General features: G+C 71.9%; 226 protein-coding genes and 17 pseudogenes (2 of these 243 only partly in view). 121 read left to right on the top strand and 122 right to left on the bottom strand.

The genetic code is table 11. From position 1 onward, the window contains the following. Both OG799_RS09980 and OG799_RS09975 read right to left on the bottom strand, forming a co-directional pair. Positions 1–23, bottom strand: the 5' end (the start) of a protein-coding gene (locus OG799_RS09980) for a hypothetical protein (protein WP_406044744.1). It extends 1,003 nt beyond the left edge of the window; 23 of the gene's 1,026 nt are visible here — the first part of the coding sequence; the start codon lies at positions 21–23; the stop codon falls past the left edge of the window. A gap of 124 nt (positions 24–147) precedes the next feature. Continuing rightward, the gene (locus OG799_RS09975) at positions 148–717 is read right to left on the bottom strand and encodes a hypothetical protein (protein ID WP_406044743.1); all 570 of its coding nucleotides are present in this window, start codon (positions 715–717) and stop codon (positions 148–150) included. A gap of 187 nt (positions 718–904) precedes the next feature. On the opposite strand from OG799_RS09975, the gene OG799_RS09970 reads away from it, so the two are divergent. Then, positions 905–1,294, top strand: a complete 390-nt coding sequence (locus OG799_RS09970) for a nuclear transport factor 2 family protein (protein ID WP_406044742.1) — start codon at positions 905–907, stop codon at positions 1,292–1,294. 5 nt (positions 1,295–1,299) lie between these two features. Here OG799_RS09970 and OG799_RS09965 read toward each other — a convergent pair whose 3' ends face one another. Continuing rightward, positions 1,300–2,322: a tyrosine-type recombinase/integrase gene (locus OG799_RS09965; protein WP_406044741.1), complete on the bottom strand. Its 1,023-nt coding sequence runs from the start codon at positions 2,320–2,322 to the stop codon at positions 1,300–1,302. A 199-nt stretch (positions 2,323–2,521) separates the two neighbouring features. On the opposite strand from OG799_RS09965, the gene OG799_RS09960 reads away from it, so the two are divergent. Then, positions 2,522–2,914 (top strand): sensor histidine kinase, encoded by a 393-nt coding sequence (locus OG799_RS09960; RefSeq protein WP_406044740.1) that lies wholly within the window; start codon positions 2,522–2,524, stop codon positions 2,912–2,914. Positions 2,915–2,976: 62 nt separating this feature from the next. Further along, a pseudogene (locus tag OG799_RS09955) lies at positions 2,977–3,238 on the top strand (response regulator transcription factor); the annotation flags it as partial. Positions 3,239–4,024: 786 nt separating this feature from the next. Here the strand turns inward: OG799_RS09955 and OG799_RS09950 are convergent. After that, positions 4,025–5,043: pseudogene (locus tag OG799_RS09950) on the bottom strand (aldo/keto reductase). Positions 5,044–5,199: 156 nt separating this feature from the next. Between OG799_RS09950 and OG799_RS09945 the strand changes: the two are divergent. Further along, positions 5,200–5,787 (top strand): TetR/AcrR family transcriptional regulator, encoded by a 588-nt coding sequence (locus OG799_RS09945; RefSeq protein ID WP_406044739.1) that lies wholly within the window; start codon positions 5,200–5,202, stop codon positions 5,785–5,787. A gap of 124 nt (positions 5,788–5,911) precedes the next feature. On the opposite strand, the gene OG799_RS09940 is transcribed toward OG799_RS09945, so the two are convergent. The 7 genes from OG799_RS09940 to OG799_RS09910 form a co-directional block, all read right to left on the bottom strand. Then, positions 5,912–8,305, bottom strand: a complete 2,394-nt coding sequence (locus OG799_RS09940) for an ATP-binding cassette domain-containing protein (protein WP_406044738.1) — start codon at positions 8,303–8,305, stop codon at positions 5,912–5,914. A 216-nt stretch (positions 8,306–8,521) separates the two neighbouring features. Further along, positions 8,522–8,878: a VOC family protein gene (locus OG799_RS09935; protein WP_406044737.1), complete on the bottom strand. Its 357-nt coding sequence runs from the start codon at positions 8,876–8,878 to the stop codon at positions 8,522–8,524. Between the two features lie 173 nt (positions 8,879–9,051). Continuing rightward, the gene (locus OG799_RS09930; protein ID WP_406044736.1) at positions 9,052–9,462 is read right to left on the bottom strand and encodes a VOC family protein; all 411 of its coding nucleotides are present in this window, start codon (positions 9,460–9,462) and stop codon (positions 9,052–9,054) included. Positions 9,463–9,467: 5 nt separating this feature from the next. After that, on the bottom strand, positions 9,468–9,917 hold the full coding sequence (locus tag OG799_RS09925) for a helix-turn-helix transcriptional regulator (RefSeq protein WP_406044735.1): 450 nt from the start codon (positions 9,915–9,917) through the stop codon (positions 9,468–9,470). A gap of 134 nt (positions 9,918–10,051) precedes the next feature. Beyond that, positions 10,052–10,549 (bottom strand): hypothetical protein, encoded by a 498-nt coding sequence (locus tag OG799_RS09920; RefSeq protein ID WP_406044734.1) that lies wholly within the window; start codon positions 10,547–10,549, stop codon positions 10,052–10,054. Next, the gene (locus OG799_RS09915) at positions 10,546–11,223 is read right to left on the bottom strand and encodes a response regulator (RefSeq protein WP_406044733.1); all 678 of its coding nucleotides are present in this window, start codon (positions 11,221–11,223) and stop codon (positions 10,546–10,548) included. The genes OG799_RS09920 and OG799_RS09915 overlap by 4 nt, the downstream gene beginning before the upstream one ends. A gap of 85 nt (positions 11,224–11,308) precedes the next feature. Next, the gene (locus tag OG799_RS09910) at positions 11,309–12,601 is read right to left on the bottom strand and encodes a sensor histidine kinase (protein ID WP_406044732.1); all 1,293 of its coding nucleotides are present in this window, start codon (positions 12,599–12,601) and stop codon (positions 11,309–11,311) included. A 55-nt stretch (positions 12,602–12,656) separates the two neighbouring features. On the opposite strand from OG799_RS09910, the gene OG799_RS09905 reads away from it, so the two are divergent. The 5 genes from OG799_RS09905 to OG799_RS09885 all read left to right on the top strand — a co-directional run bounded on the left by OG799_RS09905 (position 12,657) and on the right by OG799_RS09885 (position 17,859). After that, positions 12,657–13,151, top strand: coding sequence for a hypothetical protein (locus OG799_RS09905; protein ID WP_406044731.1), 495 nt, complete (start codon positions 12,657–12,659; stop codon positions 13,149–13,151). A 298-nt stretch (positions 13,152–13,449) separates the two neighbouring features. Then, positions 13,450–14,589: a hypothetical protein gene (locus OG799_RS09900; RefSeq protein WP_406044730.1), complete on the top strand. Its 1,140-nt coding sequence runs from the start codon at positions 13,450–13,452 to the stop codon at positions 14,587–14,589. A 295-nt stretch (positions 14,590–14,884) separates the two neighbouring features. Continuing rightward, positions 14,885–16,564 carry a recombinase family protein gene (locus OG799_RS09895; protein WP_406044729.1) on the top strand — a complete coding sequence of 560 codons (1,680 nt, stop codon included), beginning with the start codon at positions 14,885–14,887 and terminating at the stop codon, positions 16,562–16,564. Positions 16,565–16,591: 27 nt separating this feature from the next. Continuing rightward, positions 16,592–17,740: an OFA family MFS transporter gene (locus tag OG799_RS09890; protein WP_406044728.1), complete on the top strand. Its 1,149-nt coding sequence runs from the start codon at positions 16,592–16,594 to the stop codon at positions 17,738–17,740. Continuing rightward, entirely contained in the window at positions 17,737–17,859 is a 123-nt protein-coding gene (locus OG799_RS09885) for a hypothetical protein (RefSeq protein ID WP_278045629.1), read from the top strand. The genes OG799_RS09890 and OG799_RS09885 overlap by 4 nt, the downstream gene beginning before the upstream one ends. Before the next feature lie 52 nt (positions 17,860–17,911). Here the strand turns inward: OG799_RS09885 and OG799_RS09880 are convergent, their stop codons facing one another. Beyond that, positions 17,912–18,640 carry an SDR family oxidoreductase gene (locus OG799_RS09880; RefSeq protein ID WP_406044727.1) on the bottom strand — a complete coding sequence of 243 codons (729 nt, stop codon included), beginning with the start codon at positions 18,638–18,640 and terminating at the stop codon, positions 17,912–17,914. Positions 18,641–18,718: 78 nt separating this feature from the next. On the opposite strand from OG799_RS09880, the gene OG799_RS09875 reads away from it, so the two are divergent. From OG799_RS09875 to OG799_RS09865, 3 genes are all read left to right on the top strand, one after another. Further along, positions 18,719–19,549, top strand: a complete 831-nt coding sequence (locus OG799_RS09875) for a patatin-like phospholipase family protein (RefSeq protein WP_406044726.1) — start codon at positions 18,719–18,721, stop codon at positions 19,547–19,549. 43 nt (positions 19,550–19,592) lie between these two features. Further along, a complete protein-coding gene (locus OG799_RS09870; protein ID WP_406044725.1) occupies positions 19,593–20,051 on the top strand; it encodes a peroxiredoxin in 459 nt (152 codons plus the stop codon). 67 nt (positions 20,052–20,118) lie between these two features. Next, entirely contained in the window at positions 20,119–20,805 is a 687-nt protein-coding gene (locus tag OG799_RS09865; protein ID WP_406044724.1) for a hypothetical protein, read from the top strand. A 139-nt stretch (positions 20,806–20,944) separates the two neighbouring features. Here OG799_RS09865 and eis read toward each other — a convergent pair whose 3' ends face one another. The 3 genes from eis to OG799_RS09850 form a co-directional block, all read right to left on the bottom strand. Next, positions 20,945–22,126, bottom strand: a complete 1,182-nt coding sequence (gene eis / locus OG799_RS09860; protein ID WP_406044723.1) for an enhanced intracellular survival protein Eis — start codon at positions 22,124–22,126, stop codon at positions 20,945–20,947. A gap of 151 nt (positions 22,127–22,277) precedes the next feature. Further along, complete coding sequence (gene cydB / locus OG799_RS09855) at positions 22,278–23,276, bottom strand: cytochrome d ubiquinol oxidase subunit II (RefSeq protein ID WP_406044722.1); 999 nt, start codon at positions 23,274–23,276, stop codon at positions 22,278–22,280. 15 nt (positions 23,277–23,291) lie between these two features. After that, positions 23,292–24,704, bottom strand: a complete 1,413-nt coding sequence (locus OG799_RS09850; RefSeq protein ID WP_406044721.1) for a cytochrome ubiquinol oxidase subunit I — start codon at positions 24,702–24,704, stop codon at positions 23,292–23,294. A 177-nt stretch (positions 24,705–24,881) separates the two neighbouring features. On the opposite strand from OG799_RS09850, the gene OG799_RS09845 reads away from it, so the two are divergent. Then, positions 24,882–25,655, top strand: coding sequence for a lysophospholipid acyltransferase family protein (locus OG799_RS09845; protein WP_406044720.1), 774 nt, complete (start codon positions 24,882–24,884; stop codon positions 25,653–25,655). Positions 25,656–25,729: 74 nt separating this feature from the next. Next, a complete protein-coding gene (locus tag OG799_RS09840; RefSeq protein WP_406044719.1) occupies positions 25,730–26,572 on the top strand; it encodes an SDR family NAD(P)-dependent oxidoreductase in 843 nt (280 codons plus the stop codon). On the opposite strand, the gene OG799_RS09835 is transcribed toward OG799_RS09840, so the two are convergent. Then, positions 26,573–26,953, bottom strand: coding sequence for a DUF4180 domain-containing protein (locus OG799_RS09835; protein WP_406044718.1), 381 nt, complete (start codon positions 26,951–26,953; stop codon positions 26,573–26,575). Continuing rightward, complete coding sequence (locus tag OG799_RS09830; RefSeq protein ID WP_406044717.1) at positions 26,946–27,404, bottom strand: helix-turn-helix domain-containing protein; 459 nt, start codon at positions 27,402–27,404, stop codon at positions 26,946–26,948. The genes OG799_RS09835 and OG799_RS09830 overlap by 8 nt, the downstream gene beginning before the upstream one ends. Positions 27,405–27,519: 115 nt before the next feature. Here OG799_RS09830 and OG799_RS09825 point away from each other — a divergent pair, with 115 nt between their 5' ends. From OG799_RS09825 to OG799_RS09815, 3 genes are read left to right on the top strand one after another with little or no spacing between them, the layout of a single operon-like run. Beyond that, positions 27,520–28,287: a glycerophosphodiester phosphodiesterase family protein gene (locus OG799_RS09825; RefSeq protein WP_406044716.1), complete on the top strand. Its 768-nt coding sequence runs from the start codon at positions 27,520–27,522 to the stop codon at positions 28,285–28,287. A 16-nt stretch (positions 28,288–28,303) separates the two neighbouring features. Beyond that, complete coding sequence (locus OG799_RS09820) at positions 28,304–29,695, top strand: MFS transporter (protein WP_406044715.1); 1,392 nt, start codon at positions 28,304–28,306, stop codon at positions 29,693–29,695. Positions 29,696–29,750: 55 nt separating this feature from the next. Continuing rightward, positions 29,751–30,467: a thymidine kinase gene (locus OG799_RS09815; protein WP_406044714.1), complete on the top strand. Its 717-nt coding sequence runs from the start codon at positions 29,751–29,753 to the stop codon at positions 30,465–30,467. 2 nt (positions 30,468–30,469) lie between these two features. Here OG799_RS09815 and OG799_RS09810 read toward each other — a convergent pair whose 3' ends face one another. Continuing rightward, entirely contained in the window at positions 30,470–30,928 is a 459-nt protein-coding gene (locus OG799_RS09810) for a hypothetical protein (protein WP_406044713.1), read from the bottom strand. Positions 30,929–31,031: 103 nt separating this feature from the next. Between OG799_RS09810 and OG799_RS09805 the strand changes: the two genes are divergently transcribed. Next, on the top strand, positions 31,032–31,154 hold the full coding sequence (locus tag OG799_RS09805; protein ID WP_406044712.1) for a hypothetical protein: 123 nt from the start codon (positions 31,032–31,034) through the stop codon (positions 31,152–31,154). A 56-nt stretch (positions 31,155–31,210) separates the two neighbouring features. Continuing rightward, positions 31,211–31,582 carry a VOC family protein gene (locus OG799_RS09800; RefSeq protein ID WP_406044711.1) on the top strand — a complete coding sequence of 124 codons (372 nt, stop codon included), beginning with the start codon at positions 31,211–31,213 and terminating at the stop codon, positions 31,580–31,582. A gap of 83 nt (positions 31,583–31,665) precedes the next feature. Here the strand turns inward: OG799_RS09800 and OG799_RS09795 are convergent, their stop codons facing one another. Further along, a complete protein-coding gene (locus OG799_RS09795) occupies positions 31,666–31,941 on the bottom strand; it encodes a YdeI/OmpD-associated family protein (RefSeq protein ID WP_406044710.1) in 276 nt (91 codons plus the stop codon). Beyond that, positions 31,938–32,342 carry a VOC family protein gene (locus tag OG799_RS09790; protein ID WP_406044709.1) on the bottom strand — a complete coding sequence of 135 codons (405 nt, stop codon included), beginning with the start codon at positions 32,340–32,342 and terminating at the stop codon, positions 31,938–31,940. Before OG799_RS09790 ends, OG799_RS09795 begins: the two co-directional genes overlap by 4 nt. A gap of 87 nt (positions 32,343–32,429) precedes the next feature. On the opposite strand from OG799_RS09790, the gene OG799_RS09785 reads away from it, so the two are divergent. Next, a complete protein-coding gene (locus OG799_RS09785) occupies positions 32,430–33,386 on the top strand; it encodes a helix-turn-helix transcriptional regulator (RefSeq protein WP_406044708.1) in 957 nt (318 codons plus the stop codon). 55 nt (positions 33,387–33,441) lie between these two features. Here the strand turns inward: OG799_RS09785 and OG799_RS09780 are convergent, their stop codons facing one another. Next, positions 33,442–34,269, bottom strand: coding sequence for an SDR family oxidoreductase (locus tag OG799_RS09780; protein WP_406044707.1), 828 nt, complete (start codon positions 34,267–34,269; stop codon positions 33,442–33,444). A 95-nt stretch (positions 34,270–34,364) separates the two neighbouring features. On the opposite strand from OG799_RS09780, the gene OG799_RS09775 reads away from it, so the two are divergent. After that, positions 34,365–34,772: a winged helix-turn-helix transcriptional regulator gene (locus OG799_RS09775; protein ID WP_406044706.1), complete on the top strand. Its 408-nt coding sequence runs from the start codon at positions 34,365–34,367 to the stop codon at positions 34,770–34,772. A 4-nt stretch (positions 34,773–34,776) separates the two neighbouring features. Here the strand turns inward: OG799_RS09775 and OG799_RS09770 are convergent, their stop codons facing one another. The 5 genes from OG799_RS09770 to OG799_RS09750 all read right to left on the bottom strand — a co-directional run bounded on the left by OG799_RS09770 (position 34,777) and on the right by OG799_RS09750 (position 37,779). Further along, positions 34,777–35,352: an LLM class flavin-dependent oxidoreductase gene (locus OG799_RS09770; protein ID WP_406046255.1), complete on the bottom strand. Its 576-nt coding sequence runs from the start codon at positions 35,350–35,352 to the stop codon at positions 34,777–34,779. After that, positions 35,256–35,585: an LLM class flavin-dependent oxidoreductase gene (locus tag OG799_RS09765; protein WP_406044705.1), complete on the bottom strand. Its 330-nt coding sequence runs from the start codon at positions 35,583–35,585 to the stop codon at positions 35,256–35,258. Before OG799_RS09765 ends, OG799_RS09770 begins: the two co-directional genes overlap by 97 nt. A 68-nt stretch (positions 35,586–35,653) precedes the next feature. Beyond that, entirely contained in the window at positions 35,654–36,028 is a 375-nt protein-coding gene (locus OG799_RS09760; protein WP_406044704.1) for a VOC family protein, read from the bottom strand. Then, positions 36,025–36,732: a TetR/AcrR family transcriptional regulator gene (locus tag OG799_RS09755; RefSeq protein WP_406044703.1), complete on the bottom strand. Its 708-nt coding sequence runs from the start codon at positions 36,730–36,732 to the stop codon at positions 36,025–36,027. Before OG799_RS09755 ends, OG799_RS09760 begins: the two co-directional genes overlap by 4 nt. Before the next feature lie 54 nt (positions 36,733–36,786). Continuing rightward, entirely contained in the window at positions 36,787–37,779 is a 993-nt protein-coding gene (locus OG799_RS09750; protein WP_406044702.1) for a tyrosine-type recombinase/integrase, read from the bottom strand. Between the two features lie 183 nt (positions 37,780–37,962). On the opposite strand from OG799_RS09750, the gene OG799_RS09745 reads away from it, so the two are divergent. Then, complete coding sequence (locus tag OG799_RS09745) at positions 37,963–39,039, top strand: helix-turn-helix transcriptional regulator (RefSeq protein WP_406044701.1); 1,077 nt, start codon at positions 37,963–37,965, stop codon at positions 39,037–39,039. Here OG799_RS09745 and OG799_RS09740 read toward each other — a convergent pair. The 4 genes and pseudogenes from OG799_RS09740 to OG799_RS09725 form a co-directional block, all read right to left on the bottom strand. Next, positions 39,029–39,265, bottom strand: a pseudogene (locus OG799_RS09740) (Hsp20/alpha crystallin family protein); the annotation flags it as partial. The gene OG799_RS09745 and the pseudogene OG799_RS09740 overlap by 11 nt on opposite strands. 128 nt (positions 39,266–39,393) lie before the next feature. Further along, positions 39,394–39,687: pseudogene (locus OG799_RS09735) on the bottom strand (GNAT family N-acetyltransferase); the annotation flags it as partial. Between the two features lie 105 nt (positions 39,688–39,792). Then, positions 39,793–40,314 carry a DUF2087 domain-containing protein gene (locus OG799_RS09730; protein ID WP_406044700.1) on the bottom strand — a complete coding sequence of 174 codons (522 nt, stop codon included), beginning with the start codon at positions 40,312–40,314 and terminating at the stop codon, positions 39,793–39,795. 58 nt (positions 40,315–40,372) lie between these two features. Then, positions 40,373–40,864 (bottom strand): MarR family winged helix-turn-helix transcriptional regulator, encoded by a 492-nt coding sequence (locus tag OG799_RS09725; RefSeq protein WP_406044699.1) that lies wholly within the window; start codon positions 40,862–40,864, stop codon positions 40,373–40,375. Between the two features lie 68 nt (positions 40,865–40,932). Here OG799_RS09725 and OG799_RS09720 point away from each other — a divergent pair, with 68 nt between their 5' ends. After that, positions 40,933–42,168 carry an MFS transporter gene (locus OG799_RS09720; RefSeq protein WP_406044698.1) on the top strand — a complete coding sequence of 412 codons (1,236 nt, stop codon included), beginning with the start codon at positions 40,933–40,935 and terminating at the stop codon, positions 42,166–42,168. A gap of 3 nt (positions 42,169–42,171) precedes the next feature. Here the strand turns inward: OG799_RS09720 and OG799_RS09715 are convergent, their stop codons facing one another. Continuing rightward, positions 42,172–42,561 (bottom strand): cupin domain-containing protein, encoded by a 390-nt coding sequence (locus tag OG799_RS09715; RefSeq protein ID WP_406044697.1) that lies wholly within the window; start codon positions 42,559–42,561, stop codon positions 42,172–42,174. Between the two features lie 27 nt (positions 42,562–42,588). Then, positions 42,589–43,074 carry a GNAT family N-acetyltransferase gene (locus OG799_RS09710; protein ID WP_406044696.1) on the bottom strand — a complete coding sequence of 162 codons (486 nt, stop codon included), beginning with the start codon at positions 43,072–43,074 and terminating at the stop codon, positions 42,589–42,591. A gap of 125 nt (positions 43,075–43,199) precedes the next feature. Between OG799_RS09710 and OG799_RS09705 the strand changes: the two genes are divergently transcribed. From OG799_RS09705 to OG799_RS09695, 3 genes are all read left to right on the top strand, one after another. Continuing rightward, positions 43,200–44,750, top strand: a complete 1,551-nt coding sequence (locus OG799_RS09705) for a glycosyltransferase family 39 protein (protein WP_406044695.1) — start codon at positions 43,200–43,202, stop codon at positions 44,748–44,750. A gap of 57 nt (positions 44,751–44,807) precedes the next feature. Then, positions 44,808–45,626, top strand: coding sequence for a TIGR04222 domain-containing membrane protein (locus OG799_RS09700; RefSeq protein ID WP_406044694.1), 819 nt, complete (start codon positions 44,808–44,810; stop codon positions 45,624–45,626). Positions 45,627–45,772: 146 nt separating this feature from the next. Continuing rightward, a complete protein-coding gene (locus tag OG799_RS09695; RefSeq protein ID WP_406044693.1) occupies positions 45,773–46,375 on the top strand; it encodes a GNAT family N-acetyltransferase in 603 nt (200 codons plus the stop codon). Here OG799_RS09695 and OG799_RS09690 read toward each other — a convergent pair whose 3' ends face one another. Further along, the gene (locus tag OG799_RS09690) at positions 46,376–47,860 is read right to left on the bottom strand and encodes a von Willebrand factor type A domain-containing protein (RefSeq protein ID WP_406044692.1); all 1,485 of its coding nucleotides are present in this window, start codon (positions 47,858–47,860) and stop codon (positions 46,376–46,378) included. A 24-nt stretch (positions 47,861–47,884) separates the two neighbouring features. Here OG799_RS09690 and OG799_RS09685 point away from each other — a divergent pair, with 24 nt between their 5' ends. The 7 genes from OG799_RS09685 to OG799_RS09655 all read left to right on the top strand — a co-directional run bounded on the left by OG799_RS09685 (position 47,885) and on the right by OG799_RS09655 (position 52,337). Further along, the gene (locus OG799_RS09685; protein ID WP_406044691.1) at positions 47,885–48,016 is read left to right on the top strand and encodes a hypothetical protein; all 132 of its coding nucleotides are present in this window, start codon (positions 47,885–47,887) and stop codon (positions 48,014–48,016) included. Positions 48,017–48,159: 143 nt separating this feature from the next. After that, the gene (locus OG799_RS09680) at positions 48,160–49,623 is read left to right on the top strand and encodes a hypothetical protein (protein WP_406044690.1); all 1,464 of its coding nucleotides are present in this window, start codon (positions 48,160–48,162) and stop codon (positions 49,621–49,623) included. A gap of 206 nt (positions 49,624–49,829) precedes the next feature. Then, positions 49,830–50,072: a hypothetical protein gene (locus tag OG799_RS09675; protein WP_406044689.1), complete on the top strand. Its 243-nt coding sequence runs from the start codon at positions 49,830–49,832 to the stop codon at positions 50,070–50,072. A 25-nt stretch (positions 50,073–50,097) separates the two neighbouring features. After that, a complete protein-coding gene (locus OG799_RS09670; protein WP_406044688.1) occupies positions 50,098–50,607 on the top strand; it encodes an HNH endonuclease in 510 nt (169 codons plus the stop codon). Between the two features lie 88 nt (positions 50,608–50,695). Then, complete coding sequence (locus OG799_RS09665) at positions 50,696–50,950, top strand: hypothetical protein (RefSeq protein WP_406044687.1); 255 nt, start codon at positions 50,696–50,698, stop codon at positions 50,948–50,950. Between the two features lie 22 nt (positions 50,951–50,972). After that, complete coding sequence (locus tag OG799_RS09660; RefSeq protein ID WP_406044686.1) at positions 50,973–51,479, top strand: hypothetical protein; 507 nt, start codon at positions 50,973–50,975, stop codon at positions 51,477–51,479. 366 nt (positions 51,480–51,845) lie between these two features. After that, positions 51,846–52,337, top strand: coding sequence for a hypothetical protein (locus OG799_RS09655; RefSeq protein ID WP_406044685.1), 492 nt, complete (start codon positions 51,846–51,848; stop codon positions 52,335–52,337). Between the two features lie 166 nt (positions 52,338–52,503). Here OG799_RS09655 and OG799_RS09650 read toward each other — a convergent pair whose 3' ends face one another. The 5 genes and pseudogenes from OG799_RS09650 to OG799_RS09630 form a co-directional block, all read right to left on the bottom strand. Further along, the gene (locus OG799_RS09650) at positions 52,504–52,668 is read right to left on the bottom strand and encodes a GNAT family N-acetyltransferase (protein WP_406046531.1); all 165 of its coding nucleotides are present in this window, start codon (positions 52,666–52,668) and stop codon (positions 52,504–52,506) included. 56 nt (positions 52,669–52,724) lie between these two features. Then, positions 52,725–52,778, bottom strand: a pseudogene (locus OG799_RS09645) (hypothetical protein); the annotation flags it as partial. A 53-nt stretch (positions 52,779–52,831) separates the two neighbouring features. Next, on the bottom strand, positions 52,832–53,473 hold the full coding sequence (locus OG799_RS09640) for a uridylate kinase (RefSeq protein WP_406044684.1): 642 nt from the start codon (positions 53,471–53,473) through the stop codon (positions 52,832–52,834). Positions 53,474–53,510: 37 nt separating this feature from the next. Then, positions 53,511–54,290, bottom strand: coding sequence for a class I SAM-dependent methyltransferase (locus OG799_RS09635; RefSeq protein ID WP_406044683.1), 780 nt, complete (start codon positions 54,288–54,290; stop codon positions 53,511–53,513). 271 nt (positions 54,291–54,561) lie between these two features. Continuing rightward, on the bottom strand, positions 54,562–55,128 hold the full coding sequence (locus OG799_RS09630; protein ID WP_406044682.1) for a DUF6817 domain-containing protein: 567 nt from the start codon (positions 55,126–55,128) through the stop codon (positions 54,562–54,564). Between the two features lie 109 nt (positions 55,129–55,237). On the opposite strand from OG799_RS09630, the pseudogene OG799_RS09625 reads away from it, so the two are divergent. Next, positions 55,238–55,968, top strand: a pseudogene (locus OG799_RS09625) (class I SAM-dependent methyltransferase). Positions 55,969–56,078: 110 nt separating this feature from the next. Here OG799_RS09625 and OG799_RS09620 read toward each other — a convergent pair. Then, positions 56,079–57,596, bottom strand: a complete 1,518-nt coding sequence (locus OG799_RS09620; protein ID WP_406046254.1) for an ISL3 family transposase — start codon at positions 57,594–57,596, stop codon at positions 56,079–56,081. A gap of 339 nt (positions 57,597–57,935) precedes the next feature. Between OG799_RS09620 and OG799_RS09615 the strand changes: the two are divergent. After that, positions 57,936–58,315: pseudogene (locus tag OG799_RS09615) on the top strand (VOC family protein). A gap of 96 nt (positions 58,316–58,411) precedes the next feature. Here OG799_RS09615 and OG799_RS09610 read toward each other — a convergent pair. Next, positions 58,412–58,570 carry a hypothetical protein gene (locus OG799_RS09610; protein WP_406044681.1) on the bottom strand — a complete coding sequence of 53 codons (159 nt, stop codon included), beginning with the start codon at positions 58,568–58,570 and terminating at the stop codon, positions 58,412–58,414. Positions 58,571–58,681: 111 nt separating this feature from the next. Between OG799_RS09610 and OG799_RS09605 the strand changes: the two genes are divergently transcribed. Then, positions 58,682–59,512 carry an SDR family oxidoreductase gene (locus OG799_RS09605; RefSeq protein ID WP_406044680.1) on the top strand — a complete coding sequence of 277 codons (831 nt, stop codon included), beginning with the start codon at positions 58,682–58,684 and terminating at the stop codon, positions 59,510–59,512. A 170-nt stretch (positions 59,513–59,682) separates the two neighbouring features. Here the strand turns inward: OG799_RS09605 and OG799_RS09600 are convergent, their stop codons facing one another. Continuing rightward, positions 59,683–60,006, bottom strand: a complete 324-nt coding sequence (locus tag OG799_RS09600) for a TetR/AcrR family transcriptional regulator C-terminal domain-containing protein (RefSeq protein WP_406044679.1) — start codon at positions 60,004–60,006, stop codon at positions 59,683–59,685. Between the two features lie 140 nt (positions 60,007–60,146). Between OG799_RS09600 and OG799_RS09595 the strand changes: the two genes are divergently transcribed. Further along, complete coding sequence (locus OG799_RS09595; protein WP_406044678.1) at positions 60,147–60,815, top strand: HAD family hydrolase; 669 nt, start codon at positions 60,147–60,149, stop codon at positions 60,813–60,815. A gap of 68 nt (positions 60,816–60,883) precedes the next feature. On the opposite strand, the gene OG799_RS09590 is transcribed toward OG799_RS09595, so the two are convergent. After that, positions 60,884–61,594: a transposase gene (locus OG799_RS09590; protein ID WP_406044677.1), complete on the bottom strand. Its 711-nt coding sequence runs from the start codon at positions 61,592–61,594 to the stop codon at positions 60,884–60,886. Between OG799_RS09590 and OG799_RS09585 the strand changes: the two genes are divergently transcribed. From OG799_RS09585 to OG799_RS09575, 3 genes are read left to right on the top strand one after another with little or no spacing between them, the layout of a single operon-like run. Beyond that, entirely contained in the window at positions 61,484–61,783 is a 300-nt protein-coding gene (locus tag OG799_RS09585) for a transposase (RefSeq protein ID WP_406036412.1), read from the top strand. The genes OG799_RS09590 and OG799_RS09585 overlap by 111 nt on opposite strands. Continuing rightward, positions 61,780–62,499 (top strand): IS3 family transposase, encoded by a 720-nt coding sequence (locus tag OG799_RS09580; protein WP_406036428.1) that lies wholly within the window; start codon positions 61,780–61,782, stop codon positions 62,497–62,499. Before OG799_RS09585 ends, OG799_RS09580 begins: the two co-directional genes overlap by 4 nt. Continuing rightward, positions 62,439–62,666 (top strand): integrase core domain-containing protein, encoded by a 228-nt coding sequence (locus tag OG799_RS09575; protein WP_406036429.1) that lies wholly within the window; start codon positions 62,439–62,441, stop codon positions 62,664–62,666. Before OG799_RS09580 ends, OG799_RS09575 begins: the two co-directional genes overlap by 61 nt. Positions 62,667–62,697: 31 nt before the next feature. Here the strand turns inward: OG799_RS09575 and OG799_RS09570 are convergent, their stop codons facing one another. Next, entirely contained in the window at positions 62,698–63,327 is a 630-nt protein-coding gene (locus tag OG799_RS09570) for a transposase (protein ID WP_406046253.1), read from the bottom strand. Positions 63,328–63,354: 27 nt separating this feature from the next. Further along, positions 63,355–63,573, bottom strand: a pseudogene (locus OG799_RS09565) (DUF6444 domain-containing protein); the annotation flags it as partial. Positions 63,574–63,655: 82 nt separating this feature from the next. On the opposite strand from OG799_RS09565, the gene OG799_RS09560 reads away from it, so the two are divergent. Next, entirely contained in the window at positions 63,656–63,910 is a 255-nt protein-coding gene (locus OG799_RS09560; protein ID WP_406044676.1) for a VOC family protein, read from the top strand. A 95-nt stretch (positions 63,911–64,005) separates the two neighbouring features. Further along, entirely contained in the window at positions 64,006–64,206 is a 201-nt protein-coding gene (locus OG799_RS09555) for a DUF1905 domain-containing protein (RefSeq protein ID WP_406044675.1), read from the top strand. A 234-nt stretch (positions 64,207–64,440) separates the two neighbouring features. Here the strand turns inward: OG799_RS09555 and OG799_RS09550 are convergent, their stop codons facing one another. The 3 genes from OG799_RS09550 to OG799_RS09540 form a co-directional block, all read right to left on the bottom strand. Then, positions 64,441–64,875, bottom strand: a complete 435-nt coding sequence (locus OG799_RS09550; protein ID WP_406044674.1) for a hypothetical protein — start codon at positions 64,873–64,875, stop codon at positions 64,441–64,443. A 135-nt stretch (positions 64,876–65,010) separates the two neighbouring features. Beyond that, complete coding sequence (locus OG799_RS09545; RefSeq protein ID WP_406044673.1) at positions 65,011–65,313, bottom strand: DUF1905 domain-containing protein; 303 nt, start codon at positions 65,311–65,313, stop codon at positions 65,011–65,013. Positions 65,314–65,497: 184 nt separating this feature from the next. After that, entirely contained in the window at positions 65,498–66,742 is a 1,245-nt protein-coding gene (locus OG799_RS09540; protein WP_406037500.1) for an ISAs1 family transposase, read from the bottom strand. A 255-nt stretch (positions 66,743–66,997) separates the two neighbouring features. Here OG799_RS09540 and OG799_RS09535 point away from each other — a divergent pair, with 255 nt between their 5' ends. Next, entirely contained in the window at positions 66,998–67,444 is a 447-nt protein-coding gene (locus OG799_RS09535; RefSeq protein WP_406044672.1) for a hypothetical protein, read from the top strand. A gap of 174 nt (positions 67,445–67,618) precedes the next feature. On the opposite strand, the gene OG799_RS09530 is transcribed toward OG799_RS09535, so the two are convergent. From OG799_RS09530 to OG799_RS09520, 3 genes are all read right to left on the bottom strand, one after another. After that, on the bottom strand, positions 67,619–68,155 hold the full coding sequence (locus OG799_RS09530; RefSeq protein ID WP_406046252.1) for an ATP-binding protein: 537 nt from the start codon (positions 68,153–68,155) through the stop codon (positions 67,619–67,621). Between the two features lie 94 nt (positions 68,156–68,249). Then, positions 68,250–68,687 (bottom strand): hypothetical protein, encoded by a 438-nt coding sequence (locus OG799_RS09525; RefSeq protein ID WP_406044671.1) that lies wholly within the window; start codon positions 68,685–68,687, stop codon positions 68,250–68,252. Positions 68,688–68,916: 229 nt separating this feature from the next. Then, positions 68,917–69,831 carry a tetratricopeptide repeat protein gene (locus OG799_RS09520; RefSeq protein WP_406044670.1) on the bottom strand — a complete coding sequence of 305 codons (915 nt, stop codon included), beginning with the start codon at positions 69,829–69,831 and terminating at the stop codon, positions 68,917–68,919. A gap of 297 nt (positions 69,832–70,128) precedes the next feature. On the opposite strand from OG799_RS09520, the gene OG799_RS09515 reads away from it, so the two are divergent. Both OG799_RS09515 and OG799_RS09510 read left to right on the top strand, forming a co-directional pair. Next, entirely contained in the window at positions 70,129–70,653 is a 525-nt protein-coding gene (locus OG799_RS09515; RefSeq protein WP_406046251.1) for an HAD domain-containing protein, read from the top strand. Positions 70,654–70,789: 136 nt separating this feature from the next. Then, positions 70,790–71,224 (top strand): hypothetical protein, encoded by a 435-nt coding sequence (locus tag OG799_RS09510; protein ID WP_406044669.1) that lies wholly within the window; start codon positions 70,790–70,792, stop codon positions 71,222–71,224. 279 nt (positions 71,225–71,503) lie between these two features. Here OG799_RS09510 and pyrF read toward each other — a convergent pair whose 3' ends face one another. The 3 genes from pyrF to OG799_RS09495 all read right to left on the bottom strand — a co-directional run bounded on the left by pyrF (position 71,504) and on the right by OG799_RS09495 (position 73,892). Next, positions 71,504–72,223, bottom strand: a complete 720-nt coding sequence (gene pyrF / locus OG799_RS09505) for an orotidine-5'-phosphate decarboxylase (protein WP_406044668.1) — start codon at positions 72,221–72,223, stop codon at positions 71,504–71,506. Between the two features lie 32 nt (positions 72,224–72,255). Next, complete coding sequence (gene pyrE, locus OG799_RS09500) at positions 72,256–72,780, bottom strand: orotate phosphoribosyltransferase (RefSeq protein WP_406044667.1); 525 nt, start codon at positions 72,778–72,780, stop codon at positions 72,256–72,258. 374 nt (positions 72,781–73,154) lie between these two features. Continuing rightward, positions 73,155–73,892 carry a recombinase family protein gene (locus tag OG799_RS09495; RefSeq protein ID WP_406044666.1) on the bottom strand — a complete coding sequence of 246 codons (738 nt, stop codon included), beginning with the start codon at positions 73,890–73,892 and terminating at the stop codon, positions 73,155–73,157. A gap of 443 nt (positions 73,893–74,335) precedes the next feature. Here OG799_RS09495 and OG799_RS09490 point away from each other — a divergent pair, with 443 nt between their 5' ends. Continuing rightward, entirely contained in the window at positions 74,336–74,920 is a 585-nt protein-coding gene (locus OG799_RS09490; protein ID WP_406046250.1) for a maleylpyruvate isomerase N-terminal domain-containing protein, read from the top strand. 95 nt (positions 74,921–75,015) lie between these two features. On the opposite strand, the gene OG799_RS09485 is transcribed toward OG799_RS09490, so the two are convergent. Continuing rightward, a complete protein-coding gene (locus OG799_RS09485) occupies positions 75,016–76,206 on the bottom strand; it encodes an ROK family transcriptional regulator (protein WP_406044665.1) in 1,191 nt (396 codons plus the stop codon). 90 nt (positions 76,207–76,296) lie between these two features. On the opposite strand from OG799_RS09485, the gene OG799_RS09480 reads away from it, so the two are divergent. Next, the gene (locus tag OG799_RS09480) at positions 76,297–77,595 is read left to right on the top strand and encodes a YbiU family protein (RefSeq protein ID WP_406044664.1); all 1,299 of its coding nucleotides are present in this window, start codon (positions 76,297–76,299) and stop codon (positions 77,593–77,595) included. Positions 77,596–77,623: 28 nt separating this feature from the next. Here the strand turns inward: OG799_RS09480 and OG799_RS09475 are convergent, their stop codons facing one another. Beyond that, positions 77,624–78,100: a DUF1992 domain-containing protein gene (locus OG799_RS09475; protein ID WP_406044663.1), complete on the bottom strand. Its 477-nt coding sequence runs from the start codon at positions 78,098–78,100 to the stop codon at positions 77,624–77,626. A 156-nt stretch (positions 78,101–78,256) separates the two neighbouring features. On the opposite strand from OG799_RS09475, the gene OG799_RS09470 reads away from it, so the two are divergent. The 3 genes from OG799_RS09470 to OG799_RS09460 all read left to right on the top strand — a co-directional run bounded on the left by OG799_RS09470 (position 78,257) and on the right by OG799_RS09460 (position 79,798). Continuing rightward, positions 78,257–78,793, top strand: a complete 537-nt coding sequence (locus OG799_RS09470; RefSeq protein ID WP_406044662.1) for a YkvA family protein — start codon at positions 78,257–78,259, stop codon at positions 78,791–78,793. 7 nt (positions 78,794–78,800) lie between these two features. After that, positions 78,801–79,517, top strand: a complete 717-nt coding sequence (locus tag OG799_RS09465) for a sulfite exporter TauE/SafE family protein (RefSeq protein WP_406044661.1) — start codon at positions 78,801–78,803, stop codon at positions 79,515–79,517. A gap of 113 nt (positions 79,518–79,630) precedes the next feature. Beyond that, complete coding sequence (locus OG799_RS09460) at positions 79,631–79,798, top strand: hypothetical protein (RefSeq protein ID WP_406044660.1); 168 nt, start codon at positions 79,631–79,633, stop codon at positions 79,796–79,798. A gap of 3 nt (positions 79,799–79,801) precedes the next feature. On the opposite strand, the gene OG799_RS09455 is transcribed toward OG799_RS09460, so the two are convergent. Next, positions 79,802–80,350, bottom strand: a complete 549-nt coding sequence (locus tag OG799_RS09455; protein ID WP_406044659.1) for a GNAT family N-acetyltransferase — start codon at positions 80,348–80,350, stop codon at positions 79,802–79,804. 83 nt (positions 80,351–80,433) lie between these two features. On the opposite strand from OG799_RS09455, the gene OG799_RS09450 reads away from it, so the two are divergent. Then, a complete protein-coding gene (locus OG799_RS09450; RefSeq protein ID WP_406044658.1) occupies positions 80,434–81,372 on the top strand; it encodes a DNA-3-methyladenine glycosylase family protein in 939 nt (312 codons plus the stop codon). A 12-nt stretch (positions 81,373–81,384) separates the two neighbouring features. Here OG799_RS09450 and OG799_RS09445 read toward each other — a convergent pair whose 3' ends face one another. Beyond that, complete coding sequence (locus OG799_RS09445) at positions 81,385–81,990, bottom strand: CGNR zinc finger domain-containing protein (RefSeq protein ID WP_406044657.1); 606 nt, start codon at positions 81,988–81,990, stop codon at positions 81,385–81,387. A 91-nt stretch (positions 81,991–82,081) separates the two neighbouring features. Here OG799_RS09445 and OG799_RS09440 point away from each other — a divergent pair, with 91 nt between their 5' ends. From OG799_RS09440 to OG799_RS09430, 3 genes are all read left to right on the top strand, one after another. Beyond that, positions 82,082–82,828, top strand: a complete 747-nt coding sequence (locus OG799_RS09440; RefSeq protein WP_406044656.1) for a metallophosphoesterase — start codon at positions 82,082–82,084, stop codon at positions 82,826–82,828. A gap of 2 nt (positions 82,829–82,830) precedes the next feature. Then, positions 82,831–83,496 (top strand): LysE family translocator, encoded by a 666-nt coding sequence (locus tag OG799_RS09435; protein ID WP_406044655.1) that lies wholly within the window; start codon positions 82,831–82,833, stop codon positions 83,494–83,496. Between the two features lie 107 nt (positions 83,497–83,603). After that, positions 83,604–84,254: a LysE family translocator gene (locus OG799_RS09430; RefSeq protein WP_406044654.1), complete on the top strand. Its 651-nt coding sequence runs from the start codon at positions 83,604–83,606 to the stop codon at positions 84,252–84,254. A gap of 108 nt (positions 84,255–84,362) precedes the next feature. Here the strand turns inward: OG799_RS09430 and OG799_RS09425 are convergent, their stop codons facing one another. Beyond that, positions 84,363–84,872 carry an NUDIX hydrolase gene (locus tag OG799_RS09425; RefSeq protein ID WP_406044653.1) on the bottom strand — a complete coding sequence of 170 codons (510 nt, stop codon included), beginning with the start codon at positions 84,870–84,872 and terminating at the stop codon, positions 84,363–84,365. Positions 84,873–85,027: 155 nt separating this feature from the next. Here OG799_RS09425 and OG799_RS09420 point away from each other — a divergent pair, with 155 nt between their 5' ends. From OG799_RS09420 to OG799_RS09410, 3 genes are all read left to right on the top strand, one after another. Beyond that, the gene (locus OG799_RS09420) at positions 85,028–85,159 is read left to right on the top strand and encodes a hypothetical protein (RefSeq protein WP_406044652.1); all 132 of its coding nucleotides are present in this window, start codon (positions 85,028–85,030) and stop codon (positions 85,157–85,159) included. Between the two features lie 34 nt (positions 85,160–85,193). Further along, complete coding sequence (locus OG799_RS09415) at positions 85,194–86,348, top strand: hypothetical protein (protein WP_406044651.1); 1,155 nt, start codon at positions 85,194–85,196, stop codon at positions 86,346–86,348. An 81-nt stretch (positions 86,349–86,429) separates the two neighbouring features. After that, on the top strand, positions 86,430–87,020 hold the full coding sequence (locus tag OG799_RS09410; RefSeq protein WP_406044650.1) for a pyridoxamine 5'-phosphate oxidase family protein: 591 nt from the start codon (positions 86,430–86,432) through the stop codon (positions 87,018–87,020). 12 nt (positions 87,021–87,032) lie between these two features. Here OG799_RS09410 and OG799_RS09405 read toward each other — a convergent pair whose 3' ends face one another. Continuing rightward, entirely contained in the window at positions 87,033–88,514 is a 1,482-nt protein-coding gene (locus OG799_RS09405; protein WP_406044649.1) for a peptide MFS transporter, read from the bottom strand. A 252-nt stretch (positions 88,515–88,766) separates the two neighbouring features. On the opposite strand from OG799_RS09405, the gene OG799_RS09400 reads away from it, so the two are divergent. Further along, entirely contained in the window at positions 88,767–89,108 is a 342-nt protein-coding gene (locus OG799_RS09400; RefSeq protein ID WP_007460094.1) for an RNA polymerase-binding protein RbpA, read from the top strand. A 69-nt stretch (positions 89,109–89,177) separates the two neighbouring features. On the opposite strand, the gene OG799_RS09395 is transcribed toward OG799_RS09400, so the two are convergent. The 4 genes from OG799_RS09395 to OG799_RS09380 form a co-directional block, all read right to left on the bottom strand. Further along, a complete protein-coding gene (locus OG799_RS09395) occupies positions 89,178–89,702 on the bottom strand; it encodes an FxsA family protein (protein WP_406044648.1) in 525 nt (174 codons plus the stop codon). A gap of 54 nt (positions 89,703–89,756) precedes the next feature. After that, positions 89,757–90,560 (bottom strand): polyprenol monophosphomannose synthase, encoded by an 804-nt coding sequence (locus tag OG799_RS09390; protein WP_406044647.1) that lies wholly within the window; start codon positions 90,558–90,560, stop codon positions 89,757–89,759. A 41-nt stretch (positions 90,561–90,601) separates the two neighbouring features. Continuing rightward, a complete protein-coding gene (gene lnt / locus OG799_RS09385; RefSeq protein ID WP_406046249.1) occupies positions 90,602–92,206 on the bottom strand; it encodes an apolipoprotein N-acyltransferase in 1,605 nt (534 codons plus the stop codon). Positions 92,207–92,455: 249 nt separating this feature from the next. Then, positions 92,456–94,039, bottom strand: a complete 1,584-nt coding sequence (locus OG799_RS09380; RefSeq protein ID WP_406044646.1) for an FAD-dependent oxidoreductase — start codon at positions 94,037–94,039, stop codon at positions 92,456–92,458. A 72-nt stretch (positions 94,040–94,111) separates the two neighbouring features. Here OG799_RS09380 and OG799_RS09375 point away from each other — a divergent pair, with 72 nt between their 5' ends. Next, complete coding sequence (locus OG799_RS09375; RefSeq protein ID WP_406044645.1) at positions 94,112–94,693, top strand: helix-turn-helix domain-containing protein; 582 nt, start codon at positions 94,112–94,114, stop codon at positions 94,691–94,693. Between the two features lie 66 nt (positions 94,694–94,759). Next, positions 94,760–95,476 carry an alpha/beta fold hydrolase gene (locus tag OG799_RS09370; RefSeq protein WP_406044644.1) on the top strand — a complete coding sequence of 239 codons (717 nt, stop codon included), beginning with the start codon at positions 94,760–94,762 and terminating at the stop codon, positions 95,474–95,476. Between the two features lie 419 nt (positions 95,477–95,895). Here the strand turns inward: OG799_RS09370 and OG799_RS09365 are convergent, their stop codons facing one another. The 6 genes from OG799_RS09365 to OG799_RS09340 all read right to left on the bottom strand — a co-directional run bounded on the left by OG799_RS09365 (position 95,896) and on the right by OG799_RS09340 (position 102,689). Further along, positions 95,896–97,230: a glutamate mutase L gene (locus tag OG799_RS09365; RefSeq protein ID WP_406044643.1), complete on the bottom strand. Its 1,335-nt coding sequence runs from the start codon at positions 97,228–97,230 to the stop codon at positions 95,896–95,898. Next, positions 97,227–97,619 carry a hotdog domain-containing protein gene (locus OG799_RS09360; RefSeq protein ID WP_406044642.1) on the bottom strand — a complete coding sequence of 131 codons (393 nt, stop codon included), beginning with the start codon at positions 97,617–97,619 and terminating at the stop codon, positions 97,227–97,229. The genes OG799_RS09365 and OG799_RS09360 overlap by 4 nt, the downstream gene beginning before the upstream one ends. 76 nt (positions 97,620–97,695) lie before the next feature. Then, complete coding sequence (locus OG799_RS09355) at positions 97,696–98,472, bottom strand: OAM dimerization domain-containing protein (protein ID WP_406044641.1); 777 nt, start codon at positions 98,470–98,472, stop codon at positions 97,696–97,698. Beyond that, positions 98,469–100,031 carry a lysine 5,6-aminomutase subunit alpha gene (locus OG799_RS09350; RefSeq protein ID WP_406044640.1) on the bottom strand — a complete coding sequence of 521 codons (1,563 nt, stop codon included), beginning with the start codon at positions 100,029–100,031 and terminating at the stop codon, positions 98,469–98,471. Before OG799_RS09350 ends, OG799_RS09355 begins: the two co-directional genes overlap by 4 nt. A 37-nt stretch (positions 100,032–100,068) precedes the next feature. Further along, positions 100,069–101,634: an amidohydrolase gene (locus OG799_RS09345; protein WP_406044639.1), complete on the bottom strand. Its 1,566-nt coding sequence runs from the start codon at positions 101,632–101,634 to the stop codon at positions 100,069–100,071. Positions 101,635–101,639: 5 nt separating this feature from the next. After that, on the bottom strand, positions 101,640–102,689 hold the full coding sequence (locus tag OG799_RS09340; RefSeq protein ID WP_406046248.1) for a zinc-binding alcohol dehydrogenase: 1,050 nt from the start codon (positions 102,687–102,689) through the stop codon (positions 101,640–101,642). Between the two features lie 157 nt (positions 102,690–102,846). On the opposite strand from OG799_RS09340, the gene OG799_RS09335 reads away from it, so the two are divergent. Both OG799_RS09335 and OG799_RS09330 read left to right on the top strand, forming a co-directional pair. Next, positions 102,847–104,253 carry a KamA family radical SAM protein gene (locus OG799_RS09335; protein ID WP_406044638.1) on the top strand — a complete coding sequence of 469 codons (1,407 nt, stop codon included), beginning with the start codon at positions 102,847–102,849 and terminating at the stop codon, positions 104,251–104,253. 142 nt (positions 104,254–104,395) lie between these two features. Continuing rightward, entirely contained in the window at positions 104,396–105,427 is a 1,032-nt protein-coding gene (locus OG799_RS09330) for a low temperature requirement protein A (RefSeq protein WP_406046247.1), read from the top strand. Positions 105,428–105,601: 174 nt separating this feature from the next. Here the strand turns inward: OG799_RS09330 and OG799_RS09325 are convergent, their stop codons facing one another. Then, positions 105,602–106,480 carry a dihydrodipicolinate synthase family protein gene (locus OG799_RS09325; protein WP_406044637.1) on the bottom strand — a complete coding sequence of 293 codons (879 nt, stop codon included), beginning with the start codon at positions 106,478–106,480 and terminating at the stop codon, positions 105,602–105,604. A 70-nt stretch (positions 106,481–106,550) separates the two neighbouring features. Here OG799_RS09325 and OG799_RS09320 point away from each other — a divergent pair, with 70 nt between their 5' ends. From OG799_RS09320 to OG799_RS09310, 3 genes are all read left to right on the top strand, one after another. Beyond that, positions 106,551–107,498: a LysR family transcriptional regulator gene (locus tag OG799_RS09320; protein WP_406044636.1), complete on the top strand. Its 948-nt coding sequence runs from the start codon at positions 106,551–106,553 to the stop codon at positions 107,496–107,498. Between the two features lie 163 nt (positions 107,499–107,661). Further along, the gene (locus tag OG799_RS09315; protein WP_406044635.1) at positions 107,662–108,018 is read left to right on the top strand and encodes a hypothetical protein; all 357 of its coding nucleotides are present in this window, start codon (positions 107,662–107,664) and stop codon (positions 108,016–108,018) included. Then, the gene (locus OG799_RS09310; RefSeq protein WP_406044634.1) at positions 108,018–108,671 is read left to right on the top strand and encodes a nucleotidyl transferase AbiEii/AbiGii toxin family protein; all 654 of its coding nucleotides are present in this window, start codon (positions 108,018–108,020) and stop codon (positions 108,669–108,671) included. Before OG799_RS09315 ends, OG799_RS09310 begins: the two co-directional genes overlap by 1 nt. Positions 108,672–108,758: 87 nt before the next feature. Here the strand turns inward: OG799_RS09310 and OG799_RS09305 are convergent. The 3 genes and pseudogenes from OG799_RS09305 to OG799_RS09295 form a co-directional block, all read right to left on the bottom strand. Then, positions 108,759–109,305, bottom strand: a pseudogene (locus tag OG799_RS09305) (Tn3 family transposase); the annotation flags it as partial. Positions 109,306–109,374: 69 nt separating this feature from the next. Further along, positions 109,375–109,710 (bottom strand): annotated as a pseudogene (locus OG799_RS09300) (YnfA family protein). Between the two features lie 208 nt (positions 109,711–109,918). Then, positions 109,919–110,113, bottom strand: a complete 195-nt coding sequence (locus OG799_RS09295) for a CsbD family protein (protein ID WP_406044633.1) — start codon at positions 110,111–110,113, stop codon at positions 109,919–109,921. A gap of 171 nt (positions 110,114–110,284) precedes the next feature. Here OG799_RS09295 and OG799_RS09290 point away from each other — a divergent pair, with 171 nt between their 5' ends. Beyond that, positions 110,285–110,896 (top strand): histidine phosphatase family protein, encoded by a 612-nt coding sequence (locus OG799_RS09290; protein ID WP_406044632.1) that lies wholly within the window; start codon positions 110,285–110,287, stop codon positions 110,894–110,896. Here OG799_RS09290 and OG799_RS09285 read toward each other — a convergent pair. The 11 genes and pseudogenes from OG799_RS09285 to OG799_RS09235 all read right to left on the bottom strand — a co-directional run. Continuing rightward, positions 110,826–111,002, bottom strand: a pseudogene (locus OG799_RS09285) (Lrp/AsnC family transcriptional regulator); the annotation flags it as partial. The gene OG799_RS09290 and the pseudogene OG799_RS09285 overlap by 71 nt on opposite strands. 120 nt (positions 111,003–111,122) lie before the next feature. Beyond that, the gene (locus OG799_RS09280; RefSeq protein WP_406044631.1) at positions 111,123–112,832 is read right to left on the bottom strand and encodes a CDP-glycerol glycerophosphotransferase family protein; all 1,710 of its coding nucleotides are present in this window, start codon (positions 112,830–112,832) and stop codon (positions 111,123–111,125) included. Then, on the bottom strand, positions 112,829–113,098 hold the full coding sequence (locus tag OG799_RS09275; RefSeq protein ID WP_406044630.1) for a hypothetical protein: 270 nt from the start codon (positions 113,096–113,098) through the stop codon (positions 112,829–112,831). The genes OG799_RS09280 and OG799_RS09275 overlap by 4 nt, the downstream gene beginning before the upstream one ends. 297 nt (positions 113,099–113,395) lie before the next feature. After that, the gene (locus OG799_RS09270; protein WP_406044629.1) at positions 113,396–113,905 is read right to left on the bottom strand and encodes an Lrp/AsnC family transcriptional regulator; all 510 of its coding nucleotides are present in this window, start codon (positions 113,903–113,905) and stop codon (positions 113,396–113,398) included. Between the two features lie 60 nt (positions 113,906–113,965). Then, the gene (locus OG799_RS09265; RefSeq protein ID WP_406044628.1) at positions 113,966–114,181 is read right to left on the bottom strand and encodes a DUF433 domain-containing protein; all 216 of its coding nucleotides are present in this window, start codon (positions 114,179–114,181) and stop codon (positions 113,966–113,968) included. 9 nt (positions 114,182–114,190) lie between these two features. After that, entirely contained in the window at positions 114,191–115,336 is a 1,146-nt protein-coding gene (locus OG799_RS09260; protein WP_406044627.1) for an acyl-CoA dehydrogenase family protein, read from the bottom strand. Next, a complete protein-coding gene (locus OG799_RS09255) occupies positions 115,333–116,448 on the bottom strand; it encodes a M24 family metallopeptidase (protein ID WP_406044626.1) in 1,116 nt (371 codons plus the stop codon). Before OG799_RS09255 ends, OG799_RS09260 begins: the two co-directional genes overlap by 4 nt. 37 nt (positions 116,449–116,485) lie before the next feature. After that, entirely contained in the window at positions 116,486–116,755 is a 270-nt protein-coding gene (locus OG799_RS09250; protein ID WP_406044625.1) for a glutaredoxin domain-containing protein, read from the bottom strand. 209 nt (positions 116,756–116,964) lie between these two features. After that, on the bottom strand, positions 116,965–119,469 hold the full coding sequence (locus tag OG799_RS09245) for a DUF4132 domain-containing protein (RefSeq protein WP_406044624.1): 2,505 nt from the start codon (positions 119,467–119,469) through the stop codon (positions 116,965–116,967). A 3-nt stretch (positions 119,470–119,472) separates the two neighbouring features. Beyond that, positions 119,473–119,901 carry a hypothetical protein gene (locus OG799_RS09240; RefSeq protein ID WP_406044623.1) on the bottom strand — a complete coding sequence of 143 codons (429 nt, stop codon included), beginning with the start codon at positions 119,899–119,901 and terminating at the stop codon, positions 119,473–119,475. Positions 119,902–120,146: 245 nt separating this feature from the next. Further along, on the bottom strand, positions 120,147–120,476 hold the full coding sequence (locus OG799_RS09235) for a hypothetical protein (RefSeq protein WP_406043997.1): 330 nt from the start codon (positions 120,474–120,476) through the stop codon (positions 120,147–120,149). 119 nt (positions 120,477–120,595) lie between these two features. On the opposite strand from OG799_RS09235, the gene OG799_RS09230 reads away from it, so the two are divergent. The 10 genes from OG799_RS09230 (at position 120,596) to OG799_RS09185 (ending at position 131,693) form a co-directional block, all read left to right on the top strand. Continuing rightward, a complete protein-coding gene (locus OG799_RS09230) occupies positions 120,596–121,651 on the top strand; it encodes an IS630 family transposase (RefSeq protein WP_406043999.1) in 1,056 nt (351 codons plus the stop codon). 46 nt (positions 121,652–121,697) lie between these two features. Beyond that, the gene (locus OG799_RS09225) at positions 121,698–122,324 is read left to right on the top strand and encodes an adenylate kinase family protein (protein ID WP_406046246.1); all 627 of its coding nucleotides are present in this window, start codon (positions 121,698–121,700) and stop codon (positions 122,322–122,324) included. Between the two features lie 51 nt (positions 122,325–122,375). Continuing rightward, complete coding sequence (locus tag OG799_RS09220; protein WP_406044622.1) at positions 122,376–122,756, top strand: YccF domain-containing protein; 381 nt, start codon at positions 122,376–122,378, stop codon at positions 122,754–122,756. 326 nt (positions 122,757–123,082) lie between these two features. Then, positions 123,083–124,084, top strand: a complete 1,002-nt coding sequence (locus OG799_RS09215; protein ID WP_406044621.1) for a LacI family DNA-binding transcriptional regulator — start codon at positions 123,083–123,085, stop codon at positions 124,082–124,084. Between the two features lie 120 nt (positions 124,085–124,204). After that, complete coding sequence (locus OG799_RS09210) at positions 124,205–125,881, top strand: ABC transporter substrate-binding protein (protein ID WP_406044620.1); 1,677 nt, start codon at positions 124,205–124,207, stop codon at positions 125,879–125,881. Positions 125,882–125,993: 112 nt separating this feature from the next. Beyond that, positions 125,994–127,166: an ABC transporter ATP-binding protein gene (locus OG799_RS09205; protein ID WP_406044619.1), complete on the top strand. Its 1,173-nt coding sequence runs from the start codon at positions 125,994–125,996 to the stop codon at positions 127,164–127,166. Continuing rightward, positions 127,163–128,140: an ABC transporter permease gene (locus OG799_RS09200; protein ID WP_089014592.1), complete on the top strand. Its 978-nt coding sequence runs from the start codon at positions 127,163–127,165 to the stop codon at positions 128,138–128,140. Before OG799_RS09205 ends, OG799_RS09200 begins: the two co-directional genes overlap by 4 nt. A gap of 3 nt (positions 128,141–128,143) precedes the next feature. Then, entirely contained in the window at positions 128,144–129,208 is a 1,065-nt protein-coding gene (locus OG799_RS09195) for an ABC transporter permease (protein ID WP_406044618.1), read from the top strand. Continuing rightward, a complete protein-coding gene (locus OG799_RS09190; RefSeq protein ID WP_406044617.1) occupies positions 129,205–130,212 on the top strand; it encodes an ABC transporter ATP-binding protein in 1,008 nt (335 codons plus the stop codon). The genes OG799_RS09195 and OG799_RS09190 overlap by 4 nt, the downstream gene beginning before the upstream one ends. A gap of 71 nt (positions 130,213–130,283) precedes the next feature. Continuing rightward, a complete protein-coding gene (locus tag OG799_RS09185; RefSeq protein ID WP_406044616.1) occupies positions 130,284–131,693 on the top strand; it encodes a GH1 family beta-glucosidase in 1,410 nt (469 codons plus the stop codon). A 74-nt stretch (positions 131,694–131,767) separates the two neighbouring features. Here the strand turns inward: OG799_RS09185 and OG799_RS09180 are convergent, their stop codons facing one another. Then, positions 131,768–133,030 (bottom strand): ROK family protein, encoded by a 1,263-nt coding sequence (locus OG799_RS09180; RefSeq protein WP_406044615.1) that lies wholly within the window; start codon positions 133,028–133,030, stop codon positions 131,768–131,770. Positions 133,031–133,538: 508 nt separating this feature from the next. Between OG799_RS09180 and OG799_RS09175 the strand changes: the two genes are divergently transcribed. Genes OG799_RS09175 through OG799_RS09165 form a run of 3 tightly spaced genes read left to right on the top strand, consistent with a single transcriptional unit; the run spans position 133,539 to position 136,779 of the window. After that, complete coding sequence (locus OG799_RS09175; protein WP_406044614.1) at positions 133,539–134,504, top strand: carbohydrate ABC transporter permease; 966 nt, start codon at positions 133,539–133,541, stop codon at positions 134,502–134,504. After that, on the top strand, positions 134,501–135,346 hold the full coding sequence (locus OG799_RS09170; protein ID WP_406044613.1) for a carbohydrate ABC transporter permease: 846 nt from the start codon (positions 134,501–134,503) through the stop codon (positions 135,344–135,346). Before OG799_RS09175 ends, OG799_RS09170 begins: the two co-directional genes overlap by 4 nt. Before the next feature lie 26 nt (positions 135,347–135,372). Continuing rightward, positions 135,373–136,779, top strand: a complete 1,407-nt coding sequence (locus tag OG799_RS09165; RefSeq protein ID WP_406044612.1) for an ABC transporter substrate-binding protein — start codon at positions 135,373–135,375, stop codon at positions 136,777–136,779. Between the two features lie 491 nt (positions 136,780–137,270). Here OG799_RS09165 and OG799_RS09160 read toward each other — a convergent pair whose 3' ends face one another. Both OG799_RS09160 and OG799_RS09155 read right to left on the bottom strand, forming a co-directional pair. Beyond that, positions 137,271–138,350 (bottom strand): hypothetical protein, encoded by a 1,080-nt coding sequence (locus OG799_RS09160; protein WP_406044611.1) that lies wholly within the window; start codon positions 138,348–138,350, stop codon positions 137,271–137,273. After that, positions 138,347–138,913 carry an RNA polymerase sigma factor gene (locus tag OG799_RS09155; protein ID WP_406044610.1) on the bottom strand — a complete coding sequence of 189 codons (567 nt, stop codon included), beginning with the start codon at positions 138,911–138,913 and terminating at the stop codon, positions 138,347–138,349. Before OG799_RS09155 ends, OG799_RS09160 begins: the two co-directional genes overlap by 4 nt. Before the next feature lie 50 nt (positions 138,914–138,963). Between OG799_RS09155 and OG799_RS09150 the strand changes: the two genes are divergently transcribed. Next, positions 138,964–139,860, top strand: a complete 897-nt coding sequence (locus tag OG799_RS09150; protein ID WP_406044609.1) for a glycosyl hydrolase family 18 protein — start codon at positions 138,964–138,966, stop codon at positions 139,858–139,860. A 73-nt stretch (positions 139,861–139,933) separates the two neighbouring features. Here OG799_RS09150 and OG799_RS09145 read toward each other — a convergent pair whose 3' ends face one another. After that, positions 139,934–140,254, bottom strand: coding sequence for a TraR/DksA family transcriptional regulator (locus OG799_RS09145; RefSeq protein ID WP_406044608.1), 321 nt, complete (start codon positions 140,252–140,254; stop codon positions 139,934–139,936). Positions 140,255–141,219: 965 nt separating this feature from the next. Here OG799_RS09145 and OG799_RS09140 point away from each other — a divergent pair. Further along, positions 141,220–146,700 carry a carboxyl transferase domain-containing protein gene (locus OG799_RS09140; RefSeq protein WP_406044607.1) on the top strand — a complete coding sequence of 1,827 codons (5,481 nt, stop codon included), beginning with the start codon at positions 141,220–141,222 and terminating at the stop codon, positions 146,698–146,700. Positions 146,701–146,823: 123 nt separating this feature from the next. On the opposite strand, the gene OG799_RS09135 is transcribed toward OG799_RS09140, so the two are convergent. Together OG799_RS09135 and OG799_RS09130 are read right to left on the bottom strand one after the other, a co-directional pair. Next, complete coding sequence (locus OG799_RS09135; protein ID WP_406044606.1) at positions 146,824–148,272, bottom strand: hypothetical protein; 1,449 nt, start codon at positions 148,270–148,272, stop codon at positions 146,824–146,826. Between the two features lie 126 nt (positions 148,273–148,398). Beyond that, on the bottom strand, positions 148,399–149,496 hold the full coding sequence (locus OG799_RS09130; protein ID WP_406044605.1) for a Nif3-like dinuclear metal center hexameric protein: 1,098 nt from the start codon (positions 149,494–149,496) through the stop codon (positions 148,399–148,401). A gap of 312 nt (positions 149,497–149,808) precedes the next feature. Here OG799_RS09130 and OG799_RS09125 point away from each other — a divergent pair, with 312 nt between their 5' ends. After that, a complete protein-coding gene (locus tag OG799_RS09125; protein ID WP_406044604.1) occupies positions 149,809–150,201 on the top strand; it encodes a hypothetical protein in 393 nt (130 codons plus the stop codon). A gap of 85 nt (positions 150,202–150,286) precedes the next feature. Here the strand turns inward: OG799_RS09125 and OG799_RS09120 are convergent, their stop codons facing one another. Continuing rightward, positions 150,287–150,742: a heme-binding protein gene (locus OG799_RS09120; RefSeq protein ID WP_406044603.1), complete on the bottom strand. Its 456-nt coding sequence runs from the start codon at positions 150,740–150,742 to the stop codon at positions 150,287–150,289. A 128-nt stretch (positions 150,743–150,870) separates the two neighbouring features. Between OG799_RS09120 and OG799_RS09115 the strand changes: the two genes are divergently transcribed. Further along, positions 150,871–152,628, top strand: coding sequence for a PucR family transcriptional regulator (locus tag OG799_RS09115; RefSeq protein ID WP_406044602.1), 1,758 nt, complete (start codon positions 150,871–150,873; stop codon positions 152,626–152,628). On the opposite strand, the gene OG799_RS09110 is transcribed toward OG799_RS09115, so the two are convergent. Then, complete coding sequence (locus OG799_RS09110) at positions 152,615–154,054, bottom strand: MFS transporter (RefSeq protein ID WP_406044601.1); 1,440 nt, start codon at positions 154,052–154,054, stop codon at positions 152,615–152,617. The two genes, OG799_RS09115 and OG799_RS09110, sit on opposite strands and share 14 nt — an antisense overlap. A 248-nt stretch (positions 154,055–154,302) precedes the next feature. Here OG799_RS09110 and OG799_RS09105 point away from each other — a divergent pair, with 248 nt between their 5' ends. Continuing rightward, on the top strand, positions 154,303–155,838 hold the full coding sequence (locus OG799_RS09105; RefSeq protein WP_406044600.1) for a hypothetical protein: 1,536 nt from the start codon (positions 154,303–154,305) through the stop codon (positions 155,836–155,838). A 26-nt stretch (positions 155,839–155,864) separates the two neighbouring features. On the opposite strand, the gene OG799_RS09100 is transcribed toward OG799_RS09105, so the two are convergent. Then, entirely contained in the window at positions 155,865–157,301 is a 1,437-nt protein-coding gene (locus OG799_RS09100; protein ID WP_406043444.1) for an NF041680 family putative transposase, read from the bottom strand. Positions 157,302–157,408: 107 nt separating this feature from the next. After that, positions 157,409–158,719 carry an RNA-guided endonuclease InsQ/TnpB family protein gene (locus OG799_RS09095; RefSeq protein WP_406044599.1) on the bottom strand — a complete coding sequence of 437 codons (1,311 nt, stop codon included), beginning with the start codon at positions 158,717–158,719 and terminating at the stop codon, positions 157,409–157,411. 16 nt (positions 158,720–158,735) lie between these two features. Here OG799_RS09095 and OG799_RS09090 point away from each other — a divergent pair. After that, positions 158,736–158,867 (top strand): annotated as a pseudogene (locus OG799_RS09090) (hypothetical protein); the annotation flags it as partial. Positions 158,868–158,934: 67 nt separating this feature from the next. Further along, positions 158,935–159,030, top strand: a pseudogene (locus tag OG799_RS09085) (transposase); the annotation flags it as partial. Positions 159,031–159,050: 20 nt separating this feature from the next. Here the strand turns inward: OG799_RS09085 and OG799_RS09080 are convergent. The 8 genes from OG799_RS09080 to OG799_RS09045 all read right to left on the bottom strand — a co-directional run bounded on the left by OG799_RS09080 (position 159,051) and on the right by OG799_RS09045 (position 167,079). After that, positions 159,051–160,172 carry an ISAs1 family transposase gene (locus tag OG799_RS09080; RefSeq protein WP_406036425.1) on the bottom strand — a complete coding sequence of 374 codons (1,122 nt, stop codon included), beginning with the start codon at positions 160,170–160,172 and terminating at the stop codon, positions 159,051–159,053. A gap of 593 nt (positions 160,173–160,765) precedes the next feature. After that, entirely contained in the window at positions 160,766–161,212 is a 447-nt protein-coding gene (locus tag OG799_RS09075) for a RidA family protein (RefSeq protein ID WP_406044598.1), read from the bottom strand. Further along, positions 161,205–162,818 (bottom strand): gamma-glutamyltransferase family protein, encoded by a 1,614-nt coding sequence (locus OG799_RS09070; RefSeq protein ID WP_406044597.1) that lies wholly within the window; start codon positions 162,816–162,818, stop codon positions 161,205–161,207. The genes OG799_RS09075 and OG799_RS09070 overlap by 8 nt, the downstream gene beginning before the upstream one ends. A 5-nt stretch (positions 162,819–162,823) precedes the next feature. Next, positions 162,824–163,234 (bottom strand): Rieske (2Fe-2S) protein, encoded by a 411-nt coding sequence (locus OG799_RS09065; RefSeq protein ID WP_406044596.1) that lies wholly within the window; start codon positions 163,232–163,234, stop codon positions 162,824–162,826. Continuing rightward, complete coding sequence (locus OG799_RS09060) at positions 163,231–164,667, bottom strand: aldehyde dehydrogenase family protein (protein WP_406044595.1); 1,437 nt, start codon at positions 164,665–164,667, stop codon at positions 163,231–163,233. Before OG799_RS09060 ends, OG799_RS09065 begins: the two co-directional genes overlap by 4 nt. Further along, positions 164,664–165,884: an NAD(P)/FAD-dependent oxidoreductase gene (locus OG799_RS09055; RefSeq protein ID WP_406044594.1), complete on the bottom strand. Its 1,221-nt coding sequence runs from the start codon at positions 165,882–165,884 to the stop codon at positions 164,664–164,666. The genes OG799_RS09060 and OG799_RS09055 overlap by 4 nt, the downstream gene beginning before the upstream one ends. A 7-nt stretch (positions 165,885–165,891) precedes the next feature. Further along, on the bottom strand, positions 165,892–166,269 hold the full coding sequence (locus OG799_RS09050) for a Rieske (2Fe-2S) protein (protein WP_406044593.1): 378 nt from the start codon (positions 166,267–166,269) through the stop codon (positions 165,892–165,894). Positions 166,270–166,365: 96 nt separating this feature from the next. Next, the gene (locus OG799_RS09045) at positions 166,366–167,079 is read right to left on the bottom strand and encodes a TenA family transcriptional regulator (RefSeq protein WP_406044592.1); all 714 of its coding nucleotides are present in this window, start codon (positions 167,077–167,079) and stop codon (positions 166,366–166,368) included. A 191-nt stretch (positions 167,080–167,270) separates the two neighbouring features. Between OG799_RS09045 and OG799_RS09040 the strand changes: the two genes are divergently transcribed. Both OG799_RS09040 and OG799_RS09035 read left to right on the top strand, forming a co-directional pair. Beyond that, the gene (locus OG799_RS09040; RefSeq protein ID WP_406044591.1) at positions 167,271–168,032 is read left to right on the top strand and encodes a YoaK family protein; all 762 of its coding nucleotides are present in this window, start codon (positions 167,271–167,273) and stop codon (positions 168,030–168,032) included. Positions 168,033–168,516: 484 nt separating this feature from the next. After that, entirely contained in the window at positions 168,517–169,767 is a 1,251-nt protein-coding gene (locus OG799_RS09035) for a MalY/PatB family protein (RefSeq protein ID WP_406044590.1), read from the top strand. Between the two features lie 82 nt (positions 169,768–169,849). Here OG799_RS09035 and OG799_RS09030 read toward each other — a convergent pair whose 3' ends face one another. Together OG799_RS09030 and OG799_RS09025 are read right to left on the bottom strand one after the other, a co-directional pair. Beyond that, positions 169,850–170,899, bottom strand: coding sequence for an SEC-C metal-binding domain-containing protein (locus OG799_RS09030; protein ID WP_406044589.1), 1,050 nt, complete (start codon positions 170,897–170,899; stop codon positions 169,850–169,852). Between the two features lie 218 nt (positions 170,900–171,117). Next, a complete protein-coding gene (locus tag OG799_RS09025) occupies positions 171,118–171,705 on the bottom strand; it encodes a VOC family protein (RefSeq protein WP_406044588.1) in 588 nt (195 codons plus the stop codon). Positions 171,706–172,131: 426 nt separating this feature from the next. Here OG799_RS09025 and OG799_RS09020 point away from each other — a divergent pair, with 426 nt between their 5' ends. Then, positions 172,132–172,404 (top strand): hypothetical protein, encoded by a 273-nt coding sequence (locus OG799_RS09020; RefSeq protein ID WP_406046530.1) that lies wholly within the window; start codon positions 172,132–172,134, stop codon positions 172,402–172,404. Positions 172,405–172,427: 23 nt separating this feature from the next. Here the strand turns inward: OG799_RS09020 and OG799_RS09015 are convergent. After that, positions 172,428–172,585: pseudogene (locus OG799_RS09015) on the bottom strand (IS5/IS1182 family transposase); the annotation flags it as partial. Between the two features lie 197 nt (positions 172,586–172,782). On the opposite strand from OG799_RS09015, the gene OG799_RS09010 reads away from it, so the two are divergent. Together OG799_RS09010 and OG799_RS09005 are read left to right on the top strand one after the other, a co-directional pair. After that, on the top strand, positions 172,783–173,643 hold the full coding sequence (locus OG799_RS09010; RefSeq protein ID WP_406044587.1) for a hypothetical protein: 861 nt from the start codon (positions 172,783–172,785) through the stop codon (positions 173,641–173,643). A gap of 241 nt (positions 173,644–173,884) precedes the next feature. After that, positions 173,885–174,052, top strand: coding sequence for a hypothetical protein (locus OG799_RS09005; RefSeq protein ID WP_406044586.1), 168 nt, complete (start codon positions 173,885–173,887; stop codon positions 174,050–174,052). Between the two features lie 381 nt (positions 174,053–174,433). On the opposite strand, the gene tnpC is transcribed toward OG799_RS09005, so the two are convergent. Beyond that, on the bottom strand, positions 174,434–175,837 hold the full coding sequence (gene tnpC, locus OG799_RS09000) for an IS66 family transposase (RefSeq protein WP_406044585.1): 1,404 nt from the start codon (positions 175,835–175,837) through the stop codon (positions 174,434–174,436). A 288-nt stretch (positions 175,838–176,125) separates the two neighbouring features. Between tnpC and OG799_RS08995 the strand changes: the two genes are divergently transcribed. Then, on the top strand, positions 176,126–176,467 hold the full coding sequence (locus tag OG799_RS08995; protein ID WP_406044584.1) for a hypothetical protein: 342 nt from the start codon (positions 176,126–176,128) through the stop codon (positions 176,465–176,467). A 174-nt stretch (positions 176,468–176,641) separates the two neighbouring features. On the opposite strand, the gene OG799_RS08990 is transcribed toward OG799_RS08995, so the two are convergent. The 3 genes from OG799_RS08990 to OG799_RS08980 all read right to left on the bottom strand — a co-directional run bounded on the left by OG799_RS08990 (position 176,642) and on the right by OG799_RS08980 (position 178,298). Beyond that, entirely contained in the window at positions 176,642–176,920 is a 279-nt protein-coding gene (locus tag OG799_RS08990) for a hypothetical protein (RefSeq protein WP_406044583.1), read from the bottom strand. Between the two features lie 210 nt (positions 176,921–177,130). Continuing rightward, positions 177,131–177,850 (bottom strand): hypothetical protein, encoded by a 720-nt coding sequence (locus tag OG799_RS08985; RefSeq protein WP_406044582.1) that lies wholly within the window; start codon positions 177,848–177,850, stop codon positions 177,131–177,133. Further along, positions 177,843–178,298, bottom strand: coding sequence for an RNA polymerase sigma factor (locus OG799_RS08980; RefSeq protein ID WP_406044581.1), 456 nt, complete (start codon positions 178,296–178,298; stop codon positions 177,843–177,845). The genes OG799_RS08985 and OG799_RS08980 overlap by 8 nt, the downstream gene beginning before the upstream one ends. Positions 178,299–178,540: 242 nt before the next feature. On the opposite strand from OG799_RS08980, the gene OG799_RS08975 reads away from it, so the two are divergent. Further along, the gene (locus OG799_RS08975; protein ID WP_406044580.1) at positions 178,541–179,755 is read left to right on the top strand and encodes a YncE family protein; all 1,215 of its coding nucleotides are present in this window, start codon (positions 178,541–178,543) and stop codon (positions 179,753–179,755) included. Between the two features lie 75 nt (positions 179,756–179,830). Here OG799_RS08975 and OG799_RS08970 read toward each other — a convergent pair whose 3' ends face one another. Continuing rightward, positions 179,831–181,483, bottom strand: coding sequence for a glycoside hydrolase family 10 protein (locus OG799_RS08970; RefSeq protein WP_406044579.1), 1,653 nt, complete (start codon positions 181,481–181,483; stop codon positions 179,831–179,833). A gap of 685 nt (positions 181,484–182,168) precedes the next feature. On the opposite strand from OG799_RS08970, the gene OG799_RS08965 reads away from it, so the two are divergent. From OG799_RS08965 to OG799_RS08925, 9 genes and pseudogenes are all read left to right on the top strand, one after another. Beyond that, positions 182,169–183,008, top strand: a complete 840-nt coding sequence (locus OG799_RS08965; protein WP_406044578.1) for an NAD(P)H-binding protein — start codon at positions 182,169–182,171, stop codon at positions 183,006–183,008. 386 nt (positions 183,009–183,394) lie between these two features. Beyond that, positions 183,395–184,120: a DUF1223 domain-containing protein gene (locus OG799_RS08960; RefSeq protein ID WP_406044577.1), complete on the top strand. Its 726-nt coding sequence runs from the start codon at positions 183,395–183,397 to the stop codon at positions 184,118–184,120. Between the two features lie 233 nt (positions 184,121–184,353). Then, positions 184,354–184,494, top strand: coding sequence for a hypothetical protein (locus tag OG799_RS08955; RefSeq protein WP_406044576.1), 141 nt, complete (start codon positions 184,354–184,356; stop codon positions 184,492–184,494). Positions 184,495–184,523: 29 nt separating this feature from the next. Continuing rightward, complete coding sequence (locus OG799_RS08950) at positions 184,524–185,255, top strand: alpha/beta hydrolase (protein ID WP_406044575.1); 732 nt, start codon at positions 184,524–184,526, stop codon at positions 185,253–185,255. Between the two features lie 292 nt (positions 185,256–185,547). Further along, on the top strand, positions 185,548–186,477 hold the full coding sequence (locus OG799_RS08945; protein WP_406044574.1) for a hypothetical protein: 930 nt from the start codon (positions 185,548–185,550) through the stop codon (positions 186,475–186,477). Continuing rightward, on the top strand, positions 186,474–186,635 hold the full coding sequence (locus tag OG799_RS08940; RefSeq protein ID WP_406044573.1) for a hypothetical protein: 162 nt from the start codon (positions 186,474–186,476) through the stop codon (positions 186,633–186,635). The genes OG799_RS08945 and OG799_RS08940 overlap by 4 nt, the downstream gene beginning before the upstream one ends. Before the next feature lie 5 nt (positions 186,636–186,640). Continuing rightward, positions 186,641–187,849, top strand: a pseudogene (locus OG799_RS08935) (sensor histidine kinase); the annotation flags it as partial. 48 nt (positions 187,850–187,897) lie between these two features. Beyond that, positions 187,898–188,524, top strand: coding sequence for a response regulator (locus OG799_RS08930; protein WP_406046245.1), 627 nt, complete (start codon positions 187,898–187,900; stop codon positions 188,522–188,524). Between the two features lie 236 nt (positions 188,525–188,760). After that, positions 188,761–189,708, top strand: coding sequence for an acetyltransferase (locus OG799_RS08925; protein ID WP_406044572.1), 948 nt, complete (start codon positions 188,761–188,763; stop codon positions 189,706–189,708). A gap of 97 nt (positions 189,709–189,805) precedes the next feature. On the opposite strand, the gene OG799_RS08920 is transcribed toward OG799_RS08925, so the two are convergent. Then, the gene (locus tag OG799_RS08920; protein ID WP_406044571.1) at positions 189,806–190,777 is read right to left on the bottom strand and encodes an NADP-dependent oxidoreductase; all 972 of its coding nucleotides are present in this window, start codon (positions 190,775–190,777) and stop codon (positions 189,806–189,808) included. Positions 190,778–191,000: 223 nt separating this feature from the next. Between OG799_RS08920 and OG799_RS08915 the strand changes: the two genes are divergently transcribed. Next, complete coding sequence (locus OG799_RS08915) at positions 191,001–191,555, top strand: dihydrofolate reductase family protein (protein ID WP_406044570.1); 555 nt, start codon at positions 191,001–191,003, stop codon at positions 191,553–191,555. Positions 191,556–191,562: 7 nt separating this feature from the next. Here OG799_RS08915 and OG799_RS08910 read toward each other — a convergent pair whose 3' ends face one another. Further along, on the bottom strand, positions 191,563–194,601 hold the full coding sequence (locus OG799_RS08910) for a BTAD domain-containing putative transcriptional regulator (RefSeq protein WP_406044569.1): 3,039 nt from the start codon (positions 194,599–194,601) through the stop codon (positions 191,563–191,565). Between the two features lie 68 nt (positions 194,602–194,669). On the opposite strand from OG799_RS08910, the gene OG799_RS08905 reads away from it, so the two are divergent. Further along, positions 194,670–195,425 (top strand): alpha/beta fold hydrolase, encoded by a 756-nt coding sequence (locus tag OG799_RS08905; protein WP_406044568.1) that lies wholly within the window; start codon positions 194,670–194,672, stop codon positions 195,423–195,425. Positions 195,426–195,443: 18 nt separating this feature from the next. On the opposite strand, the gene OG799_RS08900 is transcribed toward OG799_RS08905, so the two are convergent. Both OG799_RS08900 and OG799_RS08895 read right to left on the bottom strand, forming a co-directional pair. After that, on the bottom strand, positions 195,444–196,634 hold the full coding sequence (locus OG799_RS08900) for a S8 family serine peptidase (protein ID WP_406044567.1): 1,191 nt from the start codon (positions 196,632–196,634) through the stop codon (positions 195,444–195,446). Further along, the gene (locus OG799_RS08895; protein WP_406044566.1) at positions 196,631–197,332 is read right to left on the bottom strand and encodes a hypothetical protein; all 702 of its coding nucleotides are present in this window, start codon (positions 197,330–197,332) and stop codon (positions 196,631–196,633) included. Before OG799_RS08895 ends, OG799_RS08900 begins: the two co-directional genes overlap by 4 nt. A gap of 375 nt (positions 197,333–197,707) precedes the next feature. On the opposite strand from OG799_RS08895, the gene OG799_RS08890 reads away from it, so the two are divergent. From OG799_RS08890 to OG799_RS08845, 10 genes are all read left to right on the top strand, one after another. Next, positions 197,708–200,617 carry an AfsR/SARP family transcriptional regulator gene (locus OG799_RS08890; protein ID WP_406044565.1) on the top strand — a complete coding sequence of 970 codons (2,910 nt, stop codon included), beginning with the start codon at positions 197,708–197,710 and terminating at the stop codon, positions 200,615–200,617. A 309-nt stretch (positions 200,618–200,926) separates the two neighbouring features. Then, the gene (locus OG799_RS08885; RefSeq protein WP_406044564.1) at positions 200,927–201,592 is read left to right on the top strand and encodes a response regulator transcription factor; all 666 of its coding nucleotides are present in this window, start codon (positions 200,927–200,929) and stop codon (positions 201,590–201,592) included. Next, entirely contained in the window at positions 201,589–202,647 is a 1,059-nt protein-coding gene (locus OG799_RS08880) for a sensor histidine kinase (RefSeq protein WP_406044563.1), read from the top strand. The genes OG799_RS08885 and OG799_RS08880 overlap by 4 nt, the downstream gene beginning before the upstream one ends. A 144-nt stretch (positions 202,648–202,791) precedes the next feature. Further along, on the top strand, positions 202,792–205,104 hold the full coding sequence (locus OG799_RS08875) for a pyridoxal-phosphate dependent enzyme (RefSeq protein ID WP_406044562.1): 2,313 nt from the start codon (positions 202,792–202,794) through the stop codon (positions 205,102–205,104). Further along, the gene (locus OG799_RS08870; RefSeq protein ID WP_406044561.1) at positions 205,101–206,231 is read left to right on the top strand and encodes a D-alanine--D-alanine ligase family protein; all 1,131 of its coding nucleotides are present in this window, start codon (positions 205,101–205,103) and stop codon (positions 206,229–206,231) included. Before OG799_RS08875 ends, OG799_RS08870 begins: the two co-directional genes overlap by 4 nt. Next, positions 206,228–206,863, top strand: coding sequence for a M15 family metallopeptidase (locus OG799_RS08865; protein ID WP_406044560.1), 636 nt, complete (start codon positions 206,228–206,230; stop codon positions 206,861–206,863). Before OG799_RS08870 ends, OG799_RS08865 begins: the two co-directional genes overlap by 4 nt. A gap of 72 nt (positions 206,864–206,935) precedes the next feature. After that, positions 206,936–207,721 carry an SDR family NAD(P)-dependent oxidoreductase gene (locus OG799_RS08860; protein WP_406044559.1) on the top strand — a complete coding sequence of 262 codons (786 nt, stop codon included), beginning with the start codon at positions 206,936–206,938 and terminating at the stop codon, positions 207,719–207,721. A gap of 318 nt (positions 207,722–208,039) precedes the next feature. Continuing rightward, the gene (locus tag OG799_RS08855) at positions 208,040–209,155 is read left to right on the top strand and encodes an MFS transporter (protein WP_406044558.1); all 1,116 of its coding nucleotides are present in this window, start codon (positions 208,040–208,042) and stop codon (positions 209,153–209,155) included. A 167-nt stretch (positions 209,156–209,322) separates the two neighbouring features. Continuing rightward, positions 209,323–209,508: a hypothetical protein gene (locus OG799_RS08850; protein WP_406044557.1), complete on the top strand. Its 186-nt coding sequence runs from the start codon at positions 209,323–209,325 to the stop codon at positions 209,506–209,508. Between the two features lie 77 nt (positions 209,509–209,585). Next, the gene (locus OG799_RS08845; RefSeq protein WP_406044556.1) at positions 209,586–210,494 is read left to right on the top strand and encodes a phosphotransferase; all 909 of its coding nucleotides are present in this window, start codon (positions 209,586–209,588) and stop codon (positions 210,492–210,494) included. A 96-nt stretch (positions 210,495–210,590) separates the two neighbouring features. On the opposite strand, the gene OG799_RS08840 is transcribed toward OG799_RS08845, so the two are convergent. Then, entirely contained in the window at positions 210,591–211,370 is a 780-nt protein-coding gene (locus OG799_RS08840) for a hypothetical protein (protein WP_406044555.1), read from the bottom strand. Here OG799_RS08840 and OG799_RS08835 point away from each other — a divergent pair. Continuing rightward, on the top strand, positions 211,348–211,779 hold the full coding sequence (locus OG799_RS08835; RefSeq protein WP_406044554.1) for an aminoglycoside adenylyltransferase domain-containing protein: 432 nt from the start codon (positions 211,348–211,350) through the stop codon (positions 211,777–211,779). The genes OG799_RS08840 and OG799_RS08835 overlap by 23 nt on opposite strands. A 115-nt stretch (positions 211,780–211,894) precedes the next feature. On the opposite strand, the gene OG799_RS08830 is transcribed toward OG799_RS08835, so the two are convergent. Both OG799_RS08830 and OG799_RS08825 read right to left on the bottom strand, forming a co-directional pair. Further along, complete coding sequence (locus OG799_RS08830; protein WP_406044553.1) at positions 211,895–212,428, bottom strand: hypothetical protein; 534 nt, start codon at positions 212,426–212,428, stop codon at positions 211,895–211,897. A 211-nt stretch (positions 212,429–212,639) separates the two neighbouring features. Then, on the bottom strand, positions 212,640–213,860 hold the full coding sequence (locus tag OG799_RS08825; RefSeq protein WP_406043436.1) for an Ig-like domain-containing protein: 1,221 nt from the start codon (positions 213,858–213,860) through the stop codon (positions 212,640–212,642). Between the two features lie 154 nt (positions 213,861–214,014). Here OG799_RS08825 and OG799_RS08820 point away from each other — a divergent pair, with 154 nt between their 5' ends. From OG799_RS08820 to OG799_RS08810, 3 genes and pseudogenes are all read left to right on the top strand, one after another. Continuing rightward, a complete protein-coding gene (locus OG799_RS08820; protein ID WP_406044552.1) occupies positions 214,015–215,637 on the top strand; it encodes a GMC family oxidoreductase in 1,623 nt (540 codons plus the stop codon). Between the two features lie 223 nt (positions 215,638–215,860). Continuing rightward, a pseudogene (locus tag OG799_RS08815) lies at positions 215,861–216,142 on the top strand (WGR domain-containing protein); the annotation flags it as partial. 163 nt (positions 216,143–216,305) lie between these two features. Then, positions 216,306–217,889 carry a hypothetical protein gene (locus OG799_RS08810; protein WP_406044551.1) on the top strand — a complete coding sequence of 528 codons (1,584 nt, stop codon included), beginning with the start codon at positions 216,306–216,308 and terminating at the stop codon, positions 217,887–217,889. A 158-nt stretch (positions 217,890–218,047) separates the two neighbouring features. Here OG799_RS08810 and OG799_RS08805 read toward each other — a convergent pair whose 3' ends face one another. Next, positions 218,048–218,626 (bottom strand): hypothetical protein, encoded by a 579-nt coding sequence (locus OG799_RS08805; RefSeq protein ID WP_406044550.1) that lies wholly within the window; start codon positions 218,624–218,626, stop codon positions 218,048–218,050. On the opposite strand from OG799_RS08805, the gene OG799_RS08800 reads away from it, so the two are divergent. Both OG799_RS08800 and OG799_RS08795 read left to right on the top strand, forming a co-directional pair. Then, positions 218,612–219,397, top strand: coding sequence for an alpha/beta fold hydrolase (locus tag OG799_RS08800; RefSeq protein ID WP_406044549.1), 786 nt, complete (start codon positions 218,612–218,614; stop codon positions 219,395–219,397). The two genes, OG799_RS08805 and OG799_RS08800, sit on opposite strands and share 15 nt — an antisense overlap. Continuing rightward, a complete protein-coding gene (locus tag OG799_RS08795; RefSeq protein ID WP_406044548.1) occupies positions 219,394–220,713 on the top strand; it encodes a cytochrome P450 in 1,320 nt (439 codons plus the stop codon). The genes OG799_RS08800 and OG799_RS08795 overlap by 4 nt, the downstream gene beginning before the upstream one ends. 86 nt (positions 220,714–220,799) lie before the next feature. Here OG799_RS08795 and OG799_RS08790 read toward each other — a convergent pair whose 3' ends face one another. From OG799_RS08790 to OG799_RS08775, 4 genes and pseudogenes are all read right to left on the bottom strand, one after another. Continuing rightward, positions 220,800–221,240 carry a phage holin family protein gene (locus OG799_RS08790; RefSeq protein ID WP_406044547.1) on the bottom strand — a complete coding sequence of 147 codons (441 nt, stop codon included), beginning with the start codon at positions 221,238–221,240 and terminating at the stop codon, positions 220,800–220,802. 98 nt (positions 221,241–221,338) lie between these two features. Further along, positions 221,339–223,174, bottom strand: a complete 1,836-nt coding sequence (locus tag OG799_RS08785) for an AMP-dependent synthetase/ligase (RefSeq protein ID WP_406044546.1) — start codon at positions 223,172–223,174, stop codon at positions 221,339–221,341. Positions 223,175–223,368: 194 nt separating this feature from the next. Beyond that, positions 223,369–224,016: pseudogene (locus OG799_RS08780) on the bottom strand (ABC transporter permease); the annotation flags it as partial. 16 nt (positions 224,017–224,032) lie between these two features. Further along, complete coding sequence (locus OG799_RS08775) at positions 224,033–224,332, bottom strand: hypothetical protein (RefSeq protein WP_406044545.1); 300 nt, start codon at positions 224,330–224,332, stop codon at positions 224,033–224,035. Positions 224,333–224,910: 578 nt separating this feature from the next. On the opposite strand from OG799_RS08775, the gene OG799_RS08770 reads away from it, so the two are divergent. Beyond that, on the top strand, positions 224,911–225,299 hold the 5' portion of the coding sequence (locus tag OG799_RS08770; protein WP_406044544.1) for a hypothetical protein. The gene runs 46 nt beyond the window's last position; only the first 389 of its 435 coding nucleotides appear in the window; the start codon lies at positions 224,911–224,913; the stop codon falls past the right edge of the window.

Below are 225,299 nucleotides of genomic sequence, written 5' to 3'. Positions count from 1 at the left end.
GCCCGCGCCGCACCCACCCGCATCCGACGATCCTGCCACCACGTCGACCGCCGGCCGCGACCGGGCGCGGGCCGTAGGCCGGCCCGTCGATGGGCGGACCCGCAGCCGCCGCCTGTGCCTGGCGACGCCGTCGGGCTGAGGCGACGGTCAAGACGCGAGGCAGGTCGGATCCGCGTAGACAATGAGGTAGATGCCGGACGGGCTCGCGACCGACCACCGCGGCGACGGTGAGCGGTCGGCCGTGCTGGGCCGCACGTCCACGCGCTGCGCCGGGTCCGACCGGACCACCAGGCGGCTGGGCACGTCCCGTACGCTGCGGCACCAACTGAGGAACCCGCCCCCGTCGATCGTCGGCGGCTGGTCCGGAACCTCCGTGTACCGCCAGCCCGCGTCGCGGGCCGCCGGGTCGAAGGTGCGACGCAGCTCCGCCTCACCGTGGTCCCGATCCGACCGCCAGGACAGGGAGACCGAGGTGTTCGAGGCGTCCTCGCGGCTGATCCGGTGGCAGCCATGGCTACGCACCACGTCGCGCACCCGCCGGGCACCCGCCGGCGTCACCGCCAGGACCGGGTCGGCCGCGTACGCGTCAAGCAGCTCGTCCTCGTGCGCCGGTGCGGTGCAGCCGGACACCCGGAGCCCGAGCCGGCCCTCCGCCGCGCACCCGGCGACGGTGACCGCGAGCAGTACGGCGACGGACGCCGCCGCGGCTCTTCCCATGGCCGCAACATAGTCGCCCCGTCGCATCCGACTGCCCCGTCAGCAGTGGTCGCTGTCCCGTGACACCCCCGGCACCCGACCCGAGCGGCCGAGACGCCCCGTCCGCCGGCAACCCGCCGATACCCTGGCTGCCGGGACCGACGCCGGCCCCACCGCACGCGTTCGGTCGAAGCAGGAGGACGGCAGCATGAGGGACACCGAACGAGAGGCCGAGCTGCTCGACGCGGAACACCGCCTCCAGGCCGCCCAGCGGACGGGAGACGTCACCGCGCTCGACCAGCTGCTCCACGACGACCTGATCGCCATCGGCCCGGACGGGGCCCGGCACACCAAGCACGACGACCTGGCCGCCCACCGCGACGGCACCTCCGTCATCGAGGAACTGGTGCAGGAGCAGTTGGAGCTGCTCGTCGCCGGAACCACCGGGGTGACCTTTCTCCTCGGCCGGGTAGCGGGCACCTTCGACGGCGCACCGTTCGCGGCGCGACTGCGCTACACCCGGACCTGGACGTACCACGACGAGCAGGGCTGGCGGATCCTGGCCGCGCACATCAGCCCCGCGCTCCCGCCCGCCTGACACCGTCAAGCCGGAGACTGGCCCACCGGACCGCCAGCACGCCCACCCGCCAGCCCGGCCAGCGCGCGGTTCGTCCGGTTCGACCGCACCGCCGCCCGCTGCTGGCCCGCCGTCACCTCGATGTACGTCTGCGACGACGCCAACGACGCGTGCCCCAGCAACCGCATGATCTCCGCCGCGCTCGCCCCGTCCTCCGCCAACCGGGTCGCGAACGTGTGCCGCAACGCGTGCAGCCGCGCCCCACGCGGCACCCGGTCACCGATGCCCGCCCGCCGGTAGCAGGACTCCACCAGGTACTGCAGGCCACCCCGGCGCAGCGGCTCACCCCGCCGGTCCACCAGCAGCGGCGAGTCCGGGCGTACGCTGCGCGCGCCGAAGCGGCGACGGCGACTGTCCAGGTAGTCGGCCAGCACCCGGTCCAGGCCCGCCTCGATCGGCACCGTACGGGGGCGCCCGCCCTTGCCGGCCACGTCCACCCGCCGCTCACCCTCCCGACCGGCCAGCGACGCCACCCGCAGCGCCAGCAGCTCCGACAGGCGCAGCCCGGCGCAGAGCGCCAGCGCCAGCGCCGCCAGGTCCCGCTCCGGCCACGGGTCGCGCTGCCGGCCGTCCTCGCGGGCGACCGCGGCCAGCAACTCCTCCGGGGTGTCCTCGCCGCGCAGCGGCTTCGGCTGGAGGAGCGGTGTGCGGGGCCGACCGACCGCCGGCATCGGGTTCCCGGGTACGACCCCTTCGGCGACCAGGAAGGTGAAGAAGCTGTTCCAGGTGGACCAGGCGCGGTGGACGGAGGCGGCGGCGCGGGGAGCGGCGAACCGGGCGAACGCCGCCCGCATGACGCTGGGGGAGAGGGCGGTGATCGGCAGCTGGTCGAGGGGGAGGGAAGTGGCCTTGTCCGGGACCAGGGTCGCCACGGTGGTCAGGTCCCGCCGGTACGCCGCGAGAGTGTGCGGGGAAGGCTTGCGGGTGGCCCGGTCGGTCAGGAACTCCTCGATCAACCGCCCTACCGAATCACCCGCTTTGTCATGCATAAGGGATATTATGCATGACTTTCGCGTTTCCGGCCATCCCCGGGGATGCGGGGGAGCGCGTCGTCCCCCGCATCCCGAGCCGGCGCCCGCCGCACCCTGGATTCGGCGCCGCAGCAGTCCCGGGAGGCGTTGCTGGCGGTCGAGGACGCGGGGCGTACCGCGATGGTGGAGCTGCGGCACGTCATGGGTCTGCTCACCGGTGCGGCGGAGGAGGGGCCGGACCTGGCGCCGCAGCCGGGCCTGGAGCAGGTGGCGACGCTGGTCGGTCGAGCTGTCGGTCACCGGCGCGCCCCGGCCGGTGTCCGCCGGGGAGGCGTTGGCCGCGTACCGGGTGGTGCAGGAGGCGCTAACGAACATCGTCAAGCATGCATCGGGTGCGTCGGCGTCGGTGGTGGTGCACTACGGTGACGACGAGCTGCGGGTGGAGGTCACCGACACCGGCGGCCGGCCCACCGGGGAGGGCTGCTCCGGGCGGGGGCTGCTCGGCCTGCGTGAGCGGCTGGCGGTGTACGGGGGCACGTTGCGCGCCGGGCCGCTGCTGAGCGCGGACGGTTACCGGGTCAGCGCCGTGATACCGCTGGGTGCGTCGTGAGCGCGGGTGCGCCGCGGGTGGCGATCGCCGACGACCAGAACCTGGTGCGGGCCGGGTTCCGGATGATCCTCAATTCGGACGGCATCGAGGTGGTGGCGGAGGCGGTGAACGGCGTGGAGGCCGCCCAGGCGGTGCGGCGTACCCGTCCCGACGTGCCTGGTGGCACGCGGGCACACCAACGCGGAGCTGGCCGGGCAGCTGCACCTGTCGGAGGCGACGGTGAAGACGCATGTGGCGCGGATCCTCGGCAAGCTGGGGCTGCGCGACCGCGTCCAGGCGGTCATCGTCGCGTGCGAGACGGGCCTGGTGGGTCCCTCCGGGCCGGAGCCGGGGTCGCTTCCCCGGGAGGGCCCCACCAGGTTGACTTTACATAATGTACATTATCGAATCTGGAGTAGGACGAGTTCGGACAGATGAGAGAACTCGCGCTTCGGGAGGAGCTTGTCCGTGGTGAAGACCAGCAGGATCTGTTCAGCCAGCCGCCCACGTGGTTCGGCGCCGCCGTCAGCTGAGCGCGCAGTTGTGGCTCGAAAGGGCGGGACCTGTCTCCGGCCGAGTTCGGCGCGGTCGGGTGCCGTACCCCGCCAGCTCGACGCCCCCCGCGAAGTAAGCCGACCACAGCAAGATCAACCTCAGCGCCAACCACGGTTCCATTGATTCCTCGGGGCCGTAATCCTTCTCACCACGGTGAGCCACCGTTGCCGCCGGTCGTCGCTCGAGATCTTGTCACCTACCACCCGCTGTAACGGACGTGGTCGTTCCCCACCTTGCTCTGATCGGCAAGGTGGGGAACGACCACCCGATAGGTCTGGGTCTCCCCCGCCATGCGCATCAACGGCGGCGCGGTGACCATGGCAACCTGGTGGAGAACCGGCGCCAGCCGTGGATCTGGCACCAATTCGGTGCGGAACGTCAGCCCCGACTGCCATCACTGTCCGTAGATGCCAACGGCGAGTCGCTGGGCCGGGCGGGTGGATCTGCCGATGACCGTGTGTCGTGAGCCTGCACCGAAGTCGAGCCGTCCGCCGGAGAGGATGTCGACGGTCATGATCCTGAAGGGGGTGCGCAAGCTACTGCCGCCTGCCGCCTGCTGACTGACGTGACGAGCGATCAGCGACGTCGCTGCGCCGCGTCAAGCAGGGCGGGCGGCGTGTCGTACTTCTCGTGTGCGGCGAGGTCGACGCCGGGAGCGACGATCGCGTCGATCGCGTCGAGCACGTCGGCGGAGAGCACGGTGTCTGCGGCGGCGAGCTGAGAGTGCAAGTGCTCCATAGTGCGGGGGCCGATGATCGCGCTGGTCACGGCGGGGTGCGCGGTGACGAATCCGAGTGCGAGCTGAATCATGGTCAGGTCGGCCTCGTCGGCGACTTTGGCCAGTTGCTCGACGGCATCGAGCCTGGCCCGGTTGGCGGGGATGGCGGTGTCGAAGCGTTGCGGCATGAACGTCGAGCGGCTGGTGGTGATTTCCTGGCCCTCGCGGATCGCGCCGGACAGCCAGCCCGAGGCCAGGGGGCTCCATGCCAGCACACCGAGCCCGTACTGCTCGGTCACGGGCAGCACGTGGGTCTCGATCCCGCGCTGCAGGATCGAGTAGCTGGGCTGTTCGGTGACGTAACGGCTCAGATGGTTGTCCCGGGCGGCCCATTGGGCTTGCACGAGGCGGTACGCCGGGAAAGTCGAGGATCCGAAGTACCGAATCTTTCCCGCGCGCTGCAGGTCGGTCAATGCCGACAGCGTCTCCTCGTCGCTGGTGTTCGGGTCCCACCGGTGGAGCTGGTAGAGATCAACGTGGTCGACACCGAGACGGCGCAGGCTGTTGTCCAACTCGGTGACCAACCAGCGGCGCGAACTGCCCTGATGGTTGCGCTCGTCGCCCATTGGCATGCTCGCCTTCGTGGCCAGCACGATGTCGTCGCGGCGGCCGGCGATGGCCTTGCCGACCATCTCCTCTGACTCGCCCTGGCTGTACATGTCGGCGTGTCTATGAGGTTGATCCCCGCCTCCAGGGCGGCGTCGACCATGGCGGTGACCTCGTTCTGGGTGGTACGTCCCAGACTGCCGAAGTTCATCGCGCCGAGCACGATGGTGCTGACCTGCACACCGGTGCGGCCCAACGTGCGGTACTGCATGACTGTTCCTCCTTGGGAGGGGAAGCGAGTTTGCGATGGGTGGCTTGGTTTTGGCCCGCCTGTTCTGGCATCCTGGACAAGCGGAGCAATGTTCCGTTAAGCAGCATACGGAACACGGTTCCGTTTGCCAAGTGGAGTGACGGAGGTAGCGGCGCAGTGGTCGACATCGACAGCGGATCAGGGTCGTCAGCCCCGCGGAAGCGGGCCGACGCCCGCCGTAACGAGGAGACACTGCTGAACGCGGCCGCCGCGGCTTTCATCACGTCCGGCGTCGATGTACCTGTGCGCGACATCGCCGCGAAGGCCGGCGTTGGCGTTGGCACGATCTACCGCCACTTCCCGACGCGAGCCGATCTCATCGTCGCCGTCTACCGACACCAGATCGAGGCGTGCGCTGAGGCCGGTCCGACACTCCTGGCGAACAGCAGCACACCGCACGTCGCACTGGCGCGTTGGATCAACCTCTTCGTCGACTTCCTGGTCACCAAGCACGGCCTCGCCGAGGCGTTGCAGTCCGACGATGCCGCCTTCGAGACTCTGCACGCCTATTTCCTCGACCGCCTCGTCCCCGTGTGCGCCCAACTGCTCGACGCTGCTGCCACGACGGGCGAGATTCTCCCCGACATGGATGCCTACGAACTGCTGCGTGGCGTCGGCAATCTCTGTATCGGCGCGGACAACAACCCCCGCTACGACGCGCGTCGCATGGTCGGACTCGTCATCGCAGGACTGCGCCTCCACTAGTTCAATGCCGCCGAAGTAGCCGAGCACGGACCGGGCTGAGGATCGCCATGAGATAGGTGACCTGGCTGCGATCCTCAGCCGCGCAGCCAGGGCCGGGTCCTTCGTGTGCGGCTGAGGGCCGCGGTCAGGTGCCGACGTAGGCCGCGAGGTGCTCGCCGGTGAGGGTAGGGCGGGTGGCGACGAGGTCGGCGGGTGTGCCCTCGAAGACGATCCGGCCGCCGTCGTGGCCGGCTCCGGGTCCGAGGTCGATGATCCAGTCGGCGTGCGCCATGACCGCCTGGTGGTGCTCGATGACGATGACCGACTTGCCGGAGTCGACGAGCCGGTCGAGCAGGCCGAGCAGCTGCTCGACGTCGGCGAGGTGCAAACCCGCGGTCGGCTCGTCGAGGACGTAGACGTCGCCCTTCTCGGCCATGCGGGTGGCCAGCTTGAGCCGCTGCCGCTCGCCGCCGGACAGCGTGGTGAGCGGCTGGCCGAGGGTGAGGTAGCCGAGCCCGACGTCGGCGAGCCGGTGGAGGATGGCGTGCGCGGCCGGGGTGCGCGCCTCGCCGGCGCCGAAGAACTCCTCGGCCTCCGTGACCGACATCGCGAGCACCTCGCTGATGTCGCGGCCGCCGAGGTGGTATTCCAGCACCGATGCCTGGAACCGCTTCCCCTCGCACTCCTCGCAGGTGATGGCGACGCCGGCCATCACCGCCAGGTCGGTGTAGATGACGCCCGCGCCGTTGCAGGTGGGGCAGGCGCCCTCGGAGTTGGCGCTGAACAGCGCCGGCTTCACGCCGTTGGCCTTCGCGAACGCCTTGCGGATCGGGTCGAGCAGTCCGGTGTACGTCGCCGGGTTGCTCCGTCGCGAGCCGCGGATCGCGCCCTGGTCGATCGACACCACATCCTCGCCGGCGGGGATCGACCCGTGCACGAGGGAGCTCTTGCCGGAGCCCGCCACACCGGTGATCACGCAGAGCACCCCGAGCGGGATGTCGACGTCGACGTCCTGCAGGTTGTTGGTGGTGGCGCCGCGGATCTCCAGCGTGCCGGTGGGCGTCCGCACCGTCTCCTTGAGGGCGGCGCGGTCGTCGAGGTGGCGGCCGGTGATGGTGCCGCTGGCCCGCAGCCCCTCGACGGTGCCCTCGTAGCAGACGGTGCCGCCCGCCGTGCCGGCGCCGGGGCCGAGGTCGACGACGTGGTCGGCGATCGCGATCGTCTCGGGCTTGTGCTCCACGACGAGCACGGTGTTGCCCTTGTCCCGCAGTTGCAGCAGCAGGTCGTTCATCCGCTCGATGTCATGGGGGTGCAGGCCGATCGTGGGCTCGTCGAAGACGTAGGTGACGTCGGTGAGCGACGAGCCGAGGTGGCGGATCATCTTGGTGCGCTGTGCCTCTCCCCCGGACAGGGTGCCCGACGGCCGGTCGAGCGAGAGGTATCCCAGGCCGATCTCCGCGAACGAGTCGAGGAGGTGTTGCAGCCCGGTGAGCAACGGGGCCACCGACGGCTCGTTGAGCCCCCGGACCCAGTCGCCCAGGTCGCTGATCTGCATCGAGCAGACGTCGGCGATGTTCTTCCCCTTGATCTTCGACGACCGGGCCTCCGTGCTGACTCGGCTGCCGTCGCACTCGGGACAGGTCGTGAACGTCACCGCCCGCTCCACGAAGGCGCGGATGTGCGGCTGCAGCGCGTCGACGTCCTTGGACAGGAACGACTTCTGGATCTTCGGGATCAGCCCCTCGTACGTCAGGTTGATCCCGTCGACCTTGATCTTGGTCGGCTCCTTGTGGAGCAGGTCGTGCAGTTCCTTCTTGGTGTACTTGCCGATCGGCTTGTCCGGGTCGAAGAAGCCGCAGCCGCGGAAGATGCGGCCGTACCAACCGTCCATGCTGTAGCCGGGGATCGTGAGTGCGCCCTCGTTGAGCGACAGGCTGTCGTCGTACAGCGCGGACAGGTCGAAGTCGGTGACCGAGCCCATGCCCTCGCAGCGCGGACACATGCCGCCGAGACGGGTGAAGGTCGCCTTCTCGGTCTTCGTCTTGCCGGCGCCGCGCTCAACGGTGATCGCACCGCTGGCCTTCACCGAAGGGACGTTGAACGAGTACGCATTGGGCGAGCCGATGTGCGGCTTCGCGAGCCGACTGAACAGGATGCGCAGCATCGCGTTGGCGTCGGTGGCGGTGCCGACGGTGGAGCGGGGGTTGGAGCCCATCCGCTCCTGGTCGACGATGATCGCCGTCGTCAGGCCGTCCAGTACGTCGACCTCCGGCCGCGACAGCGTCGGCATGAAGCCCTGCACGAAGGTGCTGTAGGTCTCGTTGATCATCCGTTGCGACTCCGCGGCGATCGTGCCGAACACCAGCGAGCTCTTGCCCGAGCCGGAGACGCCGGTGAACACCGTCAGCCGGCGCTTCGGGAGCTCGACGCTGACGTCCTTGAGGTTGTTCGCGCGCGCGCCCTGCACGCGGATCAGGTCGTGGCTGTCGGCAGCGTGCAGCGCCGGCGGCTGGGTGTCCGTCCTCGTGGCCGTGCTCATCGTGTCTCCATCTGTGATGCGGAACCGCCTTCGCGGTATCCGTCGGCGTCGCCTGGCTCGATCTGACCAGCTTCGAACAGTACGTCTGGTACTGGATCGTCGGCGCGGTCGCTGTCCACCTGATCGGCGGTGTCGGCCGGGGTGGCGCGACGGCCGTCCGGCTGATGCCGCTCGGTGTCGCGACGACGCCGAGCGCGGGAGGCGGGGGGGCGCCGCTCAGCGGTCCTGGAGCAGCCCGAGGACGTTGTCATCGGGATCGGTGACGGTGGCCACCAGGCGGCCGCCACCGACGTCGCGCACGGGCTCCTTCACGGTGGCACCCGCGGCGGTCACCTCGGCCAGCTTCGCCTCGATGTCCGGCACGTGCCAGTAGGCCACCGGTGCGGTCATGCCGTGCGGTCCACCGCCCGGCACCAGCCCGATGTGCTGGCCCTCGGCCTCGAAGCCGACGTAGTAGGACTCGTCGGTCTGCGGCGGTACGCCGAGCAGGGCGGCGTACACCTCCTTGGCCGCCGCCAGGTCGGAGACGGGATGCAGCACGGTCTTGATTCCCTGGGTGGAAGAGCCGGTCATGGTCACTCCTGACGTCGTGGGTCTGGTCGGTGTTGTCTGGTTTGAAGACGAACGGGAAGTCCGGAAATCGACAGCCCGATCGCCCCTGATGGGGATCTCGCCGCTGGCCGTTCTGCTTAGCCGGGCCCATCTCCCAAGGGAAGGTCAGTCAGGCTTGCGGTCGCCAGGACGGCTCAGCGCAGCTCCTGGATGCGGATCAGGTTGCCGGCGGGATCGCGGAAGGCGCAGTCGCGGATGCCGTACGGCTGCTCGATCGGCTCCTGGACGACCTCGGCGTCGCCGGCTTGCAGCTTCTCGAAGGTGCCGTCGAGGTCTTTGGTGCCCAGCAGGATCCAGCCGTAGGTGCCCTTGGCCATCATCTCGGCGATCGTGCGGCGCTCGTCGTCGGTGACGCCGGGGTCGGCGGCCGGCGGCGCCAGCAGGATGGACGTGCCGGGCTGGTCGACGGGGCCGACCGTGATCCAACGCATCGTGCCCTGTCCGACGTCGCTGCGGACCTCGAAGCCGAGGACGTCGCGATAGAAGGCCAGGGAGGCGTCCGGGTCGACGTGCGGGAGGAAGGTCGTGTGAATGGTGATGTCCATGGCGATCAGGCTAGGTGCGCCTCGGGGGCCGGCGCTTCTCGATTCCTGACCGGTCTGGTCACCTGTTTCGCCACGCACGGCGGCATCCCCGCCGTCGCGCTCGCCGCCTGGTGCCGATAGACGCTGGGCGGCACACCGACCAGCTCGGTGAAGCGACTGCTGAAGGTGCCCAGCGACGCACAGCCGACCGCGAAACAGACCTCGGTGACGCTGAGGTCGCCACGACGCAGCAGCGTCATCGCCCGCTCGATGCGCCGCGTCATCAGATAGGCGTACGGCGACTCGCCGTAGGCGCGCCGGAACTCGCGGCTGAGGTGCCCGGCCGACATGTTCGCGCCGCGGGCGAGCGCCTCGACGTCCAGCGGCTGCGCGTACTCCCGGTCGATCCGGTCGCGGACGCGGCGCAGCCGCGCGAGGTCGCGCAGGTGCTGCGCCGCCGCGGGTCTGCTGGTCACCTGCGAATCGTACGTCGCGCCGGAGTTGCCCAGCGCCGCTGGCGGCCCACCCCACTTCGCGGGGACGCGCGGCCCGACCGCGCAGGTCGCGCGCGACCTGCGCGGGTTCGTCGCCAGCCACGAGGGCATGAAGCTCAGTCTGCGGTGAGCGGCAGCTCGACCGGCTCGGCCGCCGCGCCGGCCGGGGCGGAATGCGGCGGCGCGGGGAGGGCCGGCAGTCGCGAGTGCCGGTGGTTGCGCACGGCGACCTCGCAGGTCACGAGGCGGATCGGCGGGGGCGGTGCGGTGAACGGTCCCGGCCCCCAGCGCACCCAGAGCGCGACCCGGCCGGCGTCGACCTCGGCGAGCAGCTTTTCCACGGTGCGCCGGCGGTCGGTGCGGTCCACCTCGATCACGACGGGGCGGCCGACGGGACGAGCGCAGGCGACGTCCACGACCGAGTGCCGGCTCTGGTACGGGGCGGGCAGCGGGACGACACTCGCGGCGCGCCGGTACACCCGGAAGCCCTGGGCCTCACCCCACGCGGCGACCGCGTCGACGAGCAGCGCGGTGACCTCGTCGGTCGACCGGTCCACGAACGTGAGCCGGTCCAGGTGCGCCGCCAGCGAGGCGGCGAGTGCGTCGTCGTTCACGGTCCGCCCCGGTTGCCGCCCGGGACGACCAGCCCGGTCTCGTAGGCGACGACGAACGCCTGCGTCCGGTCCCGCAAGCCGAGCTTGCCCAGCAGTCGGCTCACGTGCGTCTTCACGGTCTCGTCGCTGACCACGAGCCGCTCGGCGACCTCCGGGTTGGACAGGCCCTCGGCGAGCAGTCGCAGCACCTCGGTCTCCCGCGGGGTGAGCACGCCGAGCGGAGCCGGGTGCCGGGGCGGCCGTGGACGCAGCCGCGCGAACTCCCCGATCAGCCGCCGGGTCACCGTCGGCGCGAGGAGCGCCTCGCCGGCCGCGACGACCCGGACGGCGTCGAACAGCCGCTCGGCGGTGACGTCCTTGAGGAGGAAGCCGCTCGCCCCGGCGCCGAGGGCATCGTAGACGTGCTCGTCCAGGTCGAACGTGGTGAGGATGAGGATCCGGGGGCCGTCGTCGGCGGCCAGGTGCCGGGTGGCCTCGATGCCGTCCATCACCGGCATGCGCACGTCCATGAGGACCACGTCGGGCCGCCGCTCCCGGCACACCCGCACCGCCTCGGCGCCGTCGGCGGCGCTGCCCACCACGGTGAGGTCCGGCTGCATGTCGAGGAGCGCGGCGAAGCCGGCCCGGACGACCTCCTGGTCGTCGGCGACGACGACCCGCACCGGCCCGCTCATGCCGTCACCTCCGCTTCGCTTCGGCAACAGCATGAGGCTCCAAGCCGCCCTGCGTTCGCGGCTCCTCCGCTGCGCTCCGGACCGCTCATTGGTCCACCGGAGTTTCGCTCGATCCGACAACGGTTCGGGCGCGCCGGTGACCGTCCGGCCCGGCCGCGACCGGTGTCGCCGACGGTGCCTCCTCGGGGAGCGGCAGCACGGCGTCGACCAGGAAGCCGCCGCCCGGCGCGGGGCCGGTCCACAGCTCGCCGCCCAGGGTGGCGACCCGCTCGCGCATGCCGAGCAGCCCGTGTCCGGCGCCGGCGGGCTGCCCGGGGACCGGCCCGGGGCCGTTGTCGCGGACGCGCACGCGCACGCGCAGGGCGTCGCTCGTGTACGCGAGCTCGACGTCGACCGCGGCGCCGGGGGCGTGCCGGCGGACGTTGGTCAGCGCCTCCGGCACGATCCGGTACGTGGTGAGCTGCACGCCCTGGGCGAGCGGGACGACCCGGCCGCGCACGAGCAGCCGCGCGCCCGCCCCGGTCGAGTCGCGCGCCTCGTCGAGCAGCTCGGTGAGCTGCCGCAGACCGGGCTGCGGTGTGCGGTTCGGGCCGGTCAAGCCGGGCTCCTCGGCATCCTCGCGCAGGACCCCGAGGAGCCGGCGCATCTCGGTGAGCGCCGCCCGCGCCGTGTCACCGATCGCGAGGAGGCGTTTCGCCCCGTCCGGCGGCAGCCCGGGCGTGGTCAGCCGGGCCGTCTCCGCCTGCACCGCGATCATCGAGATGTGGTGGGCCACGACGTCGTGCAGCTCACGGGCGATCCGGGCGCGTTCGCCCCGCGCCGCGTACGCGAGCAGGGTTTTCGCCATCGCCTGGCGGGACTCGTCGTCGGCCGCGGTCGCCGCGCGGGCGCGCACCGAGACACCGGCGCCGGCCGCCCCGACGGTCGCCGCCGCGACGACGAGCGCGAACATCCGCCCGTCCAGGCCGCCCCCGGGCGGGCCGAGGATCGCGTAGGCCACGAACGGCGGAACGAACCATGCGGTCGTGGTGGCCCGATGGCGACACCCCACCACGTAGAGCGCGACGACCTCGGCGGCGAGCACCGCGGTCGGCGGCCGGGGGTACAGCATGAGCGTGAGCGCCGCCGCCGCTGTTGTCGCCGCCGCGGCCCACATCGGCCGGGTCCGCAGCAGCGCCACCGGCGCGGTGGCGCAGACGGCGAGGAGCAGCGCGGCCGGCTGCAGGGCACCGGAAACCACGCCGCGCAGGACGGTCTCCACCATCGCGGCGAACCCGAGCAGCGCCGCAGCGACCGCTGGCAGCTCGGGAAGGCTGGTGACCCGTCCGACCAGACGTCCGACGGCGGCGGCCGGCCGGCCGTGCGCATCCCCCTCCATGCCGCCATTCTCGCGGCACGGCCGGTCCGCCGCGTCCCCGGTGCCCGTCCCCCACGTGGGGGACCCGCCGCCGCGGCGTCACCCGGAGCCCGGCACCCGAAGACGGCTCCACGGCGGGACGACCGGGCGTCCCCGGCCGCCTAGCGTCGCTGCCCCCGGCACCGCGCTCAGCGCCGCCAACGGCGACGAGGGCCTCTCGCTCGGGGACGAGCCGACGCTGCGGGCGGTGTACGGCACCGTGCTCTACCTCGCCCTGGTGGCGCTGTTGAGCTACGGTGTCGCCGCAGTGCTGCGTGACACCGCCGGGTCGATCGCCACGATGCTCATCCTGCTGTACGTCGCGCCGATCCTGGCCTCGTTCATCACCGACCCTCGGTGGCTGAGGCGGATCGACCGGCTCTCGCCGATGTTGGCCGGCCTGAAGATCCCGGCGACGAGGGCGTTGGACTCGCTGACGATCGGACCGTGGCAGGACCTGGGCGTCCTGGCCATATGGGCGGCGGGCGCCCTGCTGGCGGGCCTGCTCTCGCTGCAGCTGCGCGACGCGTGACTCGGGGGCCTCGTGGTCGGTCGCAAACGACCGCCACGAGGGCCCGATCGGGCACTGCGCCTACGAGCCCGGCCGGGTGGCTCAGGATGGTGAGAAGAGCTGACGGCACCTAGTTCACCCGACAGGCACCCCGCCGGGCGGGCCCACATGGGATCTCACCGCGTCGGTCGCCCCGGTGACGGCCACTCCTCCTGCCGGGAAGGGCCTGTTTCGTTGCCATTGATCGGAAGTCGTGATCCGTTGTGCGCGTCCACTGTGGTGGGCATCATCGACCTACCGGCGTCAGTGGGGAGGACGCGTGGGCACACGGATGGCGGGAGTTCTCCGTCGGGGCCTGCGGTGGCGCGCCCGTCGCGCGGCCGGTTTCCTCGGCCTGCTGGCATTGTCGGCGGCGCTGTTGGTCTGGGGGCGGACGGTCACCGGCTACAACCAGGCGCTGCTGCTCAACATCGGCGCGAGCATCGTCATCGTGGCGTTCTCGTACGCGATCGTGGATCCGCTCTTCGAGGAGCTGCGCCGGTCGCGGGTGGAGGAGCATCCACGCTTCGACGACGAGGAGTTCAGCGCGCACGTGGCGGCCGCCTCCTCAATGGTATCGATCATGGACACGGGCAGCCATCTGCTGGAGGGCTCCGGCCGCGACCGGTTCCTGCGTGCCCTGCGGACGGCGCTGGGCAACGGGGTCCTGGTGCGGGTGCTGCTGCTGGATCCGGATTCGGCGGCGGCGTCGCAGCGGGCCGAGGAGATCCGGCCGGTGAACGTCCGGGAGGTGATCGTGGACAATCTGCGCCGGCTCAACAAGTTCGCCGAGTCCCTGGATGCGGAGACGCGGGCCCGTCTTCAGGTGCGGATCTACGACGCCTCGCCGACGGCGCACATGTTCCGGTGGGACGACAAGGCGCTGATCTCGTTCTTCCCGGTCGGAGTGCGGGCGTCGGCGGCGCCGCACCTGGAGGTGTTCATGGGCAGCCCGTTGGGTGAGTTCGTGGAGAGCCGCTTCGACGAGTTGTGGCGGCATCCGAGCACCCGGCGGTTGGCGGAGTACGTGTGCCTGCCGATGGCGTTGCGGTACGACGGCGTGGTGTTGCGCTCCTGCGAGGTGCACTTCGTGGCGCTGGTCGACGGGTGGTGCATCGACGGGTCGCCGATCGTGGACCAGTTGACCGATCACGGGACGGGGCCGTTGGAGGTGCAGTTGTCCCGGCCGCTGGCGGTGGACGGCTGGTCGGGCACGCAGTTCCGGCTGGCGCGGGTGGACGGGGACGCGCTGCGCGCCCGGGTGTTCGCGTTGTTCGACGCGAAGTACGGGCCGCGGCGGTTGGCGGGGCCGGGGCGGGCGCGGTTGGCGTTGCGGCTGATCCCGTGGCGGGAGGCCGACGGGGCCGGCCCGGCGCTGGCGGACTCGGGTGAGGTGGGGCCGGGCGCTTCCGTGGCGTGACGGCGCCGTCAGGTGCGGGGCGCGGGCTGACCGTTCGGCTCAGCGTCTCGACCGTCGGGCGCGTGGTGGGTTTCGCCGAAGCGGGCGGTGGGGGCATGAAGCAGGAAGTTCTTTCCATCCTCGGGAGAGGAAGCAGCATGCTTTCCGCACTCGATCGCCGGCACGCCGTCGCGCCGCCCGGGTACAGCCGTTGGCTGATTCCTCCTGCGGCGTTGGCGATCCATCTCTGCATCAGGCAGGTCTATGCGACCAGCGTGCACAAACGACTCTTGTCGAGGGGGCTACAGTCCTCGACATGTCCCCTCTACAGATCAGGGCCGCCGGCTACGTCCGCCAGTCCCGGGCCCGTGAAAACAAATCCGAAGCATCCCCCGCAACGCAGCGCGAGGCGAACCGCGCCCGCGCCGACCAGTTCGGCGCGACCTGGGTCGGCAGCTACGAGGACATCGGTATTTCAGCGTTCAGCGGGGCCGAGCGCCCTGGGTTTGAGCGGCTGATCGCCGACTGTCGCTCGGGGCGTGTAAACACGATCATCGTTTACTACGTGTCGCGGTTCTCCCGTCAGGAGGTCACGGACGCGATCCCGATCGTGAGCGAACTCCTCGGCCTCGGCGTGACGATCATCTCTGTGACCGAAGGCGAGTTCCGTAAGGGCAACCTTATGGACCTGATCCACCTCCTGATGCGGCTGGACGCCGCGCACAGCGAGTCCAAGAACAAGAGCGCCGCCGTCAAGGGGGCGAAGGCCGCCGCCCGCGCCCTCGGCGGGTACGTGTCCGGGAAGCCTCCCTACGGCTTCGCCCTGGCGTCCGAGATCCGGCACAACACCGACGGCCGCCCGATCGCCATTAAGACCCTCGCCGTCCGCGAGGCGGAGGCCGCCGTCATCCGGCGCATGGTCGCCCGGGTCCTGGACCCGACCGACCCGCCGACCCTGGTCACCGTCGCCGCCGAGCTGAACCGCGACCAGGTCCCGACCCGAGGCGGGACCGTCGGGAAGAACACCGCCGGGTCCGCCTGGTGGGGCCACACGCTCGCCCGCATCCTGCGGGACCCGCGCATCGCGGGCTACGCCGCCGAGATCGTCTACGCGACCCGCCCGAACGGGACCCCGTCCGGGAACGTCGCCGGTTACCGCCTGGTCCGCGACGACGACGGGAAGCCCGTCCCGGCGCACCCCGAGATCATCGACCCTGCGACCTGGTACGCCCTCCAGACCGCGCTAGACGGCCGCGCCGGGGTCGCCCCGGTCCCGACGGGCGTTCAGGCCCTCCTGTCGTCCCTCGGCATCCTGCGCTGCGAATGCGGCGCGATCATGAAGAGCCACCGCATCGCCGCCCGCGCGGCCCGGTCCGCGTACCGCTGCGCCCGCCCTCGGGGCCTGCGCCGGCCGGGCCAGCACGCGAACGACTGCACTGTGTCGATGGAAGCCCTAGACGATTACGTCGCCCGGCGGATCTTCGCCCTGATCTCGACCGCCGACACGGGCGAGGACCCGGAAACCTTGGACGCCCTCGCCGAGGCCGCCCGACTGTTCGGGATCGCCAGCACTGATCCGGCGACCGCCGCGCAGCGGGGCGCGATCGCGGGCGAGCTGGACGACGCGGAACGCGCCCTGGACAACCTGTACGACGACCGGGAGAAGGGCGGCTACTCGGGGAAGGTCGGCCAGCGCCGATTCCTGGACGCCGAGCGGGCGTTGTCGGCCCGGATCGACGCCCTGACCGGTCAACTGGCCGCCCTCGACGCTGCGGCGTCGCCCCTTCTCCCGATCGTGGAATGGCTCGGCGAACCGGGCGAGGACCCGATCGGGCCCGGTTCGTGGTGGGCCCGGGCGCCGATCGCCGAGCGGCGGGCGTTCGTCGCCCTGTTCGTCCGCGAGATCACCGTCAGGAAAGCCCCCGACGGTATGACCCGCCCGCCGATTGACTCCCGGGCCGAAATCGCCTGGGTCCGCCCCTTGGAAGACCAGTAACCCCGCCGCCCGACTGACCTCACCAGCGTGCTTCTGGGCGGCCGGGTTCGGAGTCGGCGCGCTGGCATCGCGAGGAAGCAGCTGTGGCTGCTGTACCTGGGGTACGGGCTGCTCGGCGGCATCGGTCTGGGGATCGGCTACATCTCCCCCGTCTCCACGTTGATCAAGTGGTTCCCGGACCGGCCGGGTCTGGCGACCGGCCTGGCGATCATGGGCTTCGGTGGCGGAGCGATGGTCGCCTCCCCCCTGTCCCGCCAGTTGCTGTCGTTCTACGACCCGGCGTACGACCCGGCCAACGCGGGTTCGACAGCGTCGGGAAGCGCGCTGGTGTGGTTGTTCGTGACGCTGGGCGTCGGCTACTTCCTGATCATGATGTTCGGGGTGTTCAACGTGCGGGTGCCGGCGGCGGACTGGCGGCCGGCGGGTTTCGATCCGGCGCGGGTGGCGGCGAAGCCGCTGGTGACCACGGCGAACGTGTCGGCGGCGAACGCGGTGAAGACGCGGTCGTTCTGGCTGCTGTGGGTGGTGTTGTTCTGCAACGTCACCGCCGGGATCGGGATTCTGGAGCAGGCCAGCCCGATGATCCAGGACTTCTTCCGGGACAACGGGACGTCGGCGGTGTCGGTGGCGGCGGCCGGCGGCTTCGTGGGGCTGCTGTCGCTGTTCAACATGGGGGGCCGGTTCGTCTGGTCGTCGACGTCGGACCTGATCGGCCGCAGGCCGATCTACCTGGTCTACCTCGGCGTCGGCATGGTGCTGTACGCGCTGCTGGCGTTGTTCGGGCAGACCGCGACAGCGCTGTTCGTGCTGCTGGCGTGCGTGATCCTGTCGTTCTACGGCGGCGGGTTCGCCACGGTGCCGGCGTACCTGCGGGACCTGTTCGGCACGTACGAGGTGGGGGCGATCCACGGGCGGCTGCTGACGGCGTGGTCGGCGGCGGGGGTGGCCGGGCCGCTGATCGTCAACGGGTTCCTCGACGCCCAGGGCAAGCCGGGGACGTTGACCGCGGCGGCGTACCGGCCGGCGTTGTTCACGATGGTCGGGGTGCTCGCGGTGGGGTTCGTGGCGAACCTGCTGATCCGGCCGGTGCCGGAGCGGTTCCACGAGCCGGCTCCGGACGGCGGCCCGGATGACGTTACGGAGCCGGTGGCGGCGGAGAGGAGCGGCACGCGATGAACGAGGTCGGTCACGGGCAGCGGGCCCGGTTGTGGATTTCCTGGCTGGTGGTGTCGGCGCTGCTGGGCTACGGGGTGGTCCAAACGGTGATCACGGCGGCGAAGCTGTTCACGAGTTGACGCGGCGCCGCTGAGGACGGCCCGGGGGTGCCCTCCCCCGGGCCGTCGCGCGTCACAGGCCGCCGGCCACCCGCAGGACCGCGCCGGTGGTGTACGAGGCGTCCGGGCCGAGGAGCCAGGCGATGGCCCCGGCCACCTCGTCGGGCTCGCCGGCGCGGCCCAGCGGGATGCGCCCGGCGGCGCTGTCGGCCCGGTCCGGCACCCCGGACAGGGCGTGGATGTCGGTGCGGATGATGCCGGGGGCGACGGCGTTGACCCGGATGCCGTGCGGGGCGAGCTCCTTGGCCAGGCCGAGGGTGAGGGTGTCGGTGGCGGCCTTGACGGCGGCGTAGTGGACGTACTCGCCGGGGCTGCCGAGCGTGGCGGCGGCGGAGGAGACGTTGACGATGGCGCCGCCGTGGGTCATCCGGCGGGCGGCCTGCTGGGCGCAGAGGACGTACCCGATGAGGTTGACGTCGACGACCTGGCGCAGGTCGTCGACGCGCAGCTCGGTGAACGGGCCGATCGGGCTGGTCACGCCGGCGTTGTTGACCAGGCCGGTGACGGGTCCGAGGCCGGCGGCGGCGTCGAAGAGGCGCTGGACCTGGTCGGGGTCGGTCGTGTCGCCGGGGACGGCGAGGCCGCGGCGGCCGGTGGCTTCGATGTCGGCGACGACCGCATTCGCGGCGGCGTGGTCACGGCGGTAGCCGATGGCGATGTCGTGGCCGGCCACGGCGAGACGGCGGGCGGTGGCCGCGCCGATGCCGCGGCTGCCGCCGGTGACGATGATGACGGAGGTCAATGCCCTCTCCCCTGCCCTGGTGGTGCGGGTGACGTTACCGTGATCAGCACGGTCCGGCGGTGGAGAGGACGATCACACATGAGGCGGGCGTTGGTGCTGGGCGGTGGCGGCGTGACCGGGGTGGCCTGGGAGTTGGGGCTGCTGGCCGGGTTGGCGTCCCGGGGGGTGGAGCTGGCCGCGGCGGACCTGGTGGTGGGCACGTCGGCCGGGTCGGTGGTGGGGGCGCAGGTGTGCTCCGGGGTGCCGGTGGAGGAGTTGTACGCGGCGCAGCTGCGCCCGGCCACCGGTGAGGTGGCTGCCCGCTTCGGGGTGGGCGCGGTGGCGCGACTGTTGTGGGCGGGTGGGCGTACCCGGGACGAGCTGCGGTCGCGGGCCCGGATCGGCGCGATGGCCCTCGCCGCGCGGACGCCGTCGGAGGCGTCGCGGCGGGCGGTGATCGAGGGGCGGTTGCCGTCGCCGCAGTGGCCGGCGCGGCGGCTGCTGGTGACGGCGGTGGACGCGGTCTCGGGCGAGTTCGTGGTGTTCGACGCCGCCGGCGGGGTGTCGTTGGTGGACGCGGTGGGGGCCAGTTGCGCGGTGCCCGGGGTGTGGCCGCCGGTGACGATCGGGGACCGCCGGTACGTCGACGGCGGGGTGCGCTCGGCGGTGAACGCGGACCTGGCGGCGGGTGCGGAGGCGGTGGTGGTGCTGGCGCCGGTGTCGTCGGCGTTCGGGCCGATGCCCCGGTTGTCGGCGCAGGTGGCGGCGTTGCGCCAGCACGCGCGGGTGACGGTGGTGGCGCCGGACGCGGCGGCGCGCCGGGCGATCGGGCGCAACGTGTTGGATCCGGCGCGGCGGGCCGACGCGGCGCGCGCCGGTCGGGCGCAGGCGGCGGCGATGGCCGATGAGGTGGTGGCGGTGTGGGGCTGATCGCCTAGGCTCCGCGCGTCGGGTCGATCAGCGGAGGTGCGCGGTGGGTGTGGGTGTCGGGGATCTGGTGGACGATTTCGCGCTGCCGGACGAGACGGGAACGGTGCGGCGGCTGTCGGAGTTGGTCGCGGCGGGGCCGGTGGTGTTGTTCTTCTACCCGGCGGCGATGACCCGGGGGTGCACGGCGGAGAGCTGCCACTTCCGGGACCTGGCGGCGGAGTTCGCGGCGGTGGGCGCCCAGCGGGTGGGCATCAGCCGGGATCCGGTGGAGAAGCAGGCGGAGTTCTCCCGGCGGCACGGGTTCGACTATCCGCTGCTGTCGGACGTCGACGGCGCGGTGGCGGAGGCGTTCGGGGTACGGCGGCGGTTGCCGCTCGGGGCGTTGAGCACGCGGCGGATGACGTTCGTGATCGGCCAGGACCGGCGGGTGCTGGCGGTGGTGCACAGCGAGTTGAGCATGAACGAGCACGCCGATGCGGCGCTGCGCGCGCTGGGGGCCTGATCTTCGCGGTGTCGCAGCCGGCTGGTATCAAGGCTGCAATCAAACGTCTGTACGGAAGAGGGCAGTGATGGCGGGCCAGGGTTTGTCCACAGACGAGGTGCAGGGCGTCCGGGAGGCGTTGGCCGCGGGGCGGAAGCCGAAGGTGGTGTTCACCGCCGCGGCGGGTCAGATGGCCGGTCAGCTCGGCCAGGTGGTGGAGCTGACCGATCCGGCGGAGTCCGACGACTTCGTGGTGGTGCGGTTCGGCCGCGACGAGTTGCCGTTCTCCGCCGCCGACGTGTCGATCGCGCCCCGGGGAGCGGGCCGCAAGGCGCCCGAGCCGAAACCGGAGCCTGTGGTCGAGGAGCCGGCGGCGCCGGCGGAGCCGGAGTTCGTGTTGGACACGCCGCGGGTGCCGGCGCCGCGTCGGGAGGAGCCGAAGGTGGAACAGCAGGTGGAGGCGAAGCCGGCGCGCCGGCCGGTGAAGGCCACGAAGCCGAAGGGCCCGGCGGGGCTGACGGTGACGCTGGCGTACGCCGAGGGTGAGTGGACGGTGGCGGCGCAGCAGGGCGCGAAGGCGCTCGCCAAGCCGTACGTGGTGAAGCCGGCGGAGGCGCTGCGGATGGTGGCGCTGGTGGACGTGCCGGGGGTGCAGGAGGCGGTGGAGCAGATCCTCGCCGCGGAACGGGCCGAGGCGGAGCAGCAGGCGGAGAAGCTGCGCGCGGAGCTGGCGGAGATCGAGGCGCGGCTGGCGGAGCTGCGCGACGCCCGCTGACGCTGTCCCGTGCGGCGGCCCAGGTGAGCCGCCGCACGGGAGCCAGTCGCGGGTGGACCGTCGGGGACGTCGTCGGGCGCCGCGGTCGGCAGGACGGCCGACCGGATCCACCGCCGTCACCGCCGGCGGTGACGGCCGGTCAGAAGTAGTCGTGCAGGTGCGCTGCTCCCCCGCCGGCGAGCAGGTCCAGCGGGCGGGGGTCCGCGCCGGCGGCGAGGTGCAGCAGGCCCGCCTCGGCGGCGGCGCGGGCGTCGGTGGCGCCGCAGTAGAGCAGCGCGAAACCGCGCACGGTCAGCCGCAGGTCAGGCTCGGTGGCGACCCGGTTGAGCCGGGCGTCGCCGTCGGCGACGTCGAGGCGCCAGGTGCCGGTGTTCCAGTCGGCGAGGTCGTCGTGGAGGGCGAAGACGACACTGCCGCGCAGGTGGGTGGGCCAGCCCCGGTCGGCGACGGCGCGGGTCACGTCGACGGGGCGGTGCATCCACAGGTCCCGCTCGTGTTCCCGGGCGGCTTCCAAGGGCAGGTGGGCGCTGACCGCGTCGCCGGGCAGCGGGCAGATCCGCAGGGTGGGGGTGACGCTCTGCCAGCTGGCGAGGGCGCCGATCAGCGCGCGGGCCGCCTCGTCGGTGCTGGCGGCGATGTCCTCGACGGTGAGGACCGCGTCGTGGCGGTAGCCGCGGCCACGGTTCCAGCCGGCGTAGCCGACCAGGTCACCGTCGTCTTCGACGAGGGTGAGGCCGTCGAACGGGAGACGGTCGGCGGAGTGGCCGAACAGGTCGCCCCGGCGGGTGAGCAGGCCGCGGCGGTGGCGGGCCACCCGCTCGTAGAGGGCGGTCACGGCGGGCAGGTCGGCCGGTCGGCCAGCACGCAGAGTCAGTTGCGGTGCCGGCCGGTGCCGCGGCAGCGCCGCGGTGGGCAGGGCGACGGTGCGCAGCACGCCGGTGACGTCCCAGCCGCCGGCCCGGTAGGGGGCGGTGACCGTGGGGAACAGGGCGCTGACCGCCGCGCCGCGCTCGTGGGCGCCCCGGAGCAGCCCGCCGAGCAGGGCTCGGGCGACGCCCCGGCCGCGCGCCTCGGGGGCGACGGCGACCCCGCCGACGCCGGCGGCGCACACCGTACGGTCGTCCCACCACTGGTCGTGGTGCAGGTCCGCGGCCTTGCCGACGAGCAGGCCACGCTCGTCGAAGGCGCCGTAGCGGGTCAGGCCGGGCACGGGTGCGGTGGCGTGCGGCGCCGGCTGCGGGTCGGAGCCGAAGGCGAGCCGGCCGAGCTGCCAGGCGTCGGCCAGTTCGTCGGGGGTGAGTTCGCGGACGGTGACGGTCACCGGCCCACCGTAGCGGCGGAGATCTTGGCGGTGCACGGGGTTCCGCGGTGGTCGAGCGACGGGCGGGAGCCGGGCCGGCGGTGGCCGGGGCGCGCTGCGGGGCCGGTGCGACCCCCTCGCACCGGCCCCGCGTCCCGCGCCCGCAGGCTCATCAGTGCTGCGGAATGTGCACTACCCCGATCCGCTTGCGGAACACCCAGTACGTCCAACCCTGGTAGGCCAGCACGATCGGGGTGAACACCACCGCCAGCCAGGTCATGATCTTCAGGGTGTACGGAGTCGAGGAGGCGTTCGTGGCGGTGAGCGTCCCGGCGGCGTCCAGGGTCGACGGCAGCACGTTCGGGAACAGCGCCGCGAACAGGGTCGCCACCGCCAGGGCGATGGCCACCGCCGTGCCGGTGAACGCCCAGCCCTCCCGGCGTACCCGGGCGGCGGCGAGGCCACCGAGCAGGGCGAGGGCCGCGCCGACGGCGAGCACGACGGCGGCCGTGCTGGAGCGGATGGTCAGCGTCCAGGTCAGGAAGGCCACCGCGACCACGGCCGTGCCCACGCCGAGCTTGACCGCGAGGGCGCCGGCCCGCTCGCGGATCTCGCCGGTGGTCTTCAGGGCGATGAACACCGCGCCGTGGGTGAGGAACAGCGCCAGGGTGGTCAGGCCGCCGAGCAGGGCGTACGGGTTGAGCAGGTCGACGAGGCCGCCGGCGTACTCGTGGTCGGCGGACAGCGGCACGCCGCGCAGGATGTTGGCGAACGCGACGCCCCACAGGATCGCCGGCAGCAGCGAGCCGACGAAGATGGCCTGGTCCCAGCGGCGCTTCCAGGACGCCTCGGGGCGCTTGTGCCGGTACTCGAAGGCCACGCCGCGGGCGATCAGGGCGAGCAGGATCAGCAGCAGCGGCAGGTAGAAGCCCGAGAAGAGGGTGGCGTACCACTCGGGGAAGGCGGCGAACATGGCGCCGCCGGCGGTGATCAGCCAGACCTCGTTGCCGTCCCAGACCGGGCCGATGGTGTTGATCAGGACGCGGCGTTCCCGGTCGTCGCGGCCGAGCACGGGCAGCAGCATGCCGACGCCGAAGTCGAAGCCTTCGAGGATGAAGTAGCCGGTGAAGAGCACGGCGACGAGGAGAAACCAGACGGTTGTCAGTTCCACGATGGGCTCCGAAGATCAGTAGGCGAAGGCGAGCGGGCGCTCGGCGTCGTCGGTGGCGTCGTCGACGGGCGCCGGACTGAGGTCGGGTACGCCGGCCTTGGCGTAGCGGACCAGCAGCTTGAACTCGATCACGGCGAGGGTGGCGTAGATCAGCGTGAAGGCGGTGAACGAGGTGAGCACCTCGGCCAGCGAGACGCTGCGGGACACACCGTTGCGGGTGAGCATCTCGCCGAAGACGATCCACGGCTGGCGGCCCATCTCGGTGAAGATCCAGCCGCACGAGTTGGCCAGCAGCGGCAGCACGGGCATCACCAGGCCGGCGCGCAGCAGCCACCGGCTGGTGGGGGTGCGGCCCTTGCGCTGGCTCCAGAGCACCAGCAGGGCGATCGCGGCGGCGGCCATCCCGAAGGCGATCATGAACCGGAAGCTCCAGTAGGTGACCGGGATGATCGGGGTGTAGCTGCCGGCGCCGTACTGGCTGGCGTACTGGGCCTGCAGGTCGTTGATGCCCTGCACGGTGCCGTGCGGGTCGCCGGTGCCCAGGAACGACAGCAGGTACGGGATCTTGAGAGCGAAGACCTCGCGGCTGCCGTCGAGGCTGCCGACGGTGAGCACGGAGAACGAGGCGGGGCTCTCGGTGGTGTAGAGGCCCTCGGCGGCGGCCATCTTCATCGGCTGCACCTCGGTCATGATCTTGCCCTGGAGGTCGCCGGTGAACAGCACCAGCGCCGAGGAGATCAGCACCACCCAGGAGCCGAACTTGGTGGCGAACCGGTAGGCGGCGGTGTCGGCGCTGTCGCGGTTGCGGATGACGTGGAACAGGCCGACGGCGACGATCAGGGACCCGGCGACCAGGAACGACCCGGACAGGGTGTGCGGGAAGGTGATCAGGGCGACCTTGTTGGTCAGCACGGCCGGAAAGTCGGTGAGCTCGGCGCGGCCGGTGGTCGGGTTGACCCGGTAGCCGACCGGGTTCTGCATGAACGAGTTCGCGGCCAGGATGAAGTACGCGGACAGGTTCGTGCCGATCGCCGCGGCCCAGATGCTGGCCAGGTGGGCCCGCTTGGGCAGCCGGTCCCAGCCGAAGATCCACAGCCCGATGAAGGTGGATTCGAGGAAGAACGCCACCAGGGCTTCGATCGCGAGGGGGGCGCCGAAGATGTCGCCGACGAAGCGGGAGTAGTCGCTCCAGTTCATGCCGAACTGGAACTCCTGCACGATGCCGGTGACCACGCCCATCGCGAAGTTGATCAAGAAGAGCTTGCCGTAGAACTTGGTGAGCTTGAGGTACCGCTCGTTGCCCGTTCGGTGCCACAGGGTCTGCAGGATGGCCACCAGGATCGACAGCCCGATGGTCAACGGCACGAAGAGAAAGTGGTAGACGGTGGTGACACCGAACTGCCAGCGGGCGACGTCCAACGCGTCCACCTGAAACCCCCAGCTGTGCGTACTACGAGACGTAGTAAATACTACTGGGCGTCGTAGAGGAATCGGCAGGGCCGGAAGGCCCGACGCCACCTGGGACCAATGACCTTGATCACCTCCGCCGCCCGGCCCGGGATCGGGTCCCCCGCTCACCCCGACGCGTGCGACCATCCAGCACTGATGAACACCCCGACCGTGTGGCGACCGCCGCTGTTCTGGCGCGCCGCCCAACTGCTCGCCCGCGCCATCGTCGGCGCGCTCGGCCGCCTCGAGGTCACCGGCGACGTGCCGGTCGAGCTGCGTCGCGGACCGCTGATCCTGGCCGCCAACCACATCAGCCCCTTCGACCCGGTGGTCCTCGCCGCCGCCTGCCGCGCCCGGGGCGTAGCCCCACGGATCATGGCCACCGGCGGGCTCTTCCGCGCCCCCGTCATCGGTTCGCTGATGCGCCGCTCCGGGCACATCCGCGTCAACCGGGGCACCACCTCGGTCCACCAGGCCCTCGAGATGGCCGCGTCGGCCGTGGCCGCCGGCTCGGTGATCCTGGTCTACCCGGAGGGGCGGATCGGGCTGGACCCCGGCATGTGGCCCGAGCGCGGCAAGACCGGGGCCGCCCGGCTCGCCTTCGCCTGCGGCGCACCGGTCCTCCCGGTCGCCCAGTGGGGCTCCCACGAGGTGCTGCCGTACCGGGCGCCCAAGGGGATGCTGCGGGGCCTGGCCCGGGCGCTGGTGCGCCGGCCGACGATCCGGGTGCACTTCGGCGCCCCGGTAGCGCTGCGCGACCTGCACGTCCGCACCCCCGGGGCGGCCCGGCGGGCCACCGACCGGATCATCGACGCGATCATCGAGGACCTGGCGCCGCTGCGCCCCGACGAGCCGGACCTCCCCCGGCATGTCGACCCCGGCCGCCCCAGCGAGACCACCCGGTCGCACCGGCGGCGCCCGCCGGGCTGATTAGCCTTCGAGCGCAGGCGAAGGATGAGACTCTGCGGGCCGGGACACCCCGTCCCGCGGAGGAGGCAGCAGCCATGAGCGCACCGACCGCGCTGATCACCGGCACGTCGACCGGCATCGGCCTGGAGACCGCCGTGGGCGCGGCCCGCGCCGGCTGGCGGGCCGTGGCCACCATGCGCGACGTGTCGCGCGCCGACGCGCTGCGCCGCGCCGCCGACGCCGCCGGGGTCGCCGACCTGGTCGAGGTACGCCGGCTCGACGTCACCGACCCGGCCTCGGTGACCGGCTGCGTGGCCGACGTGATCGCCGAGCACGGGCGGCTCGACGCGGTGGTCAACAACGCCGGCGCCGGGCACGTCGGCACCCTGGAACAGGAGACCGTCGACGACGTCCGGGCCGTCATGGAGGTCAACTTCTTCGGCGTCCTGCACGTCAGCCGGGCCGCGTTGCCGCACCTGCGCGCCAGCGGGGGCCGGCTGGTCACCGTCACCAGCGTCGGCGGGGTGGTCGGGCAGCCGTTCAACGAGGCGTACTGCGCGGCGAAGTTCGCGGTCGAGGGCTTCATGGAGTCCCTCGCCCCGGTCGCCGCGACCGTCGGCGTCACCGTCACCGTGGTCGAGCCCGGCGCGGTGGCCAGCGAGTTCGTCGCCAACGCCGGCGTCGACCGGGACGCCGCGCTCGCGCAGGCCGGGGTGTACGCGCCGGCGCTGCGGGCGTACCTGGAGCGCAGCGCCGGCGCGTTCGCGGCCGCCCAGTCCCCGGCGCACGCCGCCGTGGTGGTGGTCGCGACCCTCACCGACCCGGAGCCGGCGCCGCGCGTGCAGACCTCGACCACCGCCCGGCAGTTCGTCGGGGCGAAACTCGCCGACCTCGACGGCCGCGCGGTCACCACGATCACCGCTGGCTGGTTGGCCTGATCAACGGCGCTGCGGCCGGGCCTCGGCCAGCCGGGCGTCGAGCGCGTCGAGGTCGGGGACGAACCAGACGTGCTCGGCGCGGTTCGACTCGTGGACCAGGGCGCGCAGGGCCGCGCTGGCCGCGAGGTGCCGGGAGATGTCACCGACGACGGCCAGGCGCAGCCGGTAGTTGACGAACTTCTGCATGATCTCGCCGGCGAAGCGGGTGCCCAGGGAGAAGAAGTCGTCGCCCAACCGGCTCGCCGGCACGGCCACCACCTCCGCACCGAGGAACGCCGCGCCGACCAGGTCCAGCGCGTCGCGCACGGTGGCCACCGGCGGCCCGGCCGGGTCGCAGACCAGCACCGGCACCCCCATCCGCTGCTGCACCACGTCAGGCATCGACGGCCTCCCCCGCGAGCAGGCCGTTGCCCTCGGCGAGGACGGCGTCGAGCAGGTGCAGCACGTCGGCGGTGACGGCCGCGCCGCCCAAAATGATGATCTTCATGCGGTGTCGTTCCTCGTCGTGGACGGTCTGGACGCGCAACGGGTGCGCCGGGTCGTGGCCGGTGTTCGCCGCGGCCAGGACGAGGGTGCCCAGCCGGTCGGCCGCGGCCCGGTCGACGCCGTCGACCTGCACGATGCTCGACACCTCCAGGGCGGGCACCGCGGCGGCGGGCCGGGCCGACGGTGGCCGGCCGGTCAGCGCGTCGAGGTCGGCCCGGGCGATCCGGTACTGCTTGCCGATCCGCACCGCCTTCAGCCGGCCGGCGCGGATGTAGCCGCGCACGGTGCGCGGGTGCAGGCCGAGCCGGTCGGCCACCTGCTCCACCGAGTACACATCATCACTCATCGGGCCACACGATAGACCAGATAGGGGCCGATAGGGAAGCCTGGGGTCGGGTTCGACGCCGGATGCTCGCCGGCCGGCCACCCGGGCGCCATCGGGGGCGGTCATACTGCCGGGCGTGCAACCCCGCTCCGCCTACCTCGACGCCGCCGCGCCGCTGGCGTTCGCCCACCGCGGCGGCGCGGCCGACGGTGACGAGAACACCGCCGCCGCGTTCGCCCGCGCCATCGCCCTGGGCTACCGGTACGTCGAGACCGACGTGCACGCCACCGCCGACGGCGTGGCGGTGATCTTCCACGACACCACCCTGCGCCGGGTCACCGGCGAGCCCGGGCGCATCGCCGACCTGCGCTGGACCGACCTGGCCTCGGTACGCGTCGGCGGCGCCGCCGTGGTGCCCCGCCTCGACGAGGTCCTCGGCGCCTGGCCGGAGGTCCGCTTCAACATCGACGTCAAGGCCGACGGCGGGGTGGCACCCACCGTGGAGACCGTCGCCCGCACCGGCGCCGGCGAGCGGGTGCTGCTGGCCTCCTTCAGCGACGCCCGGCTGACCCGGCTCCGCGCCCTGGCCGGGCCGAAGGTCGCCAGCAGCCTCGGCATGCGCGGGGTGGCCCGGCTGCGGATGGCCTCTCTGCACGGGAGGTCGCTGCGGCTGCCGCCGTCCGTGGTCGCCGCCCAGGTCCCGGTCCGCTACGGACGCATCCCTGTGGTGGACCGCCGGTTCCTGGCCTACTGCCACCGGATCGGGTTGCAGGTGCACGTCTGGACGATCGACGAACCTGCCGAGATGCACGACTTACTTGATCTCGGCGTGGATGGCATCATGACCGATCACGTCGGCGTGCTGCGCGACGTCTACCGCAGCCGCGGCCACTGGGCCGCCTGAACCCACGAGGACCCCGATGGCCGAGACGGTCACCCCCGCCGTTGCCGACACCCCGCAGCCGGCGAGCACCCGCCGGGAGCGGCGCGGCTGGTACCTCTACGACTGGGCCAACTCGGCCTTCCAGACCACCGTCATCACGGTCTTCCTCGGCCCGTTCCTCACCACCGTCACCGAACTGGCCGCCGGCTGCCAGCTCGGCGCGGACAGCTGCGACGGGTACGTGCACCCGCTGGGCATCCGGATCGCCGCCGGGTCCTACTACCCGTACCTGATCTCACTGTCGGTCTTCCTCACCGTCTTCGTGCTGCCTGTGATCGGGGCGGTCGCCGACCGGTCGACGCACAAGAAGCGGCTGCTCGCCGCCGCCGCGTTCACCGGCGCCGGCGCCACCATCGCCTTCGCGTTCGTCACCGGCGAGCGCTACCTGCTCGGCGGGGCGCTGTTCCTGATCGCCAACATCTCCTTCGGCGCGGCCGTGGTCGTCTACAACTCGTTCCTGCCGCAACTGGGCGGCCCGGACGAGCGTGACACGATCTCCAGCCGCGGCTGGGCCATCGGCTACCTCGGCGGTGGCCTGCTGCTCGCGCTGAACCTGGTCGCGGTGACGATGCTCAGCGAGGAGGGCAACCCGCAGCGCACCCTCGACCTGGCGCGCTGGTCGATCGTCTCCGCCGGGGTGTGGTGGGCCGCGTTCACCCTGCTGCCGCTGCGCTGGCTGCGCGAACACCCCACCGCCGAGGCGCTGCGCGGCGGCGGCAACGTGCTCACCGACGGGTTCCGGCAGCTCGGCCGCACCCTGCGGGAGATCAAGGCGTACCCGCTGACGCTGTTCTTCCTGCTCGCCTTCCTGGTCTACAACGACGGCATCCAGACCGTGATCACCCTGGCCAGCCAGTACGGCACCGAGGAGCTGCGGCTGGAGCAGAGCACCCTGATCGTCACGATCCTGCTGGTGCAGTTCCTCGCCTTCGGCGGCGCCCTCGCGCTCGGCGCCCTCGCCCGGCGCATCGGCGCGTGGAAGACCGTGCTGCTGTCCCTGGTGCTCTGGACCGGTGTGATCATCGCCGCGTTCCGGTTGCCCGCCGAGGCGCCGCTGCCGTTCATGATCCTCGGCGGGGCGATCGGCCTGGTCCTGGGCGGCAGCCAGGCGCTGAGCCGGTCGCTGTTCAGCCAGCTCATCCCCGCCGGCAAGGAGGGCGAGTACTACGGCTTCTACGAGATCAGCGACAAGGGCACCAGCTGGCTCGGGCCGCTCGCCTTCGGCCTGGTGTTCCAGCTCACCGCCTCCTACCGGGTGGGCCTGGTCTCACTGCTGATCTTCTTCGTGGTCGGGTTCGCGCTGCTGGCCGCCGTGCCGATCCGGCGCGCCATCGTGGCCGCGGGCAACACACCACCCCGGGTGCTGTAGCCCCGGCCGCGCACGGGCCAGATCCGGGCCGATCGATGGACTAGGCTGCCCCGACGTGACCGACGACGCCGCCGCCCCGATCTGCCTGGCCCGGCCCCTCCTCCCCGGCCCGGACGACACCCGCACCGGCTGCGCCGCCGCCCGCGGCCTCGACGGCCGTCCGCTGCACGCCGCCGCGCTGAAGTTCTTCTGGGGGCCGATGGACTGCGGCAAGTCCACGATGGCGCTGCAGATGAACTACAACCACGCCCGGCAGGGCCGCCGCGGTTTGGTCACCACCCGCATCGACCGCTCCCTCGGCCCGCAGGTCACCACCCGCATCGGCCTGGCCCACTCCGCCATCGAGGTCACCGACTCCCTCGACCTGCGCGACCTGGTCCGCGACGCCTGGGCCGAGGGGGTACGCGTGGACTACCTGATCTGCGACGAGGCCTCCTTCTACAACCTGGAGCACGTCGAGCAGATGGCCGAGCTGGTCGACAACTACGACGTCGACGTGTACGCCTTCGGCCTGGCCACCGACTTCCGCTCCTGCCTGTTCCCGGCCGCGCAGCGGCTGTTCGAGCTGGCCGACGAGGTGGCCCGCATCCAGGTCGAGGTGCTCTGCTGGTGCGGCCGCGAAGGGCTGCTCAACGCCCGGGTGGTCGACGGGCGGGTGGTCCGCGAGGGCGAGCAGGTCGTCATCGGCGACACCATGGCCAGCGCCGACGTGCGCTATCAGGTGCTCTGCCGCCGCCACTACCGCTCCGGCGACCTCGGCCCGCGCAGCTGAGGTCAGAACGGGTCCCCGCAGACCCGCCACTTCCCGTTCTCCTGGATCACCGGAAGTTTGCGCTCCTCGCTGGCCCCGCCGTCGCGGGTTACCCGTACGGTCACGGTGGCGCGCGGGCGGCCGCGCAGGGTGGAGATCGACACGTCGGTGATCTCGTAGCCGCTGACCTGCGGCGGGGTCCGTACCCAGCTGCCGAAGCCGACCGCGCTCCACTTGCCGCGGGCGTCGGAGCACATCCGCTCGTACGCGGCGTCGGTGTCCCCGGCGGACACCTCCCGGAAGAACCCGTCGGCGGTGTCCCGCACCGGGCCGTTGGCCTGCATCACCACCTGCACGTTCCACACGGCGAGACCCGCCACCCCGATCAGGCAGAAGCCCACGCCGAGGCCGCCCAGCAGCAGGCCGGTGCGCATCGGCCGGCGCCGCCGGGCGGGTCTGCTCCACCCCTGCTCCCTGCCCATCACCTTCGACCGTAGAGAACCAGCCCATCGGCGCGCAGGAACTCCGCCTCTGTCGCCGTGGTGGCGGCACCGTCTACCGTCCGCGCTGACCGCCGCGCTGCTGGTGGAGCACGCGGCGTGGGGCGACGAGCAGGCCGAGGTGGCCGCCCGGCTGTGGGCGCGGCGCTGGCTGCGGCACGAGGACATCACCGCCGACGCGCACCGGCACCTGGAACTGCTCTGCTGAAACCCGCCCGCCGTACCTGCCACAAGGTGTCAGGTACGGCCGGCAGACTGGCCGGCATGACAATGACCGCCGACCTCGCGATGATCAACCTCGACAGCTCCGACCCGGTCGCCCACGCCGGGTTCTACTCCCGCGTCCTCGGCTGGGACGTCACCCACAGCCAGCCCGAGTACGCCATGATCAGCAAGGACGGGGTCTCCGTCGGGTTCGGGTTGGTGCCCGGCTACACACCGCCCGCCTGGCCCGACGAGACCGCCGGCAAGCGCTACCACCTCGACCTGTACGTCGACGACCTGACCGTCGCCGAGAAGGAGTTCGTGGCGGCCGGCGCGACGAGGCCGGAGTTCCAGCCCGGCGGTGAGCGCTGGGTGGTGCTGATCGACCCGATCGGCCAGCCGTTCTGCATCTGCCCCCGCCCGCAGGGCTGAGCACGGACCGGCGCGCCGGGCGGAGCGTCGCCCGGCGCGCCGGTGGACCGTCGCGTGGTGCTCGGCCATGGCGCCGCCGGGCTCTATCTATCCAGCAGCTCGGCGAGCGCCTGGGCCAGGCGGGCCGCCCGCCCCGCCGGGGTCCTGGCCTTGAGCAGCGGCAGGATCACCAGGTAACGAGCGGTCTTGTCGAGCGCCTCGAAGCGGGCGGCGGCCTGCGGATGGGCCGCGAGCGCTGCGATCGTCACCGAGTCGGCGGCCGACCCCTTCTTGGCGATCTTCAACCAGACGCCGTCCTCGTTTCCGTGCTGGTCAGCCAGCCACGACTCCCATTCCGCGGCGTTCGCGAAGTGCATCATCGACCCACGACCCGCAGGTAGTGCTGGTTGTACATGACGCCGAGGATGTTGCCGAAGGGGTCGACCACGGAGGCGGTGACGAAGCCGGGACCGCGCTCGGTCGGCTTTTCGTACGCCGTGGCGCCCAGGGACAGCAGCCGGTCGAAGGCGGCCTCGACCTCGTCCACGTGCCAGTAGACCACCGCGCCGCCGGCCCCCTCGGGGCGAGGGCGAGGGGCGAAACGGCGGTCGATGATGCCGAGCTCGTGCTGGTGGTCGCCGATCCGGAATTCGACGTAGGCGGGCGTCCCCTCGACCGGGCGCGTGAAGTACGGCTCGACGCCGAGCAGCTCGGTGTACCAGCGGGCGGCGGCGGTGACGTCGTCGGCGAAGAAGCTGACGGTGGTGAGGCCTCGCAGCATCGGTGGTTCCCTCCTCAGTGGGTGACACCAGCCATCCTCCCGACCAAAGTGCTCATCTCCTGAGCACTTTGTTGGAGAATTCCGGTCATGCGCGCTGACCGTCTCGTGGCCGTTCTGCTGCTGATGCAGACCCGTGGCCGCGTCACCGCGGCCGAGCTGGCCACCGAGCTGCAGGTGTCGGTCGCCACCGCCCGCCGGGACCTGGCGGCGCTCGCGACTGCCGGCGTCCCGGTCTATCCACAGCCCGGTCGCGGTGGCGGCTGGTCACTGGTCGGTGGCGCGCGCACCGACCTCAGCGGCCTGACGGCCGCCGAGGCGCGAGCCCTCTTCCTCCTCCTCGGGCCCGCCGCGGCCGTTTCGACCGAGGCCGGAGCGGCGCTGCGCAAACTCCTGGGGGCGCTGCCCCGGACCTTTCGGGCCGACGCCGAGGCCGCCACCGACGCCATGATGATCGACCCGGTCCGCTGGGGCGAGCGCGATCGTCCCCGGCCGGCCACGGTCGACCTGCTCCAGACCGCCGTGATCCGCCGCCGCAAGGTCCGGTTGACCTACGCCGGCTCCCGTCGGGAACGAACAGAACGCCTGGTCGACCCGTGGGGTCTGATCGACAAGGACGACATCTGGTACCTGCTGGCGGGCACCGGCCGAGGACGGCGTACCTTCCGCGTCGACCGGATCATCCAGGCCGAGTCGACCGACCAGTCCGCCGCACGCCCCGACGACTTCGCTCTCGCCGCCGCCTGGCAGGAGGTCGTCGACGAGATCGAGCAGCGGCGCTCGCGTACCTGGGCGACCGTGCTCATCGCGGAGCGGTTCGTGCCCATCCTGCGCGACCAGTTCGGGCGGCACTGCCACCCCGACGGCGAACCCGACCACGGGCGGGTCCGGGTCCGCCTCGCCGCACCGACCCCGCTGGACATCGCCCGACACCTGGCCGGCTGGGGCGCGCTGATCGAGGTCGTCGAACCCCGCTCCGTCCGGGACGAGCTCGCCCGCATCGGCACGGAGCTCGTCGGCGGCTACCCCGGCGGGCACACCGACTGAAGGGCTGACCGCCGGCTCGCCGCGCGATTGTCCGCGCGGCGAGCCGGCGGTCCGGTCACCGGAAGGCGGCCACGTTCCGCGCCGCCCAGTCGGCGAAGCCTCCGGGCGCGCGGCCGAGGACCCGCTCGATGTCGGGGCTCACCCGCAGCTCGTGTTCCGACGGCGTGCCGAGGATACCGAGGGTCGCCTCCACCACCGGTTCGGGCATGAACCGCAGCAGCTGGGCCCGCGCCTCCCCGGGGGTCTGCTCGACGAACCGGACCGGCTCACCGAGCGCGTCCCCGATCGCCGCGGCCTGCTCCCGCGGCGAGACCGGCGCGGGGCCGGTCAGTTCGTATGTGGCGCCGCCGTGGCCGGGCTCTCGCAGCGCGACGGTGGCGACCGCCGCGATGTCGGCCGGGTCGACGGTCGGCAGCGCGACGTCGCCGAACGGCGCGGCGACCAGCCGCTGCTGCCGGAGCATCCCGGCCCACTGCAGGGCGTTGGAGTGGAATCCGGCGGGGCGCAGCACCGTCCAGTCCAGACCGGAGCCGGTCACGGCCTCCTCCAGCTGGGCCGGGTGCCGCCCGGTCGCGACGCCCTGCGAGGACAGGAAGACCACCCGCCGTACGCCGGCGCCGCGGGCGGATTCGAGGATGGCGCCCGGATCGGCGCCGCCGGCCAGCAGGTCACCCGTCAGCAGCAGGAACAGCGCGTCTGCTCCGTCGAGCGCCGCCTTCAGGCCCGCCGGGTCGGCCAGGTCGGCCATCACCGGGCGGACCTGCGGTGGTAGGTCCGCCGCTGACACCTGCCGCGATACGGCGGTCACCCGCTCGCCGGCCGCCGCCAGCGCCCGCACCAGCGGCCGTCCCACGTTGCCCGTCGCTCCCGTCACCACGATCATGACAAATCCTCTCAGTTCGTTTGTGGACTGAGAGGACGGTACCGTCCTGCGTATAGTAGGTACCTAGAGGAAAGTAATGGCCCGAGGGAGTAATTGTGAGCAGCACCACCATGACGGCGTCCCGGGCGGATGTCGACCCCGAGCAGGCCTGCCCGATCGCCCCGGTGGTCGACATCGTGTTCAGCCGCTGGACCACCCCGATCCTCTGGGCGCTGCACGAGTACGGCCGGCAGCGGTTCGTCGAGCTGGAACGCCGCCTGGTCACCATCACCCCGAAGGTGCTCACCCAGCGGCTGCGGCAACTGGAACGCGACGGCCTGATCGTGCGCACCTACCACCCCGAGGTCCCGCCCCGGGTGGAGTACGAGATCAGCGACCTGGGACGCAGCCTCGCGCCGCTGTTCGCCACCCTCGCCGAATGGGCCGCCACCAACCTCGACAAGGTCGACCACGCCCGACTGGACTACGACACCCGGGAGCGGCCCGGCTCTCGCCGCGGCTGACCAGTCAGCGCAACGGCCCCCGGGCGACCGCCGCCCGCATGCTCTCCGGGTCGCCGGCCTTGATGAACTCCAGCCACCACGTCGCCCCGGCCGCCGCCAGCTCCGCCAGGTACGCCCGCTCGGCCCGTTCGTCCGGGCGGCGGCGCCGGCCACCGACCGCCACGTCGAACGGCTCCCCGTCGGCGCGGGTCGCCGGCAGTGCGGCCACCAGGTCGTGCACCTCGTCCGGGGTGAGGTCGGCCCATTCATCGGTGTCGGTGAGCTTGTAGGGCACGATCCCGTCGGCCCGCGCGGCCCGGCGCAGCACCGCCTTGGCCTGGGTGCTGCCGCCCACCCAGACCGGCACCCGGGGCGCCTGCACGGGTGCCGGCCGCAGCGTCACCCCGTCGGCCCGGTAGTGGGCGCCCTGGTGCGTGACCCGGTCGCCGCCGAGCAGACCGACCAGCAGGTCGAGGCCCTCGTCGAGCATCGCGGCCCGGGTCTTCAGGTCGGTCTGCTCCCCGAACGCCGCGACGCCGCGATCCTTCGGGTCCCCCACGCCGACCGCGACGGTGGCCCGGCCGGCGGAGAGGTGGTCCAGGGTGAGCGCCTCCCGGGCCAGCTTCGCGCCGGACGGCGGCGCGGCAACGAGGTGACCGTGGTGCCGAGCCGGACGTGGCCGGTCCGCCCGGCGATCGCGGCGAGCAGCAGCCACGGGTCGTACGTGGGCGGGTCCGTGCCGTCGTAGTAGATCAGGTAGTCCTCGAAGAACACCCCGTCCCAGCCGGCCCGCTCGGCCAACTCCCCCAGCTCGACCAGGAGGGACGCGGTCATGGACGGGCCACCGCAGGAAACTTCCAGTCCGTGTCGCATCACCCGACCGTAGGACGGGGGTCCGACGTTCAGGCCGGGGACATGACCTCGTAGAGGTTGCCGGAGCCGTCGCGGAAGAAGAGGCCACGGGCGCACAGTGGATGGTCCACTCGCCCGTTGTCGGGCGTACGGGGGTCGTTGCCGTACGGCACGCCACCGTCGCTCAGCCGGGTCCAGATCGCGTCGAAGGTGTCCGGGTCCACGTCGAAGGCGAGGTGGTGTCCCTCCGGGTCGGGCACACTGACGAAGTCGAGGGTGAGCTGGTCGTTGACGCGTACCGGGGCGAAGTGGCCGTGGCGGCCGGCCGGCGGCAGGAGTGGCAGGCCCATCACGTCGGCGAAGAATTGGGCCGCCGCCCGGTGGTCGACCGCGGGCACGATGGTGTGGTTGAGCGTGATCGTCATCGGGCCGCCCCGGCCGACGGGTCGGGGATCAACGCGCCGTGCAGGAACAGGTCGACCAGCTCGGCCCGGGTCGGCGCGGGGACGGCGAGCGGCGCGCGGGCCGGCATCAGCAGGGCGAGGAACAGTCCGGCGAGCCGGTCGGCGGGCAGCCGCAGCCGGTCCCGCTCGGGGGCGAACAGGGCGGCGACGGCCCGCCGGACCGCCAGGGCCGACTCCTCGCGTGCCGACGGCGACGGCCGGTCCGCCCCCGGCCCGGGGCGCCCCGGGGTGGTCGGCCTGTCGGGAACCGCCCCCCGTTCGGCGCCGGCGGCCGTCTCCTCGCCGCGGCGTCCCCGCCCGGGTCGTCCGGCGGCGCGCAGGGCGCCGAGCACGACGCCGAGGCGGTCGAAGTGGGCGAGCAGGGCGCTCGCCGCGTCGGAGAGTCGGTCGGCCAGGGGTTGGGTCAGCGGGATCGCGGCCAACTCGTCGAGGACAGTGTCGGGGCGCAACACCTCGACCACGCAGGCGTCGAGCAGGGCCTCCTTGTCGGCGAAGGCGCGGAAGACGGTCGCCTCGCCGATGCCGGCCGCTCGGGCGACCTGGGCGGTGGTGAGCGTCGCGCCGTGCGTGACCAGCAGCGGCAGGGCCGCCTGCACGATCATCGCCCGGCGCCGATCGGGTGTCATTCCCGGCGCGCGGCGCCGGCGGTCAGCGGTGTCGGTCATGCCATCCACAATGCGGAGTGAGCACTCACTCCGTCAACGGGATTACCGGGTGCCTCAGCCGCGACGCCGGGCCCGGGCCGCCCAGATGACGTACGCCGGGTCGCGGTCGAGGTTGTGCCGGTCCCGGTCGTACCGGCGGGTGGTGCGCGGGTCCGCGTGACCCATGGCGTCCTGCACGTCCTCCAGCGGCACCCCCTCCGCCCGGGCGGTGGTGGCGAACGCGTGCCGCAGCGAGTGCGGCGACAGCCTCGCCCACGCCGCGATCCCCGCCGCCTGGGCGAGCCGGCGCACCAGCCGGAACACCGAATGCCGGTCCAGCCGGGCGCCGGTGGCGGTGACCAGCAGCGGGCCGGTCAGCTCCGGGACGGTCACCCCCTGCGCGGCGGCCCGAGCGGCCAGGTAGGCGTCCACCGCGTACGCGGTGCCGGGGGTCAGCGCACGGCGGCGGACCTTGCCGCCCTTGCCGACGAAGCGCACGCTGCGGTGTCCCCGCTCGGCGCCCAGATCGGTCAGGTCGAGGGAGATCAGCTCGCCGACCCGCAGTCCCAGGTCGGCCAGGAGCGCGAGGGCGGCCCGGTTTCGGGCGGCGGTCGGGCCGGTGTCCGCCTCGGCGGCGGCGAGCAGGGCGTCGACCTCCTCCGGGGTGAGGCCGATCGTGGCCGAGTGGTCCCGGTCGATCCGCGGCCGGTCCGCACCCGAGACCGGATTGGCGTCGACGGCACGCAGTTTGACCAGGAAGTCGTACCAGCTGGACAGGGCGGACAGCCGGCGCGCGACGGTGGCCGGGGTGAGCGGCCGGCCACTGCGGACGGCCGGCGTGGACTCCAGCTCCCGGCCGTAGGCGTTGACGTCGAGGAAGTTCGCCCGCAGCGGGTCGAGGCCGCGCCCGGCGCACCAGGTCAGCCAGCCGCCGATGTCCCGCCGGTACGCGTCGCGGGTGTGCTCCGACAGTCGGCGGTTGCGCAGCCATGCCTCGGTGAAGTCGGTCGGCCCGCCGGGCAGGGCGGACCGCACCGACCCACGGTGCAGGACGTCGGGACGCAGCATGTGAGAAAGACTCTCAGCGCCGGCGGCGAATGGCGACGAGGCGCGCCCGACGAGAATCCGACGAGGGTCACACCGCGTGGTCGACTGCGGTGCCGGGCCGACTCGGCCAGCCGCCCGGTGACCTGGCCGGCGATTCACCGTCCCGGCGTCGGCGCCGTTCGGGGCCGGCGTTACGGTCGGCCGGTGCGCGCCAGCCGGCTGGTCTCCCTGCTGCTGCTCCTGCAGACCCGGGGACGGATGACCGCCCAGGAACTCGCCGACGCCCTGGAGGTGTCGGTCCGCACCGTGTACCGGGACGTCGAATCGCTCGGCGCGGCCGGGGTGCCGGTGTACGCCGACCGCGGTCCGGCCGGCGGGTACCGGCTGCTGGAGGGGTACCGGACCCGGTTGACCGGGCTGACGGCGCCGGAGGCCGAGGCGCTTTTCCTGGCCGGGATGCCCGGTCCGGCGGCCGACCTGGGCCTCGGCCCGGTGCTCGCGGCGGCGGAGCTGAAGCTGCTCGCCGCGCTCCCCGACGAGCTGGCCGACCGGGGTGGCCGGGCCCGGCAGCGGTTCCACCTGGACGCGCCGGGCTGGTTCCGGAACCCGGAGCCCACCCCGCACCTGACCGCGTTGGCCCGGGCGGTGTGGGAGGACCGGCTGGTCGAGGTCCGGTACCGCCGGTGGAAGACCCCGCGGGAGGTGACCCGGCTGCTCGCCCCGCTGGGCGTGGTGCTCAAGGCCGGCCGCTGGTACCTGGTGGCCCGCACCGGCGACGAGCAGGTACGCACCTACCGGGTCGGCGCGGTCCTCGACCTGGTGGTGTTGGACGAACGGTTCGACCGGCCGGCCGACTTCGACCTGGCCGGCTTCTGGCAGGAATGGACCGACCGGTACGAGCGCGGCGTCTACCGCGCCGAGGCCCGCGTGCGGCTGACCGTGGCCGCGTTGGAGTTCATGCCGTACGTCTTCCCGCCGGCGATGAGCCGGGCCGCCCGGGCGGCGGCCGGTGAGCCCGACGAGCACGGCTGGCTGGAGACCACCGTGCCGATCGAGTCGGTGAAGCACGCCCACGTGGAGCTGCTCAAGCTCGGGGCGGAGGTCGAGGTGCTGGCGCCAACCGAGCTGCGGGAGCGGTTGGCCGTGACCGCCCACGCGCTGGCCCGGCTCTACCCTTCGCCCGCGTCGGCGGCGCCGGCTCCGACGACCTCGTCGGAGCCGGCGGCGGGGGCGTCCGAACCGGGCTCCCCCACCGCCGCCGGGCCCGACGTCAGGCGTTGATCTGCTTGCGGCCGGTGCCGTTCGCCGGCGCGGTGATGCTGATCCGGCGCGGCTTGGCGCGCTCCGCGATCGGGATGCGCAGGGTCAGCACCCCGTTGTCGTAGCCCGCCTCCAGCTTGTCGGTGTCGAGGGTGTCGCCGAGGAGGAGCTGCCGGGTGAAGGTGCCCATCGGGCGCTCGGCGGCGACGAGTTCGACGTTGTCACCGGTTGGGCGACGCCGCTCGGCGTCGTCAACTTTGACCGCAGCGCCTTCTCGAACCAGTGCTCGGCGTACCGGTCCTCGTTGCAGTCCGGGATCTCGACGTAGCCGTGGCGGGCGTACAGGGCGCGGGCCTCGACCAGGTCGTCGCGGGTGCCCAGCCGGATCCGGTCGGCGTCGGCGGTACAGGCCCACCCCTCCACCGCGGTCAGCAGGGCCGCCCCGCCGGCGCGACCGCGGAAGGCCGGCCGGACGTACACCCGGGTCAACTCGGCCCGGTGCGGCCGCCACCGCAGACCCGCGCAGCCGGCCAGTTCCCCGTCGAGGTGAGCCAGCAGGAGCAGGCCGGTCGGCGCCGTGAGGTCGTCGCTCGGGGACTCGGCCAGGGCCGCGTCCACCTCGTCCGGCAGGTCGGAGCGCCGATGGTAGCGGCGGACCAGCTCCGTCATGTATTCCCGCAGCAGGATCACCGCGTCGGGCTCGGCGGGGTGGGTACGGCTCGTCGTCCAGGTCGTCACCGCCCGATCCTCACCGGCCGGTCAACGGATTCTCCGTCACGGCCGCCAGTAGACGCCGTGGTCGCGGGCCAGCAGCCGGTCGTCGACCAGGTAGCGGCGCAGCGTCACGTGGTCCACCCCGCCGCCCTCGCACCAGGCCCGCAGCGCATCGTCGACCGCGGGCTCCGGATACCGTGCGCCCGGCTCGAAGGACCGCTCGGTGACGTGTTCGAGCAGCACCCGCCGGCGGCCCCGCTGGGCGGGCAGGCGGGTCAGCGTCCCGTCGCGCAGGAACGTACGCAGGATCGCCTCCCGCGGGCTCGCCGCCGGCGGCGACGCCGACGGTCCGCCCGCCCGGGCCAACTCCCGCAGCCGCTCCCCGTCCACCTGCAGTCCCGACCCGGTGTCGGTCACCAGCCCGGCGTCGACCAGCCGGCGTACGGCGGTGGCGACGTCCCGGGCGGACAGCCCGGTGCGGGCGGCGACGGTGGGAACATCGCCGTCGCCGAGGGTGACCGCGGCGAACACCAGTCGGCGTCGGTCGTCGGCGAGCGCTCCCGCCAGGGCCCGGGTACTCATGCACGCCAGCCTGGCAGCGGGACCGCCGTCGCCGCGAGGCGTTTTCCCGGCTCGCCGCTCAGCCGGCGGGTCCCTCGGCGACCAGGACGACCCGGCGCAGCAGGTCGGACAGCAGCCGCCGCTCGTCCGGGGTCAGCGCGCCGAGCAGGCGGTGTTCCTCGCCGCCCACGACGTCCATCGCGCGCAGCCAGGCGGCCCGACCGGCATCGGTCAGCTCCACGTCGACCCGGCGCCGGTCGACGGCGGACGGGATCCGGCGGACGAAGTCCCGCCGCAGCAGCCCGTCGACCCGGGCGGTGATCGAGGCGGGGGCCATGCCGAGGTCGACGGCGAGCTCCGAGGGCGCGGCCCGGCCGCCCCGCCCGGCCAGGGCGTGCAGGGTGCCGAACTCCTTCTCCTGCAGGTCGAGGTCCGTCAGCGCCGCTTCCTTGACCGCGCGCAGGCGCCGGGTGAGGAACGACATCCGGGTGACCGTGCCCTCGACGTCCGGGTCCAGCCCGGGCAACACGGGCAGCCAACGCTTTACATGCAGGTCCACGCGGTCGGTCACGGCCTCAGCATACGTCGACACCGAAATATTCGTTGGCGAAATATTCGATGTCGAACTACATTGCCGAGGTGACCCATCTCCTCCGGCTCCGCTCCTTCCGGCTGCTCTTCCTCGGCCGCACCGTCTCCGCCGTCGGCGACGCGGTGGCGCCCACCGCGCTGGCCCTCGCCGTGCTCCGCGCCACCGGCTCCACCACCGCGCTGGCCCTCGTCCTCGGCTGCGCGATGGTCCCCCGACTGCTCCTGCTCCCCCTCGGCGGCGTGGTCGCCGACCGCTTCAACGCCCGCCGGGTGGCCATCGCGACAGACCTGGCCCGCTGCGCCGCCCAACTGGTCGTCGGCGCCGAACTGCTCGGCGGCACCCCGTCGCTCACCCACATCGCGGTGGCCGCCGCACTCGGCGGCGTGGCCTCCGCCTTCGCCATGCCCACCGCCTCACCGCTGGTCGCCGGCACCGTCGGACCCGAGGCCCGGCAACGCGCCAACGCGCTGATGGGCGTCACCGCCAACGCCAGCCGGCTGCTCGGCCCTGCCCTCGCCGGGCTGCTGATCTGGACCGCCGGCCCCGGCTGGGCGTTCGTCCTGGACGCCACGTCGTTCGCCCTCAGCGCCCTGCTGCTGTCGGTCATCCGCGTCCGCCACGTCCCCGTGCCCCGCCGGTCCATCCGGACCGACCTGGCGCTCGGCTGGCGGGAGGTCCGCACCCGCGACTGGTTCTGGAGCAGCCTGCTCGCCCACGGCGTCTGGAACGGCGCCGCTGCGGTGCTGCTCACCCTCGGGCCGGCGGTCGCGGTACAGCGCCTCGGCGGGGAGGGCGTCTGGGTGCTGCTGCAGCAGGGCGGCGCCGTCGGCATGCTCGCCGGCTCGCTGCTGGCCGCCCGGGCCCGACCCCGCCGGCCGGTGCTGGTGGCCAACCTCGGCCTCGCCCTGTACGCGGCGCCGCTGCTTCTGCTGGCCGTCGCCGCGCCCGCCGCCGCCGTCATCGGCGCCTACTGCCTCGCGCTTGCCGCGCTGGGCTTCCTCAACCCGGTCTGGGAGACCGTGGTGCAGGGCCACTTCCCGCCGCAGGTGCTCGCCCGGGTCACCTCGTACGACTGGCTGATGTCGCTGGGCGCCATGCCGATCGGGTACGCCCTCGCCCCGCTCGCGGCCGGGGCGTGGGGCCCGTCAGCGCCGCTCGCCGTCGCCGGGGCGCTGGTGGCCCTCGCCTGCGCCGGCACCGCCGCCGTGCCCGCGGTACGCCGGCTGGGCTGGCCGGGCAGCGCCCCGCCGGCCCCGGCGGAGCAGGTCCCGGCGGGGCGCTGACTCTCAGAGGGCGTGCCCGGGGGTGGCGTCCACGTGGTCGGGGACCGTCTCGTGGCGGTCCCCGACACTGGACGTGCCGGTCGGTTCGAACATCAGGATCGACGCGCCGCGGGCGCTGGACGGGCGGTGCTCGACCCCGCGCGGCACCACGAACACGGCGCCGCGCGGCAGCACCACCTCCCGCTCGTCCGCCCCGTCGCGCAGCGCGATGCGCAACTCCCCGTCGAGCACCAGGAAGAACTCGTCGGTGTGGTCGTGGGTGTGCCAGACGTGCTCACCGGCCACCTTCGCGATCCGGACGTCGTAGTCGTTGACCCGGGTGACGATCCGCGGGCTCCACAACTGGTCGAAGCCCGCCAGGGCGGCGGCCAGGTCGATCGGCTCATCTCTCATGCCGTCATGGTCGCCTACCGGCGCGGTTCACAGGGGACGGTGCATGACGTGCAGGCCCACCCGCCCCAGGGTCGGGTGTGCGAACGCCTCCGGTACGGTGCCGATCACCGTGAACCCGAGCCGGCGGTACAGCTCCACCGCCGCCTCGTTGACCTCGACCACGGCGTTGAACTGCATCGCCGCGTACCCCTGCCGCCGGGCCCAGTCCAGGGCGTACTCGCACAGGGCCCGGCCGACGCCCCGGCCGCGGGCGGCGGACGCCACCATGAAACTGGCGCTGGCCACATGCGATCCGGGGCCTGGCCGGTTCGGTCCCATCTTCGCGGTGCCGACGATCCTGCCGTCCTCCTCCGCCACCACCGTGTGGCCCGGTGCCCTTTCCACCCAGATGTCGTGGCAGGCCTCGGCGGTCCAGCCCGGGTCGTACGGGAAGGTGTCCTGGGCGGTGACGACGTCCTCGACGATCGGCCAGACCTGCTCCCAGTCGGCCTCGGTGAACTCTCGGATGCGCATCCGAGGGACGCTAACTGGACGGCCCGACCGCCGGCGACCCGGAATCCGGCCGGTGTGCCCGAACTGTGACCGCCGGCCGGGCGCACGGGCAACCGCGAGGTGCGCGGTGGGACGATGATGGGCCCGTGGCCGAACCCGTCACCGATCTCGACCACCCCGCCGGCTCGGCACCATCCCCGGCGGGCGGGCCACCGCCGGCCGGCCCCCGCACCGCCGGGCCGTGGCTGGTGGCCGGCGCGGTCACCGCCGTGCTGCTGCTGCTCGCCGGCCGGTACGGCTACCACCGCGACGAGCTGTACTTCCTGCTCTGCGGCCGGCACCTCGACTGGGGGTACGTCGACCAGGGGCCGCTGGTGCCGGCCCTGGCCCGGCTGATGGACACCGTCGCGCCGGGCAACCTGGTCGTGCTGCGTACCCCATCGGCGCTGATCGCCGGCGCGACGGTCGGGCTGGTCGCGGCGATCGCCCGGGAGTTCGGCGCCGGCCGCGGCGGGCAGCTGTTCGCCGCGGTCCTCGGCGCCGTCGCCGGCATCGTGCTCGCCCCCGGTCACCTGCTCAGCACCACCACCGTCGACCTGCTGGTCTGGCTGGCGGCCGCGTGGTGCGCGGTGCGGGTGCTGCGCACCGGCGACACCCGGTGGGCGCTCGGCATCGGGCTGGTGCTCGGCATCGGGATGCTCAACAAGCTGCTGCCCGCCCTGCTGGCCGTCGGCCTGCTGGCCGGCGTGGCGATCGCCGGGCCACGCCGCCTGCTGCGCGACCGGTGGGTGCTCGCCGCCGCCGCGGTGGCGGCGCTGCTCGCCGCGCCCAACCTGGTCTGGCAGGCCACGCACGGGTTCCCGCAGCTGTCGGTGGCGTCCTCGATCGCCGAGGGGGACAGCTCCTACAGCGGCCGGCTCGACGCCGTGGTGCTCCAGCTGCTCATCATCAGCCCGGTCGCGGTGCCGATCTGGATCGCCGGACTGGTCGCGCTGCTGCGGCGGCCGGCCTGGCGCGCGTACCGGGCGCTGGGCTGGGCGTGGCTGGTGGTGTTCGGCATCGTCCTGCTCGCCGGCGGGAAGGGCTACTACGACGCCCCGCTGCTGCTGGTGCTCACCGCCGCCGGGGCGGTCGTCACCGTCGAGTGGGCCGGCCGGGGCGCGGTCCGCGCCCGGCGGGCCCTGCTCGCCGCCGGTGGCGTGATGGCGGTGACAGCCGGCGGGGTGCTGCTGCTGCCCACCCTGCCGGTCGACCGGCTGCCCGGCTTCGTCGTCGACGTCAACTACGACTCGGGCGAGACCATCGGCTGGCCCGCCTTCGCCGACTCGATCGCCGCCGTGCACCGCGGCCTGCCGCCGGAGCAGCGGCAGCGCGCGGTCATCCTGACCGGCAACTACGGCGAGGCGGGCGCGTTGGCCCGGTACGGCCCGGCCCGTGGGCTGCCGCGGGCCTACTCGGGGCACAACAGCATGGCCGGTTTCGGTCGCCCACCGCAGGACGCCGACGTGGTGATCGCCGTCGGCTGGGCGCGGCCCGAGCGGCTGCGGGACTGGTTCGCCGAGGTCACCGAGGCGGGCCGGGTCGACCAGCGGGTGGACGTGGACAACGACGAGAACGGCCTGCCGATCTTCGTCTGCCGGGGGCTGCGACGCCCGTGGTCGCAGTTCTGGGAGACCGAGGTGCGTCACGCGGGGTGAGCAGGCTCAAATCACACCGACGTGGCCACCGGCCGGCGGCGACCCATACTTGTCGGCATGCTCTGGGGCGTCAGCGGTCCACTCTTCCTCCTCGACTACGTGGCGGCGGTCACCGGCGCGCTGGCCGTCGCCCTGGCGATCAGGTTGCTGACCGGCTGGCGTACCCGGGGGGAGCCGCTCAGCACCGTCGAGCTGGCGTACCTCACCGACCGGGCCGGGCTGGCCTGCCAGGTCGGCATGGCGGCGCTGCGCCGGGCCGGCGCGGTGCGCCGCGGCGAGCTGTCGACGCTGTCGGTCGGCGGACCGCCGCCGGCCGGCTCGGCCCCGCTGGTGCGGGCGCTGCACGCCGCGTTGCGCCGGCCGCAGACCTGGGCCGCCGTGCTCGCCGACCCGACCGTGGGCCGGGCCCTGCGGCGGATGGTCGGCCGGCTGGTCCGCGACGGCTGGCTGCTGACCCCGGGGCAGCGCCGTCGCGTCGCGGTGGGCACCCTGCCGCTGTTCGCGGTGGCTGCGGTGGGGGTGACCCGGCTGGTCGACAGCGCGGTCGAGGGACGCACCGCCGGCGCCCCCGCCTCCGTGGTCGGTCTCCTGCTCTGTTGCCTGGCCACGGCGCTGGGCGGCTGGTGGCTGTGCGAGGTGCCCGAGACCGGGGCGGCCGCCCGGCGGCTGCTGCGCCGACAGCGGCGCGCCCACGCCGAGCTGGCCCCGGAGCGCCGGCCGGCGTGGAGCGAGCGCGGCACCGACGAGCTGCTGACCGGGATGGCGCTGTTCGGGCCGCGCCCGTTGCTGGCGATCGACCCGCGTTTCGCCGAGTTGGTCGGTGTCGACGCCGAGCGCACCCGGCCGGCCACCCCGGCCCGAGCCGGCCGCCGCTGATCCGGCGCCGGTCCTCGGCGGGAGCGCGACGGGCCCACCGCCCGAACCGGCGGACCGCAGCTGTTCCCGCGGTGCTCCCGCCGGCACCGCCGACCCGGCAACCAGGCAGGTCGAGCCGGTCGCCGCGGTCACTCTAGAGTCGGGGGGTGCCCCTGCTCACCGAGCCCGCGTTGCCGCCCGGGTCGATGGCGGCGCAGCCGCAACCCCGGATCCGCGCCGAGGGCCTGTTGCTCCGCCCCTGGCAGCCCTCCGACCGCCCGGTGGTGGTGGCCGCCTACGCCGATCCCCCCGTCCAGCGCTGGCACTGCCGATCGATGACCGACGGCGAGGCCGTGGACTGGATCGCCGCCTGGTCCGGCCGGTGGCGCGGTGAGACCGGCGCCGGGTGGGCCATCCTCGACGCCGACCAGGTCGTCGGGCAGATCAGCCTGCGCCGGGTCGTCCTCGCCGAGGGGCTGGCGGAGCTGTCGTACTGGGTGCTGCCCGCCGCGCGCGGCCGCCGCGTCGCCCCACGGGCGCTGGCCGCGCTCGCCGACTGGTGCTTCGGAACGCTCCGGCTGCATCGCCTTGAGCTGTGCCACTCGACGGCCAACGTCGCGTCCTGCCGGGTGGCGCAGCGCGCCGGCTTCGCCGCGGAAGGCACGAAACGCGGGGAGGGCCACCACGCCGACGGCTGGCACGACATGCACCTGCACGCCCGTCTCGACAGCGACGAGGTGACCGGCGCGACCGCGCCGACCGAGCGGTGATCAACGGAGTCGCTCGGCCTCGTGGATCACCGTCGCGAGGTCCCGCACCTCCGGGTCGTCGGTCGCGTCGGCCGCCCGCTGCGCGATGGTCGCCAGGTCGTCCAGGCGCACCTCCCGGCCGTACGGGCCGTCCTGCAGCGCCTCGGCGAAGTAGGCGGCCGAGTAGCAGGTCCGCAACCGCGGGGACGCCTCCCGGAAGTCCCCGCTCACGTCGGCCACGGTCACCGACTCGTACGTCTCGGCCGCGTCACGTCTGGTCGGATCGGTCCAGCGCACCTGCACGCGGGCGATCCGGGCCGAGGGTGGCGCCCCGTCGGCGAGCCGGACGGCGTAGAGCGCCGTGACGCTGTGCCCCGGTCCGACCTCGCCGCCATCGACGCTGTCGTCGCGGAAGTCCTCGTCGTCGAGCGCCCGGTTGTCGTAGCCGATGAGGCGGTAGGAGCGCACGGATGCCGGTTCGAAGCTCACCTGCACCTTGGCGTCGAGCGCCCGGACGCTCAGGGTCGCCGGCAACTGTCGGACGAACACCTTCCGGGCCTGGGCACGGTCGCTGACGTACACCGCGAAGCCGTCGCCCCGGTCGGCCAGCTGCTCCATCAACTCGTCGCCGTACTCGCTGCCGACGCCCACCCCGAGCAGCGCGATCTGCTTCTCCGCCTCGTCACGTACCCGGCGCAGGATCGGCTCCGCGTCGGTCCGGCCGACGTTGGCGAGCCCGTCGGAGAGCACGATCACCCGGTTGGTCCGGCCGGCGCGGAACCCGTCGCGGGCCACCCGGTAGCCGAGCACCAGCCCGGCTTCGAGGTTGGTGCTGTCGCGGGTGCGCAGGGAGTCGATGGCGTCGTGCAGCTCGTCGGCGTCGGAGACGGGGGTCATCTCCCGGACCACCCGGGCCTCGCCGCTGAACTCGACGATGGCGATGGAGTCGGTGCGGCGCAACTGGTCGACGAGGGTGTGCAGCGCGTCCTGGACGAGGTCGAGCCGTCCGGGCTCCCCCATCGATCCGGAGACGTCGACGACGAAGGTGAGGGCCGCGTCCGGCCGGCTCTGCTCGTCCTCCGAGCGGGTCTGCAGTCCGACCCGCATCAACCGGACGTCGCCGGACACCTCGTGGGTGTCGGGGAAGCGGGCACCGTCGGCGTGCACGGCGAAGCCGTCGCCGCCCGGCTCGGCGTAGTCCTGCCGGAACGAGTTGACGAACTCCTCGGGCCGCACCGCGGTCCGCTCGGGCAACCGCCCGTCCATGATGAGCCGGCGGGCGTAGCCGTACGACGCGGTGTCGACGTCGACGCCGAAGGTGGAGCGGGGGTCGTCCCGCGTCACGGTCTCGCCATCACCGGACCAGGGCGTGCCGTCGGGGTGGCGGACGGATCCCGGGGCCGCGTCGCCGTGCCGTGCGCCCTGCCCGCCGGCGGTGCATGCGGTGAGCGTCATCGTGATCGCCAGCAGCGTCGGCAGCAGCGGTGACCGTCGCAGGTGGGCCATCGGATCCTCCGGGGTGGGCTGGGGGTGGGCAACCGGCCGGGGCGCCTGCCGGCGCTGTCATGGCCATTGACGCAGACCACCGGCGCGGCGGATCCCGTCGTGGCCGAGCCGATACGCAAGCGTGAGCGCCGTGACCGCTTCGTGCGCAAGCCGTGACCTGAACCGGCCGCCCGGCAAGGCGCGCCGCGACGGCGGCCGCCCACGATGGACGCCGGTGCCCGATCGTGCCGCGCCGCGCCGGATGGGGCAGAGTGGCAGGCGTGGCCGGGACCGGACGGCCCGGACGAGGAGGACTGGTCGTGGAAGGTCCGACCGGGGTGGTGTTCCCGACCACCGACGGCACGCGCAGCACGAGCGCGCTCGGCCGCGCGGTCGTCGCCGACGCCCTGCGCGCCGTCGACCCGATCGGCGCGCGCTCCGCCGAACACGAGACCAACTGGCGGCACGGCTACCTCGGGCACTTCCGCCGCCTGGTCGAGGCGGGGCTGCTCTCCCGCGAAGCGGCGCTGACCGTCGCCCGCGACGGGCTCGCCTCCCTGCACGCCCGGATGCGGGTGGTCCCGGACGGCGGCCCGGAGACCACACTGGACGAGGCCTTCACCGCCCCCGCCGGGCCGTCGTTGGGCACGGCCACCGTCGCCGGGGCCGGCACGCCCGAGCGGGAACTCTCCCTGCCGTACCGGGGGCAGCGGTTGCGCGGCGACGACCTGCGCCGCCGGCTCGACGCCTGGGTCACCGCCGGCGTCGTCGAACCGTCCTGCGCCGAGGCGGTACGCGCGGTGCTGGCCAACCCGGACTGGCTCGACCTGCGCGACCAGCGCATCGTGGTGCTCGGCGCGGGCGCGGAGATGGGCCCGCTGCCGTCGGTGCTGCGCTGGGGCGGCGACGTGGTGGCGGTCGACCTGCCGCGTCCGGAGATCTGGCGGCGGCTGCTGCGCACCACCCACCGGTACGCCGGTCACCTGCACCTGCCGGTCCGACCCGGCACCGCCGCCGACGACGACCAGGCGCTGGCCGCCGGCGCCGGCGCGGACCTGCTGCACCGCCTCCCGCAGGCGGCCGAGTGGCTGCGCGGGCTCGACGGCCGGCTCGTGCTCGGCAACTACGTCTACGCCGACGGGGCCACCAACGTACGGGTCGCCATGGCTGTCGACGCCCTCACCGTGCACCTCCAGCAGCACCGCGACGACGTGGCGTTGGCCTTCCTCGCCACCCCCACCGACGTGTTCGCCGTTCCCGCCGAGGCGGTCCGCCACGCCGAACGGGGCTACGCCGCCCGCGGCGTCGCCCGCCGGTCCCTGCGGGTGCTCTCCGGCGGACGGCTGCTGCACCGCAACTACCCGCCGGGCGCCGACCCCGGCATCAACGACAGCCTGGTGCCGCAGCAGGGCCCCAACTACGCCCTCGCGAAGCGGTTGCAGCGGTGGCGGTCGACCGTGGCGCGGGACGCCGGGTTGACCGTGTCGTTCACGGTGGCGCCGCCGACGCGGACCCGGTCGGTGCTGCGCAACCGGGCGCTCGCCGCCGCGTACGCCGGCGCGCACCGGTTCGGCATCGAGGTGTTCGACCCCGCCACCAGCAACACCCTGATGGCCGCGCTGCTGGTGCACGACCTGCGCACCGGCGGTGGTCCGACCCACCCGCACCCGTGGCAGGACGAGGCGTACGCCGCGGCGCACGGCGGACTGTGGCGGGTGCCGTACGCCCCGCGCAGCGCCCTCGGCCTCGCCGTCCTGCTCGGCCTCGGGGGCGCACGCGGGTAGCCGGTCCGGCTGCGCGCCCGCGCCCCGGGCGTGCCGCGGCTATGCTCGCCGGGTGATCGAGATCTTGGACCAACTCGACGTCCTCACCGAGCCGGTCCTCGAACTGGAGACGTTGAGCCTCGCCGGCATCCCGTACGGCTCGCGCGCGGCACCTGCCCGGCAAGGTCAGCGTCCGCGTCGCCGGCGGCCGGGGCGTCGGGTTCGCGTTGTACGGGGCGAGCCGTGGCCCGCTGGCCCACTTCGGGTTCCTGACATCCGACGCGGGCTTCCTCACCACCTTCGGTACACCCGACCGGGCCAACCGGCGGGAGGTGCCCAACGACCTGTTGGGCTACGACAACTACTACTGGGGCGCCAGGAAGCGGGCGCACCGGGACAGCTTCTTCGACGAGCTGTCCTCCGTGAACCTCGGCGGCTATGAGGGCAACGCTCGACCCCGGCCGGCGTGACGCGGCGGCCCCACCGCCCGCCGGCTTGAGCAGCCACGTGGACGACCAGGTTTCCGGCGTGCTCTCCGCGGTCAAGGGCCTGTCCCGGCACTTCACCGAGGAGAGCCTGCGTTTCCACCTGCTCGCCCGGGCGGAGCGCCGGGACGACGGCTGCCTGATCGTGCGCGGGTACGGCTCCCGGCGCGGCGTCCACCAGAAGGTCGCCGGGCGGGCCTGGGCACACATCGCCGCGTACGCGGTCTTCGTCGGCGGCTACGACCCGGCGCTGGACGTCGACCACCGCTGCGCCGCCCGGGACTGCATCGAGCCCACCCACCTTCGTCAGGCCAGCCGGGCGCAGACCTGCCGGGACCGGCGGCAGGAACCGCGGTGCCGTGCCGGCCACGAGCGGGAGCTCGACGAGCTGACCGGGCGTTGCCGGCGGGTGTGCCGGGTGTGCAACCGGGAGGCCCAGCGGCGCTGGCGGGAACGTCGGGCCGCCGAGGCCGCAACGGCGAGAGCCACCCACGGGCGCGACCCGTCAGCCTTCGCGTGACGTTCGGTCATCTTCGTCCTGTTTCACCGCCCAACGCACTGCTGTCCCTCGGCCCGCCTGGCCGGCCCTGCTGACCTGGCTGGTTCCGGTGGTGCAGCCACCGGGCAGCGAGTGGGCGGCCGACGTCACGGGCGTGCTGTGGTACCTCGTGGCGTACCTGTGGTTCGTGCTGCTCTCCCCCGCGATGCTGGCGCTGTACCGGCGTTGGCCGGTGCTCGCCCCGCTGGTCGGCGTGGTCCTGCTGCAGACCGCGGCGCAGGCGGTGAGCGGGCCGGTGGAGTCGGAGCTGACCGACGTGGCCACGTTCGGCGCCTGCTGGCTAAAGGGGGTTCGCGCACCGTGACTGTCAGCTGCGGCGGCTGTCCGTGCCGGCCCTGCTGGCGCTGGCGGCCCTGTGCCTGGGGCTCGCCCTCGGCTGGCTGGTCACCCACCCGGAGGCCGGGCTCGACCTCAACGACATCCCGCTGTCGCAGGCGTTCTGGTCGCTCGGGATCGTGCTGCTGCTGATGCGGGTCGCCCCGCCGATGACCTGGCTGGCCCGGACCCGGCCACTCGACCGGCTGGTGACCGCGTTGAGCAGCCGCCCTGACCATCTACCTCTGGCACAACGCCGCGATCGCGGTCTGCTTCGCGGTGGGAACCGGATGGGGATCTGGCGGGTCGGCGAGTTGGGCTACCTGGTGGTGGCCCTGGTGATCCTCACCGGCCTGGTGCTGGCCCCCGGCTGGATCGAGGACCTCAGCGCCCGGCGCCGGCCCCGTCTCCTGCCCTGGACCCGTCCGGGGCGAACGACCCGGGCAGGCCGGCCTGCAGGTCTTTCGGCGGTCGGCGCTCAGACGCACCGGCAGCAGGAGGTGACAGCCGTGCATTGATCAAACAGGGCGAAATATTCGTGAAACCCCCCAGAACTGCCGTAACTTGTTCATTTTCTCGTATACTTGACGCGGATAGTCGCCCCAGGGCAGCACCATCCTGAAGCGCGCCCATCCGGACACGCCCATCCGCATTCGCCGGCCCGGCCAGGCGCTGGCGGACGCGGGGGTCGTCCGGTGCGATACCACGCCGCCGGCCGGAGACCGACACGAATGCGGCTGAGTCGCGGCCGGCGACAGCCGGTGATTGGGGTGATCACCGCGGCCGGCACGGGTCTCGCCCTCCTACGGGCCCGTGCCGGCCACTCCAGCAGGGGCGAGGCTTTCGACCGCCAGTCCCCCTGTCAGCCCACCTACCGAGAGGACATGGTGATGTGGAACCCGCCAACACCGGCGGAGCAGGAGCTGTGGAACGCCGTGGTAGCCGGGGTTCGCGCGGCCGGCCGGGCGGACCCCGCCGGTTTCGAGACCGCGATCGACCGCTTGTCGCGGCTGCCCCAGCCGTGGGCGCACCAGGTCCTCAAGGACACGGCCGGGCTGCTGGCCGAGGAACTCGACCCCGACGGACGGTATCCCTGGCACCTGCTGGCGGCACAGGTGGAACGCTTCGCGCCCTGGTCACTCGGGGTGGACCGAGCGCTGCTGGCCGCCCTCCTTCCCGGCGCCCACCGGCCACCGGCCGTCGACCTGCCCGGCGAACCGGAGCACACCCGGTGCCGACTGCTGCTGATCGCCCACCTGGCGGAGGCCGCGCAGGCAGGCGTCGGAGCGTTCGTCGACGTGGCGCTGGCCGGCAACAGCAGCCGCACCCCCGCACGGCTGTCCGGAGCCGTCCCGCACTGCCGCCTCGGAAGCTGACCGACGCCTGGCGCGTCTCGGCGCCGCGTTGTCGTCTGCCAAAAATTTTTAGGGATGATCATGCTCCTGAGCTGCGGTGCCTCAGATCGAGTGGCAAGGACAGGCGCAACTTCTTGCCAGTGGAGTTGAGGCGAACCGAGGTGTTTGGCAGGGCTGACGGCGTCGCTCATGCGTCGGCCTTGCGGAGGTCGATGACGTCGAAGTTGAGGCGTCCGCGATCCTCGTGGTCGGTTCGATCGATGCGCATGCCGAGTCGCTCAGCGATGCGGCGGGAAGGTGTGTTGTGGGGGCGGATGCTGGCCCAGACGCGCTCGATGCCCCCGATCGGCATTCGTCCAAGACGGCGTATGTGGCTTCCGAGGCGAAACCGCGGCCCTGGTGAGTCTTGCGGATCATGTAGCCGATCTCGGGTTCGGCATAGCTGGCTCGTCCTTTCAGCATGCCGCAGTTCCCGATCAGCGTATTGGGAGCAATTGTCAAATCCTGTGTACTGATCAGTGGGGTCGGACTTCCCAGGCGGGCCGCTGGGGCTCATCGTTGTGCACGATGACGTCGGCCTGATCGGTCGGGCGGGTCGTGGCGAAGTAGAGCTCTTGGGCGGGGATGTAGCGGTCGCGGAAGCGCCGATCGACTTCGGCGGTGGATCCGAGCAGCGCCTGGTCTCGGATCCGGGCACGATTCAGCGTCCGCTCGAACGTGGCGGACACGAAGATGCGCAGGTCCCATCGATCAATCAGCTCCGGGCGCAGAAGGAACACTCCGTCAAAGAGCAGCACCGTGTCCACGGGAGCGGTCCTAACCGGCTGGGACAGAGCCGTGTCCGTACGGAAGTTGTAGATCGCGTGTTGGTACCTTCGGTCGCCGTTCGGGCCCAGCGGATCGAGCAGAACCCGGCGGAGCGCGTCGTAGTCGAAGGAGTCGTGGTAGCAGCCTTCGGGCGAGTGCTCGCCGCGCCGATAGCGCAGTGCCCGGGGAAAAAGGAAGCTCTCGATCGAGGAGCGGATGACTTCGCGGCCGCGGGCGCGCAGGAGCAGGGCGAGATCGTCGGCCACCGTGGTCTTGCCGGCGGCGGGCGGCCCGTCGACGGCGACTCGCAGCGGATGCGCGGTCGTGACGGACTCGATCGCCTCGGTCAACCGGTCAACCGGTCAAGGAGTTCGCCGCGGGTGCCTTTCACAGCCGCCGGACGCGTAGCACGCAGGTCAGCATCGGGAGGATGAACTCGCCGTGCGCAGTCTCCGGTCTGCTCGCCAGGAAAGCACGGATCCGGCCGAGCGTGGCCTCGTGTTCCTGTTCCGGCATGACCAGCATCCCCGCCCTCGTGGCAAGTGTCGCAACGAGAGAGTCGGCGGTGCGGCGCTGCCCGTGCGGGAACTCGGCCTGCTCCGGCGAGCCGAACCGGGCGGCCACGCCAGTCTTTGGAAGGTGTGCGTCGGCCGTCTCGGCGCGCCAGCTGGTGGGCGTGTCACGCGGGCCAATGGCCGCGCTCCCGCTGACCCGCGCCAGCCCGGCAACCCAGCCGATCCGGTCGTCCATGACGTTCCACAGGCCGGCCAGGATGCCGCCGGGTACCAGGACCCTGGCGATCTCGGGTCCCGCGACGGCCATGTCGAACCAGTGCATGGCATTGCCGGCCAGCACGGCATCGACGGACGCGTCCGGCAGCGGTATCGCCTCGGCGCTACCCGGCAGGGCACGGACATCCGGCACTGCGCGGCGCAGCTCGGCCAGCATCGCCGGGTCAGGCTCGACCGCGGTGACGTCGGCGCCCACCGCAACCAGCGTGGCGGTGAGCTTGCCGGTTCCGGCGCCGAGGTCGAGCACCCGCAAGCCGGGCGCGGGCTCGAGCGCCCAGCACACCGCGGCCTGCGCATAGTCCGGGCGGTGCTCGGCGTATGCGGTCGCCGCCGCGCCGAACGACGAGGCGTGAAGGAGCCGTTCGTCCTGTTCCACGCGATCACCCTATCGGTGCCGCGCGTACCCGGACGACAGCGTCTATCGGTCCCGCGTCGCGGGGATGATCTCGTCGCGGTATGCGTCGAGCGTGCGGTCCTTGTCGTCGTGTTGCAGGCCGCGGGGCAAGCGAGCCTCTCGTCTTGGGCTCGGGACGTCAACGGTCGGCTCGAAGTGCTCCGGCGGTGGTTGTCTCCGCAAAAGCCTGTGGTTGTCGGGATCTCGGCCCGCCTCGATCTGGTCCACCCGTTTGTGGTGCCGGTACGGACCGTCAATCCTGGGCCCTCGCCGAAGTGTTTTGGTTGCCTTCGCCGAGGAGTCGCTGCGCCTCGCTGGTGACCTGCGGGGAAGCGATCGGTGCCCAGGCGGCGAACAGGGAGCGGAAGTACTCGCCGTACTTGTCCACGGTAGAAGGATCTTGCTCGATGACGTCCAGTTCGTTGACGATGCTGAGATCCACGAAGGGTTGCATCTGGCGAGGGCCTAGGTTCCATGTCTGGCCAGTGAAGCGGTCCACGACCTCACCGGTCATCGCCAGCTTTCGCCAGGTCCGCCTGCGGTCGCATGCCCCGTACAGGTAGACCAGGGCCTCAGCGTCGTCGCCGATGAGGTTTCGGAGCGTGGCTCGATCGGTCCGGTCGAGCAGCGTCACATCGAAGCCGTCCGTGCCGTAGACGGCATGCGCTAGACCGGCTAGTTGCGCGTCAACGCCACACTCCAGCTCAGCGAGGCGGTCGTGCACCCGGCACAAGTGGGCGTAGAGAGTGCCGCCGAGGTGCTGGATCGTCTCGGTTCCACGCTGCCGTAGCCAGCGCCGCACGTCGGAGGCCGCGCCCATGGCCCGACCCTACGTAAGCCGCGTCCGACCGGCAGCTCTTCAGCGTGGGCGGTTCGTCACACCGCTGCATTCTTGCTTGCTCGGGCGCACAGGCGGTTGGGTCAACGGCATGGCTCGAATCGCGTATGACAACGCGGACGCCGCGGCGTTCGAGGCGACCCGTCACCTCACCGACGACGGGCTCTCGGCCTGGCGGGAGGCGGTGACCCGGCACCTCGATCCCCGTGCGGGCATGCGGGTGCTCGACCTGGGCGCCGGTACCGGCATGTGGGCGCAAGCCTTCACTGCGTGGTACGACCGCATCGAGGTCACCGCGGTCGAGCCCTCCGAGGCGATGCGCGCCCGCTCGGTGTACCAGCCTGTCGTGCCTGGCGACGCCGAGCGCATTCCGCTCGAAGACGGCAGTGTCGACGCTGCCTGGCTCTCCACGGTCATCCACCACGTGCCGGACCTGACCCGCGTAGCCCGAGAACTGCGCCGGGTACTGAGCCCCGGCGGCCGGGTGCTGATCCGCTCCGCGTTCGCCGGTCGACACCAGGCGATCACCCTGTTCCGCTACTTTCCCGAAGCCATCCGCGTGCTCGACACCTACCCCAGCGTGGCTGACGTCGAAGCAGCCTTCACTGCCGCCGGGTTCGTTACCGTCGGCTTCGAACAGGTCCCGCAGGTAGGCGCGGCCTCACTACGCGAGGCTGCGACGGCGCTGCGCCGCGAGGCGCACACCCCTCTGCAACTGATCAACGACGACGAGTACGCCGCAGGCCTGGCCCGATTGCGCAAGGCAGCGCAACTTGAGACCGGACCCTGGTTGACGCCCTGGACCTCCTCGTCCTGACCTGAACAGCTACAAGATCTTCAGAAGACCAGAAGACCCTGCTAATGCCGGCGTACGGGCCAACGTGCCCAACCGGGTACGCCCGAACGGGGTCTGTCGCTGATCTTGTGACGGCTCAGCTTTGCAGGAGGATGCGTTTGCGGAGCAGGTCGAAGTTTGCGCGTCCGTAGCCCATGCGTTTGATCAGCTTGGTTCTGGTGTTCTGGCCTTCGACCTGTCCGGAACTCCACATACTGGTCAGTCCGGCGACGACGGCTTCGTAGTCGTGTAGGAGTCCTTCGGCGAACTGGCGCAGGTGGGGTAGGTCGTCCTGGCGGACGCGGTTGATCCAGGCTGGTAGTTGCTGGCCGGTCAGGTTGCTCATCATGGCGGCGAAGGCGCGCACGTGCCGGGCGGTGGCGTTCAGGTGCGGGCAGGCCGCCTGAACGTCGCCGAGGGTGGAAGTCTGGTCGGGTTGCAGCCGGTCGGGGTGGGTCAGCAGCCAGCTCGCCGCGGTCCGGGGCGCCGGGACCGGCCGAGGCGCTGGTGGCGCAACCAGGCCGCCTTTGAGCAGGTGCAGATAGCGGCCGATGGTGGTGCGGCTGCCGGTGTATCCCTGCTGGCGGATCCGCCGGTACAGGTGCGAGGCGTTGCCCTGGCCCTGGGTGAACTGCTCGTACAGGTAGGGCTTGAACGCGTCGAGGAGTGTGTGGCGGTGGATCGCTGGCGCGATGAGCGCGTCAAGGCTGTCGGCGCGGGCGTAGCGGCGCACGGTGTAGTAGTCCAGGCCCAGGTCGCGGCTGATGCCGCGCAGCGACCGCCCGGCCGCCACCAGCTCCTGCACCGCCGTGTACCGCTCGGTGGTGCGCCCCACGAGCGGGCGGGGACGGCCACGCACGTCGCAGCGCTCGTCCGGAAGCGGTGGCGGCGGCACGTCGGTGGCCGCCGGTTCAGCGGCGGCGAACGCGGTCTTGATGCACCCGTGGTGGGCGGCGACGGTCTTCTCCACGGCCTCGCACAGGTTGTGCCACAGGTGCCACCGGTCCGCGACTTGCTGGGCTTGGGGTGCCCCGACGCGGGCGGCCTCGGCGTACGCGCGGCCCCGGTCCCGGCACACCACCTCGATCTCGGGATGGGCGGCCAGCCACGCCGTTACCGGTCCGGCATCCCGGCCCTCGAGCACGTCAACCGGCCGCCGCGTTTCCAAATCCACGATGATCGTGGCGTACACGTGGCGTCTGCGCAGGGCGAAGTCGTCAACTCCGACCACCCGCACCTCGCCGACCGGCGGCTCCGGCAGGGCACGGACCAGGCGCAGCAGGGTGTCCTTGGCTACCGGCAGACCGAGCCGGCGGGCGAGCCGGGCCGCCGGGCGGGCGGCGAGCGCCACCGCGATCTTGGCGAGGAGCTGCTGCAACAGTGGGGTGCGTCGCGCGTGGGGTCGGGTCAGGTCCTCTATCTGCTCGGCGAAGGTCACGGCCGGGCACGCCTCGGACACGCACTTGAACCGGCGCACCAGCAGCTCGATGACCACCGCGCAGCCGCCCAGCGCGGCATCCGCCAACCGACGCAGGTACCGGCCATGCACACGGCCCGACGGCGTGCCGCACTGTGGACAACGACCCCGGCGAGCGCGAGAGCGGGCCCGCAGCACCAGCGCGCCGGCCGACCGTTCGACGAACTCAACGACCACGTTGGACAGATGAGGAAGGACACTCGTCAGGAATCCCGAAGTCACGGCGCAGATCTTGGCCACCGCCGTAGGCCGTCACAAGATCAGCGACAGACCCGCTCAACGTGCACAGCGTCGTGCAGATGGCGAAGGCACGTCCAAGCCTTCAACCGCCCGCGAGCCGGCCAGCGGATTCAGCGAGAGCCACAGGTACGGGCGGGCGGCCATCGTGACGTTCCGTTACCAGTGAGCCGGCACCGACCGTATGGCGTATCCGCTTCTGCCGATGTCAGCGCATTCTGGCTCGCGTAGGTTGGCGCCATGGCGACCCATTGGACCTTAGGGTGCGATGCCGACGATCCCCAGCGGATCGCCGCCTTCTGGGCGCTTGCCCTGGGCTATGTCAAGGAGTCCGGTTTCGATGAGCCCGACAACGCGTCCATCGTCGACCCGGATGGCAGGGGGCCCGCCATTGGTTTCCTGAAGGTGCCCGAGGGGAAACCTGGCGAACCAAGAACCGGTTTCACTTGGACCTTATGCCGACTCTGGGGACTCGGGCCGAAGAGGTGGATCGGTTGGTGGGTCTCGGGGCGACGGTGGTTTCCGATGAGCGTAAGCCGGACGGCACTGGCTGGGTCACGTTGGCTGATGCGGAAGGCAACCAGTTCCGCGTGGAGCGCAGCCCCACCGAGCGGGTCTAGTCGGTTCGCGTAGCGCTTGGCCCCTGCACTTGGGCCTGCTGTGCATGACCTCGCGAACTTCGGCCCGGACATAGTCGTGAAGTCTTGAGCCGGATGCTACGCCCTTCCAGCCATCGTGCCGCAGATTCCCGTACGCGGACTCGACTCCACCAGGTGCAGGGTGGTCGGGTCCAGGCTCCAGACTGCCGCGACCTGCATGACGGTCTGTTCGCTGACGTTCCTGGCACTGCCGTGCCCGATCTCTTCCAAGAACACGCTCGGTCCCTGTGCGTCACGCACTTCGCGGCAGAAGCGTGTACGTCCGTGGCGTGATGCCGGCGCTCCGCCGAGTAGCTCGAAACGGACGGAACGCTATACCGTGACCGAGTGGATCTTCTCGTGGTGGGTGGCAGCGGCTTTCTCGGACTGGAAATCATCCGTCAGGCTCGTCGCGCCGGTCATAGCGTCGCGGCGACCTTCCACAGTCGCGTTCCCGCCGTCGCTGACGTTGACTGGAGGAATCTGGATATCCGCCACTGCGACGACGTCAAGGCCTTGGTCCTCGCGGCACGGCCTGATGTGATCGTCAATGCCGCCTACCGGCAATCTGACTGGGCAACCACAGCCGAAGGCGGCATGCACGTCGCCCTCGCAGCGGCGGTGGTAGGAGCTCGCCTTGTGCATGTGTCCAGCGATGCGGTCTTCTCCGGTACAACGGCCCGCTACGACGAGACGCACGTCCCGGATCCCACGACACCATACGGTGCCGCCAAAGGCGCCGCCGAGACGGCGGTCAAGGGCATAACGCCGACCGCCGTCATCGCCCGGACCTCGCTGATCATCGGTGACGGCGATTCCCAGCACGAGAGACACGTGCACGCACTGGCAGCCGGTGCCGTGAGCGGTGCCCTCTTCACCGATGACGTGCGATGCCCGGTGCATGTCACCGACCTCGCCTCCGCCCTACTCGAACTGGCCGCTTCGCCGTACTCCGGGATCCACCACGTCGCCGGCAAGGACGCCATCAGCCGCTACGAGCTCGGCATGCTAATCGCACGCCGGGACGGTCTCGACCAAGCCACCCTTCCTACCGGGCTACGCGCCGGCACCGACCTCCCCGGACCCATCGACGTGCGGTTGGACAGCACCAACACCCAAGCGCGGTTGAACACCCGCCTACGAGGCGCACGCGAGTTCCTTGCACCCACACCGACCTGACCAGGACGACCGGCCCGCGCCAGCTACGGACGTTGTAGCGAGGTGCAGCGATCAACTCATACACATCCGCTCTTCGGCAAGCTCGTGTGCCGGGTGTGCCCGACGGGTACTGCCAGCTTGCGGCAGCCGCGACCCCGTTGCCCTGCGGCCTGTCATCCCGAGCGCGTCGCTCAGCGATCCGCAGATCTTGCCCGAATGGTGAGTACGCCGGCGAGGTCGATGTCGCTTGACCGGCCGCCGAACCCCGACTCGGAGATCAGCCGCGCCCCGAAGACGGTGCTCCAGAACGTGCGGGTCTCCACGTCGGCCGGCCGGTCGATGACCCAGTCGTGGCGTTCGAGGATCGTCGTGAGGTCCCGCTGCGCCTGCCGGAACAGCACGGCCAGGCTCTGCTCCGCGACCGGGTGCAGCTCCGGTCGGCGCCGTGTGATCGACATCGCCTGTACGGCAAGCGGCACCGCACGCGATGAAGAGGTCAAGCGGGTGGTGGGCATCGGTGCGATCGCCGACCATCGCAAGACCGACGGCCCCTGCGCATCGCGCGCTTTGCGGCAGGCCCGCGTACCGTCCCGTCGAGTGCAGTCAGGAGCATCATGGCCCCACGGGAGTCGTCCTGCTGATCTAGGGTGACCTGGTGGCTTCGAAACCCGTGACAACCGTCCTGTTCGACTTCGCTTGGACCCTGTTCGCCAGAGACCCTAACCGCTGGGTCGGCAGCGCGGCGGCATTGATCGGCCGGGAGGTGGCCGCCGGTGACGCTCAGCGCATCGCCGCGGATTTCGCTGAGTTGTTGCGGACAACGGCTACGGACCCTGCTCATATCGCCCGAGACTTGGACCCGCAGGTGTGGGACCGGGCGATTTTGGCTGTCCTGCAGCAGATCCGTGGGGTGGACCTGCCGTTTGCGCGAGCCCTGCACGAAACGCACGCCGAAGCACTCGAGCCATACGCGGACACGTCATCCACTCTCGCCGCCCTGAGCGCCCGCGATATTCGCCTTGGCGTGGTCAGCAACATTGGCTGGGATATTCGCAAATGCTTTGCCCGGCACGGGCTTGACCGCTACATCGATGCATTCGTACTTTCCTACGAGGTCGGCTTCGTCAAACCCGATGTACAGATCTGGCGCACCGCACTCGATGCCCTGGAGGCACAGCCAGATCGGACGCTGATGGTCGGCGACCATCCCAGCGGCGACGGCGGTTCCGTGGCCGCCGGCATACCGGCCCTGGTACTACCGATGACGAGTTTGCCTGCCCAGCTTCGCGGATTCGATCACGTGCTGACGTTGGCCGGAATTTGAAGCTGGTTCGGTTCTTGGTTTGTCGTAACTGGATAGGTCCCTGAATCGAGGCGCGTTGGAGCCGGTGGTCAGGCGGTGGTGGGGATCCAGGGGTTGCCGGCGGCGGCGGTGATGAGGGCGTCGAGCATGCCGAGGCCGTTTCGGGTGGCGGTGGCTGTGTAGCTGCGGATCGCAGCGAAGTGTTCGGCTCCCGTGAGGGTGCGCATGCTGCCGGAGACTTTGATCCTCAGTTTCGGCATGCGGATGGTCCGCTCGGCCGGGTTGTTGTCGAACGGGACGGCGGGGTTGGTGACGAAGCGCAGGTAGTCGTCGCGGCGGTCACGCAGCCGGACGAACAGGGCGTGATGCTTGCGTTCGAGCTTGCTCGCGCGTTCGGCGGTGGCTTGGGCGCCGAGCACGACCGCGCTGCGCAACAGGTGCAGGTGGTAGGCGAGGTCGGCCTGATCAGGTGTGGCGTCGGCGGTGTGCGCGGTGCCGACGAGCTGGTTCAGCTGCCGCAGGGCGCTGATGGCCTGGCCGGCGAGGTCGGCGACCAGGCCGGTGGCGGTGTCGGTGACATAGATCAACTCGCGGAGCGCGTGGGCGTTGCACAGCGCGTGGAGTGAGCTTCCCCCCTCGGGCCGGACACCCTGATCCCTGGCAGATGAGCCAGGAGGAAGGATGCCCTGGTGGCACGTCCCTCGCAGTACACCGAGCAGTTCCGTAAGGACGCGGTGGCGTTGGTCCGTTCGTCGGACTCGCCGTTGCGGCAGATAGCCCGTGACCTGGGCGTCAACCATGAGACGCTGCGTGGTTGGGTCCGGGCCGAGGAGCGTAGGGAGGCCGGCGGCCGGTCCGCGGAGCCCGAGTTGACGCTCACCGAGCGCGAAGAGCTGCGCAAGCTGCGTGCTCGGGTGCGGGAGCTGGAGCTGGAGAAGGACATTCTCCGCAAGGCAGCCCAATATTTTGCCAAGGAGATGGGGCATTGACCAGCCGCTACCGCTTCATCTCCGCCGAGCGCGCCACCTACGGCGTCACGCGGCTGTGTCGAGTCCTGCGGGTGCGCCGCCAGGGCTTCTACGAGTGGTTGCACGCCGCGGAGGCCCGCGAGCAGCGTGAGCAGGACGAGGACGCGCTCGCTGCGGAGATCACCGCGATCCACGCGGCGCACCGACAGGCGTACGGGTCCCCGCGCGTGACGGTGGAGCTACGCCGGCGCGGCCGGCGGGTCAACCGCAAGAAGGTCGAGCGGATCATGCGTCAGCGTGGGATCGTGGGCTTCACGCGCCGGCGACGCCGATCGCTGACCAAGCAGGATGTGACCGCGCCACCGGCCCCGGATCTGCTCGGCAGGGGCTTCACCGCCGCCGCGCCGGGCGAGAAGCTGGTCGGCGACATCACGTACCTGCCCACCGAGGAGGGCTGGCTGTATCTGGCCACCGTCATCGACCTGCACACCCGCGAGGTGGTCGGGCACGCGATGGCCGAGCACATGCGCGCCGAGCTGGCCTGCAACGCGATCACCCTGGCCGCCCGCCGGGGCCTGACCGGCAAGGGCGCGATCTTCCACTCGGACCGCGGATCGCCCAGTACACCTCCACCGAGTTCCGCCGCTGCCTGCGCAGACATCGGCTACGGGCATCGATGGGCCGTACTGGATCTTGCTATGACAATGCGGCCGCGGAAAGCTTCTTCGCGACCCTGAAAACCGAGGTCGGCACCAAGGTCTGGCCCACCCGCGCCGCCGCTCGCCAAGCGGTCTTCGCCTACCTGGCCTACTACAACACAAACCGTCTACATTCGACCATTGGATACCGCACACCCACCGAGGCCCGCCTCGGGTATCGTCACACCCACGCCCTCGCAGCGTGAGAACCCCGGTGTCCGGTCCCGGGGTGGAAGCTCAGACCGCGTCGGTGTAGGTGTCGTACGGCGCCCACGCGTCATGCACCGCGACCCCGCGGAACCGCGGGAGGATCCCGATCTCGTCCATCGCGATGGTGCCGCGTTTCGGGTGCACGGCGAGGAGCACGTCGGTGGGTGTGGAGGCGGAGTGCAGCCACGCGAGACGGCCTGCGGTGCGCATCCCGGTCTCGCCGAAATGGGCTACCGGTGCGGCGGCGACGCGTCCGGCGATCACCGGCAGCACGCGGTCGATGATGCCCAGGGCGGTGCGTTTCACCCAGCCGGCCACGGTGCCCGCCGCGACCGGCACCCCGAACAGGTCCTTGATCGCCGCCGCCGTGCGTGACACCGACAGGAACTGCCCGTGCAGCAGGTAGACGCCGATCCCGGCCAGACGCGGCCCGTACACGACCGGCGCGGACGCCTCTGGCGGCGCGGGCGCGGTGGTGTGATGCCCACACGCACAGGCCAAAGTGATCAGCTGATGCTCGGTCACCTGAGGCTTCGGCTCCGGAAGGTCGATCACCTGCCGCCGGGTCACCTCGATCTCGGTAGCCGCCGCCAGGCTCTTCCCGCACCCGGCGCAAACCGCGGGCCGGTGCCGGAGCACCACGTCCGGGTCCGCCACCCGTTCCAAGGTGACACCGTCCTGACCCTTCGGCCGTCCCGGACCCCGACCCGACCGCCCGCGCAACGACTTCGGCGCCGGCTTGGCCAACCCGTCCGACGAGGGAGGCTTCGACGAGTTCGACGACGACAACTTCAACCGGGCTTCCAGATCCGCAACCCGCGCGAGAGCCTGCTCCAACCGGGCGGTCAACTCCACGACGTGCGCAACCAGCTCGTCATACGACGGCAACGACTCGGCAGGCACAACCCGCCAAGCTACCAGCCTCCACAACAGACACCACAACCGCCTGACGACCTATCCAGTCACGGTTTGTCAAGGTTGCCCTATGCACTTCGCAAAAGATATCCGATTGTTCCGATATGACCCCGAGGGCAAGTCCGCCAAGAACCGGATGCATATCGACGTCCGGGTGGCGGGTCCAGGCCCCTGGGACATGGCCGAGCGCGCACGACTGATCCGGCAGAAGGTGCCCGAGCTGGTAGCCGCCGGCGCGACGGTGGTCCGCGAGGAGTGGTACGGCGACGCCTTGGGACACGTCGTCATGCAGGACCCCGAGGGCAACGAGTTCTGCGTCGCCTGATGCTGATGGAGTGCGAGTTCGAGGGCGTCGTGTGGGAATGGCGAGGGACGTCCCCGTACCACTTCGTGACGGTCCCGCGCGAGTGAACCGACGTCGTGCGCCAGTTGGCATCGGCGGTCACGTACGGCTGGGGCATGGTGCCCGTCGAGGTTCGGCTCGGGCGAAGCCGATGGCGGACCTCGTTGTTCCCCAAGGGCGGCGGCTACGTGCTGCCGCTGCGGGACTCGGTGCGCAACAAAGAGGAGATTGCCCTCGACGACATCGTGCACGTCCGCCTGGTCGTGCTCGCGGGATAGCAGCCGCAGGTCCTCGCGCCGCGCGGAGTCAGCGCCGATCCCACTGCAGGGCGGCACGCAGAGCGGGCACAGCAATCCGGCGGCATCCGGATCTGCCGCGATGAGCGCGTCAGACCGCGGACGCCGTCCCCGTCCTCATTTGCCGATGTGAGCGCGTTCGTCGCTGGTTGCCGCGACCAGTGCCGTGGCGGGCACCACGGGCGGGTCTGCCGACCGGTTTCGATGGGCCAGCTCCTAACTGGGCTTGCTCCGTAGCTGCTCGTGGAGCTGGCCAGCGGTATTGACCACCGCAACGAAGTCGAACACCTCAATTTGGTCGACGTCGAAACTGCCGGTGACGATCGGCGGCGGCGCGTAGGCATAGATCTGGCCGGCGTCCAGCCGAAGCCCGCGCCGGTGGTATGCGGCCATAGCGAGGCTGGCCAGAAGGTACCTGTCCTGGCCAGCCTCGGTGTCCAGCTCGGCAGTGAGGTCGGCACGGGTGTTCCACCCCCGTACGAGGTGCCCTTCGAAGCTGTCGAGGAACCACCATGCCCCGTCCGCAGACTCAAGGAACACATCGCCGAACAGCGAGGTAAACCGCGGAGCCTTACCGTCGAGATCCAGCCAGGTCCATGACTCCAGCGCCCGAGCGTATCGTTGCTCGCTGAACTGCTTGGTGAGTTCCATCGCGCCGTTGGATCATGTAACCGCTCACGTTGCCCCGTAGCACAACAGCGGGGGCAGCAGCCGACGCATCTGGCCAGCCCGCGCAGCATCCGCTTCTGCCGCTGATCGTGCGTTGATGGTGCTTGTCGCCGGTGGTCAAATGTCGATGAGCTCGACGGTCACGGTCTCGATGTCACCCACGTCGAGCGCTTCGGCCTTGCGGACGGGGCGCTTGATCGGCAGCACGTAGGTGCCGCCCCCGCTGCCCGGGAAGATCGAGGTCACCCACGTGCTGCCGCCGACCGTCGCACGCACTCGCAGTGAACCGAAGCCACGACGCGATCCGCCAGCCAGGTCACGGATCTCCTCGGATGCCTCGGCCGGCAGGCTGACGAAGGTCCAGCTGTCGGCGCGCCGGGCATCCCAGATCCACAACTCGGCATCGAAAACGACGACCACGGCTTCAGGATCACACGGGGGTCCGACAGTCCATTACCGGCTAAGGCTGTGCGTCTAGCGATTGGTTCCTGTTGCGGCGACGCACGATGGTCGAACGCACTGACATGCCGCTGATCGGGCGTTGGCTGCTCGGCTGTTGCGCACAGTCAGCCGAGTTGAGTGCGTTGCCACGGTCGTTTCAAGATCATGTGGTGAGTTGGAGGATGGTGAAGGGTCGGTGCATGTCGCGGCTGGCCCAGCGGGTGGCTTCGGTGATGTCGTGGCGTCCGGCCAGGCGTATTGCTCCGATGGCGAGGTTGCGGAGGGTGGCCATGATGCGGGGGCCGGAGCGGGTTCGGGTGGTGGAGGCGTCTTCGGCGTAGAGGGTGTCGCGCAGCCAGTGCAATGACTCGACGCCCCAGTGGCTTTGGGTGTAGCCGGCCAGGTCGGCGGGGCTGGCGACGGTGGCGGGTAGGTTGGTGACGCCGAGCGCGGCGGCGGCGCTGGGGTGCTCTCCGGCCAGGTCGGTGACGTAGCGTTCGACGAGGTAGACCTGTGCGGCGTGGGGGAACGGCAGGTCGGGTGGCGCGGGAAGCACCCGGATCGTGCGTCGGGTGATCCGGGCGTGGCCGATGTCGGTGTGGCAGTACGTGATCGGGGTCTGCGACCAGGGCAGGGCGTTGACCGCGGTGTAGAGGGCTTGGCGGTTCTCCTTGACGGGCAACACGTAGAAGCCGTCGCGGGCGTGGATGTGCGCCGCGGTCGCCTTGACGGTGTGTAACGCATCGGCGGTGACCACCGCATCGCGTAGATCCCGGATCCGGTCCAGAACCTCGGTGGCGTGCGGCACCTCGTTGGACTTGGTGTCGATCTGGGTCTGCGCGGCGACGACCGTGACGTCGCCGGGCCGGCCGGCCAACGCCGCGAGGAGGTGAACCTGGGTGCCGTCGGCGTCGGTGGCGCCGCGGACCACCTTGCCGTCGAGGCGTACCTGCATCAACCCCGACGGGCCACTACCGTCGGGCTCACCGGCGGCGTCGGGTGCGGTATCCGGGCGCTCATCGGCCATTCGGGTCATCAGCCAGGTCCCCACCACCTGGTCGAATGTCTGCGCGTCCGTGTCGGTGACGACCCGCCAGATCGTCGCCTTCGACGGCGGGAACCTGACCGTGGGCTTGCCACCGCCGCGTTCGTACAGGCGCCGCCGCAGCGCCTCGGGCACGTCGGCGACCCAGCCGGCGATCGCGGTGTAGCCACGCATCCCGGCCACGACCGCTCCCGCGGCCAACGCCAGGACCACCGCGACCGGGTGATCCCGGCCCTGCTCCGAGCGCCCGTCCGACACCGCGGCGAACAGTTCGAGCAGTCCAACCCGCCCCGCCGTCGCGGGAAGGCAAACCTCGGACGCTAGGGCCGGCGCCTCGACGACCCTGATGGCAGACTGGTCCACAACGAAGCTCCGGGGTGACGTGGATCTGTGAGAGGACCCCATGTCATACCGGAGCTTCGCCCCTATCGACTGAGCGACACACCGCCGACGAGCAGACCGCGGCAGACATCACCGTCCACACGCGACCCGTCCCGAGCAGCTCACCGACCCCACCAGCCCAAGATCAATGATCTTGAAACGCCCGTGAGTGCGTTGCTGGCGGGTGGACACCCGCCTGCCCTCCGGCTAGCGTGCTCCAAGATCAAGGAGGTTACCGTGGGCGCGTCCGGGTGGCACTACTACGTCGCATATCAGCCGGATCTCCAAGTCGCGTTGGACGGACTACGGCGGCAGGTTTTCGAGACCGGCGACTACTGGTGGGCAGCGCCGTATGAGTACGGCAAGTCCGCCGCAGACTTCCCGAATCGGCCGCGGACGGAGGCGGAGCTATGGGCGGACGAGTCCGTCCAAGAGTCCGGTACGCACTCGATATTGGACATGTCTCGGGTATTGGCCGACGGCGATGAGCCCGACTATGGGACGGTCCAGCCGATCGTCAAGGCGGAGGCGCTCGAGCACCTAGGCGTCACCAAGCTGACCCGGTCGCACGTCGAGGCGCTCAAACCGCTCGCCCCGCGAAGCTGGTTCGGCCGGTGCGCGGTCTTGCACGACACTGAAGGCAATCCCAGTGAAATCTACTTCTGGGGTTTCTCCGGCGACTAGATCACAGCGGGTAGCCGGTCGCCGCCGGCGTCCGGACCAAGGTCAGGTGCGCGCATCTGCCGCCGACCGTGCGCGCTGCCGCCGCGAACCGTTACGTTCAGTCGCCGATCTTCGCGCCGCCCGACATCCGAACTTGCCGATGAGCGGTAGTGGCAGCGCTGCGAGGAGCAGGCGTCAGGAGACCGATGGCGGCCAGCGGTATCCGCGCCACTCGTCCCATGTCGCGAATCCAGCCGGTGGGTCATCAATGGGTTCACTGCCGTCGAGTTCGCCTCGCGTTGGAATCTCGATGTTGGCAGCCCACTCGGCGAGTTCGTCGTCGGACATAGGCCAAGTCGTGTGTGGCGCTTCGGCTTGGCGCTGATCAAGTCGTCTCCGCTGCTCGGCTGGGGTGAGTTTGAAGTAGCGCATCTCCACCATCGCGCCTAGGTCTGCTGCTGCCTGGCGTAGAGCGGAGCGCTCGTCTCGACTCCAGAGGCCGTAGTCGATCACGACGTTGTTGCCCAGTTCAAGGGCGCGCAGCCCGATCTGGATGAGCCGTCCTTCGATCACGTCCCCAGCCGATGGCGGATTCTCGTGCCCGTAGAGAGCCTTCACCCATTCGTCCTTCGTGAGACGAAGCGCTTCCTGCTCGATCTCGATGCGCCGAGCGGCAGTGGTCTTCCCGGTGCATGGGAGTCCCACAGTCAGGAACAGTGTTGGTTGCCTCATCATCACCCGCTTCCGACCGAACCGACCGCCTCATCATTGCCGACATCCGTTCATGCCGCCGACCGTGCGCGTGGCTGTTGGTCGACTGTCACCGCTACGCGGGTTCCTCTGCCGTGCTGCCGTACAGGGTGGCGAGGACACGATGCCGCAAGATCTCGTACTGCTGGCGACATCGCCGGGGAGGGCCGGGCGGGCGCTGCTGCACCTGACCGCCGACAACGACTTCCTGCAGGTAGAACTGATCAGCGGTGAGGTCGACGTCGCGGCCGTCGGGTAACCGATTCCAATAGTGGTAGCCGACCTTGGCGTCTCTGGCGAAGACTTCACCGAGGATCAGTTCTCCGCCGAGCAGGTCCTGAATGATCAGTGCGGTCACTCCGCATTGACCACGGGCTGCGTTGTCTGGATGCCAGTCCTGCACATCATGCGGGTCGCAGGTATCCGCTCCCCAGCCGGCCCGCAGTATCGGCTGCAGCAATTCCAGGCTAATCAAGAGCGGGTCTGTTCGCTTGTCGCGTTCTCCGGACGTCACCCATGCAGAGTGAGCCCTCGACCGGGTCGAGGGTCAAGTAAACCTCGGGCCACGGGTTTCCCGGTTGGCCGAAGAGCGCCACCGCCGGGCGTACTCAACTGCCGCCGACCGTGCGCACGGCTCCTGCGGACCATCGCCGCGCGTAGATGGACGGGCGAGGTTGGCATCCAGGGGCGGCAGCGTTCGAGGCGGCGCCGGAGTTCGCGAACATCGAGACTTGTGAGCTGTCTTAGATGTCGCGGGCGTAGTCGATGAGCGTCCGGCGGTAGGGTTCGGGCACCTGCGGCGCCAGTTCAGTGAGCGTGTCCAGGTCGGCAACCGATCCCGTCGAGCGGGCACGATACGCGGCGGCGGCCGCCCGCATCGTGACGTCGTCCGGCTCGAGCTCCTCGCCACGAGTGGCCAGTGCGGCGGCCTCGGCGAAGTCGCCATTCTCGGCAGCGAGATCGGCCAGGTCGAGGTACAGCGACCAGTTGGCCGGGTCGAGCGCCAGGGCACGCCGGAAGGCAGCGGCCGTCTCGGCACGGTTGCCGACGTGACGCCAGGTGCCGGCGCGGACAACCTCGGTGAACATCACGCGCCGCACGGCGTCGGCCCGGTCGCACAAGGCGAACGACGCGTCGATACGGCCGCACACGCGCAGCAAGATCGCCATGCGAGCCATCGCATCGGGGTCCGGATCCCGGTCGCAGACTGCCTCGATCGCCCGCAACCACGGGGCCAGGCACTCGCGGACAGCATCAGTGTCGAGGTCACGGTCGTAGTCGCGGATGCGCATCGTCGCCTCGGCGAAGGCGGCCGGGGTCACCGCACCGAGGAATCGCTCGTCGCCGAACCACGGCGCGGACGCCCACGGGACATCCGGCTGGTAGCCGGTGACCGCGCCGAGCGACATCGCGGCCTCGTCCATGTTGCCGTCGACGAAGGACAAGTAGGCGCGGGCCAGCATCGGTCCGATCGTGTTCGCCGCCGCCACGACGGCCGCGACCTCGGCGGGCAGCTCCCGCCGCAGGTTCTCCAGCGCCGAATACGGCTCCGGATCGCGCGGATCGGCGGCGACCGCCCGCGCAATGAAGCTCACGGCCGCGGCGGGCGAGCCGCCGCAGTGGGCCATGACCCGGGCGAGCGCGAGCGCTCCCCTCATCGAGACGATCGACAGCCTAGCGCCGGCCGACATGGCGGGCGGAGAGGTCGGTACACCGCTGAAGGGGCGGGGCAGGCCCAGGCCAGCCGAACGCTGACAGGGCGGCTGCGGCCAGACGCCCGGCCCTGTCGCTACGACTGCAGCCGTCCAGGGCTCATGATCGGGCGCACTCATTTGCCGCTGACCGGGCGTCCCCGCTGAGTTACGAGGGGCGCGTGCAGCGAACAGCCGGTCCGTCCCGGGAGAGTGCGCGCACCTGGCTCAGCCCGGATGGACCCACGGTACGGTTCGAGCGTGATGGCTGGCCTTGCCAACAGCCCCTTGATCTTCGTCGATGTCGACGGACCGCTGATCCCGTTCAAAGCCCGGCCGGTTAGCCGCGAGCGTTCTTTGGGCGGTGCCGTCGTGCAGCCACTGGACGGTACTGGCAACCCTCTGCTCGATCGGCTTGACCCAGATGACGGGCGGAGGCTGTTGGCACTGGGATGCCAGTTGGTCTGGGCGACGACATGGATGGCGGAGGCGAACGAGGTCATCTCGCCACGGCTCGGGCTTCCGGACCTGCCGGCCGTCGAATGGCCGGACGACGACGAGGATCCGGAGCACGGTCTGCACTGGAAGACCGGATTCCTTACCCAGTGGGCAGCCGGCCGCCCATTCGTCTGGCTTGACGACGAGATAACTGATGCTGACCGGCGATGGGTAGCAGTACACCACCCGGTGCGGGCGCTGCTGCAACGTGTCGACCCATACGTGGGCCTGACCGAAGCGGATTTCTCAGCGGTCCGTCGATGGCTCGGGCAGATTGACGGCGCCGCTTGATCACCTGCACTCTCTTGGCCGCGAGGTGTGTGGCGAAAGGGACGAATGCCGAGCAAGCGCGACCGCGACGAGGACGGCGACCTGCACTGGCAGGACTGGTTCGAGCAGCTGAGTAGAAGACAAGGGGCGGCAAGGGATGACCACCAAGATCGTCCAACTGTGGACCGCGGGTCTCGCGCCTGGGTGGGACGGCCTCTACTGGGCGGACGGCGCTGCACGCACCGTCGAACTGAGCGGCGGAGCGAGGTTGGACGGGTTCGAACTCGGCCCGCCGCTCGACCTGGACGCCATGCTGGACGAGGACCCCGACAACGTCACCCACGTCGACATCCTTCGCGGCGCGGACGTCCCAATACCGGACGGTTCCGGTTACGTCTGCGGCGGTGACGGAGCCCACGGCTCCGAAGGCTTCTTCGCCCGGCTGGACAAGAACCGAAACTTGATGTGGATCGCGGCGCTGACCGACTCCAACCCGTTCGAGAAGGCGGAGGTGCGCGGCTCGATTGCCACGTTCACCAACAACCTGGGCAACTCGGTGACGGTCGACCTCCACCATCCCGACTTCGCCTGAGCCTCTGGCGCATCGGCAACGGGCGGAAGCAGTCCTCCAGGTGGCGGTGGCGCTACCTCCTACCTGCCTCGTCGGCACCGGGCGATGTCCGACGTTGAAGGCACCGCGAACCGGTACGCCGCCTCCTTGAGCAGGGCAGTGCGGACCGGATAGCGCGCTTGGGTCGATGCGCGCATCTGCCGCCGACCGCGCGTTACGCAGTGTCACGACAACCGGTTCAAGCCGCCGCCTGGTCGTGCCGAGAGGGGTACGTCGCCGGTCGCCCGAGCAGTAGCGGCCCTACGTCGTCGGCCGCTGGCAGCTACCCAGCTCATCTTCGAGGTGGGCGAGGACGGCTGCCGGGTCTGGTGCCCGGGTTAGGGACCGACCGATGACGATGTGCGTTGCGCCCGCGCGGATCGCGGCCGCGGGATGCGCCGGTCGGGCGTGCTCGGTTGGAGGGTTCCACTCGGCCTGCAACGTCACTCCTGGAGTGACGATCAGCATGTCCGGGCCGAGTTCCGCGCGCAGCAACGCCGCGTCCTGCGGTGAGGCGACCACTCCGTGGCAACCGGCGCGCTGGGCCAGTCGGGTCAGACGGGTTACTTGCTCTTCGATCGTGGCGCTCAGCCCGATGGCGGCGAGGTCGGTGTCGGTGAGGCTGGTGACGACAGTCAGCGCGATGACGTGTAGTTGCGGGAAGTCGGCGGCTGCGCGTACCGCGGCCTCCATGATTTTGGAGCCTCCCATGGCATGCACGGTCACCATGGTGGCGCCGAGCCGGCCGGCTGCGCGGACGGCACCCGCAACAGATGTCGGGATCTCGAACAGCTTGAGATCCAGGAAGACATCCTTGCCCTCGCCGACCAGCCTGGTTGCCAGCGTCGGGCCGGCGACAGTCAGCAACTCCAAGCCCACCTTGTAGGACTGGCCGGTATCGCCCAAGCGGTCGACGATGGCCTCGGCGTCGTCAACGTTGTCGAAGTCGAGCGCGACAATGATGCGGCGTGCGATGTTCACCCGCTGATCCTGCAGGTTCGGCGGCGCGGCTGTCACGCCAGCAAGGAGGACTCCAGGTCGCGACGGGTGAGGGCAGCGCGTAAGCGCAGCGCTTCGGCCGCCAGATTCTCTCGTCCACCCTGCTCGCGATCGATGGCGCAGATCACCGAGTCAACCTTGGCGCCATTGGCCCGCAGCTGCCGGCACGACGCCAGTAACGCCCCGCCGGTGGTCACCACGTCCTCGATCACCACGACGCGCCGGCCGTCCACCGGGCCGCCTTCGGCCGCCTTGCCGGTGCCGTATTCCTTGGCCTGCTTACGGACGAAGACGGTCGGCAGGCCGGTCAGCTGTGACATCACCGTGGCAAGGGGGATGCCGCCCATCTCCATCCCCGCCAGCACATCGCACTCCGGGAGCAAGGCCACCATCGCTTCGGCGACCTCGCGCAACAGATCCGGCTGTCCCTCGAACAGGTACTTATCGAAGTACTCCTCGCTGACCTGCCCGGATCGGAGACGGAACCGTCCGGTCAGATGACAGGTGTCGTAGACGCGGCGCGCGAGCGGGTAAGTCACCTGTTCAGCCTCGCATCTCGCCTTGATCGAGCAAGCATCCCCCTCATCGGCATCCCCCTGGATCGTCCTGTAAGGACGACTTCCTAGAACGTCGGGCATCCGGAGCCGCGATGCGCGTGGCGGCTCGGGCACCAAGACAGTCACCCTCAGTTATCACGATCTTGGCTCGGCTCGGACAGCGAGCGTCATTGAAATTGATGGCCCGATCGAACGGCAGGGCTGGGCGGCACCTGCCGCCGTGCTGGGCACCAGCCGCTGGAACAGGTAGGTGATCGGGTCTACCGCTAACCTGAACCACCGCGTCACTGTCCATGGCCGCCGCGGCTCGCCGCCCGTGGCCTGCCGGTCTCAGGTTTTGAGTCGGCGGAAAAGGATCACGTTGTCGGGAACGCCTGCGAAGTTTTCAGCAGACGGTCGTCCTCGGCCAGGTCGGGCGTGAGCCGGGTGTCGGCGGGCAGTGCGGCGATCTGCGCGGCGAGGCGATGCTGCGCCAGCTGCGGCGGGAGCAGCTCGGGCAGCGCTTTGTAGATCGTGCTGCGGGACACGCCGACGAGCTTGGCGATCGCGCTGATGGAGCGGTCCGGCTCTGCGAGCAGTTGGCGGGCGTAGGCGAGTCTCTCGGGGGTCATCGCCGGCGGCCGGCCGAGTCGTTGCCCGCGGGCGCGGGCGGCGGCCAGGCCTTCGTTGGTGTTGGCCACGATGATGGTGCGGATGAACTCGGCCAGGGCGGCGAAGACGTGGAAGACGAACATGCCGCCGGCGGTGGTGGTGTCCAGCTTCTCGTGCAGCGACAGGAATCCCACGCCCTGGCGCTTGAGCCGGCCGACGATCGCGATGAGGTCTTCCAGGGAGCGGCCGAGACGATCGAGGGACACCACGGTCAGGGCGTCGCCGGGGCGGACGTAGTCGAACATGCGGGCCAGCTCCGGCCGGTCGGCGTTCTTGCCCGAGGCCTTGTCGAAGAAGCAACGCGCGCAGCCGGCCGCGGTCAACGCCGCCTCCTGGCGAGCGAGGTTCTGCTCCCGGGTCGACACCCGGCCGTAGCCAACGAGCGCCCCGGACAGCGGGGCCGGCGCGAGCGGATCGTCCGGAGCGGAGGTGGAAGCGGTCATGCGGTTCAGGGTGTCCGACAAACCTGTGATCGGCTTGTTGGACACGCCGACTTTCTGGACGGGTTTGTTGGACAGCCCTGACCGGCAGGCGGGCCTTGTCTTGATCTTGTCGAGGAAACGATCGTTTTTCAGGCAGCCTCTGCGGCGCCCCTTGAAGATCGAACCACCGAAGATCGGTGACGCGCTTACTGAAGGACGGTGTCGTCCCTACTGAACGCCCGCGTCACCGGCCAATGAAGAGCGGCTGGCGCTCAACAGACAGGACATGGGACCAGGACGCCGACCACACCATCCTGCCTGCTTACGCACAAGAACTGTCATTATGATGTAGGCAGATTATGCGGCTTATGTCCGACCTAATTATCGGATAACCGGTAACGATTAACCGTTAATGTGCCGGGTCGCCGGTCCGGGCGATTGCTGGCAGGATCGACGGCATGGCGATGACTGGGGCCGACGTGCGGTCGGCGGCGGAGGAGATGGACCTGGTGCTGCGCCCGGCGGCCGACGAGGATTGGTCGGTGCCCGCCGGCGGCCTCGACTGGTCCTGCTGGACCACCGCCGCCCATGTCGCCCACGACCTGCTCGGCTATGCCGGGCAGGTGGCGGGCCGGCCCACCTCCGGCTACCTGCCGTTCGACCTTCGGGTCAGTGCGGACGCCACCCCGGCGGACGTGCTGACGGTGGCGAACGCGAGCGCGGGGCTGCTCGCCGCCGCCGTGGACACCGCCGACCCGGCGGCGCGCGCCTGGCACTGGGGGCCCTGCGACCCGGGCGGGTTCGCGGCGATGGGCGTGGCGGAGACCCTGCTGCACACGTACGACATCACCCGGGGGCTCGACCTGCCCTGGCAGCCACCGGTCCGGCTCGGCGCCGCAGTGCTGGCACGGCTGTTCCCCGACGCCCCCGCCGGCGACCCGGCGGAGGTGCTGCTCTGGATGACCGGCCGCGCGGCGCTGGGCGACCCGCCCCGACGCACCAACTGGAGCTGGCGGGCCGCCCTGGAGCCCGCCGGACCGGCGGCCTGAAACGGCGGCGATGACGCCGCACCGCACCCCCACACGTCAACGCGGCCGCGCCGCTCCACCTGCGCCGACCCGGGGGCCGTCGGCAGTGGCGAGCGCTACGCGATCAGATCCGCGGGCGGTCGGTGGTCGTCCGTACCGTCGGGTGCGGTGCGGCGCCCGGCGGCGACGACGGCCGAGCGCAGCCGGTGGAGCGCATCCGTGCGCGCGCCGGCCAGCGCCGGCTCAACGGTCACCTCGGCGGCCCGGACGGGGACGTGGCGTGGGCCGGCGGCGACGGTCGTGCGGATGGTGTCGAGGATGACGGGGTTGCTGCCCCACCCGCCGCCGATGACGACGACCTTCGGATCGGTCAGGGCGACGACGGCGGCGAGGACGCCGCTGACGGCCCGGCCGAGAGCGTGGCGGGTGGCCATCGCCTCGGAGGTGGCCGCGGTGGCGGCGGTGAGCAGGCGGTCCACGTCGATGGCGGTGGACCGTGACTGCCGCAGGCCGAGTGCGTCGAACACCTCGACCAGCGGCATCGCGCGCCCGTGCGGACCGATGGTGACGAGGTGGGCGATCTCGCCGGCCAGGCCGGTGCCGCCGCGCCGGACCTCGCCGTCGTTGACGATGGCGCAGCCGAGCCCCTCGCCGAGGAACAGGTAGGCGAAGTCGTCGAGCGGCAGGCCGTCGTGCTCACGCTCGGCCTGCGCGGCCCAGTTCACGTCGTTGTCGACGGTGACCGGTCCGTGGACGTGCGGCGCCAGGACGTCGACGGGATCGAGCTCGCCGATGAGGAACGGCGCGTCGGGCAGCTGGGTCAGCCGGCCGGTGGCGCGGTCGACCGGATCGGCGGCGCTCACGACCGCCAGCCGGGGCGGCCGGCCGGCGCCCTCGTGGGTTTCCGCGGCCACGATGCGCAGGGCCGCGGCCACCTGCGCGGGCTGGGCTGGTCGGCTGATCCTCCGTTCGGCCCGGCACACGATGTCACCGTAGACGTCCACGCGTTCGGCCACGACGCCCTCGGGCGCGATGCTCACCGCCAGGGCGGCGCCGACGTCGGCGGCCAGGGCGTAGTACGAGCCGACCCGGCCGCGGCCGCGGCCACCGGGGGTGCGTTCGCCGGTGTCGGCCACGAGACCGAGCTCGGTCAGCCGCCGCACGCTCTCGCCCGCGGTCGGCTTCGAGATGCCGATCCGGGCTGCCAGCTCGGCTCGGGTCAGCCGCCTCTCGCGCATGAGGGCACGCAGCACCCGCTCGTCGGTCAGGGCACGCGCCAGGTCCTGGGCAGGCTTCGCCGGATCCACGCGCCAATTCTAGGCAAGGCTCTTGCCTAGAAGGAGGCCCGCCCCTACAGTCGCTTTAGGTAAGGAGACTTGACTAGAAGGAGCGCCGCCGTGTCGTCGTCACCCCTGCTCGCCCCGGGCACGCTGCCCGCCCTGCCGCACTGGGAGCGGCCGCCGACGGACCTGCCGGCCGCCATCCGAGAGATCAAGGCCGCGATCCGGGCCCGGATCGCCGCCTCCGGCCGCACCGTCGAGGAGGTCTTCGCCGTCGTCGAGCAGCGGATCAAGGCCGAGGTCGACGACATCCGGGCCGCGCGCGAGCGTACGGAGACCGTCTGGCCGGTCATCGACTACGCCGACATCGCGGCCGACACCGTGCCCGCCGACGCGCTCGCGCTGCTGCGCCGCCGTGGGTGTCTCGTCGTGCGCGGACACTTCGCGCGGGAGCAGGCGCTGACCTGGGACCGCGACATCATGCGGTACGTCGAGAGCAACAGGTTCTTCGAGAACTACCGCGGCCCGGGCGACGATTTCTTCGGCAGCGTCGGCTCCAAGCCCGAGATCTACCCCGTCTACTGGTCGCCGGCGCAGATGCAGGCCCGCCAGAGCGACCGCATGGCGCGGGTCCAGGCGTTCCTCAACAGCCAGTGGAAGCACGAGTCCGAGGGCGTGTGGTGGTTCGACCCGGACCGCGACTCGCTGTACCCGGACCGGATCCGCCGCCGCCCGCCGGGCACCAACTCCACCGGCCTCGGCACCCACCTCGACCCGGGCAACCTCGACCTGTGGATGACCCAGGCCTACCAGAAGGCGTTCCGGCACCTGTTCGACGGCACCGTCGAGCAGTACGACCCGTGGGACGCCGCCTACCGCACCGCCGGTCCGCAGTACCCCGGCTCGACGATGTGCTCGGCCTTCCGGACCTTCCAGGGCTGGACCGCCCTGTCGGACATGGCGCACGACCAGGGGGTGCTGCACACCGTCCCGATTCCCGGCGCCATGGCGTACCTGATGCTGCGCCCGCTGCTGTCCGACGTGCCGGACGACGACATGTGCGGCGTCACCGTCAACCAGGTCTTCCCGGCCAGCGAGAGGTGGCACCCGCTGCTGATGGAGGCGGTGAGCGGCATCCCGGACGTGCGGGCCGGCGACTCCGTCTGGTGGCACTGCGACATGATCCACAGCGTCGCGCCGGTCACCGACCAGCAGGGCTGGGGCAACGTGATGTACATTCCCGCCGCCCCCTGGTGCCGCCGCAACGAGGCGTACAGCGCGTCGGTGCGCGCGGCCTTCGTCACCGGGTCCAGCCCCACGGACTTCCCCGAGGAACACTACGAGCGCACCTGGACCAACCGCTTCCACCTCGACGACCTGAACGACACGGGCCGGAGGGGTCTCGGCCTCGACTGACCTCCACGCCCGCCGCCGAGCCGTCGGGTCAGTGGCGGCGCCAGGGCAGGCGCCAGCGCCGCCGGTTCGACGGCGAGGCGGGGGCCGGCTCGACCGGGGTGGCCGTCGGCGTGGCGGCCCGCTCCCGGTCGCTTCGCCAGCGGCGTACGGTGTCGTCGGCGTTGACCGGGCGGACCACCACCCGGGGGCCGGTGGGCGTACGCAGCCACGCCACGATCTCCGCGTTGAGGTCGGCGACGAAGGCGCGCACGGACTCCTCGGTGGGCAGGTCCCGCACCTCGTCGCGGAGCTGCTCGACGCGGCGGCGCAGCTGCAACGGGGTCGGCAGCAGCAGGTCGGTGGGGAGCGCCTCGCGCTCCAGGAAGCTCTTGATCCACCACGACTCGTCGTACGGCTGGCCCCGGCCGGGGATCGGCTTGCCCGCCCCGGGCAGGTTGTCGAACTCGCCGCGCTCCTGGGCCGTGCGGATCTGCGCCTCGACCGCCGCCTCCCAGCCAAATGCCACCGTCGCCACCTCCCAAACTCACGGTATCCGCTGTCCGCGGTGGGTTTCAGCGCGCGCGGAGGGCCCGGCATTCCCCGCCGTGCCGCGTGCCGGGCGGCCCGGGCTGACCCGGCGTACATTCCTCGGTGGCCCGTACCCTGCCCGAAAGGACCCCGCGTGCGCGACTGGCTGATCGGGCTCGGGGTGGCGGTGGCCTGTCTGATCGTGAGCTGGGCCGCGATGGCGCTGCTCGCCCGACGCCTTCCGCCGGGCATCCTGCGCGACCTGGCCGCGTTCATCCCCGACTGCCTGACCACGGTGCGCCGGCTGCGCAAGGATCCGCGGGTGCCCCGCCGCGCCAAGGCGGCCATCGTCTTCGCGGGCCTCTGGCTGGCCAGCCCGATCGACCTGATCCCCGAGTTCCTGCCGGTCATCGGCCCGCTCGACGACATCGTCGTGGTCGCCCTCGCCCTGCGGTACGCCGGCCGGCAGGTGCCCCGGCAGGTGCTGCTCGACGCGTGGCCGGGTGAGCCGCGGCTGCTGCTGCGGCTGCTCGGCCCGGCCCCCACCGACCCGGCCCTGACCGACCCGGCCGCCGGGCACGCCGACCGGCCGAGCCCGGAGCGTGCCGCCGACCCCGCCGCCGACCCCGCCGCCGGACAGCCCGACGGACAACCCGACGCGCCGCGGGGTGTCTTGCCGGGCGAGCGCTGAGCCGCTCGTGGGCACGTTGCTGGCGGCTTCGGCGGCGGCGTTCCTGCTGGCCCTGCTCTCGGCGGTGACCGGCTTCGGCGGCGGCGTGCTGCTGCTGCCGGTGTTCACCGCGCTGTTCGGGCTGCGGGTCGCGGTGCCGGTGCTCACCCTCACCCAGCTCTCCAGCAACGCCGCCCGGGTCTGGCTCAACCGCCGGGAGCTGCGTTGGCCCCTCGCCGGCCGGTTCGCCGTCGGGGCGGTGCCCCTCGCGCTGGCCGGCGCGTTGCTGCTGGCCCACGCCCCCCTCACCGCGCTGAAGCGGCTGCTCGGGGTGTTCCTGCTCGCCGTGGTGGCGTGGCGCCGCCTGGGGGCGCGGCCGTCCCGACCCACCGGGCGCACCTTCGTGGCGGTCGGCGCGGCGTCCGGGCTCGGGTCGGCGCTGCTGGGCTCCGTGGGCCCGCTGACCGCACCGTTCTTCCTGGCCTACGGCCTCACCCGGGCCGCGTACGTGGGCACCGAGGCCGCCGCCGCGCTCACCCTGCACCTGTCCAAGACCGTCGGGTACGCCGCCACCGGGCTACTCGGGCGGGACCGCGTGCTGCTGGGCGCGGCGCTCACCCCGGCCACCCTCGCCGGCGCATGGGTGGGCCGTCGGGTCGTCGGCCGGATCAGCGACCGGGTCTTCGTCGCCCTCGTCGAGGCCGGGCTGGTCGTCGCGGCGGTGCTGTTCCTCGCCGGCTGGTGACGGCCTCGGCGAACCCCTGCCACGGCCGTCCGGCCGGCCTAGGGTGGGTGGCAGAGGCTGACCTGAACAGGCAGGACGGTTCACGGTCGGTGCGCCATCCGGGAGGAGTGGACGTGACAGATCCGGAAGAGGACCGCGAGAAGAGCCACAAGACCGACGACGTGCTCTTCTCCACCGACGGGGATCCCCACCACCACATGGAGCAGGCTCCGCAGCCGGACGAACATCTGCCCGTCCAGTTCACCCACGACGGGGAGACGGAGACCGTCGGCGACGAGTGACGGTCAGGCCCGCCAGCGCACGTGCCGGTGCCCGTCGCGGGGGAACGGCGGCCGGGCCGGCAGCACGTCCTGGAAGGCGTACCCGCTCTTCTCCGCCACCCGGCAGGAGGCGGGGTTGTCGACCTGGTGCAGCAGCTCCAACCGGGTCAGCCCGGCCGCGCCGAACCGGGCGAACGCCCAATCGGTGACGGCGGTGACCGCGCGCGGCGCGACCCCCCGCCCGCGGGCCGGGGCCGCGGTCCAATAGCCCACCTCCGCGTACGACCGGCCGGGGGTGACCTCCTTGAGGAGCACGTGCGCGACCAGCCGCTCGCCGTCCGGGCCCGGTTCGAGGATCGCGAAGCTGAACCGGCGGCCGGCCGCCCAGCCCTGCCGGCTGCGCCGCAGGAACGCGCGGGCGTCGGCGGTGGTGCGGACCGGGTGCAGGGTCCAGCTGCGCAGCACCGGGTCCCGGTAGGCCGCCAGCAGCTCGTCGACGTCGTCGTCCCGCCACGGCCGCAGCAGCAGACCGGGCGCGGTGGGGGTGGGCGCGGCGCGCAGCTCGATCGACACCCCGGTAGTGTCGCCCGCCGTCCCGGCCCTGGCGAGCCCCTTACCGCGCCGGGATGTCGGTCCCCGCTGGTAGACCTTCGGCGATGACCTCGACACCGGCGACCTTCATGCTGACCCCGCGCGGGCCGTTCTCGCTGGCGGCGAGCATCCGCTTCCTGGAGGGCTTCACCCCGGCCCGGTACGCCGGCTCCGCCGAACCGGTGCTGCGCCTGGCGTTCCCGCTCGACGGCCGGTGGACCCCGGTCGGGCTGCGGGTGCGGCAGGACGCCGACGGGGTGGTGCACGCCCGGGCGCACCCGCCCGGCGACCCGCCCGACCGGGATGCCGTCCGGGCCCAGTTGCGGCGGATCCTCTCCCTCGACGTCGACGGTGCCGGCTTCGCCGGGGTGGGCGCGCGCGATCCGGTGGTCGGCGGGTTGCAGAGCCGCTATCGCGGCCTGCGCCCGGTGACCTTCTGGTCGCCGTACGAGGCGGCCTGCTGGGCGGTGATCAGCCACCGGATCCGGATCACCCAGGCCGCCACCGTGAAGGCCCGGCTCACCGAGCGGCTCGGCACCCCGGTCGAGCTGCCCGATGGGCCGGTCACCGCCTTTCCCGGGCCGGCGGAGCTGCTGCGCGGGGTGGACGCCCTGACCCGCATGGGCGGGCTGGCCGGCCGGAAACCGGAGTGGCTGTGCGGGCTGGCCGCCGCGGCGCTGGACGGCCGGCTCGACGCGGCCCGGCTGCGGGCGCTGCCCACCTCAGAGGCGCTGCGCGAGCTGTCGACGCTACCGGGGATCGGCCCGTTCTCCGCCGAGCTGATCCTGCTGCGCGGCGCCGGCGCCCCGGACGTGGCGCCCCGGCACGAGCCGCGGTTGCGCCAGGCCGTCCGGGACGCGTACCGCCTCGACGTGGACGTTGACGACGACACGCTGACCCGGATCACCGACGGATGGCGCCCGTACCGGACGTGGGTCAGCCTGCTGCTGCGCACCTGGCGGGAGGACGAGACCGGGGAGATCTCCGGCCGCCGTCGACGGTGAGCGCCGCGGCGCTCACCCGGCGGTGGTGTGCCGTTGGTAGTGGCGGGCGACCCGCGCCCGGTTGCCGCAGGAGGGTTTGCACCACTCCTGGCGCGGGTGGTCCTTGACGAAGTAGCGGACACAGCGGGGCGCCGGGCAGGCCCGCAACTGCTCGCGCGCCGCACTGGCGAGGAATTCGATGGCGGCGCGGGCCAGGCCCGCGGTGAGCCGCAGCCGGGCGTCGGCCGCCTCGCCCTGCCAGCTGATGCTGGGCCCGGCCCCGTCCGGCCAGCGCAGCACCGGCCTGACCGGCAGCGCGGCGGCCGCCCGGTTGAGCCGGTCCACCGCCTCCGGTGTGGACAGCAGCGCGGAGGAGTCGGCCCGGCTCGGCGGCCCCGGGCGGACCGCTTCGGCGAAGAGGGTCCGCAGCGCGCGGCGCACCGCCACCACGTCGAGCCGGGTCGGCTCGTCGGCCGTGTCGGCGAGCGGCCCGACGTCGCCGGCGTACTCGGGCAGCAGAGGCGCCTGTGCGTGGAGCCAGGCGGCCAGGCCGGCGACGTCGCCGAGGTCGTCGGCGACCCCGCCGGCGCCGTCGTGCCGGATCGTGCCGGCCAGGGCCAGGGTGAGCTGCTGCGCCATCGGTGCTCCTCCGGTACGGGCTTGTGCGTCCGCTGGGCGCCACTGTAGCGTGCCTAACGCCTAGAGTCGGAATAGCCATTAGGGGATCTCGGTGCTGGTTATCGCCCATCTCAGTGACACCCATATCGACAGTCATCCCCGATCGGCCGAACGGACCGCGCGGGTGATGGATTACCTGCACGGCCTGGCGCGACCGGTCGACGCGATCCTGATCACCGGCGACATCGCCGACCACGGCGAGGTGGCCGAGTACGAGACCGCGGCCCGGCTCTTCGACTCCCCGCTGCCGGTCCTGGTCTGCCCCGGCAACCACGACGTACGCGCCGCGTACCGCAAGGGTCTGCTCGGCGACGACCGGGGTGGCACTGGCCCGATCAACGCCCGGCACGACGTGGCCGGCGCGGTCTTCCTGCTCGCCGACTCCTCGGTGCCCGGCGAGGACGACGGCCACCTCGACGAGGAGACGATGGGCTGGCTCGCCGCCGAACTTGGCACGGTGCCGGCCGGCACGCCGACCTTCCTCGCCTTCCACCACCCGCCGGTGGCGCTGCACCACCCGATCATCGACCCGATCCGGCTGCTGCCCGCCGAGCCCCTGGCCGACCTGGTCGCCGCCCACCCGCAGGTCGTCGCCGTGCTGACCGGGCACTTCCACACCGCGGCGGCGAGCACCTTCGCCGGCCGTCCACTGCGGATCGCGCCGGGCGCGGCCTCCACCCTGCGAATGCCATGGGAGGGCGAGGGTCCGCTGACCACCCAGACCCAGCCGCCCGGCGTCGCGTTCCACGTCTACGACGACTCCGGCCTGCTCACCACCCACTACCGGGTGGTGGTCTGAGCGTGCGCGGGGTCGCCGTGCTCGGCTTCCTGGCCGCCGTCGCGCCGATCACCACCGCGCCGGGCACGAGCCTGTCCCTGGTCGTCTCGCGGGTCGCCGGCGGCGGCCGGCAGGCCGGCTGGTGGGTCATCCTGGGCACGGTCACCGGCCTCTACGTGCACGCCACCCTGGCCGCGGTCGGCCTCGCCGCCCTGGTGCTCCGCTCGTCGCAGGCGTTCTGGATCGTCAAGCTGGTCGGCGCGGCGTACCTGGTCGGGCTCGGGCTCTGGCTGCTCCGGCCCTCGTCCCGCCGCCGCACCCCGGCGGCGGCCGACCCACCGGACCCGGCCGGGGCGGCGGACCGATCGGCGCCCGCGACCCGGCGGCTGCCGTGGCGCGGGCACCATCCCTACCTGCAGGGCCTGCTCGGCAACGTGCTCAACCCCAAGGCCGCCGCCGTCTACCTGACCCTCGCCCCGCAGTTCCTCGAACCGGGCCGGCCCGTGCTGGTGCCGATGCTGGTGCTCGCCACGGCGCACGCGGCGCTGCACACCTGCTGGCTCGCCGGTTGGACCGCGGTGACCGGCGCGGCCGCCCGGCTGTTGCGCACCGTCCGGGTCCGTCGGCTGCTCGACCGGTTGACCGGGGCGGTCCTGCTCGCCCTCGGCGTACGGGCCGCCCTGCCCTGATCGTCGGTCGGCGCTGGCCCTGCCCCCGTCCGCGCCGTCGGGAACCACCTCGTCGTCGGGGGCGGTGTGGCGTAGGGTCACGTCAAGATCGGAAACCGGGAGGGCACGTGGTCGCGGTCGGCGCGCTGGTGGGAATCGGTCTGGTGGCGTTGGGCCTGGTGCTCACCCCGGGCCCGAACATGGTCTACCTGGTGTCCCGGTCGGTCACCCAGGGCCGCCGGGCGGGGCTGGTGTCGCTGCTCGGCGTGGCCGTCGGTTTCCTGGTCTACCTGGGGGCGGCGGTGGCCGGGATCGCGACCGTGTTCGTGCTGGTGCCCCCGCTGTACACGGCGGTGAAGCTGGCCGGCGCGGCGTACCTGCTGTGGCTGGCCTGGCGGACGCTGCGCCCCGGCGGCCGGTCGGCGTTCACGCCGCAGCCCCTGCCGCCCGACCGGGCGCGGCGACTGTTCACCATGGGTCTGGTCACCAACCTGCTCAACCCGAAGATCGCCATCCTGTACGTGTCGCTGCTGCCGCAGTTCATCGACCCGGCGCGCGGCCACGTCGCCACGCAGAGCCTGCTGCTCGGGCTCACCCAGATCGTCATCGCGCTGACCGTCAACGCGCTGATCGTGCTCACCGCCGGCGGCATCGCGGCGTTCTTCGCCCGGCGGCCGTTCTGGCTGCGGGTGCAGCGCTGGGTGATGGGCAGCGTGCTGGCGGGGCTGGCCGTCCGGATCGCCGCCGACCGGTCCCGGGCGGCGCTGGTCACCCCGTGATCGTGGGTCGTTCCGGCCCCCGGTGCGGGCGGTGCGGGTCGCCCGGCCGGTGACACGCCTTTGTCGCCCGGCCGGGGCCGGCGGGCGGCCCGAGGTGGAGCGTGCCGGTCAGAGCGCGTCCGGCTGGCTCAGCGCCGGATGCTGCTCGCCGGGTGCGGCGTGCCAGGCGGGGGCGTCCTCGGCGACGGTGGTGTCGATCCGCAGCCGGGACCAGTCGTCCAGCTCGGGCAGGTCGTCGGGGGCGAACCAGCCGACCTCGAGGGACTCGTCGCCGTCCGCGGTGGGCGCCCCGCCGACCGGGCGGCAGCGGAACCAGACGTTGAAGTATTCGCAGGCGTCCCCGTTGGGGTAGACCACCGGGTGGGTGGCGACCCCGCCGACCCGCTCGATCTCGGCGCGTACCCCGGTCTCCTCGAAAACCTCCCGCAGCACCGCGTCCGCCGGCTGCTCGCCCGGGTCGATCGCGCCGGCCGGCAACGACCAGCGGCCGTTGTCACCGCGCCGGGCCAGCAGCACCCTTCCGGCGTCGTCGCGCACCACGGCGCTGACCCCGGGCAGCAGGAGCAGATCGGTGCCGATGTGCTTGCGCATCCGCGCGACGTACGGGGAGACGGGCATGGCGGCACCCTACCGCCGGGTGTCGCGGTGGCGGCGCACCATCCCGGCGGCGAGGGGGCGGCGTCCAGGTCACCGCCGGCGCCGCCCTCGGCCCCTACGCGTTCGCGCTCTGCCTGGCCGCGGGCGGCTTCGTCGCCTCCGCCGCCGGGCAGACGGTGGCGCAGTCCGGCGCCGCACTGGCCGCCATCCGCTACGGCTTCGGACTGCTGCCGGCCGTGGTCATGGTCGTCGCGGTGCTGCTGCAACGCCGGTACACCCTCGACCGCGCGGCCCGCGCCGAGGGCTGACCCGGACGAGCCCCATCACTAGACTTCGCCCTCGATGGACGCCCAACCCACTCCCCCCGCCGACACCCGCCCCTGCGCCCACTGTGGACGGGATGTGCCGCAGCGCGCCGGCGCGGGCCGGCCGTTCCGCTACTGCCGGGACAACGACGGCGCCTGCCAGCGGGCGTCGCGCAACTCCCGGATGCGCCACCGCACCGCCCCCGGCCTGCCCGGCCAGGTCGCCCGCACCTGGGAGGCGGTGGACCGGCTGGACCAGATCGTGGAGACCCTCACCGAGGCGCTGCACGCGGAGCTCTCCCCCGCCGGCGTGGAGCGGCAGCTGGCGCAGTTGCGCGCCGAGGCGGCCGCCCAGGTGGCCGCCGCACACACCGAGCGGGACGACGCCCGCCGCGACGCCGAGGACGCGGCCGCGGCCGCGGTCCGGGCCCGCCAGGAGGCCCGCGCGGCGGTCGCCGAGCGGGACGCCGCCCGCGAGCGGGCGGACCGGGCTGTCGAGCAGGCCACCCACGCCGCCGGCCGGGCGGAACAGGCCGAGGCGGGTCGGGACGAGTCGCGGCGGGAGGCCGGCGCGGCGCAGGCGCTGCGGGTGCAGGCCGAGCGGGACCGCGACGCCGCCCGCGCCGAGCTGCGTACCCTCCGGTCGGAGCTGGAGGGCGAGCGGCGCCGGCTGGCCGACCTGACCGTCGAGCGGGACGCGGCGCGGGGCGACGCCGAGCGGGCCACCCGCTCGGCCGGCGAGGCCCTTGAGCGGGCCGAGCGGTTGCGCGCGGAGGCCACGCAGGCCCGTACGGAGGCCGAGGCGGCGCGGGCCGAGGCGGCCCGGGCGGGAGCGACTGCCGGCGAGGCCGACCGCGCCCGCCGGCAGGCCGACGACGCCCGGGGCCGGGCCGAGGCCGCGCGGCAGGAGGCCGACGCGGCAACCGCCGCCGCCCGCGCGGAGCTGGCGGCCCGGACGGCCGAGCAGGGCGGCCTGACCGCCGACCTGGTCGCCGCGCGCGACGCCGCCGCGTCCGCCGAGGCCCGGCTGGCGGACCTGACGGTACGACTGGGATCGGCCGAGGCCGACCGGGACCTGGCCCAGCGACGGGCCGCGCAGCTCGCCGACCAGGTCAGCGACCTCGCCGGCGCGCTGGCCCGGCTCAGCTCCCGCCACGCCGACGACGCCGGGACGCCGCGTCCCGCCCCCTGACCGCCTCCGGTGACCACCGGCACGTCACCGCAGGCTGGGACGGGTCAGCGGCACGACCACGCCGGCAGCAATAATGACCTGGTGGGAAAGACGTACGAACGTATCGACGGCCGGCTGCGCACCTTCATCGAGGAGCAGCCGATGTTCTTCACCGCCACCGCGCCGCTGGCCGGCGACGGCACCGTCAACCTCTCCCCCAAGGGCCTGCGCGGCTCGTTCGCCGTGGTCGACGACCGGACGGTCGCCTACCTCGACTTCGCCGGCTCCAACGCCGAGACGATCGCCCACCTGCGGGAGAACGGCCGGATCACGCTGATGTGGTGCGCCTTCGCCGGCCCGCCGAACATCGTGCGGGTGCACGGCCGGGGCGAGCCGGTGTTCCGCGACGACCCCCGCTGGGCCGACCTGTTCCGGCTCTTCCCCGACATCGACGCCGGCATGCACGGCCTACGCGCGGTCATCCTGGTACGCGCCGAGCTGATCCGCGACACCTGCGGCTACGCGGTGCCACTGATGACCTACGACGCCGACCGGGACCTGCACGGGCGGCGCTTCGCCCGCGAGGACGACGCCTCGCTGAGCGCGTACTTCGCCGGCAAGGACCATGTCGCCACCAGCATCGACGGGCTGCCCGGCCTGCCGCTGCCGCTGCCGCCGACCCCGGCGGTGTGACGCCGGCGCCGGTCAGTGGATGCCGGCCATCAGCTGCCGGATGTGCCGGGCGAACATCACCGCGCCGAGCCCCAGCACCACCGACGCCAGCCCGAAGGTGAGGAAGTACGTCGGCTCCGGCCACGTCTCGGCCAGCCGGGCCACCTGACCACCGATCGCGTCGCCGACGGCGGTGGCGAGGAACCACAGGCCCATCATCTGGCTGGCGTACTTCACCGGGGCGAGCTTGGTGGTGGCCGACAGGCCCACCGGACTCAGCGCCAGCTCACCGGCGACCTGGATGGCGTACACGGCCACCAGCCACCACGGGGAGACCAGGTCACCGCCGACGGCGGCCTGGGCGGCCGCGGCCATCAGCACGAACGACAGGCCGTTGAGCACCAGACCGACGGCGAACTTCATCGGCGTGGAGACCCGGTGCCCGAGGCGCAGCCACAGCCACGCGGCCAGCGGCGCGCCGATGATGATCAGGATCGGGTTGACCGACTGGAGCCAGGACGCGGGGAAGGTGAACCCGAGCACGTCCCGGTCGGTCTTGTCGGCGGCGAAGATGTTCAGCACCGACCCCGCCTGGTCGTAGATCAGCCAGAACGCCGCGGCGAAGACGAACAGCCACAGGTACGCCTTCATCCGGCTGCGTTCGGTCCCGCTGATCTCCCGGTCGGTGAGGATCCGGGCGAAGTAGGCGATGGTCACCAGCACGGTGACGATGGTGAGCAGGTTCACCACGGTGTTGACAGTGAAGAGCCCGAACAGGGCGAGGACGGCGAGCAGCACCAGCACCGCCAGGGTGACGACGCCGATGCGGGTCAGCGCGCGGCGGCGGTCCGCGCCCAGCAGCGGGTCGGCGGGACGGGCGCCGGCCTCGCCGAGGTTGCGCCGGCCCAGCACGTACTGCAGCACGCCGAAGGTCATACCGATCGCGGCGGCGCCGAAGCCCAGGTGCCAGTTGATCTTCTCGCCGAGGAAACCGGTGATCAGCGGGGCGATGAACGCGCCCAGGTTGATGCCCATGTAGAAGATCGAGAAGCCGGCGTCGCGGCGCGGGGAGTCCCGGTCGTACAGGTCGCCGACCATGGTCGAGATGTTGGGCTTGAGCAGGCCGGTGCCGAGCACGATCAGCGTCATGCCGGCGAACACGCTCCACCGGGCGGGGATCGCCATCACGTAGTGGCCGGCCGCGATGACCACGCCGCCCCACAGCACGCTGCGTCGGGCCCCGATGAGCCGGTCGGCGACCCAGCCGCCGGGCAGCGCCATCAGGTAGACCATCGCGTTGTAGGTGCCGTACACGGCGTTGGCGGTGGACTCCCGGATGGCCAGCCCGTCGTCGGCGACCGCGGCGGTGAGGTAGAGCACCAGGATCGCCCGCATGCCGTAGAAGCTGAACCGCTCCCACATCTCGGTGAGGAACAGGGTCGACAGCGCCCGCGGGTGACCGAAGAAGGTCTTCCCGCCGGGCGGTCGGGCATCGACCGGCGCGTCACTGGTCATCGACACCTCCCGCGCACCTGGGGCGGCGGACATCCCCCGCGAACGGCCGCCTGCGGCGGCTAACATCCCCATTGACAGCGAAAACACTCCACCGTTTCGACCCGGCCGGGGACGACCCCGCCGGGTTCACGTCATGGCCGGTTACCCTTGCAGGGGTCGCGCGGCCGGATCACCCACCGGGGCGGGAATGCCTCGGCGGCGACGGACCGTTACACCGACAGGACCAGCACCACGAACGAGGGGAAGTCGATCATGGGCGAGCGTATGCTGCGCGGAAGCCGCCTGGGCGCGGTGAGCTACGAATCCGACCGCAACACCGAGCTCGCGCCGCGTCAGACCCGCGAGTACCTGTGCGCCAAGGGCCACCAGTTCGAGGTGCCGTTCGCCGTCGACGCCGAGGTCCCGACGACCTGGGAATGCAAGTTCGACGGCAGCGTCGCCCGGCTGGTCGACGGCAACGAGCCGGAGCAGAAGAAGGCCAAGCCGCCGCGTACCCACTGGGACATGCTGCTGGAGCGGCGCTCCATCGCCGAGCTGGAGGACATCCTGGCCGAGCGGCTCCAGGAGGTCCGCACCCGCCGCGGCCGCGCCTGAGCGCACCACGAACGACCGAAGCGCCCCCGGGAAGAACCTTCCCGGGGGCGCTTCGTCGTCGTGGGTCGTTCAGGGCCGGCCGGGCTCGACGATCTCGCCCTCGATGGCCCGGCCCTGGTCCGTCACCGGCTGCTGCGGGGCGGTGGGCGCCGGCGCCGGTTGCGGGGCGCCGCGGCGCACCCGGACCCGGCGGGGGCCGAACAGGTCACCGGCGACCATCGACGACACCCGGCGCTCGGCGGAACGTTGCACGCCGACCCGGGCGAGCCGGCGCACCGGCGGCACCAGGAGCAACAGCCCGGCCAGGCCGCTGACCAGCCCGGGGGTGGCCAGCAGCAACGCCCCCAGCAACCCCACCAGCCCGTCGGTCACCTGCGGCCCCGGCGGCTGCCCGGACTCCACGGCGGCCCGGAAACCCCGCCAGGCGCGCATCCCCTCGCGGCGCAGCAGCACCAGCCCGAGCAGGGACGCGGCGAACACCAGCAGGACCGCGGAACCGAACCCGATCCCGCGGCCCACCAGGACGAACACCGCCAGCTCCAGCACCGCCAGCAGCAGCAGGGCCGGCGGTACGAACCTCAGTCCTCGGCGCATCTCACCTCATCAACCATGGCGTCATCACGCTCCTCCAGCATGACACGTCCACGCTCAGGGCCACCGGACCTGACCGTCAGTGGTGCCGTGCAGGCCCCGCCGCACGGCCGTGCGCCGGTCCTGCAGCGCCCACCCGGTGACCCGCCACAGCGCCTCGGCCACGATCAGCGGGCTCATCTTGCTGTCGCCGTGCTCCCGCTCGGCGAAGGTGATCGGCACCTCGACGATCCGCACGCCGGCGCGGTGCGCCAGCCGGGACAGCTCCACCTGGAACGCGTACCCCTGCGAGGAGACCGACTCCAGGTCGATCGCCGCCAGCGCCGTCGAGCGGTACACCCGGTAGCCGCCGGTGGCGTCGGAGACCGGCATGCCCAGCGCCAGCCGCGTGTACAGGTTGCCGCCGCGCGACAGCAGCAGCCGCCGCAGCGGCCAGTTCACCACCCGCGCCCCCCGCGTCCACCGGGAGCCGATCACCACGTCCGCGTCGCGGGCGGCGTCCAGCAGGGCCGGCAGGTCCTCCGGGGCGTGTGAGCCGTCGGCGTCCATCTCCACCACCGCGTCGTACCCGCGGTCGCGGGCCCACGCGAAGCCGGCCAGGTAGGCCGCGCCGAGCCCTTCCTTGCCCTCCCGGTGCAGCACGTGCACCTGCGGATCGGTCCGGGCGAGGGCGTCGGCGAGCGCGCCGGTGCCGTCGGGGCTGTTGTCGTCGGCGACGAGGATCTCCACCGCGGGCGCGGCCGCCCGTACCCGGGTGACGATCCGGTTGACGTTGTCGGCCTCGTTGTAGGTGGGGATCACCACGAGGACCCGCCCCACCCCGGGATGGCCGACCGTCCGCCTGTCGGCTACCTCGACCACCGCGCTACCGCCTTCCACCGGCGTACCGGCACCCGTCGTCCTCAGCCGGGGGTGACCTCCCGGCGGCGGCGCAGCACCGCCGCGCCGGCCAGGGCCGCGACGGCGAGCGCCGCGAGGGCCGCCTCGGGCCACACCCCCGCCCGGGTGGCCAGCGTACGACCGTCCCCGAGCTGCATCTGCCGGACCACCACGGCCGCGGTGTTGAATCCGGTGGCACCGTCTACCCGCCCGTCCGGGGTAACGAACCCGGACACTCCGACCGTGGAGGCCATCAGCGCGGCCCGGCCGTGCTCGACCGCCCGCAGCCGCACCATCGCCAGCTGCTGGCGGGCCTCGGCCACGTCGAAGGTGGCGTTGTTGGTCTGCACCACCAGCAGCTGCGCGCCGCCGGTGACGGTGTCCCGGACGATGCCGTCGTAGGCGACCTCGAAGCAGATCACGTCGCCGAGCACCGCCGGCCCGGAGTCGAGCACGCCGGGGTCGGTGCCGGCGACGAAGTCGGAGCGGATCCGGTCGACCTCGGAGCTGACGGCCCGGGCGATGGAGCGCAGCGGCACGTACTCGGCGAACGGCACCGGGTGCCGCTTGGTGTAGAGCTGGTCGAGGTCGGCGCCGCTGCCGGGGCGCCACAGCAGGCCGGCGTTGCGCACCTGCCCGGCTCCCGGGCCGAGCAGCACCGCGCCGACCAGGATCGGCGCGCCGATGGCGTCGGCGGCCTGGGTGATCCGGTCCCCGGCGCCGGGGTTGCGCAGCGGGTCGATGTCGCTGGAGTTCTCCGGCCACACCACCAGATCGGGCCGGCGCTGGGTGCCGGCGGCGACCTGCGCGGCCAGGGTCAGCGTGGCGTCGACGTGGTTGTTGAGCACGGCCTGGCGTTGGGCGTTGAAGTCCAACCCGAGCCGGGGCACGTTGCCCTGCACGATGGCCACGGTGAGGCTCTCGCCCGCGCCGCGTACGCCGACCGGCACCGCCGACCCGGCGCCGAGGACGACGGCCAGCGCGGCGAGCAGCCCCGCCACCGGCCGCCACTGCCCGGCCTGGTGGCGCCAGTTGCGCCAGCCGAGGGCCACGAGCAGCCCGCCGGCCAGCGCGACGGCGAAGGTGACCAACGGCGCCCCGCCGAGCGCGGCCAGCGGCAGCAGGGGGGAGGAGTCCTGGCTGAACGCCAGCCGCCCCCACGGGAACCCGCCGAACGGGGTGCGGTCGCGCAGCGCCTCCTGCCCCACCCACAGCAGCCCGGTCAGCACCGGCCACGCCCACCGCCACCGGTCGACCAGCGGGGTCACCCAGGCGGTGGCGGCGCCGAGCAGCGCCAGATAGCCGGCTTGCAACAGGGACAGCAGCACCCACGGCAGGTAGCCGGTGTGCAGGTTGGTCCACTCCAGCAGCGGCGCGAACAGGGCCACCCCGGTCAGGAACCCCAGCCCGGCGCCGGCGCGCAACCGCCGCCGGTGCGCCGCCGCGGCCAGCAGCGCCACGCCGACCGGCGCCAGCGGCCACACCCCGTACGGGGGGAACGCGGCCAGCAGCGCCAGCCCGGCCACGACCGCCAACGGCACGGCCACCTTCAGCGGGAGCGGACGCCCGGCCCCGCTGTCGCGTGCCCCGTCGGTGGCACGCGTCTCTTCCCGGTCGAGCGTCGTCACCGGCACCTCACCACGATCACGCGCCGAAGGCTACCCGGCCAGTGCCGTCCGATGCCGCTCCGGTGGCTTGCCCGGGGCCCAGCTGTCGATCTTTGTAACGGTGGGCAGTGCCCCCGGCTCGCACATCGCCAGCGACGATCACACGGTGGTCGTCCTCGTGCCGCATCAGAACAACTTCGAGCGATGGGGTACAGGCCGGCCCGACCGGCCCGTGACCGGTGCGGGCCCGGGGCCGGCCGGCCGCGAGGTTCAGCCGCGGCGCCGCGCCACCAGCACGGCATCGTGGATCGTGATGTCCCGCCCATCGGGGTCCACCGCGGCACGCGGCCGGGCCTCGGCCGTGCGCACCTGCCAGACCCCGGGGTCGAGGGCGGACGCCACCTCTTCCGCGGTGTACATCAGGTCGGGGAAGTGCATCCGGTGTGCCGTGGTCCGCAGGTCGGACGGGTGGTGCCCGACGATCAGCAGGGTGCCGCCCGGGGCGACCGCAGCGGCCAGCCGCGCGAACAGCTGCCGTCGCGCCTCGCCCGGCAGGTGCATGAACTGCGCCGACACGAGGTCGTACCGGCCGGCGGCGGGCGGCTGGTCACGCAGGTCCGCCTGCGCCCAGGTGATCCGGGCGGCAACCGCCTCACCGGCCGCCGCGGGGTGCGCCGCGGCCCGCCGCAGGGCAGTGTCGGCGATGTCGACCGCGGTGACCTGCCAGCCCCGCTGTGCGAGCCAGACGGCGTCGGCGCCCTCGCCGCAGCCGACGTCCAGCGCCCGGCCCGGAGCCAGGGCGGTGGCCTCGGCCACCAGCTGCGGGTTGGGCCGCCCACTCCACACCGCCGGCCGGGCCCGGTAGCGCTCCTCCCAGGCGGCCTGCTCGAACATCGTGCTCAGGTCACGCCGGTAGCCGGCGACGGCGTCGTCGGTCTCCTCGGCGATCAGGTCGGCGTTGATCGCCGCGCCGGCCATCAACCCCGCCCCCGCGGCCGTGACCACCTGCGCGCGTACGTCGGCGACGTTGCCCGCCACCCACACTCCGGGCACGGCGGTGGCGCCCGTCGGATCGGCGGGGATCTGCGCGCCGACGACGTGGCCGGCCATCTCCACGTCGGCCGGGGCCAGCCCGAGCGACTCCAGCACTCCCGCCCTCGCGGTGGCCCGGGCGGCCACCACCACGGCGTCGAGCGCGACGATCTCGCCGGAGGTCAGCCGCACCCCGGTGAGCGCGTCGCCGGTCACCTCCAGCGCGGCGACCGGGCCGTCGACGACGGTGATCCCCCGCGCCGCGAGCCGCTCGGCCTCTTCCGCCCCGGGCGCCGGGACGCCGTGCAGCAGCAGCGTCACGTGCGGGCTCCACTGCCGCCACAGCTGCGCCTGGTGCGCCGCGAGGGGCCCGGTGGCGAGCACCCCGATCCGCCGGTCGCGGACCTCCCAGCCGTGGCAGTACGGGCAGTGCAGCACGTCGCGACCCCACCGCCCGGCCAGCCCGGGCACGTCGGGCAGCTCGTCGACCAGCCCGGTGGTGACCAGCAGCCGCCGGGCCCGCACTTCCCGCCCGTCGTGCAGGGTCACCAGGAACCCGTCGCCGTCCCTCGTCGCGTCCTGGGCCGTCCCGTTGATGATCTCGCCGCCGTACCGGGTGACCTCGTCGCGGCCGGCGGCGAGCAGTTCGGCCGGCGGCGTGCCGTCGCGGCCGAGGAAGTTGTGCACCTGCCCGGCGGGCGCGTTGCGGGGCTGCCCCGCGTCGACCACCAGCACGGACCGTTGCGCCCGGGCCAGGGCCAGCGCCCCGCTGAGCCCGGCGGCCCCACCGCCGATCACCACCACGTCGTATCTGTCGTTCATCGTCGCCTCCGTCGCTGTTGTCGGTGCCCACCGTGCGCCCGACCCGGCTCAGTGGCAAGTAGTGTTGCTGTTATGGCAAACGAGGAGTCGGCGGTGCTGGCTGCGGTGGGTCCGCGGCTGCGGGCCCTGCGCACCCGGCGCGGCGTCACGCTCGCCCAGCTCGCGGAAACCACCGGCATCTCGATCAGCACCCTGTCCCGGCTGGAGTCCGGCGGCCGCCGGCCCACCCTGGAGCTGCTGCTGCCCCTCGCCCGGGCCCACCAGGTGCCGCTGGACGAACTGGTGGGCGCACCCGCCACCGGCGACCCCCGGGTGCACCCGCGGCCGATCGTCCGCCACGGCATCACCTTCCTGCCGCTGACCCGCCGCCCGGGCGGCCTGCAGGCGTTCAAGCAGATCTTCCCGCCGCACACCCCCGCCGACCCGGAGCAGCAGAGCCACGAGGGCTACGAGTGGCTGTACGTGCTGTCGGGCCGGATCCGGCTGCTGCTGGCCGAGCACGATTTGCTGCTGACCCCCGGGGAGGTCGCCGAGTTCGACACCCGGCTGCCGCACGCGGTCGCCAACCCGGACCCGCGGCCCGCGGAAGTCCTCGCCCTCTTCGGCCCGCAGGGCGAGCGACTGCACGTGCGGGCCCGCCCCACCGGCGGCTGACGGCGCGCGGTGCGGATCCGCCGCCGGCCGGGCGGGATGTCGTACCCGGCTGGCACGGTGGTCGGCATGGAGGCAGACGGGCCGCCGACAGCGGCGACGACGTACGTGCTGATTCCGGGCGCCGGCGGCAGCGCCGAGTATTGGCGGCTGCTCGTCGACGAGCTGCGCCGGCGGGGCCGGGAGGCGGTGGCGGTGGACCTGCCGGCCGCCGACGAGCACGCCGCCCTGTCCGAGTACGCCGCCGTCGTGCGCGCCGCCGTGGACGGCCACCGCGACGTGACGCTGGTGGCGCAGTCCCTGGGGGCGTTCACCGCCCCGCTGGTGGCCGACCATCCGGCGGTGCGGCTGCTGGTGCTGGTCAACCCGATGATCCCCGCACCCGGGGAGACCGCCGGCCAGTGGTGGGCGGCCACCGGCCACGCACCGGCCCGGGCGGCGTACGCGGCCGCGCAGGGCCGCCCGGTAAGCGACGACGTGGACCTGCTGGTGGACTTCTTCCACGACGTGCCGCCGGAGGTGACCGCACGGCTGATGGCCGCCGGCGGGCCGGGGCAGTCGCCGGCGGTGTTCACCCGGCCGAATCCGCTGCGCCGCTGGCCCGAGGTGCCGACCCGGGTGGTGTCCGGCCGCGACGACCGGTTCTTCCCGCTGGAGTTCCAGCGCCGGCTGTCCCGGGAACGGCTGGGCGTGGCGCCCGACGAGCTGCCCGGCGGGCACCTGCTGGCGTTGAGCCAGCCGGTGCTGCTCGCCGACCGACTGGAGGCGTACCGGCCGCAGGTGTGAGGCGGAAACGAAATCGGGGCGCGGCTCGCGCCGCGCCCCGATGCTCCCAGGCCCTTCCCGGCCGGTGGGGCGAGAGTGAACGACGCCGACCTTCGGACCGACCCGACGCGGACTGGCTGCCCCCGCCTGGCCGTTGTCTACTGGCCGTGCCTTTCACCCTGCCCGTACACCGGTAACCGCGGCCGGTTCGCGCCGCCCCGCCGACCCCCGCCCGCTGGACCTGGCCGCCGCGACGCGGTGCACGAATGTCGCTCGGCCAGCGGGCGAAGGGACGAAGCGAACAACAGCCGCTTCCCGTGGTAGGACTCAAAGACGGTACGTGTTGCACCCCGCCCGCTGTCAACCCACCCGGGCCTGTCGTGTGTTGCGACACGGCGTGTCGCGTCGGCGCGTCTCGATGGGGCCGACATTTGGCGGCGTCAGCGGTCCAGATGGTGGCGCAGCAGCGCCCGCGCCGCCGTCGGTTGGTCGGCGGCGAGGAGCCCACCGGCGGCCAGCACGTAGTCGACGTCGACGACGGGCCGGGCCGCGCGGGGCAGCGGCCACCCGCCGGCGTGGTCGCCGAGCACCGCGCCCAGCACACCGGCGGCGACGTCGGGCACGGCGTGGCGCAGCACCCCGCCGGAGCCGACCAGCAGCCGCACGTCACGCAGGTCCCGGCCGGCCCGTTCCCCGGTCGCCGCGCCGCGGGCGTGCCGGCGCAGCGCCACCGTCGCCGCGAGGGCGGCGATCCGGGCGTCGACGGCCCGGTCGGTGTCGTCGGCGGGCAGGAAACCGGGGTCGGCGGCCCGCACCGCCGCCGCAGCGGCCAGATCGTCCTGCTCGCCCGGGCTGAGCAGACGTTCCTCGGCGGCGGCGCGCACCACGCCGGGGGCGCTCCACCGCATGCCCAGGTCCCCCTCGACGGTCCGGGCCCGCCACAGGGTGCCGGCGACCTCCCGCCCGGGCCCGCCGGCCCGCTCGTCGGGGGTGAGCACCGAGTACACGTCGGTGGTGGCGCCGCCGACGTCGACGACGGCGAGGTCACCGCCAAGGGCGTCGGCCAGCACCTCCACCCCGGTGAGCACCGCGTCGGGGGTGGCGGCCCGCACCAGCCGGGCGAAGCGGGTGCCCCGGGAGAGCCGTTTGCCGCCGATGACGTGGCGCAGGAACACCTCCCGGATCGCCGCCCGCGCCGAGGCGGGGGCGAGCACGCCGATGCGGGGCAGCACGTTGTCGGCGACGGTCACCGGCACCTTCGCGGCGGCGAGCAGGGCGTGCAGGTCGGCGCGGACGTCGACGTTGCCGGCGAGCACCACCGGCACCCGCCAGCGGGCCTTCGCCAGCCGGGTCGCGTTGTGCGTCAACACCTCGGCGTCGCCGCCGTCGGTGCCGCCGACGAGCAGCACCACGTCGGGGCGGGCGGCGCGCAGCGCGGTCAGGTCGGCCGCGCCGAGCCGACCGGCGGCCACGTGCACCACGTTCGCCCCGGCGGACAGGCCGACCCGCCGGCCGGCCTGCGCGGTGACGAGGGGCTCGTAGCCGATGACCGCGAGCCGCAGCCCACCGCCGGCCGACGAGCAGACGTACCAGGGCGCGTCGGTCACGCCGAGGGCGGCGGTGGCCGCGCCGACGGCGGCGTCCAGGCCGTGCAGCACGTCCGTGCCGACGGTGGTGGGCGCCGACGCGGCCGCGACCAGCGCGCCGCCGTCGAGATCGACCACCGCCGCCTTGGTGTACGTGGACCCGACGTCGGCGCAGACGGCGACGTTCACGCCGCCGGGGGTACAACCACCGTGCCGGTCGCGGTGACCGCCACGATCGGTTCCGCCAGCACCTCGGCGGCCGACTCGGACTTGTCCGGGCGACCCCGGCACACCACCCGCGCTTCGAAGTCGATGGTGCGGCTGCGGGTGCCCACCCGGGTCACCGTCGCAACCACCTCGAGGACGTCGCCGGCCTTCATCGGCGCGGTGAACTGCACGTCGGAGTAGGAGGCGAACAGGCCCTCGTCGCCGTCGGTGCGGATGCACACCTCGGTGGCGACGTCCCCGAACAGCCCCAGCGCGTACGCCCCGTCGACCAGGTTGCCCGCGTAGTGGGCGTGGGAGTACGGCACGTACCGGCGGTGGGTGACGGTCAGCCCGACCCGGGAATCGCTCATGCCGATACCTCCCTTCGGTCGGCACCGGCACGAGGCTCATCCGCGCTGTGCCTGATGATTCGCTCGCTACGCTCGCTCATTGCTTCGCCTTCTTGTTCGTGATCAGCGCGTGCACCAGGTAGCTGGCCACCTCGCCCGGGGTGGTGCCCCGGCCGAAGATCCGGTCCACGCCCAGCTCGTCGGTCATCGTCTCGTCGAACCGGGGCCCGCCGACGATCAGCAGCGGCCGCTTCCCGGCCGGCATCGCCTCCCGGAACGCCGCGGACATCTCCCGGGTGTTGTGCAGGTGCGCGTCGCGTTGGGTGACGACCTGCGACACCAGCACCGCGTCGGCCTTCTCCGCGCGGGCGGCCTCCACCAGCTCCGGGACGCTGACCTGCGCGCCCAGGTTGGTGACCTTCAACTCCCGGTAGTACTCCAGGCCCTTCTCGCCGGCGATGCCCTTGACGTTGAGGATCGCGTCGATGCCCACGGTGTGCGCGTCGGTGCCGATGCACGCCCCCACCACGGACAGCTTGCGCCGCAGCTTCTGCTTCACCACCGCGTTGACCTCCTTGGCCGACAGCAGTGGGAAGTCCCGCTCCACCACCTGCACGGCGGCCAGGTCCACCAGGTGGTTCACCCGCCCGTACACGACGAAGAAGGTGAATCCTTCGCTCATCGGCTTGGCGTGCACCAGCATCGCCGGGTCGATGCCCATCTTGTTGGCCAGCTGCACGGCCGCGCCCTCGGCCCGCTTGTCGTGCGGCACCGGCAGGGTGAACGACACCTGCACCATGCCGTCGCCGGTGGTGTCCCCGTACGGCCGGACGATCTTCTTCTCGGCGCCCGCGCCGGTCTCGACGGCGCTCACGCCTGCTGCCCTTCCAGGATCTCGGTGGCCGGGTTGAAGTAGTCGGCCTCGTGCTTCGCGACCCCGTCGAGGCCCTTGCCCCGGTCCGCGGGCCGCTTCATGATCCCGAAGGTGCCCTCGGCGATCGCGGTGAGCAGCGACTGCTCCCCGATGCGCTCCAGCAGGTCCAGCGCCTCACCGAGCACCCGGTTGGCGCGCTGCTGGATGAACCCGCCCGGCGCCGGCACGAAGTCCTCGTGCAGCCCACCGGCCGCGCCGAGCACGTACCGGACGTTCTGCAGGGCGATGTCCCGGTCGGACAGCCACGGCGTGACCACCGCCTCGGTCATCATGCCGACCAGCAGGATGCCCTGCCCGGTCATGGTGCCGACCAGGTTGAAGAACCCGTCGAGCAGGTTGCCGCGGAACACGTCGCCGGTCATGTGCTTCGTCGGCGGCATCCACTTCAGCGGCGCGTCGGGGAACAGCTCCCGGGCCAGCAGCGCGTGCGCCAGCTCGAGGCGGAACGACTCCGGCACGTCCGGGTTGATCTCGAACGCGTGCCCCAGCCCCAGCTGCCAGTCGGCCAGCCCGGCCTCGTGCGCGAAGTACTCGTTGAGCAGCTGCGACACGGTCACCGTGTGCGCCTCGTCAACGGCGTCGGCGGTGGTGAGGTAGTTGTCCTCACCGGTGTTGATGATGATCCCCGCCCGGGCGTGGACCTGCCGGGAGAACCGCTGGTCGACGAACGTACGGATCGGGTTGATGTCGCGGAACAGGATCCCGTACATCGAGTCGTTGAGCATCATGTCCAGCCGCTCCAGGCCGGCCAGGGTCGCCATCTCCGGCATGCACAGGCCCGACGCGTAGTTCGTCAGCCGCACGTACCGGCCCAGCTCCTTCGACGAGGAGTCGAGGGCGGCCCGCATCAGCCGGAAGTTCTCCTGGGTGGCGTAGGTGCCGGCGAAACCCTCCCGGGTCGCCCCCTCCGGCACGTAGTCCAGCAGCGACTGGCCCGTCGACCGGATCACCGCGATGACGTCCGCGCCGGCGCGGGCGGCGGCCTGTGCCTGCGGGATGTCCTCGTAGATGTCCCCGGTGGCCACGATCAGGTAGATCCACGGCCGCTGCCGCGGATCCCCGTACCGCTTCACCAGGCGGTCCCGCTCGGCCCGGCGCCGGTCGATCTGCCGGATCCCCGCGCCGACCGCCCGGCGGGCGGCCTTGCGCGCCGCCTTCGCGGCCTTGCCGGTGGGCTGCTGGAAGCGCACCGACCCGGCGGCGGCCTTCTGCGCCAGCAACGTCACGTCGCTGATGTCCTCCCGGGCCAGGGCGTCGAACACCGACGCCGCCACCCCGTTCCCCAGACCCGTGTCGGCGACCACCGCATCGACCAGCCGGTTCACCCACGGGATGCCGTCCGGGTCGGCGCCGGTCACCCCGGCCAGCCGCAGCACCGCCCGCTCCACCGACACGGTGGTGTGGCTGCGCGCCAGGTCCACCACCGGCTGCCCGGCGCGGCGCGCCAACTCCCGCGCCCGCGCCACCAGCGCCGGATCCAGCTCAAGCTTGCCCGTCACGCCGTCACGCCCCGTGCGGTACCGATGGTTGCCTCGCTCACGAAGACCCTTCCTCATAGATCACGTCACCCCGCAGGACCGTGGCCCGGCATGCCGGCAGCGGCGTCGGGTCCGCCGGACCCCGCAGCTCCGGGTCCTCGGCCAGCAGCACCGGCAGTCCCCGGTCCACCCCGGCCGGGGTGGACCACACCGCGAACGTCGCCGGCGCACCCAGCGCGAGCACACCCTCGTTGTCCAGGTGCACCGCCCGCCACCCACCGCGGGTGTGCGCCGCGAACGCGGCCCGCACGCTCATCCGCTGCGCCGGGTTGTGGTGCGCCGCCGCGGCCCGCACCGAACCCCACGGGTCCAGCGGCGTCACCGGCGAGTCCGACCCGAACGCCAACGCCACCCCGACCGAGTGCATCGCCCCCATCGGGTTCGACTCCAACGACCGGGACAGGCCCAGCCGCGACTCGTACATCCGGCCCGCGCCGCCCCACAGCCGGTCGAACGCCGGCTGCATCGACGCGACGATCCCGTACTCCACGAACCCGGCGATCAGCCGCTTGTTCATGATCTCCGCGTGCTCGATGCGGTGCCGGGCCGCCCGCAGCCGGTCGGTGCCCACCTTCTCCGCCGCCGCCGCGAACCCGTCGAGCACCGTGGCGATCGCCGCGTCGCCGATCGCGTGGAACCCGCCCTGCAGCCCGTGCGCCGCACAGTCCAACAGGTGGTCACGCACCTGGTCGGCGGTGAGGTACCCGTGGCCGCAGTGGTCCCCGTCGAGGTACGCCTGCGACACGTGCGCCGTCCGCGACCCCAACGCCCCGTCGGCGAACAGGTCACCACCGGCACCCACCGCGCCCAACTCCCGGGCCCGCGCCGCGCCCAGCAGCTCACCCCAGTAGCCGTACACCTCCGGCACCCCGTCCCCGGAGATGGCCAGCAGGCCGGTGAAGTCGGCCTCGTCGGAGATCTCCGGGCCGCCGCACTCGTGCACCGCGGCGATCCCCAGCGACGCCGCGTGCCGCAACGCCACCCGCTGCGCCGCCACCCGCTGCGCCCGGGTCACCGACCCCTGCGCCGCCGCCCGCACCACGTGGTGGGCGTCGCGCCGCAACCAGCCCGACGCGTCGTAGCCGGGCGCGGCCGCCGCCTCCGGGCAGGCCGCCAGCAGCGCCGCCGACACCAGCGCCGAGTGGATCGACGCCTGCGACAGGTACATCCGCCGGCCGCCGGCCGCCCGGTCCAGCGCCGCCGCGTCCGGCAGCGTCTTCTCCGACCAGTTCGACTCGTCCCAGCCGTGCCCCAGCACCACCGCGTCACCCGGCAGACCCGCCGCGAACGCCGACACCGCGTCCAGCAGCTCACCGGCCGAGCGCACCGCCGACAGGTCCAGGCCCGACAGGACCAGCCCGGTGTCGGTGGCGTGCACGTGGGCGTCCACGAAACCCGGCGTCACCAGCGCGCCGTCGAGGTCCACCACCCGGTCGGCGGCCGGGGCCTCCGCGTCCACACCCAGCCAGACGATCCGGCCGTCCCGGACCAGCAGCGCCGTCGCGCTCGGCTCGGCCGGACAGTGCAGCACGCCGCCGCGGTACAAGGTCGAGGGGTTCGTCATGGGGTTCAGTCTGCCGCCAACCGGGACTCGAACAGCGCACGCACCCCCGGCTCGGAGCGCAGCAGCTCCAACGCCAACTCCGCGTGACCCGGCACGTACCCGTTGCCCACCAGCATCGTCACGTCCGCGGCCAGGCCCTCGGCGCCCAGCGCCGCCGCCGCGAAGCTCGTCGCCATCGAGAAGAAGATCACCGTGCCGCCGTCCTCGGTCGCCAGGACCGCGCCGTGCTCGCAGCCCGGCACGTCCACGCAGACCACCGTCACGTCGGCCGGGGCGCCCAGCGCCGTGGTCACCGCCGTGGACAGCCCCACCGGGTCGCGGGCGTCGGCCAACGCGACGCTCGTCGCCAGGCCGGCGCGCTCCAGCGCGTCCCGCTCCGCCGCCACCGGCACCACCCCGACGGTACGGCCGGCGCCCGCCCGCCGCGCCGCGGCCAGCGACAGCGACCCGCTCTTGCCGGCGCCGCCGATCACCGCGACGTTCACCGGCCGCGGGTCACCCTCGCGCTGCCGCCGCGCCACGTGCTCGGCCACCACCCGCGCGGTCAGCGCCGGCGCCCCGCACACGTCCAGCACCGCCAGGGACAGCTCCGGGTGCAGGTCCGCCGGCAGCACCGCCGCGATCGACCGGGCGAACAGGATCGCGTACCCGTCGCAGGGCACCTGCTCGCTGCGCCCGTCCCAGCGGGCCAGCCCGTCGAGGATCGTCAGCGGGGTCAGCGTCAGCGACACCAGCGTCGCCACCCGGTCGCCCACGGTCAGCCCCAGCGGGGACCGCCGGCCGGCCTCCTCCACCGTGCCGATCAGCATGCCGCCCGACCCGGTCACCGGGTTCTGCATCTTCCCCCGGGTGGAGATGATCTCCAGCACCTCGGCGCGGACCTTCTCCCCGTCGCCGCCGTGCTTCTCCGACAGCTGCCGAAAGCTCGCCGCGTCCAGGTTCAGCCGCTCCACCCGGATGCGCACCTCGTTCGACGCGATCCGCGGGTCGGCGTCCAGCCGCCAGGCCGCCTGCGGCAGCACCCCCGCCGGTTCCACGACGCGGTGCAGACCCACCGGTGACGTCACGCCGACCCCCCTACCTAAGCCGCCCGAAGCCCTGGCCAGGACTCGCGTCGCGGGAAAACTTACGGCAGACTAATTTCTTCACCGGATATTTTCCAGTAGCCTTCGGGATCGCTGATCAACCCGCACCACGAAACGAGGAGGGGCCGTGACCCAGACCCAACCGGTTGAGACCATCCCTCAACCCCGTCACGCCCCGGTCGCCGTACCGACCGCCGGGCAGCCGTACGAATACCGCCGCAGCCCCCTGGTCGAACCCGACTGGACCCGCTTCCCCGGCTGGCGCCACGTCACCCGGGAGCAGTGGGAGAACGCCCAGTGGCAGCGGGTCAACTGCGTCAAGAACATCAAGCAGCTGCGCACCGTCCTCGGCGACACCGTCGACGAGACCTTCTACGCCGACCTCGAGGCCGACCAGAAGGCCCTGGCCACCATGTCCATGCTGGTGCCGCCGCAGATGATCAACACGATGGTGCCGTTCGCGCCGATGACCACCGAGGCGTTCCTCGCCGACCCCATCCGGCGCTACATGATCCCCGTCGCCTCCGACCGGCGCACCGACTGGCCGTCCCACCCCTACGCCAGCCGCGACAGTCTCCACGAGCACGACATGTGGGTCGCCGAAGGCCTCACCCACCGCTACCCCACCAAGGTCCTCGCCGAGCTGCTCTCCACCTGCCCGCAGTACTGCGGCCACTGCACCCGGATGGACCTCGTCGGCAACTCCACCCCCGCCGTCGACAAGCTCAAGCTCACCCTCAAGCCCGTCGACCGCTACGACGCCCACATCGCCTACCTCAAGGCCCACCCCGGCGTCCGCGACGTCGTCGTCTCCGGCGGCGACGTGGCCAACGTCCCGTGGAAGAACCTTGAGTCCTACCTGATGCGGCTGCTGGAGCTGGAGACCGTCCGCGACATCCGGCTCGCCACCAAGGCCCTCATGGGCCTGCCCCAGCACTGGCTCCAGGCCGACGTCGTCGAGGGCCTCGAACGGGTCGCCCGCACCGCCTCCCGCCGCGGCGTCAACCTGGCCATCCACACCCACGTCAACCACGCCCAGTCGATCACCCCGCTGGTCGCCAAGGCCGCCCAGACCGCCCTCGACGTCGGGGTCCGCGACGTCCGCAACCAGGGCGTGCTCATGCGCGGCGTCAACGCCACCACCCCCGACCTGCTCGACCTCTGCTTCGCCCTCCAAGGCGAAGCGGGGATCCTGCCGTACTACTTCTACATGTGCGACATGATCCCCAACGCCGAGCACTGGCGGGTCCCCGTCTGGCACGCCCAGCAGCTCCAGCACGACATCATGGGCTACCTGCCCGGCTACGCCACCCCGCGCATCGTCTGCGACGTCCCCTTCGTCGGCAAGCGCTGGGTGCACATGCTCACCGAGTACGACCGCGAACGCGGCATCTCCTACTGGACCAAGAACTACCGCACCTCGATCGAGTCCGCCGACCTGGAAGCGCTCAACAAGCGCTACGCCTACTACGACCCGATCGACACCCTGCCCGAGTCCGGCCAGCAGTGGTGGGCCGACCACCGCAACGACTGACCCGACCCGACCGTCGCCCCGGCACCCAGGTGCCGGGGCGACGCGTTTCCCCACCCCGGCACCACCGAGAGCTGCGGGCAATAGCCTCCAGTTCCATGAGCCCGGCCGCCCCCGACACCGCCGACCGGGTCACCCCGTCGAGATCTTCTTCGACGTCGTCTTCGTCTTCACCATCACCCAGCTCGCCGGCGTTCTCGAAGACGACCTCACCTGGGCCGGCTTCGGCCGCACCCTCCTGATCCTCGGCGTGCTCTGGTACGCCTACACCGGCTACGCGTGGCTGACCAACCACGTGCCACCCCGACGCCCCGCCCTGAAGATCTCTCTCTTCGCCGGCATGGCCGGCTTCCTGCTCACCAGCGTCGCCGTACCCACCGCGTTCACCGACACCCGCCTGCTCTTCGCCGTCGGCTACCTCGTCCTGATCATCGTCCACCTGATCACGTTCAGCCGCTCCGACGCACGCGCCGTCGTCCCCCGCCTCGCCCCCTACGACCTCGCCGCGGCGCTGCTCATCCTCGCCGCCGCGTTCGTCGGCGCCCCGCCACCTGCGCTCTGGCTCGCCGCCGCCCTCGTCCAAGCCGCCCTGCCCTACCTCACTCCCCGACACTCCTGGATCCGCGTCGCCGACACCTTCCACGTCTCCGCCCGACACTTCGTCGAACGCCACGGCCTGCTCGTGATCATCGCCCTCGGCGAGACCGTCATCGCCGTCGGCGCCGGCATCGACATCCACCACGTCACCGCCGTCACCGCCGGCGCCATCGTCATGGGACTCGCCCTGCCCGCCGCCATGTGGTGGACCTACTTCACCGACACCCGCAACGCCGACGCCGCCCTCACCACCGCCTCCCCGCGCGCCCGCACCCACCTCGCCGCCCGCACCTACGTGCTGCCGCACTACGTGATCCTGCTCGGCATCATCGCCACCGCCGCCGGCATCCACGCCGCCGTTCCCACCCGGACGAGCCCGCCAGCATCGCCGCCGCGCTCGCGCTCTCCGGCAGCGTCGCCCTGTTCCTCACCGGCGTCGCCAGCGCCCGGCTGGGCCTGCGCCTCGGCCTACCCCTGGCCCGACCAGCCGGCGCCGTCGCCGTGCTCGCCACCCTGCCCCTCGGCATCTGGACCGTCGCCGGTGCGCAGATCGCCGCGGCCATCGGCGTGCTCACCGTGATGCTGGTGGCTGGCGCAGTCCGCGGCGAGCCGCACACGGCGACGGCGTAGCGGTCAGCCGCCCCGCGGCGCGTACATGATGGCGGCGACGCCCAGCAGGCAGATCGCCGCGCCGGTGCGGTAGAGCTTGCTCTACCGCACCGGCGACGGCCTACCAGGTCTCGGTCGGCTGCGCTCAGGCCAGTGTCCGAGTCAGCTCCGTTGCGTACCGGAGGGCCCGTGCGGTGGCCGCTGGGGTGGCGGGCAGCAGCGGCGGGCGGACCGTCGGCGTCGGGATGCGTCCCGAGGCGTGCAGCGCTGCCTTGATCACCGACGGGTTGGGTTCGGCGAAGAGCGCGGCCGAGAGGACGGCGAGCTGGTGGCCGAGCGGTCGGGCCTGGGTGACGTCCCCGGCGCGCCAAGCCGCGATCAGCGCGGCGTAGTCGGCGGTGGCGACGTGCGCGGAGGCGAGGACGCCGCCGTGTGCGCCGAGGGCGAGCAGCGGCGAGATGTACGCGTCCTCGCCACCGAGCACCGCGAAGCCCGGCGGTACGTCGGCGAGGAACGCGATGGTGTCCGCGTCGATGCCGCCGACCGCGTGCTTGATCCCCACCACCCCGGGCAGCCCGGCGAGCCGGCGCAGCGTCCCGACGGAAAGTTGCTGCCCGCTGCGGTACGGGACGTGGTAGACGACCAGCGGCACCGGGGATTCCTCGGCCAGCCGGGCGAAATGCGCGAGCACCGCCTCCTCGCCGGGCCGTAGGAACGGCGGTACCAGGCAGAGCGCCGCCGTGATCTCGGGCCGTTCCGCGAGCGCCCGCAGCGCCTCGATGGTGTGCGCGCCGACCAGGAGCGCGGCCCGGCGCTCCCCGCAGACCGCGGCGATAGCGTCGATCACCCGAGCCTGCTCGGCGCCGTCGAGGGAGTGTGGCTCGGCGGTGGTGCCTAGGGCGACCAGGCCGGAGGCCCCGGCATCCAGCACCTCGTGGGCGAGGGCGGTCAGCGCGTCGAAGGCGACCCTGCCCTGCTCGTCGAACGGCGTGATCAGCGGTACGTACAGGCCCATTGGTGTCATGGGTCAAGCCTGCGTCCGGCGATCGTGAAGAACCAGTTCCGGTTGCTCAACAAATACGTAAGCTGAGCTGATGATTGACGTCCGCCGCCTGCGCCTGCTGCGGGACCTGGCCCGGCTCGGCACCATCGCCGCCGTCGCCGAGGCGCACACCTACACGCCGTCCGCGGTCTCCCAGCAGCTCGCCGCGCTGCAACGGGAGGCCGGCGTCGCGCTCCTGGAACGCGCCGGCCGCCGGGTCACCCTCACCCCGACCGGGGAGGCGCTTGTCCGGCACACCGAGGTGGTTCTCGCCGCCCTGGAGGCGGCCGATGCCACGCTGGCCGCCGCCCGCGGAGAGCTCTCCGGCACAGTTCGCATCGGCGCCTACCCGAGTGCGGTGCGAACCGTGCTGCCGCGGGCCCTGGTCGCGCTGGCCCGCGACCACCCGGCGCTCGACCTGATGGTCACCGAGCTGGACCCGGTCGCCATGCCCGACGCCCTGCGGGACCGCCGCCTCGACGTGGCCCTCTTGCACGACTACGACATTGTGCCGGTCGAGCCGGACCCGGCGCTGGATTCGACACCGCTGCTGGACGAGACGGTGTTCCTGGCCCTGCCCGCCGCAATGGAGCTCGGCCCGGAAGGCGACCCGATGTATTCGGTACGCGACGCGCAGTGGATCGTGGCTAGCCAGGGGACGCTGTGCCACTCGCTGGCCCTGCACGCCTGCGAGCTGGCCGGCTTCCGCCCGACCGTGCGCCACCACGCCGACGACTTCACTGCCATGCTCGCCCTGGTCGCCGCCGGCCAGGGCGTCGGGCTCGTACCCCAACTCGCCGTCGCGCGACCGCCCGCCGGGGTCCGCCTCGTGCGCCTCACCATCCGGCGACGTACCCGGATCGCGTACCGGCAGGGCGCCGGTGGCCACCCGGCGGTGGCGGCATGCGTCGCCGCGCTCCTAGCAGCCGGCCGCGACCACCTTGATGACCAAGCGGCCGGCGCGATGATGGGGTACGCCCAGTTCGAGGATGCCTCCTGAATGTTCTGCGTTGCTCATATGACGTTCGTCCAAACTCTCCAGGGCTTGGACGGCGTGGGGCGCTGGCAGGTAGCCCCGACCGGAGCTGCCACAGGCGCCGTTCGAGGGCCGGCCGGACACCCGACTACCTCGCCGCGGCGCTGATCAGGTTTACCCTGTAGGCATGGACCCGATCCGCTCCGTGCACAGCTCACGAACGCTCTATTACGCCCGGCCCGGCCGGCCGGCGGTCGTGGTCGCAGACCTCGCCCAGTTGCGGGGCCCGACCAGCGGAGTGGTCGAGCTTCCCCACCGGCTGTTCTGGCAGCCGGACCGCCACGTCGATCTCGACGCCCCGGGCCTACTGGCCTGGATGTACGAGACGGTGCTCACCGAAGCCGTTCAGCCCGACGAGCTGCGCGCTTGGCTCCACGGACCTACTCTCATTCGACTGTGGTCACAACTGTATCTGCCCCGCGGCGTACGCCGCGCCTGGGAGGAACGCCACCCCGTGCTGCACGCCCGGGACATCGCCGCCTGATGCTTGACCCCGACCTGTTTCAACTCGAAGTGACCCGCATCGCTCTCGCCGTGGCCCGCCACCACGGCTTTGCCCTCGCCGGCGGCCAAGCCCTCATCGCCCACGGCATCGGCGCCCGCCCCACCGAGGACATCGACCTGTTCACCGATGTCACCGGTGGCGTCACAGCCGCCGCCAAGCTGGTCCGCGACACCCTGGTCGACGCTGGCCTCGACGTCGACACGATCCCCGACCCCACCGAACTCGACGACGTCTTCTACGGCTTCGACCACGATATGACCGAATTCGAGGTCCGCCGCGGCGACCAAGCCGTCCGGCTACAGCTCGTGCGGTTCGCACGCAGCAACAGCCCGGTCATCCTCGACATCGGCCCCGTGCTGCACCTCGACGACGTGATAGGCACCAAAGTGGCCGCGATGATCACCCGCGCCCAACCCCGCGACTACATCGACGTCGCCGCCGTCCTCGACCGCTGTAGCCGGCAGGACCTGATCGCCCTCGGCCGCCGCGCGGACCCTGCCCTGACCGACGACGAGATCCACGAAGCCATGCAACGCCTCGATCGCCTACCCGACACGGTCTTCAGCCTCTATCGCCTCACCCCAGACCAGATCCGCGACCTCCATCACGCGTTCGCAGACTGGCCGCGATGAGCCCTCCATTCGCCGGTGGATCACCAGCGCGGCCGCCTGCGACCACCGATGGTGCGGCGGATGGCCGGGCAGGCCGCTGCGCGGCGGCGTGGGCCAGCAGACGATGGCGTTGGTGGTCAGGGTGAGGCACCGTGCTCGGTCTGCCGCTCCAGGTGCCGGCAGCGGATCGCTTCCTCGCCGGCCCGGCGATGGAGCGGTGTCGGGCGTGCAGGTTCTCGCCGATGTTGAGCTGATGCGCCGCCGGTAGGTCTCGTCGGCCAAGTAGCGGGCGGCGCGCAGCGCCCCGTACTCCTTGATCGCCGAGGTGAGGGCGTTCTGCGGCACGGGTAGCGGGCGAGGGCCTCCTGCCGCGGCCCCGTCCGGTCCGGTAGAGGGTGGTCTTCTCCAGGTCACGGATGCGAGCGAGGGCTGCCGACCAGGTCGAACCGGGCGAAGTTGGCCAGGGTGGCGCCGTGGGTGTCGGTGGCGTTGCCGAGCGTAGGTGGAGCCGCCCTGCCCGCGGGCGAAGTACCGCGACAGGTGCCGCGCGGTCAGGGACTTGCCCTTGGCCGGGATCCGCTGCCCGTCAGACGACGACAGCGCCCCGGTGCCGAGGCAGCCGGTGGTGGTAGTTCACCACCGCCGAGTTGGCTGCTCCGTGCTCACCGCGATGCTGCTCGGTGACGCACTCGGCAGCGAGCCGCGCAGCAGGGCGACGTAGCGGTCAGCCGCCCCGCGGCGCGTACATGATGACGGCGACGCCCAGCAGGCAGATCGCCGCCCCGGCCACGTCCCAGCGGTCCGGGCGGAACCCGTCCACCAGCACACCCCAGCCCAGCGACCCGGCCACGAACACACCCCCGTACGCGGCCAGGATCCGACCGAAGTTCGGGTCCGGCTGGAACGTCGCCACGAAGCCGTACGCCCCCAGCGCCAGCACCCCCGCCGCGACCCACTACAGCCCCCGGTGCTCCCGCCAGCCCTGCCAGACCAGCCACGCTCCCCCGATCTCCGCCAGCGCGGCCAGCACGAACAACAGCAGGGACCGGGCGACCGTCACGCCGTGGACCCTACCGACGGCCGACCGACATCGTCGAACTCCGCCACCCGCAGCGGCCGTTCCACCGTCGGCAGGGTGCACGCCTCGGGCACCCAACCCTCGTCATTCGGGCCCAGGCCTCGACGATAAGCCCGTACCCGGGTACCGGATGCAAGCCGGGAGCGCGACGGCGGGCCCCCGGCTGTCCGGGGGCCCGCCGTCGCGCTGATCACTTGTTGAACGCGTCCTTCACGTCCCGGCCAGCTTGCTTGACGTTCTGGCCGGCCTGGCGGGCCCGCGCCGCGCTCTGCTCGTTGGCGCCCTCCGCCCGCAACCGCTCGTTGTCGGTGACGTCGCCGATCCGCTCCTTGGCGGCGCCGCTCAGCTCCTGGGCCTTGGCCTTCGTCTTCTCCGTGAAGCTCATGGGACTCCCCTCCGCTGGCGCGGTGCTGCGGGCCGTCGCCCGCTCCCCTGTCGCGTCCCCGTGTCCTCGCAGCTGAAACGCGTGCGCTACCGGGTGATGGCCCGCACCACCGCTAAGGCATCCTAGGATACTAGGTGAACGGAGGGACGCCGCGCCTGGTTAACTGGACGAATGGGAGAGATCCTGCTGATCCGGCACGGCGAGACCACCTGGAGCGCCAGCCAACGGCACACCTCGTACACCGACCTGCCGCTCACCCCCGACGGCGAGCGGCAGGCCCGCGCGCTGGGGCCGATGCTCGCCGGCCGGCAGTTCGTCCGGCTGTTGTCCAGCCCTCGGCAGCGGGCCCTGCGCACCGCGCAGCTCGCCGGCCTCGACGTCAGCGCCATCGACCCGGAGCTCGCCGAATGGAACTACGGCGAGTACGAGGGACGCACCACCGTGGACATCCAGGAAGACCACCGGCACTGGAGCATCTGGACCGACGGCTGCCCCGGCGGCGAGTCACCGGCGCAGGTCGGCGAACGCCTCGACCGGGTGCTCGCCCGGGTCACTCCCCTGCTCGACCGGGGCAACGTCGGCCTGGTCGGCCACGGGCACAGTCTGCGGGTGCTCGGCGCCCGCTGGCTCGGGCTGCCGCCGGCGGCCGGTGGGCTGCTGCGGCTGGACACCGCCACCGTCAGCGTGCTCGGTCACGAGCACGGGCGGCAGGTCATCCAGCGGTGGAACCTGCCGGCTCCGCCCCCGCCGGGGAGCGAGCCCGCCCCGGGAGCTCGGCACTGATCTTCGGCGGCCGGTTCTCGTACGGCGTGGAGAGCACCACGGTGGTGCGGGTGGTGACGTTCGCGGAGGTCCGGATCTCCTGCAACAACCGCTCCAGGTCGGCCGGGGCCATCCGGCCTGAGGGTCAAGGGAGCATCGTCACGCGGCCGCGTCAGAAACGATTGGCTCCGGTTCAGCATTGAGGCTGAACCGGAGCCAATAGTGGGCGGCGATGCCGCTCGCAGCATCAGAGGTAGCGCGAGGCCTCGTCGAGGAAGTGCTGCGCGTACCGGTCCGCCGGAATGTCCCCAAGGTAGTACTTCTTGAGGTCGTGGCGGGTAGTGGCGAGGGGGTCGCTGCCGAGGAGGTCGTCGAGGGTGGCGTCGAGTCCCTGCAGCCGGCCGCCGTACGCGTCGATCACGTAGCCCGCCCGCGCGAGCGGGAACGCCTCCGGGAACTGGGCCGCCGGCACCGAGACGGCAACCATCGCGAACGGCTTCTCCGAGTACAGGTAGTCCGCCACCACGCTCGACACATCCGACACCATCGCGTCCGACGCGTTGAAGCAGTCCGCGACCGTCATCGCCACCTCAGCCTCGGCTCCGAAGATGTGTGGCCGTCCGTTCGCCCGGTGGTCGTCAGCCAGCAACGTCCGGATGCGCTCACACTCGCGGGTCAACTCCGCGGACCGCTGGCTGTACGGATGCGGTCGGAAGACGACGCTGCACCCGCGAGCGACGAGCGCCTTGATGATGTCGCAGCCAACGAGCAGCGATGAATAGTTGGAGTCGGCATAGAAGCCGGCCCAGGTCGGGGCGTATAGGACTCGAGGGTTGGCAATCGAGGCGATTGGTCCGGTGGCGATGGCGACGTTCTCCACCTGAGGGCGCCCGACGATGGTGAACATCTCTGCGGGCATGCTCACGCCGTTCGCCGCGAACCGGTCGATCGCGGCCTGGCCGGCGACAAAGTTCTTGTCGTAGACCCGGAAGACCGGGTTGTGACTCGGCACCTTGTCGCTGTCGCCGTGGTTGAGCTGGATGTGCGCCAGGTTTGTATACCGGACAACGTGGTTGTTCATCGTCGCGGTATTGACGTAGAAGGCTGCCCGTAGCGACGGGGCGATGACATCGTCAAGCTGGTTCAGCCCCAACCGCATAACCACCGGGGCCTTGGTGAGACCCACCACCTCGTTGAAGTTGGTTTGGCTGCGAACCAGAACGAAGAACTTCTTGCCGAGGCGTTCCAGGTAGGGCAACCACATCGCGATCTGGTAGGCGGTGCCGGCGGGTGCGTTCCAATGCACGAGAAAGACCGGCTCGTAGGCGGTCAGCGCGGCATACAGTTTCGCCTCACTGCTGCGCCGCGCCCGCACCTGCGTCAGCGCCTGCAACCCGGTGAACAGGGCCAACCCGAGCGCCGCGGTCGCTACCGCCAGCGCGATCACCCCAACGATGTTGGTGAACGCGCAGACCAGCGCCACGAGAACCGCAGCGCCGTTGACCAGCGCGACGCGGCTCGTGTTGGGGCTACGATCAGGCCGTGAGCCGCTTCCGGGCAGGTTGGCCGAGACGGGGTAAACAGCCTCGGACACGGCCGCCAACAGCGACTCGCTGAGAACCGCCAGGGCTGCGACGGCGACACCAACGGCCAAGGCGGGATCAAGACTGCCGTGTACCGCGCCGAGCAGGTACGCGCAGGCGAGCAGGAGGATGCGCGCCACAACGGACGTTCCGGCGGACACCGAACCGCCACGCCACATCCAGGCCAGCAGACTGAGCGCGAGAACGGCCGGGGGAAGCGCCCAGAGGCGGGTGTTTCCCACCGCCGCCAGCAGCAGGGCGGCAAGGGCCATCACCTCGACCGCCGAGGCGGGCAGTCGCCCCCCCACGGCCGACGTCCGCGTCTCCGCGAGCCATCCGCTGAACCGGGACCGACCCGGCTTCGAAGCCGTCATCGCCCAACCCCCGCCGACGACGGGCTGATCCGCAGCAGCCGCCTCACGCGGCCCCGGCAGTTCGCCAGGAAGTTCTGCTGCAACGTCAACTCCTTCTGCAACTGGCGCAGGCGCGACATCACCTGCCGTCGCCCGATGACATCCGATGCCATGAGCGTGTGGACCGGACCGGGGAACTGGGCGGCAGCGAGCGCCGCGTCGTAGGCACGAGTCATGAGCGGTCTCCGGACGCCACTTGGCTGAACCGCGATCGCATCGATCGGCACATATCATCCTCCCGTTGACGACACGCAAAGCGACTCGAGTGCCGAGGCACCACGGACAACACCGGCCGTAGGCCCGGCGTCCGCTCATGGTCCGGATCGCACTTCCGCACAACCAGGGTTGGATCCTAGCTTCGTTCCCTGGCAGTCAGCCGCACCGGGGTAGCCCGTTCTCGATCTTCCTCGACCCGTTTGGCACGATCTTGTCCGCCTGCCACCAGCGCTCACCAATGACCGCATCCGATCTTGCCGGCCGTCCCCGGGCCGGCGGCGAAGGTGATCATCGCTCGCTGAGCGGGGTCAACCCGCCTGCGAACCCGCTGACTCAGCCGAGATGCCACGGAGCCGGTGCTGATTCACGGGACCCGGGCTGACCTTCGGCGGGCGATGCTCGTACGGAGTGGAGAGCACGACGGTCGTCCGGGTGGTGACGTTCGCGGAGGTTCGGATCTCCTGCAGCACCCGCTCCAGGTCCGTCGGGCTGGCCACCCGCACCAGCAGCAGGTAGAAGTCCTCCCCCGCCACCGAGTAGCAGGAGTCGATCTCCGGCAGGTGGGCCAGCCGCTCCGGCGCGTCGTCCGGCTGGGACGGGTCGAACGGCCGGATCGCCACGAACGCGGTCAGCGGCAGGTCCAGCGCCTCGAAGGAGACGCGGGCGGCGTACCCCTTGATGACGCCGCGCTGCTCCAGCCGGCGGACCCGCTGGTGCACGGCGGATACCGACAGCCCCACCTTCTCGGCGAGGTCCGTGTACGACAGCCGACCGTCCCCGGTCAGCGCGGCGACGATGGCGCGGTCGATCTCCTCCACGCGGTGCAACCTACCTGGAAAAGCGCTCCCGTGGCGCATCCGGCCCGCCGGGCGGGACGCTCAGCGGGCCGTGCGGTCGCGCACCGCGTCCGCCGCGTAGTTCAGCACCTCCGCCATGTCCTCCTCGTCGAGGAAGGGCAGGTCGGTGAGGATGTCCGTGACGGACATCCCCTCGGCCATCATCGCCAGCAGCGTGGCGACCGGGATCCGCGACTGCCGGACGCAGGGCACACCCCCCATGACGTCGGGGTCGACGGTGATCCGCGGGAAGGCCATCGGCACAGGCTAGTGGCCCTTGGCCAGCGCGCGAGAGATGACCAGGCGCTGGATCTGGTTGGTGCCCTCGACGATCTGCAGCACCTTCGCCTCGCGCATGTACCGCTCGACCGGGTGGTCGGTGACGTAGCCGGCGCCGCCGAGCACCTGCACCGCGTCGGTGGTCACCCGCATCGCCATGTCGGTGGCGAAGAGCTTCGCCTTCGCCGCCTCAATGGAGTACGGCCGACCGGCGTCGCGCAGCCGGGCGGCCGCCAGGGTCAGCGCCCGGGCGGCGGAGATCTGGGTGGCCGCGTCGGCAAGACTGAACCCGAGCCCCTGGAAGTCGATGATCGCGCGGCCGAACTGCTGCCGCTCCTTGGCGTACCCGACCGCGTAGTCGAGGGCGGCCTGGGCCAGCCCGACCGCGCAGGCGGCGATGCCGAGACGGCCGGAGTCCAGGGCGGACATGGCGATGGTGAAGCCCGTCCCCTCGCCGCCGATCAGCCGGTCGACGGGCACCCGGGCGTCGTCGAAGGCGATCTGCGCGACCGGCGAGGAGTGCAGCCCCATGGTCCGCTCGGCGGCCTGCGGGTGAATGCCGGGCGTGGCCCGGTCCGCCAGCAGACAGGAGATGCCCTTCGGGCCGGGGCCGCCGGTGCGGCAGAAGATGTTGTAGAAGTCGGCGACCCGGGCGTGGGTGATCCACGCCTTGGTGCCGGAGACGACGTACGCGTCGCCGTCGCGGACCGCCTTCGTGGTCAGCGCCGCCGCGTCGGAGCCGCCCTGCGGCTCGGAGAGGCAGTACGCCCCCAGCAGTTCCCCGCCGATCATGTCGGGCAGCAGCTTGCGCTGCTCGTCGGTGCCGAACTGAGCCACCGGGTAGCAGGACAGGGTGTGCACGCTGACCGCCTCGGCCACCGCGAGCCAGCGGCTGGCCAGGATCTCCAGCACCTGCAGGTAGACCTCGTACGGCTGGGCGGCGCCGCCGTGCTCCTCCGGGTAGGGCAGGCCGAGCAGGCCGGCCCGGCCCAGGGTGCGCAGCACCTCGCGGGGGAACTCGGCGCGCTCCTCGAAGCCGGCGGCCTTCGGTGCGAGCTCCCGGTCGGCGAGCTCGGTGGCGAGGTCCAGCAGGTCGTGGGCCTCGTCGGTGGGGAGGATCCGGTCGACAGTCATAGCGCGATGAGCTCCGTGGGGGTGGTGTTGAGCCGTTGCACGCCGTCCGTTGTGCAGACGACGATGTCCTCGATCCGGGCGCCGTGCCGCCCGGCCAGGTAGATGCCGGGTTCGATGGAGAACGCCATGCCGGCCTCCAGCGGCCGGGGGTTGCCGGCGACGACGTACGGCTCCTCGTGGCCGTCCAGGCCGATGCCGTGACCGGTGCGGTGCAGGAAGGCGTCGCCGTGGCCGGCGGCGGTGATCCGGTCGCGGGCCACCGCGTCGACCGCCTCCGCGGTCAGGCCCGGGCGGACGGCCTCGACGGCCGCGCGCTGCGCCTCGTGCAGCACCGTGTAGTAGTCGGTGAACTCCGCCGGGGCGGGGCCGCCGGCGACGTAGGTGCGGGTGCAGTCGGAGCGGTAGCCCGACGGCATGGTGCCGCCGATGTCCACCACCACGGGCTCGCCGGCGCCGATCGGCCGGTCGGAGGTGCCGTGGTGCGGGCTGGCGCCGTTCGGCCCGGCGGCGACGATGACGAAGTCGACGGTGACGTGGCCGGCGGCCCGGATCGCGGCGGCGATGTCGGTGGCCACCTCGGCCTCGGTCCGGCCGGGGCGCAGCCACTCCCCCATCCGGGTGTGCACCGCGTCGATCGCCGCGCCGGCCTCGGCCAGGGCGGCCACCTCGGCGGGCGACTTGCGGATCCGCAGCTCGCGCAGCACCTCACCGGCGAGCCGCTGGGCGGCGTCGGGCAACGCGGCGCGCAGCGCGAGGACCTGCTCGGCCCACATCCGGTCGGCCAGTCCGACGGCCGCCGCCGGGCCGGGCAGCGCCGCGCGGACCAGCGGGTACGGGTCGGTGCCGTCGGCGTGGTCGACGATGCGCAGCCCGATGGCCGGTGCGGGGGACGCCTCGGCGGCCGGGCGTTCCAGCACCGGCACGATCAGCGTCGGCTCGCCCTCGGCGGGCAGCACCAGGCAGGTCAGCCGCTCCCCCGCGTGGGCGTCGTACCCGGTCAGGTAGCGCAGGTCCGAGCCGGGGGTGAGCAGCAGCGCGTCCAGGCCGGAGGCGGCGGTGGCGCGTTGCGCGGCGGCCAGCCGCTCGGCCGGGTACAGCTCGTCGGTTCCCACCCGCCCAGCTTAACGGTCGTTTGGGCGCGGGCCTATCTCAGGCCAACAGATGCGGGGCGTGCTCCCGGACCGCCGCCCGCAGCCGGCGCAGCGACGGGTTGACCAGCGGATGCCCGGCGACCGTCACCGTCGGGACCGTCTCGTTGCCGTCGGCGACCGACCGGACGAACGCGGCGGCGTCCGGATCCCGCCAGATGTTGACCGCCCGGTACGGCAGCCGGGCGAACAGCAGCTTCACCCAGAGCTTCAGGCAGTACGTGCACATCGGCCGCCAGTACAGCACGACACCGCCCCGGTCCTGCTCCATCGGGAGCCCTCCCCACCAATGCGCGCCGGCCGCGCCGCGGCCCTCGATTCTGCCAGGCCGGGTCGACCGGACCGCCGGCGCTGAGGCCCGTACCACCGCCGTGCTCCGCGGGCCCACGACAGGAAGTCCGCTCCCGCTGGCGTCCAGCGTCGCCTGCAACGGGACCGTGGGCGTGATCTCGAAACCGTGAGCGGCGAGGTCGGCCCAGCTCAGCCCCGCCGATCGAGCTGGGCCAGAATCGCCGGATCGGTGATCTTCTCGTCCTCGTTGAGGAGGAGCACCTTGCTGAGGATGACGCTGGTCATCCGGTCCTCGTCAACGAACGGCAGGAACAGGCGTCGATGGGCGGTGCCACCGAACGAGGCTGGCACCACGCACAGGTATCCCCCGGGTTCGACGTGAATGCTGCCACTGTTGAGCTGCACCCGATAGGTCGCCCGGGAACCGCGGACCACGGCCGACGTGCCGTCGATGCTCACCCGGGCCAGCCCGAGATCGTCGATCAGGGTGGCCAGCAGCTGAGCCCGGCTGGCCGCGTGCAGCGGTGAGGCGTACCCGTGCGATTCGGTGCCGGCCACCGACACGACGAGATCCAGATCGCGCATCACCTCGGAGAACGCCACGGGTGGTACCTCTGCCAGGGGGACCACCGATCCGGCCGCGAGGAAGCGCAGTCCGCCGACGATCGCGTCACCGCCGCCGAAGTGGCCGCGCAGTTCGCAGGCCAGCGCGGCGGTGAGCTCGGCGGTTGCCGGGCGGGTCGCCTGGTGCTCGTCATACTGACCGTGGGTCGACCAGCCGCGTCCGGACAGCAACTGACCGGCCACCTTGCCGTCAACGGTGTGCCCTGCGAATCGTCGCGACTCGCCGACGGCGTCGCGCTCCGCCGGAGTCAACAGGTAGAGCTCGCGGAACGCCTGCTTCACGGGTTGTCGGATCCGCCGCCGGACTATCTCCGCCTGCCACTGGGCGAGCAGGTGTCGCTCGTACAGCAGGAAGGGATGCGCCGCGGTGACCGGACCGTCGAGGTCGATCTGATCGAGCAGACCGATGGTGCCCGCCTGGTCCTGCCAGATCAACGCGGGCAACATCGCCTGCCCGGACGGGAGGCGCCGAAGGCGGAGCAGCTCGTCGGGCGTGAGTGTGCCCCCGGCGGCGACCAGCCGCTCGATCATCCCGGAACGCATCCGGCGGGCCTGGTCACGCAGCCGTTCCTGGTGTTCGCGCACGTGGGTGTACCGCGGGTCGGTGCGGACCGCGGCCGGCACCGATTTCAGTGTCCTGCCGGCCTTGCTGACCGTGACGACCGGATCGGCTTCGGCGAGCCGCACCCCGACGGTGTAGTCGCCGATGTGCCAGTCGCCGGGGGCCTCGGCGGCGATGCGGGCCTCGCAGTCCCACTCCAGGCGACCCGCGTCCGGGAAGCCCGCCACCTGGGCCAGGTGATCAAGGGCGACCGCGACTGCGGCGGCGTGGCTGTGCCGACGGTTGGGGCCGAGCTTCGGGCCACGCTTCGCCACCTCGCGCAGTGCCAGATAGCGATCGAGTATGGTCTCGCCACCAGCGAGCGGCAGCAGCCCGAAGGCGGCGATGCCGGACAGCGCATTGTTCTTGACTCGTTTGTCGACAGCCGCCCGGTTCCAGCCCAGCGCGGCGGCGATCAACTCGTTCGGGCAGAGTTCCAAAAGCCGGCGAGTGGCATCGTCGCCGGCCTGCCGGACAGCGGCCAGGATGGCGGCCCGATCCTGCCGCGTCACTTCCGTCGTGGCGGTCGCCCGCACCAGTCGCAGCAACGGCGCCGTGCCCGACAACCCGAGCACCGGCAACAGCACCTCCGCGTCACCGGCCGGTAGCCGTAGCTCGAAGGCGTACCGCCGTTCCTCGGCGGTGCGGTCCCGCAGGTGTTCCACCAGGGCGGACCGCTCGTCGTCGGTCAGCTCGGCGGGACCGAAGCGGTCGGCCATCCGGCGATCATGCGGCCGGTCCAGGGCCCGGAGCGTGAAACGCAGGCCACGCGGCGCCAGCACCTCGGGCAGCTCGTCCCAGTCGGGCTCGGGTGGCGAGGTCAGCCGCCAGGCCAGCGCGTCGAAGTAGTCGCGGACGAGCGCCGCGCAGGCGGCGGGCGCTGACGCGACGGCGCTGCCCGTCCGAGAGTGCCCGCCGATGGCCCTGCCCAGGTACGCGTCGTCGGCGAATGCCTGCTCGATGACCTCGACGTCGAGCGCGTCCGCCGCATGCAGGGCGTCCAGAATCCGCACGACGGTCTCCCGACCCGCGCGGCCCAGCGGAGTGAGCACCAACAGCCGCAGCAGGTGCACATCGTTGGCGGCGATCGCGCGCTCGGCCAGCGGTTCGAGCGGTGGCGTCCGCCAGCCCACGCGGTCCACGGCAGCCGCCAGCATCGCCGTGCGGCGGGCGGTGGGCCACGGGGTCTCCAGCACGTCTACCGGGTCATCCGGGCTTCGCACCGGAAACGCCTCGTCGTACACATCGTCGAGTGCGGCGCTGATGTCGGCCACGTTTGCGCCCAGATGCCCACCGGTGCGATCGAGACTGTCGCCCGCCACCAGCCGACGCCGGATCTCCTTGGCAAGATCTCGCAATCCCGCCAGCTCACCGGCTTTCGCCAGGCCCCTGGCCCTGTCGACCAGCCGCCACAGCGCGTCCCGCTCGTCGCGGACCGCGTCGGCATACATGTCGGGTACGTCAACCATGGATCACCCACCGGCCAGAGCGGTCAGCCGCAGGAAGACGACCGGCTCGCCGGGTCGCAGCACGATCTCCTCATCGAGCTGGTCGACCTGGCGTCCCCCCACGAGGACGACGAAGACGTTCCGCTCGAACGCCCGATGCGCCCTGGTCACCGCATCGGTGACGTCCGGAAGGGCGGGCGGTGCAGTCGGCAGCCGAACCACACCGCTGGCTGCCTGCACCCGTACGTCTTCCGCCAGAAGATGCGGGCGATGACCGATGTCGCGGCGCCGCGCGACGTCGATGCCCAGCAATCGGATCTGCTCCTCGACAGCCCGCCGGATCAGCTCCCGCGCTGTCGTGCGGTCGTTCGTCAGGTCGATCAGCACGTCACGCCCGCCATGCCGAACCGGGCCGGGCACCGTCTCCCGTACCTTCACCTGCACCATCGACACGCGCCCGTCCCGCCTACCGCAAGCCGATCACTGACGGGTCGACCATACCTACCCGGTCCGCCTGCTGGCTGAAGCTGTCGGGCAGCCCGTTCCGACCAAGGGTGATGATTGACGGCGACGCCTCCGACCCCTGGCCGGGCCGTCGCGGTGGAGGCGTCTCTGCCTACACTTCCGCGATGGTCGAGCAGGGCCGGTCCACGGTCTCCGCCGCAGGCTAGTGCAGCTCCGCGTTAATCCTTGAGGGGTCAGGACCAGGCGGTGGGGTCGCCGAGGTAGAGGCCGCAGGCGCAGTCGATGGCCTCTTCGGGGGTGCCAACGGGTTGGCCGTTGGGTAGGAACGAGTCCTCGTAGCCGTCGCGGCTGGCCAGGTGGATGGCGAAGCCCCACCGGTCGGCGCTGCCGGTGTAGCGCAGCCGGCACAGGGGCCAGATGTCACCATCCTCGTCGGCGTCGATGTAGGCGTAATCGCCGCGGAAGCGCACCACGAGTCGGGTCAACTGGGGCCAGCGGGCCGCCCGGTGTGTCTCCACCCGGTCGGCGAGGGTGGCCTTGACGGCGTCGGTCGGTCGCACCATGCCGTTCATCGTGCCCGACCACGGTGTGTCGCACCGCGTGGCTCCCGTCGGCGTTGGTACAGATCCTCTTCGCGTGGCCGAGATCATCCCCCGGCCGGTCACGCGGAGAGGTCACTCCTATGCCGCCCCGCGCCCGGAGCGTGGTCATCGACGCTGAACACCGTCCCCGGCTGGAGGCCCTGGCGCGATCGCGGACCGCCCCGCTGCGCGACGTCCAACGGGCCCGCATCGTCCTGGCCGCCGCCGACGGCGCCTCCAACGCCGCGATCGCCCGGGACCTGTCGATCAGGGAGTCCACGGTCCGTACCTGGCGGGGGCGGTTCGCCGAACACGGAATGGCCGGGCTGGGCGACCGGCTACGCCCGGGACGACCCCCGATCTACGGCCCGGACACGCACCTGCGGATCGTGGCTGCCGTCACCAGCGAGCTGCCCGAGGCGGACACCGTATGGTCGCATCGGCTGCTGGCCGAGCACCTGCACGAAGACGGGATCAGCGCCTCCCAGATCGGGCGGATCCTGGCCGATCTGGACCTCAAGCCCCACCGGGTGCGCGGCTGGTTGACCCGCCGCCCGGATCCGGCCTTCTTTACCAAGGCCGCCGAGGTCTGCGACCTGTACCTACACCGACCCGACGGATCCGTGGTCATCTGCGTTGACGAGAAGACCGCGATCGCCGCCCGCAGCCGCAAGCACCCCGACCAGCCCTGCCGAGCGGGCCGAATCGCCCGCCGCGAGTTCGAGTACGTCCGCCACGGCACCGTCTCGATCATCGCAGCCCTGTATGTCCACAGCGGCCAGGTCCACACCGAACGCATTGGCCGCAACAACTCAGATACCTTCATCGACTTCCTGACCAGGCTCGACCAGCGCATCGACCCGACACTGACCATCCACCTCGTGCTGGACAACGGCTCCTCACACACCTCGAAGGCCACCCGCAAGTGGCTGCGGGACCACCCCCGGTTCCAGCCGCACTACACCCCCGCCCACGCCTCGTGGCTGGACCAGGCCGAGCTGTTCTTCTCGATCCTGACCCGCCGGCTGCTCCGCCGAGGCGAGTTCACCTCCCAACAAGACCTCGCCGACCGGATCGACAAGTTCGTCACCGTCTACAACCGGACCGCCAAGCCCTTCCGATGGACCTACGACGGCCGACCACTCAAAGCAGCCTGATCCCTCAAGGATTAACGCGGAGCTGCACTAGGGTGCACGGGTGCGCATGATCGTGCTCGGACCGCCCGGCTCCGACCGGGCCGCCGTCGCCGGGCTCGTCGCCGCGCGGCTCGGTGTCCCCGCGACCAGCCTTGGCGACGTGGTCCAGGCCGAGCTCCGGGCACACACTCCGGCCGCAGTGGAGGCCGTACGCCACATGAACGCTGGCGAGACAGTGCCGGAGCGCGTGCTGCTCACGATGATCCGTGACCGGCTCGCGCGGCCCGACACCGCCGCCGGCTTCGTCCTCGACGGCTTCCCTAACCACGTGGTACGGGCGGCGTCCATCGACGCTCTGCTCGCCGACCTCGGCACCACGCTCGACCGCGCGATCGACCTGGTGCTCTCCGACGCCGAAGTCCTGCGCCGCCTCTCGGGCCGCCGCACGTGTCGTCGCTGCGGCCAGCTCTGGCACACCCTCTTCGCTCCCCCGGCACGCTCCGACGTCTGCGACCGGTGCGGCGGGGGGCTGTTCCGGCGCGAGGACGACCGCCCCGAACGCGTCACGGCGGGCATGCTCTCCTACCGGCCGGCCACGGCGCCCACCCTCGATCACTACCGGACGCTCGGCAAGCTGCACTCTGTCGACGGGACGCTGCCTGTCGCGGAGATCGTCGCGGCCGCATTGGCGTGATGCGGAAGGCCGCCGGCGGGCCTGCTGGCGGCGGGTGGTCACGATGGAGGCGTGCTTCGCTTCGTGTTGAACGTGTTGTGGCTCGTGTTCGGCGGCGGCATCGTCCTGGCCCTCGGGTACGGGGTGGCCGCGCTGATCTGCTTCGCCCTGGTCGTCACGATCCCCTTCGGCGTCGCCTCGCTCCGCCTCGCCTCGTACTCGCTGTGGCCGTTCGGCCGCACCCTGGTCCCGAAGCCGGGCGCCGGGATCGCCTCGGGCGTCGCGAACCTGCTGTGGGTGCTGCTGGCCGGCTGGTGGCTCGCGCTGTCGCACATCGTCGCCGGCCTCGCCCTCTGCGTCACGGTCATCGGGATCCCGTTCGGCGTGGCGAACTTCAAGCTCGTGCCGGCCGCGCTCTGGCCCTTGGGCCAGGAGATCGTCGAGTCGCCGTGAGCCGTCGGCCGCCGATGGCCAGCGAAACCACTGCCCGACGCCGATGTCGTCGAACATCTCCACCATGGGCTCCCGCGCTGCGCTGTCCCGTTGCTCAAGGACATCGACGCTGCTCAGCGGCCTGCGCCCGCCGACGCCCGGGACCGGCCGGGCCTGGGAGACATACACCCCCTGGCCAGCCACTTCTTTGAAGTCTTGAAGTAAGACATGTTTCGTTACCTCGACGTTATTGACGTGACCGCTGTCACTTCGATTGACTGCGACGGAACCGCTTCCGCAACCGGTTCCGCAACACGCCCTCAATCCCTGCGACCCGGGAGCGTCACGTGCCGATCACCATCGCCGACGTCGCCACCCGGGCGGGCGTGAGCAAGACGACCGTCTCCCGGGTCCTCAACGGCAAGGGCGAGGTGGACGGTCGGACCGCGGACCGGGTGCGGGCGGTCATCACCGACCTGGGCTACGTGCCGAGCGCCCGGGCCGTCGGGCTGGCCCGCGGCCGGACCCGGGTGGTCGGCATGCTGGTCCCCGCCCTCACCTGGCCCTGGATGGGCGAGGTGTTGCAGGGGGCGGTCGACGCGGTCGAGTCGGAGGGGTACGGCCTCCTGCTGTTCACCTGCAACCGGGGCGACGAGTCGATGCGGCGGTTCGCCTCCCAGGTCTCGGCGAAGTCCTTCGACGGCCTGCTGGTGGTCGAGCCGGAGGGCACGTTGGACTACATCACCGCGCTGCACGAGCGGGGCCTGCCGGTCGTGCTCATCGACGACCGCGCACACCAGCCCGGCTTCCCCTCGGTCCGCACCACCAACTCCGCCGGCGCCGCCGCCGCGGCGGCGCACCTGCTGGCCCTCGGGCGACGACGCCCGTTGGTCGTCACCGGCCTGAGCCGCTTCGGCTGCACCCGCGAGCGGCTCGACGGCTTTGCCCACGGCTACGCCGACGCGGGCCTGCCAATCGACCCGGCCCTCATCGTGGAGGGCGACTTCACCTTCGAGTGTGGCCGGTTTGCGGTCGAACGCCTGCTCGCCGCCGGTGTGCCGTTCGACGCCGTGTTCGCCCACAACGACCTCTCCGCCGCCGGGGCGCTGCAGGCACTGCGCGACGCCGGACTGCGCGTCCCGGAGGACGTGGCGGTGGTCGGTTTCGACGACCTGCCTCTGGCCGGACACACCCACCCGCCACTGACCTCCGTACGCCAGCCGTTGCGGGAGATGGGCGCGGCTGCCGCCCGCACCCTCATCTCCCACCTCGCCGGCACGCCGCTGCCCGACACGCCGACCATCATCCCCACCAGCTTCACCGTCCGCGCCTCGACCGGCACCACCTGACCCCTCCATCGCTGTATCCACCACCCACACCGGCGGGCACGCGCCCACGGTGGCAACACCGCACACCCTCCATCCACCACATCCCGCTCGAGGATCGCGGGAACACCGAGGGAGACCTCCATGAGAAGAAGGCAGTTACTCGCCGTCGCGCTGGCCGGCGCAATGGCCACCGCCCTGGCCGCGTGCGGCGACAGCCCGAACGCCAACAAGAAGGATGGCCAGGCGGCCACGGTGCTGAACGTCGGCATGCCGAACGGCCCGCAGGCCGAGAACAACAACCCGTTCCTCACCACGTCCGCTGGGGCCTCGCTGGGTTACCGCTGGCAGATCTTCGAGCCGCTGATGATGTGGAACCCGGTCAAGCCGGCCGAGCCGTTCAAGCCGTGGCTGGCCACCAAGGCCGAGTGGTCGCCGGACTACACCTCCGTCAAGGTCACCATCCGCGACAACGCCACCTGGTCGGACGGCCAGAAGGTCACGGCCGAGGACGTGGCGTTCACCTACAACCTGGTCAAGAAATTCCCGGCGCTCAACGACCAGGGCGTGCCCTACACCGACGCGACCGCGAGCGGCAACGAGGTCACGATCAAGATGGCCAGCCCGCAGTTCGTCAACCAGCAGAAGGTGCTGTGGCGGGTGCCGATCGTGCCCAAGCACATCTGGGAGAAGATCAGCGACCCGACGACCGACCCGGTCAAGCAGCCGGTCGGCAGCGGCCCCTACACGCTGAAGTCGTTCACCCCAGCCACCACCACCCTGACGGTCCGTGACAAGGGCTACTGGCAGGACCTGCCGAAGGTCAAGGAGTTGCGCTTCACCTCGTACACGGACAACAGCGCGCAAACCACCGCGCTGGCCAACGGCGAGTCGGAGTGGAGCTTCGTCTTCATCCCCAACTACCAGGCTGTCTTCGTCGCGAAGGACCAGGCCCACCACAAGGTGTGGGCACCGCCGGTCCTGGGCATCCACGGCCTCTACCTCAACACCACGAAGAAGCCGTTCGACGACCCGACGCTGCGCCGCGCGATGAACATGGTCATCGACCGCGAGGACATCTTCACCACGGCGGAAGCCGGGTACTTCCACCCGCTGGTGAAGAGCGTGACCGGTCTGCCCAGCCCCGCCGGTGACTCGTTCGTCGCGCCGGAGTTCAAGGGCCAGGAGCACAAGGTCGACGTCGAGGGCGCCAAGGCGCTGCTCACCGGCGCCGGCTACAAGCTCGACGGCAACGCCCTCAAGGACAAGACCGGCAAGGCCGTCACGGTGAAGCTGACGGACCCGGCCGGCTGGTCCGACTACCAGACCAGCCTCGAGATCGTGAAGGACGGCCTGTCGAAGATCGGCATCGCCGCGACGGTCGACAAGGCCAACCAGGACGCCTGGTTCCGCAACGTCGAGCAGGGCAACTTCGAGGCGACCTTCCGGTGGACCGAGGGCGGCGCCACGCCGTACGACATCTACCGGACCGTGATGGACGGCCGGCAGCTCAAGCCGATCGGCACCGCCTCCCCCGCCGGCAACTTCGGCCGCTTCAACAACCCCCAGGCGACCGAGGCGCTGAAGGCCTACGCGAACGCCACCGACGAGGCCGCCCGTACCGCCGCGATGAACACGCTGCAGAAGGTCTTCGTCGAACAGATGCCGATGATCCCGGTCGGCGCGGACAACGTCGGTGGCGCGTACAGCACGAAGAACTGGACCGGCTGGCCCGACGACTCGAACCCGTACGGCGCCATGCAGCCCACCCTTCCCAACGCGCTGGACGTGGTCCTGCACCTCAAGCCCGCCGGTAGCTGATACCCGGCACCGCCTCCCCGGTCGACCTCGGTCAACCGGGGAGGCGGAACCCACGCTCAGATTGGTACCCGTCGCCGCTCGGTGACATGGCAACCCCAGACAGGAACTCGGCATGACGTTGAGCGAAAGCGCGGCGGCGCCGGTCAACGAGGTGGTGCTGGAGGCCGCCGGCCTGACCAAGCACTTCCCCGTCCGCAAACGGCTGCGTGATTTCTTCTCCCGGACGCCGGCAGTCGTGCACGCCGTCGACGACGTGTCGTTCGCGCTGCGTCGCGGCCAGGTGACCGCGCTGGTCGGGGAATCCGGCTCCGGCAAGTCCACGGTGGCCCGGCTGCTGGCCCAGATCTACCCCCGCACCGCCGGCGACATCCGCCTGCTCGGCAGGTCGACCAGGGTGCGCGGCGGTCGTGCGTTCCGGGCGTACGTGCGGCGTGTCCAGCTGATCCTGCAGGACCCGTTCGCGTCCTTGAACCCGGTGCACACCGTCCGCTACCACCTCACCCGATCGCTGCGGATCCACGGCAATGCGGGGCGGACCGCCGAGGACCTGGACCGGGCCCTCGCCGATCTGCTCAGCCGGGTCAGCCTCACCCCGCCCGAGCGCTTCCTGGATGTGTTCCCGCACGAGCTCTCCGGCGGCCAGCGGCAGCGCGTCGCCATCGCCCGGGCGCTCGGGGCCGACCCGGAGGTGCTCCTCGCCGACGAGCCGGTCTCCATGCTCGACGTCTCGATCCGCCTCGGCGTGCTCAACCTGCTGCAGGACCTCAAGGAACGGCTCAACCTCGCGATCCTCTACATCACGCACGACATCGCCTCGGCCCGCTACTTCGCCGACGAGACGATCGTGATGTACGCCGGCCGCATGGTCGAGGGCGGCGACAGTGAGACCGTCACCCAGAACCCGGCCCACCCGTACACCCGGCTGCTCACCGAGTCGGCACCGGATCCCGAGCGGATCACCGGCGACAGTGCCGGTGCCGGCATAGACGAGGCCGCCGGGAAGGACCGCGGTCACGGCGAGCCGCCGAGCCTGATCACCCCGCCCGCCGGCTGCCGGTTCCATCCCCGGTGCCCGCACGCCATGCGGCGCTGCACCGCAGACCTGCCGCCGCGGCTGACCGTCGGCGACCGACCCGGCCACTGGACGGCGTGCTGGCTCTACGATCCGGCCACCGTCGCCGCCGACGCCCCCGGCTCCGCCGCCCCTGACGCCGACCCGGCCGTGCCGCCACCTCCGGCGCTGGTCGAGCGGGAAGACACCGCCACCCTGGGGGAGGCACGATGAGATTCCTCCTGCAGCGCGTGGCCTTCTACCTGTTCACGGCGTGGGCGGCGATCACGCTCAACTTCTTCATCCCGCGGATGGTCCCGGGCGACCCGGTCCAGTCCCTCATCTCCCGCAACCAGGGCCGGATCAGCGCCGACGCCATCGAGTCGCTGCGTGTGCTCTTCGGGCTCGACAAGAACCAGAACGTCTGGGAGCAGTACGTCGACTACTGGAACCAGCTGCTCCACGGTGACCTTGGGCTGTCGTTCACCTTCTTCCCGGCGCCGGTGTCGACGGTGATCGGCGACAGCCTGCCGTGGACGGTCGGCCTGGTCGGCATCACCACGATCATCAGTTTCTTCCTCGGCACCGCGCTCGGCGTCGGCGCCGGCTGGCGGCGCGGCTCGTGGGTCGACGGGCTGCTGCCGGCCACGACGTTCCTGTCCTCGATCCCGTACTTCTGGCTGGGCCTCGTCGCCATCGCCCTGTTCGCCGGCCCCGGGAGCTTCTTCCCGTCCTCCGGCGGCTACGAGCCGGGCCTCGTGCCCGCGTTCGACCAGTACTTCATCCCGAGCGCGATCCAGCACAGCATCCTGCCCGCCGCCACCATCCTGGTCTCCTCGATGAGCGGGTGGATCCTCAGCATGCGCAACATGATGGTCACCGTCTCGTCGGAGGACTACATCACGGTCGCCCACGCGAAGGGGCTGTCGGAGCGCCGGGTGGCACTCAGCTACGCCGCCCGCAACGCGCTGCTGCCCAACGTCTCGGGCTTCGCCCTGTCGCTCGGGTTCATCGTCGGCGGCACACTGCTGGTGGAGATCGTCTTCTCCTACCCGGGTCTCGGGTACCAGCTCTTCCAGGCGGTCGGCGCCAAGGACTACCCGCTGATGCAGGGGATTTTCCTGATCATCACGATCTCCGTGCTGGTGGCGAACCTGCTCGCCGATGTCGCGTACCTGCTTCTCGACCCGCGGACCCGAAAGAGCTGAGCGATGACAATCTCACCGTCGAGCATCGAGCAGGTCATCCCCGGCCAGGGGGCGATGGCCCAGCCGTCGGCCGCGCCGGGCCGGGCGAAGCGGCGCCGGTTCCGGTTCGTGGCCAACGTCAAGGCCGCGACCGGCCTGGTCATCCTGGCTTTCTACTGCCTCTTCGCGGTCATCGGGCCGTGGGTGGCGCCGTACAACCCGGACGCACGCAGCGGCGACGTCCTCCAGCCGCCGTCGACCGCGCACTGGTTCGGCACCACCCATCTCGGTCAGGACATCTTCAGCCAGATCCTGGTCGGCGCTCGCAGCGTCATGGTCGTGGGCCTGATCGCCGGCGTGCTGGCGACGATCCTGTCCATCCTCATCGGCGTGACAGCCGGCTACCTCGGCGGGGCGGCCGACGAGGGCCTGTCGGCCCTGTCCAACGTGTTCCTGGTCATTCCCGCACTGCCGTTGATCATCATCGTGACGTCGATGGTCGAGCGGGCCAGCGACACGCTGGTCGCGCTCATCATCGGGTTCACCTCGTGGGCGTGGGGCGCCCGCGTGCTGCGCGCACAGACGTTGTCGCTGCGGCGCCGCGACTACGTCGAGGCGGCCCGGGCCACCGGCGAGCGGACCTGGCGCATCATCCTGTTCGAGATCCTGCCCAACCTCACCGCGATCATCGCGTCCGGCTTCGTCGGCACCGTCATCTTCGCCGTCATGTCGGAGATCACCCTGGCCTTCATCGGAATCTCGTCGATCTCGTCCTGGAACTGGGGCACCATCCTGTTCTGGGCGCAGGGCCAGCAGGCCCTGGCCCAGGGCGCCTGGTGGTGGTTCGTCCCGGCCGGGTTGGCCATCGCGCTGCTCGGCACCGCGCTCGCCCTGATCAACTTCGGCATCGACGAGTTCGTCAGCCCCCGGCTGCGCAGCGCCGGCAAGAACCGGATCCGCACCGCCGACGGCCGAACCGTGCGGATGCGCGTCGGCTTCACCCCCGTGCTGGCCCGCCCCGCGGCCCTGCCACCGCCCCGGCCGCGTCCCGAGGTCGTCAGCCCGCAGCGAAAGGAGGCCGGGCAGTGAGCGAGCCGGTGCTGGAGATCCGCGGGCTCCGCGTCGACTACGGGCTGGGCGACGAGGCGGTGCACGCCGTCCGCGACGTCGACCTCACCCTGCACCGGGGCGAGGTGCTGGGGCTGGCCGGGGAGAGTGGCAGTGGCAAGTCCACCCTCGCGTACGGGCTGACCCGGCTGCTGCCACCGCCCGGCGTGGTCAGCGGCGGCGAGGTGATCTACCACCCGGTGGACGGCCCGCCGGTGGACGTGCTGTCGCTGTCCCCGGCGCGGCTGCGGGCGTTCCGGTGGGCGGAGACGTCCATCGTGTTCCAGGGCGCGATGAACTCGCTGAACCCGGTGCACAAGGTCTCCACCCAACTGCTCGACGTGATCCGGGCGCACGAGCCGCGGACCACGGCCGCCGCCCGGCTGGCCCGGGCCCGCGACCTGCTGCGCCTGGTGGGTATCGCCGCCGATCGGCTGGACAGTTACCCGCACCAGCTCTCCGGCGGGATGCGGCAGCGGGTGATGATCGCCATGGCGCTGGCGCTGGAGCCGCAGGTCGTCATCATGGACGAGCCGACCACCGCGCTGGACGTGGTGATGCAGCGGCAGATCCTCGGCCAGCTCGCCGAGCTGCGTGAACGGCTCGGCTTCGCGGTGCTGTTCATCACCCACGACCTGTCGCTGCTGGTCGAGTTCTCCGACCGGATCGCCATCATGTACGGCGGCCGGATCGTGGAGGAGGCGCCGGCCGGTGAGCTGTACCGGCGGGCCCTGCACCCGTACACCGACGGGCTGCTGCACTCCTTCCCGGCACTGCGCGGCCCCCGCCGCGAGCTGACCGGCATCCCCGGCTCCCCGCCGGACCTGCGCGCCATGCCCACCGGGTGCGCGTTCCACCCCCGGTGCCCCCGCGCCTTCACGCCCTGCGACGCCGAACTGCCGCCGCTCGGCCCGCCCGGCGACGACGACCCGGGGCGCGCCGTCGCCTGCTGGCTGCACCCGGCCGCCGCGGCGGTCCCCCGGTGAGTCGCCGCGGCCCGACCGGTCCGACGACCACCTTCGATCCCGACGCACCACCCGCGACCGCGAGGAGAACCATGGACAGCAACACCGCCTCGGCCGCCACCGGGCAGGCCGACCCGATCGACACCCTGCCGCCGACCTTCCATTGGGGCGTGGCGACCTCGTCGTACCAGATCGAGGGCGCGGTGGCCGAGGGCGGGCGCACCCCGTCCATCTGGGACACCTTCTGCCGCGTCCCGGGAGCGGTGGCCAACGGGGACAACGGGGACGTGGCCTGCGACCACTACCACCGGATGCCGCAGGACGTCGCGCTGATCGCCGACCTGGGCCTGGACACGTACCGCTTCTCGGTGGCCTGGCCGCGGGTGCAGCCGGGCGGGCGCGGCCCGGCCAACCCGGCCGGGTTGGCCTTCTACGACCGGCTGGTGGACGAGTTGCTCGGCCGTGGGGTCGACCCGTGGGTCACCCTCTACCACTGGGACCTGCCGCAGGAGCTGGAGGACGCCGGCGGCTGGCCGGTCCGGGACACCGCGTACCGGTTCGCCGACTACGCGGAGCTGGTCTTCGACGCCCTCGGCGACCGGGTGAAGACCTGGACCACCCTGAACGAGCCGTGGTGCTCGGCGATGCTCGGCTACGCCTACGGCGCGCACGCGCCGGGCCGGCGGAACCTGGGCGACGGCATCGCCGCCGCGCACCACCTGCTGCTCGGCCACGGCCTGGCGGTGCAGCGGCTGCGCGCGGCGGCCACCGGGCCGGTGGACCTGGGCATCACCGTCAACCTGGCCACCGCCGACCCGGCCACCGACAGCCCGGCCGACCGGGACGCCGCGCGGGCGGCCGACGGGCTGGGCAACCGCCTCTACCTCGACCCGCTGATCCACGGCCGCTACCCCGAGGACGTGGTGGCGGACCTGGCCCGCGAGGGGGTACGCATCCCCGTCGAGGACGGCGACCTGGCGGTCATCTCCACGCCGTTCGACGTACTCGGCGTCAACTACTACTTCGGCCAGCTCTTCTCGGGCGTGGACGAGCAGGGGCGGGAGCGCGACAACGACGACCGGCCGGTGCGGCGGGTGGTCCGGCGGGACCTGCCGCGTACCGCGATGGACTGGGAGATCGTTCCGGAGTCCTTCACCGAGCTGCTGGTCCGGCTCAGCGAGGACTACCCGGGCGTGCCCATGGTGATCACCGAGAACGGGGCGGCGTTCGACGACCGGCCGGACGCCGACGGGTTCGTCACCGACGACGACCGGGTGGCGTACCTGACCGAGCACCTGCGGGCGGTGGCCCGGGCCCGGCTGGCCGGGGCGGACGTGCGCGGCTACTTCGCCTGGTCGCTGCTGGACAACTTCGAGTGGGCGTACGGCTACGACAAGCGGTTCGGCATCGTGCGGGTCGATTACGACACGCAGCGGCGCACCCCGAAGCGCAGCGCGCTGTGGTATCGCGACACCGTCCGGCGGGTGCGCGGGGAGCGGTGACCGGCCGTCGGGGCGGCCGCCCGGGGACACCTCGGGCGCCCGTCCCGGCCCGCGCCGCGTCGCCGGCCCGGCGCTCAGCGCGCGCGCGAGCGGGGGCGGCGGGCCGGGTACGGCAGCGTCGTGGTCACCCGGGCGACCGGGTCGCGGGGCACGCCGCCGTCGCGCAGCAGCCGGGCCATCGGCAGGGTGGCCGCGCCCATCGCGACCGCGTCCGGTCCGAGCTGGCACAGCTCGATCGAGGTCTGCGCGTACGGCTGGCGCAGCGCGTGCCGCGCGGTCGCCTCGCGGATCTTCGGCAGGTACCGCTCCCCCAGCGCCAGGCCGGCCCAGCCGCCGAGCACCACCCGCTCCGGGTTGAAGAGGTTCACCAGCGTCGCCACGCCCGCGCCGAGGTAGCCGACCGTCTCGTCGAGCACCGTGGCGGCCGTCCGGGTCGAGGAGCGCAGCAGCTCGCCGAAGGCGCTCTCCTCGTCGGCGCCGACCGCCGGGCGACCCCGGTTGGCCTGGCGGAACCGGTCGAGGACCCCCTCCGCCCCGACGTACGCCTCCAGGCAGCCGAGGTTGCCGCAGCGGCAGCGGCGACCGCCGTACACGATCGTGGTGTGTCCCCACTCGCCGGCGCTGCTGTGCGCGCCCCGGTAGGCCACCCCGTCGGCCACCACGCTGGCCCCGATCCCCGAGCCGACCAGGGCGATGACGGCGTGCCGGGCGCCCCGGCCGGCGCCGAACCACATCTCGGCCTGGCCGAGGGTCTTCGCGCCGTTGTCGACGTGCACCGGGATGTCGGTGCCGGCCCGCAGCATCGCGCCCAGCGGCACCCCGTCCCAGCCGAGGGTCTGGGCGTGCACCACCGCGTCGGCGGTCCGCTCCACCGTCCCGGAGACGGCGACGCCGAAGCCGAGCACCGCGGCCGGATCGACGCTGGCCTGCTCGACCACCGCGCCCAGCCCGTGCAGCAGGTGGCTGGCCACCTGGTCCGGGTCCGGCTCGGCGGCGGCGATCGGGTACTCCGCCTTCGCCAGGGCGGTCATCGCCAGGTCGAAGAGCTCGACCTGGACCCGGGTCTCGCCGACGTCGGCGCCGACCAGGTAGCCGTAGCCGGGGGCGACCCGCAGCAGCACCCGAGGGCGACCGCCGTCGGACTCCACCGAGCCGGCCTCCTCGACGATCCCCTCACCGATCAGCTCGCCGACCAGGTTGCTCACGCTGGCCAGGCTCAGCGCGGTGCTCTGCCCCAGCTCGTGGCGACTGAGCGGGCCGTCGAGCCAGATCCGGGTGAGCAGCACCGAGCGGTTGGCGCGCCGCATGTCGCGCACGGTGGTGCGTCTGGCGTCCATGTCCGCCCACCTCTCGCCTGTCACCACCCGTGGCGGCGCACCCGGAATGCGTCACCCCAGATTAATGCCATGAACCAAGCACCGAAGAATGCCGGTTCGGCCGGCCGGGTCGGGCCACCGTCCGTCGCGCCCTTCGCCATGGCGCGGCCGACCGGCCACGCTATCGCTCACCGAGCGCCCGGCTCCGGCCCCAGAGTGTCGATGAGCCGGCTCGACGTTGGTCGTGCTGCCCGGCAGCGGCCACGTCGGCCACCTGGGGGAGACCGAGAGCTTCACCCGGGCGGTCACTGACTTCGTCACGTCCGGGGTGGCCCTCAACGCCACGACGTCGACACGAGTCGTTACTGAAGGCGGGGTCCGCAGCGCGGCCGGCAGCGTCATCGTCGATGAAGCCCAGCGTGGGAGTGACACTGCGTAGCGCAACGTCATTGCCGCGACAGCCATCAGCCACCTGATCGACCACGGGACAACCCCGGTCGGACGCGTAAGCGGTACAAGGTTCCCCGATGTGACAGCTCCAACTCTGCTGGCGGGCGGGCCGTTCGCCGACGCGTCCGCCGACCGGCCGCCCGGCCGGACCCGGCGCGGCGCCAACCCGGTGCGAGCCCGGGAGGCCGCACTCGGCCTGCTCTTCGTCCTCCCCGGCCTGGCCGGTTTGGGCGTCTTCGTGATCTTTCCGCTGTTCCAGGCGGTGTACCTGGCCACCCGGGGCAACGACATCCTCGGCAACCCGACCCGATCGGTCGGACTGCAGCACTTTCACGAGCTGCTCACGCCGGCCTTCGGCACGCTGCTCTGGCAGACCCTGGTCTTCACCGTCCTGGTCGTGGTGCCCGGCGTGCTGCTGCCGCTCGCCCTGGCCGCGCCGATGACCCAGCGACTGCCCGGCATGCGGATCTTCCGGACCGCCTTCGCCCTCCCGTTCGCCTACTCGGTCTCGGCGGCCAGCGTGGTCTGGCTGATCATGCTGAACCCCGGCGTCTCCCCGGTGAACTGGGCGCTGGGCCTGGTCGGCGTTCCCGCGCCGAACTGGACCACCGAGCCGGGCTGGGCGATGGCCACGGTGGTCGGGGTGACGGTCTGGATGGTCTCCGGCTTCAACCTGCTGGTGCTCGCCGCCGGCCTGGCCGGGATCGACGAGGAGGTGCTGGAGGCGGCCCGGATGGACGGGGCCACCGGCCCCCGGCAGTTCGTCAGCATCGTGCTGCCGATGATCTCGCCGAGCCTGTTCTTCGCCGTGGTGACCACCACGCTGGCCGCGCTCCAGGCGCTCGGCCAGGTGCAGATCATGACCGACGGCGGGCCGAACGGACACACCCGCACGCTGGTCTATTCGATCTTCGACAACGCGTTCCACAACAACAACAGCAACTTCGGGCTGGCCAGCGCGCAGGGGCTGGTGCTGCTGGTGATCGGCGTCCTGATCGCCGTGCTGCAGTTCGGCGTCCTGGAGAGGCGGGTGCACTACCGGTGAGCAGGAGCGTGAACCGGCCCGGTCCGGTACCGACCGTCCTGACCTACCTCTGGCTCGGCGTCGCCGCGGTGGTGCTGCTCTTCCCGGTGCTGCTCACCGTGATCGGCGGCTTCCTGCCGTCGAGCGCGCTGCTGCACCAGCCGCCGCAACTCTTCAGCGGGCACTGGACGCTGGAGAACTACCGGGCCGCGTGGCGGCAGCCGGTGGTGCCGCTCGCCCCGGCCTTCGTCAACTCGCTCTTCGTCGGGGTGAGCGTGATGCTCGGGCACCTGGTCACCTCGTGCCTGGCCGCGTACGCCCTGGTCTTCCTGCGCAGCCCGTTGCGCCGGCCGATCTTCTGGCTGTTCCTGGCCACGATCATGGTGCCGTACGAGTCGATCGTGGTGCCGAACGCGCTGTTCATCCGGTCGCTGGGCATCAACGACAACCGGCTCAGCCTGATCCTGCCCTTCCTGGCCACCGGCTTCGGCGTGTTCATGCTGCGCCAGGCGTTCGCCCAGTTCCCCCGGGAGTTGCGCGAGGCCGCCGTCATCGACGGCTGCGGCCACCTGCGGTTCCTCGTCACCATCCTGTTGCCCGCCACCCGGCCGGCGCTGATCGGCATCGCCGTCTGGTCGTTCCTGCAGGGCTGGAACATGTACTTCTGGCCCTTGATCATCTCGTCCAGCAACAACTCCCTGAACACCCTGCAGACCGCGGTCTTCGCCCTCAAGGACAACGAGGGCGGCAGTCCCGCCGTGCTCCTGGCCGGCATCACCATCACGCTGGTGCCGACGCTGCTGCTGGTCGTCTTCGGCCAGCGCTGGCTCGTCCGGGGCTTCACGGCCGGCGCGGTCAAGTAACCACACCCCAGTAGTAGGAGGAACCAGTGCGTACCACTCTGCGCCGGGTGGCGGTCGGGCTCTCGCTCGCCGCCCTCACGGCCACCGCCGCGGCCTGTGGCTCGGCCACGGCGAACACCAGCGACGCGACCGGCGGCGCGGACGCGCCGGCGGCCAGCGCCCTGGACGGCAAGGGCGAGGTGTCGATCGACTTCTGGCACGCGATGAGCGGCAAGAACGGCGAGGCGCTCCAGCAGCTCACCGACCAGTTCAACGCGAAGAACAAGGGTCGGGTCAAGGTCAACCTTCAGTTCAAGAACACGTACGACGACACCCTGTCGGCGTACAAGGCGGCGCTCAACAGCGGCCAGGCGCCGGACGTGGTGCAGGTCTACGACATCGGCACCCGGTTCATGATCGACTCGAAGTCGACGGTGCCGGTGCAGTCGTTCGTGGACGTCGACAAGACCGACACGTCGGACATCCAGCCGAACATCGCGGGCTACTACTCGGTCGACAACAAGCTCTACTCGATGCCGTTCAACACCTCGATGCCGCTGCTGTACCTGAACAAGACGGCGTTCACCAAGGCCGGCCTCGACCCGACGAACCCGCCGAAGACCCTCGACGAGATCACCGAGGCGGCCCGCAAGCTGACCGTCAAGGACGCCAGCGGCCGGGTCACCCAGTACGGCTTCGGCGCCGCGCTCTACGGCTGGTTCCTGGAGCAGTGGACCGCCGCCGGCAACCAGGAGTACTGCGACCAGGGCAACGGCCGTGACGGCCGGGGCACCACCGTCCAGCTGGCCACCGACGACCACGTCAAGCTGCTGGCCTGGTGGAAGAAGATGGTGGACGAGGGCCTGGCCCCCAAGCTGGACAGCAACACCACCACCGCGGACAACGCGTTCACCGCCGGCACGGTGGCGATGACGCTGGAGTCGACCGGCTCGCTGAGCGGCTTCCTCAAGAGCACGGAGGGCAAGTTCGAGCTGGCCACCGGCAACTACCCGAAGATCAACGCCGGCCACACGGGCGGCCCGATCATCGGCGGCGCCTCGCTGTGGGTGGTCGGCAAGGGCAAGGACGACGCGCACAAGCGCGCCGCGTGGGAGTTCGTGAAGTTCCTGTCCGACAAGGACTCGCAGGCCACCTGGCACACCTCGACCGGGTACTTCCCGATCAGCAAGGGCGCCCTGGAGACCGACGTGGACAAGCAGTGGGTGGCCCAGCGGCCCCAGTTCCAGACCGCCATCACGCAGCTGCAGAACACCCCGCTGAGCAAGGCGACCCAGGGCTGCCTGCTCGGCGCGATGCCGCAGGCCCGCAAGGCCGCGGAGCAGGCCATGCAGGCGGCGGTGCTCAGCGGTACCGACCCGCGGGCGGCGCTCGAGCAGCAGCAGCAGGCGCTGGCCGGCCCGATCAAGGACTACAACCAGTCCGTGGCCGGCTGACCGCCGCAGCCCGGACCTCGTCGGCCCGTTCCCACCGGTCCCACCCGGAAGCGGAGCCGATCGACGCCGGCTGACCGGACGCCCACCCGGCGTCCGGTCGGCCGGCGTCCGCGTCCTCCGGCGCGGGCGAGCCCCGGACCGAGGTGGGCCGGCACAGTGCGGGCCAGCAGATCAGTGGCACGACGGGGACCACGACATCCCTGTCGGTCTGGGCTCACGCCGCTGCCGCCCTGGTGCCGGCCGCCCTGCACCTGCCGAACCTGGTCCTGGGCCTCGTCGCCACCGTCGTCGTGCTGGGCGTCGCGGCCGTGGAATTCGTCAGACGGCGGGCGCGAGGGCGGCTTGCCGGCGCCCCCATGCCTGCGGATGTTCGTGAGAACCGGCGCCACTTGGGGATCACGGCCCGATGTCGGGCTGGACCGGGGGGCGACGCCGGCACTCACGCTGCGTGAGTGCCGGCGATGCCTGGGTAGGCGTCATGGTCAGGACAGTCAGTCGCAGCCCAACCCTTGGGCGTACCCGGCCGGCGGGTGTCCGGCGGCGACCTTGTCGGCGATCTCCCAGAACACCTCCGGCCAGGCGCCTTGGTCGGTCATCTGGTGCAGCACCCGCCATTTGTGGCTGCTGCGCAACGCGTCGCTGGCCCGCTCGAGTGCGGCGTCGTCGCCGGCCCGCTTCGCGCGTAGCCATTCGGCGATCCATGCGCAGCCGACACGGGAAGTTACCTGGGCGCCGAACTGGTAGGAGTCGTTGGTGCCCAGGTCATCGAGCGCAGCGGCGTCGAAGTTCGGTGGAAGCGGCACGTCGGCGAGCACCTTGGCCGCCTCGGCGTCCACCCGCGCCGGCGTGACGATCTCCGCCGGAAGCGCGGCCAGCCAGGTGCGCACATCGACGCGAACGACGTCGGCGAGAACTCGATCGAACTCGTCCCGGGTCCAGCCTCCGGCACGGAGTTCGACGAAGACACCGTCGCGTGGGCGAAGCATGACGGCGAAGTCGTCGGCGCTGTAGCGGAACAGATCACCCGGCCAGCTGTCAACCTTCACCGATTCCGGGGCGCTGACGTGGAGCCGGTCGGTGTGGTAGCCGTCGTACTGGCCAGCCGGGTACCAGTTCATCTCCAACTGCCGCCCGCCGTTGCTGAACGCGATGGTGCCCTGCTGCTTGGCGAACCCGTAGACGGTGGTCACCTTCCAACCCGACTGGTCGATCAGCAGCCGCGGGTTCTCCTCGGCGGCCTTCATCGCCACCGGCGAGTAGACGATGGGGGCGCCTGCACTGGGAGTGTCTGTGGGCGCGGCCTGGCGGTCATCCGGATGCTCGCGACGGATGGTGGAGACGGCGAGGACGCCGGTGAGAACGGCGGCCGCGGTCAGCGCGCCGGCGAAGCGGCGAACCATGCCGCGGCCCGCCCGGGAGCGCGGTTGCGGTGGTTCGACGACGCGATCGAGCGTCGGCTCGGACATGATCTCCTCCAGGAGGGACTGCTTCGCCCCGTCGAGGTGCCCGATGACATCGGGTCGGTAGGGGTCGGCGTCTCGGACCATCCGGTCGAGGTGCTCCTCGGTCATCTGCCCTCCTTCGGAGCGGGTGCGGTCAGGACGTCAAGTACATGTCCGGGTGGGCCGGGGTCGTCACCGACGAGATCGCGCAGCCTGGCTCGCGCGCGCGAAAGGCGGGTACGGACCACGGCCGGGCTCACCTGAAGGACCGCGGCCGCCTCGCGCGGCTCCAAGCCCTCCCAGATGGTGAGCATCAGCACCTCCCTGTCCAGCTCGCCGAGACGGGCGAGCGCGGCCTGAACGGCGAGCCGTTCGGGCACCTCACTGCCCGGGTCGGCGGCGATCGCAGCCGTGATCCGTTGCCGTAGCCGCTCACCCAGCCGCTGCCGGCGTACGCCGCCGCGATGGTGGTTGGCGAGCACGCGTCGAGCGACGCCGTACAGCCACAGCCGGGCTTCGGCCTCGACCGGCATCTCGTGTCTGCGGCGCCAGGCCACAAGGAAGGTCTCAGCGACGACGTCGGCCGCGTCCTCGGAGTGCTCAACGCGCCGCAGCGCGTACGCCAGCAGCGGCTCGAAATCGCCGGCGTAGACGCGTCGAAAGCGGTCCTCGTGCTCAGTCCCGGAGCTCACGTTCACCCCATGTCCAGTCGGGCGCCAATCGTGACAGGCCTGGTCCAGAAATGTGCGGCATTCGATTCGAGGGCGCCGATCACCACGGGCCTTCGGAGGTGGCCGAGGGCGCCGGGGGGGCGGGCCGGAGGGACCGACTGGTCACCGCCGCCTTCCCGGTGATCCGCTCGGGCGGCACGGCGCTCTGGGAGGACGGCATGGACGCCGGCGTCAAGGTGCCCACCGCGGCTGAGATGTGCCAGGCCAAGGCCGCCGGCCTGACCGTCCTGCTGTCGATCGGCGGCGCGACCGCCGGCATCGACCTCAGGTCCGCCGCGGTCGCCGACCGGTTCGTCGCCACGGTGGTGCCGATCCTCAAGAGGTACAACTTCGACGGCATCGACATCGACATCGAGACCGGGCTCACCGGCAGCGGCGACATCACCCGGCTCTCCACCTCGCAGGCCAACCTGGTCCGCATCATCGACGGGGTGCTCGCCCAGATGCCCGCCGGCTTCGGGCTCACCATGGCGCCGGAGACCGCGTACGTCACCGGCGGCAGCGTCACCTACGGGTCCATCTGGGGCGCCTACCTGCCGATCAAGCGGTACGTCGACAACGGCCGGCTCTGGTGGCTGAACATGCAGTACTACGACGGCAGCATGTACGGCGGCTCCGGGGACTCGTACGCCGCCGGCACCGTCCAGGGGTTCGTCGCGCAGACCAACTGCCTCAACGCCGGCCTGGTCGTGCAGGGCACCACCATCCGCGTCCCGTACGACCGGCAGGTCCCCGGACTGCCCGCCCAGTCCGGGGCCGGCGGCGGGTACCTGGCGCCGTCCTCCGTGGCCCAGGCCTGGAACACGTACCAGGGCGGCCTGAAGGGCCTGATGACCTGGTCGATCAACTGGGACGGGTCGAAGGGCTGGACCTTCGGCGACAACGTCAAGGCCCTCCAGGGCCGTTGACCCTGCATGGTCACCGCGGAGCCATCCGACCTGGCGCCGGACCGACGGATCGGTCCGGCGTCACGAGGTCGGGTCAGCCGTGCTTCTGCTGACACGGCACACAGAACCGAGCGTGCGGCACCGCCTCCAGGCGTTCCGCCTGGATCGGCGCCGCGCACCGCTCGCAAGTCCCGTAGCCACCGTCGGCCATGCGCCGTAGCGCGTCACCGATCTGCGCCAGGCTCTGTCGGGTGGCGGCGATCAGCGCGGCACGGGTGTGCGCCTCGCCGGGGTCGCCGGTGTCCGCGGTGAGTTCGGTCAGCCGCACGGTCTGCGCCTCGAACTCGGTGCTCAGGGTGGCGCGCAGCCGGGCGCGCCATCGCGGGTCGAGGGTGCCTCGAAGGTCGGTACTCATCTGCGGTTCCTTCCCGGGAAAAGAAAAAGGGCCGAAGCCGGATGGCTTCGCCCTGGTGGCCGTACTCGCGGGGGGGGTGGTTTCCCGGCGGGCCACGGCCGGCGGGAACCGGGCTGGGCAGGCCGTGGATGGGCGCGGCCTTCCGCGCGTCCACCGGGCGGATGGCGGCGACCGCGGACCGCTGGTCGCGGGCAGCAGCCGGCACCGCCGTGGGAACGGCGGTGGCGACCAGCTGCCGGGCCGGGAACATGCGCCACACCATAGGCCGATCGGGTGGGAACGCCAATGACATTGCGGCCGCGACGTCGCGCGGAACCTCGTCGCGACCGGCGCGCGTCCGCGGATCGGCCGCTGCCGCACCGGGCTCGGGGAGCAGGATGGCGCGACGCCGGTTCCCCGGCAGGGAACCGGCGTCGCTCAAGGTGACGCAACCGGTTCGCGTGGGCGTTGCCCCCGCCGACGGCCGGCGGCCCGCCGCCCTGGCCGGATGCCGGGTGGCGCACGTCAGTGTTCCCAGTCGGGGTCCTCGTCGGTACTCGCGATGACCAGTTGCAGACCGTGCATGCGCAGTTTGCGTTCGAGGCCACCCGCCAGGCGGAGTAGAACGGGTTGGCCAGTTCGCCGATGAGCAGGCCGACCAGCGTCGAGGTGTTGGCGCCCCCGACGCAGCTCCCGCGCCACCCCGTCGAGTCGGTAGCCGAGCTGGTCGGCGCGTTCCGCACCCGCAGCCCGGGTCTCTGCCGTGACCTGCCCGCTCAGCGGGCCAGCCGGCAAGAGGGCCTCCGCATCGAGTCCGCTCTCGGGAGGGAGGGCCAAAAAGTTTTGTTTGGTTCCTACAAATGGCGCCGCGCAGGGTTCGGTGGTTACGACATGGCGCAGCCAGCCGGCAGGCGGAAAGGTGATCGCTGCCGGAGGCCGGGGTCTCGCGGCGCGTACGTCATGGGTCTACCGGAGGGGTCGGTCGGGTGTTCAGCCGTGTCGCCATCGTCAACCGTGGTGAGGCCGCGATGCGGCTCATCCACGCGGTCCGGGAACTGGCCGCGGAGACCGGGTCCCGGATCGAGACCGTCGCCCTGCACACCGACGTCGACCGCACCGCCACGTTCGTGCGCGAGGCGGACATCGCCTACGACCTCGGTCCTGCGTCCGCGCGCCCGTACCTGAACCTGAAGGCGCTGGAGCGCGCGTTGGTGGAGACCGGGGCCGACGCCGCATGGGTCGGCTGGGGCTTCGTCGCCGAGGACCCGGCGTTCGCGGAGCTGTGCGAGAAGGTCGGGGTCACCTTCGTCGGGCCGAGCGCGGAGGCCATGCGCAAGCTCGGTGACAAGATCGGCGCGAAGCTGATCGCCGAGGAGGTCGGCGTGCCGGTCGCGCCGTGGAGCCGCGGCGCGGTCGAGACCCTGGACGCCGCCCTGGCGGCGGCGGCCGAGATCGGCTACCCGCTGATGCTGAAGGCGACCGCGGGCGGGGGCGGGCGCGGCATCCGCGTGATCACGAACGAGGCCGAGCTCGCCGACGCGTACGAGCGCACCAGCCAGGAGGCCGCGCGGGCGTTCGGCAGCGGCGTCGTGTTCCTGGAGCGCCTGGTCACCGGTGCCCGGCACGTCGAGGTCCAGGTGATCGCCGACGGCCAGGGCACCGCTTGGGCGCTCGGTGTCCGCGACTGCTCGGTGCAGCGGCGCAACCAGAAGGTCATCGAGGAGTCGGCGTCGCCGGTGCTCAGCCCGGCGCAGGCCGCCGAGCTCAAGGCGTCGGCCGAACGGCTGGCCGTCGCCGTCGGTTACTGCGGCGCGGCGACCGTCGAGTTCCTCTACCACCCTGGCGACCGGCTGTTCGCGTTCCTCGAGGTCAACACCCGCCTGCAGGTCGAGCACCCGATCACCGAGTCCACCACCGGGTTCGACCTGGTCAAGGCGCAGCTGCACGTGGCCTCGGGCGGGCGGCTCGAAGGCGAGCCGCCGGTGGAGCGCGGGCACGCCATCGAGGCCCGGCTGAACGCCGAGGACCCCGACCGCGACTTCGCGCCTTCCCCGGGCCGCATCGCGCGGCTGGACCTGCCCGCCGGACCCGGCATCCGGGTGGACACCGGCGTCAGCGAGGGTGACACCATCCCCGCCGACTTCGACTCGATGATCGCGAAGATCATCGCCTACGGTCGCGACCGCGACGAGGCGCTCGGCAGGTTGCGCCGGGCGATGGCGAACACCACGGTGATCATCGAGGGCGGCGCGACGAACAAGAGCTTCGTGCTCGACCTGCTCGACCAGCCCGAGGTGATCGACGCCAGCGCGGACACCGGCTGGATCGACCGCGTCCGCGGTGGGGGCAGGCTCGTCGCGCACCGGCACTCCGCCGTCGCGCTGGCGGCCGCCGCCATCGAGGCGTACGAGGAGGAGGAACGCGTCGAGCGGCAGCGACTGCTGTCGACGGCGTTCGGCGGTCGCCCGCAGGTACAGCACAAGAGTGGCCGACCGCTGGACCTCAAGCTGCGTGGCGTCGGCTACCGCATGCGCGTGGCGCGGATCGGCGCGCACCGGTTCCGCGTCGGCATCGAAGCGGGCGGCGGCGTCCGGACGGCCGACGTCGAGCTGGACCGTTTCGACCGGCACACCGGGCAGATCGTCGTCAACGGCGGCCGGTACCGCCTGCTCACCGGCACGTACGGGCCGATCCACCTGGTCGAGGTGGACGGCGTGACGCACCGGGTCAGCCGCGACGAGGGCGGCGTCGTCCGTTCGCCCATGCCCGCGCTGGTCGTCGCCACGCCGCTGGAGGTAGGCGCCGAGGTCGAGGCGGGCACGCCGGTGCTGGTGCTGGAGGCCATGAAGATGGAGACGGTGCTGCGGGCGCCGTTCAAGGCGCGACTGAAGGAATGCGCCGTCTCCGTGGGCAGCCAGGTGGAGGCCGGCGCGCCGCTGCTGCGGCTGGAGCCGCTCGCCGACGAGACCGAAGAGGCCGCGGACGCCCCAGCCGCCGGTTCCGTCGAGCTGGACCTGCCCGGCGCGCCCGTGGAGATCCCGGCGCGGAATCGGGCCGCCCGCGGCCAGGAGGACCTGCGCGGCCTCCTGCTCGGTTTCGACGTCGACCCGCACGACGACCGCCGGGTGCTCGACGGCTACCTCGCCGCGCGGCGGGCGGCCACCGAAGATGGCCACCGGCCGCTGGCCGAGGAGCTCGAACTTGTCAACGTGTTCGCCGACCTCGCCGAGCTGAGCCGCAACCGGCCCACGGGCGACGACGGCGGCGGCGACACCCATGTGCACAGCGCCCGCGAGTACTTCCACACCTACTTGCAGAGCCTCGACGTCGAGCGGGCCGGACTGCCGAGTTCGTTCCAGGCCAAGCTCGCCAAGGCGCTCCGGCACTACGGTGTCGCCGACCTGGAGCGCTCCCCCGAGCTCGAAGCCGCGGTGTTCCGGATCTTCCTCGCCCAGCAACGCGCGTCCGCCGACGCCACGGTCGTTGCGACGCTGCTGCGCGCGTGGCTACGGGAGCCGCCGCCGGACGAGACGCTGCGCGAGCCCGCCGGCCTCGCGCTGGAGCGGCTGGTGGCCGCGACGCAGGTCCGCTTCCCGGTGGTCGCCGACCTCGCCCGCGGCGTGGTGTTCGCCTGGTTCGCCCAGCCGCTGCTGCGTCGCAACCGCGCCCGCGTCTACGCCGAGGTCCGCACGCACCTGCGCCACCTGGACGCGCACCCGGACGCGCCGGACCGCGCCGAGCGCATCGCGGAGATGGTGCGCAGTACCGAGCCGTTGGTGCGGATGCTCGGCCAGCGGCTCGTGCGCGACCACCTCGACAACACGGTCATGCTGGAGGTGCTGACCCGGCGGTACTACGGCAACAAGGGGCTCACCAGCGTCCGCACCCGCGAGGTCGCGGGCTGCACGTTCGTGGTCGCCGCGCGCGCGGACTCGAACGTGGTCTCCGCCGCGGTGAGCTTCGACGCGCTTGGCAACGCGCTGCGCGGGCTCGCGGAGCTAGCGAGCGGCGAGGGCGCCATCGACGCCGACATCTACCTCGCGTGGGAGGACCAGCCGGAGGACTTTGACGCGATGGCGGCCGCGCTGTACAAGGTCATCAACACGCACCCGCTGCCGCACCAGGTCCGCAGGCTCACCACCACCGTCGCGGGTCGCGGCGGCGCGGTGATGCACCACCACTTCACGTTCCGCCCGTCGAGCACCGAGATGACCGAGGAGCGGCTGATCCGCGGCCTGCACCCGTACATCGCGCAGCGGATGCAGCTGGAGCGGCTGCGCAAGTTCGACCTGACCCGGCTGCCGTCGTCGGACGAGGAGGTCTACCTCTTCGAGTGCGTGGCGCGGGAGAACCCGTCGGACGAGCGCCTCGTCGCGTTCGCGCAGGTGCGCGACCTGACCGAGCTGCGCGAGCACGACGGGCGGCTGGTCGCGCTGCCGACGACCGAGGACATCATCGCCGCGTGCCTCGACTCGATCCGCCGAGCGCAGTCGCGGCGACCGTCGAAGACGCGCTTCAACACCAACCGGATCGTGGTCTACGTCTGGCCGCCGAGCGACCTCACCCGCGAGGAGATGGAGATGATCGCCGGGCGCGTGCGCCCGACGACCGTGGGCGCCGGACTCGAGGAGATCCTGTTCATCGCGCGGCAGCGCGACCGCAAGACCGGCGAGCTGACCAAGATCGCAGTACGGATCTCCTTCAACGCCACCGGCGGGGCCGAGCTGACCGTCGGCGAGCCGCCGGTCGAGCCGGTCGAGCCGCTCGACGACTACCGGCTGAAGGTGCTGCGTGCGAGCAGCCGCAACACGGTGTACCCGTACGAGCTGACCGGTCTGCTCGGCGACTTCGTCGAGCACGACCTCGACGACGACCACGCCCTGGTGCCGGTCCACCGGCCCAAGGGGCGCAACACCGCGGCGATCGTCGCCGGCGTGGTCACCACGCCGGCCCCGCGGCACCCGCAGGGCGTCACCCGGGTCGTGCTGCTCGGCGACCCGACGAAGTCGCTGGGTGCCCTGTCGGAGCCGGAGTGCCGCCGCGTGATCGCCGCGCTGGACCTGGCCGAGCGGATGCAGGTGCCGCTGGAGTGGTACGCGCTGTCCGCCGGCGCTCGGATCTCCATGACGTCGGGCACGGAGAACATGGACTGGGTGGCCGCGGCGCTCAAGCGGATCGTCGAATTCACCCAGGGCGGTGGTGAGATCAACATCGTCGTCGCGGGCATCAACGTCGGCGCGCAGCCGTACTGGAACGCCGAGGCGACGATGCTCATGCACACCAAGGGCGTCCTGGTGATGACGCCGGACTCGGCGATGGTGCTCACCGGCAAGCAGTCGCTCGACTTCTCCGGTGGCGTGTCGGCCGAGGACAACTTCGGCATCGGCGGCTACGACCGGGTGATGGGCCCGAACGGGCAGGCGCAGTACTGGGCGCCGAACCTGGCCGCCGCGCGGGACGTGCTGATGTCGCACTACGACCACACGTACGTCGCACCCGGCGAGGACGCGCCGCGGCGGGCGACCACCAGCGACCCCACCGACCGCGACATTTCCGCCTTCCCGCATGCCGTGGCCGGCAGCGACTTCAGCACCGTCGGCGAGATCTTCTCCGCCGCGGCCAACCCGGACCGCAAGAAGCCGTTCGACATCCGGACCGTGATGCGGGCGCTCTCCGACCAGGACCACCCGGTGCTGGAACGCTGGGCGGGGATGGCCGACGCGGAGACCGCGGTGGTGCAGGACGTGCACCTCGGCGGCATCCCGGTGTGCCTGCTCGGCATCGAGTCACGGGCGGTGCCGCGGCGCGGCTTCCCGCCCACCGACGGCCCGGACACCTACACCGCGGGCACGCTGTTCCCGCGGTCGTCGAAGAAGGCCGCGCGGGCGATCAACGCGGCCAGCGGCAACCGACCGCTGGTGGTGCTGGCGAACCTGTCAGGCTTCGACGGCTCGCCCGAGTCGATGCGCAAGCTGCAACTGGAGTACGGCGCCGAGATCGGCCGCGCGATCGTGAACTTCCGCGGGCCCCTCGTGTTCTGCGTGATCTCGCGCTACCACGGCGGCGCGTTCGTGGTGTTCTCGAAGGCGCTGAACCCCAACATGACCGTGTTGGCGCTGGAAGGCTCATTCGCCTCGGTGCTCGGCGGCGCTCCCGCCGCCGCGGTGGTGTTCTCCGGCGACGTTGACGCCCGCACCGCGGCCGACCCGCGCCTGCGGGACCTGGAGGCCCGCGCTGCGGCCGCCTCCGGCGCCGACCGCGCCGCGTTGACCGCAGAACTGGACGAGCTCCGCTCGTCGGTCCGCGCGGAGAAGCTCGGCGAGGTGGCCACGGAGTTCGACCGCGTGCACAACATCCAGCGCGCTGTCGAGGTCGGCTCCGTCGACGCCGTCATCCGCGCAGCCGAACTCCGTCCGCGCATCATCGAGGCCATCGAGTCACATCTGCGTCAATCGGCCGGTAGGTGAGCATCGCGCCAGACGCCGTCGTGAGATCCACGGGGAGGTCATCCTCCGAACTGGCTGCCGGCGCTGCCGCACGGTACACCGTGACAGCAGCGCCGGCGTCGTCCCGCTCGGATGCCCGAAGCCTCACCAGATGATCGCGGCGACCACCGTACTGACGACCAGCCCCGTGACCACGGGCAGGAACAACTTGCGGGCGAGGTCGACCACGGACACCCCGCAGAAGGTCGCAACGGCGATCAGCGACGACCAGATGACCAGCGTGCCGCCTCCGGTCCACGACGCGCCGTTCTGCGCGATGGCGGCAAGCGTGGCGGTGTCGACCCCGGCATGAGGGCTGAGCGCCTCCGAAAGCGAGCCGGTGAGCGGCAGCCCTGCCCAACCTGATCCGTCCAGCCCGACCGTCATGCCGGCGAGCAGGACGGCGAACATGATGATGAACGGATTGTTCGGGATGTGCCCCTCGACGCTACGGATCGCGTCGAACAGGAATCCTGGTGCCGTCGTGCCGTCTGCCAGCCCCATGATGCGACCTGAGAAGTCCGAGATGCCGATGAAGACGAACCCGGCGATGGGGATGACGACGCCCATCGCCTTGAACGCGAAGGAGAGACCGTCGACGATGTGCTCGGCGCAGCTCTCCAGGGAGCGAACCCCGTCGCTGGTCACCGCGACGGCGAGGAGCAGCAGCGCCGCCAGGCCGCCGACCAGCGGGGCCCCGGCGCCGTCGTCAACCGACACCAGGTCGGTGAACCGGCCGAGCAGCATGTAGACAAGCAGCGCACCGAAGGAGACGGGTACCAGGACGGCGAACAGCTTGGCCCGCCAGTTTTGTCCGCGCTCGTCGGACCGGTCGTCGTCGAACACGGCGTCAGTCGTTGCCGCTCCCCCGTCCTCCAGCGCCTCCCGCGGCGGCAGCTTCGTCGCCAGGGCGTGGCCGAGCTGCTCCGAGGTTCCGCCCGATCCGATACCTGCGGCCACCCCCGCGGGGGCGAGTTCGGCGCGAGGCGCCACGCTCGCCGGCATCTCGGGGCTCGGTTCGGCCGCCGCCAGGCTCGGCCGGTGGCGACGCACCGTCATGAGGTAGCTCATCGCCAGCGCGACAATCCCGACGACCCACGACAGGATCAGGGCTCGATCGGCGATCAGGTCCGCCGACACGTTGGCGCCGCTCGCCGAGAGGGCCGGCGCGACACCGATGACGTAGTCGGAGGCCAGTGCCATGCCCTGTCCGGCGATGGCGATCGCAATCGCGCCGGCCATCGGGGACAGGCCCGCTCGGATGGCGGCCGGGAGCAGGATCGCCGCGATCAACGCGAGGGTCGGCGTGGGCCAGAAGAACAGCGCGAAGGCATAGGTGACGACGAACAGGACGATATAGGCGACCGGCCCGTTCACCATCAGCCGACGGAACGGCGCCACCATCCGGTGCTCGGCTCCGATGGCTCGCAACGCCGCGAGCATCGCGGTGACGAGCGCGATGATGAGGAAGATGTTGAACAGCTCCGAGGCGGCCACCAGACTGGCGCGGAACACCGACGCCAGTCCCCCGGGCACGCTGCCGGTGAAGGTCACGGCGGTGAGGAAGGTCGCGGCGATGGCGGGGACGACGACGTTCTTCCGGGCGACCATGACGATGATCAGTGAAGCCAGACCTGCCAGGTACACCCAGTGCGCTGGCGTCATTTCCATGGTTGTCTCCTAGCTTGCTTGCTCGGAGTGGCTGAGGGGGGTGGCCGCGACCGTCGTCGCGGCGGCGCGAGCGCGTGCGGCCTCGACGAGTGGCAGCAGGTGTTCCTGCGCCATGGTCCGCCCGTACTCGCGCAGGGCGCCCGTGCCCACGCTGTTGATCGGGATCGAGACGACCCGGTCGCGGAACAGGACAACGTCGACGTTCGGCAGCAGTGCGGACAGCCCGAATGCCAACGGAAGTCCGTTCTCGAAGACCTCCGAGGCGTGCGTGCTGCCCACCAGTACGTTGAGTCCGCGCGCGGCCGCACTCGCCACCACGGCGGAGTCCGGGGCAGCCGCGCTGATGCTGAAGATGACCGTGGAGATGGCCGGGTACTCGGCGAGCAACTGGGCGAGCTGCTTCTCACCGAACCCGGTGTGCGGAAAGGCGTGCAGGACGACCTCGCCGAGCGAATTGTCGGGAGCCCCCGCGAGCACCTGCATGCCCGGGGCTGTGGCGCTGTCCACCAGGTCGGCGCACTGGCGGACGGCGCGTTCGCCGTCGAGGATGCGCACGTCCAGGGACCGCTCCAGGCCTGCGTCGAGCCGGGCTAGCACGTCACCCACCGTGGTGACGCCCGGCAGCGGCCGGCCGACCATGACCACGAGCCCGTGCACCCCGTCGTAGGCGGGGTTTACGTAGAAGGGCTCGTGGCCGTGGAGGTGGGCCATGCCGGGGTGCAGTCCGTGGAAGGCTTCATGGCACTCCAGCACCGCGACCCCGTACAGCGAGAGGTAGTCGGCGAGCGCCACCCCGCCGGAGCTCGCCGCGTCCGCGATCGGGTGGTGCGCCACGATCGCGTCCACGCCGCTGGCGTAGGCGAGTTCGATGTGGTGTTCGGTGATGGTCATCGCGACCGCGAGCCGCCGCACCGGTTTGCCGGAGGTCCCCCAGACCAGGCCGGGCCGCTCGGTCACCGCCTTGCCGGGTATTCCCGAGTCCTTCCTGATCACCCACGGGTTCCGGCCCCCCTCGGAGCTCGTGACCCGGCCGCCGGTCAATCCGTCGAGGGCCGCGACCACGTCGGCCACGGTCGGACAGGTCTGCGACACCGCCTCGTTCGTCACGCGTTTCGTCCGCCTTTCCGTTGACGCCAGTGCGACACGCACTGGATCTGGTGCGGCGGAAGCACAAAAAGCTGCCACCGCTCGGACTCGGCGGTGTGCGCGAACTCGCGCAGACCGCCAACCGCCATCGGCGACAGCTGTCGGGCTCTTCGCTACGAAGCTCCCTGGACCGTTCGTCGGTTCTGAATCACGACGTCCTCGTCGGCCCGTACCCGCAGGAACAGCGCCTCAGAGGTTGGTGATATATAACGGCGCTCGCCGGAGGGTGTCAAGGTCTCGACCAGCCCGTCCGACGATCACTAGAGTCGCGCCATGGATCGCTCAGGCAGCACACCGCCGCGCACTCCCGGCGAGCTCAAGCAGGAGATTCTGCGCGTCTACAACGCCGTGAACCAGGGCATCGCCGGCGTCGGTGTGAGCCGGCAGCGGGTCGACCTCCTGGACGACCGCATCCTCATCCTCGCCCAGCACCAGCGCGTCAAGGCGCTCGCGACGCTGGATTCCGCGCACCGCGACATCACCCGCGAGGTGGACGTGGCTCTGCTGGACGAGGGCAAGCGGCGGCTCGCCCAGGAGTTCAAGGACAAGATCGGGCTTCCGGTGCGAGTCGTGCTCAAGGACTACGACCCGAGCACGGAGATCGCGGCGACGGTCGTGGTCCTCGACGCCCCGTTGGTCCTCACCGAGCCGCGGCGCCATCAGTAGCGGCGGGCCGCACCGGCCCGATTCAGAGGTCGTCGCTGACGTGCCGTTGGTCGGCGGCACGTCAGCGACGCGTGTTCGACCAGGGCTATCCGCCGAGGCCCAGTTCCGCGACGTGCTTCGCGAACGCCTCAAGCGCGGCAGCGCCGACCGCCTTGTCCTGGTCGCCGTTGCCGCCGCTGACCCCGACGGCGCCGACGATCTGGCCGTCGTACTCAATGGGGAACCCGCCGACGAAGATGGCGAACTTCCCGGGGTACATGTGGCTGATTCCGAACGCCTCGTTGCCGGGCAGCGCGGGGCCGTTCGGCGGCTCGTTGAATTTGTGGGTCGCCCGCTCATGCCCGGCTGCGGTGAACGCCTTCGCCATCGCGATCTCGACTCCGGTGAGGCGGGCACCGGGCAGCCGATGCAGCGCGAGCACATGGCCGCCGTCGTCGCAGACGCAGATCGTCTGCTTGACTCCGATCTCCTCCGCCTTCGATCGAGCTGCGGCGAGCATGGGAAGCGCGTCGTCGAGGGTGATTCGGTAGATCCTGTGCACGTTGCCTCCTCTGCCCCACTACCGGGCGGTCCGTGCGACCAGCCTGCCTGGGCGCGGAGAGCGCGAACAATGGCTAGACTGCCGCGATGCGGCGGGGGAAGCTTGTGCAACCTGTCCAAGGAGTTGTCATGACGGACCCATCGGCGGAGACATCGGACGGCCCGCCTGACGACACGGACCCGCAGCACCTGACGGTGGGTCGGCTGCTGCAGGAACGGTTGCTCCGCCCGGCGCGTACGGCGGCGTCCGCCGAGATGCTCGACACCGCTGTCACCTGGTGTCTGCCGTGGGACGAGGTCCAGGCCAGCGTTGACCCCCTGCCCGGAGTTGTCGTCCACGCCCGGGCCGACCAGGTCCGACCGGCGCTGCTGCCCGGTCTCGGCCGGCGCAACGCCACGGCCGTCGTCGTCGCCGGCGGGGCCGGTGATCTTCCTGACCCGACGTGCGGCCTGCCGGTGATCCACGTCGGTGCGCACGTCGGGTTCCGCCACCTCAGTCAGCTGGTGGCGGAACTCGTCCTGGCCCGGGACACGCACGTCCTCCGGTACGGCCTGAGGGTGCACCGCTCGCTGGTGGAGTTGCTGTACCGCGGGGCCGGGTTGGCCGCGCTCGGGCAGCAGATGGCCCGGCTGTCCGGATGCGCGGCGGCGATCCTCGATTCGCAGTACCGGGTCCTGGCGTTCGAACGCAGCCGCGACCGCGTGTTCGAGGCGGCGGCGGTCGCGAACGCGCTGCGCGAGGACGCGTCCGAAGGGGCCGCCGAAAGCGTGTTGTCCGATCGGGGCACCGCGGCAGGACCGGATCCGATGGCTTCCGAGCAGCCGCACGCCGGGCCTCAGGTCCGGACGCTGCTGATCGACGGGATCAGCGCGACGTGCGTGCTCAATCCGATCCTGCTCGGCGGTCGCCATGACGGCTGGGTGGTCATCGTGGAGTCGGCCGATCCACCCAGCCCGCACGAGATAGCTCAGCACCGCGTGGTCGTCGAGCAGGCCGCCACCATCGTGGGTACCGAAATGTTGCGCCTGCGCAGCGTCGAGCAGGCTGAGGAGCGGGCGCGGGGCGACTTCGTCCACGCGTTGCTGCACGGCCGTTTTTCGAACCAGCACGAGCTGGAAGCCCGGGCTGCGCACTACGACTTCCCGGTCGGGGCGACCTACGGGGTGGTCGTCGCGAACGGGCTCGGCTCGGTTGGCAGCCCCGACTCCCCGACGGCCCTGTTCCAGCTGGCGCGGCACGCCGCCCGCCTCGACGCCCGGCCGAACGCGCACACTCTGGCGACGGTCGTCGGCGACGTGCTGGCGGTGGTCCGGCAGGTCGACCCGGCGGGCCGCCGGGACTCGCCGGACGCGCAGGACCGGGCGCTGGCGGACTTCGCGCGTGCCCTGCAGGTGGAGTTGGAACGGAGAACCCAGCGCCGGGTGGCCGTGGCGTACGGGCGCTGCGTCGGCGACGCGGGCCGCATCTTCGACAGCTACCGGGAGGCGCGCATCGCGCTCGGGATCCGGAACCGCCTTGCCATGGACCAGGTCTGCGGCTTCCAGGACCTGCGGGTGTTCGCCGCCCTGGTGGAGCTCGCGGAGAGCCCGCAGGGGCGTGCCTTCGCCCGGGACATGCTGGCCCCGCTCCGCAGCTCCCGCGCCGGCGGAAGCGGCCTGGAGCAGGCCGTCATCGCCTACGTCGCGTCCGGCGGGAACCTCAACGCCGCCGCGCGGGAACTGCACATCCATCGCAACACGATGCTCTACAAGCTCGACCGCGCGTCGCGGCTGCTGCAACTGGATCTGCGCGAGGCCGAGCACCAGTTCGCGGTGTGGTTGGCGCACAAAATCAACCTTCTCGCCGAGACGGTGACGGCCGTCGACCGCGATCTCAGCCCGACGTAGTGGCCGGCGACGTCGGGTCGGTGTCGAGCGGGGAGGGGTCGGGGCCGACGAAGCTGACCAGCAACCCGACGGCGGCGATCGCCGTGCATCCGGCGAAGAGCAGCAGCAGATTGCCGTGCGGATAGACGACCGCCACCCAGGCCGCGCCCAGCGCCGAGCCGCCGAAACGCATCATGTTGAACAGTCCGAGGGCCGCGCCCGAGCGGCCTGCCGGTGACCGGGTCGCCCCGGCGGCGGACGGTGTCTGGACGAGGGCCACGCCCACACCCACCGCGAGAAGCAGCGCGATGAGCAGTGCCACGCTCCGGCCGTCGTTGCCCGCGTACAGCCCCAGCAGCAGTTCCGCCGTGCCGAGCAGGACCAGGCCGGTGCGCAGGATCCAGCGGGGCCGGCCGCGTTCGCTGAGCAGACCGACCACGGGGGCCAGCACCGCCATGGCGGCGGGCAGGGCGAGCACCAGCAGGCCGGTGATGGCGGTGGTCCGCCCGAGGGTCCCCGTGGCGTACAGCGGAACCGCGACGAGCGTGGCGGCCAGGCAGAACATCTGGGCGGATGCGGCGACCGTGCTGCGCAGGAACCGCGACTCGACGATGAGACGCGGCCGGATGATGGGCGCCGCCGCCTTGGCGGAGGTGATGACGAAGATCGCCAGCAGTCCGACGCCCGCCACGGCGAGCGTGATGATGAGCCAGGCCGGCACGACGTGCTGCGGGACGGCGGTGGCGGCGGTCATCAGCAACGCGGCGCCGAGTGTCAACGACACCGCTCCGGGCCAGTGCAGCGCGGTGGCATGCCCGCGGTCGTCCGGCACCACCAGGACCGTGGCGACCAGCAGGATCACGGCGATTGGAGCGAGGCACCAGAAGATCGCCCGCCAGCCGGCGAGGTCGGCCAGCAGACCGCCCAGCGGCGGGCCGATGGCCTGTCCGATCCCGTTGGCGGCCGCCCAGGCGCTCATCGTGCGGGTCCGCTGGCTCGGCCCGTAGATGGCGGCGAGCATGCCCATGACCGCCGGTGGATAGGCCGCACATGCCATGCCCTGCAGGGCGCGCATCGCGACGAGGGCATGCAGCGACGGGGCCAGGGCCGCCCCCACCATGGCGACCGCCATGAGAGCCAGGGACGCGATGACCGTACGACGTCGTCCGAACCGGTCGCCCACCCAGCCGCTCAACGCCATGCCCGCGGCAAGGACCAGGACGAAGCTGCTCACCACGAGAACGCCGGAGGACAGCGAGACGCCGAAATCGGCGGTGATGTCGCGCAACGGCACGTTCAGCACATTGTTGATGACGGTGCCGAGCAGCGTCGCGCCGAGCAGGGTCAGCAGCACGGCGGGTCCCGCCCGCTTTCGCTGCGGCGGAGCCTCGAGGGCCGGCGTGGCCAACGACGGGGCGCCTCCAACCCGCAGCCGGGTGTCCCGCACGTCCCGTCCTTCCCGTCGTCTGCGCAGATCACATACCGTTCGAGACTGCGCCGTGACCGTCAGACGACGCTACGGCACCCTGCACAATCTTTGACCGCCGGCCTGTGCACATGGCTGATAGACGCTGACCTTGCACACGCGGAGTCTGACGTGCAATCAACTCCCTGCAAGAGGCAGTGAGGTAGCAGATGCACCTAACGGCGGCCCACTGGGTCTATCTAGCCGGCGTTGTCGTCATCATCGCGACGATGATCGCCCGAAAGAACATCGTAGTCCCGGCCGTGGTCGCGACCCTCGCGACCGCGCTCGTCTTCTCGCACAGCGTCATCCGCGGGCTCTCCGCGGTGTTCAACGCCAGCCTCGTGGCGGCAACGAACCTGTTCAACATCTTCCTGATCATCGCGCTCGTGACCGCGATGCTGCACTCGTTGCAGGCCATCGGCGCCGATCGGAAGATGGTCGCCCCGTTCCGAGGCGTGATGCGCAACGGCCACCTCGCCTTCTGGACGCTGGTGGTCGTCACGTACTTCATCTCGCTGTTCTTCTGGCCGACCCCAGCGGTGCCGCTGATCGGCGCGGTTCTCATCCCGGTGGCGATCCGCGCGGGTCTGCGGCCGATGGCCGTCGGCCTGGTCGTGGCGATCGCGGGCCAGGGCATGGCCCTCTCCTCCGACTACGTCATCCGGGTCGCCCCCGGACTGTCGGCGAAGGCGGCGGGAGCGGACGCGAATGTGGTCGCCGACCGCGCGATGGTGCTGTCCCTCGTCGTCGGTGGGGTCGCTCTCGCGGTCGCCTACCTGATGGAGTTCCGCACGATGCGCCAACCCGACCCGGCCCTGCTCGTCGAGTGGGAGTCGACGGCGGACGGCAGCGGTGAACGCGCGAGGGACCTGGCGGTCACCGAGCGGGAGCGCGAGCTGGTCGGCGCGGGCGAACGGCCGGCCGGTGGCGGGGACGTCCCGTCCCTGCGGGGCGGGCCGCCGACGACCGGGCACGGCGTCGCGCTGCGGGAGGAGTACGACGAGGAGCTGGGGGAAGGCCCCGAGGAGTCGGCCGGCAGCTACCGCGGCAACCCACTCGTACCGACCTTCTTCGCCATCTTCGTGCCGGTGGCCTACCTGGCGCTGATCGTGTACATGGTGGTCGCGAAGGTCTCCGACAGCGTGCCCGACCTGCGCGGCGGCGACGCCGCCGCCCTGGTCGGCGGCATCGCGGCCCTCATCGTCTTCCTCGCGGCGCTCGCCGGTGACGGCAAGAGCTTCCTGGAGAGCTCCGCCGAGCACGTGGTCAACGGACTGGTGTTCGCGTTCAAGGCCATGGGGGTCGTCCTGCCGATCGCCGGCTTCTTCTTCATCGGCAACGGCGACTTCTCCGGCCAGATCCTCGGCACCGCCGACCCGACGAAGGGGCCGGCGTTCCTGTACGACCTGGTCACGGCGGCGCAGAGCCACATCCCCCACAGCGGCTTCATCGCGGCCTTCGGCATCCTGCTCATCGGCATGATCGCGGGCCTGGAGGGGTCGGGCTTCTCCGGACTGCCGCTGACCGGGTCGCTGGCGGGCAGCCTCGGCCCGGCCGCCGGGATCAGCGCCGGGACGCTCGCCGCCGTCGGTCAGATGGGCAACATCTGGTCCGGTGGCGGCACGCTCGTCGCCTGGTCCTCACTCATCGCCGTCGCCGGCTTCGCCCGGGTGCCGGTGATCGCCCTCGCCCGCAGGTGTTTCATCCCGGTCGTCAGCGGGCTCATCGTGGGCACCATCTTCGCGGTGGTCTTCTTCCCTTGACATCCTCCCCCGCCTAAGCTTGGCGTTTAACCCGTCTGCTTTCGTCGTTCGGTGATGGACAGGGCGCGTTTCACGGTCTTCCCGACGTCGTAGCTGGGCGCGGGTTGCCGGTTCTTCGATCCTCGGGGGCGTCCGGGTCCGGCCTTGCCGGGTTTCGGCGCGCTGGCGGGGTGGGTGGTCTTCGGGTGGATGTGGCGAAACCCGCGGCGGACCCGGGCTGGGGTGAGCCGGTCCGGGTCGGCGGGTCGCTCCCAGGGCCGGCGGAGATCTTCGGCGAGACCGCGGGCGAGGCGTAGCTGGGTGTGGCAGGCGATGACCAGCCAGGTCCACCGGTCAGCCGTCTCGGGTGTGCGGATCTTGGGCCGGGTCCAGCCCAGCGTCTGTTTGAGCAGCCGGAAGGTGTGTTCGAGGTCGAATCTGCGCAGGTAGGACTGCCAACTGCGGTCCACGTCCGCGGCGGTGGCCGCGGTGATGGAGGTCCACAGCCAGACCGGTTTCGGGTGGCGATCGCCTGGCAGGTGGTCGACCTGCAGCCGGATCAGGGTGCCTTCGATGATCGGTAGGTCGCCCTGGTGGTCGAGCCAGCAGGTGCGGCGGGTCAGCCGTGGGTGGACCCGGTCCCAGGCGGTCGCGGTGGCGGTGCCGTAGCGGGCGGTCTGCGTGGTGGTGACGGTCTGCGGCGCCGGCCAGGTGTCAGGGTCGGCGAGGGCCAGTTCGGGGCCGTGTTTGGGTGGCCGGCCGGTCGTCCCGGGTAGCCGTGGGGGCGGTGGCAGTGCCATCACCCGGTCCGAGCGCAGCCGCCCGAGCAGGTCCACGGGCAGGTCGGCGAGGAGGAACGCCAGGCGGGGGACGTCGTAGCCGGCGTCGCACACGATCAGGATCCGCCGATCGCCCGGCGTGTGGTGGCCGGCCGCGATGAGGCGTTGCACGACGGCGCGTAGCTGCCCGGCGGTGACGGCGGCCGCGTCGTCGGCCGGTCCGAGCCGGACGGCGTCGAGGATCGCCGTCCACGAGGTCCGGCCGGCTTCGAGGGCCGCGACGAATGAGTACGGCCAGCCCGGGATCAGCTGCGACTGGCCCTTGCCGCGGCCGTAGACGTGGCAGAACAGCCGGTCCGGGCTGGTCTGGGCGTCGGAGCGCAGCCACGGACTGACGTCGACAGCGAGAACGATCCGCCCGTCGGCGGCCCGCGGCACCGGCAGGCCCGCCACGGCGCGGCGCAGCCGCGCCACGTCAACGCGTCCGCAGTTCAACCCGTCGTACATGCCGCCGTGACCCCGGCGGTGCTCGGGCGCCAGCACCAGATCAACCAGCGACCTGACCGGCCCGTCCGTGCACAGCAGCGCGTCAGTCACCTCGAACAGGACGTCAGCGCGGGCGGTCAGACAGCGGTAGAACTCGGTCCGGAACGTGGACAGCACCGCTAAAGCCTCGACGCGGGCAGCGTCATCCAGCACACTCATCCTCACGGCCTTGGTGTCGATCATTGATGTCTTCAGCAACATCCATGATCACGCCAAGGCCGCCCGCTGTCCACAGTGCACAGATCGATCCCGAGTCAAACCCGCAGCTAATCAGGCCGGCAGGTTAAACGCCAAGCTAAGGGCGGGAGATTCCCGTTTCCAGTGCCGGTTGTCGCGACGCTGGGTGGGTGGTCGACAGGACGCTTTCGATTCCTGTCCCGGACTGCCCGCCCGGTGTGTGGGGACGCCGCCTCGGCGGCGTCCCTGACGTTGATCGCCGCGTTCACGTCAGCGTTCGCCTGATGTCCGCAGAACCCGCACCGGAACACCGCTTGGCTGTCGCGGTTGTTCCGGTGCGTGTTCCCGCAGCGGCTGCACCGCTGGGAGGTGAAAGCGGCCGGCACCTTCACGATCCGGGTGCCGGTGGTCCGCGCACGATTGGCCAAGGCTGCCTCGAACAGACCCCAGCCCTTGTCGAGGATCGCCCGGTTCAGTCCGGCCTTCTGGCGCACGTTGATGCCAGGCTCGGCGACGGTGCCCTTCGCGGTGGCGGTCATAGCCTTGACGTCGAGACGTTCCAACTTGACGGCCGCGTGTTGAGCGCAGAGCCGGTTCGCCACCCACATCACGAAGTCACGGCGCCGGTTACGGATCTTCGCCTCGGTCCGGGCGATCTCGGCACCGACCTTACGGGCACGGTTCGAGGTCTTCGCGCCACGCTTACGGCGGGCGGTCTCCTGCCGGCCCGCCTTCGACTTCAGCCGGGCCAACTCCCGCTCCTGACCGGCCGAGGTGAAGGAGCGGTCCCACATACGCCCGTCGGACATCGCCAACGCGACCTTCACCCCACGGTCCACACCCACAACGGCGCCGGGCCGGGCATGCGCCTCAGGTGTCTTGATGCCGGCGTGGACACCGAACCCGACGTGCCAGGCAACACCGTCGAACGACACCACCGCGTTACGGACCACACCGCCCAACGGACGAGACCAGCGGAACCTGACCACGCCAACCTTCGGCAGGCTAACGGCACCCCACGGGCGGTTGAGACGCCAGACCTGGACCGCCTGACCGGGGAACGGCACCGACAACCGCACCGACCGACGTCTACGGGTCGGCGCCCCGGCAGGGTGCTGCGGATTCCACCAGTTGCGGTACGCCTGATCCAGTTGACGCAACACCTGCTGACCGGACTGCGCTGGCAGGTCAGCCACCCAGTCGAAGTCCTTACGCGCCTCCGTCAAGAAGACGCACTGGGCGGTCACCCCGAGCGTTGCCTTGCGCTGCTGCCACGCAAACTGACGCTGCTCCAGCGCGGTGTTGTACAGCCACCGGCACGTATGCCCCCACGACGTCAGGCGCTCAGCCTGCCCCAAGGTGGGGCACAGCCGGTAACGCCGGCCAGCGTCCGCTAGCACACCCCTTAACCTACACGTGATTTCATCACCGCCGACCACCCGGTTCGCACCGGCAGACACCGTTTTCCTACTTCACGCCCATTTGGTTTTCGTCGCGAAGCACCGGCGCTTGACCGACGAACACCTGCGCTACCTCGAACCGGTGATACGCAAGGTGTGCGAGCAGTTCGAATGCGAGCTGGTCGGGTTCAACGGCGAGGTCAACCACGCCCCACCTGCTGGTCCGCTTCCCACCCAAAATGGCACTGTCGAAACTCGTCAACTCCCTCAAAGGCGTGTCCTCCCGCTATCTACGCCGTGACTTCCCCAGAGGTAAAGCAAAGTCAGTTGATCATGTTCGGGATGCGGCGAGTAGTGGCAGGATCAGCAGTTTGTTGCCGTGGAGTCGCTCCAGGACCTGTTTGATCTTGGAGTGGCCGGCGAGGCGGATCAGTCCGATGGCGAGGTTGCGGAACAGGGCCATGGTGTGGGCGGCGGCACCGAGCCAGGCATGGTGGTGGTCTTCGGCGAAGAGGACGTCCCGGACCCAGTGGATCTTGTTTTCGATGCCCCAGTGTCGGCGGGTGTAGTCGGCGATTTCTGCGGCTGTGGTGGCCTGGGCGTCCAGGTTGGTGATCCCGTGGACGATGTCCTTGTGCAGGCGTTGGCCGGTCAGGTCGTAGGTGTCGCGGCGGATCCGGAAGACCTGCGCGGCGGCGGGGAACTCGATGCCGGCGGCGTCGGCGGTCCAGATCCGACGCTCGATGATGAGTCCCGAGCGGTGTTCGCGGTGAGTGTGGGCGGCGCTGTCGCTGGTCGCGGCGGGTAGGCGCTGCCAGATCGCCGCGAGGAGGGCGGGTCTGTTGCCCTTGACGGTGAACACGTAACCGGCGCCGCGGTGGTGCAGGTAGGTGGCGGTGTCGGTCGAGGGGTGCGCGGCGTCGGCGGTGATCACCGCGCCGGCGATCTCGACCGGGTCCAGCAACGCTTGGACCTGGGTGACCTCGGTGGTGTCGTCGGGCACCCGGAGTTGAGCGATCACGACGGCGGTGTCGTGGCGCATCGCGGAGAACAGTCTCACGTTGTTGGCGGGGTCGCCGTCGTGGGAGGCCCGTACGGTCTTGCCGTCCAAGGCCAGGCCAGGCCGCCCGCCGTCGGTGGGTGGGATGCGGGTGGCGATCCACTGACACAGCAGGCGGTCGGTGGCGGCGGCGTCGATCGTCTCGGCCACACGGCGCAGGGTGTCCCGACTGGGCGGTATCCGCCGGCCGTGGCGGGGGTCCACGCGGGCGCCCGCGGCGGCCAGCAGCAGCGCGGGCAGCTCGGCGACCCGGTCGGCGGCCTGGCGGAAGTTGCGGGCTCCGCAGAGCACCGCCAACGCCAACATGGTCAACGCCGCCGGCAGCCCGTGACGCACTCCCCGAGGCTTGCGTGGGTCGCTGACCTGGGAGAACACCTCGTACAACGCGGTCACGTCGGAAACGTCGATGTCAGCGCCGCTGTCAGTGACGCAAGCGGTCAAGGCATGGGAGACTGCCACGAGCGGCCTTTCTTTGCAGACGATGCTGGCGTAGAGAACCTTCATCATCCACTTAGGAAGGCCGCGTCTATGAACCGGCCTCAGACAGCGAAACCGCCGCTGAGCAGCACGTCCACATGATCACCTGACTTTGCTTTGCCCCTGGTGACTTCCCCGAGGTCCACCGCTACTACTGGCGCGGTGCCCGACTGTGGTCCGGGACCTACTTCGCCGGCACCGCCGAGGGCACTCTATCGACGGCGCTGCATCAATACATCGAGCAACAGAACCGTCCCGGCTCGTGAAACCCCTCGTAGCCTCCGGCTGCATGGAACCGGAAAGCGGCATCACCACCTGAAGGGCGGCGCACTGCGGCTTGAAGTTGGTAGACACCGGCAACACGAACTGCGGAGGCGGCGGGCATCCCGCCGCCTCCGCCGTGTCGTCACCGCAAACCCCTGAATCCCGCGGAGAAACTCACCTTCAGCTGCTTGCCGCCGATCGAGCGGCCGTCGGGGCCTCGGCGACGCAGATCCGCCCCGAGCAACTCAATCGGCGGTGACGGCGACGGTGAGCTCCACCTCGACCGGCGCGCCGGACGGCAGGCTCGCCACCCCGACGGCCGAGCGCGCGACGATGCCGCGATCGCCCAGCCAGTCCCGCAGAGCCTCCGAGGCGCCGTCGGCGACCGCGGAGTGCTGCGTGAAGTCGGGACGGCAGGCGACGTACACGGTCATCCGCAGGCACCGCCGCACCCGATCCAGTCCCCCGACCACCGCGGCCACCGCGGCGACGGCATTGCCGGCCGCGAGGCCGGCTGCGGCGCGCGCCTCGGCCACGGTCAGATCCGCGCCCACCAGGCCGCGCACGGCGAGCCGGCCGTTCACCCGTGGGGTCATGCCCGCCGTGTACGCGGTGCCCGCGTGCACCACGACCGGCACGTAGTGGCCCTGCGGGGCCGGGGGCGCCGGCAGCCGACCGGCTGGTTCAGCCACCGAGCACCATCCCGTCCTGTCGGGGATCGGCGCCACCGGTGAGGCAGCCGAGCCGCTCGTCCACCGAGACCACCAGGGCGCTCCCGCCCGCGTCCCACGGCCCCACCAGCCGTACCTGGTGCCCGGCGGCGCGCAGCCCGGCAAGGGTTTCCTCGCCCAGCCGCGACTCACAGATCAGCTCGTCGGGCGCCTCCACCACATCTGCGTCGCTGCCCGGGAACACCGTGAACCGCGGCGCCGACACCGCCTGCTGCGGATCCAGGCCGTGGTCGATCAGATGCGACAGCACCTGCATGTTCCACTGCACCTGCCCGTCGCCGCCGGGCGTGTTGCCGACGTGCCGCAGGGCTCCCCCGGCGTCGGTCACCAGCCACGCAAGGCAGGTGTGCAGCGGACGGCGGCGTGGTCGTACCTGGTTCGGGTGGCCCTCGACCAGGTACGCGCCGCGGCCCAGCCGGTTGTTGAGCATGATGCCGGTGCCCGGGATGGTGATCCGGGCGCCGAAGGTGAAGGCGAGTGAGTGGATGAAGCTGACCGCGCGGCCGTCGCCGTCGACCGCGACGGTCGTCGTGGTGTCCCCGTCCGGCGTCAGCCCGGCCGTCGCGAGCGGATGCCGTCCGGCAGCCAGCTTCGCCCGCACATCCGCCACCGCCTCGGGCCGCAGCAGCTCCCGCCAGGCGTCCGTGTCGGCGCCGCACCGGTCCCACCGGTCCCGGAAGGCCTGCCGGGCGGCTCCGGCGAGCCAGCCGACCGCGTCGGCGCCCAGCCACGGCCGCCCGGAGAGCGTCCCGTCGCAGACGGCCGCCTGCTGTAGAACCATCCAGCCGGGCGTGGGCGGCGGTGTCGTGTGCACGACCAGGTCGCCGTACCGCCCGGCGACTGCCTCGCCCTCGAGCGGGATGTCGGAGGCCGCCCACTCGGCGCCGCTGAACGGAGCGCCTGCCGCCGCCAGTGCGGCCACCGCGCGATCGGCCAGTTCGCCGGTGTAGAGGGCGCGGGGATCGGCCGCCAGCAGCCGCAGCGAGTCGGCGAGCTCCGGCTGTGGGAGCCGTTCGCCGGCCTGCGGCGCCCGACCGTTACGCAGGAACGTCCGTCGGGCCCCCTCGTCGGCGCGCAGCTGCGCCTCGTGCTCGAGGATGTCCGCGCGGGTCTTGCGGGTGCAGGGCAGACCACGTTCGGCGGCGGCGATCGCCGGCGCCCACAACTCGGGGAGGCTGCGCGTCGCCCCGCGGGCGTGCAGCGCGGCGATCGCGGTCACCGCACCCGGAGCTGCCACGGCGAGCGCCCCGGTGAGGGGAATCGCGGACAGGCCCCGCGCGCGATAGAATTCCAGGTCGCCGCCGTCCGGCCCGTATCCGCTGCCGTTGATGGTCCACACCGACCCGTCCGGCTCCCGGACCACGGCGAAGGCGTCGCCGCCGACGCCGCACTGGCCCGGCAGCGCGAGCCAGGACATCGCGGCCATCGCCACGGTCGCGTCGATCGCGGTGCCGCCCGCGGCGAGCACGCGGTGACCGACGGCGCTGACCGCCGGGTGGCTCGAGATCGCCATGTGTTCGCCGGCGAGGACGGGGTTACGGGCCGGTGCCGGCCAGTCCACGCTCACGTTCGTCACCTCACCGGTTTGCGTCGGCGGGGGCCACCGGTCGCGATGTCCTCCGGCGTCACGCCCACGTAGATCTCGCCGTCCTCTTCCCGCACGGGGAACGTCTTGATCGGTTCGGTGGCGGGCGGGCAGACCGGCTCGCCCGTCTCGAGATCGAAGACGCTGCCGTGGCAGGAGCAGCCGATGCCGTCGTCGACCAGCTTGCCTGATGACAGCAGGCAGTCCAGGTGCGTGCAGTAGTTCGACGTCGCGTACGCCTTGCCCTCGGAGCGCGCGACGCACAGCTCCAGGCTGTCGGCGTAGAAGCGGCGGACGTACCCGTCGGGCACCTGTCCCGAGCGGGCGACGCGGACAAATCGGACGGCGCCCGGCTCCGCTCCCGCGTCCGCGGTGCCGGTGACCTCGGGCGTGCTCATGAGCCCACGTAGACGGTCTTGTCGACGGTGTAGAAGTGCATCATCGTCTCCCCTGCCTGTTCTTTGAACGTCTGCGTGCTGGAGTTCTTCAGCCCACCGAAGGGGGCGTTCATCGCCATGCCCGTGGTGGGCTGGTTTACCTTCACCAGGCCGCTGTCGACCCGCCGGGCGAACTCGAGCGCGCGGCCCAGGTCGCGGGTGACGATCCCGGCCGACAAGCCGTACGCCGTGTCGTTGGCGACGCTGATCGCGTCGTCGAAGGAGTCGACGCGCAGCACGCTCAGGACCGGTCCGAAGATCTCCTCCTGCGCCAGCGGCGACGACGGGTCGACGTCGGTGAACACCGCCGGGCGGACGAAGTTGCCGTGTTCCAGGCCCGGGCCGAGCGGCTCGTCACCGGCGCGGAGGCGGGCGTCAGCGACCGCTGCGAGGTCGAGATAGTGCCGGGTCTTCTCCAGTTGGGCGCGGGTCGCGAGGGGGCCCATCTGCACACCGTCGGAGAGCCCGTAGCCGACCCGGCGGGCGCGGGCGAGGGCGACCACCCGCTGGACGAGCGCGTCATGCACCGCATCGTGGACGATCAGGCGGCTGGTGCCGGTGCACGCCTGGCCGCTGAGGCCGAACGCCCCGCGGACCACGATGTCGGCCGCCCGGTCCAGGTCGGCGTCCTCCAGCACGATCACCGGGTTCTTGCCGCCCATCTCCAGTTGGCAACGCTGGCTGGGTCCGACCGCGCGGTGGATGGCCGCCCCGACGTCGGACGAGCCGGTGAAGGTCACCGCGCCCACCCGCGGATCCGCGACCAGCGCCGCGCCGGCCTCTCCGCCACCCTGCACGAGGGCGAGCGCACCGGCCGGGACACTCGCCTCGATCAGCGCCTCGACCAGCCGCTGCCCCAGCAGCGGGGTCACCTCGCTCGGTTTGAACACCACCCCGTTGCCCGCCGCCAACGCCGGGCCGAGCTTGCGGGACGGAATGTTGAGCGGGAAGTTCCACGGGGTGATGGCCACGACGACCCCGACGGGTTCCCGGGAGGTGTAGACGAGGCTGCCGTCGCCCGTGGCGTACGTGCGGCCCGCGACGCGCAGCGCCTCACCTGCGTAGAACCGGAGGTTCGACGGGGTCCGGCGGGTCTCGGTGAGCGCCTCGGCGAGCGTCTTGCCCTCCTCGCGGACCAGTTCCCGGGCGAGGTCATCGGCGCGGGCGGCGAGGATGTCCGCGGCCCGATGCAACACCGCCGCCCGCGGCTCCGGACCGCGCTCCGCCCATTCCCGGTAGCCGGCCGCGACCGCGGAGACCGCGTCGTGCGCGTCCTTCGCGTCGGAATCCGGGAAGACCGCAACGACCTCGCGCTCGTCAGCCGGGTTCCGCCGCTCGCGGGTACGTCCGCTTGCCGAGCCCACCCACTCGCCACCGATGAAGTTGCCCTTCACAGTTGCTCCTCCAACGCCGTCAGATCGGCCAGGTCGACGTCCTCGTCGGCGAGGATCCGGGGATCGACGCTGACCTGTCCGGCGATCAGTTCCTTGGCGACGAGGACGTCCGCGCCGCGGTCGACGGCGAACGCCGCCCGTACCCGGCCGTCGCGCAGGTAGAACGCCGAGAAGTCGCACTCCTCGACCGAGCCGCGCACGACCAGCTCGTCCCAGACCGGCGCGTGGCCGGTGTACTGCAGGCTGTGGTCGTACTGGTCAGACCAGAACCAGTGCGGGTCGGCGTACACCGTGGTCCGGCCGATCATGTTGTTGGCGGCGGCGGTCGCCTGCCGGCTCGCGTTGTCGAAATGCTCGACCCGGATCCGCTCTCCGAAGAGTGGATGCCAGTGGTTGGCCACGTCACCGGCGGCGTACACGTTCGGCACCGCAGTCCGGCAGTACTCGTCCACGAGGATGCCGTTGTCGACGGCGAGGTCGGAGCGCTCGGCCACGGTGGTGTTCGGCGTGATGCCGATGCCCACCACCACCAGGTCGCCCTCGAGGCGGCCGCCGCTGGTGGTGACGACGACGCCCGTCGGTGTCTCGACGACGGACTCGACGGACTCACCCAGTCGCAGCGTGACGCCCTGCCGGCGATGGATCGCCGCGCAGGTGGCCCCGATCTCGCGGCCGAGTACGCGCTGCAGCGGCACGTCGAGCGCCTCCACCACCGTGACGTCGGCGCCCTGGCCGCGGCTGGTGGCGGCGACCTCGGCGCCGATGAAACCGGCGCCGATGACGATCACGTGTACGCCCGGGCGGAGCTGGGCGCGGAGGCGCTCCGCGTCCCGCCGGGTGCGGAGGTAGTGGATACGCTCACCCGCGACGTCCGGGAGGCGGCGAGGGCTCCCGCCGGTGGCGAGGAGGACCGCGTCCGCGGCGACCTCCGTGCCGTCGGCCAACTCGACCAGCCCGCGCTCCGGCCGGATCCGGACGACCGGCTGGCCGAGCCGCAGGTGCACGTCGTTCGCCGCGCACCATTTCTCGGCCAGCAGGTTCAGGCCGCAGTCGTCGTCGCCGGCGAGGTACTCCTTGGACAGTGGCGGCCGCTGGTACGGCGCCTCCGGTTCCGCACCGAGCAGCTCGATCCGGCCGTCGAAACCGCGCCGGCGCAGCGCACGGGCGGCGACGGCGGCGGCCTGACCGGCCCCGATGGTGACGATGGTCCTGGTCATCGGCGTCTCACCCCGCGGCCGTGGTCGTGTACGGGGCGGCGCCGGCGTCCGCGGGGCCGGGGCGCGGTTGCGGGTTGACGTAGATCTTGTCGTTCTCCACCCGGACGTCGTACGTCGGCTGGCACTCGACCTGGTCCGCCGCCTCGCCGGTGGCCGGGTCAAAGGACCACTGGTGGCCGGGGCAGATGATCCGCCCGTGCAGCAGGGTCCCCTTGCTCAGCGAGCGCTGCTTGTGAACGCAGACGTCGTGCAACGCGAAGACCTGGCCGTTGACGAGGAACAGCGCGATCGGTGTGTCGCCGACGACCACCTGCTTCTTCTTGCGGCGCGCGAGCTCGGACAGCTCGGCGACGAGCACCCACGCGACGGGGTTAGGCTCGCTCACTCCCGACTCCCTCCGGTCTGAAGCGGTTGCGGAACTCCGGCCGCAGATGCCGGAAGGGTGGGCCAACCAATGGACCCACCCGTCCGGCGGCTTCGATCAGGCGCTGACCAGGTCCTGCGCCACGTAGGTGTCGTAGAGCGCCTTGGTGTAGGAGAAACGCATCTCCGCGCCCCAGCGGACGAACTGCAGCGATCGCTGCTGCAGCTCGGGCGTGTTGGCGTGGTCCAGGACGATCTGATAGCCGCGCTCGCCGTGCACCTCGTCGGAGGTGATGTGCAGGTCGAAGAACTCGATCTCGTCCTCGGTGAAGCCGTACGCCTCGCGCAGCGGGACGATCTGCTTCTTGTAGATGCTCGGCACCTGGGACTCGAGGCCGACGACCAGTGCCGCGGTCGCCACCGCGAAGTGCTCGCGCATGGCGGTGGCGTAGCACCACGCCTGGAGGCCACGGGTCACCGCGTTCATGTTGTTCGGGTCCTCGATCCGCTCCCGCGTCGTCCCGCAGGCCTCGGCGAAGCGGATCAGCAGGTCGGTGTGGCGGATGTCGGCCAGTTCCTCCTCGTACATGTTCTGCAGCAGGAAGTCCTTGGCGTCCGTACAGGTATCGGGGGTGTTGGCGTAGACGTAGCTCAGGTAGTCGGCGAACGGGCCCACGTAGTGGTAGTGGTTCTCCGCCCAGCGTGCGAAGTGGTGCCGCTGCAGCTTGCCGTCGGCCCAGGCCTGGCTGAACGACGCGTTCTTGGCCTCCCTGCCCTTGATCGCGTCCTCGAGGGCAGCGCGGAACTTGTCGCGGGAGAGCAGCTCGGTCATCTGGTCGCCTCTCTCTGGTGCGTCGGTGCGGTCCCGGCAGCTCGGCGTAACGCCACGGGAGTCTCTGAGGTGCCACCAACGCTAGGGAGCCGACGACCAGCACCCCACGGTCAAGATGCACATCCTTCGCCGCATTCTTCTGTGCAGACAGTCCACGGCGTTTCCGTCGGCCGGTTTGTCATCGTGAACCGATGCCGACGATCAACAGCGCGCATCCGCGCCGATTCAGGTGGACGCCGACGGCGGCGTCGCGGAGCAGCCACCAGCAGCGCCGGTGGCGGGAGTGGATGGCCGTCGTACTGGCGGTGAACAGCGGAGCCACCGACGCGATCGGGTTCCTGGCGCTGGGCGGAGCCTTCACCAGCGTGATGACCGGCAACATGGTCCTGCTCGGCGTCGCCTTGGCCGGGACCGACGGCGCGCTGGCCCTACACACCGGGGCGGCGATCGTCTGTTTCATCCTCGGCTGCTCGCTGGGCACACGCATCGCCGGCACCCCGAGACCCGACGACCCGGTCTGGCCCCCGGCGGTGACCCGCGCGCTGGTCGTCGAGGGCGTGGTGCTTACCGGGTACGCGGTGGGCTGGTGGTTGAGCGGCGGCCACCCCTCGGGACAGCTGCAACTGTCGTTGCTGGTGCTCAACGCGCTCGCGCTCGGCATCCAGAGCAGCACGGTTCAGCGCTTCGGCGTGGCGGGACTGTCGACCACCTATCTCACCGGAACGCTCACCACCGTGATCGCACGACTCACCTCAGGACATCGGCTGCGCGACGTCACGCAGAGCGTCCTCACCCTGCTGGGGCTGATCGCGGGCGCTGCACTCGGCGGGCTGCTCGCGGTACGCGCGCCGGTGTGGGCGCCCCTGATGCAGCTGGGAAGCCTCGGCATCGTCCTGGCCGCAGCCGTCGCGGCGATTCAGCCTGAGCCCGACCGCGACCTCTCCGATCGCTGACTCTCCGGCCAGCGGATCCGCCGCCGGCAGGCTCGGGTGACGGAAGCCAGGGATCGATTACCGGACCAGACGGTGCCCTACTGCGCCAAAGGGCCACCCACCCAGCCCAGCACCCAACGGTCCGATCTGGTCGACGACTGCCGGGTCGGGAACGGGCGGCCACCCCCGGTGCGTGTCCATGGTCGAGGCTGCAGCTTCCGTAGTGGTAGGGGCCGCAGACGTGTGCTGCAACTGCACGTCTGCGGCCCTCCATCCACGTCACGTCGAACAGCTACCGCGCCTAGGCCTACTGCGGGAGCGCGGCCAATGGGAGGGCCGCCAGGGCTGCAGTTTCACGAGCAGAGCTCGCTACGCGTCCTACCGTCCCGGCATACCTGACCGGCGGGTCAGTGGGGGTCGCAGCGGTAGCGGAGCAGCACCGGGCGTCGCGCTCGTCGGCGCCGGACCGGGCGGTGACGACGACGTACGGCCTAAGGTGGGCGGCATGGCAAGCACTGCTCCCTCGGCCAACGGCTCCACGGCGCGCAATCCGCTCACCCGGCTGACTCTGCCCGAACTCCGGCAGCGCACCAGCGTGAAGTGGCGTATGCACCCGCCCGACGTGCTTCCCCTCTGGGTGGCGGAGATGGACGTACCCCTCGCTCCCGCCGTGGCCGACGCGCTCCGCCGCGCGATCGACCTCGGTGACACCGGATATGCGTACGGGGCGGCGTACGCCGAGGCGCTCGGCGACTTCGCCGCCCAGCGGTGGGGCTGGCACGACTTCCGCGTCGACCACACCACGTTGGTACCCGACGTGATGATGGGCATCGTCGAGGTACTCCGGCTCGTGACCGACCCCGGAGACGCGGTGGTGGTCTGTTCCCCCGTGTACCCGCCCTTCTACGCCTTCGTCAGCCACGCCGGCCGGCAGGTGATCGAGGCCCCGCTCGGACCCGACCAGCGCATGGACCTCGCCGCTCTCGACGAGGCCTTCCGCCGCGCGCGGGAGCACGGCCGGCGGCCGGCGTTCCTGATGTGCAACCCGCACAACCCGACCGGCGTCGTCCACCGCCGCAGTGAGCTTGAGGCCATCGCGGAGCTGGCGGGCCGGCACGGCCTGCGGGTGATCTCCGACGAGATCCACGCCCCCCTCGTGCTCCCCGGGGCGCACTTCACCCCGTACCTCACGGTGGCCGGCGCCGAGAACGCGTTCGCCCTGATCTCCGCCTCGAAGGCGTGGAACCTCGCCGGCCTCAAGGCGGCGCTCGCGGTCGCCGGGCCGCAGGCCGCCGCCGACCTGAACCGCATGCCGGAAGAGGTCAGCCACGGGCCCAGCCACCTGGGCGTCATCGCGCACACCGCCGCGTTCCGCGCCGGCGGACCGTGGCTCGACCTCCTCCTCGACGGCCTCGACACCAACCGCACGCTGCTGGAGACGCTGCTGGCGAAGCACCTGCCGCGCGTCCGGTACCACCGGCCCGAGGGCACCTACCTCGCCTGGCTGGACTGCACGGCGCTGGGCATCGACACCGCACAGTCGGACGGCGACGCACCCGGCGTCGCCAGCGATGTCGCCGGGCCCGCGAAGATGTTCCTGGACCGCGCGCGGGTCGCCCTCAGCTCCGGGCACGTCTTCGGCACCGGCGGAGTCGGCTTCGTACGACTCAACTTCGCCACCTCACCCGCGATCCTCACCGACGCCGTCACCCGCATGGGCCACGCCGTCGAGGTGCACCACGCGTCGACGGGCTGAACCCTCACACACCCCCCTTGGCGGCGACCGCTCGCCGAGGCCGGCGCGGCCTCGCTGCCGCCACCAGCGATCGGCAGGGCGGTCAGCTACGGGAGCGCGGCAGGCAGCACTTCTTGTACTTGAGGCCCGAGCCGCACCAGCAGGCGTCGTTGCGCTCCGGCGGCCAGGAAATCTGCGCAGCGGGCCGGGTCGCCAGGTCTCGCGCGTAGCGGGTGCGGATCTCCGGATCCGTCGGATCCCCGTCGTGCCGGCTGGCGTAGCCGTTGAGCCCATCCACCTCTCCGCTGACCACGCTCAGCCCGGTCCGACCGGTGTTGGCCTGCTGGACGAGGTGCCGTTCCAGGCGGCCCCGGTGCGCGTCCCAGTCCGGGCCGTACGCCTCGGTCAGCTCGGCGTGCTCGGCGAGCAGGCGGTCGAACTCGGCCCGGGGCCAGAAGAGCAGGTCGATCTCCGTGCCCTGCCGCTGCTCCGCCCGGCGGACGAGCTGGGCCTCCAGCCGGTCCGCCAGATCGTCCTGCCGATCATGCGGCAGGTTCAAGTCCCGGCGTACCCGGTGCCGCTGTTGCAGCAGGAAGAAGAGGACGCCGGGCGCCTCCGGAGGGCCGACCTCCACCGTCGGCTCGGGGCCGGGTACGGCCTCCGTGGGTGCTGCGGCCGCGGTGGCCCGCCTGCCGAGCACGGTGTCGACCGCCTCACTCAGCCACTCCTCGGCGATCACCGAGAGACCGCCGGCGTCCAGAGCCGCGCTGACGTACGCCGGGGCCTCGGGCTGCTCGATCAGGAGCTGGCGCAGCGCGGTGAGCTCCGCCGTCGCCTCGTCCTCCCGGCCACCGGCCCGGAACAGGATCCGGGCCCGCAGCGCCCGGGCGAAGCCGGCCCGGGCATCCTCTACCGACGGGTACGCCGCCAGGGCCCGGTCCGCGTACCGGAGTGCGGCGTCGAGCCGCCCTCGGATCTCGGCGATCTCCGCGGCCAGGGTCAGCGCGTCCCCGGCGTCCTCCGGCTCCGCAAACCGGCCCTGCTCCACCGCGTCGGCCAGGTCGGCGGCGACGCCGAGCGGGTCGGCTGTGCCGAGCGCCGAGCGGCGAAGTTCGTCGAGATCGGCGCTGGTGATCACATCTCTCGTCGGCACGATCTCACGGTACGTCGGGTTCCGCCCGTAGCGCTGGCTGATCACCCGTTACGCCGATCTCAGGCTGCCTCGGCCCGCCGTCCCGGACGGAATCGGGACGTCGATCTCGGCCGGCGCCGCCGGCCGAGTTGTTCCGCTCCGGCGCTGCGGCTGCCCAGCGGGGCGCCTGGGTATCGTGATCGGGGCGGCGCCGACGATGACGATCGCAGCGTGGTGACTCACCTGGGCAGCTCGGCGCCTGTCTGCTCGCTTACCATGTACTCCGCGTACCAGTCGGGCCAGTTCGCGTCCGCCTCGCCGATGCGCTTCTCGTGCTCGCCGTGGGCGGCCGCCGCACGCCTAAGCGCGCTCGCCAGGTCCCTTGCGGAGCCGAACGAAGTCGCGGCAGCCTCGATGCGCCCGGGAAGCCGGGTCGTGATCTCCTGCACCAGCCAGTTGTTGCGGTCGGGGTCGTTGAACGAGGCGCGCGAGAAGTAGCTGCGACGCTGGGGATCCAGACCGCTGACCGGGCCGTCCGGGCCGATGTGGAAAACCTCGCTCACCTCGACACCGGCGGCGACCAGCGCGTTGCGAGCCGCCTCGACATCGGACACGATCAGGTACTCCTCGGCCGAACCGGGCGCGGCCGACGTGAGATTTGGACCGAACTGGACCGAGCACGAGGAGCCGGGCGGAGTGAACTGGACTATGCCAGGCGGTGTCTGGTCGAGCCTCCACCCGAGGCGCCCGTAGAACTCTTTCGCGCGGTCGACATCCGAGACCGGGATGACGACCACCTCCAGCTTCATGTCGACGTTCGTGCTCATCGCGGCCTCCCTGGGCTGAGTCTGCGGCGTCCTACCAGTGGGACTCCCCGGTCGGTTCCCTGGCCTGCGCGCTGTGCCAATGGCGCCAATGACCGGACTCCACTCACGATCAGGCGGGCCATCGCTCCCCCAGAGGCCGCCGGTGAGGCAGGGTCTCGGTTACGACCGTACTGCTTCCGCACTTGCGGGGTGCCTCGTTTTCGGCACCGCCTTCTCCGCCGGCCGGGACGCCCCGCCTGGCCGAGGAGAGAAGTTGTGTGAAGCGGGCCGCTCCACCGGCTTTGACCTGCGGAAACGTAGAACAGCAGGTCTGCGTCAGTGCTGTTGCGCGACCCTTGAGTGGGCCCTGCTGCTCCCAATCTCTCCCCCATCACCGGCCGCACCAGCGCTCAACGAGGGCTGGAAGGGCGGGCCGAGGTTCAACTCGTGGGCGGTTCGACCGGCGGGCGGATCTCCGTGACGGTAGCGATGGCCCCGGGGCGGCGAACCGGGCACATCCCGATGGTGCCGGCGCCTCCACGTCGACGCGAACGGCGTGGGCGACGAGGTCGCGAAGCGGTACGCCAGCGGTGGTGGGTCGGCTCCAGCCGCGAGTACGGCGCCTGCGCTAAGGCGGCGCTGGACGTGCTGTCCGGCCGGCACCCGGTCCATTTCGGCCGCCGCGAGACCGACATCGACGACGCTCTCCGGGACGGCTGACGTCGGTCGACACCGGCAGCCGAGCTCGACGCGGCGAGCAGGTCGACGGCTTCGCGTACGTACCGCCAGGCGGTGTTCGTGCCGATCTCGAACCCGGCGGCGAGCCTCGGCTACGGATCAGGTCGGCGAGGTGGTTCAGGGTGCGGGTGGACAGCGGAATCGCCGCAGGGTAAGACAGCAACGAGGCTCCCGGTTGGGGCATCGGATCCTGGTCGACTGCTGTCTTACCGGGAGCCTCACCTCAGGCCCATTCCGGCCCTTGCACAGCCATCGTCATCACGATGGACCCAGTGAGCCAGGCGAGTACGTCAGTCATGTGTCGGATTCACAGGGATCGTCGATTGTCATCCCTGCTATCCCTGACTTAGGAGCCCATGAGTGCACGTCAACATGGCGACTAGCGCCGGTAAGTCCGGCCGGCCGAACGAGGACTTCGCCGGCGCTGTTCCCGGCGCTGCTGTACTGCTGGACGGCGCCGGCATCCCGGGAAGCGAGTCGATCTGCTCCCACGGTGTCGCCTGGTATACGCACCGTCTCGGCGGCGCGCTGCTCGGCCGGCTATCGCGTGACGACGGGCGAGACCTCGCGGCGATCCTCGCCACCACGATCGGCGAGATAGCCGCCGATCACCGCGGCACCTGCGACATCACGAACCCCAGCAGCCCGCAGGCGACCGTGGTGATTGTCCGCGCCCACCGGGGCCGCCTGGACTATCTCCTGCTCGCGGACTCCTTCCTCGTCCTCGACCAGGTCTGCGGTGGCCCGCAAATCATCACCGACGAGCGTGAGGTCACCACCAGGCGCATCTGCTCAGCGTCCCTGGATGGCGTTCCTAGGGGAACGCCGGAGTACGACCGCATCCGAGACTCCTGCGTCGAGGCGCTGCGGGCTCGCCGGAACCAGCCGGGCGGCTACTGGATCGCCAAGGATGATCCGCACGCGGCGGAGGAAGCGGTAAGCGGCAGTCGGCCCCTTCATGACCTGGGCAGCGTCGCGCTGCTCAGCAATGGCGCCAGCCGCATCGTCAGCCCGTACGGCCTGACCGACTGGCCCGGCGTACTGGAACTGCTCGGCGCTAACGGGCCGGCCGACATCATCCGCCGCGTCCGGCAGGCCGAAGCCCGCACCTCCGGAGACCCCGATGCTCGGGTCCCTGACGACGCCACGGTTGCGCACTGCACCCACCTGCCGCGCTCCGAGGTCGGCGAACTGTCGCAGCCAGCCGCTGATGCCCGGTGAATCTGACGACCCGATGGAAAAGGCTCACCAAGCGTGGCGGAGACGCCATCGCTGACGGCCGACCGGGACGACAGCGGATCCTCAACCTGCCCGACCTTAGCCAACCGCACCGCACCCGTCCGCAGAAACGACGGCTCGACCGCCTCCTGGAAAGCGGAGCGGACAAGTCTTTGCTTGCTGCTGGACGGCGTTAGACGATCAGCCGAGTGACGAGATCGTGAAGACTGTTGACAATCACTTCGTGGATACGTCGGACTGGATCGCCGTAGCTGCGCTCGTCGTCTCGCTGATCAGCGCCGCTACTTCGCTCTCGCAGGCCAAAGTCAGCAAGAAGAACCTGGCCGTCGAACTGGATCGCCGTGCGTTGGACACTGAGCCGATGTTCGACCTTCGAGATTCCAGAAACTGAACATCGCCGAGAGCGAGCGTGAGCCTGCGGAAGGGGGGCCCAAGTTCTCCGAGCTGACAGTGTTCCAAGGGCAGCTCATCTTCCGTGGACCACAGGCCAAGCTGAAAATGGTCGCTGTTCAACTAGATGACGTCCTATGGGAGTTCGTCGATGGTGCAGGATTGCCACTCAGTCCTGAACGGCGGACCCATACCCTTCCCATACCCTAGTCCTGCAGGACATCACCCGACATCGCCCGCACGTATTCACTATTGGCCAAAGGGTGCACCAGCTCTTGTTGGACCTGCACAAAGGCGTGCATCCCGACCGGCCCGCGACCATCACGGTACCTTTCACAGTAACTGGATAGGTCCCTGAATCGAGGCGCGTTGGAGCCGGTGGTCAGGCGGTGGTGGGGATCCAGGGGTTGCCGGCGGCGGCGGTGATGAGGGCGTCGAGCATGCCGAGGCCGTTTCGGGTGGCGGTGGCTGTGTAGCTGCGGATCGCAGCGAAGTGTTCGGCTCCCGTGAGGGTGCGCATGCTGCCGGAGACTTTGATCCTCAGTTTCGGCATGCGGATGGTCCGCTCGGCCGGGTTGTTGTCGAACGGGACGGCGGGGTTGGTGACGAAGCGCAGGTAGTCGTCGCGGCGGTCACGCAGCCGGACGAACAGGGCGTGATGCTTGCGTTCGAGCTTGCTCGCGCGTTCGGCGGTGGCTTGGGCGCCGAGCACGACCGCGCTGCGCAACAGGTGCAGGTGGTAGGCGAGGTCGGCCTGATCAGGTGTGGCGTCGGCGGTGTGCGCGGTGCCGACGAGCTGGTTCAGCTGCCGCAGGGCGCTGATGGCCTGGCCGGCGAGGTCGGCGACCAGGCCGGTGGCGGTGTCGGTGACATAGATCAACTCGCGGAGCGCGTGGGCGTTGCACAGCGCGTGGACCGCGTCGGTGTAGGTGTCGTACGGCGCCCACGCGTCATGCACCGCGACCCCGCGGAACCGCGGGAGGATCCCGATCTCGTCCATCGCGATGGTGCCGCGTTTCGCGTGCACGGCGAGGAGCACGTCGGTGGGTGTGGAGGCGGAGTGCAGCCACGCGAGACGGCCTGCGGTGCGCATCCCGGTCTCGTCGAAATGGGCTACCGGTGCGGCGGCGACGCGTCCGGCGATCACCGGCAGCACGCGGTCGATGATGCCCAGGGCGGTGCGTTTCACCCAGCCGGCCACGGTGCCCGCCGCGACCGGCACCCCGAACAGGTCCTTGATCGCCGCCGCCGTGCGTGACACCGACAGGAACTGCCCGTGCAGCAGGTAGACGCCGATCCCGGCCAGACGCGGCCCGTACACGACCGGCGCGGACGCCTCTGGCGGCGCGGGCGCGGTGGTGTGATGCCCACACGCACAGGCCAAAGTGATCAGCTGATGCTCGGTCACCTGAGGCTTCGGCTCCGGAAGGTCGATCACCTGCCGCCGGGTCACCTCGATCTCGGTAGCCGCCGCCAGGCTCTTCCCGCACCCGGCGCAAACCGCGGGCCGGTGCCGGAGCACCACGTCCGGGTCCGCCACCCGTTCCAAGGTGACACCGTCCTGACCCTTCGGCCGTCCCGGACCCCGACCCGACCGCCCGCGCAACGACTTCGGCGCCGGCTTGGCCAACCCGTCCGACGAGGGAGGCTTCGACGAGTTCGACGACGACAACTTCAACCGGGCTTCCAGATCCGCAACCCGCGCGAGAGCCTGCTCCAACCGGGCGGTCAACTCCACGACGTGCGCAACCAGCTCGTCATACGACGGCAACGACTCGGCAGGCACAACCCGCCAAGCTACCAGCCTCCACAACAGACACCACAACCGCCTGACGACCTATCCAGTCACCTTTCACATTGATGTGCTGGGGCGAAAGTGACTCGAAATGGGACGTGCCGGCATTCTTGGTTCTGACAGAAAGCCAGGCGTACGGCATGGGTTCTACGAAGGCGGTCGCCTAAGTGCGTGCTTGAGAGGTCCTCGCATCTGTCTCCGTGGCGCTGCTATAGCTGCGCCAACCATCGGCCGATGACGGCGAAGTATGTGTCTGCAAGGCCACGGTGAGAGGACGCGATGAAGAAGGGCTTGTCCGTGATGGTGTGCGGACGCCCAGGCGCGATCTGCATCGGTGATCTCGTCATCGACCCAGACGAAGGAGCGTCCAGCCGCCCAATCGATCACGATCTCGACGGTAGTGCGGAGGGTGTCGCGGGCCCAGTCGACGAGCCGGCCGGCGAAGCCCTGGTCTGCGAAGACGTGCCGGGTCGGGGTGGCCATGCAGGCACTGAGCAGGCCGCTCTTGCCTCCGTCGCGGTCCTGCCAACTCGCGGCGCGGACGGTCACGGTGAGAGCAGGCCGGCGGTGTCGGTGACGATGAACCTCTTCCGGCCATTGATCTTCTTCCCGGCGTCGTAGCCGCGGGTGGCCCGACCCAACGGTGTCGGCGCCCTTCACGCTCTGAGGGTCGATAATCCCTGCCGACGGTTCGGGGTTGCGCTGCTGGTGGGATCGGAGTCCCAGCTCACGGGACGCGTCTGGGTGCCTGGTCGGTGAGGCAAGCCTCCGGGCGCAGGCGGCGCCCGGCGAGGCCTAGCTGTGCGTGTAGACGAGGTCCATCGTGTCGGTGCGCCCGGACCAGCGGAGTTCGAGGTGCCAGCAGTCCGCCTGCGGCATGTCAATGATCGATGGGCCCGGATCGCCGGTGGCCTCCCGGGTCACCCGTGTCTCGGTGCCGTCCAGCTTCGCCGTGATCGCCAGGGCGGCCGGCGAGGTCGTGTCGGACGACGTCGTGGCTGGACGGGAGACCCACAGAATCTTGTTGTTGGCCCCGTCCTGCGTGGCCTGCGTGAGCGGGTAACCGAACAGCACCGCGACGATGTCTCCGTTCGCGCCGGAGACGTGCGGGATCCGGGCGTTCCCGCTGAACCCGGCGTCCGCCCAGTCGGGCAGGGGCCCGGTTTCGACCCCCGCGCCGCAGCCTGTCGCGGCGCTCTATGGGTCAAACGCGCATGCCGGTACATAGCCAGCAACAACACAAGGAAGCCCGGCGAAAGACGATGGCTACCTGTGCGCATCCCCCTAACGCAGCGAGTTCGCTATCTCGATCGCCTCGCCCTTGGTGAGGTCGCCTTCAAGCCGGCAACTCACGCCAGCCTCCTGCCAGATCAAAGTCGAGGCGGCGAGCCGTGCGGTCTCCACGCGGACCTCGCCCGCCCGATCCACATAGGTCAGTGGATGTGGGCCGCCGATCCAGACGGCGAATTCACCATTGACCTGGACCCAGTCCACGCCCGGCCCGCTGGCCTGCTTCTGGAAGACCGGGTCGAGACGACCGTCGAAGGCATCGATGCGCAGCGCACCCCCGCGGTAGAGCAGCGTGGCCACTCGATAGGTGCCGGTGCTGTCGACGTCGGCGACCAGCACCTGCTCGGGCGAGCCCAGCTTCGCCGGTAGGCGGATCGGGAACCGCACCAGCCGCTGTGCCTCATCCAGGGCGGCGGGCCGCTGCGACGGCAACGGCGACGGAGTACCGGTGGGGAGTGCCGGTGCGGGCGACGTAGCGATGGTGATGCCGGCGAAGCGCAGCAACCCCGCCAAGGCGTCGGCGAGGGCGGCCCGCCCCGGCGGTAGCACGGCGACGAGCAGGGCGACGAGCGCCGCGGCGAGGTAGTAGCGCCACCGGCGTCGCCGTGGCGCGGGCGCGGCGAGCCGGGCGCGTACGCGGGCGGTCACGTCGGGCGCGTCGGGTGTCTCCAGCCAGGCGGACAGGCCGCGCAGCTCCCGCTCGAGGTCATTCACGGAGGGCCTCCTCGCGGTCGAGCAGGCCGCGGAGCTTGGCCAGTGCCCGAGACGTCCGCGACTTCACCGTGCCTCGGGGCCATCCCAACATCGTCACGGTCTCGTCCTCGCTGAGATCGAGGAAGAAGCGGCAGACGATCACCTCACGGTCCTTCACCGGCAGCAGGCGCAGGGCCTGGACCAGCGCCGCGCGGCGTTCCGCGGCGAGAACGGCGGCGACCCCGACATCCTCGGCGACCTCCGACCCTGGGTTCGCCGTCGCGGCCCTCAGGACGATTCCATCTCGCCGGCTGCGCGACCGGTACAGGTTGCGGGTCTCGTTGGCCACTATCGCCAAGAGCCACGAGCGGAAGGACGACTCTCCCCGATAGCGGGAGAGGCTGCGATGTCCCTTCACAAACGCCTCCTGGATGACGTCGTCGGCATCCGAGCCCGCACCGAGAAGCACCGCTGTCCGGTACGCGGACGCGGTGTGCCGGGCGACCAGGAGTTCGTACGCCTCCAGGTCACCTGCCCGGGCGCGGGTGACGAGCTCTCCGTCGTCCAGTGGGAACCTCCGGTCTGATCACACTCATGACACCGCCCGCGGCGTGCGGGTTCCACCCGCCGCGGTTGGAACCGTGGCGGATGTGGCGGTGTCACCTGGACATGATGGCCACAACATCGATCTCGCGCCGCACCATCTTGACCATGCTTGCCGGTACCGGCGCCACCGCGCTGGTCGGCTGTGACGCCGTTCGGAGGCCGAACTCCGCCCTCGCCGTCACTGTCCCGGACGCGCTGCTCGTCGAGGTCGACCACGGACTCGGCGTCCTGCGTGGTACCGACCGGCAGACGATCCCGCACTCCATCGCCACCGCCGACGGGCTGGCGGTCTACGCGACCGCTCCCGAGGGCGCCGACACCGCCCTCTGGCGGATCGACACCGCCACGGGCCGCGCCTCCACTCGGGTCAAGCTGCCCGGACGGTGGGTACCGCAGGCCGTCTCGGCCACCGGTACGAAGGTGGCGTTCACGCCGAACGCGGAGGGTGTCACCAAAGGGCGCCCGGCCGGGCGGGACGTGACCCCCGTGCTGATCGCCGACGTCACCGGGGCCCAGCACCGGCTGGAGCTGCGCGGCAACTTCGTACCGGAAGCCTTCACCGAAGATCTCGCCGGACTGTTCGTCCTCGAGTGGCTCCCGCCGACGGTGCCGGACCGCTACCGGGTCCGCGTCGTCGACCTGGCCACCAAGACGGCCGGCCCGCTCTACACCCGCGCCAAGGCGCCGATCCCGCCCGGCGCGGAGGAGGAGATGCGCGGCGACGGACGCCAGGCCGTACTCGGGCTGGATCGTACTACCCTCTACACGCTCTACACCCATCAGCCCGACCACCAACACACCCGCAACCTGGTCAGCGGGCGGCCAGGCAACGTGCACGCGTTCGTACACACACTGAACCTCACTGCGCGATGGGCCTACTGCGTCGACCTGCCGCACCCGTTCGGGGAGGCCCCCGCAAGCGGTCATACCATGACGATCAGCCCGAACGGAGACCGGCTTTTCGTCGCCGACGTCACCTCCGGCACCGTCGCGGAGATATCCACGGAGGAGCTGGCGGTACGCCGGACGGCCACCCTGACCAGGGGAACCGGCACCGGATATGCCGCCGCGGACCGCGATCGCCTCTTCATCGGCGTCGGCACGGCGGTACGCACAGTCGATCTCGGGCGCCTCGGCCCCGCCACAGAATGGCCGGTCCGCCAGCCCGTCAACGGCCTCGTGCTGACCCCCGACGGTCAACGCCTCTACGTAGGCCAGACCGATGCCGTGAGCTGGCACGATCCCGCCACCGGCACCGAGCTCGGCCGCGCCGCCGTACCCGGCCTAGTATGCCTACACAGCCTGGCCGGACACGCCTAACCGCCCGCCGGGCGTTTCCGGAGCCGCTCAAGATCGTATGTCGCTGCCGTAATGACCATTGTTGCTACGTCGCCGCTACTGTGCGGCGACGAGCTTCGGCGCGCTGAGTGGCCCTTCGTTCCCGCTGCGGTCCAGTCCGGACACGCAGTAGGAAAGCGGGCGGTCGGTCGGGGCGGTGCGGTCGACCCAGCCGGTACCCCGGGTGGCGCCGACGAGCCGGGCGGCGTCGCCGTCCATGCGGTAGACGGCGAAGCTGGCGGCGCCGTCCCCGCGCCAGGCCAGCACCACCCCGCCGGCGTTCTCACGCCGAGCGCCGACGATCGCGGGTGCGGGCGGCGGCGCGGCCGGTAGCTGCGCCATGGCGGGTACCAGCGCCGGGCCGGCGTAGTGCGCTCCGCTGTACCGGCTGACCGCCCCGAGCTTGTCGGCGCGCACCTGACTGGCGCTGAAGTGCACGCTTCCGCTCGCCCCGTACCGACGGTTGAGGGCGAGCTGGCGGTCCAGCTCGGCCGGATCGCTCCAGGCGCCGCGCTCGCCCACCCGGTAGTCGGCCTGACCGATGTAGAGCTGCACCCGGGTGCCCTTCACCGTGGCCGCCCACCACGGCAGCAGCTTGGCGTAGTCGGCCTTGCCGAACCCGATGTGCCAGTAGAGCTGCGGCACGACGTAGTCCAGCCACTGCTCCCGTACCCAGAGCCGGGTGTCGGCGTAGATGTCGTCGTAGCTCTGCAGCCCGTCAGTAGGTGAGCCGGCCGGGTCCGTGCGCTTGTTGCGCCAGATGCCGAACGGGCTGATGCCGAACTTGACCCACGGCTTGATCGCCTTGATCCGCTCGCTCATCTCGCGGACGAGCGTGTTCACGTTGTCTCGGCGCCAGGCGTGCTTGTCCGCGAACAGCCGGCCGTACCGGGCGAACGCCGCGCCGTCCGGGAAGTCCTGCCCGGCCTCCGGGTACGGGTAGAAGAAGTCGTCGAAGTGCACCCCGTCGACGTCGTACCGCTGGACCGCCTCCAGCATCGAGTCCTCGACGAACTTGCGCGCCTCGGGGATGCCCGGGTTGAAGTAGAGACGGCTGCCCGGCTGGTCGGCGCTGGGGTAGGTCACCACCCAGTCGCGATGCCGACGCAGCGGATGTGTCGGCGCGAGCTGGTCCAGCCTGGGGCCGGCCCCGCCCACCGTGGCCGGCTGCCCGCCCCGGTACGGGTTGAACCAGGCGTGGAATTCCAGGTTGCGGGCGTGCGCCTCGGCGACCATGAACTCCATCGGGTCCCAGCCCGGGTCGCGGCCGTCGCGACGCCCGGTCAGCCACTCCGACCACGGCGCGTAGCGGGACGGCCAGAGCGCGTCCCCGCTCGGCCGCACATGCACGAAGACCGCGTTGTGGTTACGTCGCACGGCCAGGTCCAGCCAGCCCCGGAACTGTGCCCGCACCGTCTCGGCCGGGAGCCCGGGCCGGCTCGGCCAGTCGATGTTGTTCACGGTCGTGATCCACATGCCGCGCAACTCGCGGGACGCCCGGGCCGGCCGGCTGGCGCAGCTGGGGGTGCCGCCGGGCACCGCGTGGACGGCGGCCACGTCGCCCCGCTCCGGTGCCCCACCGTCGCCGACAACCTGATCCCGCAGCGACCAGGCGCCGACCGCGACCGCCACGGCGAGCGCGGAAAGCGCGGCGACGAACGCGTGGATACGACGGCGGTGGGCGGGCGGAGCGGGCGACACGGCGGGCATTGGCCCAGTCTGCCCAGCGCAGCCCGCCGGGTGAACCCGTTGGACCGGTACTTAACGGTCAGATAAGACCATCGTGACTTCAGCCGAAGCCTCGCCCTCGATGACCGGCGCGGCGCACCCGGAACACCTCGCTTCGTCGGTGGACGTCATGGACTGGGGGGCCGAATAGCAGACGGACCGGGTAGGTGACCTTGTCCGCCCCCAAGCCTTCGAGAGGATCTGAAACTACTTCCGGCTCGCGGGGGTAGCTCCGCAAATCCGAGCATATGCTCCTACCTAGGTGTGTGTGCCCATTCCACCCGCTCGCCACAAGGGTCTGCTCCATGCGCACATCCCGCCACGTTCGCTTCTGAGCGCAGGAGCAAGCGCTCGCCGTCGGCCTGGACCAGTCATTCGTGTCACCGGGAGGTCGCTGTGGATCGGGCCCCGTTCCGCTGCTCCTCGCCACCAAGACCTACCTGGCCGCGCCTGGGGAGTGGGGGTCTCCAGGCTGCTGCCGCGTACCGCCGACCGAGCCGCCCCGGCGACCTCCTGTGGGCTGCGGTGCCTGCTCTACCGGCCAGGTCCGCCTCGGCAATGGACGACGCCATTCGCGAGGGGCGAGGCTCCGGCTCATCGCGTCACCCCTGTCACGTCGGCTTCATGGGTACCTCGGCCCGTCGGAGTCCCAGAAGGAGATCAACACATGGTTGGCAGCGACCTTGTTCTCATCCCCGGTGCCGGTGGCGTCGGCCGCACCGTCCTCGACCAACTACGCGCGCAGGACGTGCCGGTGCGCGTGATGGTCCGCAGCGACGACGATCGTGCGGCTGAGGTACGCGCACTCGGCGCGGATGTCGTCCTCGGCGATCTGACCCGACCCGAGAGCGTGGCGGCCGCGCTGGAGGGTGTCGGGCGGATGTACTTCGCAATGCCCGTGTCGCCGGACCATCTGCTGGCGGCGACCGTGGTGGCCACCGTGGCGCGGGAGTACGGGGAGCTGACGGCCCTGATCGGCATGTCGCAGTTGACGGTGTCGCAGATGACCGTCACCAGCACCGCCGAGTCGCGCCAGCAGCGGCTGCACTGGCTGGCCGAGCAGGTACTGAACTGGTCGGGCCTGCCGGTGGTACACATCCGGCCGACGTCGTTCCTGGACAATCCGTTGTTCACCACGCTGGCGGCGCATTCGATCCGGGAGAACGGCACGATCGCGCTGCCTTTCGGCACCGGGCGCACCTCGCCAGTCGCCGTGGACGACGTCGCCCGGGTGGTCGCCACGGTGCTCCGCGACCCCGCTCCGCACATCGGGCAGGTCTACGAGCTGACCGGGCCACGCTCCGTAGACATGACGCAGGTAGCCGAGGAGTACTCACGGGCACTGGGCGTACCGTGTCCTATGTGGATTTACCGTTGGACCGGTGGCGGTCTGAGGTGCTCGCAACGGTTGGCCTGCCGCCACACACCGAACAGCACATCGCCACCATGGCCCGACTGCACCGCGAGAACCGCTACGACCGCACGTCCGCCGACGTCGAACGCGTGACGGGCGTACCCGCCCAGACGATCGAGGCGTTCGTGGCCGCTCGCAGGGACTTCTACCTGGGCTGAGCCGCTCCAACCGGGCCGGGCCGTCGCCGCAGGCGTCGGCCCGTGGGCGACCTTCCGTGGCGGACCGGCCCTTGTCGGCCGGGTCGGCCCGCAACTGACCGAGAGCGTCGGCCGTGGGCGGGTCAGGCCGGGCGGGCGCGCGGTTGAACCGAGCAGCGAGGCGGCGCCGCGCAGCACGTGCGCGACCGGGTCGCCGCGGCCTGATGACGGGAGACCGACTGCCGGCCCGACCGCCGCCGCGAGGCGACGGATGATCAGGCATAGTCGCGGCCGTAGCGGGAATCGGAGAGCCGCCAGCAGGACTGACGGAGGAGACGCGCCATGACGGATCCAGCGCGCACCGGGTCGGGCGGCGGCTTCGCCGTCGTGGAGTTGTTCACCTCCCAGGGCTGCGAGAGCTGTCCTCCGGCAGAGGAGCTGCTGACCGAGATCGAGCGGGACGCCCGGAAGCGGGGAGAGCCCGTCTTCGCTCTCGGATTTCACGTCGACTACTGGGACTACCTGGGCTGGCCCGACCGGTTCGCCGACGGGGCGTACAGCGCGCGGCAGCAGGCATACGCGCGCGCCTTCGGCTCGGGGCAGTTGTACACCCCGCAGATGGTGGTCAACGGCACCGTCGAGTTCGTCGGCTCCGACCGTCGACGGGCGGCGACCGCGATCGCGTCCGCCCTGACGGCGGTAGCCACCACCCCGCTCGCACTGTCGGTCGAGGACGCCGCCGGGGGCACGGGCGGCGGGCACCGGGTGGTGGTGGACTACCAGACCGAGCGGCCGCCGGAGCGGGCGGTGTTGAACGTGGCGATCGTGGAACGGGGCCTGGTGAGCGAAGTCGCCCGGGGTGAGAACGCCGGGAGGACGCTGCGGCAGGACAACGTGGTGCGCGCCTTCACCTCGGTTGGTCTGGACACCGAGCGTGGGCGGGTGGAACTGGAGGTGCCGCCAGACCTTGATCCTCGACAAGCCTCGGTGGTCGGCTACGTGCAGAACGACGGCGACAGGGCCATCGTCGGCGCCGCGGCCATCGACGTGTCCGCCGAGCCCGGGTGAGACCTGCCGGCGACGGCACAATCGTGCCTGCCCGACAGCCGATGGCGGCACAACTTCGTTGGCGCCCCCGACGGCGAGCTGTACCTTGACGCACGCCTGCGACCGCCACGCGGCACCCTGGTCACGAGGTCGAGCGCGGCGTCTCGGCGTACCGACCTCGCGGCGGGGCGGAGTCGACCGTCCACCGGCTCGCCGAGTGCGACCACCTCCCCACCCTCGACGAGGGCGAGGACTTGGCGAGCATCAGCCCGCAGTACGCGGACGCGCTGCGCGACGTCGAACTGTTCATCCGCCTCGAGGCGTACGCCGGGGCGACCCGGGCGTTCGACAGCTGCCGGATCGCCACGGCTGCCGTCTTCGGCGAGCGCCGCTGACCACACCCAACGACCCGGGAGGGCGCATCATGAGCAGCACCTCGTCCGGCGGCAACGTCACCGTCGCCCTGATTCACGGCGCCTTCGCCGACAGCTCGAGCTGGAACGGTGTTGTCGAGCGGCTGCAGGCCGCCGGCGTCACGGTCACCTGCATCCCCAACCCGTTGCGGGGCATCGCCGAGGACGCCGCGTACGCGGCCAGCGCGCTCAAGCAGATCTCCGGGCCGGTGGTCGCGGTCGGCCACTCGTACGGCGGCGCGGTCATCACCAACGCCGCTCCCCAGGTCGACAACGTCGTCGGCCTGGTCTACGTCGCCGCCTTCGCCCCGGACGAGGGTGAGACCCTGATGGAGATCGAGGGCGACTCCAAGGACAGCGTGCTGACCTCGGCCCTGGTGACGCACACCTACCCGACGGCGAAGGGCACCGAGCAGGAGTTCAGCATCGACCCGGCGAAGTTCCAGGACGCGTTCGCCAGTGACGTGTCCCCGAAGGACGCCGCCGTGATGGCCGCGACGCAACGTCCGGTGTCGGCGTTGGCGTTCTCCGAGAAGTCCGGACCGCCCGCCTGGAAGAACCTCCCGGCCTGGTCGGTGGTCGCCACCGGTGACAAGGCCGCCGGCAGCGACGTCGTACGTTCCATGGCCCAGCGGGCCAAGGCCACCATCACCGAGGAGGAGGGCTCCCACGTGATCATGGTGAGCAAGCCGCAGGTGGTCGCCGACGTGATCATGCAGGCGGTGGCCGCGGCCGGTCGGTGACCGGTGGCAGCGGAACTTCGTCTTCGCCGCGGGCCCGGCCGCGAGCGAGATCATGCGGTCCCGTTACGCCGAGGTCACCCGCCACCTGGCCGCCGACCCGACGGACGGCGCACCGGACGGGCCGGCGGCGGACCGTCGAACATCGACCCAGACTTGATCGTCCACCTGGGACGGCCGAAGGGAGGGGTCTGCCGCCTCCTCCCCAGGGAGGATGCAGCGCTCCGACCGCCGGCCGTAGCCGGGGCCCGAGGTCGGGCGCGGCCGGGAGATCCGTTCAGCAGCATCTACAGGCATGACTACCGCACTGCACCGGGCGACCCACTGGCACCGCCCCCTGATGGTCTTCGTCTTGGCGATGGCGGTGCTCACCGTCGTCGCCGCGGTCGGCATCGTCGCCGACCCGCGCGTGCTCACCGGCGCGCCGATCTGGCTCAAGCCGTTCAAGTTCGCCGTGTCCTTCGTGGTGTACGGCACCACCCTGGCCTGGATGCTCTCCCTGCTGCCACGGCGCAGCCGAGTCGCGGAGTGGGCGGGCACGGTCATCGTCGCGATGTCGCTGGCCGAGATGGTGGTGATCGTCGGGCAGGTCCTGCGCGGCACCACCAGCCACTACAACGAGACGACCCCGCTGAACGCCGCCCTGTGGCAGGTGATGGGCGCCTCGATCATGGTGCTGTTCGCCGCGCACTTCGTCATCGGCATCGTGGTGCTGCGCCAGCCGATCGCCGACCGGGCCGCCGGGTACGCCGTCGCGCTGGGGCTCGGCCTGTCCCTGCTGGGCATGCTGGCGGCGATACCGATGGTGCTGCCCGGCCAGGCCCCGGCGATCGGGGGGATCGCCGGGGCGCACAGCGTCGGCGTACCGGACGCGGGACCCGGGCTGCCGCTGGTCGGCTGGAGCACCACCGGCGGGGATCTGCGGATCGGGCACTTCGTGGGACTGCACGCCCTGCAGGCGCTGCCGATCCTGGCGATCCTGCTGAGCCGGTTCGGCGGGACCCGGTTGGACGAGCGCCGCCGGGTGCGGCTGCTGGTGGTCGCGGGCGGCGCCTACGGCGTACTGACGATGGTGTTGACCTGGCAGGCGTTGCGCGGGCAGCCGCTGCTGCGCCCGGACGCGCTCACCCTGGCCGCCTGGGCGGCCCTGGTGGTGGCGACCGCGACCGCCGCGGGCGTGGTCGTGGCTCGCCGGCGCCGCCCCGACGTGGCGCTGGCCGCATGACCGGGCCACTGTTCACGCTGACGTTCGCGGTGGCCGCGCCGTTCTGGGCGCTGACGATCCTGCTCGGACCGCCCGGTCTGGCCGTCTACCTCGGCGCGCCGGCCAGGTGGGTCGGGCCAGCCGTCGCTGCTGCCCGCGGACGGCAGCGCCTAGGCTGATCGGCGTGGGGTGGGTGGGACGCCTGTTCGACGCGCGCGACACGCTCGCGCGGATGCTGCTGCTCGACCTCAGCGGCGTCGGCTACCTGGTCTTCGGCACCCAGACCGGGCGCGCGCCGGCGGCCACGCAGTGGGTCCTCGCGGTGATCGCGTTCGCCGTCGCGCTGGTGTTCCACCGCCGGCCGCTGGTCAACCTGGTGGTGCAGGCCGCGCTGCTGGCGGTCGCGATCCCCCTCGTCGACGACACGACGATCAACCAGGTGGGCGCCAGCTGGGCGCTGGTCGAGCTGGCCATGTGGGCGCACCGGCCGCGGACCGTCTGGCTGGCCGCCGGGCTGCTGGCCGCGATCGACCTGACCGACTCGATCGGCGATCCGTTCCGGCGGGTCCTGTCCGGCGTCTTCGGGCTCACCGTGGAGGTCGGCGTGCCGCTGCTGCTCGGCCTGGTCATCCGGACCACCCAGGAACTCGGCAGGCAGGCCGAGGAGCGGGCGGCGGAGGAGCAGCGCCGCCGCGAGTCGGAGAGCCGGGCCGCGCGCGCCGACGAACGCAGCGCCATCGCCCGCGAGCTGCACGACGTGGTGGCGCACCACGTGGCGTCCATGGTGCTGCGCGTCGGCGTGGCCCGGCACGTGCTCACCGACCTGGATCCGCGGGTGGGCGAGGTGTTCGACGACGTGCACGGCACGGGGACCGCGGCCCTGGCGGACCTGCGCCGGCTGGTCGCGGTCCTGCGCAACCCCGACGGGGTACGCGGTGACGCGGCGCTGACCGCGATCGAGCCGTCCGCCGTCCCGGCGGCACTCGGCGCGGCGGTCGACCGGGCCCGCCAAGCCGGTGTCACCGTCGAGGCCGACATCGACCCGGCGGTCGGCTCCCTCGACGCCGTGCGCGGCCTGGCGGTGCTACGACTGACCCAGGAGGCGCTGACCAACGTGGCCAAGCACGCCGGCACGTCCGCAGTGGCACGCCTGTCGGTCTCCGTGGTCGACGGGGCCGTCCACTGGGAGGTGTCGGACGACGGGCGCGGCCAGGTGCCGGCGGCGATGCCGTCCGGCGGCGGCCACGGCATCACCGGCATGCGCGAGCGCGTCGAAGTTCTCGGCGGTGAGCTGGCGGCGGGCCCGACCGGCGCGGGCTGGCGGGCGCGTACCGTCCTCCCGGCCGCGGCCCCCGCGCCGACGCCTCCCGCCCCTCCCCACCGGCGCGCCGGCCCAGCCGGCGCCCCGGGCCCCGGCCGCACCGCGCGCGGCGGAGCCGGCATGATCCGGGTCCTGCTGGTCGACGACCAGCACCTCATCCGCGCGGGCCTGCGCATGCTCTGCGACGCCCAACCCGACATCGAGGTCGTCGGCGAGGCCGACAACGGCCGCGACGCCATCTTCCTCGCCGCGCGGCTCATCCCCGACGTCGTCGTCATGGACCTGCGCATGCCCGGCGTCGACGGGATCACCGCGACCAGCCGCATCCTCGCCGACCACCCCGCCACCCGCGTCCTGGTGCTGACCACCTTCGGCGACGACGACCACCTCTACCCGGCCCTGACCGCCGGCGCCTGCGGGTTCCTGCTCAAGGACGCGCCCCCCGCCGACCTGCTCGACGGCATCCGCCGGGCCGCCGCGGGCGACAGCCCGTTCAGCCAGGAGGTGCTGCGACGGCTGGTCCAGCGCGCGGTGCACGCCCGCGCCGAGACGCCGCCACCGGCCCAGGGGCTGACCGCCCGCGAACAGGAGGTGCTGAACCTGGTCGCCGAGGGTCTGTCCAACACGGAGATCGCCGACCGGCTGCACATCGGCGTGACCACGGTCAAGACCCACATCACCAGCCTGATGACCAAGACCAACAGCCCCAACCGGGTACGCCTGGCCCTGTTCGCCCGGGGCGCCTGACGATCGCCCCCGGTGGGAGGGCGCAGCGGCAACCATGCCGGCCGGGCAGGAGAGTCGCGCGCCGGCCCGACCGGGTGACGGAGCTCGTTGCGGCGGGCGGGTGGGGTCGAGTAGGTTTTTAGGCACGCCGTCGAGCTGGGAGGAGGTCAGAACAATGTCCGATGTTCTGCGCCCCCACCGCGCTCCGGCGTCCGCGCGGATCTGATCCGGGGCGCGCGCTTCCGGAGGATCAAGCCATGACCGACGTGGTCATCCGCCCGCTCGTCGCGGGCGAGGAAAGTCTGTTCGAGTCCATGCCCGACCCGCTGCCCCAACTGCGCAAGGTCGGCTACGCCGACGGGATCGCCGGCGGCGGCTACCGGCCCGAGACCACCTGGGTCGCCCTGCGCGCCGGCCGGGTGGTCGGCCGGGCGGCCTGGGTCCGCCCGCCGGGTGCCGTCGGCGCCCCCTGGCTGGAACGGTTCGACCTGACCGCCGAGCCCGAGGTGGGTGCCGACATGCTGCGCGCCGCCCACGAGGCGCTCGGCGGTCCGACGGTGTACTACGCCGCGACGCCGGCGCACTGGCGGCGCCGGCCGGAGGTGCTGGCCGTGATGACGGCGCCGATGGCGGCGGCCCGGCTCGCCGGGCTGGTCGAGCGCGGGGAGCGGCTGAGATGCTCCTGGACGGGCACGCCACTGCCGGTCGCCTCCGGCCGGTACACCTTCCGTCCGGCCACCGACGCGGCGGAGATCAACGCCCTGGTCGCCCGGGTCTCGGAGCCGGACGTGCTGACCGGCGTGGAGATGGCGCGGGCGGTCGGCGGGGTGAACCTGGCCACCGACCCGCTGGCCTGGCTGACCGGCCCGGCCGAGGACTGGCTGATCGCACTGGACGCCGGAGAGCCGGTCGGCCTGGCCGGCACGGCCGGGCAGGCCTGCTATCCACTCCTCGCCTACCTCGGCCTGCTCGACGACGCCGTCCGGGGTGAACTGCTGGCCGAGGCGGTCCGGGTGCTCGCCGCCGGTGGCGCCCGGGAGGTGGTCGCCGACGTGGACGCCCACCGGGTGGCGGTGGCGGCGGAACTGGAACGGACCGGGTTCCGGCAGTTGCGCTCCCGGGTCGCCTTCGAACCCGCCGCCGCTCCGCCGTCCACCTCGGCCGGCACCGCGGTCGCTGCCGGGTCCATCGCCGACGTGATCTAGGACTCGGTCATCTCCAGGTGCGCCCCGGCCCTGCCGGGGCGCACCGTTCAGGCGGTACCCGGGCTGGTTCAGCTCCTGGACGGGACGACCCGGCTGTCTAGCTGACCGTCAGCAACAACCTGCCCGGGTAGGAGGTCTGCAGGCGTCGATGCGCCTCCGCCGCCCGCCCCAGCGGGAACTTCTCGGCGACATGCACCTCGAACGGTCCCGCCTCGATGAGCTCGTTGAGGCGCTGCAACCGTTCGGGACCCGTCTCGCCGTTGTATGCGCGGACGGTCACGGCGGGTCGCTCACGCGGTACCGGTTGCACACCGTTGGGGTACGCGAGCACACCACCGTCGCGCAGCGCTTCGGCGAACCGGTCCAACGTCTCGCCGCCCGCCATCGCCAGGACACCGTCGACGCCTTCGGGGGCGACGTCGCGGATCCGGGCGAGCGCCGCCGTGACATCGCCGTGCCCCTCGAGGGACAGGTCGGCACCGAGCCGGGTCACCAGCGCCACACCCTCCGCCCCGGACGCCACGGCGATCACGTTGAGCCCCTGCCGCTTGGCCAACTGCACGGCCAGGTGCCCCTGCCCGCCGCTCGCCCCGAAGATGAGCACCCACGCCCCGGCCGAAAGGCCGAGGACGTCCAGTCCCGACAACGCGGTCAGCGCGTCGGTCGGCATCGCCCCCGCGTGCTCGGCCGACACCCCCGCCGGCAGCTTCGCGACGTACTGTGCCTTCGTCGCCGCGTACTCGGCGTAGAAGCCACCCTTCGGTCGGGTGTACCCGTACACGTAGACCAGGTCGCCCACGCCGACGTTGGTCACCTGCCGTCCCACGGCGGCGACCGTCCCCGCAGCCTCGGTGCCGGGCACCATCGGGAACGCGGCGCCCTCGGGCACCCACTTGCCCTCCCGCGCGAGGGCGTCCCACACCCCCACGCCGGCGCTCCACACCTTGAGCAGGATCTCGTCGTCGGCGATCTGCGGCACCGGCAGGATGCGCGGGGTGATCACCTCCGGACCACCGAACTCGTCGAAGGCCGCGGCCTGCATCCGCTCGGGCGCATTCCCTGCTGCCATGTGCGATTCCTCTCCGCCCTGCTGGTCCCGGACCGCTCGTAGCATGTCGCGCCACTGACATCGTCGGCCCACGTCCGAGCGCCGTTCACCCAGTTGGGTCACCGACGGCAGATCATGGTCGGAGCGTTGAGCCGGCGGGGTAAGGGCACCTGAAGCGAATCGTAAGTGGGATCCGGCAGTGTTCCGGGTGTCACCAGCGATCACCGACACTCAGGAGATTCCGATGCGCAAGCTCATCAACTCGACCTACCTCACCCTCGACGGCGTCATCGAGAACCCCATGTGGACCGGGCCGTACTTCGACGAGGAGGCGATGGCCTTCGCCGGCGAGCAGACGGAGGCCGCCGACGCGATGCTGATGGGCCGCGTCACCTATGACGGCATGTCCGTCGCCTGGCCGGCTCAGAACGAGAGCGACCCGACCACCGGCGCGGCGTACTTCAACAACGTGAAGAAGTACGTCGCCTCGACCACCCTGACCGACCCGACGTGGAACAACACCGAGGTGCTCAAGGGCGACCTGGTCGAGGCGGTCACCCAGCTCAAGGCCCAGGACGGCAAGGGCATCATCCAGTACGGCTACGGCTCGGTCACCGCTCAGCTGGTCAGGGCGGGGCTGGTGGACGAGGTCCGGTTCTGGATCCACCCCGTGCTGGTGGGCGGCGACAGCCTCACCAGCCCGCTGAAGGACGTCAAGGCGTCGTTCGACCTGATCGACACCAGGGTGATGAAGAGCGGCGTGATCATCGCCTCGTACCGGCCGAAGACCGCCGAGTGACAGCCGGTCAGACCTGGGCCCGGGCCTCGCCCGGGCCCAGGTCCATGCCCTCGGCCACCAGCGCGTCGAAGCGCGCCCGGCCGAGGGCGGCGACCAGACGCGCGGTGACGCGGTCGGTCTCGTCCCGCTCCGCCGGGGCGGCGGGGGCCTGGGCGACGACCCGGGCCGCGGCCGCGGCGCCCAGCAGCCGGGCCGCGACCTCGGGCGAACCCACCGCCGAGGCCATCCCCTCCAGGGCGTTGATCGCGTCCCGCGGTGACTCCATCGCCTCCGCGGCCCGGAACGCCTCCAGATGCAGGGCCAGCCCGGCGGTTGGGTCCCCGGTCTGCGCGGCAACCGCGTGACCCAGCTCGACCAGGACCATCGGCAGGTAGAGCGCGGGTTGCGTCTCGCGGCGCCCCTGGTCGGCGAGGTGGGTCAGGTGGGCGGTGGCCACGTCGAGCTTGCCCTCGCGCCGGGCGGCCAGGCCGAGGCTGATCTCCGCGAAGACCATCGCGCCCGGCGCGTCCTGTTCCACCGCCAGCTGGTACGCACGTTCGGCCAGCTCGCGGCCCTGTACGTAGTCGCGGGTCTGCACGGCGAGCCAGGCCAGCCAGGACAGTTTGCTGCACACCTCCGGCCACAGCGACAGCTCCTCGGCCCAGCGCAGCCCCTCCCGGTGCAGGGCGGCGGCGCGCTTGTGTTCGCCCTTCATCTCGGCCAGGCCGCCCACCCAGTCGGTCGCCTGCAGTCGCCCCCAGCCGTCGCCGATCTCGGCGAACAGGGCGGCGCTGCGGGTCGCTGCGCTCTCCAGCGTCGCCAGGTCACCGGTGGCGTGCGCGAGCTTGGCCCGCGAGCTGAGCACCGCGGCCCGGGTCCAGGGGTCGTCGACGGTGCCGGGCAGCAGTTCCGAGGCCAGGGCGAGGTCGCTCCGGTCGATCACCGCGTTGGCCACGAACCACGCGGCCCGGCCGTCGGTGTCGCCCGTGAGCACGGCGCGGACGTCGCCCGGCATGATCGGTTCGCCCTGCAGCAGCGCGAACCCGATCCGCCAGGCCGCGGCGCGGGTCTCCTGGATCGGGTCGCCCGGCGACGCCAGCGCCTGCCGTGCCTCGGTGAGCCGGCCGCGCAGGTACCAGTACCAGGTGAGGGCGTTGGCCAGGCGCAGGCCTCCGCCGTGGGTCAGCGCCGTGCGCAGGTTCGCCGACTCCGCGTCGAGCCGGGCGAGCCACTGCCGCTGGTGGGGACCGCGCAGCTGCGGGTCGGCGCGTTCCGCCAGGTCGGTGTAGTAGGCCGCGTGCCGCGCCCGTACGTCGTCCGCGTCCTGGAGACGCTCGAGGCAGAAGGCGGCGACCGACTCGAGCAGTCGGTACCGCGGGCCCGTGCCGGAGTCGTCCAGCACCACCAGCGAACGGTCCACCAGCCGGGCCAGCGCGTCGAGGTCGGTGCGGCACACCCACTCGGCCGCCTCGGGCGTGCAGCCGTCGCTGAAAACCGCGAGCCTGGCCAGTACCGCCCGGTCGGCCTCGGCCAGCAGGTCCCAGCTCCAGCCGATCACCGCGGTGAGGGTGCGCTGCCGGGGCGGCATGTCCCGCTGCTGGGTGGTGAGCAGCCGGAACCGGTCGTCGAGCCGGTCCACCACGCCCTGCAGGCCGAGCGCGCGCACCCGGGTCGCCGCGAGCTCGAGGGCCAGCGGCAGGCCGTCGAGTCGACGGCACAGCTGGGCCACCGCGGGCGCGGTCTTCTCGTCGAGGCGGAAACCGCGCTGGTGAGCGGCGGCACGGGCGGCGAACAGCCGGGCCGCGGCGGAGCGCCGGACCGCGTCGAGGTCCCGCTCATCCTGCGGTACGGCCAGCGGCGGCACCTCCCAGAGCAGCTCGCCGGTGAGACCGAGCGCCTCCCGGCTGGTGGCCAGCACCGTGACGCCGGGCGCGTCCCGCAGCAACCGGGCGACCAGCGCGGCGACCGGTTCGATCACGTGCTCGCAGTTGTCCAACGCCAGCAGCAGCCGCCGCTGTCGCAGCGCGGCGGACAGCCGGTCGGCGACGGGGACGCTGGCGCCGGCGGCCTCGCGCAGGTCCAGCGCGGCGAGCACCTGGTCGGGTACCCGCGGGTCACCGGCCGGCAGCGCGGCCAGCTCGACGAGGTGGGTGCCGTCGGGGAAGGACTGCTCGCGGGCGGCCTCGGTGGCCAGCCGGGTCTTGCCGACGCCGCCCGGCCCGATCAGCGTGACCAGCCGCTGCCGCGGCAGCAGGGCGCGCAGCTCGGCCAGCGCCTCGGCCCGCCCGACCAGCTCGTCGAGCTGGGCCGGCAGGCTGTTGCGGATGATCGCGGCCTTCGGCGGCGCGCTCAGGCCGGCGTCCTGTTCGAGGATCCTGCGGTGCAGGGCGACCAGCTCCGGCCCGGGGTCGACACCGAGCTCGTCGGCGAGGCGGTCGCGCAGGTCGACGTAGCTTTCCAGGGCCGCGGCCTGGCGGCCGGCCGCGTACAGCGCACGGAGCTGAACCGCCCGCAGGCCCTCGCGGAGCGGATGGCGGGCGACGAGCTCGGCGAGCTCCGCGGCGACCAGGTCATGCTCGCCGCGGGCCAGCCGGGCCTCGGCGAGCCGCTCGTGCACGACGAGGCGCTGCTCGGCCAGGCGGGTGGCCTCGGCGTGGGCGAACTCGGCGTCGGCCACGTCGGCGTACGGGTCGCCGCGCCACAGCGCGAGGGCCCGGGTCAGCCGGTCGACGTCGGTGGCGGTGGCCAGCTCGGCGAATCGGTCGGCGTCCACCTCGTCGGTGCGCAGCACGTAGCCGGGCGGCCGTGACTCGACGAGGTCGCGGGCGCCCGGCTCGGCGTCGTTCAGGGCCTTGCGCAGCTGGGACACGCGGACCTGCAGGGCGCCGGCCGGGTTGGCGGGTGCGTCCTCGCCCCACAGGTCGTCGATCAGGCGGTCCGCCGAGACCACCTGGTTGCGGTTGGCCAGCAGGTCGGCCAGCAGCACCCGCACCTTGGCGCCGGGCACCACGACCGGCTCGCCGGCGTCGGTGGTGACGGCGAGCGGCCCGAGGACCCCGAACTGCACGGCGGTGATTGTATCGGCGGTAAGCCGGCCTGAAGGGGACCGTAAGCGCCGGGGCGCACGGTGTGGGCATGGACATCTACCACGAAGAGCACGGCACCGGCGAGGGTTGTCCGCTGGTGCTGATCCACGGCGCACTCTCCGGCATCGGGACCTCGTTCGGCGCGATCCGGCCGCTGCTGTCGAAGACCCGGCGGGTGATCGCCGTCGAGCTGCAGGCACACGGCCGCACCCCAGACATCGACCGTCCGCTGACGGTGGAGCACTTCGCCGCCGACGTGGTCGAACTGCTCGACCGCCTGGGCATCGAGCGGGCGGACGTGTTCGGCTGGAGCATGGGCGCGGAGGTCGCGCTGCGACTCGGCACCGACCACGCCGACCGGGTCCGGCGCCTGGTGCTCGCCTCGGTTGCCTTCGACATCGCCGGCATGCACCCGGGGCTGCTGGACGGCATCCAGGACCTGCAACCGGAACACCTGCACGGCTCGGAGTTCCACGAGGAGTACCTGCGGACCGCGCCGGACCCGGCGGGCTGGCCCGGCCTGGTCACCAAGATCAAGGTGCTGGACGCGAACCTGCCCCGGTGGACGCCCGAGCAGATCCGGTCGCTCGCGGCACCCGCCCTGATCGTGCTGGCCGACTCGGACATCATCCAGCCCGAGCATGCCGTGCGGATGTTCCGGCTGCTCGGCGGGGCGGTGCCCGGCGACCTGACCGGCCTGCCGGCGTGCCGGCTGGCCATCCTGCCCGGCACCACCCACACCACGATCCCGCAGCGCGCCGACTGGCTCGCCCCGATGATCGACGAGTTCCTGGACGAAGGATGACGGAGTCCGGGGCGGCGATCAGGGTGCGGTCGGTGGCGAGGCCCTGGCCCGGCGGGCCCGCCGGCCGCTGACCACGAGAAGCGACCCCGCCAGGAGCATCCCCAGGGCGATCAGCCCGAGGACACCCGCCACGACGAGGGTGGTCACCTCCAGCGGCTGTCCGATCCGCCGGGGCGTGCCGTCGTCGCCCGGGCCGAAGTGGGCACCCGCGCCCTGCGCGGACACAGGCACGACGTACGGCTCGGGCATGACGTCGGCCGCGGCGCGCAGCGCCGCGGCGGCGTCGACGACCCCGTACCCGGTCCTGGGGTCGTGCCGGCCGGGGTGCGAGGCGGTGCGCTCGAGCAGCGCACCGACCTGCCTCGGCGACAGCTTCGGATACTTCGCCAGGACCAGCGCGGCGACGCCGGCGGTCAGCGCGCCCGCCGGCGAGGTGCCCTGCCCGGAGGCGCGGCCCGTCGAGTTGATCTTGGCGCCCCAGATCGACACGCCCGGCGCGGCCACATCGACGTACGAGTGCACGGTCGAGAAGTCGGCCCGCGCGCCCGAGGGCGTGCTCGCGGCCACGCCGATCACACCCGGGTACGCGACCGGATAGCTGACCAGGTTCTCCCCGTCGCCGTCGTTGCCCGCGGAGGCGATCACCACGATCCCCTTGGACATGGCGTACTGGATCGCTTGCGCCGCCTCGGAATCGTAGGGGGCGAAGGGGCTCTCCGAGCCCAGCGAGAGCGAGATGACCCGCACGTCGGCGTCCGCCGCGTAGCGGATGGCCTCGGCCAGCGCGCGCCCCGAGTCGGCCTGCGGCTTCGCCAGCGCATCCTGCCAGGACTGGTAGTCGGGATCCGTGCGGTCACGGATCGCCCGCAGGCCGAGCACCTTTGCCTCCGGCGCGACGTCCAGGACGTGGGAGGCCATCGAGGTGCCGTGGTCGCCGTACCAGGACTCCTTCTGATCGGTCTCGTGCAGGAAGTCCGGCCCCTCGGTGGCGCGCCCCGCGAGGACCGGGTGCGCCGTTCGCACACCGGTGTCGATCACCGCGACGGTGATCCCCGCGCCACGGCTGAGCCGGTGCGCGGCCGGCACCGAGCGGGCGTCCAACTCCCAACCCTTGCCGGCCGCGTGGGCCGGCGCGGCGACGGCGACGAGCGCCGTACCGACAGTCACCGTGACCGCAGCGCGCAGCGCCGCCCGGTACCAGGCGCTCATCGCCCGCTCACCGTCATGTCGAAGGCGCGCGCGTACGCGCCAAGGAGGTCGTCGGCCACGCCCTGGTAGACCTTCCGCTCGCCGCGGCCGCTGATCGCCCAGTCGCCGGGCAGCCGGCCGTACTGACGGCGGGCGTCCAGCGGACCGACGGTGATGGCCACGAAATACGGTGGCGAGTTGGTGGACAGCCCGACGGCGTGCGTGCCACCGGCGTACGCCAGCTTCTTGTTCCACCCCGCGGCGGCGGTGCCGGGCACCGCCACCGGGTACACCATCGGCCCCGGCGCCGACGCCACGTCGAACTGCGCCACGACCGCCCCCGCCTGCTGGTACGAGCCGACCACGCAGAGCGCGACGGTCGCGGCCATCTCGCCGCCGATGTCCACATAGGTGGCCTGCAGGGCGGTCGTGCAGCCCTGCGCGACGGCGGCCTTGGCCAGTTCCTCGGCCAACGCCTGGGAGCAGTCGCTGGCCTTGGCCATGCCCTGCCGGGACCATCCCGGCGGCTGCTGCCTCGCCAGCGAGGTGTCCTGCAGGAAGTCCGGGAAGACCTCGTCGCTGCGCAGGTTGTGCCAGGCGACCGCGGCGAACGCGTCGTTGCTGACCTGGATCCGGTGGTTCTTCACGGCGGCGAACGTCAGTGCCCCGGCGAGCAGCAGCGGCACCACTCCGAGCACGACGGCCAGCGTCCCGAACACCACCCGCTTCCCGCCGCGGGGCCTGCTCGGTGGAACCGGCGGCGGAGGCCAGGTCCCCACGGCCCCGGGACCGGCCGGCGGGGGCGGCAGCACGGCTGGCCCGAACGGCGGCATGGCCGGGGCCGGCCCGGACTGCTGGTCGGCGGAGGAGCGGCCGTACGGGTGGTACGGCGTGGACGGCTGTGACAAGGCATGGCCTTTCCCGCCCGCGGCGCAGCGGGGCGCCACAGGTGTGTCCTGCGGATCTCGCGGGACCCTGCCACCTCCGCCTTGCCACCTTCTTGACACCGACTCGCCAGGCGGCGCAACGCCATGCCGTGTCCCAGCATTCGGCGGCGGTCCTGCCGACACGTCGCCTCCCATAGGATGCGCGGAGTGGATTTTCGGCTGCTGGGCGCGGTGGAGATGTACGCCGACGACGGCGAGCCGATCCGACTCCGGCGACGCCAGGAACGGCTGGCGCTCGCGGTGCTGCTGCTCGAGCCGGGCCGGGTGGTCAGCGTCGACCGACTCATCGGTCTGCTCTGGGGACAGGCGCCGCCGGCGAACGCCAGGGCGGCGCTGCAGACGCTGATGTCCCGCGTCCGCACGGCGGTGCGGCTTGCGGCCGGCCCCGATCCCGAGGGGCCGGCGCTCCTGGTGGCCCACGGGGCGGGTTACCGGCTGCGGGTGCCGCCCGAATCGGTGGACCTGCACCGGTTCCAGGAGTTGGTCGGCGAGGCGCGCGGCATCGCCGACCCGCACCGGCGGTCCGCACAGCTCGCCGCCGCCCTCGACCTGTGGCGTGGGCCGGCGCTGGCCGGCGCCGCGACCGGGCCGACGCGGCAACGCCTGTGCGGCGCACTGGAGGAGGCCCGGCTCACCGCGTTGCTGGACCGGATCGACGCCGACCTGGCCGCCGGCCGGCACGCCGAACTGGTGTCGGAGCTGACCGAGATCGTCAACGACCATGCCCTGCAGGAGCGGCTGCACGGCCAGCTCATGCTGGCGCTGTACCGCAGCGGTCGCCGCGCCGAGGCCCTTGCCGCCTACCGGCGGGCCCGCCGGTTGCTCGTCGCCGAACTCGGCCTGGAACCCGGACCGTCACTGCGGGGCCTGGAGGCGGCGATCATCGTGGACAGTCCGACGCTCGGTGCGGTCAGCGACGTCGAGCACCTCGACCCGGACCGGGCGGCAGACCCTCCCGGGACAAACGGCGTCGCCCCACCCGGGCCGAGCGAGCAGGCCGGCGCCGCGCCAACTGTCCCCGCACCACCGCTGACCGTGGTGCCGGCGCAGCTGCCGGCCGGGGTGGCGGCCTTCGTCGGCCGGACCGGGTACCTGTCCCGGCTCGACGCGCTGCTGCCCGCCGAGGGCGGCGACGGCCCGCGGTCGCCCGCGATCGTGGCGATCACCGGCACGGCCGGGGTCGGCAAGACCGCGCTCGCGCTGCACTGGGCACACCGGGCCCGTCACGCCTTCCCCGACGGGCAGCTGTATGTGAACCTGCGGGGGTTCGACGCCGACGGGACCTCGGCCGGCCCCGCCGAGGTGCTGCAGGTCTTCCTGGACGCCCTGCACGTGCCGGCGCAGCGGATCCCGGCGAACCTGCCCGCGCAGACCAACCTCTGTCGCAGCCTGCTCGCCGACCGGCGGATGCTGATCGTGCTGGACAACGCCCGCGACGCCGAGCAGGTCCGGCCACTGCTGCCCGGCGCCCCGGGCTGCCTGGTCGTGGTCACCAGCCGCAACCGTCTCGCGAGCCTCGTGGTGACCGAGGGCGCCCACCCGGTCCACGTCGAGCTGCTCACCGACGCGCAGGCCCGCCAACTGCTGCTGAGCCGGCTCGGAAACCACCGGGTGGCGGCGGAGCCGGACGCCGTGGCCGAGATCGTCTCCCTGTGCACCGGTCTGCCCCTGGCACTGGCCATCGTGGCCGCGCGCGCCGCGGCCAACCCCGCATTCCCGCTCTCGGCCATCGCCGGCGAGCTGCGGGCGACCCGAGGCAGGCTGGACGCGTTCGACGGTGGGGACGAGTTCACCGGCGTCCGGTCGGTCCTGTCCTGGTCGTACCGCACTCTCAGCCCGGACGCGGCCCGGCTGTTCCGGCTGCTCGGCCTGCACCCGGGGTCGGACCTCGCCGCGCCCGCCGCCGCCAGCCTCGCCGGCGTCCCGGTGGCTCAGGTGCGCCCGCTGCTGGCCACCCTGACCGGGGCGCACCTGCTCTTCGAATCCAGCCCCGGCCGGTACAGCTTCCACGACCTGCTGCGCGCCTACGCCACCGAGCTGGTGCAGGCGCAGGAGTCGGAGAGCGACCGCTCGCACGCCCTGCACCGGCTGTTCGACCACTACCTGCACACCGCGGACCTCGCCAACCGGCTGCTCTACCCGGACCGCCACCTGATGACCCTGTCGGCACCCCGTCCCGGAGTCACCGTCTCCGACCTGAAAGACCTGCGACAGGCGGTTGCCTGGTTCAGCACCGAGCACCGGGTGCTGCTCGCCGCGATCAACCACGCGGTCGAGCACGGCTTCGACACGCACACCTGGCAGCTCGCGCGGATCCTCACCACGTTCTTCCACCGGGGCGGTCTCTGGCACGGACTGGTGGCCACGCAGCACACCGTGTCGAAGGCGGCCGGCCGGATCACCGATCCGGCGGGCAGGGCGCACCTGCACCGCAGCCTCGCCGTCGCGATCGTCGCGCTGGGACGCGACGACGAGGCGCAGACCCATCTCGAGTACGCCCTCGACCGGTTCCGCGAGCTGGGAGACGCTAGCTACCTGGCCGACACCCACATGGGCCTGGTCTGGGTGCACGGGCGGCTGGGACACCCCGACAAGGGCCTCCACCACGCCGAGCAGGCCCTCGCCCTGTGGCGGACGACCGGCCAACGCGCCGGGCAGGCGAACGCCCTGAACAACATCGGCTGGTGGCACGCCCAGCTGGGCCGCTACGACCAGGCCCTCGCCTGCTGTCAGGAGGCCCTCACCCTGCACGACGAGATCGGCGACGACACCCACGGCGGAGCCGTCGCCCTGGACAGTCTCGGCTTCATCCACCACCGTCTCGGCGACCACGAGCAGGCGACCGCCCTGTACCAGCGGGCACTCACGCTCTACCGGGAGGTCAACAGCCGCTACTACGAGACCCGGACCCTGACCCGGCTGGGCGACCTGCACCGAACGGTCGGTGACCTGGACGCCGCCCGCCGCGACTGGCGGCAGGCGCTGGCCATCCTCGATGAGCTCACCCACCCCGACGCCGAGCAACTGCGCGACCGGCTCGCCTCGCTGCGCGACTGACAGCCGCGCCCGTCGCGGCTGTCGCTGCCCTCGTCGTCGGCCGGGCCGGGGGGTGTGCAGCCACTGCTGTAGCTGACGTCGGGGCCGCCTGGAAGTGACACAGTTCACCGCACGATCGCCGACCCACCAACTCCGGGCGGACAAATGCCGCACGACGCGCCGCTCGGTGACGAAATCGGTCGGCCTGGCTTGCCATGGTTTGTCCGCCGACCGCCGCCGTGGAGGATGGCACCTGCGGGTGCTTACGGAACCCTTAACTCCGGCCTGCGACGGTGTGCCGGACGACGAGGAACCACGGGGAGCGGAAGCGTGCGGGTGCTGGTGGCGGACGACGAGCGGTTGTTGGCGGACACGGTCGCCGAGGGGCTGCGGCGCCTCTCGATGGCCGTGGACGTCTGCTACGACGGCGACGGCGCGCTGGAGCGGATCGGGGTGAACCGGTACGACGTCGCCGTGCTGGACCGGGACATGCCCGGGCGCACCGGCGACGAGGTGTGCCGCAGCATCGCCGGGTCCGACGTCGGCACCCGGGTGCTCCTGCTCACCGCGGCCGCCGGCATCCGGGATCGGGTGGAGGGGCTGGGCCTGGGCGCGGACGACTACCTGACCAAGCCGTTCGCCTTCGCCGAACTGGTGGCCCGGGTGCAGGCCCTCGGCCGGCGGTCCACGCCGGCCGTGCCACCGGTGCTGGAACAGCACGGCGTGGTGCTGGACGTGGCCCGGCACGCCGCCACCCGGGACGGCCGCGCCCTCGGCCTCAGCCCGAAGGAGTTCGCCGTGCTGCACGTGCTGATGCGCGCCGGCAGCCGGGTGGTGAGCGCGGAGGAGCTGCTGGAACAGGCGTGGGACGAGTTCGCCGACCCGTTCACCAACGCCGTCCGGGTCACCGTGATGACTCTGCGCAAGAAGCTCGGCGAGCCGGCGATCATCCATACCGTGCCCAAGGCCGGCTACCGGATCGGCGGCCCGGCGTGACCCCGCGCCGCCGTGTCCTGCTGGTCGGCGTGGTCGCCCTGTTCCTCGGGTACAGCCTGCCCCGCCTGGTGAAGTGGCTGGTGGGCGCGTTGTGGTTCCGCGGCCAGGAGGTCTGTGGCCTGCCGGGGCGCTGGGTGGAGGCGGCGTGCCAGACCGCGCGCCAGCTCGACACGGTGCTGCCCCTGCTGACCCTGCTCGGCCTGGTCGCGGCCGCGGTCGCCGCGCTCTGGGGCGCCGCGGTGTGGTGCCTGCGCCCGGTGCGTGATCTCGCCGAGCCGATCGCGAACGTCGGGCCGCAGAACCTCGGCCACCGGATCCGGCCCCGGGGGCGCGACGAGCTGGCCCGGTTGTCCCGGGCGATCGACGGGATGATGGAGCGGATCGCCGCCGGCTACGAGGGGCAGCGGCGGTTCGCCGCGAACGCCTCGCACGAGCTGCGCACCCCGCTGGCCGTGCAGCGGACGCTGATCGAGGTCGGCCTGGGCCGGGCGGCCACCGAAGAACAGTTGGAGCTGCTGACCGCCCAACTGCTGGAGACCAACGAACGCAACGAGCGACTCATCGAGGGGCTACTCACGCTCAGCGAGAGCGACCAGGGGCTGCGCTCCAGTACGCCGCAACGGCTCGACGAGATCGTCACCGGGGTGCTGGCCGCGTACCAGGACCGGGCGACGCAGGCTGGGGTGACCGTCGAGCACCACCTCGCTCCCCGGGTCGTGCTGGGTGAGCGGGTGCTGCTGGAGCGCCTGGTGACGAACCTGGTGGAGAACGCGATCAAGTACAACCGGCCCGACGGCACCCTCACCGTCACGGTCGGCGGCGAACCGGCGCTGACCGTGGTCAACACCGGCCAGGTGGTGCCGGCCGAGGCGGTGCCCGGGCTCTTCGAGCCGTTCCGGCGCCTGGCCCGGGACCGCACCAACCAGGGCGGGGGCGCGGGCCTCGGCCTCGCCATCGCCCGCTCGATCACCCAGGCGCACGACGGCATCATCGCGGCCCGACCCGCCGAGTACGGCGGCCTGCGGGTCGACGTCCACCTGCCCGCCCCGCACTGACCCGGCCGACCCGCCGGCCACACCACCCACCTTCCCCGGGATCCGCGTACCGCGGCATCCCCACCTCCGGCATGCCCGGAAACCGACCGGTCCCGCATCCGGGACCCGGAACCGGCGCTGCCCGGAGCCGGAGAGGAGAGAACCGTGACGACCCGTACGGACCCGGCCGCGACGACGGCGGCGGTCGCCCCGACAGCGGCGGACCGGGTGGTGTGGGCCGACGTGGCCAAGGGCGCCTGCATGGTCCTCGTGGTGCTCTGGCACGTCATCGTCAAGCACTACCTCCAGATCGACTGGCGGGTCGACGTGCCGGCGCCGGGCGCCTGGGGGCTGCTCGGGGAGAAACTGCTGCCGCTGCGGATGCCACTGTTCTTCACCATCTCCGGGATCTTCGCGGCGAACGCCGTCACCCGGCCTTGGCGGGTGGCCGGCCGCCCGCGGGTCGCCCGGCTGCTCTACCTGTACGCGGTCTGGCTGCTGATCCACACCGCCGGGCTGGCCCTCGCCCCGGGCTTCCCGACCGACCGGGCCACTAGCGTCGGCGGGCTGCTGGTCCAGCTCACCGTCACCCCGTCCAACCTCTGGTACCTGTACGCGTTGGCGCTCTACTTCGTCCTGGCCAAGGCGCTGCGGCGGGTCCACCCGGCGGTGCTGCTCGCGGCGGCCGGCGCCCTGTCGGCGGTCACGGCGGCCGGCCTGCTCGACACGCCGGGCAACCGGGGCGGGGTCTACCAGAACCTGGTGTTCTTCCTCGCCGGGCTGCACCTGCGGCCGTACGTCCAGCGGTGGGCCGCCACCGCGACCGACCGGCGGCTGGCGTCGACCTTCGCCGGGTACGCGGCGGCGCTGGCCGGCATGGGGCTGGCCGGGGCCGAGCGCTGGCCGGGCGTGGGGCTGCTGGTGTCCACCGTCGCGGTGGCGTTCGGCGTCACCGCGGCGGCCCGGCTCACCCGGTGGCAGCTCGTCGGCGGGGCGCTCGCCACCCTCGGCCGCCGGACGCTGCCGGTCTACGTCATCCACATGCCGGTGCTGGCGCTGCTGCACCGGCTGCTCGCCGGCCCGGTCGCCGACCTCGACGGCGCCAGCCGAGCGGTGCTGGTGACCGGCTATCCGGCCCTGCTCACCGCGGTGGTGCTGGCGCTCAGCCTGGCCGTGCACCGCGTGCTGCTGGCGGCCGGCGCGACCTGGCTGTTCGACCTGCCCGCGCGCCGCCGGCGCGCCACCCCCACCTCGATCGAAGGAGAACAGATGTCCCGCACAGCTCCCCCGGCCCCGGTCGTCCCAGCCCGGGCCGACGTCGAGGAGGCCGCCCGCTGGCTGTCCGGCCGGGTGGTGCGTACCCCCGTGCTGCACTCCCCGGCGATCGACCGGCTGGCCGGCGCCCGGGTCCTGATGAAGGCGGAGAACCTCCAGGCCGGCGGGTCGTACAAGATGCGCGGCGCGCTGCTCGCCGTCGGCCGGCTCGCCGCCGCCGGGCACGCCGGGGTGGTCGCGCAGAGCACCGGCAACCACGCGGTGGCGGTGTCGCTGGCGGCCCGGCGGCACGGGTTGGCGGCCACCGTGGTGCTGCCGGTCGACGCGGCGGCGACCAAAGTGGCCCGGGCCCGGGCGGCGGGGGCGCGGGTCGTGCTCGCCGGCACCACCGTCGAGGAACGGGTGGCGGCGGCCCGACAGCTCAGCGACGCCACCGGCCACCCGCTGGTCGACGCATACGACCACCCGGACGTCATCGCCGGGCAGGGCAGCGCGAGCCTGGAGCTGATCACGGAGGCCGCCCGGGCCGGCACCCCGCTGGACGCCCTGGTGGTGCCGGTCGGCGGTGGCGGCGGGGTCGCCGGCGCCTGCCTGGCCGCGTCCGGCAGCGCGATCGACGTGTACGGGGTCGAGCCGGTCGGCTGCGACTCGCTGGCCCGCAGCCTGGCGGCCGGCCGGCGGGTCCCGGTCGTACCCGGGCCGACGATCGCCGACGGGCTGCGGCCGTCCTGCGTGGGTGAGCTGCCGTTCGCGGTGCTGCGCGACGGCGTGCGGGGAGTCGTGCGGGTCGACGACGAGGAGATCGCCGAGGCGTTCCGGCTGCTGCTGTTGGAGCTGAAGGTGCTCGCCGAGCCGTCCGGGGCGGCCGGCCTGGCCGGCGCGTTGCGCCTCGTGGCCGGCCGGACCGACCTGATCCGGCCGGAGACGCCCGGCGCGGACGGCCCCGCGGCGAGCCGGGTGGTCGGGCGCGAAGCGGCCGGCGCGGGCGGATTCGCGGCGAGCCGGATGGCCGGGCGCGAAGCGGTCGGCACGGGCGGATTCGCGGCGGCCGGCGTGGACGGGCCGGAAGCGGCCGGCGGGGGCCGGCGGAGGTACCGGACGGTCGGCGTCGTGCTGACCGGCGGCAATGTCGAGGCGGCGCTGGTCGCCCGGTTGGCGGCCGAGCGGCTCGCCGACCTGACTGTGGAAGGGGTGGCGGCATGAGCGCGCCGATCCGGATCGGAATTCTGTTCGGTGGCCCGTCGGCGGAGCACGAGGTCTCCTGCGCCTCGGCGCTCGGCGTGGCCCGGGCGCTGGCCGGCAACGGGTATCGCACCGTCGCCATCGGCGTCACCCGCTCCGGCGGGTTCCGGTTGGTGCCGGACGCCGTGCTGGCCGAGCTGCGGGACCGGCCCGCCGCCGCCCGGGCCATCGACGATCGGCTGACGGTGACCGGGCCGGCGGTCGAGCTGCGGGCCGGTCCCCGCCCGGGGACGGTGGTGGTGTCCGCGGCAACCGCCCCCGGCGCGGTGCACGCCGAGCTGGATGTGGTCTTCCCGGTGCTGCACGGCCCGTTCGGCGAGGACGGGGTGGTGCAGGGGCTGCTGGAGTCGCTCGACGTGCCGTACGTCGGGTGCGGCATCCTCGCCTCCGCCGTCGGCATGAACAAGGTGGCGATGAAGCGGGCGCTGCGCGCCGACGACATCCCGATCACGCCGCATGTCGCGTTCGACGCGCAGACCTACCGGCAGGCCGACGACCCGGAGAAGCTGGTGGTGGGGCTGCGCCGGCCGCTGTTCGTCAAGCCGGCCAGCATGGGCTCCTCGATCGGCATCTCCCGCGTCGCCGACGGCGACGACGTGGCGGCCGCGGTGGAGGAGGCGCTCCGGCACGACCAGACCGTCGTGGTCGAGCAGGGGGTCGTCGGCCGGGAGCTGGAATGCGCCGTGCTGGGTGGCTGGCGCCCGGAGGCGTCGGCGGTGGGCGAGGTGCGGGTCGCCGGGGGCTGGTTCGACTACCAGCAGAAGTACTTCGGCGACGCCGACCCGATGGTGGTCCCGGCCGTGCTGCCCGACGAGGTGACCGAGCGGGTCCGCGAGCTGTCCCTGCGGGCGTTCGCCGCGATCGGCGGCTGGGGCCTGGCCCGGGTCGACTTCCTCTACGAGGAGACGACCGGCGAGCTGTACGTCAACGAGCTGAACACGATGCCCGGCTTCACCGCGCACTCGATGTACCCGAAGGTGTGGGCGGCGGTCGGCGTCGGCTACCGGGAGGTGGTCGACCGGCTGGTGGAGCTGGCCCGCATCCGGTACGCGGAGCGCGCCGCCACGGCCACCCGGAGCGCCCGATGATCCTGCTCTCCGATCCCCGGGTGGCGGCGGTGCCGAGCGCCGACGACGGCGATCCGCTGGTGGACCTGCGCGAGGAGCCCGAGCTGCGGCTGGACGGGCGGGCGGCCGACCCCGCCGGGGCGTACGCCCGGCTGCGCCGCGGGGTCGCGGACCGGCTGCTGGCCGCGCAGCGCGCCCTGCCCCCCGGGGTGCGCCTGCTGGTCATCGAGGGGTACCGGCCCTACCAGGCCCAGCTGGGCATCTTCACCGGCTACCGGGACGAGCTGCGCCGGCGGCACCCGGACTGGCCGCCGGCGCGGCTGCACCGGGAGACCAGCAAGTTCGTCGCACCGGTCGAGGTGGCGCCGCACAGCACCGGCGGGGCGGTGGACCTGACGCTGTGCACCGACGACGGCGTGGAGCTGGATCTGGGCACGGTTGTCGACGCCACGCCGGAGGACAGTGCCGACGCCTGCTTCACCGCCGCCGACGCCATCGCCACGACCGCCCGGCGGCACCGGCGGATCCTGGTGGCCGCCCTCACCGGCGTGGGACTGGTGAACTATCCGACCGAGTGGTGGCACTGGTCGTACGGCGACCGCTACTGGGCGCTGGCCACCGGTGCGCCCCGCACCCGGTACGGCCCGGTGTGACCACAAAGCTGATCATTAAGCCGCACGCTACATCTCTTGGCGACGGGGCACCTATGCCGTGGACTTCGGGTCATGACACACGAGGTCGACACGGCAGACCAGGCCGATCCACGGGGTACGGCGATCGTCACGGGCGGGGCACGCGGCATCGGCGCCGCGGTGGCCAGGCGGCTGGCGCGGGACGGTCTCGCGGTCGGGGTGATCGACCTGAACGAGCAGGACTGCGCCGGCACCGTCGAGGCCATCACCGCCGCCGGTGGGTCGGCGATGGCCGTCGGTGCCGACATCGCCGACGAGGCCGCGGTGACCGCCGCCGTGGCGCGGATCGCGGCCGAGCTGGGGCCACCCACCGTGCTGGTCAACAACGCCGGGGTCGGTCCCCGTGCCGACCTGGTGGAAATGACCACCGAGCAGTGGGACCGGGTCATCGGCGTCAACCTGCGCGGACCGTTCCTGGTCACCCGGGCCGTCTGCCCGTACCTGATCGACGCCGGCTGGGGACGTATCGTCACCATGTCGAGCATCTCCGCGGTCGGCGACGCCGCCCGCGTCGACTACGGCAGCGCGAAGGCCGGGCTGATCGGCTTCACCAAGTCACTCGCCCGCCAACTAGGGCGGCACGGCATCACCGCCAACGCCATCGCGCCCGGCTTCGTGGTGAGCGACATGACCCGGGCCTCCGCCCGGCGGCTCGGCCTCGACTTCGCCGAGTTCGAGCGCCGCGCGGCGGAGTCCACCCCGGTCGGCCGGGTCGGCCAGCCCGAGGACATCGCGCACACCGCGTCGTACCTCGTCAGCCCCGAAGCGGGTTTCGTCTCCGGCCAGGTCATCTACGTGGCCGGCGGGCCGGTGGACTGAGCCGGCCCGTACGGTGGTGGCCCGGTCAGGTGGTCACGACGCCGGCGGCCCCGATGCCGGGCACACGCGGGAAGGCCGACGGCCCGGGCGCGTCGGTCCAGTGTGCCTTCCGGCCGTGGTGCCGGGATCGTGCGCCACGGCGGATGGTGCGACGATGCGGTGGCTACGGGAGGGGTGGGAGATGCCGCAGGTGTCGCCGCGTAGGGCCAGGGCGGCGCTTGCCGTGTTGTCCCTCGCCGCGCGTTCATCACCACCGAGCTGCTGCCGATCGGCCTGCTCACCCTCATCGCACCCGACCTCGACCGCTCGCGCTCGCAGGTGGGCCTGCTGGTCAGCGGGTACGCCGTCGTGGTCGTGCTGGCGTCCGTGCCGCTGGCCCGGTTGACCTACCGGGTCCCGCGCCGCCGGCTGCTCGGCGTCACCATGGTGCTGTTCGCCGCGGCGAACGCCGTGGCCGCGCTCGCGTCGACGTACGCGGTGCTGGCCGGCGCCCGCCTCGTCACCGCCCTGACCCAGGCCCTGTTCTGGTCGGTCGCCTCGGCGACGGTGACCGGCCCCTTCCCGGTCGCCGTGCGCGGCCGGGTGGTGGCGCTGTTCTCCACCGGGGCGGCGCTCGCCCCCGTGCTCGGCGTCCCGCTCGGCACCTGGCTCGGGCAGCAGGCCGGCTGGCGGGCGGCGTTCGCGGTGCTGGCCGGGGTCGGCCTGGCGACCGCCGCCGCGGTGGTCGCGCTGATCCCGTCCTACCCGCCCGCCGCCGGGGGCGCCGCCCGGGGCACCGCACCCGACGCGCGGCGCTTCGCGATGCTCCTGGTGGCCACCGCCGTCGGCGTCGCCGGCTTCCTGACCCTGCAGACCTACGTCACGCCGTTCCTGCTCGACGTCAGCGGCTTCACCGACGCCGCGCTGGCGCCCCTGCTGTTCGTCTGCGGCGCGGCCGGCGTCGCCGGCACGATCGCGGTGGCCCGCACCCTCGACCCCCGTCCGATCGCCTCGCTGCTGGCGCCGCTGGGCATCGGCACCGCCGCCCTGCTCGGCCTGTACGCGCTGGGAGCGCTCGAATCCGCCACGGCTATCCTGCTCGCCGGCGTCGGCCTCGCCTACGCGGCGTTCGCCACCGCCGTGCAGAGCCGGATGCTGCAGCTCGCCCCCGGCAGCACCGACCTCGCGTCGGCCGGTGTCAGCACCGCCTTCAACGTCGGCATCTCGGCCGGATCGCTGCTCGGCGGCGTCCTGCTGCCCGGCCCCGGACCGCGGCTGCTCGGGCTGATCGGCGGGCTGCTGACGCTGGTCGCGCTGGCGGTGCTCGCGGTCGACGCCCGGCGGCCTGCCGCCCGACCGGCACCGGACCTTCCGAAGTCGCCGGCGCCCGCCGTGGCCGGCCGTGACGGGGACGAAACGACCGTTGCCGCTCGATTGACGTCACGCGACGGATGATCGCGTCGTCGCGGGCAGCTCCGACCCCCGCGCGGGCCGGCGGCCTGCACGGCCGCTCTATCGCAACTTGAGGGTGCGGGCGCACTGTTACGTGGGATGGTTCGCAGTAGTGCCGAAGCACCGACCGGCGCCTGGCGGGCGGAGAGCGGGACAGAGGAGGCAGCACCATGAAGGATCCCGACACAGAGGTCCGGACCGAGTGGGGCCGGCACAGTGAGGGTCAGCAGGTCAGTGGCGTGCCGGGCACCCCGACGTCCCTGTCGAGCTGGGCGCAGGCCGCACTGCTCGGACGTGCCGGCGCCGAGGAGGACGACACCATGGATGAGCAGCACATCCTCCGCGGCCTCGAATAGGACGGGCGCGTTTCGCGCCGGCAGCGCCGCGGGAAACTGCCTGGCTTCCCGTGCCGTCCACCCGGCAGACTTCCGACGTGACGCTTCATCAGGATGAGGTCGCGGTCGACGAGATGATCGTCCGGTCGCTGCTGGAGGCACAGCGCCCGGAGTGGGCCGGGCTGCCGTTGTCCCCCGCCGGGGCGGGCACTGACAACACCATGTACCGGCTGGGCGACGACCTGCTCGTGCGGCTGCCACGCACCGCCGACAAGGCGCGGTCCCTGCGCAAGGAGCAGCGGTGGCTGCCTCTCCTGGCGCCGCTCCTCGCGTGTCCCATCCCCGAGCCCGTCCACGCCGGCACGCCCGCCGCGGGCTTCCCGCTCGCCTGGTCGGTCTACCGCTGGATCGACGGTGCCGAGGCCAACCCGGACACCGTCCAGGACTGGGTCGCCTTCGGGGCCGACCTGGCGGCGATCGTGCGGGAGCTCCACCACATCGACCTGATGGGAGCGACGCGCACCGACGACCTCAGCTGGTACCGCGGCGGCCGTCTGCGGGCGTGCGACCAGTGGATCAGCGGGTGTCTTGACGACTGCCGAACCACCGTGGGTCCGGAACTCGATGTTGAGACGCTGGAACAGCTGTGGCGAGCCGCGCTCGCCCTGCCTGAGCCGTCCGGACCCCACGGGTGGCTGCACGGCGACCTCAAGCCCACCAACCTCCTGGCGCGGTCCGGCAAGCTGCACGCGGTCATCGACTTCGGCGGACTCTCGGTCGGCTTCCCCGACGCCGAGCACGCCACAGTCTGGGACCTGCCTCCCGACGCACGACGGGCCTACTGGGACACCCTTGACCTCGACGAGCTGACCTGGGCCCGCGCCCGCGCCTGGGCCATCGCGGTGGGCGTCAGTGGGATCTCCTACTACGGGCACACCTACCCGGCCTTCGTCGCCGAATGCCACGCGCGACTTCGGGCGATCCTCACTGACGCCGCCGCCCGTTGAGCGGCAGCCCGATCGGCGGGGCAACGCCCTTTCGCACGTCGCCGCCACCGCGCCGGCCCTGAGCGCCGACGACGTCGACCATCGGAGATCATCCGGTCAGGTGGCCACGGTGGCGGGCTCCCTGTCCTCGGACGTCGCGGCGGCCAGCCGCCGCGCCCGCTCCTGGGCGCCGATCAGGTCGTCGGGCAGCGAATCGGGCACCTCGGTGTCGAACCGGCGCAGCGTCCGGACCAGGAACCCGCCGCCGGTGACCAGTGCCAGCACGAACCCGAACAGCAGGTACGCGAACCCGATCCCACGTCCGGGGCCGACCCCGATGACCGCGCCGACCGAGCCGGCGAGCGCTCCGCCGGGGGCGAGCATCGGCTCGAACAGCGCGGTGCCCAACGGGGCGAGCAGCGCGAACCCGATCGGCAGGGTCGACCAGGAGATGGTCTGGTTCAGCGCGAACACCCGTCCGTGATAGCGCTGCGGCACCTTGACCTGCACGATCGTGGCGTAGATGTCCTGCGCCGTGGCCATCGCCGCGGTCATCAGGAACAGCCCGACCGTCACCACGACGATCGAGGGGCGGACGCCCACCAGCGCACAACCGGCCGCGGTACCGAGGTTCCCGATCAGCACCCCGATCATCCGACGCTGCCGCGGGCCGCCCCAGACGGCCATCACCGTGCCGCCCGCGATCGCGCCGAGCGCCTCCGCGACGGCGACCTGGGCCACCTGGGTCACCGTCCCAAAGGACAGCACCAGCGGGGTGGTCAGCACCAGCGCCGGGGCCAGGAAGACGTTCCCGAGCGCGAAGTAGCCCAGCATCAGCCGGAACCCGCGGTGGTTCCACGAGTAACGCAGCCCGTTGACGTTGCAGCGGTACGGCATCCCGGTGCGCGGGCCGGCCGTCGCGGACCTGGGGATACGAGTCGATCAGGAGCAGCTACGCCGGTACAACCTCGACAACCTGCGTGAGTACTGGAAGTCGAAGGCGGCGATGTTTCCGGCCGCATCAGCCGACGTGACCCCCGATCAGGTCATGGACGCCGAGACGGTCAGCTGGTTCGTGCTCGACCCCGCACGACTGCACTACCCGCTCGCCCATGGGGACATCACCTCGAAGTCCGCTGCCGGCGACTACCTCGCGGAACTGTTCCCCGAGTACGCCGATCTCGCGCACCGGGCGATCCGCTGGCGTGCGGGTGAGCCGGAGCAGTTCACCGCGGCGGACCTGGTCGCGGCGGGCCACAGCGTCAACGCGGTGGCCGATGACGCGTGGCGCCGCTTCGCCGGCTGATCTGCTTCAGAGGGGTCGGCGAGGTACCGATCGAGCTCCGGGTCCTCGTGCACCTCGGCGAAGTCGTCGGTGACTTCCCATCGCTCACCGAGCGCGACTTCCTGGTTTCACTTGCTCACGGACCCTTCAACATGCTCGCGACCGAGGCGTCGACCACCGCCGGTCGTTTCTCGCCGGGTGAGGGCCGCTCGCTGAGCCACCTTCCGGTGTCCTGGGGGTCGGCACGCCAGCGGGTCACCTGCGGCTCGGTGACCCAGACCGTGTCGGGTGTGTTCTGGTCCCAGGCCGCGAGTACACCAAGGCCCCCGGTCATCGCGGGCCGAGGAGGCGGCAGGACGACGGCGCCGGTCGCCACCTCCACCAGCTGGTACTGCCAGTCACCGGGAATGGCAGGTTCGGCTTTGAACACCTCAAGGCGGAACTTTCCCGACGGAGACAGCGACGGTCGCCCCGGCCAACTCACGCCAGCGCCCCCGGCCGGGCAGTAAGCGATGCGGTTCGGGCAGCTCTTCGTGTTGCCCACATCGCCGTCGAACTGCACGTCCCCGGTGCCGGTACAGCCGGCCTGCAACACCGGGGCGGATGCGGCGACGACCGCCAGCGCGCGCCATCGTGCGGATTCCCCACCACGCCCCGCCCCTGTCAGCACGCGCGGAAGCTACCACCGCACCTGGGGTTGGGCCAGCAACGCGGGCGCCGAGGTCTCCCGCCGGATCCAGGCCGAGGGTGCGCGGGTCTGCCTGTTCACCGACCGGGCGAACCCGACCTCGAACAAGATCTACGCCGCCCTTGGCTCCCGGCCGGTCGTCGACATGGCCAACCTTGTCATCGTCCGCTGAGCCCGAAGGCGGCTGCCGCGGTCACCACTTGTCCCACGGGATGGTCCAGTCGCCCACCCCGTCGGTGACCGTCATCGCGCGAGGGGTGTTGCGTACGTCGACCACGTCGCCGAGCCGGAACGTGTCGTAGAACCATCGGGCATTGTCCGGCCCGACGTTGATGCAGCCGTGCGAGGTGTTCCGGTCGCCCTGCGCATCGATGTTCCAGTCAGCCATGTGGACGAACTCGCCCGAGTACGAGATCCGCAGGCAGAGCGTGATGACCTCGTCGTAGTAGTTGGGGTCCTTGGGGTCGACGAGCCCGTAGCTCGCTGAGGTCATCCGGTGCGAGGGCTCCCGGGTCATCACCACGTGCGGGCCGGAGCGCGTCCAGTAGCTGATGACCTCTCCGTTCGCGCCCTTGGTGGTGCCGCCCTTGCCCATGCTGATCGGGATGTCCCGCACCACCTTGCCGTCGAGGTAGACCTTCATCCGGTGGGTGCTGGCGTCGGCGATGGCGATGCGGGACGGGCCGATGGTGAAGTTCGTGCTCGCGTTGGCGCCGCCGTAGACACCCTTGCCGAGATCCTGACCGAAGAGGTTGACCTTCACCGAGATCTTCGTGCCCGAGGTCCAGTACCTCGCCGGCCGCCAGTGCGCGTTCTGACCGTCGATCCAGCGCCACCGCCCCTCGACCGCCGGGCTGGTCTCCACCAGCATCGCCTTCTCCGCCTCGGCGCGGTTCTTGACGGGCCTGCTGAAGTGCACCATGACCGGCTGGCCGACCCCGTACGTGCCGCCGGTCTGCAGGGCGGTCAGCGCGTTGGCCTGGAACGCAACGGAGGCGACCCCGGACGGCTTGACAGTGCTGAAGCTGCTCTTGTGCTCCGTCAGCGCGCCGGTGGAGTCGGCAACCGACACGGTGACCGTGTAGGTCTTGCCGTAGGCCAGCTTGCCGGTCGAACGCCACGTCCGAGCGTCGTCACCCGGCTTGCCGGCGACGGTCTTGCCCCCCGCGGACACCGAGACGTCCTTGAGCGTGCCACCCTCCACCGCCACCACGACCGGCTCGGTGGGCGAGACCTTCGTGGCGTCGGCGCCCGGCGTGACGGTCACCCGGACCTCGGCCACAGGCGGATCCTCCGCTGCCAGACCGGGCTGCGACCACGACGCGTTGGACGAGGTCTTCGGGCTGCAACCTGCCGTCACCAGGCCGGCGGTGACACCCAGACCGGTGGCGATCAACTTTCGACGACTGATCATGGCGTTCCTCTCCGCGAGGAGAGTACTTGCCCGCGGCGCGAGATGGGGGGCCGCCTCGAGCGCTGTGGCCGTCCGGCACCGCCCCCGACCGGCCGGGGTGCGGCGATCGCGAGGATTCTTCCCGTTTAGTGATCGACGAACTACGGTGAGTGCGATGCTCGTGTCGGCGAACCGGGGGCGCGCCATGGAAGAGTTCGACTACATCGTCGTCGGTGCGGGCTCGGCCGGCTGCGTGCTGGCCAACCGATTGACCGAGGACCGGGGCAACCGGGTGCTGCTGATCGAGGCGGGCGGCTGGGACCGCAGCCCGTTCGTGCGCATCCCCAAGAGCTTCAGCCGGCTGATGGACGACCGGCGCACCGCCTGGCAGTACCCCGCCGAGGCGGGGCCGGCGCGCCGCGAGGTCTGGCAGCGCGGTCGCATGATCGGCGGATCCAGCTCCATCAACGGGATGGTGTACGGCCGCGGCGACCGGCTCGACTACGACGGGCTGGAACGTCTCGGCAACCCCGGCTGGGGTTGGGACACCATGCTGCCGATCTTCAAGCAGCTGGAGGACAACCCGTTCGGCGCCTCCGAGGTCCGCGGCGCCGGCGGACCGCTGCGGCTGTCCAGCGCGACCGACACCGACGAGCTCTGCGAGGAGACCATCGCCGCCGGGGTGGAGCTGGGCTGGCGCCGCGCGGACGACCTGAACGCCGACGACGACGAGCGGATCGGGTACCTCATGGCGACCATTCGCGACGGTCGCCGGATCAGTGCCGCCGATGCCTTCCTGCACCCGGTCCGCAACCGGCCCAACCTCACCATCGCGGTGGGCACGGTCGCGCTCCGGGTCCTCGTTCACAACGGTCGGGCGATCGGCGTACGCGCCCGCCGGCACGCGCAGACGGTTGACTACCCGGCCGCCGCCGAAGTCATCCTCGCCGCCGGCGCCATCGCCACACCGCAGCTGTTGCAGGTCTCCGGTATCGGCCCGGCCGACGCGCTGCACCGCGCCGGTGTCGACGTGCTGGTCGACCGGGCCCGGGTCGGCGCCGGCCTGCGTGAGCACCGATCGATGCCCTTGCAGTTCCGGCTGGCCGCCAGGAGCGGCTACAACCCGACGCTCAGCAACCGACTCGGTCAGGGGCGCGCCATGCTGCGCTACCTGCTGACCCGCCGAGGGCCGCTCGCCCTGCCGGTGTACGACATCGGAGCGCACATCCGGTCGGGCCCGGAGGCCGATCACCCCGACACGCAGCTGCTGATCGCACCCTTCTCGGCCGCACCGCCCCGTCCCGGTCGCGCGCTGGAACTGGAGGCCGAGCCGGGGCTGATGGGCCTGGCCACGGTGACCCGGCCGGACAGCGAGGGCAGCCTGGCCATCACGTCGGCCGACCCGCAGGAGCCACCACGGATCGTCGCCAACTACTTCAGCACCACGCATGACCGTCGTGTCGCGGTGGCCGCCTTCCGGCGGATGCGGGAACTGTTCGCCACCGCGCCGATCGCGAAGCGAATCTCCGCGGAAACACTGCCCGGCGCTGCGGTGCAGGATGACGACGACATCATCCACGCGGCGCTGACCCTCGGCTACTGCGGCTACCACGCCGTGGGCACCTGCGCGATGGGTCCGGCCGACGACTTCGTGGTCGACCCGCAACTGCGCGTCCGCGGCGTGGACGGCCTACGGATCGTCGACGCCTCCGTGCTGCCGGTACTGGTCTCCAGCTACCTCAACGCCCCCGTGATGGCACTGGCCTGGCGAGCCGCCGACCTCATCCTGGCCGCCTGACCGGGGTACGGTCCGCCGGATATCCCCTCGGCGGCCGCGCCGCGGCAGGGCCGCTCGGTCGACGCGCTGGTGCCGAGGCGCGGCCCCACGTCGTGCCGTCCGGTTTCCTCCGTCGCCGCTGCCTGCAACGGATGGGTGTTGAGGGCACGGACGTAGCCGCAGGCGGTCGAGATCATCGCGCGGCCGATCGATGGGTGATCTTGTCGGTCGTGATCGCTAAGGTGTGCCCACTGTCCCGCCAAGCGGCCTGTGTCCGCTGGTCGGCGGCCCTCTCCTGGTGACCTGCCGGTGGGTCGCCGCAGCTGACGTGCGCCGGTGGGGACAGCTCACCTTGGTTGCAGTGCAGGAGGTTCCGCGAGTGGTCATCAGCCGAAGCTTCGACTTCGTGAGCGGCAGTTCCTCGAAGTTCTGGGAGATCAGCCGCGACGGCGTCGAGGTGGTCGTCCGGTACGGCCGGAAGGGCACGACCGGCCAGACGACCAGCAGAGCCTTCACCACCGAGGAAGCGGCGGTCGCGCACGTCGACACGCTGGTCGCGGCGAAGCTGGGCAAGGGTTACGTCGAGTGCGGCACCGCCGACGCACCCCGGTCCGTGGCCTTCGCCGCCACCGGTGCCGTGGTCGATCCGAACGAAGCGCCCGCCTCCGACGCGGCGGCGGCGGCGGCCGATGAGGACACGTTCGTGGTGCCGTCCTCATGGCCGATACCTGGCCCGGGTGCACCGCCCCACCCCCGCCGACCCGGTCCCGTCCGTCGAGCTCGGCTCGGCGACGGTGCGCTTCCTCGTCCCGCACGACCTCGGCTTCGTGCACACCGACGCCGCCACCGGCGCCCGGGACGACGTGATCGCGCTGGCGGTGTGGGCGTTCCGGGCCGCCGACGAACGCGTTCCCGACGTGCCCGACGCGCAGGTCGAGGTCGGCGGTCGGGCCGCCGACGGCGACGGCTCCGGGCTCGAGCCGACGCTCGTGCTCGCCGACGCGGTGTTGCGCGACGGCGCTGTACACGTCGGCTCCGGCATCGCCGTCGCGCTGGCCGACCAGCAGCGCCGACTCGACGCCGCCAACCTGCGCTGGCCGCTGCTGGCGGTCAACGACCTGGCCGCCCAGCTGACGGCATACCGGGAGCGCAGCGCCCGGTACCGGCCGGAGGCGCTGGCCGGGCTGCTCGTGGAGCTGCACGCCCGCCACCGTGCGGTCGTCAACGGCGGGGGAAGCCTACGGGCCCGGGTGCTCGGCACCGACGAGGCGGCGGAGACGCCGCTGCGCCGGGTCCGGCTGGACTCCCTCGGCGCCCGGGTGTCCGCGGTCGGCGAGCAACGCGTGGTGGAGATCTTCTACGCGCACGCCGACACCGCGACCGTGCTGGTGCTACGGCGCAGCTGGGACGGCGACGCCGACGGTGCGGCCCTGGCCCGGCGCCGCGTCGCCGGGACCACCGTTGGCGCGCTGGCCGCCGGGAACCTGGTCACCGAGTCCGCCGTACGCAGCGCTAGCCGGGCGGTGCGGCTGTCCACCAGCCGGGTCGCACAGACCACGGTCACTCCGTCGCTCGGCCGTTGGGACGCACTGCCCGACGCGCTGGTGGTGCGGGACATCACGGCGTTGGCCGCCGAGCTCGACGCCCTGCCGCCGCGGGCGGTCCGGCCACGCGTCGAAGCCGAGCTGGCGCGTGCCGTGCAGGTCGCCGACGTCCTGTCCGTCAGCTACTCGCCCGGGCAGCAGCGCCTCGACGCCGTCGTCGTGGACGCGTACGGCACCCGGGCCACGGTCACCGCCGTCCACGCCGCCGCCACGCCGGGCCGGCTCGACGCGGTCGCGGCGGCGCTCGGTGGCAGGGACGGCGCGATCCGCTACATCAGCGGCGTCGTGCACCGCTCCGAGGGCGGTGTGATGATCGACCCACTGGCGTTCAGCCTCGACGGCGCGCTGGTCCTGCCGGACCTGTCCCCCGCCACAGCGGGTCATCTCGGGCCCGACACGGCCGACATTCCAGGGCCGCTGGCCGCCGCGCTCTCAGACAGCCGCGCGCTGCTCGCCAACGTCGCCCACCACGGACTGCTGCACCTGTCGGCCACGTACCCGGATCGCCTGCGCGGCGCGGCACGGGGGTTGGCGAGGGTGGGCCTGCATCGGGTCGCGGCCGCCGTGGAGTGTTTCGCCGGGACGCTCGGACCCGACCCGAGCGAGGCTGCGGTATGGGCATGGGTGGATGCCTGCCTGCGGGTCGAGGTAGCTCTCGACCTGTGCTGAGGGTGGCCTGCACCCGTCCCTCCTGATCAGGGCCATGCCCCCGTTCGGGGCTGGGCCGCTGCCCCGGGCTGCTCCCGACACAGGTCGTCCGTTTGGGGCCGGCCGCAACGACGACGCGGCCGGACCGTGCCCGGTCCGGCCGCCAGGGGTCGGTGGGGTCAGGACCTGGACAGAGTCACGATCGTCGTGTCGTCGACCGTGGCGTAGTCGCCGTACTCGCTGTCGTAGGCGGTCGCCTGGGTGCTGACCTCGGCATCGCCCTTCGCGAACGGGGTGGTGTCGTTGGGTGTGGCCGAGGCCGTCCACGCCACCGCCGTGCCCGGCGTGCAGTTCACCAGGGCACCGAAGGTGCCGCGGACCAGCACCTTCTTGACCACCTGAAAGACGGCGCCACTGACCGATACGGACGCGGGCTGGCTGCACGTCACCGTGCCGTGCACGAGCGCCTTGCCGCTCACCGAACTGGCCGTGCCCTCGCTGGCGACGGTGAGCTGAAGGTCCCGGGCGGCCTCCGCGCAAAGTGGATCAGCGACAGCCCGTGGATCATCAACCCGCAGCGCGGACGGTCCGCGCGAAGGCCGGGCCCGGCACACCCTTCGGCTGCTCTTCCGTTCGGTCCGCGCGCCGACTACGGTCGCTCTCACATCGCCAGCGTTCACCTTGTTGGCTCTCAGGTCGTGCACTTCGGTTTCAGCGCCGCCGCAGCGGAAGGGGTCGCCGCCATGACGATCAGCCACATCAGCGCCGGTGACTCCGACGGCGGTCCGGTCAGTGTCGGTCGGGGCCCGCGCAAGGTGCTGGCCCTGCACGGGTGGTTCGGGTCTGCGCAGGGCTGGGGCTGGCTGCCGCAACTGATCGACGCCGAGCGCTTCACCTGGGCTTTCCTGGACTACCGCGGGTACGGCGCGCGCACCGGGGTCGCGGGCGACCATACCCTCGCCGAGATCTCCCGCGACGCCCTGGAGCTCGCCGACTCACTCGGCTGGGACACGTTCTCGGTGGTCGGGCACTCGATGGGCGGCAGTGCCGCCCAGCGGGTACTCGCCGACGCCCCCGGGCGGGTGGAACGCCTCGTCGGCATCAGCCCGGTCCCGGCCGGCGGGGTGCCCTTCGATCTGCAGAGCTGGGCGCTGTTCGACGGTGCGGCCGCCAACTCGGACAACCGGCGCGCCATCATCGACCTCACCACCGGCAACCGGCTGTCCGGTCGCTGGCTGGACGAGATGGTCAGGTTTTCCCTCGATCACTCCACCCGGGAGGCGGTCGGCGCCTACCTCGCCGCCTGGGCGCGAACTGACTTCACGGACGACGTGAAGGGCAACCCGGTACCGGCGCTCGCCGTCATCGGCGAGCACGACCCGGCGCTGGGCGCCGACACGATGCGCGAGACCTGGCTGCGCCACTACCCCAACGCGCGGCTCGAGGTGCTCGCCAACGCAGGGCACTACGCGATGTACGAGACCCCGGTACGGTTGGCCACGGTGCTCGAGGAATTTCTCGGGCAGTGAGGGGCGATCCGGCGCCCCTGGTCGATCCCCGCACCTACCTCGACGGCGTGCCGTACGACCTGCTGGCCGAGCTGCGCGCGACCAGCCCGGTGATGTGGGTCGAGGAGCCGCCGATGCTCGGGCTCCCCGGCGGGCCGGGCTTCTGGCTGGTGCTCCGGCACACCGACGTGACGGGCATCCTCAAGCAGCCACGGCTCTTCTCGTCCTGGCTCGGCGCCACCCAGATCCGCGACCCGGCCACCGGAGAGGACCTGGGCTACGTACGGCGGATGATGCTCAACATGGACCCGCCGGAACACGGCCGGCTGCGCCGGCCGGTCGCCCGGTCGTTCACCCCGCGCGCGGTCGCCGCGCTGGAGGCGTCGATCCGCGCGAACGCGGCGGCGCTCGCCGAGCGCGCGCTCGGCGACGCGGACGAGGGTACCTGCGACTTCGCCCGTGACCTGGCCGCCGACCTGCCACTGCTCACCCTCGCGGACGTACTCGGGGTTCCGGAGCCGGACCGCTGGCTGCTGTACGACTGGTCGAACCGGGTGATCGGCTTCCAGGATCCGGACTACGCCGGGTCAGCCGCGTTCGACCCGCAGGCCGGCACCGTCGCGGCCCGCGAGGCGCTGCGGCACCGGCCGGCCCCGGACGCCGACGGCCGGATGCCGGATCCGCGCACCCGAGCCGGTATGGCTGACCTTTACGCGTACGCGCACCTGCTGGCCGAGTCGAAGCGCCGCAGCCCGGGACAGGACGTCATATCCGTCCTGCTGGCGCACCAGGGCGACGACCGGCTCTCGGTGGAAGAGTTCGAGAACATGTTCTGGTTGTTCGCCGTGGCTGGCAACGAGACGATCCGCAACGGCCTACCCGGCGCGATGATCGCCCTGCTGGAGCACCCGGCCGAGCTGGAGCGGCTGCGCCGGGACCCGACCCTGTTCGACACCGCCGTCGACGAACTGCTGCGCTGGTGGACGCCGGTGATGGTGTTCCGGCGTACCGCCACGATGGACACCGCCATCGCCGGGGTGCCGGTGCGGGCCGGGGACAAGGTGGTGGTCTCGTTCGCGTCGGCCAACCGCGACGAACGCGTCTTCGCCGACCCCGACCGGCTCGACCTCACCCGACACCCCAACCCGCACCTGGTATTCGGCCACGGACCGCACTTCTGCCTGGGCGCGCACCTGGCCCGGTGCCAGCTACGTGCGCTGTTCGAGGCGCTGCTCACGCGCACCGCCAGCCTCACGTACGCGGGAGCGCCGGCGTACCTGCGCTCGAACTTCCAGCGCGGCGTCAAGCGCCTGCCGATCCACTGGCGGCGCCGCTGATCCGGCTCCGGCCCAGCTCGACCTCGTCAGCCACCAGCTCGGCCCGGCGGGTGCCGGGCGCTACGCCGGCGAAGCAACCGACGGCGTCATCGGTCCAGCGCGTCGCGGACGGCGGCGGAACCGGCGGGAACCACCCGACCGGCGGTGGCCGATACGGCGTCCCGGACCTCGTCGGCGAGTCGAGCCGAACTGCCCCCGGCCGCCCGCAGCCGTTCCAGGCCGGTCGCGCTGAGGAGGACGGCCGCCGCCAGGTAGCCGGCGGTGAGCCCGGCCGAGGCGAGCCGCCGGGGCAGGAACGCCTCCAGCATGCGCAACACGGTCGTCGAGGCCGCGCCGGCACCGAGCACGAGGCATCCGCCGGCCGCGGCGAGCAGCACGAAGCCCACGCCCGCCGGCCGAGCGGCATCGGCCAGCTGCGCGCGTACGACGCGCACCTCCTCGCGCACCACGTCCGCGACGTCCTGGGCCAGGCGGTCCGTGGGGCTGCGCGGGCGGCCTCCGGGCTGGTCTGAGACGGCGTCACTCATCGGGCCTCCCCTGCTCGTCGGGGCCTACCCGGCAGGACCGCCGGCATGCCTGCCGACCTGGATGTGTCGCCGCAGAAGGTGTGCGTGGTGTGCAGGCGTCAGTGCCCGCGGTAGAGGGCGTCGATATCGTCGGCGTAGTGGCGCCGCACGACCTCCCGCCTGATCTTCAACGTAGGGGTGAGTTCTCCGTCGGCTTCGGTGAGGTCCCGAGGCAGGATGCGGAAGGTCTTGACCTGCTCGGCGCTGGACACCGCCTGGTTGGCGCTGTCGACGGCGTCCTGGACTGCCGCACGCAGCTCAGCGTTGTCCCGCACCTCGGCGACCTGCGCGTCCGGGTAGCCGTGTCTGGCCCGCCACCGCAACCACGCCTGCGGGTCGATGGTGACCAGCGCCGCGGCATAGGGGCGGTCGTCGCCGACGAGCATGCTCTGGCTGATCAGCGGGTGCGCGCGGATTTTCTCCTCGATCGGCGCGGGGGCGAGGTTCTTCCCCGCCGCGGTCACGATGATCTCCTTCGTGCGGCCGGTGATGCGCAGGAAACCCTCGTCGTCGAGACTGCCCAGATCGCCGGTGCGCAGCCAACCGTCAGCGGTGAACGTGTCGCTCGTGGCCTCGGGGTTGTTCCAGTATCCGGCGAAGACGACGGCCCCGCGGACGAGGACCTCACCACCGTCGGCGATGCGGACCTCCACGCCCGGCAGCGGACGACCCACCGTGCCGATCTTCATCGCCGAGGGCCTGTTCGCCGCCACCGCCGGGGACGTCTCGGTCAGCCCATACCCCTCCAGCGGGGTGATGCCGGCGCCGCGGAAAAAGTGCCCGAGCCGCTCCCCCAGCGGCGCCCCACCGACGATGGCCGTACGGCACTGTCCGCCGAGCGCGGCGCGCAACCTTCGGTACGCCACGACATCACACACCACGCGCGCCAGCCGCCACAGGACTCCCGGGCCTCGCGGCGTGTCCATCGCCCGGCTGTACCGCACGGCCACGGCGTCGACGACGGAGAACAGCCATCCCCGGTGTGCGTCCTCGGCTTCGCGCCAGGCCCGGTTGTGCATCTTTTCGAACACCCGGGGCACCGCGAGGATGAACGTCGGGCGGTACTTTCGTAACTGGTCCAGCACCCCGCCAGCGTCGGCGCTGTGCACCATGGTCGCCCGCGTGTACACCATTCCTACCTGGATGAGCCGGGCGAACGCGTGCGCCAGCGGCAGGAACAGCACTGTCGACGCACCCGGACGCAACAACTCCGGCAACACCGCGACGGCACCACCCACGTCGCACAGGATGTTGTGGTGGGTCAGCACGCAGCCCTTCGGCCGGCCGGTCGTGCCGCTGGTGTAGACGATCGTCGCCACATCATCGCCCGACACCGCCTCGCGCCGTGCCTGGACCTGCGTCTCGTCGACCACGCGGCCGGCACCCGCCAGGGCGATCAGGTCCCCGGCGTCGATCTGCCATATCCGGCCCAGGGCGGGCAGCCTGTCGCGCAGGCCGGGGAGCAGCGCGGCATGCCCGCCGGTCTCGACCACACACCCCACCGCACCGGAATCCGACAGGATCCACTCCACCTGGTCGGCGCTGGAGGTGTCATAGACGGGAACGGTGACTGCCCCGATGGACCACAGGGCGTAGTCGACGAGGGTCCATTCGTAGCGGGTGCGGCTCATCAGTCCCACCCTGTCGCCGTGCCCGACACCGGCCGCGATGAATCCGCGCGCGACGGTAAGGACATCATCGCGAAACTGCAGACAGGTCACCGGCAGCGGACCGCCCTGCAATGACCGACGACCCGCCGGCCAGGACCGGGGAACCGGATCCGGGCGGACGAACTGCACCGCATCAGGAGCCTTTCGGGCGTTCTCCCACACCATCTCGGCCAGGCCGGGCACCCTGGTGCCGGTGGCCGTCGGCTCCGCCGTCACGTCCTGCACTTCCGCTCCCCCGCTCGCTGCACCGTTATTCAGCCGGCACGGGGTCATCATGACCTGATGAGCAGCTCAGCCGGGGTCAACCCGCGAACTTGACCAGCACTGCAGCGTGGGCCGACGCCGATGAATGACCGCAGTCGCATCGGGTACGCGGGCTGCGACACGCCAAGGGTCAAGCCGTCTGGTGGGACCGCCGGTCATGACGCGGCCAGGGCCTCGGTCGGGGAAAGCCGGGCCGCGCGGATGGCGGGGTAGAGCCCGGCGATGCCGCCGATGAGCACGGTGGCGGCGAGCCCGCCCGCTGTCGCCCATGGCGGTACGACGGCCGGCCAGGTCTGGTAGCCGGCGTATCCGGTGGTGACGGCGATGCCCAGGAGCACCCCGCCCGCGCCGCCGAGCGCGGACAGCAGGAGCGACTCGGCCAGGAACTGCAATCGGATCTGCCCCCGTGTCGCGCCGAGCGAACGGCGGAGCCCGATCTCGGCGCGGCGCTCCAGCACCGAGATGACCATCGTGTTGGCCACGCCGACGCCGCCGACGAGCAGCGCGACCGCGCCCAGGCCGAGCAGTAGCCCGTTCAGAGTGACATCGGCCGCTCGGCTCGCGGCCAGGGCGTCCGAGGGGCGCGACACGCTGACGTCGCCGGGCGCCTGCGGGTTGGCGGTGGCCGCCAGAATGCTGTGAACCGCCTCGACCTGGCTGTCGCGCGACCTGGTGTAGACCGTGGTCGCCCGCCCGTCGAAGCGGAACAGGTCGGTGGCGATCTCCCAGCCGATCAGGACTGCCGTGTCCAGCTCGTGCGCGAGCGGGACCGGGTTGAGCACGCCGACCACGGTGAACCGCTCGCCGCCGACTGCTCGCCTAGTCGAAGCCGCGCGCCTGTCGAGCCGGCGGCGCGACCACCCGGGCAACGTTGCGCCCGGCCGCCGGCTGCTGCTTCAGCCGGTGCTGGGGATACCGCGAGCGCAGCGAGGTGGGTACCGTGCGGTTGCCGTTGGCGCCGTCAAGATGATCCTGGCCGGCGGCGGAACCCCAGTGCTGCGCCGGTGCCGGCTCGGCCGGGGCGGTCGCTCGCCGGCCGTCCGCCGTCGGCACCTTCAGGCCGCTCGCTCCGCTGGCGGCGGTGGTGAAGAGCAGCATGCCGATCAGGACGAGCGCCATGGGCCGGACGGAACGACGGGTCCAGATGAGGCTGCTACCGATCCAAAGACGTGGGCGTGACCCGAGCATGGTTACCCCCCGGCGGGGCGGGACGGCGTTGCGCCTGCTGCCACGATTGAGTGGCACCGATAGGTTGCCGCCACATTCAGCGCTCGCGATGAACGGCGAAGATTCTTGACGAAAAATTGCGCTTGCTGAGCGCCGGCCGCACATCGGGCGCCGCCGGGTTCCAAGTGGATCCCCGCTAAGGGGGCGACCGGCGCTCGCGGACCGCAGTGGATCGCCGGTGAGCGGGCGGGCCTCACGGGGCTGGAGGCTCGCCACTCCCCGCGATCCGGGTGTTGCGACCACACCGCGGTCCAGGCCCGAACGGCGTCACGACGATTGCGTGATCAGGGGTCGGCGTACCGGCCGGAACCGGGGACGAGTTGTCGTCGGGTGCGATCTCGACGCGACGCCGGCCGCCGGCCTGAATGAGCCCTACGAGGGACAGTCAAGATTGAAGGGCATCAGGAAGTGTCAACTTGGCGACACTACGGCGATGCCATGGCCGCCGCCTCCGCTAATACCATTGGCGCATGTCACCAAAGGTCTCGATTGTCGCCACGGACAGCCACCGCGACCCCGGCCCGCGACCCGGCGCCGACGTGACCTTCTTGCCGCTCGCCGACGACGACGGCATTCCGGTCTACGACGAGTCCACCCCGGACCTGATTCAGGAACTGCAGGCCGCCGGTGCGGCGGTGGACACGTGGCATCCCGCCAGGGAATGCGAGTTCGTCTCGTCCCGAGGGCTGGTGACCGACGCCCTGCTCCAGATCGGCGTGGGAATCGGCTCGTCCGCCGGCTGGTACGCCCTGCAGACGTTGCTGCGCCGTCGTGGCGGACAGGTCAGGGTGGTCGCGATCTTCGACGACGGCGTCCAGCGGCGGCGTGCGGAGGTGACCGGAGAGGCGGCCGACGTGGT

The sequence above is a fragment of the Micromonospora sp. NBC_00898 genome (genome assembly GCF_045207895.1).
Taxonomy (GTDB): Bacteria; Actinomycetota; Actinomycetes; order Mycobacteriales; family Micromonosporaceae; genus Micromonospora.
The sequence above is the reverse complement of the archived record's forward strand: the minus strand, read 5'-3'. Positions and strand labels throughout refer to the sequence as shown.

Coding starts and splice junctions, on each gene's coding strand:
- OG799_RS09975 (WP_406044743.1), bottom strand. CDS start 717: ATGGGAAGAGCCGCGGCGGCGTCCGTCGCCGTACTGCTCGCGGTCACC.
- OG799_RS09970 (WP_406044742.1), top strand. CDS start 905: ATGAGGGACACCGAACGAGAGGCCGAGCTGCTCGACGCGGAACACCGC.
- OG799_RS09965 (WP_406044741.1), bottom strand. CDS start 2,322: ATGCATGACAAAGCGGGTGATTCGGTAGGGCGGTTGATCGAGGAGTTC.
- OG799_RS09940 (WP_406044738.1), bottom strand. CDS start 8,305: ATGAGCACGGCCACGAGGACGGACACCCAGCCGCCGGCGCTGCACGCT.
- OG799_RS09935 (WP_406044737.1), bottom strand. CDS start 8,878: ATGACCGGCTCTTCCACCCAGGGAATCAAGACCGTGCTGCATCCCGTC.
- OG799_RS09930 (WP_406044736.1), bottom strand. CDS start 9,462: ATGGACATCACCATTCACACGACCTTCCTCCCGCACGTCGACCCGGAC.
- OG799_RS09915 (WP_406044733.1), bottom strand. CDS start 11,223: ATGAGCGGGCCGGTGCGGGTCGTCGTCGCCGACGACCAGGAGGTCGTC.
- OG799_RS09910 (WP_406044732.1), bottom strand. CDS start 12,601: ATGGAGGGGGATGCGCACGGCCGGCCGGCCGCCGCCGTCGGACGTCTG.
- OG799_RS09895 (WP_406044729.1), top strand. CDS start 14,885: ATGTCCCCTCTACAGATCAGGGCCGCCGGCTACGTCCGCCAGTCCCGG.
- OG799_RS09885 (WP_278045629.1), top strand. CDS start 17,737: ATGAACGAGGTCGGTCACGGGCAGCGGGCCCGGTTGTGGATTTCCTGG.
- OG799_RS09875 (WP_406044726.1), top strand. CDS start 18,719: ATGAGGCGGGCGTTGGTGCTGGGCGGTGGCGGCGTGACCGGGGTGGCC.
- OG799_RS09865 (WP_406044724.1), top strand. CDS start 20,119: ATGGCGGGCCAGGGTTTGTCCACAGACGAGGTGCAGGGCGTCCGGGAG.
- OG799_RS09845 (WP_406044720.1), top strand. CDS start 24,882: ATGAACACCCCGACCGTGTGGCGACCGCCGCTGTTCTGGCGCGCCGCC.
- OG799_RS09840 (WP_406044719.1), top strand. CDS start 25,730: ATGAGCGCACCGACCGCGCTGATCACCGGCACGTCGACCGGCATCGGC.
- OG799_RS09835 (WP_406044718.1), bottom strand. CDS start 26,953: ATGCCTGACGTGGTGCAGCAGCGGATGGGGGTGCCGGTGCTGGTCTGC.
- OG799_RS09830 (WP_406044717.1), bottom strand. CDS start 27,404: ATGAGTGATGATGTGTACTCGGTGGAGCAGGTGGCCGACCGGCTCGGC.
- OG799_RS09820 (WP_406044715.1), top strand. CDS start 28,304: ATGGCCGAGACGGTCACCCCCGCCGTTGCCGACACCCCGCAGCCGGCG.
- OG799_RS09810 (WP_406044713.1), bottom strand. CDS start 30,928: ATGGGCAGGGAGCAGGGGTGGAGCAGACCCGCCCGGCGGCGCCGGCCG.
- OG799_RS09800 (WP_406044711.1), top strand. CDS start 31,211: ATGACAATGACCGCCGACCTCGCGATGATCAACCTCGACAGCTCCGAC.
- OG799_RS09795 (WP_406044710.1), bottom strand. CDS start 31,941: ATGATGCACTTCGCGAACGCCGCGGAATGGGAGTCGTGGCTGGCTGAC.
- OG799_RS09790 (WP_406044709.1), bottom strand. CDS start 32,342: ATGCTGCGAGGCCTCACCACCGTCAGCTTCTTCGCCGACGACGTCACC.
- OG799_RS09785 (WP_406044708.1), top strand. CDS start 32,430: ATGCGCGCTGACCGTCTCGTGGCCGTTCTGCTGCTGATGCAGACCCGT.
- OG799_RS09780 (WP_406044707.1), bottom strand. CDS start 34,269: ATGATCGTGGTGACGGGAGCGACGGGCAACGTGGGACGGCCGCTGGTG.
- OG799_RS09765 (WP_406044705.1), bottom strand. CDS start 35,585: ATGACCGCGTCCCTCCTGGTCGAGCTGGGGGAGTTGGCCGAGCGGGCC.
- OG799_RS09760 (WP_406044704.1), bottom strand. CDS start 36,028: ATGACGATCACGCTCAACCACACCATCGTGCCCGCGGTCGACCACCGG.
- OG799_RS09755 (WP_406044703.1), bottom strand. CDS start 36,732: ATGACCGACACCGCTGACCGCCGGCGCCGCGCGCCGGGAATGACACCC.
- OG799_RS09750 (WP_406044702.1), bottom strand. CDS start 37,779: ATGCTGCGTCCCGACGTCCTGCACCGTGGGTCGGTGCGGTCCGCCCTG.
- OG799_RS09730 (WP_406044700.1), bottom strand. CDS start 40,314: ATGAGTACCCGGGCCCTGGCGGGAGCGCTCGCCGACGACCGACGCCGA.
- OG799_RS09715 (WP_406044697.1), bottom strand. CDS start 42,561: ATGAGAGATGAGCCGATCGACCTGGCCGCCGCCCTGGCGGGCTTCGAC.
- OG799_RS09710 (WP_406044696.1), bottom strand. CDS start 43,074: ATGCGCATCCGAGAGTTCACCGAGGCCGACTGGGAGCAGGTCTGGCCG.
- OG799_RS09700 (WP_406044694.1), top strand. CDS start 44,808: ATGCTCTGGGGCGTCAGCGGTCCACTCTTCCTCCTCGACTACGTGGCG.
- OG799_RS09690 (WP_406044692.1), bottom strand. CDS start 47,860: ATGGCCCACCTGCGACGGTCACCGCTGCTGCCGACGCTGCTGGCGATC.
- OG799_RS09655 (WP_406044685.1), top strand. CDS start 51,846: ATGGTGATGTGGAACCCGCCAACACCGGCGGAGCAGGAGCTGTGGAAC.
- OG799_RS09650 (WP_406046531.1), bottom strand. CDS start 52,668: ATGCCGATCGGGGGCATCGAGCGCGTCTGGGCCAGCATCCGCCCCCAC.
- OG799_RS09630 (WP_406044682.1), bottom strand. CDS start 55,128: ATGGGCGCGGCCTCCGACGTGCGGCGCTGGCTACGGCAGCGTGGAACC.
- OG799_RS09600 (WP_406044679.1), bottom strand. CDS start 60,006: ATGCCCACCACCCGCTTGACCTCTTCATCGCGTGCGGTGCCGCTTGCC.
- OG799_RS09590 (WP_406044677.1), bottom strand. CDS start 61,594: ATGGTTGACGCCCAGGTCACGGGCTATCTGCCGCAACGGCGAGTCCGA.
- OG799_RS09575 (WP_406036429.1), top strand. CDS start 62,439: ATGGGCCGTACTGGATCTTGCTATGACAATGCGGCCGCGGAAAGCTTC.
- OG799_RS09560 (WP_406044676.1), top strand. CDS start 63,656: ATGCACTTCGCAAAAGATATCCGATTGTTCCGATATGACCCCGAGGGC.
- OG799_RS09550 (WP_406044674.1), bottom strand. CDS start 64,875: ATGGAACTCACCAAGCAGTTCAGCGAGCAACGATACGCTCGGGCGCTG.
- OG799_RS09530 (WP_406046252.1), bottom strand. CDS start 68,155: ATGAGGCAACCAACACTGTTCCTGACTGTGGGACTCCCATGCACCGGG.
- OG799_RS09520 (WP_406044670.1), bottom strand. CDS start 69,831: ATGAGGGGAGCGCTCGCGCTCGCCCGGGTCATGGCCCACTGCGGCGGC.
- OG799_RS09515 (WP_406046251.1), top strand. CDS start 70,129: ATGGCTGGCCTTGCCAACAGCCCCTTGATCTTCGTCGATGTCGACGGA.
- OG799_RS09510 (WP_406044669.1), top strand. CDS start 70,790: ATGACCACCAAGATCGTCCAACTGTGGACCGCGGGTCTCGCGCCTGGG.
- OG799_RS09495 (WP_406044666.1), bottom strand. CDS start 73,892: ATGACCGCTTCCACCTCCGCTCCGGACGATCCGCTCGCGCCGGCCCCG.
- OG799_RS09490 (WP_406046250.1), top strand. CDS start 74,336: ATGACTGGGGCCGACGTGCGGTCGGCGGCGGAGGAGATGGACCTGGTG.
- OG799_RS09450 (WP_406044658.1), top strand. CDS start 80,434: ATGACCTCGACACCGGCGACCTTCATGCTGACCCCGCGCGGGCCGTTC.
- OG799_RS09445 (WP_406044657.1), bottom strand. CDS start 81,990: ATGGCGCAGCAGCTCACCCTGGCCCTGGCCGGCACGATCCGGCACGAC.
- OG799_RS09425 (WP_406044653.1), bottom strand. CDS start 84,872: ATGCCCGTCTCCCCGTACGTCGCGCGGATGCGCAAGCACATCGGCACC.
- OG799_RS09415 (WP_406044651.1), top strand. CDS start 85,194: ATGGACGCCCAACCCACTCCCCCCGCCGACACCCGCCCCTGCGCCCAC.
- OG799_RS09405 (WP_406044649.1), bottom strand. CDS start 88,514: ATGACCAGTGACGCGCCGGTCGATGCCCGACCGCCCGGCGGGAAGACC.
- OG799_RS09400 (WP_007460094.1), top strand. CDS start 88,767: ATGGGCGAGCGTATGCTGCGCGGAAGCCGCCTGGGCGCGGTGAGCTAC.
- OG799_RS09395 (WP_406044648.1), bottom strand. CDS start 89,702: ATGCGCCGAGGACTGAGGTTCGTACCGCCGGCCCTGCTGCTGCTGGCG.
- OG799_RS09380 (WP_406044646.1), bottom strand. CDS start 94,039: ATGAACGACAGATACGACGTGGTGGTGATCGGCGGTGGGGCCGCCGGG.
- OG799_RS09375 (WP_406044645.1), top strand. CDS start 94,112: ATGGCAAACGAGGAGTCGGCGGTGCTGGCTGCGGTGGGTCCGCGGCTG.
- OG799_RS09370 (WP_406044644.1), top strand. CDS start 94,760: ATGGAGGCAGACGGGCCGCCGACAGCGGCGACGACGTACGTGCTGATT.
- OG799_RS09360 (WP_406044642.1), bottom strand. CDS start 97,619: ATGAGCGATTCCCGGGTCGGGCTGACCGTCACCCACCGCCGGTACGTG.
- OG799_RS09345 (WP_406044639.1), bottom strand. CDS start 101,634: ATGACGAACCCCTCGACCTTGTACCGCGGCGGCGTGCTGCACTGTCCG.
- OG799_RS09325 (WP_406044637.1), bottom strand. CDS start 106,480: ATGACACCAATGGGCCTGTACGTACCGCTGATCACGCCGTTCGACGAG.
- OG799_RS09320 (WP_406044636.1), top strand. CDS start 106,551: ATGATTGACGTCCGCCGCCTGCGCCTGCTGCGGGACCTGGCCCGGCTC.
- OG799_RS09315 (WP_406044635.1), top strand. CDS start 107,662: ATGGACCCGATCCGCTCCGTGCACAGCTCACGAACGCTCTATTACGCC.
- OG799_RS09310 (WP_406044634.1), top strand. CDS start 108,018: ATGCTTGACCCCGACCTGTTTCAACTCGAAGTGACCCGCATCGCTCTC.
- OG799_RS09295 (WP_406044633.1), bottom strand. CDS start 110,113: ATGAGCTTCACGGAGAAGACGAAGGCCAAGGCCCAGGAGCTGAGCGGC.
- OG799_RS09290 (WP_406044632.1), top strand. CDS start 110,285: ATGGGAGAGATCCTGCTGATCCGGCACGGCGAGACCACCTGGAGCGCC.
- OG799_RS09280 (WP_406044631.1), bottom strand. CDS start 112,832: ATGACGGCTTCGAAGCCGGGTCGGTCCCGGTTCAGCGGATGGCTCGCG.
- OG799_RS09265 (WP_406044628.1), bottom strand. CDS start 114,181: ATGGCCTTCCCGCGGATCACCGTCGACCCCGACGTCATGGGGGGTGTG.
- OG799_RS09260 (WP_406044627.1), bottom strand. CDS start 115,336: ATGACTGTCGACCGGATCCTCCCCACCGACGAGGCCCACGACCTGCTG.
- OG799_RS09250 (WP_406044625.1), bottom strand. CDS start 116,755: ATGGAGCAGGACCGGGGCGGTGTCGTGCTGTACTGGCGGCCGATGTGC.
- OG799_RS09245 (WP_406044624.1), bottom strand. CDS start 119,469: ATGGTTGACGTACCCGACATGTATGCCGACGCGGTCCGCGACGAGCGG.
- OG799_RS09235 (WP_406043997.1), bottom strand. CDS start 120,476: ATGGTGCGACCGACCGACGCCGTCAAGGCCACCCTCGCCGACCGGGTG.
- OG799_RS09230 (WP_406043999.1), top strand. CDS start 120,596: ATGCCGCCCCGCGCCCGGAGCGTGGTCATCGACGCTGAACACCGTCCC.
- OG799_RS09225 (WP_406046246.1), top strand. CDS start 121,698: ATGATCGTGCTCGGACCGCCCGGCTCCGACCGGGCCGCCGTCGCCGGG.
- OG799_RS09210 (WP_406044620.1), top strand. CDS start 124,205: ATGAGAAGAAGGCAGTTACTCGCCGTCGCGCTGGCCGGCGCAATGGCC.
- OG799_RS09205 (WP_406044619.1), top strand. CDS start 125,994: ATGACGTTGAGCGAAAGCGCGGCGGCGCCGGTCAACGAGGTGGTGCTG.
- OG799_RS09200 (WP_089014592.1), top strand. CDS start 127,163: ATGAGATTCCTCCTGCAGCGCGTGGCCTTCTACCTGTTCACGGCGTGG.
- OG799_RS09195 (WP_406044618.1), top strand. CDS start 128,144: ATGACAATCTCACCGTCGAGCATCGAGCAGGTCATCCCCGGCCAGGGG.
- OG799_RS09185 (WP_406044616.1), top strand. CDS start 130,284: ATGGACAGCAACACCGCCTCGGCCGCCACCGGGCAGGCCGACCCGATC.
- OG799_RS09180 (WP_406044615.1), bottom strand. CDS start 133,030: ATGGACGCCAGACGCACCACCGTGCGCGACATGCGGCGCGCCAACCGC.
- OG799_RS09160 (WP_406044611.1), bottom strand. CDS start 138,350: ATGACCGAGGAGCACCTCGACCGGATGGTCCGAGACGCCGACCCCTAC.
- OG799_RS09150 (WP_406044609.1), top strand. CDS start 138,964: ATGTGCGGCATTCGATTCGAGGGCGCCGATCACCACGGGCCTTCGGAG.
- OG799_RS09145 (WP_406044608.1), bottom strand. CDS start 140,254: ATGAGTACCGACCTTCGAGGCACCCTCGACCCGCGATGGCGCGCCCGG.
- OG799_RS09125 (WP_406044604.1), top strand. CDS start 149,809: ATGGATCGCTCAGGCAGCACACCGCCGCGCACTCCCGGCGAGCTCAAG.
- OG799_RS09115 (WP_406044602.1), top strand. CDS start 150,871: ATGACGGACCCATCGGCGGAGACATCGGACGGCCCGCCTGACGACACG.
- OG799_RS09105 (WP_406044600.1), top strand. CDS start 154,303: ATGATCGCCCGAAAGAACATCGTAGTCCCGGCCGTGGTCGCGACCCTC.
- OG799_RS09100 (WP_406043444.1), bottom strand. CDS start 157,301: ATGAGTGTGCTGGATGACGCTGCCCGCGTCGAGGCTTTAGCGGTGCTG.
- OG799_RS09065 (WP_406044596.1), bottom strand. CDS start 163,234: ATGAGCACGCCCGAGGTCACCGGCACCGCGGACGCGGGAGCGGAGCCG.
- OG799_RS09055 (WP_406044594.1), bottom strand. CDS start 165,884: ATGACCAGGACCATCGTCACCATCGGGGCCGGTCAGGCCGCCGCCGTC.
- OG799_RS09045 (WP_406044592.1), bottom strand. CDS start 167,079: ATGACCGAGCTGCTCTCCCGCGACAAGTTCCGCGCTGCCCTCGAGGAC.
- OG799_RS09040 (WP_406044591.1), top strand. CDS start 167,271: ATGCCGACGATCAACAGCGCGCATCCGCGCCGATTCAGGTGGACGCCG.
- OG799_RS09035 (WP_406044590.1), top strand. CDS start 168,517: ATGGCAAGCACTGCTCCCTCGGCCAACGGCTCCACGGCGCGCAATCCG.
- OG799_RS09025 (WP_406044588.1), bottom strand. CDS start 171,705: ATGAGCACGAACGTCGACATGAAGCTGGAGGTGGTCGTCATCCCGGTC.
- OG799_RS08995 (WP_406044584.1), top strand. CDS start 176,126: ATGAAGAAGGGCTTGTCCGTGATGGTGTGCGGACGCCCAGGCGCGATC.
- OG799_RS08975 (WP_406044580.1), top strand. CDS start 178,541: ATGCTTGCCGGTACCGGCGCCACCGCGCTGGTCGGCTGTGACGCCGTT.
- OG799_RS08970 (WP_406044579.1), bottom strand. CDS start 181,483: ATGCCCGCCGTGTCGCCCGCTCCGCCCGCCCACCGCCGTCGTATCCAC.
- OG799_RS08965 (WP_406044578.1), top strand. CDS start 182,169: ATGGTTGGCAGCGACCTTGTTCTCATCCCCGGTGCCGGTGGCGTCGGC.
- OG799_RS08960 (WP_406044577.1), top strand. CDS start 183,395: ATGACGGATCCAGCGCGCACCGGGTCGGGCGGCGGCTTCGCCGTCGTG.
- OG799_RS08950 (WP_406044575.1), top strand. CDS start 184,524: ATGAGCAGCACCTCGTCCGGCGGCAACGTCACCGTCGCCCTGATTCAC.
- OG799_RS08945 (WP_406044574.1), top strand. CDS start 185,548: ATGACTACCGCACTGCACCGGGCGACCCACTGGCACCGCCCCCTGATG.
- OG799_RS08940 (WP_406044573.1), top strand. CDS start 186,474: ATGACCGGGCCACTGTTCACGCTGACGTTCGCGGTGGCCGCGCCGTTC.
- OG799_RS08930 (WP_406046245.1), top strand. CDS start 187,898: ATGATCCGGGTCCTGCTGGTCGACGACCAGCACCTCATCCGCGCGGGC.
- OG799_RS08925 (WP_406044572.1), top strand. CDS start 188,761: ATGACCGACGTGGTCATCCGCCCGCTCGTCGCGGGCGAGGAAAGTCTG.
- OG799_RS08920 (WP_406044571.1), bottom strand. CDS start 190,777: ATGGCAGCAGGGAATGCGCCCGAGCGGATGCAGGCCGCGGCCTTCGAC.
- OG799_RS08915 (WP_406044570.1), top strand. CDS start 191,001: ATGCGCAAGCTCATCAACTCGACCTACCTCACCCTCGACGGCGTCATC.
- OG799_RS08905 (WP_406044568.1), top strand. CDS start 194,670: ATGGACATCTACCACGAAGAGCACGGCACCGGCGAGGGTTGTCCGCTG.
- OG799_RS08900 (WP_406044567.1), bottom strand. CDS start 196,634: ATGAGCGCCTGGTACCGGGCGGCGCTGCGCGCTGCGGTCACGGTGACT.
- OG799_RS08870 (WP_406044561.1), top strand. CDS start 205,101: ATGAGCGCGCCGATCCGGATCGGAATTCTGTTCGGTGGCCCGTCGGCG.
- OG799_RS08865 (WP_406044560.1), top strand. CDS start 206,228: ATGATCCTGCTCTCCGATCCCCGGGTGGCGGCGGTGCCGAGCGCCGAC.
- OG799_RS08860 (WP_406044559.1), top strand. CDS start 206,936: ATGACACACGAGGTCGACACGGCAGACCAGGCCGATCCACGGGGTACG.
- OG799_RS08850 (WP_406044557.1), top strand. CDS start 209,323: ATGAAGGATCCCGACACAGAGGTCCGGACCGAGTGGGGCCGGCACAGT.
- OG799_RS08840 (WP_406044555.1), bottom strand. CDS start 211,370: ATGCCGTACCGCTGCAACGTCAACGGGCTGCGTTACTCGTGGAACCAC.
- OG799_RS08825 (WP_406043436.1), bottom strand. CDS start 213,860: ATGATCAGTCGTCGAAAGTTGATCGCCACCGGTCTGGGTGTCACCGCC.
- OG799_RS08820 (WP_406044552.1), top strand. CDS start 214,015: ATGCTCGTGTCGGCGAACCGGGGGCGCGCCATGGAAGAGTTCGACTAC.
- OG799_RS08810 (WP_406044551.1), top strand. CDS start 216,306: ATGAGGACACGTTCGTGGTGCCGTCCTCATGGCCGATACCTGGCCCGG.
- OG799_RS08800 (WP_406044549.1), top strand. CDS start 218,612: ATGACGATCAGCCACATCAGCGCCGGTGACTCCGACGGCGGTCCGGTC.
- OG799_RS08790 (WP_406044547.1), bottom strand. CDS start 221,240: ATGAGTGACGCCGTCTCAGACCAGCCCGGAGGCCGCCCGCGCAGCCCC.
- OG799_RS08775 (WP_406044545.1), bottom strand. CDS start 224,332: ATGGCGCTCGTCCTGATCGGCATGCTGCTCTTCACCACCGCCGCCAGC.